The 228,918-nt window shown below is 69.9% G+C and carries 200 protein-coding genes, 8 tRNA genes, 1 other RNA gene and 1 pseudogene (1 of these 210 only partly in view); 86 read left to right on the top strand and 124 right to left on the bottom strand.

Annotated features, from left to right (window positions below; genetic code table 11):
• The 8 genes from rplK to ACFWGD_RS07345 form a co-directional block, all read right to left on the bottom strand.
• On the bottom strand, positions 1-116 hold the start of the coding sequence (gene rplK, locus ACFWGD_RS07380; protein ID WP_377777962.1) for a 50S ribosomal protein L11. Its footprint begins 322 nt before the window's first position; only the first 116 of its 438 coding nucleotides appear in the window; its start codon is at positions 114-116; the stop codon falls past the left edge of the window.
• Positions 117-342: 226 nt separating this feature from the next.
• Positions 343-1,308 (bottom strand): transcription termination/antitermination protein NusG, encoded by a 966-nt coding sequence (nusG, locus tag ACFWGD_RS07375; RefSeq protein ID WP_377777961.1) that lies wholly within the window; start codon positions 1,306-1,308, stop codon positions 343-345.
• A 172-nt stretch (positions 1,309-1,480) separates the two neighbouring features.
• Positions 1,481-1,792: a preprotein translocase subunit SecE gene (gene secE / locus ACFWGD_RS07370; protein WP_377777959.1), complete on the bottom strand. Its 312-nt coding sequence runs from the start codon at positions 1,790-1,792 to the stop codon at positions 1,481-1,483.
• Between the two features lie 38 nt (positions 1,793-1,830).
• Positions 1,831-1,903 (bottom strand) — tRNA-Trp (locus tag ACFWGD_RS07365).
• 76 nt (positions 1,904-1,979) lie between these two features.
• A tRNA-Met gene (locus ACFWGD_RS07360) sits at positions 1,980-2,053 on the bottom strand.
• Between the two features lie 53 nt (positions 2,054-2,106).
• Positions 2,107-2,182 (bottom strand) — tRNA-Thr (locus tag ACFWGD_RS07355).
• Between the two features lie 256 nt (positions 2,183-2,438).
• Positions 2,439-2,520: transfer RNA gene (locus tag ACFWGD_RS07350), tRNA-Tyr, on the bottom strand.
• Positions 2,521-2,590: 70 nt separating this feature from the next.
• Complete coding sequence (locus ACFWGD_RS07345; protein ID WP_377777958.1) at positions 2,591-3,640, bottom strand: polyprenyl synthetase family protein; 1,050 nt, start codon at positions 3,638-3,640, stop codon at positions 2,591-2,593.
• A 191-nt stretch (positions 3,641-3,831) separates the two neighbouring features.
• Between ACFWGD_RS07345 and ACFWGD_RS07340 the strand changes: the two genes are divergently transcribed.
• From ACFWGD_RS07340 to ACFWGD_RS07305, 8 genes are all read left to right on the top strand, one after another.
• On the top strand, positions 3,832-5,112 hold the full coding sequence (locus tag ACFWGD_RS07340) for a geranylgeranyl reductase family protein (RefSeq protein ID WP_377777957.1): 1,281 nt from the start codon (positions 3,832-3,834) through the stop codon (positions 5,110-5,112).
• A gap of 286 nt (positions 5,113-5,398) precedes the next feature.
• The gene (locus ACFWGD_RS07335) at positions 5,399-5,941 is read left to right on the top strand and encodes an OsmC family protein (protein ID WP_377777956.1); all 543 of its coding nucleotides are present in this window, start codon (positions 5,399-5,401) and stop codon (positions 5,939-5,941) included.
• Between the two features lie 22 nt (positions 5,942-5,963).
• Positions 5,964-7,034, top strand: a complete 1,071-nt coding sequence (locus tag ACFWGD_RS07330) for an acyl-CoA dehydrogenase (RefSeq protein WP_377777955.1) — start codon at positions 5,964-5,966, stop codon at positions 7,032-7,034.
• Positions 7,035-7,141: 107 nt separating this feature from the next.
• Entirely contained in the window at positions 7,142-7,705 is a 564-nt protein-coding gene (locus ACFWGD_RS07325) for a flavin reductase family protein (protein ID WP_377777954.1), read from the top strand.
• Positions 7,705-8,985 carry an ABC transporter substrate-binding protein gene (locus tag ACFWGD_RS07320; RefSeq protein ID WP_377777953.1) on the top strand — a complete coding sequence of 427 codons (1,281 nt, stop codon included), beginning with the start codon at positions 7,705-7,707 and terminating at the stop codon, positions 8,983-8,985. The genes ACFWGD_RS07325 and ACFWGD_RS07320 overlap by 1 nt, the downstream gene beginning before the upstream one ends.
• A gap of 197 nt (positions 8,986-9,182) precedes the next feature.
• A complete protein-coding gene (locus ACFWGD_RS07315) occupies positions 9,183-9,947 on the top strand; it encodes an ABC transporter permease (protein WP_377777994.1) in 765 nt (254 codons plus the stop codon).
• Positions 9,940-10,758, top strand: a complete 819-nt coding sequence (locus ACFWGD_RS07310; protein WP_377777952.1) for an ABC transporter ATP-binding protein — start codon at positions 9,940-9,942, stop codon at positions 10,756-10,758. The genes ACFWGD_RS07315 and ACFWGD_RS07310 overlap by 8 nt, the downstream gene beginning before the upstream one ends.
• 86 nt (positions 10,759-10,844) lie before the next feature.
• Positions 10,845-11,210, top strand: a complete 366-nt coding sequence (locus ACFWGD_RS07305) for a rhodanese-like domain-containing protein (protein WP_377777951.1) — start codon at positions 10,845-10,847, stop codon at positions 11,208-11,210.
• Between the two features lie 56 nt (positions 11,211-11,266).
• Here ACFWGD_RS07305 and ACFWGD_RS07300 read toward each other — a convergent pair whose 3' ends face one another.
• Genes ACFWGD_RS07300 through menD form a run of 4 tightly spaced genes read right to left on the bottom strand, consistent with a single transcriptional unit; the run spans position 11,267 to position 15,351 of the window.
• Complete coding sequence (locus ACFWGD_RS07300) at positions 11,267-11,956, bottom strand: demethylmenaquinone methyltransferase (protein ID WP_377777950.1); 690 nt, start codon at positions 11,954-11,956, stop codon at positions 11,267-11,269.
• Positions 11,957-11,965: 9 nt separating this feature from the next.
• Complete coding sequence (locus tag ACFWGD_RS07295) at positions 11,966-13,120, bottom strand: glycosyltransferase family 4 protein (protein ID WP_377777949.1); 1,155 nt, start codon at positions 13,118-13,120, stop codon at positions 11,966-11,968.
• Between the two features lie 11 nt (positions 13,121-13,131).
• Complete coding sequence (locus tag ACFWGD_RS07290; RefSeq protein WP_377777948.1) at positions 13,132-13,644, bottom strand: DUF3592 domain-containing protein; 513 nt, start codon at positions 13,642-13,644, stop codon at positions 13,132-13,134.
• Complete coding sequence (gene menD / locus ACFWGD_RS07285) at positions 13,645-15,351, bottom strand: 2-succinyl-5-enolpyruvyl-6-hydroxy-3-cyclohexene-1-carboxylic-acid synthase (protein ID WP_377777993.1); 1,707 nt, start codon at positions 15,349-15,351, stop codon at positions 13,645-13,647.
• A gap of 291 nt (positions 15,352-15,642) precedes the next feature.
• On the opposite strand from menD, the gene ACFWGD_RS07280 reads away from it, so the two are divergent.
• Positions 15,643-16,590 carry a hypothetical protein gene (locus tag ACFWGD_RS07280; RefSeq protein WP_377777947.1) on the top strand — a complete coding sequence of 316 codons (948 nt, stop codon included), beginning with the start codon at positions 15,643-15,645 and terminating at the stop codon, positions 16,588-16,590.
• Positions 16,591-16,597: 7 nt separating this feature from the next.
• Here ACFWGD_RS07280 and ACFWGD_RS07275 read toward each other — a convergent pair whose 3' ends face one another.
• Positions 16,598-17,656: an o-succinylbenzoate synthase gene (locus ACFWGD_RS07275; RefSeq protein WP_377777946.1), complete on the bottom strand. Its 1,059-nt coding sequence runs from the start codon at positions 17,654-17,656 to the stop codon at positions 16,598-16,600.
• A 38-nt stretch (positions 17,657-17,694) separates the two neighbouring features.
• Here ACFWGD_RS07275 and ACFWGD_RS07270 point away from each other — a divergent pair, with 38 nt between their 5' ends.
• The gene (locus ACFWGD_RS07270) at positions 17,695-18,669 is read left to right on the top strand and encodes a 1,4-dihydroxy-2-naphthoyl-CoA synthase (protein WP_377777944.1); all 975 of its coding nucleotides are present in this window, start codon (positions 17,695-17,697) and stop codon (positions 18,667-18,669) included.
• Between the two features lie 79 nt (positions 18,670-18,748).
• Here ACFWGD_RS07270 and ACFWGD_RS07265 read toward each other — a convergent pair whose 3' ends face one another.
• Positions 18,749-19,564 carry a trypsin-like serine protease gene (locus ACFWGD_RS07265; protein WP_377777943.1) on the bottom strand — a complete coding sequence of 272 codons (816 nt, stop codon included), beginning with the start codon at positions 19,562-19,564 and terminating at the stop codon, positions 18,749-18,751.
• A 408-nt stretch (positions 19,565-19,972) separates the two neighbouring features.
• Complete coding sequence (locus tag ACFWGD_RS07260) at positions 19,973-20,851, bottom strand: trypsin-like serine protease (protein ID WP_377777941.1); 879 nt, start codon at positions 20,849-20,851, stop codon at positions 19,973-19,975.
• Positions 20,852-21,046: 195 nt separating this feature from the next.
• Here ACFWGD_RS07260 and menE point away from each other — a divergent pair, with 195 nt between their 5' ends.
• Positions 21,047-22,309 carry an o-succinylbenzoate--CoA ligase gene (gene menE, locus ACFWGD_RS07255; RefSeq protein ID WP_377777940.1) on the top strand — a complete coding sequence of 421 codons (1,263 nt, stop codon included), beginning with the start codon at positions 21,047-21,049 and terminating at the stop codon, positions 22,307-22,309.
• Positions 22,306-23,211 (top strand): 1,4-dihydroxy-2-naphthoate polyprenyltransferase, encoded by a 906-nt coding sequence (locus tag ACFWGD_RS07250; RefSeq protein WP_377777939.1) that lies wholly within the window; start codon positions 22,306-22,308, stop codon positions 23,209-23,211. The genes menE and ACFWGD_RS07250 overlap by 4 nt, the downstream gene beginning before the upstream one ends.
• A gap of 33 nt (positions 23,212-23,244) precedes the next feature.
• On the opposite strand, the gene ACFWGD_RS07245 is transcribed toward ACFWGD_RS07250, so the two are convergent.
• Positions 23,245-23,646: a DUF4229 domain-containing protein gene (locus ACFWGD_RS07245; RefSeq protein ID WP_377777938.1), complete on the bottom strand. Its 402-nt coding sequence runs from the start codon at positions 23,644-23,646 to the stop codon at positions 23,245-23,247.
• Positions 23,647-23,689: 43 nt separating this feature from the next.
• Between ACFWGD_RS07245 and ACFWGD_RS07240 the strand changes: the two genes are divergently transcribed.
• The gene (locus ACFWGD_RS07240) at positions 23,690-24,151 is read left to right on the top strand and encodes a hypothetical protein (protein WP_377777937.1); all 462 of its coding nucleotides are present in this window, start codon (positions 23,690-23,692) and stop codon (positions 24,149-24,151) included.
• An 8-nt stretch (positions 24,152-24,159) separates the two neighbouring features.
• Here ACFWGD_RS07240 and rfbA read toward each other — a convergent pair whose 3' ends face one another.
• From rfbA to ACFWGD_RS07150, 18 genes are all read right to left on the bottom strand, one after another.
• Entirely contained in the window at positions 24,160-25,035 is an 876-nt protein-coding gene (gene rfbA, locus ACFWGD_RS07235) for a glucose-1-phosphate thymidylyltransferase RfbA (protein WP_377777935.1), read from the bottom strand.
• 7 nt (positions 25,036-25,042) lie between these two features.
• Positions 25,043-25,732, bottom strand: a complete 690-nt coding sequence (locus ACFWGD_RS07230; RefSeq protein WP_377777934.1) for a dTDP-4-dehydrorhamnose 3,5-epimerase family protein — start codon at positions 25,730-25,732, stop codon at positions 25,043-25,045.
• A gap of 36 nt (positions 25,733-25,768) precedes the next feature.
• Positions 25,769-26,779, bottom strand: a complete 1,011-nt coding sequence (gene rfbB / locus ACFWGD_RS07225) for a dTDP-glucose 4,6-dehydratase (RefSeq protein ID WP_377777933.1) — start codon at positions 26,777-26,779, stop codon at positions 25,769-25,771.
• A 59-nt stretch (positions 26,780-26,838) separates the two neighbouring features.
• A complete protein-coding gene (locus tag ACFWGD_RS07220; RefSeq protein ID WP_377777932.1) occupies positions 26,839-27,219 on the bottom strand; it encodes a hypothetical protein in 381 nt (126 codons plus the stop codon).
• Entirely contained in the window at positions 27,219-28,268 is a 1,050-nt protein-coding gene (ccsB, locus tag ACFWGD_RS07215) for a c-type cytochrome biogenesis protein CcsB (protein WP_377777930.1), read from the bottom strand. The genes ACFWGD_RS07220 and ccsB overlap by 1 nt, the downstream gene beginning before the upstream one ends.
• Positions 28,269-28,374: 106 nt before the next feature.
• On the bottom strand, positions 28,375-29,985 hold the full coding sequence (locus tag ACFWGD_RS07210) for a cytochrome c biogenesis protein ResB (protein WP_377777992.1): 1,611 nt from the start codon (positions 29,983-29,985) through the stop codon (positions 28,375-28,377).
• Between the two features lie 100 nt (positions 29,986-30,085).
• A complete protein-coding gene (locus tag ACFWGD_RS07205; RefSeq protein WP_377777929.1) occupies positions 30,086-30,943 on the bottom strand; it encodes a cytochrome c biogenesis CcdA family protein in 858 nt (285 codons plus the stop codon).
• The gene (locus ACFWGD_RS07200) at positions 30,944-31,558 is read right to left on the bottom strand and encodes a TlpA disulfide reductase family protein (RefSeq protein WP_377777928.1); all 615 of its coding nucleotides are present in this window, start codon (positions 31,556-31,558) and stop codon (positions 30,944-30,946) included.
• 137 nt (positions 31,559-31,695) lie between these two features.
• Positions 31,696-32,340 carry a histidine phosphatase family protein gene (locus ACFWGD_RS07195; RefSeq protein ID WP_377777927.1) on the bottom strand — a complete coding sequence of 215 codons (645 nt, stop codon included), beginning with the start codon at positions 32,338-32,340 and terminating at the stop codon, positions 31,696-31,698.
• Positions 32,337-33,677 (bottom strand): glutamate-1-semialdehyde 2,1-aminomutase, encoded by a 1,341-nt coding sequence (gene hemL, locus ACFWGD_RS07190; protein ID WP_377777926.1) that lies wholly within the window; start codon positions 33,675-33,677, stop codon positions 32,337-32,339. Before hemL ends, ACFWGD_RS07195 begins: the two co-directional genes overlap by 4 nt.
• A 43-nt stretch (positions 33,678-33,720) precedes the next feature.
• Positions 33,721-36,381 carry a heavy metal translocating P-type ATPase gene (locus ACFWGD_RS07185; RefSeq protein ID WP_377777925.1) on the bottom strand — a complete coding sequence of 887 codons (2,661 nt, stop codon included), beginning with the start codon at positions 36,379-36,381 and terminating at the stop codon, positions 33,721-33,723.
• A complete protein-coding gene (locus ACFWGD_RS07180; protein WP_377777924.1) occupies positions 36,378-36,761 on the bottom strand; it encodes a hypothetical protein in 384 nt (127 codons plus the stop codon). Before ACFWGD_RS07180 ends, ACFWGD_RS07185 begins: the two co-directional genes overlap by 4 nt.
• On the bottom strand, positions 36,751-37,356 hold the full coding sequence (locus ACFWGD_RS07175) for a hypothetical protein (protein ID WP_377777922.1): 606 nt from the start codon (positions 37,354-37,356) through the stop codon (positions 36,751-36,753). The genes ACFWGD_RS07180 and ACFWGD_RS07175 overlap by 11 nt, the downstream gene beginning before the upstream one ends.
• On the bottom strand, positions 37,353-38,381 hold the full coding sequence (hemB, locus tag ACFWGD_RS07170; RefSeq protein ID WP_377777921.1) for a porphobilinogen synthase: 1,029 nt from the start codon (positions 38,379-38,381) through the stop codon (positions 37,353-37,355). Before hemB ends, ACFWGD_RS07175 begins: the two co-directional genes overlap by 4 nt.
• A gap of 79 nt (positions 38,382-38,460) precedes the next feature.
• Positions 38,461-40,221: a uroporphyrinogen-III synthase gene (locus ACFWGD_RS07165; protein WP_377777920.1), complete on the bottom strand. Its 1,761-nt coding sequence runs from the start codon at positions 40,219-40,221 to the stop codon at positions 38,461-38,463.
• A gap of 76 nt (positions 40,222-40,297) precedes the next feature.
• Positions 40,298-41,230, bottom strand: coding sequence for a hydroxymethylbilane synthase (hemC, locus tag ACFWGD_RS07160; RefSeq protein WP_377777991.1), 933 nt, complete (start codon positions 41,228-41,230; stop codon positions 40,298-40,300).
• Between the two features lie 76 nt (positions 41,231-41,306).
• On the bottom strand, positions 41,307-42,767 hold the full coding sequence (locus tag ACFWGD_RS07155; protein ID WP_377777990.1) for a glutamyl-tRNA reductase: 1,461 nt from the start codon (positions 42,765-42,767) through the stop codon (positions 41,307-41,309).
• 336 nt (positions 42,768-43,103) lie between these two features.
• A complete protein-coding gene (locus tag ACFWGD_RS07150; RefSeq protein ID WP_377777919.1) occupies positions 43,104-43,340 on the bottom strand; it encodes a glutaredoxin family protein in 237 nt (78 codons plus the stop codon).
• Between the two features lie 113 nt (positions 43,341-43,453).
• Between ACFWGD_RS07150 and ACFWGD_RS07145 the strand changes: the two genes are divergently transcribed.
• Complete coding sequence (locus tag ACFWGD_RS07145; RefSeq protein WP_377777918.1) at positions 43,454-44,596, top strand: HAD family hydrolase; 1,143 nt, start codon at positions 43,454-43,456, stop codon at positions 44,594-44,596.
• Here ACFWGD_RS07145 and ACFWGD_RS07140 read toward each other — a convergent pair.
• The 6 genes from ACFWGD_RS07140 to ACFWGD_RS07115 form a co-directional block, all read right to left on the bottom strand.
• Positions 44,593-45,648, bottom strand: coding sequence for a lysophospholipid acyltransferase family protein (locus ACFWGD_RS07140; RefSeq protein WP_377777917.1), 1,056 nt, complete (start codon positions 45,646-45,648; stop codon positions 44,593-44,595). The genes ACFWGD_RS07145 and ACFWGD_RS07140 overlap by 4 nt on opposite strands.
• A gap of 181 nt (positions 45,649-45,829) precedes the next feature.
• Positions 45,830-45,931, bottom strand: a complete 102-nt coding sequence (locus ACFWGD_RS07135) for a 30S ribosomal protein bS22 (protein WP_003855542.1) — start codon at positions 45,929-45,931, stop codon at positions 45,830-45,832.
• 207 nt (positions 45,932-46,138) lie between these two features.
• Positions 46,139-46,330, bottom strand: a complete 192-nt coding sequence (locus ACFWGD_RS07130) for a helix-turn-helix domain-containing protein (RefSeq protein WP_377777916.1) — start codon at positions 46,328-46,330, stop codon at positions 46,139-46,141.
• Positions 46,331-46,703: 373 nt separating this feature from the next.
• On the bottom strand, positions 46,704-47,525 hold the full coding sequence (gene proC, locus ACFWGD_RS07125; protein ID WP_377777915.1) for a pyrroline-5-carboxylate reductase: 822 nt from the start codon (positions 47,523-47,525) through the stop codon (positions 46,704-46,706).
• 71 nt (positions 47,526-47,596) lie between these two features.
• A complete protein-coding gene (locus ACFWGD_RS07120; protein ID WP_377777914.1) occupies positions 47,597-49,174 on the bottom strand; it encodes a hypothetical protein in 1,578 nt (525 codons plus the stop codon).
• Between the two features lies 1 nt (position 49,175).
• Positions 49,176-50,114: a hypothetical protein gene (locus ACFWGD_RS07115; protein WP_377777913.1), complete on the bottom strand. Its 939-nt coding sequence runs from the start codon at positions 50,112-50,114 to the stop codon at positions 49,176-49,178.
• Positions 50,115-50,148: 34 nt separating this feature from the next.
• Between ACFWGD_RS07115 and ACFWGD_RS07110 the strand changes: the two genes are divergently transcribed.
• Positions 50,149-51,099, top strand: coding sequence for a hypothetical protein (locus ACFWGD_RS07110; protein WP_377777911.1), 951 nt, complete (start codon positions 50,149-50,151; stop codon positions 51,097-51,099).
• Positions 51,100-51,137: 38 nt separating this feature from the next.
• Here ACFWGD_RS07110 and ACFWGD_RS07105 read toward each other — a convergent pair whose 3' ends face one another.
• The 5 genes from ACFWGD_RS07105 to mshA all read right to left on the bottom strand — a co-directional run bounded on the left by ACFWGD_RS07105 (position 51,138) and on the right by mshA (position 56,358).
• Positions 51,138-51,830 carry a response regulator gene (locus ACFWGD_RS07105; RefSeq protein ID WP_377777910.1) on the bottom strand — a complete coding sequence of 231 codons (693 nt, stop codon included), beginning with the start codon at positions 51,828-51,830 and terminating at the stop codon, positions 51,138-51,140.
• 7 nt (positions 51,831-51,837) lie between these two features.
• Positions 51,838-52,986, bottom strand: a complete 1,149-nt coding sequence (locus ACFWGD_RS07100) for a sensor histidine kinase (protein WP_377777909.1) — start codon at positions 52,984-52,986, stop codon at positions 51,838-51,840.
• A 697-nt stretch (positions 52,987-53,683) separates the two neighbouring features.
• On the bottom strand, positions 53,684-54,430 hold the full coding sequence (locus ACFWGD_RS07095; protein ID WP_377777908.1) for a phosphoglyceromutase: 747 nt from the start codon (positions 54,428-54,430) through the stop codon (positions 53,684-53,686).
• Positions 54,431-54,515: 85 nt separating this feature from the next.
• Positions 54,516-55,043, bottom strand: a complete 528-nt coding sequence (locus ACFWGD_RS07090; RefSeq protein ID WP_377777906.1) for a YbjN domain-containing protein — start codon at positions 55,041-55,043, stop codon at positions 54,516-54,518.
• A gap of 1 nt (position 55,044) precedes the next feature.
• On the bottom strand, positions 55,045-56,358 hold the full coding sequence (mshA, locus tag ACFWGD_RS07085; RefSeq protein WP_377777905.1) for a D-inositol-3-phosphate glycosyltransferase: 1,314 nt from the start codon (positions 56,356-56,358) through the stop codon (positions 55,045-55,047).
• 211 nt (positions 56,359-56,569) lie between these two features.
• On the opposite strand from mshA, the gene ACFWGD_RS07080 reads away from it, so the two are divergent.
• Complete coding sequence (locus ACFWGD_RS07080; RefSeq protein ID WP_377777904.1) at positions 56,570-58,339, top strand: long-chain-fatty-acid--CoA ligase; 1,770 nt, start codon at positions 56,570-56,572, stop codon at positions 58,337-58,339.
• Positions 58,340-59,161: 822 nt separating this feature from the next.
• On the opposite strand, the gene ACFWGD_RS07075 is transcribed toward ACFWGD_RS07080, so the two are convergent.
• Positions 59,162-60,301 carry a UDP-N-acetylmuramate dehydrogenase gene (locus ACFWGD_RS07075; protein ID WP_377777903.1) on the bottom strand — a complete coding sequence of 380 codons (1,140 nt, stop codon included), beginning with the start codon at positions 60,299-60,301 and terminating at the stop codon, positions 59,162-59,164.
• A 24-nt stretch (positions 60,302-60,325) separates the two neighbouring features.
• Between ACFWGD_RS07075 and ACFWGD_RS07070 the strand changes: the two genes are divergently transcribed.
• A complete protein-coding gene (locus ACFWGD_RS07070; protein WP_377777902.1) occupies positions 60,326-60,829 on the top strand; it encodes a DUF2505 domain-containing protein in 504 nt (167 codons plus the stop codon).
• Positions 60,830-60,978: 149 nt separating this feature from the next.
• Complete coding sequence (locus tag ACFWGD_RS07065; protein WP_377777901.1) at positions 60,979-61,806, top strand: hypothetical protein; 828 nt, start codon at positions 60,979-60,981, stop codon at positions 61,804-61,806.
• Between the two features lie 43 nt (positions 61,807-61,849).
• Here the strand turns inward: ACFWGD_RS07065 and ACFWGD_RS07060 are convergent, their stop codons facing one another.
• Positions 61,850-62,575, bottom strand: coding sequence for a hypothetical protein (locus ACFWGD_RS07060; protein ID WP_377777900.1), 726 nt, complete (start codon positions 62,573-62,575; stop codon positions 61,850-61,852).
• 37 nt (positions 62,576-62,612) lie between these two features.
• Here ACFWGD_RS07060 and purU point away from each other — a divergent pair, with 37 nt between their 5' ends.
• Complete coding sequence (purU, locus tag ACFWGD_RS07055) at positions 62,613-63,518, top strand: formyltetrahydrofolate deformylase (RefSeq protein ID WP_377777899.1); 906 nt, start codon at positions 62,613-62,615, stop codon at positions 63,516-63,518.
• Positions 63,519-63,594: 76 nt separating this feature from the next.
• Here purU and ACFWGD_RS07050 read toward each other — a convergent pair whose 3' ends face one another.
• From ACFWGD_RS07050 to ACFWGD_RS07005, 10 genes are all read right to left on the bottom strand, one after another.
• Positions 63,595-63,915: a DUF2516 family protein gene (locus ACFWGD_RS07050; protein WP_377777898.1), complete on the bottom strand. Its 321-nt coding sequence runs from the start codon at positions 63,913-63,915 to the stop codon at positions 63,595-63,597.
• Positions 63,912-65,105: a hypothetical protein gene (locus ACFWGD_RS07045; protein ID WP_377777897.1), complete on the bottom strand. Its 1,194-nt coding sequence runs from the start codon at positions 65,103-65,105 to the stop codon at positions 63,912-63,914. Before ACFWGD_RS07045 ends, ACFWGD_RS07050 begins: the two co-directional genes overlap by 4 nt.
• A 125-nt stretch (positions 65,106-65,230) precedes the next feature.
• Positions 65,231-66,670: a DUF445 domain-containing protein gene (locus ACFWGD_RS07040; protein ID WP_377777896.1), complete on the bottom strand. Its 1,440-nt coding sequence runs from the start codon at positions 66,668-66,670 to the stop codon at positions 65,231-65,233.
• A gap of 122 nt (positions 66,671-66,792) precedes the next feature.
• Positions 66,793-67,185 (bottom strand): hypothetical protein, encoded by a 393-nt coding sequence (locus tag ACFWGD_RS07035; protein WP_377777895.1) that lies wholly within the window; start codon positions 67,183-67,185, stop codon positions 66,793-66,795.
• Between the two features lie 41 nt (positions 67,186-67,226).
• A complete protein-coding gene (locus ACFWGD_RS07030; RefSeq protein WP_377777894.1) occupies positions 67,227-67,976 on the bottom strand; it encodes a succinate dehydrogenase/fumarate reductase iron-sulfur subunit in 750 nt (249 codons plus the stop codon).
• The gene (locus tag ACFWGD_RS07025) at positions 67,976-69,997 is read right to left on the bottom strand and encodes a fumarate reductase/succinate dehydrogenase flavoprotein subunit (protein ID WP_377777893.1); all 2,022 of its coding nucleotides are present in this window, start codon (positions 69,995-69,997) and stop codon (positions 67,976-67,978) included. Before ACFWGD_RS07025 ends, ACFWGD_RS07030 begins: the two co-directional genes overlap by 1 nt.
• A gap of 20 nt (positions 69,998-70,017) precedes the next feature.
• Positions 70,018-70,758 carry a succinate dehydrogenase cytochrome b subunit gene (locus ACFWGD_RS07020; protein WP_377777892.1) on the bottom strand — a complete coding sequence of 247 codons (741 nt, stop codon included), beginning with the start codon at positions 70,756-70,758 and terminating at the stop codon, positions 70,018-70,020.
• 316 nt (positions 70,759-71,074) lie between these two features.
• Positions 71,075-73,804, bottom strand: coding sequence for a glycoside hydrolase family 65 protein (locus tag ACFWGD_RS07015; RefSeq protein ID WP_377777891.1), 2,730 nt, complete (start codon positions 73,802-73,804; stop codon positions 71,075-71,077).
• Positions 73,801-74,553: an HAD family hydrolase gene (locus ACFWGD_RS07010; RefSeq protein ID WP_377777890.1), complete on the bottom strand. Its 753-nt coding sequence runs from the start codon at positions 74,551-74,553 to the stop codon at positions 73,801-73,803. Before ACFWGD_RS07010 ends, ACFWGD_RS07015 begins: the two co-directional genes overlap by 4 nt.
• Positions 74,554-74,794: 241 nt before the next feature.
• Positions 74,795-77,002, bottom strand: coding sequence for a malate synthase G (locus tag ACFWGD_RS07005; protein ID WP_377777889.1), 2,208 nt, complete (start codon positions 77,000-77,002; stop codon positions 74,795-74,797).
• Between the two features lie 729 nt (positions 77,003-77,731).
• Between ACFWGD_RS07005 and aceA the strand changes: the two genes are divergently transcribed.
• Entirely contained in the window at positions 77,732-79,027 is a 1,296-nt protein-coding gene (gene aceA / locus ACFWGD_RS07000) for an isocitrate lyase (RefSeq protein WP_377777888.1), read from the top strand.
• Between the two features lie 230 nt (positions 79,028-79,257).
• A complete protein-coding gene (gene ramB / locus ACFWGD_RS06995) occupies positions 79,258-80,682 on the top strand; it encodes an acetate metabolism transcriptional regulator RamB (RefSeq protein ID WP_377777887.1) in 1,425 nt (474 codons plus the stop codon).
• Between the two features lie 144 nt (positions 80,683-80,826).
• Here ramB and ACFWGD_RS06990 read toward each other — a convergent pair whose 3' ends face one another.
• Entirely contained in the window at positions 80,827-81,234 is a 408-nt protein-coding gene (locus tag ACFWGD_RS06990; protein WP_377777886.1) for a hypothetical protein, read from the bottom strand.
• Between the two features lie 313 nt (positions 81,235-81,547).
• Entirely contained in the window at positions 81,548-82,963 is a 1,416-nt protein-coding gene (lpdA, locus tag ACFWGD_RS06985) for a dihydrolipoyl dehydrogenase (protein ID WP_377777885.1), read from the bottom strand.
• A 648-nt stretch (positions 82,964-83,611) separates the two neighbouring features.
• Here lpdA and ACFWGD_RS06980 point away from each other — a divergent pair.
• Together ACFWGD_RS06980 and ACFWGD_RS06975 are read left to right on the top strand one after the other, a co-directional pair.
• Positions 83,612-84,733 carry an alpha/beta hydrolase-fold protein gene (locus ACFWGD_RS06980; RefSeq protein WP_377777884.1) on the top strand — a complete coding sequence of 374 codons (1,122 nt, stop codon included), beginning with the start codon at positions 83,612-83,614 and terminating at the stop codon, positions 84,731-84,733.
• 79 nt (positions 84,734-84,812) lie between these two features.
• Positions 84,813-86,885: a prolyl oligopeptidase family protein gene (locus ACFWGD_RS06975; RefSeq protein ID WP_377777883.1), complete on the top strand. Its 2,073-nt coding sequence runs from the start codon at positions 84,813-84,815 to the stop codon at positions 86,883-86,885.
• Between the two features lie 51 nt (positions 86,886-86,936).
• Here ACFWGD_RS06975 and ACFWGD_RS06970 read toward each other — a convergent pair whose 3' ends face one another.
• The 3 genes from ACFWGD_RS06970 to ACFWGD_RS06960 all read right to left on the bottom strand — a co-directional run bounded on the left by ACFWGD_RS06970 (position 86,937) and on the right by ACFWGD_RS06960 (position 89,485).
• On the bottom strand, positions 86,937-87,308 hold the full coding sequence (locus tag ACFWGD_RS06970; RefSeq protein ID WP_377777882.1) for a hypothetical protein: 372 nt from the start codon (positions 87,306-87,308) through the stop codon (positions 86,937-86,939).
• Complete coding sequence (locus ACFWGD_RS06965) at positions 87,309-88,148, bottom strand: MFS transporter (RefSeq protein ID WP_377777989.1); 840 nt, start codon at positions 88,146-88,148, stop codon at positions 87,309-87,311.
• 95 nt (positions 88,149-88,243) lie between these two features.
• Positions 88,244-89,485: an ATP-grasp domain-containing protein gene (locus ACFWGD_RS06960; RefSeq protein ID WP_377777881.1), complete on the bottom strand. Its 1,242-nt coding sequence runs from the start codon at positions 89,483-89,485 to the stop codon at positions 88,244-88,246.
• Between the two features lie 286 nt (positions 89,486-89,771).
• Here ACFWGD_RS06960 and ACFWGD_RS06955 point away from each other — a divergent pair, with 286 nt between their 5' ends.
• The 6 genes from ACFWGD_RS06955 (at position 89,772) to ACFWGD_RS06930 (ending at position 95,711) form a co-directional block, all read left to right on the top strand.
• Positions 89,772-91,139 carry a M1 family metallopeptidase gene (locus tag ACFWGD_RS06955; RefSeq protein WP_377777880.1) on the top strand — a complete coding sequence of 456 codons (1,368 nt, stop codon included), beginning with the start codon at positions 89,772-89,774 and terminating at the stop codon, positions 91,137-91,139.
• Positions 91,136-92,497 (top strand): hypothetical protein, encoded by a 1,362-nt coding sequence (locus ACFWGD_RS06950; RefSeq protein ID WP_377777879.1) that lies wholly within the window; start codon positions 91,136-91,138, stop codon positions 92,495-92,497. Before ACFWGD_RS06955 ends, ACFWGD_RS06950 begins: the two co-directional genes overlap by 4 nt.
• Positions 92,494-93,378, top strand: a complete 885-nt coding sequence (locus ACFWGD_RS06945; RefSeq protein ID WP_377777878.1) for a glycosyltransferase — start codon at positions 92,494-92,496, stop codon at positions 93,376-93,378. Before ACFWGD_RS06950 ends, ACFWGD_RS06945 begins: the two co-directional genes overlap by 4 nt.
• A gap of 77 nt (positions 93,379-93,455) precedes the next feature.
• Positions 93,456-94,205: a glycosyltransferase family 2 protein gene (locus tag ACFWGD_RS06940; protein ID WP_377777876.1), complete on the top strand. Its 750-nt coding sequence runs from the start codon at positions 93,456-93,458 to the stop codon at positions 94,203-94,205.
• Positions 94,202-94,561 (top strand): DUF2304 domain-containing protein, encoded by a 360-nt coding sequence (locus tag ACFWGD_RS06935; protein ID WP_377777875.1) that lies wholly within the window; start codon positions 94,202-94,204, stop codon positions 94,559-94,561. Before ACFWGD_RS06940 ends, ACFWGD_RS06935 begins: the two co-directional genes overlap by 4 nt.
• Before the next feature lie 64 nt (positions 94,562-94,625).
• Positions 94,626-95,711, top strand: a complete 1,086-nt coding sequence (locus tag ACFWGD_RS06930) for a thioredoxin domain-containing protein (RefSeq protein WP_377777874.1) — start codon at positions 94,626-94,628, stop codon at positions 95,709-95,711.
• 562 nt (positions 95,712-96,273) lie between these two features.
• On the opposite strand, the gene ACFWGD_RS06925 is transcribed toward ACFWGD_RS06930, so the two are convergent.
• Positions 96,274-97,260, bottom strand: coding sequence for an NAD-dependent epimerase/dehydratase family protein (locus ACFWGD_RS06925; RefSeq protein ID WP_377777873.1), 987 nt, complete (start codon positions 97,258-97,260; stop codon positions 96,274-96,276).
• Positions 97,261-97,324: 64 nt separating this feature from the next.
• Positions 97,325-98,566, bottom strand: coding sequence for an MFS transporter (locus ACFWGD_RS06920; protein WP_377777872.1), 1,242 nt, complete (start codon positions 98,564-98,566; stop codon positions 97,325-97,327).
• Between the two features lie 214 nt (positions 98,567-98,780).
• Here ACFWGD_RS06920 and ACFWGD_RS06915 point away from each other — a divergent pair, with 214 nt between their 5' ends.
• From ACFWGD_RS06915 to rhuM, 12 genes are all read left to right on the top strand, one after another.
• Positions 98,781-99,713 (top strand): ABC transporter substrate-binding protein, encoded by a 933-nt coding sequence (locus ACFWGD_RS06915; RefSeq protein ID WP_377777871.1) that lies wholly within the window; start codon positions 98,781-98,783, stop codon positions 99,711-99,713.
• Between the two features lie 29 nt (positions 99,714-99,742).
• Positions 99,743-100,795, top strand: coding sequence for a FecCD family ABC transporter permease (locus tag ACFWGD_RS06910; protein WP_377777870.1), 1,053 nt, complete (start codon positions 99,743-99,745; stop codon positions 100,793-100,795).
• On the top strand, positions 100,792-101,673 hold the full coding sequence (locus tag ACFWGD_RS06905; RefSeq protein ID WP_377777869.1) for an ABC transporter ATP-binding protein: 882 nt from the start codon (positions 100,792-100,794) through the stop codon (positions 101,671-101,673). Before ACFWGD_RS06910 ends, ACFWGD_RS06905 begins: the two co-directional genes overlap by 4 nt.
• A 630-nt stretch (positions 101,674-102,303) precedes the next feature.
• The gene (locus ACFWGD_RS06900) at positions 102,304-103,629 is read left to right on the top strand and encodes an MFS transporter (protein ID WP_377777868.1); all 1,326 of its coding nucleotides are present in this window, start codon (positions 102,304-102,306) and stop codon (positions 103,627-103,629) included.
• A 799-nt stretch (positions 103,630-104,428) separates the two neighbouring features.
• Positions 104,429-105,097 carry a hypothetical protein gene (locus tag ACFWGD_RS06895; protein WP_377777867.1) on the top strand — a complete coding sequence of 223 codons (669 nt, stop codon included), beginning with the start codon at positions 104,429-104,431 and terminating at the stop codon, positions 105,095-105,097.
• A gap of 58 nt (positions 105,098-105,155) precedes the next feature.
• Positions 105,156-105,515 carry an ImmA/IrrE family metallo-endopeptidase gene (locus ACFWGD_RS06890; RefSeq protein WP_377777866.1) on the top strand — a complete coding sequence of 120 codons (360 nt, stop codon included), beginning with the start codon at positions 105,156-105,158 and terminating at the stop codon, positions 105,513-105,515.
• Entirely contained in the window at positions 105,512-105,910 is a 399-nt protein-coding gene (locus ACFWGD_RS06885) for a hypothetical protein (RefSeq protein ID WP_377777865.1), read from the top strand. Before ACFWGD_RS06890 ends, ACFWGD_RS06885 begins: the two co-directional genes overlap by 4 nt.
• Positions 105,911-105,984: 74 nt before the next feature.
• Positions 105,985-106,338 (top strand): hypothetical protein, encoded by a 354-nt coding sequence (locus ACFWGD_RS06880; protein WP_377777864.1) that lies wholly within the window; start codon positions 105,985-105,987, stop codon positions 106,336-106,338.
• A 34-nt stretch (positions 106,339-106,372) separates the two neighbouring features.
• Positions 106,373-106,639: a hypothetical protein gene (locus ACFWGD_RS06875; RefSeq protein WP_377777863.1), complete on the top strand. Its 267-nt coding sequence runs from the start codon at positions 106,373-106,375 to the stop codon at positions 106,637-106,639.
• A gap of 3 nt (positions 106,640-106,642) precedes the next feature.
• A complete protein-coding gene (locus ACFWGD_RS06870; RefSeq protein ID WP_377777862.1) occupies positions 106,643-107,164 on the top strand; it encodes a DUF6932 family protein in 522 nt (173 codons plus the stop codon).
• Positions 107,151-108,380: a hypothetical protein gene (locus ACFWGD_RS06865; protein ID WP_377777861.1), complete on the top strand. Its 1,230-nt coding sequence runs from the start codon at positions 107,151-107,153 to the stop codon at positions 108,378-108,380. Before ACFWGD_RS06870 ends, ACFWGD_RS06865 begins: the two co-directional genes overlap by 14 nt.
• 32 nt (positions 108,381-108,412) lie before the next feature.
• Positions 108,413-109,459 carry a RhuM family protein gene (gene rhuM / locus ACFWGD_RS06860; protein WP_377777859.1) on the top strand — a complete coding sequence of 349 codons (1,047 nt, stop codon included), beginning with the start codon at positions 108,413-108,415 and terminating at the stop codon, positions 109,457-109,459.
• Between the two features lie 90 nt (positions 109,460-109,549).
• Here the strand turns inward: rhuM and ACFWGD_RS06855 are convergent.
• Positions 109,550-109,625, bottom strand: a tRNA-Thr gene (locus tag ACFWGD_RS06855).
• Positions 109,626-109,734: 109 nt separating this feature from the next.
• The gene (locus tag ACFWGD_RS06850; protein WP_377777857.1) at positions 109,735-111,024 is read right to left on the bottom strand and encodes a DNA polymerase III subunit delta'; all 1,290 of its coding nucleotides are present in this window, start codon (positions 111,022-111,024) and stop codon (positions 109,735-109,737) included.
• A 93-nt stretch (positions 111,025-111,117) separates the two neighbouring features.
• Here ACFWGD_RS06850 and ACFWGD_RS06845 point away from each other — a divergent pair, with 93 nt between their 5' ends.
• Entirely contained in the window at positions 111,118-112,644 is a 1,527-nt protein-coding gene (locus tag ACFWGD_RS06845) for an adenylate/guanylate cyclase domain-containing protein (protein ID WP_377777856.1), read from the top strand.
• Entirely contained in the window at positions 112,644-113,057 is a 414-nt protein-coding gene (locus ACFWGD_RS06840; protein WP_377777855.1) for a hypothetical protein, read from the top strand. The genes ACFWGD_RS06845 and ACFWGD_RS06840 overlap by 1 nt, the downstream gene beginning before the upstream one ends.
• A 730-nt stretch (positions 113,058-113,787) precedes the next feature.
• On the opposite strand, the gene topA is transcribed toward ACFWGD_RS06840, so the two are convergent.
• Complete coding sequence (gene topA, locus ACFWGD_RS06835) at positions 113,788-116,766, bottom strand: type I DNA topoisomerase (protein WP_377777854.1); 2,979 nt, start codon at positions 116,764-116,766, stop codon at positions 113,788-113,790.
• A 440-nt stretch (positions 116,767-117,206) separates the two neighbouring features.
• Positions 117,207-117,410, bottom strand: coding sequence for a cold-shock protein (locus tag ACFWGD_RS06830; RefSeq protein ID WP_048743413.1), 204 nt, complete (start codon positions 117,408-117,410; stop codon positions 117,207-117,209).
• Positions 117,411-117,609: 199 nt separating this feature from the next.
• Between ACFWGD_RS06830 and ACFWGD_RS06825 the strand changes: the two genes are divergently transcribed.
• Both ACFWGD_RS06825 and ACFWGD_RS06820 read left to right on the top strand, forming a co-directional pair.
• Positions 117,610-119,985, top strand: a complete 2,376-nt coding sequence (locus tag ACFWGD_RS06825; RefSeq protein ID WP_377777853.1) for a Zn-binding domain-containing protein — start codon at positions 117,610-117,612, stop codon at positions 119,983-119,985.
• Positions 119,986-120,068: 83 nt separating this feature from the next.
• Positions 120,069-120,905, top strand: coding sequence for a CoA transferase (locus ACFWGD_RS06820; RefSeq protein WP_377777852.1), 837 nt, complete (start codon positions 120,069-120,071; stop codon positions 120,903-120,905).
• Between the two features lie 107 nt (positions 120,906-121,012).
• Here the strand turns inward: ACFWGD_RS06820 and ACFWGD_RS06815 are convergent, their stop codons facing one another.
• The 7 genes from ACFWGD_RS06815 to ACFWGD_RS06785 form a co-directional block, all read right to left on the bottom strand.
• Positions 121,013-121,342 (bottom strand): Rv3654c family TadE-like protein, encoded by a 330-nt coding sequence (locus tag ACFWGD_RS06815; RefSeq protein WP_377777851.1) that lies wholly within the window; start codon positions 121,340-121,342, stop codon positions 121,013-121,015.
• Positions 121,343-121,386: 44 nt separating this feature from the next.
• On the bottom strand, positions 121,387-121,719 hold the full coding sequence (locus ACFWGD_RS06810) for a TadE family type IV pilus minor pilin (RefSeq protein ID WP_377777850.1): 333 nt from the start codon (positions 121,717-121,719) through the stop codon (positions 121,387-121,389).
• Positions 121,716-121,892, bottom strand: coding sequence for a DUF4244 domain-containing protein (locus ACFWGD_RS06805; RefSeq protein ID WP_377777988.1), 177 nt, complete (start codon positions 121,890-121,892; stop codon positions 121,716-121,718). Before ACFWGD_RS06805 ends, ACFWGD_RS06810 begins: the two co-directional genes overlap by 4 nt.
• 405 nt (positions 121,893-122,297) lie before the next feature.
• Positions 122,298-122,960, bottom strand: coding sequence for a type II secretion system F family protein (locus tag ACFWGD_RS06800; protein WP_377777848.1), 663 nt, complete (start codon positions 122,958-122,960; stop codon positions 122,298-122,300).
• On the bottom strand, positions 122,957-123,781 hold the full coding sequence (locus ACFWGD_RS06795; RefSeq protein WP_377777847.1) for a type II secretion system F family protein: 825 nt from the start codon (positions 123,779-123,781) through the stop codon (positions 122,957-122,959). The genes ACFWGD_RS06800 and ACFWGD_RS06795 overlap by 4 nt, the downstream gene beginning before the upstream one ends.
• Entirely contained in the window at positions 123,778-124,938 is a 1,161-nt protein-coding gene (locus tag ACFWGD_RS06790) for a TadA family conjugal transfer-associated ATPase (RefSeq protein ID WP_377777987.1), read from the bottom strand. Before ACFWGD_RS06790 ends, ACFWGD_RS06795 begins: the two co-directional genes overlap by 4 nt.
• Positions 124,939-124,946: 8 nt before the next feature.
• Entirely contained in the window at positions 124,947-126,143 is a 1,197-nt protein-coding gene (locus tag ACFWGD_RS06785; protein ID WP_377777846.1) for a hypothetical protein, read from the bottom strand.
• Between the two features lie 916 nt (positions 126,144-127,059).
• On the opposite strand from ACFWGD_RS06785, the gene ACFWGD_RS06780 reads away from it, so the two are divergent.
• Positions 127,060-127,884, top strand: a complete 825-nt coding sequence (locus tag ACFWGD_RS06780; protein ID WP_377777845.1) for an HAD family hydrolase — start codon at positions 127,060-127,062, stop codon at positions 127,882-127,884.
• A gap of 79 nt (positions 127,885-127,963) precedes the next feature.
• On the opposite strand, the gene ACFWGD_RS06775 is transcribed toward ACFWGD_RS06780, so the two are convergent.
• Entirely contained in the window at positions 127,964-128,764 is an 801-nt protein-coding gene (locus tag ACFWGD_RS06775) for a hypothetical protein (protein WP_377777844.1), read from the bottom strand.
• 256 nt (positions 128,765-129,020) lie between these two features.
• On the opposite strand from ACFWGD_RS06775, the gene ACFWGD_RS06770 reads away from it, so the two are divergent.
• Together ACFWGD_RS06770 and ACFWGD_RS06765 are read left to right on the top strand one after the other, a co-directional pair.
• Positions 129,021-129,542 carry a phage holin family protein gene (locus ACFWGD_RS06770; RefSeq protein ID WP_377777843.1) on the top strand — a complete coding sequence of 174 codons (522 nt, stop codon included), beginning with the start codon at positions 129,021-129,023 and terminating at the stop codon, positions 129,540-129,542.
• 102 nt (positions 129,543-129,644) lie between these two features.
• Entirely contained in the window at positions 129,645-130,646 is a 1,002-nt protein-coding gene (locus tag ACFWGD_RS06765; RefSeq protein ID WP_377777842.1) for an alpha/beta fold hydrolase, read from the top strand.
• Between the two features lie 61 nt (positions 130,647-130,707).
• Here the strand turns inward: ACFWGD_RS06765 and ACFWGD_RS06760 are convergent, their stop codons facing one another.
• The 4 genes from ACFWGD_RS06760 to nth form a co-directional block, all read right to left on the bottom strand.
• The gene (locus tag ACFWGD_RS06760; RefSeq protein WP_377777841.1) at positions 130,708-131,910 is read right to left on the bottom strand and encodes a MarP family serine protease; all 1,203 of its coding nucleotides are present in this window, start codon (positions 131,908-131,910) and stop codon (positions 130,708-130,710) included.
• Positions 131,910-132,683 (bottom strand): NUDIX hydrolase, encoded by a 774-nt coding sequence (locus ACFWGD_RS06755; RefSeq protein ID WP_377777840.1) that lies wholly within the window; start codon positions 132,681-132,683, stop codon positions 131,910-131,912. The genes ACFWGD_RS06760 and ACFWGD_RS06755 overlap by 1 nt, the downstream gene beginning before the upstream one ends.
• Positions 132,684-132,757: 74 nt before the next feature.
• Positions 132,758-133,537: a TlpA family protein disulfide reductase gene (locus ACFWGD_RS06750; protein ID WP_377777839.1), complete on the bottom strand. Its 780-nt coding sequence runs from the start codon at positions 133,535-133,537 to the stop codon at positions 132,758-132,760.
• Positions 133,534-134,379, bottom strand: coding sequence for an endonuclease III (gene nth, locus ACFWGD_RS06745; protein ID WP_377777838.1), 846 nt, complete (start codon positions 134,377-134,379; stop codon positions 133,534-133,536). Before nth ends, ACFWGD_RS06750 begins: the two co-directional genes overlap by 4 nt.
• Before the next feature lie 443 nt (positions 134,380-134,822).
• Here nth and glxR point away from each other — a divergent pair, with 443 nt between their 5' ends.
• Positions 134,823-135,506, top strand: coding sequence for a CRP-like cAMP-activated global transcriptional regulator GlxR (gene glxR / locus ACFWGD_RS06740; protein WP_377777837.1), 684 nt, complete (start codon positions 134,823-134,825; stop codon positions 135,504-135,506).
• A gap of 1,255 nt (positions 135,507-136,761) precedes the next feature.
• On the opposite strand, the gene ACFWGD_RS06735 is transcribed toward glxR, so the two are convergent.
• From ACFWGD_RS06735 to ACFWGD_RS06725, 3 genes are all read right to left on the bottom strand, one after another.
• Positions 136,762-137,571: an MBL fold metallo-hydrolase gene (locus ACFWGD_RS06735; protein ID WP_377777836.1), complete on the bottom strand. Its 810-nt coding sequence runs from the start codon at positions 137,569-137,571 to the stop codon at positions 136,762-136,764.
• A 116-nt stretch (positions 137,572-137,687) separates the two neighbouring features.
• Entirely contained in the window at positions 137,688-138,200 is a 513-nt protein-coding gene (locus ACFWGD_RS06730) for a RidA family protein (RefSeq protein ID WP_377777835.1), read from the bottom strand.
• Positions 138,201-138,202: 2 nt separating this feature from the next.
• Positions 138,203-138,370: a DUF4177 domain-containing protein gene (locus ACFWGD_RS06725; protein ID WP_156968752.1), complete on the bottom strand. Its 168-nt coding sequence runs from the start codon at positions 138,368-138,370 to the stop codon at positions 138,203-138,205.
• Between the two features lie 34 nt (positions 138,371-138,404).
• On the opposite strand from ACFWGD_RS06725, the gene ACFWGD_RS06720 reads away from it, so the two are divergent.
• Together ACFWGD_RS06720 and ACFWGD_RS06715 are read left to right on the top strand one after the other, a co-directional pair.
• Positions 138,405-139,463 (top strand): ArsA family ATPase, encoded by a 1,059-nt coding sequence (locus tag ACFWGD_RS06720; RefSeq protein ID WP_377777834.1) that lies wholly within the window; start codon positions 138,405-138,407, stop codon positions 139,461-139,463.
• The gene (locus tag ACFWGD_RS06715; RefSeq protein WP_377777833.1) at positions 139,456-140,535 is read left to right on the top strand and encodes an ArsA family ATPase; all 1,080 of its coding nucleotides are present in this window, start codon (positions 139,456-139,458) and stop codon (positions 140,533-140,535) included. The genes ACFWGD_RS06720 and ACFWGD_RS06715 overlap by 8 nt, the downstream gene beginning before the upstream one ends.
• 21 nt (positions 140,536-140,556) lie before the next feature.
• On the opposite strand, the gene ACFWGD_RS06710 is transcribed toward ACFWGD_RS06715, so the two are convergent.
• Positions 140,557-140,949, bottom strand: coding sequence for a WhiB family transcriptional regulator (locus tag ACFWGD_RS06710; protein WP_377777832.1), 393 nt, complete (start codon positions 140,947-140,949; stop codon positions 140,557-140,559).
• A 524-nt stretch (positions 140,950-141,473) separates the two neighbouring features.
• On the opposite strand from ACFWGD_RS06710, the gene ACFWGD_RS06705 reads away from it, so the two are divergent.
• Positions 141,474-143,834, top strand: coding sequence for a transglycosylase domain-containing protein (locus ACFWGD_RS06705; protein ID WP_377777986.1), 2,361 nt, complete (start codon positions 141,474-141,476; stop codon positions 143,832-143,834).
• 72 nt (positions 143,835-143,906) lie between these two features.
• On the opposite strand, the gene ACFWGD_RS06700 is transcribed toward ACFWGD_RS06705, so the two are convergent.
• Positions 143,907-144,368, bottom strand: a complete 462-nt coding sequence (locus tag ACFWGD_RS06700) for a GatB/YqeY domain-containing protein (RefSeq protein WP_377777831.1) — start codon at positions 144,366-144,368, stop codon at positions 143,907-143,909.
• 215 nt (positions 144,369-144,583) lie between these two features.
• On the opposite strand from ACFWGD_RS06700, the gene ACFWGD_RS06695 reads away from it, so the two are divergent.
• Together ACFWGD_RS06695 and ACFWGD_RS06690 are read left to right on the top strand one after the other, a co-directional pair.
• Positions 144,584-145,477 carry a metallophosphoesterase gene (locus ACFWGD_RS06695; protein ID WP_377777985.1) on the top strand — a complete coding sequence of 298 codons (894 nt, stop codon included), beginning with the start codon at positions 144,584-144,586 and terminating at the stop codon, positions 145,475-145,477.
• A 211-nt stretch (positions 145,478-145,688) separates the two neighbouring features.
• Positions 145,689-145,765: transfer RNA gene (locus ACFWGD_RS06690), tRNA-Pro, on the top strand.
• A 499-nt stretch (positions 145,766-146,264) separates the two neighbouring features.
• On the opposite strand, the gene ACFWGD_RS06685 is transcribed toward ACFWGD_RS06690, so the two are convergent.
• Positions 146,265-147,926 (bottom strand): hypothetical protein, encoded by a 1,662-nt coding sequence (locus ACFWGD_RS06685; RefSeq protein ID WP_377777830.1) that lies wholly within the window; start codon positions 147,924-147,926, stop codon positions 146,265-146,267.
• Positions 147,927-148,208: 282 nt separating this feature from the next.
• Between ACFWGD_RS06685 and ACFWGD_RS06680 the strand changes: the two genes are divergently transcribed.
• From ACFWGD_RS06680 to ACFWGD_RS06645, 8 genes are all read left to right on the top strand, one after another.
• On the top strand, positions 148,209-151,208 hold the full coding sequence (locus ACFWGD_RS06680) for a DUF4040 family protein (RefSeq protein WP_377777984.1): 3,000 nt from the start codon (positions 148,209-148,211) through the stop codon (positions 151,206-151,208).
• Positions 151,205-151,648 carry a cation:proton antiporter subunit C gene (locus ACFWGD_RS06675; protein ID WP_377777829.1) on the top strand — a complete coding sequence of 148 codons (444 nt, stop codon included), beginning with the start codon at positions 151,205-151,207 and terminating at the stop codon, positions 151,646-151,648. The genes ACFWGD_RS06680 and ACFWGD_RS06675 overlap by 4 nt, the downstream gene beginning before the upstream one ends.
• Positions 151,649-151,671: 23 nt before the next feature.
• Entirely contained in the window at positions 151,672-153,204 is a 1,533-nt protein-coding gene (locus ACFWGD_RS06670; protein ID WP_377777983.1) for a monovalent cation/H+ antiporter subunit D family protein, read from the top strand.
• Positions 153,204-153,797 (top strand): Na+/H+ antiporter subunit E, encoded by a 594-nt coding sequence (locus tag ACFWGD_RS06665; RefSeq protein WP_377777828.1) that lies wholly within the window; start codon positions 153,204-153,206, stop codon positions 153,795-153,797. Before ACFWGD_RS06670 ends, ACFWGD_RS06665 begins: the two co-directional genes overlap by 1 nt.
• Positions 153,794-154,069, top strand: coding sequence for a monovalent cation/H+ antiporter complex subunit F (locus tag ACFWGD_RS06660; protein ID WP_377777827.1), 276 nt, complete (start codon positions 153,794-153,796; stop codon positions 154,067-154,069). Before ACFWGD_RS06665 ends, ACFWGD_RS06660 begins: the two co-directional genes overlap by 4 nt.
• A 3-nt stretch (positions 154,070-154,072) precedes the next feature.
• Positions 154,073-154,414: a monovalent cation/H(+) antiporter subunit G gene (locus ACFWGD_RS06655; RefSeq protein WP_377777826.1), complete on the top strand. Its 342-nt coding sequence runs from the start codon at positions 154,073-154,075 to the stop codon at positions 154,412-154,414.
• Positions 154,415-155,105: 691 nt separating this feature from the next.
• On the top strand, positions 155,106-155,366 hold the full coding sequence (locus ACFWGD_RS06650) for a hypothetical protein (RefSeq protein WP_377777825.1): 261 nt from the start codon (positions 155,106-155,108) through the stop codon (positions 155,364-155,366).
• A gap of 311 nt (positions 155,367-155,677) precedes the next feature.
• Positions 155,678-156,139, top strand: a complete 462-nt coding sequence (locus ACFWGD_RS06645; protein ID WP_377777824.1) for a hypothetical protein — start codon at positions 155,678-155,680, stop codon at positions 156,137-156,139.
• Positions 156,140-156,756: 617 nt separating this feature from the next.
• On the opposite strand, the gene ACFWGD_RS06640 is transcribed toward ACFWGD_RS06645, so the two are convergent.
• On the bottom strand, positions 156,757-158,262 hold the full coding sequence (locus ACFWGD_RS06640; RefSeq protein WP_377777823.1) for a catalase: 1,506 nt from the start codon (positions 158,260-158,262) through the stop codon (positions 156,757-156,759).
• A 259-nt stretch (positions 158,263-158,521) separates the two neighbouring features.
• Here ACFWGD_RS06640 and ACFWGD_RS06635 point away from each other — a divergent pair, with 259 nt between their 5' ends.
• Entirely contained in the window at positions 158,522-159,151 is a 630-nt protein-coding gene (locus ACFWGD_RS06635) for an RNA polymerase sigma factor (protein ID WP_377777822.1), read from the top strand.
• A gap of 143 nt (positions 159,152-159,294) precedes the next feature.
• Here the strand turns inward: ACFWGD_RS06635 and ACFWGD_RS06630 are convergent, their stop codons facing one another.
• The 10 genes from ACFWGD_RS06630 to ACFWGD_RS06585 all read right to left on the bottom strand — a co-directional run bounded on the left by ACFWGD_RS06630 (position 159,295) and on the right by ACFWGD_RS06585 (position 173,722).
• Entirely contained in the window at positions 159,295-162,081 is a 2,787-nt protein-coding gene (locus ACFWGD_RS06630; protein ID WP_377777821.1) for a SpaA isopeptide-forming pilin-related protein, read from the bottom strand.
• Positions 162,068-163,015: a hypothetical protein gene (locus ACFWGD_RS06625; RefSeq protein WP_377777820.1), complete on the bottom strand. Its 948-nt coding sequence runs from the start codon at positions 163,013-163,015 to the stop codon at positions 162,068-162,070. Before ACFWGD_RS06625 ends, ACFWGD_RS06630 begins: the two co-directional genes overlap by 14 nt.
• Complete coding sequence (locus tag ACFWGD_RS06620) at positions 163,012-163,917, bottom strand: class C sortase (protein ID WP_377777819.1); 906 nt, start codon at positions 163,915-163,917, stop codon at positions 163,012-163,014. Before ACFWGD_RS06620 ends, ACFWGD_RS06625 begins: the two co-directional genes overlap by 4 nt.
• Before the next feature lie 44 nt (positions 163,918-163,961).
• Positions 163,962-165,452: a SpaH/EbpB family LPXTG-anchored major pilin gene (locus tag ACFWGD_RS06615; RefSeq protein ID WP_377777818.1), complete on the bottom strand. Its 1,491-nt coding sequence runs from the start codon at positions 165,450-165,452 to the stop codon at positions 163,962-163,964.
• A gap of 404 nt (positions 165,453-165,856) precedes the next feature.
• Positions 165,857-166,684, bottom strand: coding sequence for a class C sortase (locus tag ACFWGD_RS06610; protein ID WP_377777982.1), 828 nt, complete (start codon positions 166,682-166,684; stop codon positions 165,857-165,859).
• Positions 166,685-166,820: 136 nt separating this feature from the next.
• The gene (locus ACFWGD_RS06605) at positions 166,821-167,684 is read right to left on the bottom strand and encodes a hypothetical protein (protein ID WP_377777817.1); all 864 of its coding nucleotides are present in this window, start codon (positions 167,682-167,684) and stop codon (positions 166,821-166,823) included.
• Positions 167,684-168,634 carry a class C sortase gene (locus ACFWGD_RS06600; RefSeq protein ID WP_377777981.1) on the bottom strand — a complete coding sequence of 317 codons (951 nt, stop codon included), beginning with the start codon at positions 168,632-168,634 and terminating at the stop codon, positions 167,684-167,686. Before ACFWGD_RS06600 ends, ACFWGD_RS06605 begins: the two co-directional genes overlap by 1 nt.
• Before the next feature lie 241 nt (positions 168,635-168,875).
• Entirely contained in the window at positions 168,876-170,381 is a 1,506-nt protein-coding gene (locus tag ACFWGD_RS06595; protein ID WP_377777816.1) for a SpaH/EbpB family LPXTG-anchored major pilin, read from the bottom strand.
• Between the two features lie 919 nt (positions 170,382-171,300).
• On the bottom strand, positions 171,301-172,332 hold the full coding sequence (locus ACFWGD_RS06590; protein ID WP_377777815.1) for an aspartate-semialdehyde dehydrogenase: 1,032 nt from the start codon (positions 172,330-172,332) through the stop codon (positions 171,301-171,303).
• 124 nt (positions 172,333-172,456) lie between these two features.
• Positions 172,457-173,722 (bottom strand): aspartate kinase, encoded by a 1,266-nt coding sequence (locus tag ACFWGD_RS06585; RefSeq protein ID WP_377777814.1) that lies wholly within the window; start codon positions 173,720-173,722, stop codon positions 172,457-172,459.
• Between the two features lie 221 nt (positions 173,723-173,943).
• On the opposite strand from ACFWGD_RS06585, the gene ACFWGD_RS06580 reads away from it, so the two are divergent.
• From ACFWGD_RS06580 to ACFWGD_RS06550, 7 genes are all read left to right on the top strand, one after another.
• A complete protein-coding gene (locus tag ACFWGD_RS06580; protein WP_377777813.1) occupies positions 173,944-174,789 on the top strand; it encodes a DMT family transporter in 846 nt (281 codons plus the stop codon).
• 165 nt (positions 174,790-174,954) lie between these two features.
• The gene (locus ACFWGD_RS06575) at positions 174,955-175,665 is read left to right on the top strand and encodes a signal peptidase I (RefSeq protein ID WP_377777812.1); all 711 of its coding nucleotides are present in this window, start codon (positions 174,955-174,957) and stop codon (positions 175,663-175,665) included.
• Between the two features lie 350 nt (positions 175,666-176,015).
• Positions 176,016-176,528, top strand: a complete 513-nt coding sequence (locus ACFWGD_RS06570; RefSeq protein ID WP_377777811.1) for a SipW-dependent-type signal peptide-containing protein — start codon at positions 176,016-176,018, stop codon at positions 176,526-176,528.
• A gap of 75 nt (positions 176,529-176,603) precedes the next feature.
• Positions 176,604-177,215 carry a hypothetical protein gene (locus ACFWGD_RS06565; protein WP_377777810.1) on the top strand — a complete coding sequence of 204 codons (612 nt, stop codon included), beginning with the start codon at positions 176,604-176,606 and terminating at the stop codon, positions 177,213-177,215.
• Position 177,216: 1 nt separating this feature from the next.
• Entirely contained in the window at positions 177,217-178,875 is a 1,659-nt protein-coding gene (locus ACFWGD_RS06560; protein WP_377777809.1) for a hypothetical protein, read from the top strand.
• A 6-nt stretch (positions 178,876-178,881) separates the two neighbouring features.
• Positions 178,882-179,526 carry a hypothetical protein gene (locus ACFWGD_RS06555; protein WP_377777808.1) on the top strand — a complete coding sequence of 215 codons (645 nt, stop codon included), beginning with the start codon at positions 178,882-178,884 and terminating at the stop codon, positions 179,524-179,526.
• 19 nt (positions 179,527-179,545) lie between these two features.
• Entirely contained in the window at positions 179,546-180,961 is a 1,416-nt protein-coding gene (locus tag ACFWGD_RS06550; protein WP_377777807.1) for a putative Ig domain-containing protein, read from the top strand.
• Positions 180,962-181,178: 217 nt separating this feature from the next.
• On the opposite strand, the gene ACFWGD_RS06545 is transcribed toward ACFWGD_RS06550, so the two are convergent.
• Entirely contained in the window at positions 181,179-182,474 is a 1,296-nt protein-coding gene (locus tag ACFWGD_RS06545; protein WP_377777806.1) for a hypothetical protein, read from the bottom strand.
• A gap of 411 nt (positions 182,475-182,885) precedes the next feature.
• Between ACFWGD_RS06545 and leuA the strand changes: the two genes are divergently transcribed.
• The 7 genes from leuA to ACFWGD_RS06510 all read left to right on the top strand — a co-directional run bounded on the left by leuA (position 182,886) and on the right by ACFWGD_RS06510 (position 191,763).
• Complete coding sequence (gene leuA / locus ACFWGD_RS06540; protein ID WP_377777805.1) at positions 182,886-184,709, top strand: 2-isopropylmalate synthase; 1,824 nt, start codon at positions 182,886-182,888, stop codon at positions 184,707-184,709.
• The gene (locus ACFWGD_RS06535; RefSeq protein WP_377777804.1) at positions 184,710-185,774 is read left to right on the top strand and encodes a DNA polymerase III subunit epsilon; all 1,065 of its coding nucleotides are present in this window, start codon (positions 184,710-184,712) and stop codon (positions 185,772-185,774) included. It begins immediately after the preceding gene.
• A 934-nt stretch (positions 185,775-186,708) separates the two neighbouring features.
• The gene (locus ACFWGD_RS06530; protein ID WP_377777803.1) at positions 186,709-188,040 is read left to right on the top strand and encodes a MurT ligase domain-containing protein; all 1,332 of its coding nucleotides are present in this window, start codon (positions 186,709-186,711) and stop codon (positions 188,038-188,040) included.
• A complete protein-coding gene (locus tag ACFWGD_RS06525) occupies positions 188,033-188,863 on the top strand; it encodes a type 1 glutamine amidotransferase (protein WP_377777802.1) in 831 nt (276 codons plus the stop codon). The genes ACFWGD_RS06530 and ACFWGD_RS06525 overlap by 8 nt, the downstream gene beginning before the upstream one ends.
• Positions 188,864-188,978: 115 nt before the next feature.
• Positions 188,979-190,082 (top strand): DUF418 domain-containing protein, encoded by a 1,104-nt coding sequence (locus ACFWGD_RS06520; protein WP_377777800.1) that lies wholly within the window; start codon positions 188,979-188,981, stop codon positions 190,080-190,082.
• A gap of 9 nt (positions 190,083-190,091) precedes the next feature.
• The gene (locus ACFWGD_RS06515) at positions 190,092-190,802 is read left to right on the top strand and encodes a LysE/ArgO family amino acid transporter (protein WP_377777798.1); all 711 of its coding nucleotides are present in this window, start codon (positions 190,092-190,094) and stop codon (positions 190,800-190,802) included.
• Positions 190,803-190,950: 148 nt separating this feature from the next.
• Entirely contained in the window at positions 190,951-191,763 is an 813-nt protein-coding gene (locus ACFWGD_RS06510; RefSeq protein ID WP_377777797.1) for a GntR family transcriptional regulator, read from the top strand.
• 88 nt (positions 191,764-191,851) lie between these two features.
• Here ACFWGD_RS06510 and ACFWGD_RS06505 read toward each other — a convergent pair whose 3' ends face one another.
• Together ACFWGD_RS06505 and ACFWGD_RS06500 are read right to left on the bottom strand one after the other, a co-directional pair.
• Positions 191,852-192,304 carry a PTS glucose transporter subunit IIA gene (locus tag ACFWGD_RS06505; RefSeq protein ID WP_377777796.1) on the bottom strand — a complete coding sequence of 151 codons (453 nt, stop codon included), beginning with the start codon at positions 192,302-192,304 and terminating at the stop codon, positions 191,852-191,854.
• A complete protein-coding gene (locus tag ACFWGD_RS06500; protein ID WP_377777795.1) occupies positions 192,301-192,537 on the bottom strand; it encodes a PTS transporter subunit EIIB in 237 nt (78 codons plus the stop codon). The genes ACFWGD_RS06505 and ACFWGD_RS06500 overlap by 4 nt, the downstream gene beginning before the upstream one ends.
• 249 nt (positions 192,538-192,786) lie before the next feature.
• Here ACFWGD_RS06500 and ACFWGD_RS06495 point away from each other — a divergent pair, with 249 nt between their 5' ends.
• The 3 genes from ACFWGD_RS06495 to nagB are packed head-to-tail and all read left to right on the top strand — an operon-like array spanning position 192,787 to position 196,208.
• The gene (locus ACFWGD_RS06495; protein ID WP_377777794.1) at positions 192,787-194,124 is read left to right on the top strand and encodes a PTS transporter subunit EIIC; all 1,338 of its coding nucleotides are present in this window, start codon (positions 192,787-192,789) and stop codon (positions 194,122-194,124) included.
• 4 nt (positions 194,125-194,128) lie between these two features.
• Entirely contained in the window at positions 194,129-195,439 is a 1,311-nt protein-coding gene (locus tag ACFWGD_RS06490) for an amidohydrolase family protein (RefSeq protein ID WP_377777793.1), read from the top strand.
• A 1-nt stretch (position 195,440) separates the two neighbouring features.
• Positions 195,441-196,208 (top strand): glucosamine-6-phosphate deaminase, encoded by a 768-nt coding sequence (gene nagB / locus ACFWGD_RS06485; protein ID WP_377777792.1) that lies wholly within the window; start codon positions 195,441-195,443, stop codon positions 196,206-196,208.
• A gap of 405 nt (positions 196,209-196,613) precedes the next feature.
• On the opposite strand, the gene recR is transcribed toward nagB, so the two are convergent.
• The 9 genes from recR to ffs form a co-directional block, all read right to left on the bottom strand.
• A complete protein-coding gene (recR, locus tag ACFWGD_RS06480) occupies positions 196,614-197,300 on the bottom strand; it encodes a recombination mediator RecR (protein WP_377777791.1) in 687 nt (228 codons plus the stop codon).
• Between the two features lie 15 nt (positions 197,301-197,315).
• Complete coding sequence (locus ACFWGD_RS06475) at positions 197,316-197,645, bottom strand: YbaB/EbfC family nucleoid-associated protein (RefSeq protein ID WP_377777790.1); 330 nt, start codon at positions 197,643-197,645, stop codon at positions 197,316-197,318.
• A 224-nt stretch (positions 197,646-197,869) separates the two neighbouring features.
• Positions 197,870-201,274 (bottom strand): DNA polymerase III subunit gamma and tau, encoded by a 3,405-nt coding sequence (locus ACFWGD_RS06470; RefSeq protein ID WP_377777789.1) that lies wholly within the window; start codon positions 201,272-201,274, stop codon positions 197,870-197,872.
• 50 nt (positions 201,275-201,324) lie between these two features.
• Positions 201,325-201,813, bottom strand: coding sequence for a hypothetical protein (locus ACFWGD_RS06465; protein ID WP_377777788.1), 489 nt, complete (start codon positions 201,811-201,813; stop codon positions 201,325-201,327).
• Complete coding sequence (locus tag ACFWGD_RS06460) at positions 201,810-202,697, bottom strand: DUF692 family multinuclear iron-containing protein (RefSeq protein WP_377777786.1); 888 nt, start codon at positions 202,695-202,697, stop codon at positions 201,810-201,812. Before ACFWGD_RS06460 ends, ACFWGD_RS06465 begins: the two co-directional genes overlap by 4 nt.
• A complete protein-coding gene (locus ACFWGD_RS06455) occupies positions 202,694-203,746 on the bottom strand; it encodes a TIGR04222 domain-containing membrane protein (protein WP_377777785.1) in 1,053 nt (350 codons plus the stop codon). Before ACFWGD_RS06455 ends, ACFWGD_RS06460 begins: the two co-directional genes overlap by 4 nt.
• 103 nt (positions 203,747-203,849) lie before the next feature.
• Positions 203,850-204,752: a suppressor of fused domain protein gene (locus ACFWGD_RS06450; protein WP_377777784.1), complete on the bottom strand. Its 903-nt coding sequence runs from the start codon at positions 204,750-204,752 to the stop codon at positions 203,850-203,852.
• 10 nt (positions 204,753-204,762) lie between these two features.
• A complete protein-coding gene (locus ACFWGD_RS06445; protein ID WP_377777783.1) occupies positions 204,763-206,037 on the bottom strand; it encodes an aminotransferase class I/II-fold pyridoxal phosphate-dependent enzyme in 1,275 nt (424 codons plus the stop codon).
• 221 nt (positions 206,038-206,258) lie between these two features.
• Positions 206,259-206,353, bottom strand: an RNA gene (gene ffs, locus ACFWGD_RS06440) — signal recognition particle sRNA small type.
• A 129-nt stretch (positions 206,354-206,482) separates the two neighbouring features.
• Here ffs and ACFWGD_RS06435 point away from each other — a divergent pair.
• The gene (locus ACFWGD_RS06435) at positions 206,483-207,592 is read left to right on the top strand and encodes an arsenic resistance protein (RefSeq protein WP_377777782.1); all 1,110 of its coding nucleotides are present in this window, start codon (positions 206,483-206,485) and stop codon (positions 207,590-207,592) included.
• 120 nt (positions 207,593-207,712) lie between these two features.
• Here the strand turns inward: ACFWGD_RS06435 and ACFWGD_RS06430 are convergent.
• The 5 genes from ACFWGD_RS06430 to ACFWGD_RS06410 all read right to left on the bottom strand — a co-directional run bounded on the left by ACFWGD_RS06430 (position 207,713) and on the right by ACFWGD_RS06410 (position 211,066).
• Positions 207,713-207,800: transfer RNA gene (locus ACFWGD_RS06430), tRNA-Ser, on the bottom strand.
• 74 nt (positions 207,801-207,874) lie between these two features.
• Entirely contained in the window at positions 207,875-208,225 is a 351-nt protein-coding gene (locus ACFWGD_RS06425) for a metal-sensitive transcriptional regulator (protein WP_377777781.1), read from the bottom strand.
• Complete coding sequence (locus ACFWGD_RS06420; protein WP_377777980.1) at positions 208,226-210,511, bottom strand: heavy metal translocating P-type ATPase; 2,286 nt, start codon at positions 210,509-210,511, stop codon at positions 208,226-208,228. It lies immediately after the preceding gene.
• A 193-nt stretch (positions 210,512-210,704) separates the two neighbouring features.
• A complete protein-coding gene (locus ACFWGD_RS06415; protein WP_377777780.1) occupies positions 210,705-210,851 on the bottom strand; it encodes a hypothetical protein in 147 nt (48 codons plus the stop codon).
• Positions 210,848-211,066, bottom strand: a complete 219-nt coding sequence (locus tag ACFWGD_RS06410) for a heavy-metal-associated domain-containing protein (RefSeq protein ID WP_377777779.1) — start codon at positions 211,064-211,066, stop codon at positions 210,848-210,850. Before ACFWGD_RS06410 ends, ACFWGD_RS06415 begins: the two co-directional genes overlap by 4 nt.
• 241 nt (positions 211,067-211,307) lie before the next feature.
• On the opposite strand from ACFWGD_RS06410, the gene ACFWGD_RS06405 reads away from it, so the two are divergent.
• Positions 211,308-212,777, top strand: coding sequence for a DUF418 domain-containing protein (locus ACFWGD_RS06405; RefSeq protein WP_377777778.1), 1,470 nt, complete (start codon positions 211,308-211,310; stop codon positions 212,775-212,777).
• An 11-nt stretch (positions 212,778-212,788) separates the two neighbouring features.
• Here ACFWGD_RS06405 and ACFWGD_RS06400 read toward each other — a convergent pair whose 3' ends face one another.
• The 4 genes from ACFWGD_RS06400 to gluQRS form a co-directional block, all read right to left on the bottom strand.
• Positions 212,789-214,405 (bottom strand): AMP nucleosidase, encoded by a 1,617-nt coding sequence (locus tag ACFWGD_RS06400; RefSeq protein ID WP_377777777.1) that lies wholly within the window; start codon positions 214,403-214,405, stop codon positions 212,789-212,791.
• Positions 214,402-214,947 carry a flavodoxin family protein gene (locus ACFWGD_RS06395; RefSeq protein WP_377777776.1) on the bottom strand — a complete coding sequence of 182 codons (546 nt, stop codon included), beginning with the start codon at positions 214,945-214,947 and terminating at the stop codon, positions 214,402-214,404. Before ACFWGD_RS06395 ends, ACFWGD_RS06400 begins: the two co-directional genes overlap by 4 nt.
• Before the next feature lie 108 nt (positions 214,948-215,055).
• Positions 215,056-215,928, bottom strand: coding sequence for a DUF559 domain-containing protein (locus tag ACFWGD_RS06390; protein WP_377777775.1), 873 nt, complete (start codon positions 215,926-215,928; stop codon positions 215,056-215,058).
• Between the two features lie 397 nt (positions 215,929-216,325).
• The gene (gluQRS, locus tag ACFWGD_RS06385; RefSeq protein WP_377777774.1) at positions 216,326-217,252 is read right to left on the bottom strand and encodes a tRNA glutamyl-Q(34) synthetase GluQRS; all 927 of its coding nucleotides are present in this window, start codon (positions 217,250-217,252) and stop codon (positions 216,326-216,328) included.
• Positions 217,253-217,353: 101 nt separating this feature from the next.
• On the opposite strand from gluQRS, the gene ACFWGD_RS06380 reads away from it, so the two are divergent.
• Both ACFWGD_RS06380 and ACFWGD_RS06375 read left to right on the top strand, forming a co-directional pair.
• On the top strand, positions 217,354-217,947 hold the full coding sequence (locus ACFWGD_RS06380) for an NAD(P)H-dependent oxidoreductase (protein WP_377777773.1): 594 nt from the start codon (positions 217,354-217,356) through the stop codon (positions 217,945-217,947).
• 102 nt (positions 217,948-218,049) lie between these two features.
• On the top strand, positions 218,050-218,943 hold the full coding sequence (locus tag ACFWGD_RS06375) for a queuosine precursor transporter (RefSeq protein WP_377777772.1): 894 nt from the start codon (positions 218,050-218,052) through the stop codon (positions 218,941-218,943).
• Between the two features lie 297 nt (positions 218,944-219,240).
• On the opposite strand, the gene tgt is transcribed toward ACFWGD_RS06375, so the two are convergent.
• From tgt to ACFWGD_RS06345, 6 genes and pseudogenes are all read right to left on the bottom strand, one after another.
• The gene (tgt, locus tag ACFWGD_RS06370) at positions 219,241-220,488 is read right to left on the bottom strand and encodes a tRNA guanosine(34) transglycosylase Tgt (protein ID WP_377777979.1); all 1,248 of its coding nucleotides are present in this window, start codon (positions 220,486-220,488) and stop codon (positions 219,241-219,243) included.
• An 850-nt stretch (positions 220,489-221,338) separates the two neighbouring features.
• Positions 221,339-223,738, bottom strand: a pseudogene (locus tag ACFWGD_RS06365) (MMPL family transporter); the annotation flags it as partial.
• 922 nt (positions 223,739-224,660) lie between these two features.
• Positions 224,661-224,751 (bottom strand) — tRNA-Ser (locus tag ACFWGD_RS06360).
• Positions 224,752-224,868: 117 nt separating this feature from the next.
• Complete coding sequence (locus ACFWGD_RS06355) at positions 224,869-225,060, bottom strand: CsbD family protein (protein WP_377777771.1); 192 nt, start codon at positions 225,058-225,060, stop codon at positions 224,869-224,871.
• A gap of 137 nt (positions 225,061-225,197) precedes the next feature.
• Entirely contained in the window at positions 225,198-225,629 is a 432-nt protein-coding gene (locus ACFWGD_RS06350; protein ID WP_377777978.1) for a nucleoside deaminase, read from the bottom strand.
• Between the two features lie 115 nt (positions 225,630-225,744).
• Positions 225,745-226,299, bottom strand: a complete 555-nt coding sequence (locus tag ACFWGD_RS06345; RefSeq protein WP_377777770.1) for a tRNA adenosine deaminase-associated protein — start codon at positions 226,297-226,299, stop codon at positions 225,745-225,747.
• Between the two features lie 38 nt (positions 226,300-226,337).
• Between ACFWGD_RS06345 and ACFWGD_RS06340 the strand changes: the two genes are divergently transcribed.
• The gene (locus tag ACFWGD_RS06340) at positions 226,338-227,360 is read left to right on the top strand and encodes a prephenate dehydrogenase (protein WP_377777769.1); all 1,023 of its coding nucleotides are present in this window, start codon (positions 226,338-226,340) and stop codon (positions 227,358-227,360) included.
• A gap of 151 nt (positions 227,361-227,511) precedes the next feature.
• A complete protein-coding gene (locus ACFWGD_RS06335) occupies positions 227,512-228,468 on the top strand; it encodes a diaminopimelate dehydrogenase (RefSeq protein WP_377777768.1) in 957 nt (318 codons plus the stop codon).
• Positions 228,469-228,918 lie beyond the last annotated feature (450 nt).

Raw genomic sequence — 228,918 nt, 5'->3', positions numbered from 1 at the left:
ATGATGTTGACGCCGTGGGCGCCCAGGGCCGGGCCAACCGGCGGGGCCGGGTTGGCCTGGCCGGCCTGGATCTGCAGCTTGATGACGGCCTGGATCTTCTTCTTCTTCGGAGGCATCGGGGACCTTCTTCCTTGTTACCGGGTTCGCCGCCGCCATGATGCCGGGGCCTGCGGCCACCCGTCCGGATGCCGGCCGCGCACGGCCAAGCCACCGGGGATGAAAAAATTCGTCGCGCGCCAGTTGGCGCGCGACGAATGACGTTACCTGCAGCGGGCCGCCCGCCAAAATCGCGGCGGGCGGCGGTCTGCGGAGATTGTTCCGGCCAACTGCCGGAGGAAACTCCTAGGTGAGCTTCTCGACCTCGTCCAGGCCGAGCTCGACCGGGGTCTCGCGGCCGAAGATGGACACCAGGGCCTTGATGCGGCCGGTGGAGGCGTCGATCTCGGAGATGGTGGCCGCGACGGAGGCGAACGGGCCGGACAGGATGGTGACCGACTCGCCGACCTCGTAATCGATGGCGACCTTGTCGTCCTCGACCTTCGGCGCGGAGGCGACGGACAGCTCGGCGGCCTCGCCCGGCTGGGTGCCCTCGGCGGCGTCGGCGGTGACGGTCTCCTTGGGCATGAGGAACTTGGCGACCTCGCGGATCTTCACCTGGGTCGGGTGGCCCTCGGAACCGACGAAGGAGGTCACGCCCGGGGTGTCGCGGACGACGGACCACGACGGGTCGTCGAGGGACATGCGCACGAGCACGTAACCCGGCAGCAGCTTGCGCTTGACGGTCTTGAGCTTGCCGTCCTTGCGCTCCTGCACCTCTTCGATGGGGACGATGACCTCGTGGATCTGCTCCTCGACGCCCAGGGTCTGGGCGCGCATCTCCAGGTTGGTCTTCACCTTGTTCTCGTAGCCCGAGTAGCACTGGATGATGTACCAGTCGCCCTTGCGGCGCTTGAGCTCGCGCTGGAACTCGCGCAGGCGCTGGCGGTACTCCGCCTCCGGGTCGACCTCTTCGGCCTCGCCCTCGGCCCCCTCGGCCGACTCGCCCTCAGCAGACTCGCCCTCGGCACCCTCGGCACGCTCTTCCACGCCCTGGCCCTCGGCGTCCTCGGCGACGGCCTCGGCCGCCTCCCCCGTCGCGCCGGCGCCCTCGAGGCCCTCGACGGCGTCCTGGCCCGCACCCTCGGCGGTGGCGGCGGCATCGGCGTCGACGTCGGCCTCGGCGGCCTCCTTCGCGGCGTCGATGATCGCGTCGCCGATCGGCCCGGTGGAGCCCTCGGCGTCGGAGAAGATGTTCTGACCGTCGTTCATTCGGTGCGACCCTTCCAGTCTGCGCCCGGGGCGTGCCCCGCGCGTCCGTGCTTGTTCTCGTGCGTGTTCTCGTGCTTGGTCAAGCTTGGTCAAGACCCTGCAATGCAAAAGATAATCCCGCCTACCGCGTGGTGCGGTGGCGGGATGTAGCTTCGTTGCTCGCGAGCATACCCTACGCGTTGAAGATCGCCTGAATGCCCATGCCGGCGAGTGCGTCGACGCCCCACACGAGCGCGACCATGAACGCCAGGAACAGGAGCACGACGATGGTGTAGACCACCATCTGCTTGCCCGTGGGCCAGATGACCTTGCGCAGTTCGGCGATGACCTGCTTGATGAAGGTGACGGGATTGCGGGTGCCCAGCTTTTCCTCGTCGTTCCGCTTCACGGGGCGGCTGTCGCGCGCCGGAGCGGTGGTGGCACCGGAGACCTGGCGCTTGCCCGTGGGCCGCGCTGCTGCGGTGGTGCTCTTTTCCTCGGCCACGTCTCTCCTCGAGGGGGTTTCCGGCGTAAGGGGTATTGCAGGGGCGACAGGACTTGAACCTGCAACCTGCGGTTTTGGAGACCGCTGCTCTGCCAATTGAGCTACGCCCCTTCGTCGCGCGAAGTCCGTGCGACGGTTTCCCACCCTAGCACGCGGGCTAATCGGGGATGGTGAACGTGGTCACCAGTAGCGATGGGGGGGATCGAACCCCCGACCTCACGATTATGAGTCGTGCGCTCTCACCATCTGAGCTACATCGCCCCAAATTCTTCCGCGCCAGCGGCCCGCTCAAAAACGGGTGCCGGACAAAAGAATGGAGCCCCCTGACAGAATCGAACTGTCGACCTTTTCCTTACCATGGAAACGCTCTGCCGACTGAGCTAAGGGGGCATGGCATCAAAGTTCGCGCTTGCGGTCTTGTGGACCCTCGGGCGCTCCCTGCGAAGCCGAGAGAAAGACTAACCCGACCCCGCTGGCATACACAAATCCGCAGGCAGCACGGCAATTACGGGCTCATCCAACACCGCAATCCCGGGCTCTTCCGCCCCTCCCCTTTGCTTTGCGACGGCCCCTCCCCGACGTCGCCAAGCCAGATACGAAAAACCGGGGCCCGGATCGCTTTCACGATCCGGGCCCCGGTGATCTGTGCCAGATGATGGATTCGAACCAACGTAGGCAAAGCCGACGGATTTACAATCCGCTCCCTTTGGCCGCTCGGGCAATCTGGCGTACACCCCGTGGGTGCGAATGGAATGCTACCCAGAACCCTCGCGGGGCACCAAATCCGCAGGCAGGGAACTATCCGACCCGCTGGACGGTGTAGTCGGCCACGCGGCGCAGGGCGGCCTTGGCGGGGATGTCGGGCAGGCCGGCGATGACGGATTCCGCCTCGGCCATGAGCTCGCGGACCAGGCCGAGGGCGCGCGACGGGCCGGAGGAGCGCTCGAGGAGGTCGAGGGCCTCGGCCAGCAGGGCGTCGTCGGTGACGGGGCCGTCGAGGATCTCGCGCAGGCGATCGCCGACGGGGCCCTCCTCGCGCAGCGCGTAGAGCACCGGCAGAGTGAACACGCCCTCCTTGAGGTCCGTGCCCGGGGTCTTGCCGGACTGCGCCGAATCGGAGGCGATGTCAATGATGTCGTCGACGATCTGGAACACCAGGCCCACCAGGCCGCCGTAGCGCGACAGCGCCTCGACGGTCTCCTCGTCCGCACCGGCGTGCAGCGCGCCGAGGTACCCGGACGACGCGATGAGCACGCCCGTCTTCTCGCGGATGACCTGCAGGTAGTGCTCGACCTCGTCGGCGCCGTCGGGGCAGCCGATGGACTCGCGCATCTGGCCGGTGACCAGGTCGCCGAAGGTGCGGGCGAAGTGCGCGACGGTGTCGGTGCCCAGGCGGGCGAGCAGGCGCGAGGCGGTGGCGAAGAGATAGTCGCCGGACAGGATGGCCACCGAGTTCGACCAGCGCGAATTGGCGGACTCGACGCCGCGGCGCATGTCGGCCTCGTCCATGACGTCGTCGTGGTAGAGCGTGGCCAGGTGCGTCATCTCGATGACGGTGGCGGCGGTGACCACGTCCTCGGACTCCGGCCGCGGCCCGAACTGGGCCGAGAGCATGGCGAACATGGGACGGAACCGCTTGCCGCCGGCGTCGGCGAGGTGGCGCACGTGCTCGACCAGGAACTCCTCGCCCCGGCTCAGCTCGTCGATGAGCAGCGTCTCGCTGGCGCGCATGCCCCCGGTGACCGCGCGCTCCAGCTCGGGGTCGCCGAGGTCGACGCTGGCGACGCGTTCGCCGCCGGTCCGCTGGATGCTCGGTGCGTCGGAAACGCTGGTTGCGCCGTTACGCATTCGGGTCCCGCCTTTTGCTCGGATCGTCGTGGTCGGATCGTCTGGTTCGATCGCCGCCATGCCTGCTCGCCCGCGGGGAGTGCCCGTGGCGAACCTGTGGATATGCCGAACATACCGTAATCCACCGGCGCCCATTCCCATCATCCGGCCCCGGGGTCCGCGCTCCCCCGCCCCGTATAGCCTTGGGGACCATGACCGCCCAGTCGCCGAATCGCCATCACGTCCCGTCCAGCGCCGATGTGGTCGTCGTCGGCGCGGGCCCGACGGGCGCGGCCGCGGCGGCGCATGCGGCCAACCGGGGCCTCGACGTCGTGATGGTCGACGCGCAGACGTTTCCCCGCGACAAGACCTGCGGCGATGGGCTCACTCCCCGCGCCATCGCGGAGCTCGGCCGCCTGAGCCTGGCCGACCGGGTCCTGTCCCGCACCCGCAACCGCGGCCTGAAGCTCCACGGTTTCGGCGGGTCGATCACCGCCCCGTGGCCGGAGGGCGAGTTCCCCGCGGCGGGCTCGGCGGTGCCCCGCACCGTGTTCGACGCGATGGTCGCCGATCATGCCGTCGCCTGCGGGGCGCGCCTGCTCGACGGCTGCCCGGTGACGTCGGTGGAGCGGGGCCCGGGCCGCTCGGTCGCGGCCGTGTCGGTTGTGCTTGACGACGGTTCGGCCCACCGCATCTCCTGCCGTTGGCTCCTCGTCGCCGACGGCGTGCGCAGTCCCGTCGGAAAGCAGCTGGGGCGGCAGTGGCACAGGGACTCCGTGTTCGGCGTGGCCGCCCGCTCGTATTGCGACGCCGGCCGCGACGAGGAGTGGATCCATTCCCACCTGGAGCTGCGCGACGCCGACGGGGCGGTGCAGCCCGGCTACGGCTGGATCTTCCCGCTCGGCGAGGGCCGCGTGAACCTCGGCTGCGGCGCGCTGGCGACGTCGGCGCGGCCGGCGAAGGTCAACGTGAAGAAGCTGCTGCACCACTACGCCGGGCAGGTCCGCGACGAGTGGGAGCTGGGGCGGCCGAAGTCGGTGACCTCGGCGCTGCTGCCGATGGGCGGCGCGGTCAGCCACGTCGCCGGCCCCAACTGGGCGCTGCTCGGCGACGCCGCGGCGCTGGTCAACCCCCTCAACGGCGAGGGCATCGACTACGGCATGGAGTCGGCGCGGCTCGCCGTGGGCCTCATGTGCGACGTCGCCGGCGACCCCGACGGCCTCACCCATTCCTGGCCGGCGATGCTGCGCGAGCACTACGGCGAGGCGTTTTCCCTGGCCCGCCGCCTGGCCGCGGGCCTGACCGTGCCGTGGCTACTGCCCGCCGGCGGCCCGCTCACCCTCGGCGCGCCCTGGGGCGGCGCGGTGATGGGCGCCGCCGCGCGCCTCATGGGCAACCTGGTCACCCCCGCCGACCGCGACCTCACCGCCCGCCTCTGGCGCACGGCCGGCCGGGCGTCCCTCGCCATCGATTCGCGACCGCCCTGGAGCTGACGGGCCGAAACCAGCAGCCGGCGCCGATCCAGCAACTCCCGCCCGAATACAACGGCACTTCGATTCACCGTGAATCGTGGGAGCGGCCCTGGCCCCGCGTTTGATTCACCGTGAATCGAATCGCGCGCCCCGGCATCGACCTGCGGCGACCCGGCACTGAGTTTTAGATCACACCACCTCGGGGATAGACAACTTTGTCTAGCAAGTGGTGTCATGTGCGGCGGACCGGGAACCGCCGACGCGGCATCCCGGAAATGCACAGCTTTTCCGAAGAAGGGACCGCAAAATGACTTCCGTTTCCGCCAAGCTCGAGGGCATCGACGCCGAGGGCCTGAACAACCTCGCCGAGACCAACAAGACCGACCCGTCCAAGGGCCGCAAGGTCCTGACCACGGTCACCCGCTGCGAAGCCGGCTTCCGCAACGTCACCTCCGTGCGCGACACCGCCGACGTCGTCGTCTCCGAGCCCTGCGGCCTGCTCGGCGACAACGTCGCCGCCAACCCCTCCGAGGTCGTCCTCGCCGCCCTGGGCTCCTGCATCTCCGTCGGCCTGCAGGCCAACGCCACCAAGCAGGGCATCGCCCTGGACAAGATCGAGCTGGCGATGGAAGGCGACATCGACATCTCCGCCGTGTGGGGCGTCGGCGACACCGACCCCGACAAGGTCCTCGGCTTCACCGACATCCGCATCGACATCACGCTGGCCGCCGAGGGCGCCGACGAGGACACCCTCAAGGCCATCGCCGACACCGCCATGCGCTGGTCGCCGGTCGTCGCCACCATGACCAACCCGGTCGCGGTGCACCACACCACCACCGTCGAAAAGTAAAGCCGAAGGAACCCGAACACCGATGACCACCACCACCGCACCCGCCACCATCCCGGCCACCATCCTCGAGCAGGTCGCCGAGCGCGCCAATGCGCTCGACAACGGCGAGGGCGAGGCCCGCTTCGTCCTGCCGCTGCTCGGCTCCGAGCAGCTGCTGGGCCTCGGTGCGCCGCGCAACGCCGGCGGCCGCCTGCCCGACATGGTCGCCGCCGTGCGGGCCCTGGCGTCGCGGTGCATGTCGTCGGCCTTCGGCCTGTGGGCCCACCGCATGACCATCGAGTACCTGACGCTGGCGGACACCGCCTACGCCAACTCGGTGCTGCCGGGCCTGCTCGACGGTTCCACCCCGGGCATCACCGGCATGGCCTCGGCGTTCCGCGAGGCCGCCGGGTGCGGCAGCCTCGACCTGACCGCCACCCCCTCCGACGACGGCTCCGAGTACGTCCTCGACGGTTCGCTGAAGTGGGCGTCGAACCTCTACGACGAGTCGATCATGGTCACCGCGGCGCGCGCCACCAACGGCGACCGCCTGCTGGTCGCGCTGCCGCTGTCGACCCCGGGCATCACCGCCGGCAACCAGTTCAGCCTGATGGCGCTGGATTCCACCGCGTCGTCCTACGTCAAGTTCGAGGGCGTGCGCATCTCCGCCGACCAGGTGCTGACCACCGACTTCGAGAACTTCCTCGCCGCCTGCCGCCCCACCTTCCTGGCGCTGCAGTCCGCGATGTGCGTCGGCCTGGCCGAGGCGTCCCTGGCCGCCGCCGACCGCGGTTCGCTGGGCACCAACGCCGTGTTCGCCCCGGAGATTGACCGCACCCGCGGCTCCCTGGCCCTGGTCCGCTCCATGGTCGAGTCCGTCGCCGAGAAGACCGGCCCGGGCGTCGCCTTCGAGCGCTCCGAGCTGCTGTCCATGCGCCTGGCCGCCGCCGAGGTCGCCACCGCCGCCGCGGCCCTCGAGCTGCGCTGCGCCGGCGGCCGCGGCTACGCCCACCGCTCGGACTCCTCCCGCCGCTTCCGCGAGGCCGCCTTCATCCCCGTCCAGTCGCCGTCCGAGGGCCAGCTGCGCTGGGAGCTCTCCCAGTGCGAGCGCTGAACGAGCCCGCTTGAACGGCTCTGTTGAGCGACTTTCGCTGAACGGGCCCCGCTGACCGGCTCAACGTCGAGCCACCTCCACCTTCACCTACCGGAAGGAACGCCATGATGACCACCGACGCTTCCGCACGCCCGCACATCCAGGACGACGGCATGACCGGCGATTGGACCCGCGGCGACCAGGTCGACGGCCGCACGCTGCGCGACACCGCCGGCGCGTTCCCGTCGGGCGTCACCGTCATCACGGCTCTCGGCCCGGACGGGTCGAAGGTCGGCATGACCGTCAGCTCCTTCACGTCGGTGTCCATCGAGCCGCCGCTGATCCTCGTGTGCGTGGACAAGCGCGCCCGCAGCCTGCCCGCCTTCCGCGTGGGCACCCCGATGGGCGTCAACGTCCTGGCCAGCGACCAGGCCCACGTGGCCTTCCGCTTCGCCGGCCGCAACGAGGACCGTTTCGCCGGCGTCGGCCACTCCTCCGGCCCCAACGACATCCCCCTCATCGACGATTCCGCGGCGTGGCTGAGCACCCACATCCACCGCATCTACGACGGCGGCGACCACCTGATCCTGCTCGCCCGCGTCAACGAGGTGCACCGCTCCGGCAACAAGCCCCTGCTCTACCACGCCGGCCAGATGCACGATTGGGCGCTCGCCGCCGCCGAGGGCCACTGATGCGGGCCGTCAGCCGCCGCCGGGCGCTGGGCCTCGGGGCCGGAGCATTGCTGGGCGGCGCGCTGGCGGCCTGCTCCGATGCACCGGCACAGGGAAACCGGGAAGGCACGGGAGGCACGGGAGGCACGGAATCCCCCGACTCCACCGGCTCCGCCGGTGACTCGGGCACGCTCACCGACGTCACCATCGGTTTCCTGCCCATCACGTGCTCCTCGCCGATCATCGCCGCGGAAGCCCGTGGGATCTTCGCCAAGCACGGCCTCAACGTCACCCTGAAGAAGTTCGCCGGCTGGGCCGAAGTGTGGAGCGCCTACGCCTCCGGCGAGCTCCACGTCGCCCACATGCTCGCGCCGATGCCCCTGGCCATCCACCATGGCCTGGCTACCCGCGCGACGCCGACGAAGCTGGCCGTCATCGCCAACACCAACGGCCAGGGGCTGACGCTGGCGAACAAGCACATGGGCGTCGCAAAGCCGGAGGACATGGAGGGTTTCACGCTCGGCGTGCCCTTCGATTTCTCCATCCACAACCTGCTGCTGCGCGACTACCTCACCTCCGGCGGCCTCGACCCCGACCGCGACGTGCAGCTGCGGCTGATGCGGCCCGCCGACATGGTGGCCAACCTGGCCACCGACAACATCGACGGCTTCCTCGGCCCCGGCCCGTTCAACCAGCGGTCCATCACCGCCGGCCACGGCCACCTGCACCGCCTCACCGGCGACATGTGGGACGGCCACCCCTGCTGCAGCCTCGCCGCCAACGCCGACTGGGCCGCCGAAAACCCGGCCACCTACCGGGCGCTGGCCGCCGCCGTCGCCGAATCGGCGCTGTGGTGCGACGACCCGAACCACCGCCACGACATCGGCGACGTCCTCGCCCCGGAGAAGTACCTCAACCAGGACCCGGCGCTGCTCAAGTCCGTGCTCACCGGCTCCGTCGCCGCCGGCGCGGGCCGCGAGCCCGTCGACCCGGCCGTCGCCGCCAAGCGCGTCAGCTTCCGGCCCATGCCGGAGGTGCCCGCCGGAATGTGGATTGGCACCCAGCTCTCCCGCTGGGGCCTCGGCGACATCGCCGACCACGGCGACACCGCCGGCCTGCGCCGCGCCGTCGAGGACGTCTTCGACGTCTCCGGCGCCGCCGACGCACTGGCCTCGGTCGACTCCCCCGAGTCCGCCACCGCCGCACCGCCCCGCACCGCCCCCGACACCTTCGAGGTCAACGGCCGCCGCTTCGACGCCGCGGACCCGTGGGCCTGGACCGACAAGGAGATCGCCCGATGAGCGACGCCACCACCATCACGGGCCAGCGCGCCTCCTCCCCCGGCGCCGGTTCGCTTGACGACGGACAATCCCCCGCCTCTCGTTCCGGCAACTCAGGTTCGCCCGCCACTGCCTCCGGCGCGGGCGGAGGTGGGGAGGAGGGGACGTCGTCAAGCAAGCAGGCCTCCACCGCCCTGCGGGATACCCTGCGCTCGCCGATGCTCAAGGGCGCGGCGGTGTTCGTGGCGTGCATGGCCGTGATCATCGGCCTGTGGCAGGTCGCGATCTCCGCCGGCCTGCTCACCGGCCTGGCGCCCGGGCCCGCCGACGTGTGGGCGCGCGGCACGGAGATCCTCGCCGACCCGTTCTACCGGGACGGGCCGTCGAGCGTCGGCATCTTCTGGCACCTGATGGCCAGCCTGTGGCGCGTGCTGCTCGGCTTCGCCATCGCCGCGGCCATCGCCATCCCCGTCGGGTTCCTGCTGGGCATGATCACGCCGCTGCGCTGGGGCCTCGAGCCGCTGGTGCAGATCCTGCGGCCCGTGTCTCCGCTTGCGTGGCTGCCCATCGGCCTGGCGCTGCTGCGGGACTCGGAGAACACGGCGCTGTTCGTGATCATCATGTCCGCCCTGTGGCCGATGCTGCTGCAGACCATCTCCGGCGTCATGGGCATCAACCCCCTGTACCGCGACCTGGCGCGGACCCTGGGCACCAACCGCCGCGACACCTTCCGCCACATCCTGCTGCCCGCGACGCTGCCGTCGATCGTCACCGGCATGCGCCTGTCGCTGTCGACCGCGTGGCTGGTCATCATCGCCGCCGAGATGCTCGTCGGCGGGCGCGGCATGGGCTACTTCGTGTGGAACATGTGGAACCGCCTCGACATCGCCGCCATCGTCGTGGCCATCGTCATCATCGGCGCGGTGGGCTTCGTCCTCGACCAGATCGTCTCCAACATCCAGAAGGTGGTCCCCAGTGCCTGACGTCATCGAGCAGCCCGGCCAGGCGGTCGACGAGTCCGACGCCCGCTACCTCAGCTTCCGCGGCGTGGTGAAGGCCTACCCCGCCAAGCGCCGCGGCGCCCCCGACACCGTCGTCCTCGACGGCATCGACCTCGACCTGGCGCACGGCCAGTTCGTCACCGTCCTCGGCCCGTCCGGCTGCGGCAAGTCGACGCTGCTGACCATGGCGGCCGGCCTGTCGCGCCCCACCGCCGGCGGCATCTCGCTGGGCGGCGAGGCCATCGACGAGCCCGGCCCCGACCGCGGCATGGTGTTCCAGCAGCACGTCCTGCTGCCCTGGATGACCGCCCTGGACAACGTGAAGTTCGCCCTGCGCAGCTCCCGCCCCGAGCTTTCCGACGCCGAGCGCGACGACATCGCCCGCCACTACCTGTCCATGGTCCACCTCGACCACGCCGTCGACCGCAAGCCCGGCGAGCTGTCCGGCGGCATGCAGCAGCGCGTCGGCATCGCCCGCGCCTTCGCCATCCACCCGAAGGTCCTGCTCCTCGACGAGCCCTTCGGCGCCCTCGATGCCCTGACCCGCCTGTCGCTGCAGCAGCAGCTCCTGGACATCTGGGAAACCGACCGCCGCACCGTGCTGATGGTCACCCACGACGTCGACGAAGCCCTCCTGCTCTCCGACCGGATCATCGTCCTCGGCGGCGGATCGCCCGCGCGGATCATCCACGACATCGAGGTCCCCTTCGCCCGCCCCCGCCGCGCCGAAGACGTCGAGCTCGACCCCGAGTACATTGCACTCAAGCGCACCCTGATCAGGTCGCTGACGTAGAGCCTCGTGCTCACGCGCCGGTGCCCGTGCCGCGCTCGTACTGCGTTCTCCCCGAGCCCTCCCCTTCCGCCCCGAAAGGCCCTGCCATGACCACCGTCGTCGACGTTTCCCCCGACCAGCTGGACAATCTCATCGCGAGCGGCTGCGCGCTCGTGGACATCCGCGGCGCGGAGGACTTCGCCGAGGGCCACATCCCCGGCGCGGTGAACATCCCCGCCAATCAGCTCAAGGCCGACCCCGCGCAGCTGGTCGCCTTGCTTGACGACGATGCCGCCGCCCCCGCCATCGCCCTCGTCTGCATGAGGGGCCACACCAGCCGCCGCGTCGCCGACGAACTCGTCGGGGCGCCGGCATTCGCCGACGAGCCGAAGCTCGCCGAACTCGACGTGCTCAACTCCCTCGACGGCGGCACCGTCGCCTGGGAGCGCGCGGGCCACACGCTGGAGCAGTAGCTGCGGGGTGTGCGGCGGGTCGTCGCAAAGCAAGACCCGCGAAGCAGCAGCCGGACCTACGCCGGCTTCACCGCCGAGTGCAGCGCGGCGATGCCGCCGGTCATGTTGCGCCAGCCGCAGTCGGTCCAGCCGCTGCGGTTGATGGCGCGGGCGAGCTCCTCCTGGGCGGGCCAGGCGCGGATGGACTCGGCCAGGTAGACGTAGGCGTCCGGGTTGGACGACACCGCCTTGGCCACCGCCGGCAGGGCGCGCATGAGGTACTCCTTGTACACCGTGCTGAACACGGGCACGGTCGGCGTGGAGAACTCGCACACCGTCAGGCGGCCGCCGGGGCGGGTGACGCGGGCCATCTCGCGCAGCCCGGCGCGGAAGTCGTGGATGTTGCGCAGGCCGAAGCTGATGGTCACGGCGTCGAAGGTGTCGTCGGGAAACGGCAGTTCCATGCCGTCGCCGCAGACCTTGGGCACGTCGCGGTGCGCGCCGGCCTTGAGCATGCCGCGCGAAAAGTCGCAGGCGATGACGGTCGCGCCGGACTTCGACAGCTCGACGGTGGACACGGCGGTGCCGGCCGCGAGGTCGAGGACGAGCTCGCCGGGCGCGAGGTCCAGGCGGCGCCCGGTCTCGCGGCGCCAATGCGCGTCGATGCCGGCGGAAAGCACCGTGTTGGTGATGTCGTAATTCTTGCCGACGCCGTCGAACATCGTCGCGACGTCGCGGGGGTCCTTGCCCAGATCTGCCCTAGCCACCCCGCCAGGCTACGCTGCCGCGCTGCGCCGCCGCGAACCCGGGTGCACGCCGCTGACCGCCGCGTAGTGGCCCATGAGCTGGTCGCACAGGGCGGACCAGGTGCGCTCGCGGACGGTGTCGCGGCACACTCCCCGCATGGCTTCGGCGGCCCGCGGATCGCCGGGGAACACGAGCTTGTCGACGGCCGCGCCCAGATCCGCGACGAACGTCTCCGGGGCGAGCAGATCGCCGTTGACGCCCGGCGTGATCAGGTCGCGGGGGCCGCCGGCGTTCGGGGCGATGGCGGGCACGCCCGAGGCGTGGGCCTCCTGGACGGCCTGGCAGAACGTCTCGAAGTCGCCGGTGTGGACGAACAGGTCGAGGCTGGCGAAGGCCCGCGGCAGATCGTCGCCGGTGAGCTGGCCGGTGAACACCGCGTTGGGCATGAGCGCCTGCAGCTCCGCGCGCTCCGGGCCATCGCCGACGATGACCACCTGCACGTCGCCGCGCTCCGACAGGGCCGCCAGCCGCTCGACGGACTTCTCCGCCGCCAACCGGCCGACGTAGCCGACGATGGGCTTGCCCTCGGGGCTCCACATCTTGCGCAGCGCCGCCGAGCGTTTGGAGGGGTGGAAGCGGACGGCGTCGACGCCGCGGCCCCACTTGCGCACGTTGCGGATGCGGTGGCGGTCCAGGTCGGCGATGGTCGGCGACGACGGCGCCAGCGTCCGTGCACAGGCGTTGTGGATCACCCGGGTCCAGGCCCAGGCCGCCGTCGACAGCCCCGCCAGCTTGTAGTTCTTGGCGAAGCCCGCGACGTCGGTCTGGTACACCGCCACCGCCGGGATGCGCAGGGTCTTGGCGGTGAAGGCGCCCGCCGCGCCAAGGACGAACGGCGAGGCCAGGTGGACGACGTCCGGCTTGAACTTGGCCAGGATCGCGGCCATCCGCGCCTCCGGCACACCGATGGGCAGCGAATCGACCATGGGGACCATGACCGTGGGCACCCGCTCGATGCGGAACCCCCGGTACGTCTCCTGCTCCTCCTGGAACGGCCGCGCCCCCGGCGCGATCACCAGCGCCTCGTGGCCGTGGTCGTCCAGGTACTCGAGCACCCGGAGGACCGAATTGGTCACGCCATTGATGTTGGGGAGGAAGCTCTCCGCGACAATCGCAACTCGCATGCGCTCCACCATCACATCCCCACCTCACCTCGTGGTGTCACCGGGGTAACGGTTGCCGGATCTTCAAGTGAACGTCGGGTGGCGCGAATGCTCAGCCACCACAGCGGCGCCGCGACGAGCAGGCCGACGACGAGGATGCTCAGCGCCGGGATCAGCGACAGCGTCCACCCGCGCCCCTCGACGCGCACCCGCTCGGGTTCGGCTCGGTCGTACTCCACGCGCACGCGCTGCCCCTCCTCCAGGCCCACCGGATAGAGCAGGCCCGTCGGCGGCGACCGGAACTCGCCGGTCTCGTCGGTGAAGTCCACGGCCGTGCGCAGCGCCCCGACGTGGCGCACCGACGCCACCGCCCGCCCGGTGTCCGACTCGATCGCTCGATCATCCGACCACGCCCCGAACACCAGCCCCGCGCACACGACGAACAAGCAGATGAGAAGGAACAGGATCAGCTGCCGCAGACGGCGCGGCCATCCCGGATGGGCGCCGGGGGTCCGGCGGGCGGTGTCGTTCGGCGTCGCTGACATCTATCCCAGCGCAGCCTTCCGCGCCAGGGCGTCGTGAAGCTCCCTGCGCCCCGCCCGCGACGTCGCGACCTCGACGACCCGGATCCCCTCGACGTCGGTGTCGGGGTGCAGGACGGCGAGCAGATCGCGCAGGTCGGAAACCTCCTCGTGGGCGGCACCGTAGGCATCGCACAGGGCCGCGATGTCGACGGCGTGCGGGGTGCCGAAGACCCTCTCGAAGCTGCCGCGCAACGCGGGCGCGCCGGCCTCGAGGGTCTCGAAGATGCCGCCGCCGGAATCGTTGGCCACCACTATGGTCAGCGACTCCGGGCGCGGCTCGCCCGGGCCGATGTTCAGCGCGCCGGCGTCGTGGAGGAAGGTCAGGTCGCCCATCAGCGCGAGGGTGCGCGGCGGGCGGATCTCGTCGGCGTGCGCGCGATCGCGGGCCAGCGCGACGCCGATGGCGGTGGCCACCGTGCCGTCGATGCCCGCGGCGCCGCGGCCGGCGTGGACGTCGACGCCGGGGAACGGCAGCCCCGCCCACGACGCGTCGCGCACCGGGTTCGACGCCCCGAGGACCAGTTGCTCGCCGGTGCGCAGACTGTCGGACACCGCCGCCGCCACATGCAGGCCGGTCAGCGGCTCGTGCGCCGCCAGCACGTCGCGCACCGCCGACGCCGCCAGCTCGGACGCCGCCTCGCAGATCTCCAGCCACGCCTCGCCCGGCTCGCCGACGGGCTCGACCGCCGCGACCACGCGCCGCGCGTTGGCGCTGACGTCGGGGTACTCCTCCCCCGCCGCGACGACGGTGACGTCGATGCGCGGGTCGGCCAGCAGCTTTGCGACGCCCCTGTGCAGCGTCGGCCGCCCCAGCACCACGATCTGCCCGGGACGGCACTCGTCGCGGGCGAACGTCGCCGCCGCCAGCGGGTGCACCGGCGTCTCCGGCGCGGGCGCGTTGGGCTCCGCGATGGTCGGCACCGCCGCCAGCCCCGGCAGATCCGGCGCACCGGAACCGGCAATGACCAGGGTGTTCTTCCCCAGGTCGAGCTTTGCGACGCTCCGGTTCCCCGACACCGCCCCGGACATGTGCAGCACCTGCGTCCACGGCCCATCGCCGCGGCCCTCCGGCAGCTGCGGCAGGCGCTCCTCGTCGGGGACCAGCGGCTCGACCAACCGGACGTTGAGATGCACCGCGCCGCCGCGCCCCGGCGCCGTCGCCGCCGCGACGATCCGATCGACCCGTGCGCGCAGCGCCGCCGCGCCGGACTCGCCGATCGGCGCCGTGCCGTCGACGTCGACCTCGGAGACGCTGGCGTCGTCGAAAAGCCTGTCCTGGACGATCGTCTGATTCGCGCCCGTGCCCCGGTACGACGCCGGGCGATCCGCCGTCAGCGCCATCAGCGGCACACCCGAATACGTCGCCTCCACCATCGCCGGCAGCAGATTCGCCACCGCCGTGCCCGACGTCACCGCGACCGGCGTCACCGCACCCGTCGCCGCCGCCAGGCCGAGGGCGAGGAACGCGGCGGAGCGCTCATCGGCGCGGACGTGCAGGCGCAGGCGCCCGGCGCGCTCGGCCGACAACAGGGCGCGGGCCAGCGGCGCCGACCGCGAACCGGGGCACACCACGGCCTCGCGGGCGCCGCAGCGGATGAGCTCGTCGACGATGAGCCCCGCCGCGACCTCCGAAGGCGCCGCATTCCTGTCATTCCCGTTGCCGTCCATCACGCCCACCAGGTTAGTGGAGCACCCCCGGCGCCGATTCGAGGTGCCCGGCGCCGCCCCGCACCCTGAAACCCCTCTCCCCACCCCAAACCCCGACATGAACGGCACTAACTGCCGACGCTTCCGGGTTTTCATGCAACGAAATCGCGGAAGCGTCGGCAGTTAGCGCCACTCACCCCGCGGTCACGCGGTGCGAGCGCCGTGTTTCGCCATTAGGGTGCGCCGGGACGGAGTTCGGAGGGGGTTCCGTCACCGACGGACCGCCTGCGGGCGGGGATTGACGGGGGAATCATGGATCCATCGACGCTCGGGCACCGGGAGTTCTGGACGACGGCACAGTTGAAGGACGCCGGTTGCACGCAGAAGGCCATCGGCCAGTTCGTCGAGGCGGGCCTGCTGTTCCGCATCGACCGAGGCCTGTATTCCTCTCGCCGACCCGACGCCCTCGCCGCGCTCCGGGCATTGTCGTGGGCGCGCCCCCGGATGGTGTTCTCGGGGCCGACGGCCGCGCACATTTACGGGTGGGGGCCGCTCACATGGCCTGCGCAGGGCCGCGTGGGAAGGAACGATTCAGCCCACGGCTCCCGCCTTCTCCAACTGCGCCAATCCCGCGTCGGGGCATTCCGCACGGTGGGCGGCCTGCGGGTGACCACGCCCGTCGCGACGGCCGCCGATCTCCTCGACCGCCCCGACGCCGAGATCCGCGGTTTCCTGGCCCGCGAGTATGCGGGCGTTCGCGGCAATGACGAGCTCGAGCGGGACCTGCGCGATCTGGGCAAGGTCGACGCCGGCAGGATCCGCGCCCTCGCCGGGGCAGCCCTGACGGGCGCGGCGAGCAGTTACGAGCGCCGCCTGCTCCACGGGCTGCGCGGCCGCGGCATCCACGCGGTGCTCAATCAGCGGATCGGCCCGTTCACGTGGGATGCGGTGATCGCCGATGGCCGCACGGCGGTCGACGTCGACAGCTATGCGTTCCACGCGGCGCAGGGCGAGCACGCGTCGGATCGGACGTTCATCGTCGACCGCTGGAAGTCCAACGACGCTTTCCGCCGCGGCTGGGCGCCGTTGCGGTACACGGATTCGTGCATCGATTTCGCGCTCGACCACGTGCTCGATCAGATCGAGGACACGATTGCTTTTCGACGGTCCCACCGCCGCCTCCGCACGCCCGACGAATTGCGCGGCGACGATCAGCCGGTGTGGGCGTGGCACCCGTCGCTGGCGGAGACGATGTGGTGAGCGCTGCTCAGCCCAGCACCCCCAGCGCCGATTCGAGGCGGAGGTGCCACCAGTCGCGGCGTTCGGCGGGGGCGGCGCATTCGTCGAGCACCGCCGCATCCGGCGTGACGGGTCCCACGGCGATGCGCCCGTCGACGATGGGCCGCTGCGCGACGTCGACCTCGAACAACGAGCCCGTGGCCAGGCCGGCGGCGTTGGGGTGGACGGGTGTGCCGTCGTCGTCGTGAAGCAGCGGCAGCGCGGCGACCGCCCGCAGGCCCGCGCCCATGCCGACCGCGGTTTCCAGGGCCGACGAGACGGTGACGGGCACGCCGAGGCGGCCGATCTCCGCGGCGACCTCGGCCACGGCGCCGACGCCGCCGAGCGGGGCGGCCTTGACCACGGCGACGTCGCAGGCGCCGGCGCGGACCACGGCGAGGGGGTCGTCGGCCTTCCGGATCAGCTCGTCGGCGGCGATGCGCGCGAAAATCCCGGAGCGCTGGAGGGTGCGGCGGACCTCGGCGAGCTCGTCGACGGTGCGGCACGGCTGCTCGACGTAATCGAGGGGGCCGCCGCGGGTCAGCGCGGCGATGGCGTCGACGGCCTCGGCGGGCGTCCAACCGCCGTTGGCGTCGACGCGCACGCGCGGGACGATGTGCCGGCCGGCGAACCACTCGCGCACGGCCGCCACGCGCGCGACGTCATCGGCCAACGCCTGCCCCTTCTCGGCCACCTTGACCTTCACGGTCGTGCAGCCCGGGTAGCGTTCCAGCAGCTTTGCGACGGCCTCCCCATCCTCCGCAACGTCCACCGCCGGGATGGTCGCGTTGACCTCCACCGAATCGACGAGCGGGGCGGGCGGGGCGCCCCACCCCATTTCCAGCGTGCAGCGCAGCCACCGCGACGCCTCCTCGGCCCCGTATTCCGGGAAGGGGGACCACTCGACCCAGCCGCCGGGGGCGTCGAAAAGCATGGCCTCGCGCACGTCGACGCCGCGGAAGCGCGTGCGCAGCGGCAGGGCGACCACGTGGGCGCGGTCGAGGAGGTCGGGAAGGGCGGGGAGTTCTGGGAGGCCGGGCCGGGACATGGGCCCATCGTGCCACGGCGACCCGATAACCTGGGACCATGACCGACTCCAAGGATCAGAACGACACCGCAGCCAACCCCTTCCGCCCCGACGAGTGGAAGGTGGTCGACGGGTTCGGGGACCTCACCGACATCACGTACCACCGCCACGCGGGCGAGGGCCGGGCCAACGGCATCGTGCGCATCGCGTTCGACCGCCCGGAGGTGCGCAACGCCTTCCGCCCGCACACCGTCGACGAGCTGTACCGGGCGCTGGATCACGCGCGGCGCACTCCGGACGTGGGCGTGGTGCTGCTGACGGGCAACGGGCCGTCGCCGAAGGACGGCGGCTGGGCGTTCTGCTCCGGCGGCGACCAGCGCATCCGCGGGCGGTCGGGCTACCAGTACGCGACGTCGCACGATTCGGACGTGGAGGGCGCCACCGCCGATTCCGTCGACGAGGCGCGCGTGAAGGTCGAGGGCGGGCGGCTGCACATCCTGGAGGTGCAGCGGCTGATCCGCACGATGCCGAAGGTGGTCATCGCGGTGGTCAACGGGTGGGCGGCAGGCGGCGGGCATTCGCTGCACGTCGTCGCGGACCTGACGCTGGCGTCGCGCGAGCACGCCCGCTTCAAGCAGACCGACGCCGACGTGGGCTCGTTCGACGCGGGCTACGGCTCGGCGTACCTGGCCAAGCAGGTGGGCCAGAAGTTCGCGCGCGAGATCTTCTTCCTCGGCCGCCCGTACGACGCCGAGGCGATGCACCGCATGGGCGCCGTCAACGAGGTCGTCGACCACGCCGAGCTCGAGGACGTCGCGGTGGAGTGGGGCCGCGCCATCAACGGCAAGTCGCCGACGGCGCAGCGGATGCTGAAGTTCGCCTTCAACCTCACCGACGACGGCCTCATGGGCCAGCAGGTTTTCGCCGGCGAGGCCACCCGCCTGGCGTACATGACCGACGAGGCCGTCGAGGGCAAGAACGCGTTCCTGGAAAAGCGCGACCCGGATTGGGACGACTTCCCCTTCTATTACTGACGGGCTGCTTTACGGGCTGCTTTACGACGGTCAGCGCCGTCGTCGAGCAGCGCCGTCGCAAAGCAGGCCCCGCCCTGCGTCAGCGCTTGCCGATGATCTCGACGATCTCGCCGTCGTTCGGCAGCTCCGGCAGCGGCACCTGGGTGATCGGCTCATCCGACGGGACCTTCTCCGGGGCCTCGTTGCGCGAGGTGCCCATCAGGCCGCGGATCCACTGCTCCTGGCCCTCGGCCTTGGCGTGCATGTACGCGCCGGAGTACTCCACCGGCACCCAGCTGTCGCTGACGCCCAGGGACAGCACGCCGGCGATCCAGCCGTCGACGAACAGCGGGCCGCCGGAATCGCCCTGCTGCAGGCGGGCCGGCAGCGTGGAGGTGGTCAGGTAGGCCTCGGAATCGGGGTACTGGGGATTCCGGGCCTGCTGCTTGACCGTCAGGTCCAGGGTGGGCAGGCGGCCGGACTTGCCGTCGCCGAGCGAGGACCATCCGTACCCGCGCGCCCGGGCGCCGGGCTCGACGGCGCCGAAGTTGATCTCGGGATAGGAGCTCAGCCCCATGTCGCCGGTGACGTGCACCATGGCCACGTCGCCGGACGGGGCCGATTCGACGTAGTTGACCTGGAAGGTCGTCCCCTCGCCCTGCCCGACGATGACCTCTCCGCCGCCGGCGAATCCCTGGAGGCAGTGCTGCGCCGTGAGCACCCATTCCGGGCTGATGGCGGTGCCGGTGCACTCGGAGATCATGTTCTTGTCCGTGAGCAGGTGGACGCGGACGACGGCGTCCTTCTCGGCCGCCGGCACGTTGGCGTCGTCCGCGAAAGCGCCTCCGACGAGAGCGGAAGCGGGTGCCGCGGTCGCCGAGAGCACGGCGGCCGTGGCGATGGCCGTGGTGGCCATTCTGCGAAGCATGGGGGTTCCTGTTCTGGAGGGGCGCTCGCCCCATCCGGGTTGCGTGGACGTGGACGGCCGGGGTGACCGGCCGCATCGCGATGGCCGCTCCGGAGCAAAATCCTCGATCGCTGTTGCGACCGGGGACGTTACGTCCGGCGTGTATCTCTATCGATACGGTTCGATAACGAACTCATCACGACCCGTCCGAGAATAAGTCCCCCGCAACGAAAATACCAGGGTCAATATTACGTTTACCGGCCCATATAGCCCTCACCTTGTACTATTCATGTCATGTGCATTTTTCCGTCCACACGGCGCCGTCCCCGTCCCTGTCCCGTCCGAGCATGAAAAATCCCCCGCCCCACGGGTGTGGGACGGGGGATGGAACGCTCGTCGGTGACGGGCGCGGAGCGCTTACAGCGAGCCGGCGCCGCCGACGATGTCGATGATGTTCGACGAGCCCGGGATGACCGGCAGCTGCGGGATCAGGGAGCCGGCGCCGCCGGACGGGATCTCGGGGAGCTCACCGGCGGGGGCGTCGGGGTTGGACCCCAGGACGCCGTCGACCCAGCCCTCGAGGCCGGCCATCTTGGCGTGCATGTAGGTGCCGGAGATCATGACCGGGTTGAAGATCGACCCGATGCCCACGGACAGGACGCCGGCGACCTTGCCGTCGACGAAGATCGGTCCGCCGGAGTCGCCCTGCTGCAGCTGGGCCGGGCGGACGGAGGAGGTCACGTAGGCGGTGCTGGCCTCGTACAGCGGGTGGGTGTCCTGGCCCTGCACGGTGACGGTGGTGCGCGGCAGGGTGCCGGTGGCGCCCGAGCCCAGGGTCGACCAGCCGTAGGCGCTGGCCTCGGTGCCGTTGGAGAGCTCGGCGAAGTTGATGCCGGCGATGGCGGCGTCCATCGGCTCGGTGACGTGGACCAGGGCGACGTCGCCATTGGCGCCATTGGCCTGCAGGGCGTTCTCCACGGCGTTGACCCGGTAGGTGCTCACGGTCTCGGAGCCCAGGGCGCCCTCGCCGGTGGTGACGGAGCCGGAGATGCGGCCCTGGTCGTCGGTGGCCAGGCCCTCGATGCAGTGCTGGGCGGTGAGCACCCACTGCGGGGCGACGGCGGTGCCGGTGCACTCGGCGACGCCGCCGTCGGCGAGCATGTGGATGCGCACGACCGAGCTGCGCTCCTGCTCCGGGCCATCGTTGGTGCCGAACACCAGGGCGTTGGCGGGGGCGGCGGCGACGCCGATGAGGGCGGCGGCCGCGATGACGGACGTGGTGGCGCGACGGAGCATGCGTTTTCCTTTGTTCTGGTTATTCGGGGGCCGGGTCTTTCGGGGGCCGGGCCCCGGGCGAATTCGCCGGAATTCGAGATCGGATCGAGCATATGGGCCCCCGTCCCGAAAGTGAAGACGGGGAACCATATTCACCGGGGAAGCTACCCCGTGGCGGCGCGCCCCGCGAGGGGGCCGCCGCATACCCTGACAATCGTGGACTCCCCCGAACTTGTTACGCATGTGCTGGAACCGTTGCCCCTGTGGCCGGGCCCCCGGTGCCTGGCCGAGGTCCCCGCGCTGGCCGCTGCGCTGGATGGGCGCCGTAGTCTGTTGCCCGTCCCCGCCGACGATCCCGCGCGCGCGGGGCTGCTGGCCCGCACCCAGCGCGCGGGCGAGCCGATCGCCGCGGACGTCGCGCTGGTCGCCTGCACGTCCGGGTCGACGGGCACGCCGAAGGGGGCGATGCTCACGGGGGCGAATCTGCGCGCCTCGATCGACGCGACCCATGCGCGCCTGGGTGGCCCGGGCCAGTGGTTGCTGGCCACTCCCCCGGCGCACATTGCGGGGCTGCAGGTGCTGCTGCGGACGCTGCGGGCGGGCGAGGTCCCCGTCGCCATGGAGCTTGACGACGGCTTCCGCCCAGCCGCCTTCGCCGCCGCCATCGGGGAGATGACGGGGCGGCGGCGGTACACGTCGGTGGTGCCGCTGCAGTTGCGCCGCATCCTCGACGATCCGGCGGCCACGGAGGCGCTGGCGTCCCTCGACGGGGTGCTCGTCGGCGGCCAGGCGACGGCGCCGGAGCTGCTGGCGCGGGCGCGGGCGGCGGGGATCACTGCGGTGACCAGCTACGGATCGTCGGAGACCTCCGGCGGCATCGCCTACGACGGCGTGCCCCTCGACGGCGCCGAGGTGACCATCGGGGACGACGGCGGCGGGGACGGGTCGGGGCGCATCATCATCTCCGGGCCGATGGTCTCGCGCGGCTACCGCAACGCGGAGTCGACGGAGGTTAGCGCAGATCTGCGGCCCGGCGCCGAGGATGGCGCGGGCGTGTTCCGCACCTCCGATGCCGGCCGCATCATGGCGACCGGCGACGGCGCGATGGCCGTGACCGTTTTGGGCCGGATGGACGACGTCATCATCTCCGGCGGCCTGAAGTTCCTGCCCGGCCCCATCGAGGATGCGCTGGCGTCGCTCGACGGCGTCGCCGATGCCGCCGTCGTCGGCGTGCCCGATCCGGAGCTCGGCCGCGCAGTCGTCGCGGCGGTGACGGTGACGGGAGATCAGGCCGATGGCAGGGTCGGCGATCACGCCGGGGAAAACATCCGCGAGCGCGTGGCCCCTTTGCTGGGGAAGCATGAGGTGCCGAGGGCGGTGTACGTCGTCAAGCAACTGCCCACCCTGCCCAGCGGAAAGCTGGACCGGGCGGGGCTGGCCGGGACCCTCGCGGCGCGATGGGGGATGATGTCCGAATGACCGCCCGCACCACCCCCCGCCCCGCAGACCGACCCGCGACCATCGCCGACTGGCTCGAAGGGGCCCGGCCCCACACGTGGGCCAACGCGTTCGCGCCCGTCGTCGCCGGCGTCGGCGCGGCCGCCCACCACTCCGACGTGCTGTGGGGCCGGGCGGCCCTCGCGCTGGTGGTGGCGTGGGCCCTGATCGTCGGCGTGAACTACGCCAACGACTACTCCGACGGCGTGCGCGGCACCGACGACGACCGGTCCGGGCCGCTGCGCTTGACCGGGTCGGGGCTGGTGCCGCCGAAGCGGGTCAAGGCCGCCGCGTTCGCCGCCTTCGGCGTCGCGGGCGTGGCCGGCCTGGTGCTGGCGCTGCTCAGCGCGTGGTGGCTGGTGCTCGTCGGCGTCGCGTGCATCGCCGGGGCGTGGTTCTACACCGGCGGCGACAACCCCTACGGGTACCGCGGGCTCGGCGAGGTGGCGGTGTTCGTCTTCTTCGGGCTCGTCGCCGTGCTGGGCACCGAGTTCTCGCAGTCCGGGCGGATCAGCTGGCCGGGCGTTGTGGCGGCGGTGGCCGTCGGCGCGATTTCGGCGTCGGTGAACCTGGCCAACAACCTGCGCGACATCCCCTCCGACACGGAAGCCGGGAAGGTGACGCTGGCGGTGCGCCTCGGCGACGCCGGCACCCGCACGGCGTGGGTCGCGCTGGCGTGCACTCCCCTGGTCGCGTCGGTGGCGCTGGCGTTCGCGACGCCGTGGGCGCTGGCCGGCCTCGTCGCCGCGCCGCTGGTTTTCATCGCCTCGCGGCCGGTGACCGGCAACGCGAAGGGCCCGGCCCTTATCCCCGTGCTGGGGATGGCGGGCCGGGCCATGCTGCTGTGGGCCGTGGTCACGGCGCTGGCGCTCGCGCTGGGTTAGGCGCCGTTCGGTCTCGCGCCACCCAGTCTTCCGCTATTCGGTCTCGCGCTGGGCGAGCTGCTCGCGGACGTACTTCTTGTGCTCGCGGCGGTTGGCGTCCCACACGGAGACGCCCTCGTTGGCGCGGGTGCGCAGCGTCGGGAACAGGAACACCGACGCCGGCATGGCCACGATCAGCGCCAGGACGGCGAGGATGGCCAGCGGGATCTGGATCTCGAACAGCACGATCACGCCGACGAGCACGGCGAACACGACCAGGAACAGCGCCAACCGGGCCAGTCCGTACCAGAAGACGTCCTTGAAGGCGCGGTTGCGCTGTTCGCGGTGGGCGTTTTCATCCGGGACCCGACCGCGTCCGGCCGCCGTGGCACCGGCGGCACCGGCTGCATCGGCGTCGCCAAGGGCACCGGGGGTCTGCTTCGCGTTGTCACTCACATGAGACACTCTACGTATCCTGGGTTTACGTAGGAGGTGCCAGGTGGGCCGTTTGTTGATTCTGATCCTCATCATCGTGGTCATCGTGCTGGTGTGGCGCGCTTTCGGCCCCGGCACGTGGGGCAAGGGCGCCGGGCGCAGCGGCATGGCCGCGCCGGGGGCGCTGGGAACCGGCCGCATGAACCGCGGGCCGCGGGCCGACCTGGGCCAGCCGCGCATCAAGGGCCCGGATGATGACGAAGACTTCCTCTGGCGCCTGGAAAAGCAGCGTTTCGACGAACGCCGCGCCCGCGAGCGCGCCGCGGAAGCCGAGCGCGAGCGGGCCCGGCTCGACGAGGAGCGCCGCCGCAGGGCTGGCGGCAGCGAGGGCAATAGCAAGGGCACCGACATGGGCAACGGTGAAAGCACCGGCCGCAACGATGAAGGCCACGGCGAGACCAATCCCGGCGGCAACAACCCCGGCGGCCCCGACGGTCCCGACGGCACCAACCCCGGCAACCGGTAGCCCGCGCCCTACACGTTCTTTCCGCGCTTGAGCAGCTGCAGCAGGTATTCGCCGTAGCCGGACTTTTCCAGGTCGCGGCCCCGCTGCTCGAGGTCGTCGTCGGAAAGCCAGCCCATGCGCCACGCGACTTCCTCGGGGCAGCCGATCTTCAGGCCCTGGCGCTGCTCGATGGTCCGCACGAAATCGCCGGCGGCCATGAGCATGTCCACGGTGCCGGTATCCAGCCAGGCGGTGCCGCGCGGCAGGATCTCCACCTTCAGGCGGCCCTGCTCCAGGTAGGCGCGGTTGATGTCGGTGATCTCCAGCTCGCCGCGCGCCGACGGCTCCAGGCCACGGGCGATGTCCACGACGTCGGAGTCGTAGAAATACAGCCCCGGCACCGCGAAATTCGACCGTGGGTTGTCCGGCTTTTCCTGCAGGCCCGTCGCCATCCCCGATTCATCGAAGTCGACGACGCCGTACGCCGTCGGGTCGGCGACCCAGTACGCGAAGATCGCCCCGCCCGCGGGCTCGCGGAAGCGCCGCAGCTGCGTGCCCAGGCCGGCGCCGTAGAAGATGTTGTCGCCCAGCACCAGCGCCACGGGCTCATCGCCGATGTGGTCGGCGCCGATGAGGAACGCCTCCGCCAGCCCCCGCGGCTCATCCTGCTCGGCGTAGGTGAGGTTGACGCCGAAGCGGGAGCCGTCGCCAAGCAAGCGCGTGAACTGCGGCGCATCCTCGGGCGTCGTGATGATCAAAATGTCCCGCACCCCCGCCAGCATCAGCGTGCACAGCGGGTAGTAGATCATCGGCTTGTCGTAGACGGGCACGAGCTGCTTGCTCACCGCCCGCGTGATCGGCCACAGCCGCGACCCCGTGCCGCCCGCCAGGATGATGCCCTTCATGGCCGCCTCACGCCTCCCCGACGTCCTCGTTGGCCATCGCCCATTCGTCGCGCAGCTCGTTTTCCATCGCCCGGCAGTCGTCCCAGTCCGGCAGGGCCCCGCCGTCGGCCTCGAACTCGGCGATGGTGGGCGCGGCGGCATCGCGGTCGGACAGGATCTGCTTTGCGACGCCCTCCAGCATCCCTTCAACGTCGATCCCCAGCTCGGGGTCGAGGATGGACACCGCGCGCTCGATGTCGGGGTCGTAGCCGGTGGAGGTGAGGTAGGTGAGCACGGAATCGTCGGCCAGCGACACGAAACCGTGCGCCACGCCCACCGGCAGGTGCACCACCCGCCGGGTGCCCGGCTCCAGGTCGACGGTGATCGCGCGGCCGAAGGTCGGCGACCCGCGGCGGACGTCGACGATGATGTCGCGCACCCGGCCGGCCGCGCACGTGACCAGCTTCGCCTGCCCCGGCGGGACATCGGCGAAGTGCAGGCCGCGGACCACGCCGGCGGCGGAAACGCTCATGTTCGCCTGCTCCGGGATGAACGGGTAGCCGGTGGCGTCGATGAACGCGTCGGCCTTGAACCACTCGTGGAAGGAGCCCCGCTCGTCGCCGTGGATGATCGGCTCGAAGACGTGCACCCCGGGGATGTCCGTCGGCTGGAAGATGGCTGTGGCGGTGTCTGTGGCTGTGGTTGTGCCCTGCGTCATGGCTCCGAGTCTAGGGGCATGCGGCGCCGCGCCGGATCAGGGCGCGATGGGCTTTTCGGTCCGGGCGTATCCGGCCTCGGCGGAGTCATGGGCGTCGGCCCACCAGCCGGGGTTGGCGCGGTACCAGTCGACGGTGTCGGCCAGGCCCGCGGCGAAGTCCCGGTGGGCGGGCTCCCAGCCCAGGGCGATCATCGACGACGGGTCGATGGCGTAGCGGCGGTCGTGGCCCGGGCGGTCGGTGACGTGGACGAACTCGTCGCGGCCCCGGCCGAAGGCCTCGAGGACGTCGCCGACGACGTCGATGTTGGAGCGCTCCCCGTCGGCGCCGATCAGGTACGTCTCCCCGATCTCGCCGCGGTCGAGGATGGCCCACACGGCGTCATTGTGGTCGTCGACGTGGATCCAGTCGCGGACGTTGTCGCCGGTGCCGTACAGGCGCGGTTCGCGGCCGCGCAACAGGCCGCAGATCTGCCGCGGGATGAACTTCTCCGGGTGCTGGCGCGGCCCGTAGTTGTTCGAGCAGTTGCTGATCGTCGCGGCCAGCCCGAAGCTGCGCACCCACGCACGGACGAAGTGGTCGGCCGCGGCCTTCGACGCCGAGTACGGGCTCGACGGGCGGTACGGCGTGTCCGGGGTGAAGCGGGCGGGGTCGTCGAGCGCGAGGTCGCCGAAGACCTCGTCGGTGGAGATGTGGTGCAGCCGCACGTCGTGCTTCGCGCACGCCTTGAGCAGCGTCACCGTGCCCATGACGTTCGAGCCGACGAAGGGGTCGGCGTCGCGCAGCGAATTGTCGTTGTGGCTCTCGGCGGCGAAATGCACCACAGCATCGTGCTTTGCGACGAGTGCGTCCACCAGTTCGGCGTCGCGCACGTCTCCGACGACGACCTCGCAGACGAAGGGCCCCTCGGCCGTGCGGAGGCTCGCCGGGTTCGCGGCGTAGGTGAAGGAGTCGAGCACAGTGACGTCGACGTCCGGCCGGGTGGCCAGGGTCCGCAACACGAAGTTCGAGCCGATGAAGCCGGCGCCGCCGGTGACGAGGATGCGCATGCGACCACCGTACCCCGGGGTCCGCGTGGCCCCGGGCCCCCTGATCGCCGGTTGAGCTCCTAGGGGCGGCCCATCCGGTCGTGCTGCGGGGCCGGCGCGCCGGTGGTGTCCTTGGGGGCGGTGGCGTAGATGGTCATGACCAGCACGCCGCCGAGGAAGAAGGCGCCGCCGGCGACCTCGACCCAGCCGGGGGCGTTGTCCGACCAGTCGGCGACGGTGAGCACCGCGCCGACGGCGATCAGGCCCAGGCCCGCGAGCAGCGCCCGCTTGGTGCCGAACCGCCGGATCACGCCCGGCGGGGCGAAGGCGGCCAGGATCATGGCGACGCCGGCGACCATGGTCACCTCACCGAGCCCGCCGGGGGCGAACACGGTGAAGAACAGGCCGATGAGGAACAGGAACGCCCCCAGAGTCAGGGAGCCCTTCGACGTCGCGCGCATCAGTTGAGGCCGGCGTAGGAGTGCAGGCCGGAGACGACCATGTTGATGAAGAAGAGGTTGAACACCATCGTCGCAAAGCCGATGATGTTGATCCACGCCGCAGCGGCGTTGCGCCAGCCCGACGTGGCGCGGGCGTGAAGGTAGCCCGCGTAGACGATCCAGGTGATGAAGGAGACCGTCTCCTTGGGGTCCCAGCCCCAGAACCGGCCCCACGCGACCTCGGCCCAGATGGCGCCGAAGACGACGCCGAGGCCGAACAGCGGGAACGCCCAAATGGCGGTGCGGTAGGCGATGGCGTCGAGGGTCTTGGCCGCCGGCAGCGGCATGGCCAGCTTGCCCCAGAAGCCCTTCTCCTGCCCCTTCGCCTGCTTGATGCGCAGGAGGTAAAGCAGCGACGCGATGCCCGAGACCAGGAAGATGCCGCCGCCGATGGAGACCGTGGAGACGTGGATGGGGAACCACACCGACTGCAGCGCCGGGACGACCGGGGCGGACTCGGCGTAGAGCGAGGTGCCGCCGTAGAACATCAGCGCCGCGACCGGGGTGAGCAGCCAGGGCCAGAAGATGCGCATCTCGTTGCGGCGCAGCAGCACCGAGGCGATGACCATGGCGAAGAGGCTGAACACCGCGATGTACTCGTACAGGTTGCCCCACGGGAAACGCTCGGCCGACAGGCCGCGCAGGACCACCGAGGCCAGGTGCACGGCGACGCCGATGTAGACGATCATCTCCGCCATGGCGCCGACGGACGACGCCTTGCGGAACTTCGCGGCGATGTCCTCCGGGTCCCGGTCATTGGCCTCGTAGGTGTCCGGGATGGTCCCGGCGCCGCCATCGGCTCCCCCACCGGCCGCGGCGTCGACCGTGCCCCCGTCGGACCCGACGAGCACCTTCTCGCCCAGCTCGGCGCGGGCCTCGGCCCGGGCCTCCAGCGCCGACAGGCGGCGGACGTAGTAGGCGACGAACAGCAGCAGCGCCAGCGCATACAGCGCGAAGGCCGTGAAATAGGACCAGTCGGAGTATTGCGCCAGGGTCTGGTTGACGGGCATCGGGGCCGTTTCCTGTCTTTGCGGGGTTGGTGCGATCGCGTATGACCGTAGTCGCGGTTAACCCGAAACCCCAACCCCCGGGGGCATCGGAGCAGGCGGGCGGCGGTCAGTCGTCTTCGGGTTCCGGACGGCCGAGCACCGCGCGGACGAATTCGTCGAACTCGTCGCCCCAGCCGGCGCGGTCGGTGCGGGCCAGCCCGCCGAACTCGACGCGGGTGGCGCCGTCGGAGACCGGGTGCAGGCGCACCCACAGGCGGCGGCGCTTGACCGCCAGCGACACCACGAGGCCGGCGAGCATGGCGATGGACGACCACAGCACCCACACCTGCGTCGGATCGTGCGACACCTGGAGGTTGACGAACTCCTTCGCGCCGAGGAACTCCACCTTCGTGCCGTCGTCGAGGGTGACGTCCTCGCCCTCGCGCAGGTTGACGCGGTCGATCTTCTCCAGCTGGCCCGAGTGCATCAGGTCGCGGTCGAGGGAGAAAAGCTGCTGGCTGCGGCCGGTGTCCAGGCCGGCGTCGCCGCGGTAGACGTCGACGGCGATGGCCGGGTCGTTCATGGCCGGGTACACCGATGTCAGCAGCTGGCCGGTCTCGCCGGTGAACTCCGCCGTCGGGGCGAACAGGCCCTCGATGGCGATCTGGTTCTGGCGGCGCTCGTACAGGTCCGGGTACATGCCGGCCGGCGGGTCGAAGCGCATGGCGCCCGACGACAGGAAGAACGTCGGGTCATCCGGGCGGAACTGGACCACCGACGTGCGCGATTCGCCGTTGGGCCACGTCACCCGCACGGCCGGCGCGAAGCCGTGGCCCTGCAGGTACACGCGGTCGCCGGCGACGCGCAGCGGATGGTTGACGCGCAGCTCCTGCTCGTTCCACGACTCCACCGGATCGCGCATCTGCCCCTCATCGGCCCAGCGGATGTTCGACCGGAACATCTCCGCCTGGCCGTTGGGCAGGTAGTCGGCGACGAAGTCCTCGACCTGGACGCAGAAGGGGTTGAGGCCCGTTCCGTCGAAAAGCAGGCCCGGGCGCAGCGAATCGAAGTTCGCCGGCGCGGTGTTGCAGAACGGGTTGCTCACCGCGCCCTCCACCGCCTCATCCTCGATCTGGGTGCCGGTGTTGGTGACCAGGATGATCTGGCCCTCGTAGTACAGGAACTTGCCCAGGGCGATGGTGATCAGCAGCGCCACCAGCCCCAGGTGGAACACCAGATTGCCGAACTCGCGGAAGTACCCGCGCTCGGCCGAGAACGACACCGCGCCGGCACGGTCCTGCGCCGCAGGCGTCTCCGTCAGATGCCACCGCTTCAGCCGCGAGGCGATGTCCGATTTCACGTCATCGATCGGCTTGTCGACGTCCCCGGCGTCGTTCATGGGCAGCCTGCCCAGATTCTTCGGCGCCTTCGCCGGCGGCGTGCGCATGGCCTTCCAGTGCTCCCACGTGCGCGGGATGATGCAGCCGACCAGCGAGGCGAACAGCAGGGCGTAGATGGCGGTGAACCAGACCGACGAGAAGACGTCGAAAAGCTGCAGCGTGTCGAAGATCTCGGCCATCTTGCCGTTGTTGGCCAGGTACTCGTTGACCTTGTCCACCGACAAGTTGCGCTGCGGCAGCAGGGCGCCCGGGATCGACGCGAACGCCAGCAGGAACAGCAGGATCAGCGCGGTGCGCATGCTGGTCAACCAGCGCCACGCCCCGCGCACCGGCCGCATCGCCTTCGCGCCGGCCGTGCCGCGCGCGGCGTGCGCGCCCTGCGTGGTTGTCGCCATGTTCGCTGCCATCTCCTTGCTGTCCCGCCAGGTGCGGCGGGGGTTAAATCGGCGTCACCGTGTCGGTGATGAATGCCACCTGAATCCAATTGACGAACATATCCCAGACGCCGGAGACCAACGCGATGCCCACCAGCACCAGCATCGCGCCGCCGACCATCTGGATGGTGCGGGAATTGCGGCGCAGCCAGTCCACGCCCTTCATCGCCCGGGCCGAACCCAGCGCGACCAGGATGAACGGCAGGCCCAGGCCCATGCAGTACGCCACGATCAGCGCCACGCCGCGTGCGGCGGTCAGGCCCTCGGTGCCCGCGGACACCGAGATGATGGCCGTCAGCGTCGGGCCCAGGCACGGCGTCCACCCCAGCGCGAAGACCGCGCCGAGCATCGGTGCGCCCAGCCACGTGGTCCACCGCTTCGGCGCCATGCGGGTGTCGCGCTGCAGCGCCGGCACCATGCCCATGAACACCAGGCCCATGATGATGGTGACGATGCCGCCGACGACGGTCAGCGTCCGCGCCTCCACCCGCAGCGTGGACACCAGGCCGAAAACCGATGCCGAGCCGAGCACGAAGATCACCGTGAAGCCGGCGACGAACAACAGCGCCGCCAGGCCGACGCGGGTGCGGGCCTTCTTGTCCGCCTTCGCCGACGCCGCCACGGCGGTGGCGCCGGATGCGGATGGGCGGTGGGCGTCGTCACGCGAAGAACCCGGGCCCGCCTCCCCTGCCGCACCCGAGATGCCGGTCAGGTAGGACACGTAGCCGGGGACCAGCGGGATGACGCACGGGCTGGCGAAGGACACCAGGCCCGCGGCGGCCGCGGCGAGCAGCGCCAGGACGATCGGGCCCTGCGCGGCGGCGTCCGCGAACGCGCCGCCGATGCCGGAGGCGAGGAGCATCTACGCCGCCCCGCCCTCGTCGGCGACCTTGCGCACCGCGTCCCACAGCTCCGACTGGCTGACCTCCTTGAGGAACACCACCGCGGGGCGGTGCTCCCGGTCCAGGATGATCGTCGTCGGGATGACCGACGCCGGGATGCCGCCGAGCGCGACCGCGTTGATGAACGGCGGATCGTAGATCGACGGGTACGTCAGGCCGTTGTCCTCGACGAAATCGCGCGGGGCGGAAATGACGTGGTCGCGGACGTTGATGCCCAGCATCGTGCCCAGGCCATCGGCCTGCATCTTCTCGTGGACGGCCTGCAGGTCGTCCGACTCCGAGCGGCACGGGGCGCACCACTGGCCCCAGGCGTTGAGCACGACCATCTCGCCCTCGAAATCCGCCAGGCGGATCTGCGCGCCCTCGTCCATCAGCGACTCGCCGTAGACGTCGGCGACCGGCGCGCGGTCCTCCGGCGCGTACTCGATCACCGTCTGGCCGCCCGGCGACACGAACTCGAACGTGCCGCCGATGGCCACGGCGTCATGGCCGACGGTGTCGTCGGAGCAGGCGGCCAACGACGCGGCCAGGGCAATGCCCGCCGCGGCGGCGATGGTGCGGAAGAGGGGGCGCATGGGAGGGCCGTCCATTTCACAATCGGGGTTCACTGCAATCTAACGAAGAAGGGGCCACGACACCGAATCACGGTGGGGCCCCCGGGGCGGGCTTGTGTGCCCGCCGGGCGCGGCCCGCCCGGGCCCGTCAGAGCCCGTCAGAGGTGAGCGGCCGGCTCCGAGTAGCGGACGTCGACGATGGTGTCGCCGAGGAAGACCAGCGAGGTCACCGACGACAGATCGCACTGGCGGTCCGCCGGATTGTGGGCCAGGCGCAGGCCGCGGGCGCGGCGGGCGGCGGCGACGACGCACAGCTGGTGGGTGACAATGACCGCCTCGCGGCCCTCCGCCGCCTCGCGGGCGCGGTGGATGGCGCGGAACATGCGGTCGGCGATCTCCTCGTAGGGCTCGCCCCAGCTGGGCACGCCCGGGCGGACCAGGCGCGGCCAGTAGCGCGGGTTCCACAGGTCGGAGTCCCAGCCGCGCACGTGCAGGCCCTCGAAGGTGTTGCCGGCCTCGAGCACGTCGGCGTCGATGACCGGCTCCAGGCCGGTCACGCGGGTGACGGGCTCGCAGGTTTCGCGGGTGCGCTGCAGCGGCGAGCACGCCACGTAGGCGACGTCGTGGCCCGCGAAGGACTGGGCGGTGGCCTCCGCCATCGCCCGGCCGCGGTCCGACAGGCGGTAGCCCGGCAGGCGGCCGTAGAGGATCTTCGACGGATTGTGCACCTCGCCGTGGCGGACCAGGTGGACGATCGTGCGCTGCGCGTGGACGGGCGCGCGCCCGCCGTCGGCCGCGCTCACTGGCCCTGCTCCGGGGTGGCGGAGGCGGCGGCCTTCGCGGCGACGCGCACCGCGGACTCGATGACCTCGAAGTCGTCGTCGGTCAGCGCCGAGGACACGAACCACGTTTCGAAGCAGCTCGGCGGCGCGTAGACGCCGTTTTCCAGCAGAGCGTGGAAGAACGCCGGGTAGCGGAAGGTGTCGGCGGCCTTCATGTCGGCGAAGTCGCGGCCCTCCCCCTCCGCGAAGCGCGGGGAGAAGAATGTGGCGGCGCGCTGGATGTTGTGGGCGACGCCCTCGGCCGACAGCGCGTCGGACAGGATGCCCGCCATACGGTCGGCGTTGGCGGCGACGGCAGCGTAGACCGCGTCGTCGGCGGCTCGGAGGCTGGCCAGTCCCGCGGCCACCGACACCGGGTTACCGGACAGGGTGCCGGCCTGGTAGACGGGGCCCTGCGGGGCCAGGTGCTCCATGATGTCGCGGCGGCCGCCGAAAGCCGCGGCCGGCAGGCCGCCGGAGACGACCTTGCCGAAGGTGGTCAGGTCGCCGGCGACGCCGTCGACGCCGTACCAGCCCTTGGCGGAGGTGCGGAAGCCGGTCATGACCTCGTCGAGGATCAACAGCGCGCCGTCGGCGTTGGCGATCTCCTTGAGCTTGGCATTGAAGCCCTCGCCCGGCGCGACGGTGCCCATGTTGCCGGCGGCGGCCTCGGTGATCACGCAGGCGATCTCGCCCGGGTTCTCGGCGAAGGCGCGGCGCACGGCCTCGATGTCGTTGTAGGGCACGACGATGGTGTCGGCCGCCGAGGCGCCGGTGACGCCGGGAGAATCCGGCAGGCCGAAGGTGGCGACGCCCGAACCGGCCGAGGCCAGCAGCGCGTCGACGTGGCCGTGGTAGCAGCCGTCGAACTTCACGACCTTGCCGCGGCCGGTGAAGCCGCGGGCCAGGCGCACCGCGGACATGGTGGCCTCGGTGCCGGAATTGACCAGGCGGACCTCCTCCACGGAGGTGCGGCCGATGATTTCCTGGGCCAGCTCGGTCTCGCCGGCGGTCGGCGCGCCGAAGGACAGGCCGCGGCCCGCCGCCTCGCGCACGGCCTCGACGACCGCGGGGTGGGCGTGGCCCATGAGCATCGGGCCCCACGAGCAGACGAGGTCGACGTACTCGTTGCCGTCGACGTCGGTCAGGCGCGAACCTCGCGCCGACTCGATGAAGCGGGGCGTGCCGCCGACCGAGCCGAAGGCGCGCACCGGGGAATTCACCCCGCCGGGGGTCACCGCGCGGGCGCCGTCGAAGAGGCGCGCGGAGTTGTCCGTCTGCTGATGTGGGGTCCGCTGGGGTGTAGTCACGCAGCCCATCGTAGGGAAACGCGCCCCGTCCGGGCACACCCGCCCCCGCGCCTCAGTTGCGGCGGGCGAACCACCCGGGCACGCGGCGCGGCATGGCCGGGCGGATGCCGCCGCGGTCCATGATCCGGTTGAGCCGGCGCGAGCGCCATTCGATCCACAGCCCGGCCAGGACCATGAGCACGGCGCCGATGAGCGGGTGCAGTACGCCGGCGACGGACAGCACCAGCACGGCGACGTTGTAGCCCCAGGCGAACGCGATGTTCCACGACATGGTGCGGGTGACGTCGCGGGCCAGCGAGATCGCCTCGGGGATCGAGCCGACCCGGGAGCGCAGCGACACGACGTCGGACTCCTCGATCTCCAGGTCGTCGACGCCGGCGTCGGCGTCCATGAGCACGCCGACGTCGGCGACCTTCAGGCAATCGGCGACGTCGGAGCCACCGACCATGACCACGGTCTCGCCGCCGGAGTGGATGCCGCGCACCGTCCCGGCCTTGCGGCCCGGGATGATGCCCGCGTAGACCCGCGAAATGCCCAGGCGGTCGGCGAAGCGCCGGGCCACCGGGTACGGGTCGCGGGTGATCATGATGGTGTCCACGCCCATTTCCTCGAGCTCGTCGATGGCCTCGACGGCGTCGGGCTTGATGTCCTCGCCGACGGTGATGACGCCGCGGACCTTGCCGCGCCAGCTGATCACCAGCGGGGTGCCGCCGCCCATCGCGGCGACGGCCATCCTCTCGTCGAGGGCGGACATGTCGCGGGGCCGCCACAGGCTGGCCTCGACGAAACGCATTTCGACGTCGCCGTCGGACGTGGTCACCGGCAGTTCCGCCTGTCCGATGAACGCACCATCGGCGTCGATTTCGACGTGGTGGACCTCCACCCAGTGCGGGATGTCCCCGCCGCCGGACCCGGAGTCGCGGGACACGCGGCACGCGCGGACGATCGCCGCGGAGACGGGGTGGTCGCTTTCCATCATCAGGGCGCCGGCGACGCGCAGGATCAGCTCGGGGTTCTCGCCCTTGGCCGCCTGCACCTGCAGCACGTGCATCTCGCCGGCGGTGAGCGTGCCCACGCGGTTGAACATCACGGAGTCCGCGCCGGCCAGGGAGCGGAAGGCGTCGGCGTTGCGGATGAGCAGGCCCCGTTCCGCACCGGCGAGGATGCCGATGCGCAGGGCCGTCGACGTGGACATGGCCAGCGCCACCGGCGCGATGCCGATGAGGATGGCCAGCGCGACGGCGAACGCTCCCCCGGCGCCGCCGGAGACCAGCCACCAGATGCCGAACGCCACCAGCGCCAGCAGCATCGTCCACGGCACCAGCACCGACGCCGAGCGCACGGCGGTCTGGTGGGCGACGTCCTCTTCGCGGATGGCGGTCTGCACCCACCGCTGGATCGCCGCGGCGCGGGTCTTGGATCCCGTGCGCGAGACGCGGACCTTGAGCCGCTGGTCCAGGTTCATGGAGCCGGCCCACACGCGGGAGTTGACCTTGGCTTCGGCGGGCTTGCGGCCGCCGCCGACGACGCGGGAGTCCACCCGCGACGCGCCGCCGACGACCACGCCGTCGACGGGGATGACCTGCCCCGGCGGCACCAGCACGTCCTCGCCGATGTTGAGCTCGGCCACCGGCACGCGCCGCTGCTCGGGCTTGGCGGTCTTGCCGGACTTGCGCACCACCGTGACCTGCCGGTCGGCGGGGATGCGCAGCACGTTCATGGCCGCGCCGGTGCGCACGCGGTTGTACCTGGTGGCCAGGCGCCCGGCGAGCAGCAGCACGGTGACGCCGCAGGCGACGTCGAAGTAGAGCTCCGCCGGGGAGCTGCGCTCGTAGTGGAAGGCGAACCACGTCGGCGACGTCGTAAAGCCCACCTGCCCGGCCCTGCCGAACAGGACCTCCACCATGGACCAGGCCCAGGACAGGAAGATGGCCACGGCGCTGGCCCCGTCGAGCGCCGACATCCGCCTGCGCATCGACGCCAGCATCGCCCGGTGGAACGGCCAGCCGCCCCACAGTGCGACGACCGAGGTCAGGCCCGCGCACAGCCACTGCCAGCCGTGGAACTGCCACGGCACGTACAGCGACAGCACGAGCACCGGGATGCTCAGCAGCAGCGACACCAGGAACCGCGTGCGGGTCACCAGGGCCCGGGCGGTGAACAGGACCTCGTTGGCACCTTCCGCATTGAGGGCGGCTTCACGACGGCGCACCCGCGCCTCCGCCATCTGCTGCGCAGCCGCGGGAACGGCGGGGCGGCGACGCGGCGCCGCGTCCAGCCGGGTGGCCCGGCGGCGCAGCGAATTGCGGGTGAGGTACGCGCCGATGCCGTGCTCGGCCAGCGCGGCGATGAGCACGTCGGGGGCGAAATCGTCGGGGGCGGTGATCCACGCGCGGCCCGGCGAATAGACGACGGTGGCGCGGACGTCCGGGAAGGCGTCGAGGATCTTCTCGGCCTCCTCCGCCGCCAGCGCCGAATCGAGGCCCTCGAGCACCATGCCGTAGGACGTCAGCGCCGTGCCCGTGCGCCGCGCAAGGCGCTGGTGCAGACTTTCGTCGTCGTCGGAGTAGCGCTTCGAGCGCAGCCAGGCGGCCGCCTCCTTGGCCTCGTCGATGGCGCGGCTGACGCGCTCGTCGGTTTCGCGCAGATCCCGGACCCGCTCCTGCTCCGGGCTCACGTCCTGCCCGGTCGCCACGTCCCGACCGGTGGTCATGGCCGCGCACCCTCGCCGGCCGCGCGGGCGCGGAACAGGAGGATCAGGCCGATGATCATCACGCCCGCGGGCACCGCCGTCCACGGGGTGACCGCCAACGCCATGGTCCCGGCCAGCGACACCAGGGTGATCAGGGCGATGACACCGATGAGCACCCGCCGCACCACCTTCGACGACCCCGCCGACGGGACGAGCACCGCCACGGCGATGGCCACGGCCACGCCGAGCACGCCGACGATGACGATGTCCCGCGCCACCTCGGCGCGGATGCCGGTGCGATCCTGCGACAACAGCAGCATGCCCACCACGGCCTGCGCGATCGCGCCGCCGATCAGCGTCAGCTGCCACGCCGGTCGACCGGCCCGCACGTCAGCGTCCATCTCCGCCATCCTTTCCTCCGGCGCCAAAATACTCCATCGCCGTGCGTCCGGACGCGAGAACGACGGCTGCTCCGGCGGCGGTGGCCGAAGCGATGGCCAGGGCGCCGTCGGCAAGCTGGAGCGTCGCGGGGGCCGACGCCCACGGGCCCACCGGCCCGCCGGTGAACATCACGAGCATGCGCACGATCAGGTACGCCGACCCGGCCACCAGGAGCAGTCGCGCCCACTTCGCGCCCGCCCGCATGCGGAACGCGAGGAACGCGAACAGGCCCGCGGCCACGACCGTGAGCAGCATGGTCATGATCGCCGATCCCCGGGCCACGAAGATCTTCTCGTCCGGGCCGAGCTCCGGGAATGCCCCGCCGACGGATTGCCCGCCGAAACCCGAGACCTCCAGCAGTGCGCCGGGGTTGAGCAGGTTGATGGCCAGGGTGGTCAAGGCCGCGGCGACCTGCAGCACGCAGGTGGCCAGCCACGCCTGCCAGGCGCCGACGATCTGGTCCGGGAGCGCGGGGCGGGTCGAATGGCCGGGAGCGCCCGGAGGTCCCGCCTGCGCGGGAGGCCGGGGCTGGGAGGGCTGGGCCGGAGGGGTCATCGCTGCCGGAGCTTCCGCGCGACGTCGACCGCGAAGTAGGTGAGCACCTGCTCGGCGCCGGCGCGGCGGATGCCCAGGACGGATTCCATCATCGCGCCGTCGAGGTCGATCCAGCCGTTGGCGGCGGCCGCGTGGATCATCGCGTACTCGCCGGAGACCTGGTACGCCGCCACCGGCACCGGGGACATGTCGGCGACCTCGCGGACGATGTCCAGGTACGCCATGGCGGGCTTGACCATCACGAAGTCGGCGCCCTCGGCGATGTCGAGCTCCACCTCCAGCAGGCTCTCGCGGCGATTGGCCGGATCCTGCTGGTAGGTGCGGCGGTCGCCCTCCAGAGAGCTGCCGACGGCCTCGCGGAAGGGGCCGTAGAACGCCGAGGCGTACTTGGCGGAATACGCCATGATCGCCACGTCGACGTGGCCGGCGGCGTCGAGGGCCGAGCGGATGGCCTCGATCTGGCCGTCCATCATCCCCGACGGGGACACGATGTGGGCGCCGGCGTCGGCCTGCGCGACGGCCATGCGGGCGTAGTTGCCCAGCGTCGCGTCGTTGTCCACGATCGTGCGGCCCCAGCGGTCCTGGCGCAGCACGCCGCAGTGGCCGTGGTCGGTGAATTCGTCCAGGCAGGTGTCCGCCATGATCAGCACGTCGTCGCCGAACTCGCGGCGCAGCCGCGTCAACGCGCGGTTGAGCACGCCATCCTCGGCCCACGACCCGGAGCCCTCGCCGTCCTTGTCCGAATCCAGCGGGACGCCGAACAGGTCGACGCTGGGGATGCCCAGCCCCGCGGCCTCCTCGACCGCGCGGACCAGGGAATCCTCCGTGTGTTGGACCACGCCCGGCAGCGAGGAGATCGGGCGGGCCTCGTCGATGCCATCGGCCACGAACATGGGCAGGATCAGGTCATCGACCGCCAGCGGGGTCTCCGCCGTCATCCGCCGCATCACGGGGTTGGTGCGCAGGCGGCGGGGCCTGCGGATCGGCGCGGGGACGTTGGCTGAGGGGTTACCGGATTCCGTCATGCCCCCAGGGTACGGTCGGCCGACCCGAAACGGGCATCGGGGTCGGAGACCATCGCGAGCCCGATCCCCGACCGCGCCCCTACTGCTCCGACGGCTCCCCGGAATCGGGCGCCGGGCCGTCGGAAAGCGGCTCGGTCATGTCCTGCGCCGACCCGTCCTGCGCGGCCCCGGACGCCGCGGGCTCGCTGGCGCGCTTGCGGCGCTTCTTGCGCGGCGGCGGCAGCTGGCCGGCGGCGCGCAGATTGGCCACGTGCTCGGCCAGGGCGTCGACCAGATCGGTGATCCCGGCGCGCTCCGGCATGACGTCGACGCGCAGGCCGTACTCGCGAGCCGTCGCCGCGGCCATCGGGCCGATGCAGGCGATGATCGTGCGGGCGTGCGGCTTGCCGGCGATGCCCACCAGGTTCTTCACCGTCGAACCGGAGGTGAAGCACACGGCGTCGAAACCGCCGGTCTTGATCATGTCGCGGATCTCGGCGCTCGGCGGGGCGGCGCGGACCGTGCGGTAGGCGGTGACGTCGTCGACCTCCCAACCCAGGTCGATCAGGCCGTCGACCAGCACGTCGGTGCCGATGTCGGCGCGCGGCAGCAGCACCCGGTTGACCGGGTCCATGCCCTCGATGAATTCGGGGAACACCTCGACCACGCCGGCGGCGTTCTGGCGGGCCTCGTCGGGAAGCAGCTCGGGCGTGATGCCCAGCTCGCGGATCGCGGCGGCGGTCTTCTGCCCGACCGCGGCGATGCGCACGCCCGCGAACGAGCGCGCGTCCAGGCCGAACTCCGTGAACTTGTCCCACACGGCGTTGACCGCGTTGACCGAGGTGAACACGACCCACTGGTAGCGGCCGTCGACCAGGCCCTTGACCGCGCGCTCCATCTGGGCGGGGCTGCGCGGCGGCTCGATGGAGATCGTGGGCACCTCGATCGGGATGGCGCCATGGGCGGCCAGGCGCGTGCGCATCGGGCCGGCCTGGCCCTTCGCGCGCGGCACCAGCACGTTCCAGCCGTACAGCGCGCGGTTTTCCCACCAGGAGTACTTCGAGCGCTTGTCGACGCCCTTGCCCAGCGTCACCACCAAGGGGCCCGACAGGTCGCCCGAGAGCTGGGCGAGGGTGCCCAGCGTGACGTCGTAGGTGCGCTGCAGGCGCGTGGTGCCGTGGACGGTCACCGACGTCGGCAGCGAATCGGGCAGGCCGCGGTCGGACAGTTCGCGGGCGATGGCGTCGAGGTCGTCCTCGACGGCCTGCAGCACCAGCGGCTGCGGGGCGGCGGCGAGCTCGTCCCAATCGACGTCGGCGCGGCCGAGGTCGGTCTCGGTGTACGTGGAGCCCAGCGCGATGCCGGCGAAGGCCGGGACCGTCGACGGCACGGACATGCCCGGCACGATCTGGAACTCGATGTTGTTGCGCGACACGGCGTTGATCTCCGCCAGCACGTCATCGCTGGTCAGCGGGTTGCCGGCGACGAGGCGGACGACGTCGCGGCCGCGGCGGGCCTCGGCGACGAGCGCGCGGCTCATCTCCGTGGGGTCCCCGACCGGCTCGCGGACGTCGGCGGCCGTCGGCGGCGCCGGGCGCGGCGGCTTGCGGCGCGACCCCGAGGCCTTCGCGTCGGCGCACAGGCGCTCGTAGGCCTCCTCGGCCTCGCGCAGCGCCTCCTCCGGCACCGGGAGATCAGCGGCGACGAGTTCGCGTACGCCCGGCATGACGTCCGGGTCGACGTAGGCGACGGAGGTGCCGGCGAGGACTTCGCGGGCGCGCAGCGTCAGCAGATCCGGATTGCCCGGGCCTGCGCCGACGAACAGGATGCGTCCGGCGGGCGTCGTGCGGGGGGTGCTCATCGTGGTGGCGTTGCTTTTCTTCTCGGTGACTCTGGGCGGGGATCGTGCATGGCGCCGGCGGGGCCGGCGCCGGGGGTCAACGCAGGGTGTCCCCCATGACGTCGTGGGCGCCTTGCTCCAGCAGGCGCGCGGCGACGGAGCGGCCGAGCTCCTCGGCCTCCTCCGGGTCGCCGACCGCGGACTCGACCAGGCGGCGCGAGCCGTCCAGCGCGAATACGCCGGCGGTCAGCTCCAGGCGGCCGTCGTCGGTGATCTCCGAATGCGCGGCGACGGGCGCGGTGCAGCCGGCCTGCAGCTCGGAGAGGATGGTGCGCTCGGCGCGGGCGCGCGCGTGGGACTCGGCGTCGTCGAGGCGGCCGACGATGAGCGCCAGGCGCTTGTCGGCGGCGCGACACTCGACGGCCAGCGCGCCCTGGGCGGGCGCGGGCATGAGCACGTCGACGTCCAGCGACTCGGCGGCGCGGTCGAGCCGCCCCGTGCGGTCCAGGCCGGCGCGGGCCAGCACGACGGCGTCGAGATCGTCGTCGACGCGGCCCATGCGGGTCTCGATGTTGCCGCGCAGCGGCAGGATCTCCAGGTCCGGGCGCACGGAGCGCAGCTGGGAGACGCGGCGCGGCGCGGAGGTGCCCACCTTGGCGCCCTGCGGCAGGTCGGCCAACGTCACGCCGCCGCGGGAGACGAGCACTTCGCGCGGATCGACGCGCGTGGGCACCGCCGCGATGACCAGGTCCTCCTCGGGCGCGGTGGGCAGGTCCTTGAACGAGTGCACCGCGAGGTCGCACACGTCGTCGCGCAGCGCATGGCGCAGGGCCTGAGTGAACACGCCGATGCCGATCTTCTCCACCGGGTCGTGCCGGTTGGCGTCGCCCTCGGTCTTGATGATCACCAGCTCGGCCTCATGGCCCATGCGGATCAGCGCGTCGCGCACGTGGCCGGCCTGCGTGGTGGCCAGCTCGGAGCCGCGGGTGCCGATGCGGATGACCGGGCGATCGTCGCCGGCGACGCCCACGGTGGCGTCGGTGGTGGCGTCGGTGTCGTTCACGGGTCCGTTCTCGGTGATGTCGGCGTTGACGGCCTTCTCGATGTCAGCCACGGTTTCCTCCGGTTCCGGGTCGCATGATGCCCTCGATGTCCGATGCGCCGCCCATGGGGCCCATGCGGTTGCCGACCATCAGGTCGGTGGGGATGTCGGTGTCCGCGTACAGCGCCTGGGGCGTCGACAGCGGGAGGTCGAACAGGCGCTGCAGCGCCTGCGCGTAGGACGTGCCGCCGGGCTCGCCGGACAGCTTCTTCACCTGGATGGTGGGCACGTGCAGGAGCTTGTCGACGACCCGGCGTACCGTCCGTCCGACCTCCTGCCGCTCGCGGTCGGTCAGCCCCGGGGTCTTGGCCTCCAGGCGCAGCAGCTCGGCGGAGACTACCTCGGCGGCCTTCTCGCGCAGGGCCTTGACGGTCGGCGCGACCTCGAGGGCGCGCTGCGCCTGCAGGTAGCCGTCGAGTTCCTCGCCGACGATGGCGCGGGCGGCGGACTCGTCGTCGCGGCCGAGCTCGCGGGTCGACGTCATCTGCAGGTGCTCGATGTCGAACAGCGCGATGCCGGGCATCTCGCCGACGCCTTCTTCGACGTCGCGGGGCATGGACAGGTCGGCGATGGCCAGTGGGCCGGCGTCGCGGACGTCGTCGGCCAGCACCACCGGGCTCATGGCGCCGGTGGCGGTGACCAGGATGTCGACGTCGGCAAGCACCCCGCGGTAATCGTCGAGCGCGATGGCCCGGGCGGGGATGCCCGCCTCGATGGAATGGTCGGCCAGGACCTCGGCGCGGTCGACGGTGCGGTTGGCGATGGTGATGTGCGAGACGCCCGCCCGGCCCAGGTGGGTGGCGGCCAGCGAGCTCATGGCGCCGGCGCCGAGGATGAGGGCGTTGCGCCCGGCCAGGCCATCGGCGTCGCCCGGCTGGTAGTCGGGGTTGATCGCGCGGATGGCCTCGTCGACGGCCACCGACACCATCGAGGCGCCGGCCTCGTCGATGCCGGTTTCGGTATGCACGCGCTTGCCGGTGTGCAGCGAGCGCTGTGCCAGGTCGTGGAGGGTGCGGCCGACGGTGCCGTGCTCGTCGGCGTCGTGGTAGGCGGCGCGGATCTGGCCGATGATCTGCTGCTCGCCGAGGACCATGGAATCCAGGCCCGAGGCCACCGACAGCATGTGCTCGGCGGCGCCTTCGGCGTAGCGGACGTAGAGGTGCGGCGTCAGTTCGTCGACGTCGATGCCGGAGCGGTCGACGATTTCGCGGACCACGGCCGACAGCCCGGCGTGGAAGCCGCGGGCGGCGACGTAGTACTCGACGCGGTTGCAGGTGGAGACCAGCATCGCCTCGGACACCGCATCCTCGGAGAGGAGGCGGGCGAGGGTCTTCGGCTGATCCGTGTCGGCGACGGACACGCGCTCCAGCATGGACACCGGCGCGGACCTGTGCGACATCCCGACGAGCAGCACACTCACGGCATAACCACCGCTATCCGTTCCTCCTCCATCCGGCGTCCGCATCCCGGCGGCCGGATCTCGATTTCCGCGCGGCTCCCACGGTGCGGGCACCGTTGCTGCGCGGATCTTGATCGAGGTGAAAACGGCGCGAACCGGGGCGACGGCGCCAAGCGCCGACCCCGGTGCGGATGCCATGTCCACCGTGCCCTAGGCTCATGACAGGCGTTGTGCGCCCGCCCCCTGCCGTGGGCTCATTTTCCACAACGGTAGACCGTGGCGGGGATATTCCACAAACGCGCGCATCCCCCATAGTGCCCCGGTGGAGCCCATGCGGGACTCGTGTTCACCGCCGATCCGGGGGCTGCGGGGGTGGATGCCCCCTCCCCTATCGGGGACGAATCAACTGAGCGCGTCGATGAGCTCGTCGTCGTCGATTTCCCAGCAGGCGATCTCCTCGCCGTCGACGAGAACGACGGGCACGCGGTCGCCGAACTCGATGGCATCGCCCGAATCACCGGCGTCGACGTCGATGACCTCTACCTCCGCCCCGAGCCGTGCGGCGATCGGGCGGATCTGGGCTTCCACGCGGGCACAGGAGCCGCAGGTCGAGCGGGTCATGAGCGTGACGACGGACATGCCGGCACCCCTTTCGTCGTTATCTTTCTCTCGGGCGTCTCCGATTGGGGCCGCTGCCATTGCCGCCGACGCCCGGGCCGCGGCCACGGCGGGCCCGCCGTGGGCAGCATACGATGAACGGACCGAAGTTCCGGCACCCAGAAGTCGAGGAAACCGCAGTGCTCTCTCCAGGATCCGACCGTCCGCCCCTGCTCCCGGGCGACATCCTGTCGGAGCTGCTGCCGTCGCAGGGCACCGTGCGCAACTTCCTGGAGACGGTCGCCCTGCACCCCCTGGACCAGGAATCCCAGCGGGCGGCGGGCGAGGCCGCGGCGCTGGCGGCGATGGGCGAGGTCTACGGCATCGACTCCGACCAGCTGCTGGTCGGCTACCGCTCGGTCCATGGCGCGGTCGACGCGGCCGGCGGCATCGAGCGGCTGTCGGAGCCGCACCCGGACATCCCGCAGGACGCGGGGGCGGCGGCCTTCTTCGACGTCGACAACACCCTGGTCCAGGGCGCATCGATCTTCCTGTTCGGCGCCGGCCTGGCCCGGCGGGGCTTCTTCGACTACCGCGAACTGGCCGGGATGCTGTGGAAGCAGGTGAAGTTCCGCGTCTCCGGTTCGGAGGATCCGGGCGACATCGCGGAGGCCCGCGAACAGGCGCTGGCGTTCATCAAGGGCCACCGCGTCGACGACACCCTGGCCATGGCCGAGGAGATCTTCGACGAGATCATCGGCGACCGCGTCTACTCCGGCACCCGGGAGCTGGCGGACCTGCATCTGCAGGCAGGCCAGGAAGTGTGGCTGGTCACGGCGGCACCCGTGCAGTTGGCGCAGGTCATCGCGCGGCGGCTGGGGCTCACCGGCGCGCTGGGCACCGTCGCCGAGGTGGAGGACGGAAAGTTCACCGGGCGCCTGGTCGGCGACATCCTCCACGGCCCCGGCAAGAAGCACGCGGTCGCGGCGCTGGCGGCGTCGTCGGGCCTCGATCTGTCCCGGTGCGCGGCGTACTCGGATTCCGCCAACGACGTGCCCATGCTCTCCATGGTGGGGTCGGCGGTGGCCATCAACCCGGATCGGCGCCTGCGCCGCGTCGCAGAGGAGCGCGGCTGGTCGGTGCGCGACTACCGGCGGCTGCGGCGGACCATGTTCACCGCCGCCCGCTGGGGCATCGCCGCCGCGGGCACCGGGGCCTCCGCCGCCGGCGGATACGTGGCGTGGAAGATGCTGCGCGGGCGTGCCTCGCGAAGCGCGCCGGTGAATTCAAACTCCTAGTAGAAGGCGCTCTTCCGGTTGCGCAGGTTGCGCAGCAGGGTGGCCTGGATGCGCTGCTTGACTTCGTCGGACAGGCCGAGAATGGACACGGGATCGTCGTCAAGCGCAATGCCCGGGGACGCGCCCGTGCCGGGCCCGGCCTCCGGAGGCTCCATGAAACCGGCGCGATAGGACTCGGCCCAGTCCCGCGGATCGATGGGATCGAGGACGTCGATGCGCCACTTCGACGGCAGCGGCACGGCGCCCGCCACGCCCAGCCAGGGGAAAAACGGCGTGGTAGGAACGTACGGGATGCCCAGGCCGCGGGCGATGGACAGCACCACGTCGCGGACGAGCTCGACCAGCGCCCGGCGATCGGCGGCGCCGTCGGCGCCCAGCGCCCAGGCGGGCAGATCCTTCAGCGGCGTCGACGCGCCTTGCGCCAGGACGTCGGCCATGCCCATCACCAGGGACTCCAGGGCCTCGTCGACGGGGGCGGCGCCCTCGGCGTGGCCGATGTTGGACGCCTTCATGCCCTCCGCGCCCAGCAGCGCCGACCCGCGCAGCACGGAACCGAGCTGCGGGTAGATCTCCTCCGCGCCCGTGATGGCCACCGGGACGATCGGCGCGCCGTGGCGCAGCGCCGCCGCCGCGAACCCGCCGCGGCCGAACGCCTGCAACTGATAGCGCTGCGTATACGGCTTGCCCAGGCCGCGGTAGCCCTCCGGGAACACCCCGACCATCTCCCCCGCCCCCAGCAGCGCGCCGGCGGCGTCACGGCTGGCGCGCACCGCCCCCACCTTCGTGGCCAACTCGGAGACCACCGGCAGCGAAAACGCCACATCGCCGGCCAAGAACCGCAGCAGCCGCCCCGAGGCGCGGTGCAGCGACAGCTGCGCCATGATCGCGTCGATGGGCAAATTGCCCGAATGGTTGGCCACGACCATCACCGGGCCATCGGCGGGAATGCGCTCCCCGCCGTGGACGTCCACGCGGAACCAGTGGTCGTGCAGCTGGGCGAGGGCGGGAAACCACGTGCCCTCGACGAACTCGAGGTCGGGTTCCGGAATCATGCCCACGACGATACCGGGCGGCATCGGCGTTCACCGGCGGTTGGCGTTCACCGGCGGTTGGGGGTCGCGGGCGAGCGAGGCCGTCGTAAAGCAACCGCACCCGGAAACGGCGAAACGCCCGCCCCACCTGAGGTGGAACGGGCGCTGTGGGCCCTCGACGCGGGAAAACCCGCCCCGTGACCTACTTGCCGAGCTTCCGGCGCTGCACTCGGGTGCGTCGGAGCATCTTGCGGTGCTTCTTCTTCGACATGCGCTTGCGGCGCTTCTTGATGACGGAACCCATCGGCTCGACCTCGCTATTCGTTGACTTCTGTGCTGGTTATCGCGACCGACGCGGTGCCCCGGGCGCCGACCCCGCGCAGGGCAGAGGGCGAATCATGGGGCGCGTCGGGCGCCAATCGGGTCAATCATAGCGGGGAGCCGGGTGCCGGGGTCAAACGCCCCTCACCCGCCACCGTGCGCGAAACGCGGCGAACGACCCGAAACGGGCTTATCCGGCGTCGTAGAAGGACGAGTCCAGGTACGACTTGACCGCGCTCTCGTGGACGCGGAAGGAACGGCCGACCCGCACCGCCGGCAGCTCACCGGCGTGGACCAGGCGGTACACGGTCATCTTGGACACGCGCATGATCTCGGCGACCTCGGCCACCGTCAGAAACGTCCCGTTCTCGGCATTCGTCATTATCGTTTTCCCTTCAGCGCACTCCGCGCGCTGCAGGCTTCCCCTCCTGCAGAGACTGTGAACACGCGGTTGCTTCCTAAACCCTACCGTTATCGATGGTGCTAATGCGATACAAGGGCGCGAATGGGGCAACCGTTACGTTTGTTGCTGGTGCGCCCAGATCGCGCGGCCGGGCCCGTCGCCGCCCGTCAACTGCGAAAACCCTCCCGCGGGGCCGGGAGGGCGCGTCCCGGGCGATTTTTCCCGGGGTGGGCCGGTGGGGGGCGGCGGGCCGTGGCCGCTGCCGCAGATCCCCTACCCGGCTTGGTTTTACGCGTGCTTTGGGCTCGCTTTGCGCGTGCTTTGCGCTTGCTTTGCGACGGCCCGGCGCGGACTACTTGCCCGCCGGGCGCCCCATCGACGCGGACTTGTCGTGGCACGCGCGCATGGCGCGCAGGACCGCGCGGCGCAGGCCCTCCTCCTCGAAGGTGGACGTCGCCGCGGCCGTGGTGCCGCCGGGAGAGGAGACGTCGGCGCGCAGCGTCACCGGGTCGGCGCCCTCGGCCATCATCATCTCCGCCGCACCCGCGGCCGTGGCGGTGGCCAGGCGCTGGGCCTGATCGCGCTTGAGGCCCATGGTGACACCGGCGTCGACCATGGCCTCGACGAACTGGAAGAAGTACGCCGGGCCGGAGCCGGACACCGCGGTGACGGCGTCCATCTGCTTCTCCTCGACGACCTCGACGTGGCCGACCTTCTCCAGCAGCGAGCTGACCTGGCCGACGTGATCGTCGTTGGTGAAGCGGCCCGGGGCGATGGCGTTGACGCCGCGGCCCACGAGCATCGGGGTGTTGGGCATGACGCGCACGACCGGCGTGCCCACGGCACAGACGGACTCCAGTTCCTCGAGCGTGATGCCCGCGGCCATGGACGCCACGATGGTGTCGCCCTCGCCTTCGTCGATGGTGCCGGCGATGCTCTCCAGCACGCCGACGATGCCGTGCGGCTTCACGCACAGGAACACCACGTCGGCGCCGTCGACGGCCTGCTCGGCGTCGTCGGCGTCGACGATGCCGTAGGCGTCGCGCAGCTCCTTGCGCCGCTCGGGCGAGCGCTGCACCAGGTAGATGGACTTCGGGTCCACCCCGCCGTCGATGAGGCCGCCGATGAGCGCGCCGCCGATCTTTCCTCCGCCGATAACCGCAATTCGTGTCATGGTCGGCCAGTGTGCCAAAAGCGCCCCGCCTTGGCTAACCAGGGCGGGGCGCTGTGCGGGCGTCCGGGGGATCACAACATGGTGAGCACGTACGGCGCGAAGGAGACGACCAGGCCGACGATGCCGGCCAGGATCGGGGTGACCCGGTCGCGGTCGCGGCGGATCAGGTTGACCACGATGACCAGGCCGAAGGCGAAGGCCACCGCGATGACGGCGACGACCGCCGTGGGCAGGACCATCCACAGCATCATGAACAGCGCGAAGACTAGGCCGCCGAACAGCAGACCGACGATCGTCTGGGCGATGAGCAGGCCGATGCTCAGCGAGTTGTCCTCGGCGTAGTCCTCGCGGGACTTCTTCGTGGCCTTCGCGGGCTTCTGCTTCGAGGCCTTCTCAGCCTTCTCGGCCTTCTCTGCCTCGGTCGCCTTGGCCGACTTCGGCTTCGCGGAGTCCTTCGTGGCCGGGACGGCGGCCGTGGCGCCGGACGCTGCGGCGAAGTCCTCATCGCGCTCGTCGTACTCGCGGTACGCGGTCGGCACGTCATCGGCGTGTGCGGCCATCGCGGCGGCCGAACCACCGGCAACGGCACCGCCGCCGGCGGCGGCGATGGCCGAACCGTCGAAGGCGTGATCGTCGTAGTCGCGGTCGTCGGCGTAGTCGTCGCGGTAGTCGTCGCGCTCGTGGACGTCGCGGTCTTCGGCCACGGCATCGGCCGCGGTCTCGGTCTCCACGGCGGCATCCGCGTGCGCAACGGCATCGTCTTCGGCATCGTCTTCGATGACCGGGATGACGCTCGTCGGGCGATCGTCGTAGGCCATGGAGCCCTCGAGGACCTCGCGGGCCATCGGGCCGACCTCCGCGACGGGCTCGCTGGCGGTGCGGGCGTCGTGGAACTTGGTGAACGTGAACGTGATCTCGCCGGTCTCGTCGTTGGCCATCACCGGGCGGGGATCGACCGGGACGGCGGACGGGACGGAAAAGGGCTCGCGCGGCTCGGCGGGAACCTCGTCGACGGGCTCGCTGACCTGCTCGTCGATGCGCTGGTCGACGGATTCATCGACCGGCTCGTCCTCGTACTGCGACGCGACGGCCAGCTCATCGGCGTACTCGGCCTCGGCGGAGCCTTCCTCGTCGAACGGCTCGGGCTCGGCAAACTCAGCCTCGGCGTATTCGGATTCGACGGCGCCCTTGGCGGGCAACTCGTCGACCGGAGCCTCCACGGGAGCCTCGTCGACGGGCTCGTCCTCGAACTGCTCCGCGGCGGCCAGCTCGTCGGCGTACTCCGCCTCGGCGGAACCCTCGTCGTACGTCTCGACGATCTCGGGAGACTCGACAGTCTCGGGGGCCTCGGGGGCTTCGGTCTTGACCTGCTCGGGGGCCTGGGCCTCGACCTCGGAAACTCCGGTGTCGACCTGGCCCCCCACCTGCTCCGTGACCTGCTCGTCGTCCTCGACGACGGCATGGGCCCCGCGGCGCGGGCCATCGGCCTCGACGCGCGGAATGGAGCCGGTCAGCTCGGCGACGGAAACGCCACCCTCTTCCAGGCTGCGGCGCCGGCGGCGCGGACGGTCACCGGACCCGGCGGAATCGCCGCGCTCCTTGTTGCGGCGCGCCATCAGCTCGGCAACGGTGAGCTTCTCGTCGCTCATCTCATCCCTTTCCGTACAGATTGCCGTCGAGTCGGCGCAGGATCACGCCCTCGCGCAGCGCCCACGGGCAAATCTCCACCTGTTCAAGCCCCAATGCTCGCATACTCGCCTCCGCAACGAGGGCACCGGCGACGATCTGGTGCGAGCGATTCGAACTCACGCCCTCCAACTCGGCGCGGTCGGCGGCAGTCATGCGGGAGATGAACGAGATCAATTGGCGCAGGCCGGGGGCGGTCAGGGTCCGCTTGACCCGCGGTCCCGCGGAGCTCGGGGCGGCGCCGGTGAGGCGGGCCAGGGTGCGGAACGTCTTCGACGTCGCCACGGCCAGATCCGGGTCGCCCAGCGTGCGCAGGTGACGCGCGGGCTCCACGAGCTCGGCATCGATGTAGTCGCGCAGCAGGTCGATCTTCTTGCGCTCGGGCGGGTCGGTGTCGAACCACTCGTGGGTCAATCGGCCCGCGCCCAGCAGCAGCGAGTACGCCGCATCCGGGTCCTCGTCGGTGCCCGACGTCAGCTCCAGCGAACCGCCGCCGATGTCCAGGTTGACGATGCGCCCGGCCGACCAGCCGTACCAGCGGCGCACCGCCAGGAACGTCAGCCGCGCCTCGTCCTCGCCGGAGAGGATCTCCAGGCGGATGCCGGTCTCCTTCTCCACGTGGGCGAGGACGTCATCCGAGTTCCGGGCGTCGCGGACCGCCGAGGTGGCGAAGCTGATCATCTCTTCGCACCGCATCTGGTCGACGAGGCTCTTCGCCTCGGCGACGTAGCCCGTGAGCTTGTCGATGCCCTTCTTCGACAGATCATTGTCGTCGTCGAGATACTCGACCAGCTTCATCGTCGACTTCGTATCGCTCATCGGGGTGGGGTGCCCGCCACGGCGGGCATCGACCATCACCAAATGAACGGTATTGCTGCCAACGTCCAATACACCTAATCGCACGAGTCTCAGGGTAGACGGTCTACCGTGTTCCGGTGTGAATCAGCTCCACCCCCGCGCCGGCCGCGGAACCGCGCCCTCGCCCGCGGAAGTCGCCCCCGATTTCCCCCGCGAGTGGTTCGAGTTCGCCAACCCGGATGACCCCGACCACGTGATCACCTGCGATCTCACGTGGCTCCTGTCCACGTACTCGTGCGTGTTCGGCACGGATGCGTGCCACGGAATCGACTCCGGGAATTCGGACGTGGGTTGCTGCGGGCATGGCGCGTTTCTTTGCGACGAAGACGACCGCGACCGCCTCACCGCCACCGTCCGGGCGATGGAATCCGACGCCGGGGACGCGCCGTCGCCACGCGGTTGGTGGCAGAACCGCCCCGACTCGGTGGCCGCCTGGTTCCGGGACATCGACTCCGAAAGGAGCGCCTCCGAACCCCTGGAGCCCTGGCTCGAATGGGACGAGCTCGACGACGAGGACGGCAACCCCGAACCCGCCCTGAAAACCCCCGTCCTCGACGGCGCCTGCATCTTCGCCAACCGCGCCGGCTGGCCCGGCGGCGCCGGCTGCGCCCTGCACCAGTGGGCCGCCGCCCACGACGTCGACCACGTCAAGGCCAAGCCCGACGTGTGCTGGCAGCTGCCCCTGCGCCGCCTGGAGGCCTACGAGGACCGCCCCGACGGCCACGAGATCCTGCGCACCACCATCACCGAATACGACCGCCGCGGCTGGGGCGACGGCGGCGAGGACTTCGACTGGTACTGCACCGGCGACCCGGGCGCCCACGGCCACGCCGACGCCATCTGGAAGTCGCACCGCTCCGAGCTCGTCGAGCTCATCGGCGAAGCCTGCTACGAAATCCTCGCCGACCACTGCCGCGCCCGCGAGGCCGCGGGCCGCGCCGCCGCCTTCGGCCCCTCCGGGTACCCGCTGCTGGCCATCCACCCCGCCACGCGGGCGGCACGCGAGGGATTGGCCCCCGGCGAGGTGTGAGGGTGCTTTGCGACGGCGCCGCGCCGTCGCAAAGCAACCTAATCCTCGAACTTGTAGCCCAGCCCGCGCACCGTCACCAGATGCTGCGGCCGGGAGGGGCTCAGCTCGATCTTCGAGCGCAGGCGCTTGATGTGCACGTCGAGGGTCTTCGTGTCGCCGACGTAATCGGCGCCCCAGACGCGATCGATGAGCTGGCCGCGCGTGAGCACCCGGCCACTGTTGCGCAGCAGATACTCCAGCAGGTCGAACTCCTTCAGCGGCATGGGCACCTGCTCATCGTCGACCATGACCACGTGACGCTCGACGTCCATGACCACACGGCCACCGCGCAGGACGTCCTCCTCCGCCACCTCCCCGTCGAACTCCTGCTCCCCGCCGCGGCGCAGCACCGCGCGGATGCGGGCGATGAGCTCGCGGGAACTGTACGGCTTGGTCACGTAATCGTCCGCGCCGATCTCCAGGCCCACGACCTTGTCGATCTCACTGTCGCGCGCCGTCACCATGATCACCGGGACGTTCGAGCGCAGGCGGATGTTCTTGCACACCTCCGTGCCGCTCATGCCCGGCAACATCAGGTCCAGCAGCACGATGTCGATGTGATGGGCCTCGAACTCCGCCAGCGCGGTGGGGCCGTCGCCCGCCACGCGGACATCGAACCCCTCCTTTTTCAGCAGGAACGCCAAGGGTTCGGCGAGGGCGGCTTCGTCTTCGACGATGAGAACGGAGGTCACGGGTGGATCATCCTTCCTTCTTCAGGGCCGGGAGTTCGAGGGTGAAGGTCGAACCCGTCCCGGGCCTGCTCCAAATCTTAATGGCCCCCTTGTGGTTTGCGACGACGTGCTTGACGATCGCCAGCCCCAACCCCGTCCCGCCGGTCGACCGCGACCGCGCCTTGTCCACGCGGAAGAACCGCTCGAAGATGCGCTCCTGGTCCGCCAGCGAAATGCCGATGCCCCGGTCCGTGACGCGCACCGCGACGGTGTCGCCGTCGGACATATTCACCGACACGCTCACCGGCGTCTGCTCCGGCGAGTAATTCACGGCGTTGGTGATCAAGTTGGACACCGCCGTGATCAGCAACGACCGATCGCCCATGACCATCAGCCCCTCCTCGCAATCGGTGCCGACGGTGATGCCCGCCTGCTCCGCGAGGATCTTCGTCCGGTGCACCGCCGACTCGACGATCTCCGCCACCGGCAACGGCTCCATGTCCGGCAGCGCCTCTGCGCCCTGCAGCTTGGACAGGGAGATCAGCTCGGTGATCATCATCGACAGCCGCTTCGCCTCGCGGGTGAGGCTCTCGGAGAAATGCTCGACCGCATCCGGGTCGCCCTTGGCCTCCGCCAGGGCCTCCACCAGCAGGCTCATCGCGCCGACCGGGGTCTTCAGCTCGTGGGAGACGTTGGCCACGAAGTCGCGGCGCGCGGCCTCCATGCGGACCAGCTCCGACTCGTCCGTGGCGTAGAGCACCACGAAACGGTCATCCGACATGGTCAGCGGGCTGACCAGGCAGCGGACGGACTTGTCGGGGGCGCCGGCGCGACGGGCGGGGATGACGAGGTTGAGCTCCTGCTCCTCCTGCGAATCGAAGACCCGCAGCGCCGCCTCCCAGCCGAGGTCGTGCAGGACCCGCTCGTGCATCAGCCCGAGCTGGTGGGCCTGCGGGTTCGACAGCAATACGTCGCGCGAAATGTCGACGACCGCCACACCCGTCGGGGATCCCTGTATGGCCAGGTGCAGGACTTGGGCGATGGTGGTGACGCGCTCGTCCGCCCCCGAGCGCTTCTTGGACACCGATTTCACCACCCCGGCGACGGCACCGCCCCCGATGAGTATCGCGGCCATGACGGCCGCGCCCACTAGAGCCGCGAGAATGGTAGATGTCACGGATCCACCCTATCCCCCGGCGGTCGCCCTCGCCCGGCGGACTCCCGAGAACGGCAACCGATTTCACGCCGATCCCCGGCCACCTCACGGCCGGCTCCCCGCAAGCTCCATCCATCCCGCTCGAACTTCCCGCCAATCTCCCGGCGGACCCCCGAAAAGGGCCCGAAAATCGTGGGTGTTGACCCACCGATTCAATCTCATCCCGTGCGCGACGTTCACCCGGGACACGCACGGGACGAACTTGAAGAAAAGGGGGCCCAAAAGCTCAAGATCATCCCGTACGCGGCTTCTTCGACGGCCACGCACGGGATGTTCTTGAATAGGTTTCTCTCAGGTTGCTTTCGTGGCCGGATTCGACTCGCTTGACGACGGCCACCGCCCCCGTGACCAGCGAAAACACGAAAGCGGCGCTGTGTGCCCCTCAGCGTCGCCGGCTGGTGCCGGAGTGCGCGCGGCGAGATCCAACGCCGCTACGGGCCACCTGGCACCGGCCGCGGCAGATGCCCGCGCACACGCAAGAAGTCGGTGCACGAAAAGAGGCGCCGCGCACGTGCAAGAAATCGGTGCACGCAAAAGAGGCCACACCCGCCGAAGCGGATGCGGCCCCTGCCGCCGGCGACTCAAATGGCCGTGCGGCGAAGCGTGCCAGCCATCGAGCGGGCCAGCGATCAAACGGGCCCGGCAGCGCCGTGGAACGCTACTTGTTGCCCTGGTTGGCCACGGCGGCGGCGCCGGCCGCGGCGGCCTCAGGGTCCAGGTAGGTGCCGCCCGGGTTCTGGACGGTGCCGGAGGCGTCGAACTCGTAGACCAGCGGGATGCCGGTGGGGACGTTGACCTCGGCGATGTCCTCCGGCGTGATGCCGTCGAGGTACATGAGCATGGCGCGCAGGGTGTTGCCGTGCGCGGCGACCATGACGGTCTCGCCGTTCTTCAGGCGCGGCAGGATCTCGGCCTCGAAGTACGGGATCAGGCGCTTTTCCACGTCCTGCAGGCACTCAGTCTTCGGCGCGTTCTCGACGGCCGCGTAGCGCGGGTCGTTGGCCTGCGAGTACGGCGAGTCGTCCTCCAGCTCCGGCGGCGGGGTGTCGTAGGAGCGGCGCCACTCCATGAACTGGTCCTCGCCGTACTTCTCCTTGGTCTCGGCCTTGTTCAGGCCCTGGAGCGCACCGTAGTGGCGCTCGTTGAGGCGCCAGTCGCGCACGACCGGGATCCACAGGCGGTCGGCGGCGTCGAGGGCCATGTGCGCGGTGTTGATCGCGCGGCGCAGCAGCGAGGTGTACAGGATGGTCGGCTCGAGTCCGGCCTCGACCATCATCTCGCCGGCGCGGACGGCCTCCGCGCGGCCCTTGTCGGTCAGTGCGACGTCGTACCAGCCGGTGAACTGGTTGGAGGCGTTCCACTCACTCTGACCATGGCGGACGAGGACAAGTTTTCCGTTGCTCATGTCCTCGATCATGCCCGAAAACGGGCCCCCGCGCTCGCGCTCCCCCATTCCGGGAGGCTCCCCGCCGCAGCACGGGGCGGGCGGGTCAGTCGCCGCCGGTCAGGTGCCGGAACTGCTCCAGGTTGGCCAGCGACTCGCCGCGGTCGACGCGCCACTCCCACTCGCGTTTGATCGAGGTGGAGAACCCGCGCTCGAGGATCTTGTTGAAGTCCCCGTCCGACGCCTCGAGCACTTGCCCCAGCAGGCGGTCGAGGTCGTCGTCGTCAAGCTGCGGCGGCAGCTGGCCCACCAGGTAGATGTCGCCCTGCGCGTCGACGGTGTACGCGATGCCGAACAGCCGGCGGTTGCGCTGCAGCAGCCATTCGTGGACGCCGGCGTGGTTCTCCTCCGGGTTGCGGCAGACGAACGCCTCGACGCGCAGCGAGTCGGGGGCGGGCGTGAGCAGGCACACGGTCTTGAGCTTGCGGGTGCCCGGCAGCACGACGATCGCCGAGTCCTCCGCCGTCTTGTGCTCCACGCCCATCCGCTCGAGTTGCGAGGTCAGCGCCTCCAGCCGCTGGCCCGGCGCGCCTGTGGGATCGGCGGGGTCTGCGGGGTTGTTCTGCTCGGTCATGTCATCGGCTCCCTTCGGCCTCGCGCGGGCCGCAATCGTCGTCGTCGAGCCCGGACAGTGCCCGATCGTAAACATCCAAGAGCTTGTCGACGGTCCGTTCCCACGAGAATTCGCTCGCGTGCGCCGGTGCGGCGGCCGCCATGGAGATGCGGCGGGCGTCGTCGTTGAGAAGCTCTTCGAGTGCATCCGCCCACTGGCCCGGGCCATGGCCGTCGACCAGGACCCCCGTCTCCCCGTCGGCCACCGCGATGGGCAGGCCGCCGACGCGACCGGCGACGACCGGGGTGCCGGCGGCCTGGGCCTCCATGGCCACCAGGCCGAAGGACTCGTTGTAGCTGGGCACGGCGACGACGTCGGCGGCGCGGTACAGGCTGACCAGCTCCTCCGGCGGGCGGGGCAGCAGGAAGCGGACGACGCCGCCGAGGTTGAGCTCCTCGGCGAGATCGACGAACTCGTCGGGGCGCTCGAGGCCCGTGCCCGAGGGCCCGCCGCAGATGATGACCTTGAGATTGTGGCGCGGGCGGCGCGACACCAGCTCCGCGACGGCGCGCAACAGAACCTGCGGGCCCTTGAGTCGCTGCAGTCGGCCGACGAACAGGATCACCTTCGCCTGCAGCGGAATGCCCAGCTCGCGGCGGCACCGCTCCGTGGCGCGGTCGTTGCCCGGGCTGTACAGGTGCACGTCGACGCCCGGGGGGATGACCTCGATGCGGGAAGCGTCGGCGTCGTAATGCTCGGTCAGATTGTTCTTTTCCTCGTCGGTGTTGACCACCATGACGTCGGCGTTGTCGGCGATCTGCTGCTCGCAGATGCGGCGCGACTCCGGCTCGGGAGAATCGCCCTCGGCGAGGTGGAGGTTCTTCACCGCCGCCAGCGTGTGCGCCGTGTGCACCAGCGGCACCCGCCACAGGTCCCGCAGCAGCCACCCGACCTGGCCCGACAGCCAATAATGCGAATGGACCACGCAATAGCGCAGGTCATGGCACCGCGCGAAAGTGAGCACGCCGCCCGTGAACGCCGCCAGCTGCGTGGGCAGCTCCGACTTCGAGATGCCCTCGTACGGCCCTGCGACGATGTTGATCACCCGCAGATTCGGCCCCACCTCCACGACCTCCCCCTGGATCGGGCGGGTCGCGCGGGTGTACACGTCCACCGCGATGCCGCGGGCGGCGAGCTCCCGGCAGGTGCGCAGCACGTAGACGTTCATGCCGCCGGCGTCGCCGGTGCCCGGCTGCTCGAGCGGCGAAGTGTGCATCGAGATGACCGCGACCCGCTCGGGGCGATGCCCGGCGTGCGCCTCGTTGTGGCCGTTCATGGCTCCACAATGCCCGTCGTCAAGCACGCTCCGCAAACGTCCTTCACCCCGCCGGTGCGCGGCGCGTTCACCCGTCGGGTGCACTCGGCGCCCGAGGCCCCGGGGTGATTTGCGGAACACTCGGACGGTGAGGCGCGGCCGCGGCCCGCACCTGCGGCGATATCGAAATTATGATAAGTTACGCATTCGTAGGTTACGAAGGAGACACACCATGAGCGCATCCGCCGACAAGACCTGGCTCCGGCACTACCCCGACTGGACCGCACCCCACCTCGACTACGGCGACACCACCCTCGTCGACGTATACGACCAGGCCATCGAGCAGTACCCCGAGCGCACCGCCCTGCGGTTCTTCGGCCGCGGCTGGACGTACGCCGAACTCGACGGCCAGGTGCGCCGCGCCGCCGCCGGACTGCGCGCCCTCGGCGTGCGCCGCGGCGACCACGTCGCGCTGGTGATGCCCAACTGCCCCCAGCACGTCATCGCCTACTGGGCCGTACTGCGCCTGGGCGCGATCGTCATCGAGCACAACCCGCTCTACACCGCCCACGAACTGCGCCACCCCTTCAACGACCACGCCGCGCGCATCGCCATCTGCTGGGACAAGACCGTGCCCGTGCTCGAGGAACTGCGCCGCGACACCCCGCTGGAGACCATCATCGGCGTGGACATGCGCCGCGACCTGCCGTGGGCCATGCGCACCGCGCTGAAGCTGCCGATCCCGGCGCTGCGGGCCTCGCGCGACAAGCTCCACGCGCCGGCGCCGCAGGTCATGGGCTTCGACGCAGTCCTCGGCGACGGCGTCGGCGGCGACGGCCGCGACATCGAATCGCCCACCGGCGTCGACCTCGACGACGTCGCCGTGATCATGTACACCTCCGGCACCACCGGCACACCGAAGGGCGCGCAGCTCAAACACCGCGGCCTGGTCGCCAACATCCTCATGGGCAAGGCGTGGGTGCCGGGGCTCGGCGACGAGAAGGAGACCGTCCTCGGCGTGCTCCCCCTCTTCCACGCCTACGGGCTGACCATCGTCAACAACCTGGCCATGCTCATCGGCGCCGAGCTGGTCCTGGTGCCGGCGGCGGAGATGGACCTGATCATGAAGGTGATGAAGAACAACCGCCCCACCTGGGTGCCGGGCGTGCCCACGCTGTACGAGAAGATCATCGCCACCGCCGAGGCCAAGAAGATCGACATCACCGGCGTGAAGTACAGCTTCTGCGGTGCGGCGACGCTGCCGGTGTCGACGGTGGAGAAGTGGGAGCGCCTCACCGGCGGCCGCCTGGTGGAGGGCTATGGCCTGACCGAGACGTCGCCGATCATCGTCGGCAACCCGATGGACGGCAATCGCCGCCCGGGCTACGTGGGCATCCCCTTCCCGGACACCGAGGTCGCCGTCGTCGACCCGGAGAACCCGACCGAGGGCGTCGCCGATGGGTCGGAGGGCGAGGTCGTCGTCCGCGGCCCGCAGATTTTCGCCGGCTACCTCAACCGCCCGGAGGACACGGAGGCGTCGTTCACCGATGGCCCGGATGGGGCGGCGGGCGGCCGCTGGTACCGCACCGGCGACGTCGGCGTGCTGGAGGAGGACGGCTTCCTTCGCCTGGTGGCGCGCATCAAGGAGGTCATCATCACCGGCGGCTTCAACGTCTATCCCGCCGAGGTCGAGGAGGTGCTGCTCGATCACCCGGACATCGCCGACGCGACCGTGGTGGGCCTGCCCAAGGCCGATGGTTCCGAGCTCGTCGTCGCCGCCGTGGCCCTGGGCGATTACGCCAATCTCGACATCGACGCCTACCGCACCCACGCCCGCGAGAACCTGACCGGCTACAAGGTGCCGCGCGCGTTCTTCCACCTCGATGAGATGCCGCGCGATCAGATGGGCAAGATCCGCCGCCGCGACGTCCGCGACGTGCTGATGAAGCAGCTCGAGGACTCCGGCCGCACCGTCGATTCCCTCGCCTCGCGGAGGAAGTAGCGGCAGCCGCAGCCGTTGCACCGTCGGTAGCCGTAGCGCTCCCGGAACCAGTCGCAGCAGCGGTTCGCGTTCCCCGCTTCACTTGCTTGACGACGCCCACGCCCCCGCCACCCGCCCGTGCCGGGGGCTTCGGCGTCTCCGCCACACCACCGGATCCACCGGCGCCCAACCCCGCACCCCGACATCACCCGGTCGAACCCCACGCCCTGAGCCCATACCCGCGCCAAAACAGAGTCACTCCCCGGACTCACACCCCGACATCACCCCGGCCAATCCCAAACCCCGACATCCAAAGTCCGACTTCACCGGCGATGTCGGGTTTTGGCGACCGAAACCGGCTCCTGTCGTGGTTTAGAAGTCGGGATTTAGCCTCGGCGGCGATCCTGGTCGGCGTCGAGGCGACCGATGGCGCCGGATTCGAGGGCGCAGCTCGGGAAACCACGGGGTCACGGGCGCTCAATCCCAAACCACGGGGTCTAAACCACGGGGTCGGCCGAATTCAGCGCCCAAACCACGGGGTCAACCCTGACCCCGAGTTTTAGACCCCGTGGTTTGGCTTCGGCGGCGGTGACGAGCGGAGAACTGGGTGGACGACTATGTGGGCCGGCGGTGAAGAGCGGTGAAGGAGCCGGCGATGACGAGAGGTGGACTGAGTGGACGACGATGTGGGGCGCCACGACGTGGGCCGGGGCCGGACCTGTTCGGCGGCGGAGAAGTGGAACGGGGCAGGACCACAGCTCGGCCGCCCTCGGCCGGCGCTGATCCAGAGCGGCGACGCCGTGGGCCGGCGCTGATCCAGCTCGGCGCCGCCCTGGGCCGGCGCTAATCCAGCTCGGCGCCGATCCACACCGGCTCGGGCACCAGCGTCACGCCGAACGCATCACGGACACCATCGCGGACCTCCCGCGCCAGCGCGATGAGATCGGACGAGGCGGCGCCGCCGCGATTGGTCAACGCGAGGGTGTGCTTCGTGGACAAGCGGGCCGGCGCCCCCTCCCCCGGATGGCCCTTCGGGAAACCCGCGCGCTCGATCAGCCACGCCGCCGACAGCTTCCCGCCGGGATACGACGGCATCGACTCCGCCACCTCCGCGCCGCACGCCTCGGCCACCCGCGCCCGCACGCCCTCGACCTCGGCCTCGCCGACGATGGGGTTGGTGAAGAAGGAACCGGCGGACCAGGTGTCGTGGTCGTCGTCGTCAAGCACCATGCCCTTGCCGCGGCGCAGGGCCAGCACCGCCTCGCGCACGTCGGCGACGGGGCGGCGCGCCTCGCCGGACGCCCCCTCCTCCGGCCCGACGCCCAGGCGCTTGGCCAGCTCGCCGTAGCGCAGCGGCGCCGACAGGCCGTCGACCGTCAGGCGGAACCGCACGGCCAGGACGACGGCGCGGGCGGTGAACTTCAGGTTGGAGAACCGGTACGCCAGCTCGAGCGACTCGGGCGACACCCACTCGTCGGCGCCCGTGCGGCGGTCGTAGAGGCGCACGCCCTCCAGCGTCGACGACACCTCCGCGCCGTACGCGCCGACGTTCTGCACCGGCGTCGCCCCCGCCGAACCCGGGATGCCCGACAGGCACTCCAGGCCGCCGAAGCCCGCGGCGACGGACATCTCCACGACGTCGTCCCACACGGCGCCGGCCTCGGCCTCCACGGTCGCGCCGTCGACGTCGAGCCCATGCCCGGAGGTCCCCAGCACGACGTCGTCGGCCTCGATGATCACGGCCACCAGATCGCCGGGCTCATCGGCGACGACGAGGTTCGAGCCGCCGCCGACGATGAGCAGCGGCACACCCGCCTCATCGAGCGCGCGGACGACCTCGACGACCGCATCGACGGTCGCGCAGCGCACGGCGGCGGCCGGTTTCCCGCCGAGGCGGAGCGTGGTCAGGTCGCGGAACGCCACGTCGTGGTCGATTTTGGCCCCGGAAACACCGGAGATTCGCGTCAAGGCTGATTCGTGCACGCCCCCCACGTTAGTATCGGGGGCATGGCTTCCCACACCGAGATCACCGCCAACGTCAATTACGCCCCCGAGAAGGTCCACGCGGCCCTGTCGGACAACGCCTACTGGACGTACCTGGCCGAGAACCTTTCCACGCCCGCCGGCGAGGTCGTCTCCTTCGACAACGAGGGTGACCGCATCAACGTCGAGCTCAAGCAGACCCTGGCCACCGATGCCCTTCCGGATGCCGTCAAGTCCCTGATCAAGAACGACCTCATCGTCGTGCGCAAGATTTCCTGGGGCCCGCTGGCCGGCGATTCGGCCGATGCCACGGTCGATGCCGATGTCACGGGCATGCCGGTGACGTTCTCCGGCACGCAGAAGCTCTCGCCGGCGGGCGATGGTTCGGCGATCGTCACGGGTGCGGACGTCACCGTGAACGTGCCCATGATGGGCGCGATCCTGGAGCCGAAGGTCGCCGCGGCGGTCGATGGCCTGTTCCAGAAGGAAGCGGGCATCCTGCAGGAGTACCTGGCCAAGAACGCCTAGTCCGTTTCTTCCCGGCCGGGTCCGTCCCGGTCGGGTTGGGCCGTTGCTTGACGACGGCCACCGCGCCCGCACACCGCCCGGTGTGCGGGTTTTCGCCGTCCGGGGGCCCGTTGTGGCTCCGGCGGCGGGTTTGCGCCATGCTGTGACTCGTGAACGCGAAGAGGAAGAAGTCGAAGAAGCGCGGCAATCCGCTGGGCGTGTTGGTCGGCGTGGTGCTGGTCATCGCCCTGGTGCTGGTGGTCGGCGAGATCGCGCTGCGCATGTTCCTGGGCAAGGAGATTTCGGATGGTTTCCGCCAGGCGGAGGAGTCCCGTGGCGCGGTGGTGAGCGAGGAGGTGGAGACCTCCTTCGGCTCGAGCCCGGTGCTGTTGGCGCTGCTGACCAACGAGTTGGGCAGCATGAACTTGAAGACGCCGTCGACGCTGCAGGTCACCGATCCGCGCGCGGAGAATGGAACGCCGCAGATCGTGGGCTCGCCGGCCGCCGACGTGACGTTGTCGGACGTGGACATCTCCAACACCAATGATCCGGTGGCGGCGCGCGTCGACGTCGTCTCCGAGCTGCCGCCGGAGCTGATGATCGCCGAGGCGAACATCCGCGTCTCCGATGCGTCGGGAGGGTCGGGCAACCTCATCGAGGACCTGATCACCTCCGCCGTGCGCCTGACCGGGCTGACCCCGCATCCGGACCGCGGGGTGCTCACGGCCGAGTTTTCCGGCGGCCTGGCCACGGTGGACCTGCGCCCGGTCGTCCGCGACGGCGGAGTCACCGCGGAGATCGAGGGCGGCTCCGTTCTGGGCATGGGCGCCGACGGCCTGATCTCGCGCTTCGCGGAGGCCGCCCTGACGGGCCCCGCCCAGCAGATCGGCCATGGCTTCACCGTCAAGGACGTCACCGTCACCGACAAGGGCGTCAACGTGGTCCTCGAGGGCCGCGACATCGCCCTGTCGGGACTGTCGGCGATCGAGTACCGCTAGACGGTCGCTCTGGTGGTGGGGTCGGCTCCGTCGACTCCGCCTTTCAGTCCCCGAACACCGACGCAGCCGGCACCTGCACCACGTGGGCCCCGGCGGCCAGCGCCTTTGCGGCGCGGTCGCCGGGGTCTTCGCCTTCTCCGTTGGTGCCGACGCGCTCGCCGGCGTCGCCGATCACCGCGATGACGCCGAGGCCCGGCGCCGCCGCACGGATGCGCAGTATCTGCTCGGGGCCGGCGCCTCGTCGCTCCACGGTGCCGGCACCGGCGCCCCAGCCGATGCCCGTCGCCACCGCGTCGGCGCCCCCTGCGGAGATGGCGGCGATGATGGCGTCGAATGAGGCGTCGTCAAGCAATCCGGAAGCGTGCAACCCGGCGTCGACGACCACCGTCAGCTGCGTCGGCGCCGCGACCGCGCCGCGCAGGGCGACGACCTCCGACAGCACCGCGTTGGCGTCGCCGGTGGCCACCGCGGCCCGATCGAGGACCACCGCGACGTCATGGGCGCCGTGCTCCGCCGCGAGCCGGGCCTCGGCGGCCTTGACCAGGATGTGGGAGCGGCCCGTCGGAAAGCCGCAGACCACCCCGACCCGCAACCGGCCCGCGGCATCCGCGCCGAGCTGGCCCAGCATGGCCGGCAGCAACCGCACGCCCGCGCACCCCGACGCCGCGGCCGCCTCCACCGCGGCGCGGACCCCATCGGCGGGAAGCTCCGGATCGAAGACGGCGACATCGGTGGACGCGGCATGCTGCAGGGCAAACGGCTGGCTCATGGGCCCCAGCGTATGCGCGGCGGCTAAAATCGCGGGAATGACCCGTTCACCGTTGGCTCAACCGAAGCAGGCACCGCAGGAGCGCCAGTACATCCTGACGCTCGGCTGCCCCGACTCGACCGGCATCGTCTCGCACCTGTCGTCCTTCCTGACCGGAATCGGCGCCTGGATCACCGAAGCCCACTTCTTCTCCGACCCCGAGACCAAGTGGTTCTTCACCCGCCAGGCCGTCCGCGCCGACGAACTCGACATGACGCTGGAAGAGGTCCGCGAGGCCTTCCGCCCCGTCGTCGAGGCCCTCGGCCCGGAAGCCCAGTGGAAGATCTCCGACAACGGCGTGCCCAAGCGCGCGGTGATCCTGGTGACCAAGGAAGGCCACTGCCTGCAGGACCTCCTCGGCCGCGTCGACCAGAACGACTACCCGATGGACGTCGCCGCGGTGATCGGCAACCACGACAACCTCGAGCCGCTGGCCCGCGCCCACGGCATCCCGTTCCACCACGTGCCGTTCCCGAAGGACGCCATCGGCAAGCGCCACGCCTTCGACGAGGTCGCCGAGCTGGTCAACGCCGAAAACCCCGACGCCATCGTGCTCGCGCGCTTCATGCAGATCCTCCCCGCCGACCTGTGCGAGATGTGGGAGGGCCGGGCCATCAACATCCACCACAGCTTCCTGCCGTCGTTCATGGGCGCCCGCCCGTACCACCAGGCGCACCAGCGCGGCGTGAAGCTCATCGGCGCGACCTGCCACTACGCCACGTCCGACCTCGACGACGGGCCGATCATCGAGCAGGACGTCATCCGCGTCTCCCACAAGGACACCCCCCGCGACATGCAGCGCGAGGGTCGCGACGCCGAGAAGCAGGTGCTCGCCCGCGGGCTGCGCTGGCACCTCGAGGACCGCGTCCAGGTCTACGGGAACCGCACCGTCGTCTTCGAGTGACCGAGGCACGCGCAGAACCGACGAAAAGAGCCGGCCCCCACCATCGCGGTGGGGGCCGGCTCTTTTCGCTGGTGCGCTACCAGCCGCCCTGGGCGTTATCCAGGATGCCGCGGATCTGCGGCCGCACGTCGAGCCAGTAAATGCCGGTGATGACCAGCGAGGCGATGATGGGGATCCCGAGCATCATCCACCCGATCATGGGGAACGCGAGGAACGCCGTCGCGCCGCCGAGCATCGCCGCCCACACGCCCTTGCTCTTGCGGTCGGCGGCGTCGAAGGCATCGGAACGCGTGGTCAGGACCATGATCAGGCCGGCGACGGACGCGATGGCCAGGAGCATGGGCAAACCGATGCGGAAAACGATCTCGATCCACTGGTAAATCTGCTGGATGATCATCGGTTGGCGTCGTCCTCCCCGGCAGCGTTATCGGCAAAGTTGTCGGTGCCGTTGTCGACGACCTCGCCGTCGACGATGTCCGGATCGGCGTCGACGACTCCGCCGTCACCGCCGGCGCCCTTCTCGGCGCCACCGGCGGTGGACCCCGGCGCACCGGCCGAACCGGCGGCGGCATCCTCGGCGCGCAGGGCGCCCAGCAGCTGCTCGGTGACGTCGGCCGCCTGGTGCAGCAGCCCCTCGACGCGGGTGGAGAGCTTCTCCTGGTCGAAGCGGCCCAGGAACTCCTGGCCCGCATCCTGCAGCGGCTTGACGGTCTCGCGGGCGACGTCCTCCAGCGAACCGGTGACGCGCTCGGCGGCGGCACCGGCGAACGGCAGCTTGCCGAAGATCGCCGACACCGGATCCGTGGCGCGGCCGGAGCCCTTCGCCGCACCGGCATCGTCCGCACCGGCGGCGCGCCCACCCGGGAAGCCGGCGGCGCCGAAGGAGGAGCCGCGCTCCTTGGCCACGTGGACGCTCTCGTCCACGGCCTGCTCGCCGCGGGCGGCCAGCTCGCGGTAGATCTTCGACGCGGCCTCGAGGTAGCCGTCGGCCACCGCGCGCAGCTGCTCCGGCTTGAGCTGCTCAGCGCGCGAGGCGACGTCCTCCGGCAGCGAATGCGCCGACGCGAAGGCACGGTCGCCGCCGGCCTGGGCCTTGGTCAGGGCGTCGTTGAACGCCAGCTGGGCGGCGTCGAGCGCCTTGAGGAATGCCTCGCGGGACTGCTCGCCGGCGTTGTCGCCCAAATCGCGGACCCTGCGGCGGGCATCGCGCACGCGACCGGCCACGCCATCGGCGAGACCGGCGGACGTGGGGGCATCGGCGCCGGGCTGCGCGGGATCGTCGTCAAGCGAATCGGCGCCCACCGACTCGCCGGACCCGCCCCGGGCCTCCTCCTCGGCGCGCACTCGCGCGCCGATGTCGCCCAGGATCTCCACCGTGCGCACGCCGGCGCCGATCCAGGCGTAGAACGGGGTCTTGACCAAATCCATGGCCTGGCCGAGCTTCTCGTCGCGCTCGGCGCCGGCGGGATCGGTGCCATCGGTGGCATCGGCGGTCCCGGTGGAATCGGTCGAGCCGGTGGGCTCGGTGGACTCAGTGGGCTCCGTGGGCTCGGTGCGGTCGTGATCGGTGCTGTCGTGCTCGGTCATGTCTGCTCCTCGGTAAATGGCCGTCGGTTCCAGTCTACGTTCCGGTAACGATCCACGTCAGCGCATTGTTCCCCGCACCGCTCACCCGCACGACGCGCGGCTCAAATACCCGCCCGAAACCCGCCTCAGCCGCCGAAGATCAGCGTGGACAGCGTGTAGATGGCCAGGCCCGCCAGCGACCCGACCAGCGTGCCATTGACGCGGATGAACTGCAGGTCGCGGCCGACCATCAGCTCGATCTTCTTCGAGGCCTCGTCGGCGTCCCAGCGCTCGACGGTCTCCGAGATGATCGACGTGATCTCGCCGGCGTAGTTCTCCGCCAGGAAGGTCGCGCCCTTCTCGATCCTCCGGTCGATCGACGCCCGCAGCTCCGCGTCCTCGTTGAGGCGGTGGCCGTAGCGCTCGGCGGCCTCGGCGATCTTGCGGCGGATCAGCGACTCCGGATCGCGGGCGGCCTCGATGAGCGACTCCGACGTCGACTTCCAAATCGCCCCCGGCGCCGCGACCACGGCCTGCGAGCCGAGCAGGTCGGCCTTGAGCTCCTCGACGCGAGCCATGGTCACCGGATCCTCGCGCAGGTCGCGGGCGAGCTTCTTCAGCCCGCGCCGCAGCGCCTGCCGGGCCTCGTGGTCGCGGTCGGACTGCACCTGCCACGTCCACTCCACGATCTCGCGGTGGACGCGGTCGCCGATCATGTCGTTGACGAACCGCGGCGCCCACGTCGGCGCGCGGTCGCCGACCATCGAATCGATGAGCCCGTGGCTGGTCTGCGCCTTGCGGTGCAGCCACTCGGCCAGCTGCTGGACGATCGGCTCGGTGCGGCCCTCGTCGATGAGCTGCTCCAGGATGCGGCCGGCCGGCGGGCCCCACTCGGGCTCCGCGAGCTTGTCCACGACCGCCGCCTTGATCACGGCCTCCGCGTCCGCGGGGTCGACGGCCTCGAGCGCGTTGCCGATGAACTTGCCCGCATGCTCCGACACCCTCGTCCCGGAGCCGGGCTCGACCAGCCACCCGCCGACGCGGTCGGTGATCTGCAGCGACCGCACCTTGTCAACGACCAGCGCGGGATTGAGGAAGTTGTCGCCGATGAAGCTCGCCAGAGACTCCCCCACCTGGTCCTTCTTGCGCCGGACGATCGCGGTGTGCGGGATGGGGATGCCCATCGGGTGCCGGAACAGCGCGGTCACCGCGAACCAGTCCGCCAGCGCGCCGACCATGCCGGCCTCGCTGGCCGCGCGCACGTAGCCGATCCACGCGGCCGGGATCTCGCCGTCGGACGTCGCGTCGGCTTCGAGCCAGCGGCAGCCCAGGTAGATCAGCGTCGCCAGCACCAGCAGGCTGGTGGCGAACGCCTTGGAGTTGCGCAGTTCCCGGCGCTTGCGGGCCTCGGTCTCCGGGGACGGGCCGGGCACCGCGAGCGGGCCAGATTGCGGCGGCGGCGCGGGCACGACCGGATCCGGGGCGGGGTCCCCGGCACGGTGCCGGCCGCCGGCGGGCAGGGCCGCCTGCGTGACGACGCCCACGTGGGAATCGTCATGGGCGTGGTGCTTCGAGTGGGCTGGCATGCCTTCGATTATGGCCCCGGATGCCCCGGGCATGGGAAAGGGCACGCCCCCGCCGCCGCGTGATGCGGTGGCGGGGCGTGCCCCGGAGGTGCCGGACCGGGTCCGGCCGAGCTCGGCTCGCCCTAGTGGCGGACGCCGAACTCGCGTCGGTACGCCAGGAACTGCTTGCGTCCCCGGAGGATCAGGAGGAAGCCCAGCACGTCCAGCACGATCGCCGCGATCAGGCCGCCCCACATGAAGTAGGACGGGTTGAACGGCTCGCCGCCGGCCGGCACGTAGGACTCGGCGCCGAACGGGACGGCCCCGACCTCGTGGGCGGTGGTGGTGTCCATGCCCATCACGGCCAGACCGAAGATGAAGCAGCCCCAGCCCGCGAGCGAGGCGAGCCACAGGCCCGCGCCGATCCACGTGGTGGAACGGTGCAGGGACGAGTACTCGGCGTTCAAGCTCTGCGGCACGTAGCCGTCGATGAAGTGCTCTTCGCCGCGGTAGCGCTTGGCGGTAGACGTAGCCATTTCTTAATCCTTCCTGAGACCCCGGTTAGTGGGTTCCCAGCCTAGTCTTCCTTGGAGCGGAATGCCGCACGGGCCCGCTCCTTCGTGATGGCGGCCACGGCGGTCAGCGGGATGCCGGCCGGGCAGACGTCGGCGCACTCGCCGAACAGCGAGCAGGGGCCGAAGTTGGTCTCCATCTCGTCGACCATCTTCGTCGCGCGGCGGCCGCGCTCCTCCTTGCCCATCGGCAGCAGCGACAGGTGCACCAGCTTCGCGCCGGTGAACAGGTGCGCCGCACCGTTCGGGCAGGCCGCGACGCACGCGCCGCAACCGATGCACGCGGCATGGTCGAGGGCGAGCTCGGCGGTCTGGTGGTTGACATGCAGGGTGTCGGCGTCCGGAGCGGTGCCGGCGGCCACGGAAACGTAGCCGCCCTTCTCCATCACGCGGTCCAGCGCGGAACGGTCGACGACCATGTCGCGGATGACCGGGTAGGCGGCGGAGCGCATCGGCTCGATCTTCAGCGTGTCGCCGTCCGAGTACTGGAACAGGCGCTGCTGGCACGACGGGGTGTTCTTGCCCGGGCCGTGCGGACGGCCGTTGACGTTGAGGCCACAGGTGCCGCAAATGCCCTCGCGGCAGTCCGAGGCGAACGCGAACGGCTCCTTGCCGGACTCCACGTACTTGGAGTTGACGTGGTCGAGAAGCTCCAGGATGGACATCTCGGCGACGGCGTCATCGACGTCGACGCTCTCGAAGTGCCCCTCGGTCTGAGGACCGGCCTGGCGCCAGATTTCAAGGTGCAGTTTCATTACTTGTAATTCCTTGTCATGAGCGGGACGGCCTCGAACGTGAGCGGCTCGGCATGGCGGATCAGGGTGTTGCTCTTCAGATCCCAGGCCGGGCCGTTGTCGCCGCGCTCCCACGCGGAGACGAAGCACCAGTTGTCGTCGTCGCGGCGGGCCTCGCCCTCGTCGTCGACGTGGTCTTCGCGGTAGTGCGCGCCACAGGACTCGTCGCGGTCCAGGGCATCGACGCACATGAGCTCGCCGAGGTCCAGGTAATCCGCGACGCGGTTGGCGTACTCCAGCTGCTGGTTCATCTCATCCGGGTTGCCCGGGATGAACAGGTCCGCCCAGAACTGCGTGCGCAGCTCGCGGATCTTGGCCAGGCCCTCGGCCAGGTCCTCCTTGTTGCGGGCGACGCCGCACACGCGGTACAGCTCCTCGCCCAGCTGGCGGTGGAAGTACTCGGCGCCATGGGTGCCGCCGATGCTCATCAGCTTGTCCAGGCGGGCCTGGGCGCGGGTGAGGGCCTCGGAGACCTCGGCGGCATCCTCGGAGAGGCGATCCTCGCCGAGCAGCGGGCCGAGGTAGTTCGGCACGGAGAACGGCAGGGTGAACCAGCCGTCGACCGACGCGGACAGCAGGGAGTTGGCGCCCAGGCGGTTCGCGCCGTGGTACGTCCAGGAGCACTCGCCGCCGGTGAACAGGCCCGGGATCGAGGTCATCTGGTTGAAGTCGGACCACAGGCCACCCATGGTGAAGTGGCAGGTCGGGGCGATGCGCATCGGGACCTCGTACGGGTCCTCGCCGATGGCCTCCTCGTACATCTGGATGAGGTTCGAGTACCGCTCCTTGATGGTGTCCTTGCCCAGGCGCTGGATGGCGTCGCGCAGGTCCAGGTACACGGAGTTGTTCAGCGGGCCGACGCCGTAGCCGGCGTTGATCTGCTGGGCGTTGGCGCGGGACGCGACGTCGCGCGGGACCAGGTTGCCGAAGGCCGGGTAGCGGCGCTCCAGGAAGTAGTCGCGCTCGTCCTCGGGGATGTCGTTGGCGGGGCGGTCGTCGCCCTCCTTGGCCGGCGTCCAGATGCGGGCGTCGTTTCGCAGCGACTCCGACATCAGGATGGTCTTCGACTGCCAGTGCGCATTGACCGGCAGGCCGGTCGGGTGGAACTGGATGAACGACGGGGACGCGAAGTAGGCGCCCTGGTCGTAAGCGCGCATAATGGCCGACGCGTTGGAGTTAATCGCCAGCGTGGACATGTGGTACACGTTGCCGTAACCGCCGGTGGCCAGCACGACCGCGTGCGCGGTGTGGGCCGTCAGCTCGCCCGTGATCAGGTTGCGCATGACCGCGCCCTGGCAACGGCCGTCGGCGACGATGACGTCGACGAGCTCGTTGTGGGTGAACATCTCGACGTTGCCCAGGCCGACCTGGCGCTGCAGGGCCGACGCGGTCGACAGCTGCAGCTGCTGGCCCGTCTGGCCGCGGGTGTAGTACGTGCGGGAGACCTGCACGCCACCGAAGGAACGGGTGGCCAGGGCGCCGCCGTACTCGCGCGCGAACGGCGCGCCGATGGCGTTCATGTGGTCGATGACGCGGGTGGACTCGATGCCCAGGCGCCAGCAGTCGTTCTCGCGGCAACGGAAGTCGCCGCCCTTCACGGTGTCCTTGACCAGGCGGTACGCGCCGTCGTTGTCCACCTTCTTGCCGCGGGCGGAGTTGACGCCGCCCTGGGCCGCGATGGAGTGCGCGCGACGCGGGGCGTCGTGGTACGTGAAGGCCTTCACGTCGTAGCCGAGCTCGCCGAGGGCGGCCGCGGCGGCGCCACCGGACAGGCCGGTGCCGACGACGAGGATGCGGAACTTGCGGCGGTTCAGCGGGGAGACCAGGTTGTAGTGGTCCTTCTGGTACTCCCAGTGATCGCGCATCGGGGCCTTGTCGCCCGGCGAGTTGTCGCCGAGGATGCCGCCGATGACAACGCCATCGACGACGGACTGGGGCGCCTGGAAATCGGTGGCGCCAGTCTGCATTTCAGTGTTCGTCATTATCGAATACCCTTCTCGACCTAGCTGACCAGACCGGTGAGGACGGCCACCGGGATCGCGATGTTGCCGACGACGACCAGCAGCGGAATCAGGCCGGACAGGAACAGCATGACCTTGCGCCAGCGGGCGCCGGTGATGCCGAGGTCGCTGGTGGCGGTCCACAGACCATGGGACAGGTGCAGCAGCAGCGCCAGCTGGGCGATGATGTACCAGATGGCGACCAGCGGGCGGGAGAACGACGCGACCAGGTTGGCGTAGGCCTCACCGTGGATGAAGTTCTCCGGGGCCACGGCGGCGCCGATGGTCAGGTCCAGGATGTGGAAGACGATGAACGCCAGCAGAACGACGCCGGTGATGATCATCGTGCGCGCGGTGAACGTGTTCCAGCCGCCGACCATGCCCTGGCGGCGGAACTTGCCGCGGGACTGGCGGGCACGGCCGTGGAGCGCGAACGCGCCGTAGACGTGCAGGATCACGGCGACCAGCAGAACGATGCGGAAGATCCACAGGACACCCTCGTGCGGGATGGCCGGGTAGCCGACGGAGCGCAGGAACGCGGCGTAGGCGTTGAAGTCCGATTCGCCCATGAAGATCTTCATGTTGCCCACCATGTGGACGATGACGTAGAGCCCGAAGAGAAGGCCGGTCACGGCCATAATCAGCTTCAGGGCCCAGGACGGGAACTTGGGCCGCTCACGCAGCGGCTCAAAAGTGATTTTTCCGTGCGCGATCGCGTCACGGTTGGAACTAGTAACAGTCATGGCACCTCCAGTGTCACGTTCACTTTAAAGTCACTGAGCCCACTGTCACCATTTATCCCCCATCCGGGTGAGGAGTTTCACAGATTTCTCCACCCCCGCCCCAGGTAACTCTCAGATATGGGGATTTTCGCAGGTTTTCCGCGCATAATTCCCCACCTGCCACACCCGTCATGGCGCAACGGCGGCGTCGAAAAGCGAAAAACGGGCGGGATCCCGGTTCCCGCCCGCCTCCGGCTGGCTTTTCGACGACCGCACTGCTATTTAGGGCAGCCTTCCTCCGGCGCGAGGCGGACGACCCGTCCGCCCGCCCGGACGATCACTTCTTCGCCAGCTCGGACTCCGCCGGATCGCCCTGCATGCCCGTGCCGTTGGACGCCTCGGGGGGATCGACCTCATCGCCGTCGTCGAGCTGCTCGGCGACGCGGGCGAGCTCCTCCTCCGTCGGCTCCGACTCCTGCGGCGGCTCATGGTCGACGCGCTCGCCCACGACGATGGTCATGGGCTCCTTGCCCACGATCACCTCGTGGCCGGCGACGTGGATCGGGCCGAGCGCGTGCTCGCCCTCCTCCACCACCAGCTCCACCGTGCGGCGGCGCACCGTCACCCGCATGCGGCAGCCGTGGATGGTCAACCGGTACGTCAGGCCGTCCCACTCGTCCGGCAGGCGCGGATCGATGGTGAACACGCCGTCATGGTCGCGGAAACCGCCGAAACCGTAGACCAGCGACTGCCACACGCCGCCGGCCGACGCCACGTGGACGCCGTCGGCCGCGTTGCCGTGCAGGTTGGCCAGGTCGACGTAGAGACCGCGGATGAAGAAGTCGACGGCCTTCTCGCCGTAGCCCAGCTCCGCGGCGACGATCGACTGCACCACCGCCGACAACGACGAGTCGCCCGTCGTCAGCGGGTCGTAGTAGTCGTAGTCGGCGCGCTTCTCGTCTTCGGTGAACTTGTTGCCCTGCAGGAACAGTGCCAGCACGACGTCGGCCTGCTTGATGATCTGGTGCCGGTAAATGGTCAACGGGTGATAGTGCAGCAGCAGCGGGCGCTTCGGCCCCGCCTCCGGGTCATCGAGGTTCCAGCGCTTGCGCAGCAGGAACTGGTCGTCCTGGGGGTGGATGCCCAACCGCTCGTTGAACGGGATGTACATCTTCGCCGCGGCTTCCTCCCACTCCTCGACCTCGGCGACCTCCAACTTGTAGCGGTGGCAGACCTCGCGGAAGGCCTCCGGGCGCTCCGACATCATCTGGCGGATCACGTCGGCGGCGGCCGTGAGGTTATATTGCGCCATCACGTTGGTGTACAGGTTGTTGTTCACCACGGTGTTGTACTCGTCCGGCCCGGTGACCGAATGGATCTGGAACTCCTCGCGCTCGGCGTCGAAGAAGCCCAGGGACATCCAGAACCGCGCCGTCGACAGCAGCAGGTCCGTGCCCTCGCGCAGCAGGAACTCGGCGTCGCCGGTGGCGTAGACGTACTTCATCAGCGCATAAACGATGTCCGCGTCGATGTGGTACTGCGCCGTGCCGGCCGCGTAGTAGGCCGACGACTCCATGCCGTTGATGGTGCGCCACGGGAACAGGGCGCCGTCGTGGGCGAGCTCGTCGGCGCGCGCCCACGCCGCCTCGAGCATGTCCCACCGGAACCGCAGCGCATTGCGGGCGAAGGACGGGGAGGTATAGGAGAGGAACGGCAGGACGTAGATCTCGGTGTCCCAGAAGTAGTGCCCGCCGTAGCCGGTGCCGGTCATGCCCTTGGCGGGCACGCCCTGGATTTCGGCGCGGGCCGAGGCCTGCACCAGCTGCCAGATGTTCCAGCGCACGGCCTGCTGGATCTCCGGCTGGTTGTGCACGACGACGTCGGAGCGCTCCCAGAACCGCTCGAGCCATTCCTTCTGGTTGTCCAGCATGGCGCCCATGCCGATGCGGCGGGCGCGGTTGAGGGTGCGGGCGCAGCGGAAGGCCAGTTCCTCGCCGCGGACGTGGCGCGACGAGTGGTAGGAGACGAACTTCTCCAGCCGGATGACCGAGCCCTTCGGCGCGTTGACGTGGTACAGGACCTGCGCGGAGTCCTGCTCGGTGCGTCGGTCGACCTCCAGGTAAGGGTCGGAGCCGTCCGGGGTGGTGATGGTGAACGAGTGGTCCATCGAGCACGCCACGGTCATGCCGGAGCGGGCGCAGCGGAAGGCCAGGGTGGACCGTTCGTCGCCCTCGGCCTGGAAGGTCGGGTTGAGCACCCGCTCCTCCAGCGTCTCGGCGCGGCGCGGGTCCAGCTCGGAGCCCTGGGCGGCGTCGGAGTCGTGGTATTCGTCCTCGCCGTCCTGGCGGTTGAGGATCTGCGAGTTGATCACCACGGCGGCGTCGGAGTCGAGCAGCTCGACTTCCAGCGACATGACGGCGACGTGCTTCTCCTGGAAGCTGACCATCCGCTCGCTGCTGACGCGGACCTGCTTGCCGCCGGGGGTGCGCCAGTGGAAGCGCCGGCGCAGCACGCCGTCGCGGAAGTCGAGGGAGCGCTCGTAGTCGTGGACTTCGGCGTTGCCCAGGCGCAGCGGCTCGTCGTCGATGTAGAGGCGCATGGCCTTGGAGTCGGGGGCGTTGATGATCGACTGCCCCTCGCGCGCCAGCCCGTAGGCGTCTTCGGCGTGGCGGATGTGCCAGGTCTCGTGCAGGCCGTTGATGAACGTGCCGTGCTCGGCGGAGTCGCGCCCCTCCGGCGGGTTGGCGCGCATGCCGATGTAGCCGTTGGACAGCGCGAACAGCGTCTCCGCGACGCCGAGCGGGACGCCGCCGGGCTTGGCCTCGACCAGCCGCCATTCGTCGACGGGGGTGACGTCGCGGTCCATCAGGCCTTCGGCGTCGACCAGGTGGTGGTGGATGTCGGCGCGGGTCGGCTCGAATTCGCGGCGCTTGCGGCGCCGCTCCTCGGATGTGCGGCTGCCAGGCGCGACCCCGCTTGCCGACGGATCGGCGCCCGGCACGTCCGCCGTCGCCGGCATGCCCGCCGCGATCTGCGCCGCGCCCTTCCCGGAATCTTCGCGGCTCATCGGATCAGCTCCGCCAGATCGTCGACGACCTCGTCGGCGCCGCCGTCGAGCAGCGCATCGTGACCGGCGCCGCGGTCGACGCCGACGACCAGCCCGAACTCGCCGGCCGCGCCGGACTTCACGCCGGAGATGGCGTCTTCGACCACGACCGCCTCCGCGGCGGGCACGCCCAGCTGCTCGGCGGCGTACAGGTACGTCGCCGGCGACGGCTTGCCGTCGAGCCCGAGGTCATGGGCGACGTTGCCGTCGACGACGAGCTCGAAGCGGTCCAGCAGCCCGGCCGCCTCGAGGACCGGGCGGGCATTGCGCGAGGAACTGACCACGGCCAGCTTCGGCGCGCCCGCGCCCTCTCCCGCCGCCACGGCGTCGAGGTGGTCGAGGAACGTCACCGACCCCGCGTAGGGCTCCACGCCCTCGGCGACCCTGCGCAGGAAGTCCTCGTTCTTGCGCAGGCCCAGGCCGGTGACCGTGTCATCGGCGGAGGTGTCGGACGCCGAGCCGTCGTCAAGCGAAATGCCGCGGGAGGCGAGCAATGCCCGGATCCCCTCGTCCCGGCGGCGGCCGTCGAGATGCTCGAAGTAATCGGCGCCCGTGTACGGCTCGGCGCCGCGGTCGTCGAGGAAGGCGCGGAACATGTCGCCCCACGCCTGCTCGTGGATGTCGGCGGTCGGGGTGAGCACCCCGTCCAAGTCGAACAGCACGGCCCCGAACTGGGCGGGGTCTGGCGCGCCGGACTGATGGGTTCCCATGTGGCGGACTCCTCGTCGTGTCGCGGTCGGCGCACCGTCGGCTGTCGGCGCGCCAGTCGGTTCACCAGCCTAGCGGTTGACAGGGGCGCGGCGAGGTGTGCGCGGCGAACGAAACGCCCCCGCGTTCCCGCGGGATGCGGGAAGGCGGGGGCGGAGCCGGAACTGGATCCGGAACCGGTGCCGGACCGGTGCCGGGGCCGGATCCGGTGCCGGAACTGGATCCGAAACCGTGGCCGGAGGTTTAGCCCTGGTCGATGCCGTGGCGGGCCTTGAACTCCAGGCGGGCGCGGTGCAGGATCGGCTCGGTGTAGCCCGACGGCTGCTTGGTGCCCTCGAAGATCAGCTCCTTGGCGGCCTGGAAACCGATGGAGGAGTCGAAGTCCTTGGCCATCGGCAGGTAGGCCTCGTCGCCCTCGTTCTGGCGGTCGACGACCTCGGCCATGCGGTGGAGCGAATCGACCAGCTGCTCCTCCGACACGACGCCGTGCAGCAGCCAGTTGGCCAGGGTCTGCGAGGAGATGCGCAGCGTGGCGCGGTCCTCCATGAGGTCGACGTCGTTGATGTCCGGGACCTTGGAGCAGCCGACGCCCTGCTCGACCCAGCGGATGACGTAGCCGAGGATCGACTGGCAGTTGTTGTCCAGCTCGTTCTGCTTCTCCTCGTCCGACCAGTCCGCGCCCGGCTCGCCCGGCTTGGCGGCGGCGACCGGGATGGTCAGCAGATCCTTCTGCGTCTCGCGGCGGCCGTCGGTGATCAGCTTGTCCTGGACCTCGAACACGTCGACCTGGTGGTAGTGCGTGGCGTGGAGGACGGCGCCGGTCGGCGACGGGACCCACGCGGTGGACGCGCCCTGCTTGGGCTGGCCGATCTTCTGCTCGAGCAGCTCGCCCATCAGCTCGGTCATGGCCCACATGCCCTTGCCGATCTGCGCCTTGCCCTGCAGGCCGTGCGCCAGGCCGGCGTCGACGTTGTTGTCCTCGTAGGCCAGCATCCACGGCGCGGTCTTCTGCGCGGCCTTGCGGAACATCGGGCCCGCCTGGATGGAGGTGTGGATCTCGTCGCCGGTGCGGTCCATGAAGCCGGTGTTGATGAACACCACGCGCTCGGAAACCTCCTTGATGGCGGCGTCGAGGTTGACCGAGGTGCGGCGCTCCTCGTCCATGAGGCCGACCTTCATGGTGTTGCGGTCCAGGCCGAGGAGGTCCTCGACGGCGGCGAACAGCTCGTTGGTGAAGGCGGACTCCTCCGGGCCGTGCTGCTTCGGCTTCACGATGTAGATCGAGCCGGTGCGCGAGTTCTTGCGGTCGTTGCCCTGGTCCAGGCCGGGGATGGCGCAGATCGGGGTGATGACCGCGTCCATGATGCCCTCGTGGATCTCCTCGCCGTTGCGGTCGAGGATCGCGGGGTTGCGCATCAGGTGGCCGACGTTGCGGACCAGGTTGAGCGAGCGGCCGTGCAGCTTCTGCTCGTTGCCCTCGAGGTCGGTGTAGGCGCGGTCGTCGTTGATGACGCGCTTGGCGGGCTTGCCGCCCTTGGTGATGTCGATCTCCAGGTCGCCCACGTTGAGGCCGAGCCAGTTGGTGTAGCCCTGCACCTTGTCGGCGGCGTCGACGGCGGCGACGGAGTCCTCGAGGTCCATGATGTTGGTGACCGCGGCCTCGAGGATGATGTCCTTCACGCCGGCCTTGTCGGTCTTGCCGATCGGCGACTCCGGGTCGATGAGGATCTGCATGTGCAGGCCGTTGTGCTTGAGGTAGATCGAGTCGGGGTTGCCGATCTCGCCGGTGTAACCGACCAGGACCTCCGGCTCGCGCAGGCCGACCTGGCTGCCGTCGATGGTGGCCACGAGGCGGCCGTCGACGATGTCGTAGGACTCGACGTCGGCGTGGCTGCCCTCCAGCAGCGGGACGCCCTTGTCCAGGAAATCGCGGCCCCAGGCGATGACGCGGTCGCCGCGCACCTTGTTGTAGCCCTTGCCGTCCTTCTCGGCGCCGCCCTCTTCGGAGATGGCGTTGGTGCCGTAGAGCGCGTCGTAGAGCGAGCCCCAGCGCGCGTTGGCGGCGTTGATGGCGAAGCGGGCGTTGAGCACGGGCACGACCAGCTGCGGGCCGGCGGTGCTGGTGATCTCGGTGTCCACGTTGGCGGTGGTCACCTGGTACTCGCCCGGATCCTCGACCAGGTAGCCGATCTCCTTGAGGAAAGCGACGTAGGAGTCCATGTCCTGCTCGCCCGGGTTCTCGCGGTACCAGTCGTCGAGCTTGGCCTGCAGCTCGTCGCGCTTGGCCAGGAGCTCGACGTTGCGCGGCGTGTACTTCTCCACGATGTCGCCGAAGCCCTGCCAGAAGGCGTCCTTGTCCTCGATGCCTGCGGCGGGGAGGGCGGTGTCGTTGACGAAGTCGTAGAGGACCTTGGCGACCTGCAGGCCGCCGGCGGTGATGCGCTCGGTCATGTCTCTCCTTAAGTAAGGGGTTCGTTGTCACGCTCGCTGGGCCCCCGGTGCGGGAGCGTCGCGGGATGCGCCAACCATATGTGATGCGGGTCTCGCGCGGCACCGTTCCGCGATCCTCGCCATCGCAACCGCCGCTCCCTCCCCCGGCAGCGCGGACCGCCCGGGCCGTGCGGCCACCCCCGGAACCGGCGAAAACGGGGATCCACCCGTTCGGGTAGCCGGAATACCCGCTGACCACGCAATCTTCGCCACACCCGGACCACCCCCGAACGCCGTAAGCCGCAGCCCCGCGGGGGAGGCCCCGAACGCCCGAGTTGCCGTGATCCACACCACCCCAAAGCGGGGGGTGATCTTCACCGCCTTGCCATGACCGACAATCTTCACACGGTTGCGATGGGCACCTACCTGCGACTTAGTTCCGGAGCGGTGCCACATCACACTCTTCGCAACATTCGCACCTTGGCGGAGAAAAAGCAATTAAATTTACAACCCAATTTCCTTGACGGAACGCACGGCGTACCCCATGATGTGAGTCACGGCACGCGAAAGCGGGCAGTCACCGGAATCGCTCGTTGGTTGTTTCCCACACCCGACGGCATTGATCCCCGGGAGACGTCTGCCTACGCCGTGTAATCCCACTAAATCCCGGATGCCGAATTGGCGCGCTGAAGCATCGAGCGCCGCACCCGGCCCGGATCCCGAAGTCCTAGCTAAGGAAGTGACCCGGATATGTCGAACGTCGGCAAGGCCCGTACCGCCCAGGAAATCCAGAAGGATTGGGACGAGAACCCCCGCTGGAAGGGCATCCAGCGCGAGTACACCGCCGAGCAGGTCGAGGAGCTCCAGGGCACCGTCGTCGAGGAGCACACCCTCGCTCGCCGCGGCGCCGAGCTCCTGTGGGAGGGCGTCAACGTCGACGACGACTCCTACATCAACTCCCTGGGCGCGCTGACCGGCAACATGGCCGTCCAGCAGGCCCGCGCCGGCCTGAAGGCCGTCTACCTCTCGGGTTGGCAGGTCGCCGGTGACGCGAACCTCTCCGGCCACACCTACCCGGACCAGTCGCTGTACCCGGCCAACTCCGTGCCGGCCGTGGTCCGCCGCATCAACAACGCCCTGCTGCGCGCCGACGAGATCGCCCGCGTCGAGGGCGACACCTCGGTCGACAACTGGCTGCTGCCGATCGTCGCCGACGGCGAGGCCGGCTTCGGTGGCGCGCTGAACGTCTACGAGCTGCAGAAGGCCATGATCCAGGCCGGCGCCGCCGGCACCCACTGGGAGGACCAGCTGGCCTCGGAGAAGAAGTGCGGCCACCTCGGCGGCAAGGTGCTGATCCCGACCCAGCAGCACATCCGCACCCTGACCTCGGCCCGCCTCGCGGCCGACGTCGCCAACACCCCGACCGTCATCATCGCGCGCACCGACGCCGAGGCGGCCACCCTGATCACCTCCGACGTCGACGAGCGCGACCAGAAGTTCATCGAGGGCGACCGCACCGCCGAGGGCTACTACCGCGTCAAGAACGGCATCGAGCCCTGCATCGAGCGCGCCAAGTCCTACGCCCCGTACTCCGACCTGATCTGGATGGAGACCGGCACCCCGGACCTCGAGGTCGCCAAGCAGTTCGCCGAGGCCGTCAAGGCGGAGCACCCGGACCAGCTCCTGGCCTACAACTGCTCCCCGTCCTTCAACTGGTCGGCGCACCTGGAGGCCGACGAGATCGCCAAGTTCCAGAACGAGCTGGGCAAGATGGGCTTCAAGTTCCAGTTCATCACCCTGGCCGGCTTCCACGCCCTGAACTACGGCATGTTCGATCTGGCCCACGGCTACGCCCGCGAGCAGATGACCGCCTTCGTCGACCTGCAGAACCGCGAGTTCAAGGCCGCCGAGGAGCGTGGCTTCACCGCCGTCAAGCACCAGCGCGAGGTCGGCGCCGGCTACTTCGACCGCATCGCCACCACGGTCGACCCGAACTCCTCCACCACCGCCCTGAAGGGCTCCACCGAGGAGGGCCAGTTCCACTAGGCCGCATCAGGCCCGTTGCTTGACGACGGGACGCTGAACAGGCTGGAACGGCGCGGCGGCTCGTCAGGGCCGTCACGTGGCCACCGTGATCAACCGCCCGGGTTTTACCCGGGCGGTTTTTCCGTGTCCGGGGGTCGTGGGACGATGGTCGTCGTAAAGCGGCCCGCACCGACCTTGGCAGGATTAGCCGATGCGGGCACTGCTTTTGCCAGGGCTGCTAATCTGGTCGCATGGCGAAAACGTATGTGGGCTCCCGGCTGCGGCAATTGCGCCGCGAGCGGGACATGAGCCAGGCCGCGCTGGCCCAGGCGCTGGGGCTGTCGGCGAGCTACGTCAACCAGATCGAGCATGACGTCCGGCCGCTGACGGTGCCCGTGCTGCTGAAGATCACCGAGACCTTCGGCGTCGACGCGACGTTCTTCTCCCGCGACGACGACTCCCGGCTGCTCGCCGAGGTCCAGGACGTGGTGCTGGACAAGGAAGTGTGCCCCGAGCCGGTCGATCTGCAGGAGATCTCCGACATGGTGCGCAACCACCCGGAGATCGCCCGCGCGATGGTCGACGCCCACCGCCGGTACCGCAACGTCACCGACAAGCTGTCGCTGGCCACCGACGACCGCAACTTCCAGGGCGATCCCGCCGGCGGCGCGGCGTCGAAGGCGCTGACCATGCCGCACGAGGAAGTGCGCGACTACTTTTACACGCGCCAGAACTACATCGACTCCGTAGACCTCGCCGCCGAGCGGCTGGCCACGGAGCTGGGCACGACCGACGACAACAAGGACGTCGAGGAGATCCTCGCGCGCAGGCTCACGCAACGGCACGGGGTGACCATCCGCACCCGGTCCGACATGGGCGACACCCAGCACCATTTCGATCCCACCACCGGGGAGCTCGACCTCGCCCGCGGCCTGTCCCCCGGCCAGCGCGCGTTCCGAATGGCCACGGAGCTGGGCTATTTCGAGTGCGGCGACCTCATCCGCGAGGAAGTGTCGGCGGGGCATTTCACGTCGAGCGACTCCCGCGAGCTGGCGCTGCGCGGCGTGGCCACCTACTACGCCGGCGCGCTGATCCTGCCGTACGAGAAGTTCCACGCGCTGGCCGAGTCGAACCGGTACGACATCGAGTTCCTGTCGCGCCACACCGGCGTCGGCTACGAGACCATCTGCCACCGCCTGTCCACCATGCAGCGGCCGAGCCTGCGGGGCATCCCCTTCACGTTCGTGCGCGTCGACCGCGCGGGCAACATGTCCAAGCGGCAGTCGGCGACGGGGTTCCACTTCACCAACTCCGGCGGTACGTGCCCGCTGTGGAACGTCTACGAGACGTTTTCCTACCCCGGCAAGATCATGCGCCAGGTCGCCGTGATGCCCGATGGGCGCTCGTACCTGTGGATTTCCCGCACCGTCGAGCACCACACCGCGCGCTACAACCAGCCGGGCAAGACCTTCGCCATCGGCTTGGGCTGCGAGGCACGGCACGCCCACCGGACCGTCTACTCGGAGGGCCTGGACTTGGCCGACGAGAAGGCCGCCACCCCGATCGGCGCCGGTTGCCGCGTGTGCAGCCGCGACGACTGCCCGCAGCGCGCGTTCCCGCCGATCCACCGCGCCATCGACGTCAACGCGCACCGTTCCTCGGTCGCGCCGTACTAGACGCGCTCGCCCGCCCCCGATCCCGCCCCTTCCCCTGCTAACCCACCTCGAATGACCTAACCCACCTGTTCTAACGGGTGGGTTAGGTCATTCGGGGTGGGTTAGCGGATTCGGGGGGACGGGGGCGTCGTCAAGCGACTCTTTTTACTTCTTGTCGCCGGCCAGCAGCAGCGCGGAGCCGATGCCCAGCAGCCAGGAGTCCTTGGCCAGGGACATGCCGTCCTGCGTCGGGGCGAGCGAGCCCTCCTGGCGCTGGCCGGGGGCGCGCAGGTACATGGACATGAAGCCGGCGCCGAAGGCGGTCAGCGCGGCGCCGGCGACGCGGTTGGGCACGAACGGGGCCAGCAGCGCGGCGCCGGTGGCGATCTCGCCGGCCGACAGCAGCTTGCCGAAGGTCGCCGGCTCCAGCTTCGACACCGCCGGAATGCCGGTGGCGGCGAAGCCCTGCATGCCGGCGGCGGTCTCGGCGTCGAGCTTGCGCTTGCCCAGGCCGGAGTTGAGGAAGATCAGGCCGGGGAACAGGCGGGCGGCGTACGTGGCGGCGGAGGTCATGGGGGTCCTTTCGGGGAATGCGTCGGTTGCTTTGCGACGGGCCGGCGCAGCGAACGTCGGCCCTCGGCGGCCGTGCACCGCGGTGATTCCGCGGCGCGCCGCCGTTGTTGATGCGTCAACTATGGCACATCGTTGACGTGTCCGCAACCCTTATTTGACTGCCCGGCGGTGCCCCTCGAATTCCCGGCGGCGACCCCGCGCCTTCCCGTCCCTCCGTCCCTCCTTCCCTCCACAGAAGCGAGTGCGCGCGGGAACGCGAAAGCCGGCCCCGGGAAGACCCGGGACCGGCGAACGACGCTGGCGAAACGGAAACCTAGAGGTTGATCATCTCGCCCATCAGGCCCTCGGCGGCTTCCTTCATCGCCTCGGACATGGTCGGGTGGATGTGGGTGGCGCGGCCGATCTCCTCGGAGGTCAGCTCGTACTTCTGCGCCAGCACCAGCTGCGGCATGAGCTCGGAGACGTTGGCGCCGACCATGTGGCCGCCGACCAGCTCGCCGTGCTCGGCGTCGGCGATGAGCTTGACGAAGCCGGTGGCCTCCGCCAGACCCTGCGCCTTGCCGTTGGCGGAGAACGGGAAGGTGGAGACGGTGATCTCGCGGTCGTTCTCCTCCGCCCACTTCTTCGCCTGGGCCTCGGTCTTGCCGAAGGACGCGACCTGCGGGTTGCAGAACGTCGCGCGCGGCATGTTCAGGTAGTCCTCGATAACGTCGGACTCGTGGCCGGCCATGTGCTCGGCGGCGATGACGCCCTGCGTCTCGGCCACGTGGGCCAGCTGCAGCTTCATGGTGACGTCGCCGATGGAGTAGATGTGGTCGACGTTGGTGCGCATGTGATCGTCGATGGGGATCTCGCCGCGCTCGCCGACCTCGACGCCGGCCTTGTCCAGGCCGATACCCTCGGTGCGCGGGGCGAAGCCGATGGAGACCATGACGCGGTCGACGGTGAGGGTCTCGGACTTCTTGCCGTCCTTCGACTCGACCTTGACCTCGACCGAATCGCCCTTGTCTTCGATGGCGGTGGTCTTGTGGCCGGTGAGCAGCTTGACGCCGAGCTTCTTGTACTCCTTGGCGATGACCTTGGAGACGTCCTCGTCCTCGTTCGGCAGGACGCGGTCCATGAACTCGACGATGGTGACGTCGACGCCGTAGTTGGCCAGGACGTACGCGAACTCCATGCCGATTGCGCCGGCGCCGACGATGACCATCGAGTCGGGCAGGTCGGAGGAGAGGATCTGCTCCTCGTAGGAGACGATGTTGCCGCCGAGCTCGACGCCCGGCAGGGAGCGGACGACGGAGCCGGTCGCGATGATGGCGTTGTCGAACGTGAGCTCCGTGCCCTCGTCCTTGCCGTCGGTGACGACGATGGTGTTGGCGTCCTTGAATTCACCCCAGCCGTCGACCTCGGTGACCTTGTTCTTCTTCATCAGGTAGTGGACGCCCTTGACGATGCCCGCGGACACCTTGCGCGAGCGGTCGTGCGCCGCGCCAAAGTCAAAGGACGCATCGCCCGAGATGCCGAAGGTCTTCGCCTGGTGATTGAAGATGTGCGCCACCTCGGCGTTCTTCAACAGCGACTTGGAGGGGATGCAGCCCACGTTGAGGCAGACACCGCCCCAGTACTGCTTCTCCACGACGGCGACCTTCAGGCCGAGCTGGGAGGCGCGGATGGCGGCGACGTACCCGCCGGGGCCGGCGCCGAGGACAACGAGATCATAATGTTCAGCCACGGAGACAAGATTACGCGGCTGCGGGTGCGTAGTCATCCCGGGTCAGGCCCCCGGGGGTCGGGCGCGGGCAGGGCGGGGGCCGTGCAGGGCCGGGCCCCGCGAGGCCGTGCCCTGCGAGACCGGGCTACGCCAACACCGACTACGCCAGGCCGAGCAGGACGAGAATGTCGGCGAGGGAGGACGACCCCGCGTTGAGGCCGAGCCCGAGGAACTCGAAGATCTTCACGAGGATGGATTCGTGGAGCTGCATGGCGGACCTTTCGGTTGTGCGGGGGCCGGTCGGGGGACCCAGCTTGTGGTGGCGGCGACGGCTGCTCCGAGTGCGCCCGGGAGGGCGACGAAGCAACTAAACACGACGCCGTCGGCGGTGTTCGGGGGTGCCGGACCAGGTTCCCGAAGTATTTTCGGGGACTTTTCCGTCACTCCAGTCACAATCTTAACTTGCGTAACAGCAGTTCACATCCCCGGTTTTCGGCGGAGCACCGGCCGCCGCCCCCGAAAGTGCCCGTTTTCCTGCACCACCCGGGTTTCGCGGAGTCACATCCTGGGGTAATCTGCCAAGTGATTTGCCCTCAGCCGGGCCACGGCATGCCCTCAGTTCATGTTCGACGGACCGCCCCAGGCATCGACACCACGATGGAGCCCACGATGAAGAACACCCGCACCCGCCTCATGTCGGCGACCGCCGCCGCGATGGTTGCGCTGATGCCCGTCGCGCTGGCCCCCGCCACGCTGGCCCAGCCCGCCACCGGCCAGACGGCCGAGGCCCCCGCCGCCAACCCGGTCGCCACCCCGATCGCCGACGCCGCGGGCGCGACCCCGGCGCCGATCGGCATCGGCGAGATGGAGCGGGTCAACCCGCATTGGCGCGAGCAGATCGCAGGCCACGACAACGCCAAGGAGGTCTGGGCCGGTTCGGTGTCCATGGACCGCGCGGTGCCGCTGGTGTGGATCCACCCGAAGGGCCTGGAGGGCGACGAGATCTACGCCCCGCGCCCGACCCTGTACGTGCTCAACGGCGCCGACGGCGGCGAGGGCAAGGCGTCGTGGCTGTACCAGACGGACATCATCGACTTCTTCTCCGACAAGAACGTCAACGTGGTCATCGTCCAGGCCGGCGAGTTCTCGTACTACACCGACTGGGTCGACCCGAACACGGAGCTGGGCGCCCAGACGTGGGAGACGTTCCTGACCAAGGAGCTGCCGGAGTCGCTGGAGGCGAAGATCGGCGGCAATGGCAAGCGCGGCATCGTGGGCATGTCCATGTCGGCGACGTCGGTGCTCAACTTCGCGCAGCACAGCCCGGACCTGTACGACGGCATCGGTTCGTTCTCGGGCTGCGCCCAGACGTCCGACGAGATCGGCGCGCAGGCCATCAAGCTGGTGCTCGACCGCAAGGGCGTCACCGGCGAGCAGATGTGGGGCGCGCGCCCGGGCGACCGTTGGACGCACAACGATCCGCTGGTCAACGCCGAGAAGCTGGCCGGCCAGCAGATGTACATCTCCAATGGCACGGGCCTGTGGGGCGAGTGGGACACCACCGCGCACCCGAACGTGGACAACGAGTCGCAGCTGATCGCGCAGCGCACCACGGGTTCGGCCATCGAGGGCGGCACGAACTTCTGCACCAACGTGTTCAAGGCGAAGCTGGATTCGCTGGGCATCGACGCGCACTGGGATCTGGGCAACTCCGGCACCCACTCGTGGGGCTACTGGCAGGATGACCTCCACGAGTCGTGGGACGTCCTGTTCTCCAAGGTTCTGTACTAGAGGTTCCCGCGCCGGTCCCCTGACCGGCTTTCCCCGGGTTCCGCCCGGTGGCCCCCATCCCATGACCTAGATTCGGGTCATGGGATTTTCCTTTGCCGACAGCAGCTCCGACGCCGCGGGTTTCCTGCCCACCGACGGCGTGCCCGCCTGGCTCGACGACATCGCCGGCGAGCGCGCGCTGGAGTGGGCCCGGGAGCGCAGCGCCGAGACGGAGTCGCTTTTCGACGGCGACCGTTCCCGCGATGAGCTGGAATCGTCGATCCGCTCGGCCCTGGACACCGATGCGCGCATCCCCTACCCAGTGCGGCGCGGCGAGCACCTGTACAACTTCTGGCGCGACGGGGACCATCCGCGCGGCCTGTGGCGGCGAACGTCGCTGGAGTCGTTCCTTTCCGGGGACACCGAGTGGGAGGTGCTGCTCGATGTGGATGCGCTGGCGTCGTCGGAAAGCGAGAACTGGGTGTGGAAGGGCGCGCAGTGCCGGTACCCGGACTACGACCGGGCTCTGGTGCATCTGTCGCGCGGCGGTGCCGATGCGTCGGTGATCCGCGAGTTCGACCTGGAGGCGCTCGAGTTCGTGGGCGAGGAGCCGTTCGAGCTGCCGGAGGCGAAGTCGGACGTGTCGTGGGTGGGCCGCGACGAGATTCTGGTGGGCACCGACATGGGGCCGGGCAGCCTGACGGCGTCGGGGTATCCGAAGCAGGTGTTTTCGTGGCGGCGCGGGACGGCGCTGCGCGACGCGGAGCTGATTTTCTCCGGCCATGACGACGACGTCGCGGTCGGCGGCTGGTTCGACGCGACGGAGGGCTTCGAGCGGCTGTTCGTGGAGCGGGCGATCGACTTCTACAACTCGCGGCGGTTCGTGCGAACTGATGGGGGCCTGCAGATCATTGAGGTTCCCGATGATTGTCGCGCGAGCGTGCACCGGGAATACCTGCTGCTCATGCCCCGCACGGAGTTCAACGGCATTCCGGCGGGCGGGCTCGCGGTCGCGCTTTTCGACGACTGGCTGGCCGGCTCGCGGGACTGCCGCATCCTGTTCGCGCCCGATGACCGCACTTCGCTGCAATCGGTGGCGTGGACGAAGAGCCATCTGGTGCTGACCCTGCTGCAGGACGTGGCCACCCGCCTGGTGACGCTGTCCATCGGCGAGTGGGCCGAGGGAGAGATCCCGGGGCTGCCGGCGTCGGCGTCGGTGTCGGTGGTGGGGACGTCGTCGACGCGCGACGACGAGCTGTGGCTGGCGGGATCGTCGACGCTGGAGCCGGCGACGCTGTGGCTGACAGAGGCGGGTTCCGGCGAGGCGCCGCGGGTCGCCCGGCGCGCGCCCGCCTTCTTCGACGCGACCGGCATGTCCACCCGACTGCACTGGGCGACGTCGGCGGATGGCACGAAGGTCCCGTACCGGATCACGGGGCTGTTGGGCGAGGCGGATGAGGAGGGCACACCCGAGCCGCGCCCGACCCTGGTCCACGCCTACGGCGGTTTCGAGGTCTCCCTGGTGCCCGGTTACTCCTCCACACGCGGGATGGGGTGGCTGGCGCGCGGTGGCCTGTCCGTCGAGGCGAATCTGCGCGGCGGCGGCGAGTTCGGGCCGGAGTGGCATTCGACGGCGGTGAAGCTCAACCGCGGGAAGGTCTATGAGGACCACCGGGCGGTGCTGGAGGACATCGTCGCCCGCGGATACGCGACGCCGGAGACGCTGGCCATCCGCGGCGGCTCGAACGGTGGCCTGCTGTCGGCGGTGGCGCTGACGTCCTATCCGGAGAAGCTCGGCGCGGTGGTCAGCCAGGTGCCGTTGGCGGACATGCTGCGGTACCACCGGCTGTCGGCGGGAGCGTCGTGGATGGCCGAGTACGGCGACCCCGACGACGAGACCGAGGGCGCCGCCATCCGCGAATGGTCGCCGGTGCAGCGCATCGCCCGGCGCGAGGACCGCCCCTATCCCCCGGCGCTGGTGACCACGTCGACCCGCGACGACCGCGTCCATCCGGCCCACGCCCGCTCGCTGGCGTGGCTGCTGCGCGAGGCCGGCCAGCCCGTCGACTATCACGAGAACACGGAGGGCGGCCACGCCGGCGCGGCGGACAACTCCCAGGTCGCGCACATGGAGGCGCTGATCCACTCCTGGCTGTGGAAGACGCTGGGTTAGCCGAAATCATCCTCATCGCGGTCGAGGCCTTCGGATTCGTGTAGCCCGTCACTACCCGCGTTGACGGTGCGACGCCCGGGCCGACAACGCCAGCACTCCGACCACGGCGAATGCGGAACCGACGGCGAGGACCGCGACGCCCGCCAACGCGGCTTGCGCACCAACGCCGGCGGCGAGGAATCCGATCCACGGCATCGGGAACAGGTTGCCGAGGGACTGGGAGGCCCGCCACAGAGGCATGGTCGTGGCCATGTCATCGCGGCGAGCCGAAACCAGGGCATTGCGGATGAGGGGACCGAACAACGCCGAAGCCACTCCCCAGACGAAACAGCCCACCGCGGCAACGGTGAACGAGCTCGTGCCCACGTAAAGCAGCTCGCCCACCAACGATGCGGCGATGCACGCCAACAATGTCCCCGTCACCTACCGGCTCTTGCCGACGCGGAACATCAGCACCACGCCGAGCAGCATTCCGACGCCGTGCCACACCTGGAGCACGGCGAATGCCGCCATGGACACGCCGAGGACGTCGCGCACGTAGACGATCTCCACGGCGGTGAAAGCTCCATACGTTATCCAGACCAGGAAGCTGGCCGCGAGCACTGCGGCCACCGGCCGGTCGCGCAGCACGGCCGATACCGGCGCGGCCGTGGTGGATGCGCTTTCATTCGCTTCACCGGGTTGCGGTTCGGACGCTGCAGAGGCGTCGTCAAGCGAATCTCTTTCAGCCCCGCGGACATCCGCGATCGACGTTCCATCCGGCATCCCGATGAAGCGCACCGCGACGATCGCCGCAGTGCACAGGAAATAGGACACCGCGCTGAACGCGAATGCCGCACGCGGCCCCACCGCATCGAAGAACAATGACGCGGCGAGCGTGCCCACGATCATCGGCGCATAGGTGGCGAACCCGAGCCATACGCTCACGGCCTTCTCATCGACGTCGCGGTCGAGATGGCCCGGCAACGAATCCAAGGCCGGGAGCGCGAAGGCACGCCCCACTCCCTGCGCCAAGACCATGGCCAAGAGTGGAGCCAGCGAGGGGCTGAAAATGCCGACGAGAGTGGCAATCGACGTGAGCGCGGCCGCCCACAACGCCACCCGCCACGGGCCGAAAGCCAGCATCGCCCGACGGACAACGGTCGGCAGCACGACGGCGGGCAAGGCCCACAACGCCGCGATGAGCGAAAGAACGATCGGGCCCTGTTCCAGCGTGAACGATGCATGGGCCTGGGCGGCCAAGAGATTGGCGACATAGCCGATGCCTAGGAAGAGTTCGCCGATGACGACGAGTTTGAACCCTGACAGCTTAAGAAACGTATGGGTGGGGGACGTGCCGGCCCTCGCGTTCGCGGAGATCAGTGCACCTCTTCCGAATTCGATCCAGCTTCGGGCGCCGCCGATTGGCCTACATCGGGAACGTAGAGCCCCGCTCCCGTGATGTCGTCCTCACGCGCGCGGATGCCCTGATACGCATCCTCGACGTCGCCGGCGTCGGCACCGGTGACGTAGATGGCGCCGGGGGAGGTGAACAAGTCGATGGTGCGGCGGACGGGGACGCCGGGTTCCAGGTGGCCGAGTACGCCCTTCGTCCGCGGGTCATCCAGCACCGGGGCAAGGTGGTCCGCGGAATTGACTGTTCCATCGACGGGCGAGATCAACGACGTCATGCGCAGCGGGCGCTCCACCCGGTATTCCGGAACGGCACCGGTGGCTTCGGCCGCCGAAGGGAAACCGTCGATCGCCGCGTCGAGCGTGCTCGAAGCGTGGCTGCGCCCGCCGGTGGCGTACTCCACCGGCGCCGAGAGGACGGAGCCCTGCACGCGCGGGCCCACCTCGATGAGCAGCGGCCCCCGTTCGGTGAGCATCATTTCGGCGTGGGAGGGACCGTTGCGGAATCCCATCGCATCGAGGCACCGGAGCAGGTGCCGCGACAACACCGCCACATCCGGATCATCGGCCGGCAACAGCTCCTCAAAGTCGTGGACGACCCCATGCCCGGGCACGGCCCGGCGCCGGTCGTTCCACGCCTCGACGACATAGTGGCGCCCTTCCGTGCTGACGGCATTGACCACGAACTGCCGACCGAAGATGCGCTCCTGCAGCAATACGGCGTCATTGTCCCGGCCCATTTGATTGACCTGCCCGAGAATGGACCCGAAAGCCCGCTCAACTTCGGACGCTTCCCGGCAGAAGTACACGGAGTCCGAACCGGCGCTCGACGAGGGCTTGACCACGACTTCCCCTCGTCCGTCCACCCAGGAAAGCGCTTCGGAAAGATCAGACGTCAGCAGCGTCGGAATGGCGGGAACCCCCGCGGCACGCATCGCCTGGACCATCCCGTATTTGTCGATGCGGTGGTCGGATGTGGCGGGGTCATTGCCGGGAACCCCGAGTTCCGCGCACAGCAGGTCGAAGAGGTGGACGTCGATTTCGGTGCCGATTGCCGCCCCCACGATGTCATCGGGCAACGCGGCCGCCAGAGCTGCGACGGACTCATAGTCATCTGCGTAGAAGATGTGGTCGAAATCGTCCGGGCGCAGGGTCGCGGCCAAAGTCGCCGGCAAGTGCCGCGACGACACGACGGCGACGTACGGCACTCCCCGGGCGCGGGCCCTCTCCGCCAATTCCGCCCCCGTCGACATCGGGTCGAACAACAGGACTCGGGACATCACATGCACCTTTCTCGGTGGGTCAACGAACGCTCAACTGAGGCCGGACGCCACAGCGCCCCATTCGATTGGGCAGGTATTACATACGGGGCGCGACGATACTCCGATAACTTGTCGCCGCAACCTATATCGGTAGCCATTGTCGGAGAAACGCCGGCGTCGCAAAGCAGTCTTTTTCGCCCGCCCGACGCCCCGTCGCGCCCGCCCGTTTACAGTGAGTGACGTGCAACCGACCAACGACTACACCGGCATCCCGTTCAACCTCGGCTTCCGCGTCGACCACTACGACCTGGACCTCGACTACCGCGTCGGCCCGAACCGCCTGAAGGCGACGGCCGTGCTGCACATCGAGGTCAACGCGTACATCGAGGGACTGACGCTGGACTTCGCCGACGTCCTCGGCGTCGATTCCGTCGACGCGGACACCGACGTGCGCAACTCGGAGCTCGGCGTCGCCCGCTGGCGCCAGTCCGGGCGGAAGCTGCGCGTGACCTTCGACCGGATGCTCGAGCCGGAGGAGACCCTGAACCTGACGGTGCGGTACTCCGGCAACCCGGGGCCGGTGAAGTCGAAGTGGGGCGAGCTGGGCTGGGAGGAGCTGACCAACGGGTCGCTCATCGCCTCGCAGCCCATCGGCGCCGCCAGCTGGTTCCCCTGCGACGACGACCCGGAGACCAAGGCCCGCTACGACATCGCCGTGACCTGCGACGCGCCGTACACCGTCGTGGCCACCGGCCGCCCGTCGACGCCGCAGAAGGTCGGCGGGTCGCGCCGCCGGTGGACGTTCACCTCCGCCGAGCCGATGGCCTCCTACCTGGTCACCATCCAAATCGGGCAGTACTCCCGGGTCGAGCTGCCGTGCGAGGTCGCGCCCGTCATCGCCTACGCCCCGATGCACCTGGTCCAGCGCGTCAAGCACGACTTCCGCGACCAGGGGAAGATGCTCGAGGTCTACGCCCGACTGTTCGGCGAGTACCCCTTCCCCGACTACCGCGTGGTCATCGTCGAGGACAACCTGGAAATCCCCCTCGAGGCCCAGGGCCTGTCCATCTTCGGCGCCAACCACGCCGACGGGAAGGACACGTGGAACCGGCTGATCGCCCACGAGCTGTCCCACCAGTGGTTCGGCAACTCCGTGGGCCTGTCGCAGTGGCGCGACATCTGGCTCAACGAAGGCTTCGCCTGCTACTCCGAGTGGATCTGGGCGGAGGAAAACGGCGGCCCCACCGCGGAGGAGTCGGCGAAGGAGCATTACGACCAGCTCGTCGCCAAGCCCCAGGACCTGCGCATCGCGGACCCGGGCCCCGTCGACATGTTCGACGACCGCCTGTACAAGCGCGGCGCCATCACCGTCCACGCGCTGCGGCTGCTCTTCGGCGATGAGGCGTTCTTCGAGTTCGTGCGCACGTGGACGGCGAAGAACCGCCATTCCGTCGTCGACGCCGTCGATTTCCGCGCGCTGGCCAACCGCTTCTGCCGGGAGCGGGGCATCACCACCTCGCACCTCGACGCGATCTTCGACGAGTGGGTCGGCCGCGCCGAGCTGCCGCCGTTCCCCGTCGACCCGGCGGCGCGCCCGTGAAGTGGCTGACCCTGGCGACGCTCGTCGCCGCCGCCGGCAGTTTCGCCATCCTGTTCCTGTCGGCGTGGGGGCTGGCCACGGACGTCAACATCCAGTTCGTGGCCTATTGGGGCCTGTTTTTCGCCATGACGGGCGTGCTCGGCGGGCTGATGCAGGAGACCACGCGCGCGGTGGGCTCGTCGCTGCGGCCCGGGGGCGGGGCCTCGCTTGACGACGTCCCGGCGTCCCCCTCCGCCCGCCCCGCACCCGGCGGCGACGGGCCCGTGATCCGCGCCCGGCCGATGGCCGTCGCCGCGGGAGTCGCGGCGGTGACGTTTGCTCTGTTCGCGGCGTCCGGGCCGTTGTGGGTCGACCTGGTCGTCCACGACGATCACGTGCTCGCGGTGCTGCTCATGGCCGGCGGCCTGGCCATGTACGCCATGCAGGCCACCGTGTCCGGCGTGCTGTCCGGCGCGAAGCTGTGGGGGCAGTATGCGGCGCTGATCATCCTGGACATCGTCGTCCGCGTCGGGCCCGCCGCACTGGCCTGGTGGTTCGGGTGGGGGCTGGGCGCGTGGCTGTGGATCACGGTGATCGGCACGGCCAGCTGGCTGCTGCTGGCCGCGGTGTCGCCGGCCACCCGCCGGGCGATGGCGCTGCGCGCCGACGTGCCGGTGCGCCGCTTCATCCCGCTGATGATCACCGCCATGGGCGCCGCCGGCGCCTCGGCCGTGCTGGTGACGGGCTTTCCCACGCTGGTCAAGATCAGCGCCGACCACGGCGCCGGGGCGCTGGGCGCGGTGACCGCGGCGGGCATCGCCTACGCGGTGACGCTGACGCGCGCGCCGCTGCTCATGCCGCTGGAGAAGTTCCAGAACGCCATCATCGTTCACTTCGTCCACCGCGACGGCGGGCCGCTGGCCGCGCTGGCCAAGCCGCTGGGCGCGCTGTTCGCCTTCGGACTATTCGGCTCGGCGCTGGCGTGGCTGATCGGGCCGTGGATCCTGGAGGCCATTCTCAAGCCCGACTACTTCGTGCCCGGCCGCACCCTGGCCGGCCTGACGCTGGGCGCCACGTTCACCGCGGTGCTCATGGTCACCGGCGCCGTCACCCTGGCCGTCGGCCGCCACCGCGCGTACCTGCTCGGGTGGCTGCTGGCGACGATCGTTGCCACCGCCGTGCTCTTCGGCCCCGGCACCCTGGAACTGCGCAGCGTGCTCGCGCTGGTGGTCGGCCCGACGCTCGGCGTGATCTTCCACCTGGTGGTGCTCAAGGCCGTCGTGCCGGACGGCGCACCGGCGGCGCCCGGCACCGGCACCGTCACCGGCCACGGCGCCGGTCCCGGCGCCGTCGCTGGCCCCGATATGGTGAAGCCGTGACCGAACCGCGCCCCGACCACGCCGAACGCCCCGATCTCGCGGTGCTCATGACCGTCTACCACCGCGTCGATCCCGCCCACCTCGACGAAGCGCTGGAGTCCCTGTGGGCCCAGACCGTCCCGGCGCGCCGCGTCGTGCTCATCGGCGATGGCCCGCTGACCCCGGGCCTCGACGAGGTCATCGCCCGCCACGCCGCCGCCCACCCCGAACTGGACTACCGGCCGCAGCCGGACAACCGCGGCTCCGGGCCCGCATCGCAGACGGGGCTGGAACTCATCGGCGAGCGATGGTGCGCCCGCCTCGACTCCGACGACATCGCCGAGCCCACGCGCTTCGAGGAGCAGCTGCGGGTGGCGGAGGGGAACGCCGGGGCGTCGTTAAGCAAAAACGAGCCAAGCAACAGCCCCGATGTCATCGGCACCGCGGTGGCCGAGTTCGACGACGACCGCGGCGGCGAGGTCACCGGGATCCGCGCGCTGCCGGCAAGCCACGAGGCGATCGCGAAGTACGCGCGGATCAATTCGCCGGTCAACCACCCCTCCGTCATGTTCCGCACGGCGCGGGTGCGCGGGGTCGGCGGCTACCGCAACGCGCCGTACATGGAGGACTACGACCTGTGGGCGCGGCTGCTGGCCGACGGCGCGCGGTTCGTGAACCTGCCCGAGCCGCTGACGCGATTCCGCACGACCGGGATGCTCGACCGGCGGCGCGCCACCGGCATCTTCGCGTCGGAAAAGCGCATGCAGGACACCCTCGTCGAACTGGGCCTGGTGTCCCGGCCGCGCGCCGCGTTCAACCTCGCCGCCCGCTCGGCGTTCCGCGCCCTGCCCACCGGGCTGCTCGGCCGCGCCTACCGCACCCTGTTCCACCGTCGCAGGTGACACACCCGGAAACCCCCGCGCCCCGCCCAGCGTGCCACAGCCGATAACCCCGGCCACCCGCTACGATGAGCCCCATCATGGACCACAACGCAGCCCCCCTCGATGACGGGACCGCCGCCGACCGCCCCCACCCGGGCGAGTTCGCCGACACCTGGCTCATCGTCCCCTGCTTCAACGAGGCCACCGTCATCCGCGGCGTGCTGGAAAACGCCCTGCAGACGTTCCCCAACATCGTCGCCGTCAACGACGGCTCGCGCGACGAGTCGGCGGCGGAGATCCACGCCGCCGGCGCGCACCTGGTCAACCACCCCGTGAACCTGGGCCAGGGCGCGGCGATCCAGACCGGCATCGAGTACGCGCGGGCGCAGGCCGGCGCGGAGTACTTCGTCACCTTCGACGCCGACGGCCAGCACCAGGTCAAGGACGTCGTGGCGATGGTGCGCAGGCTGCGGACCGAGCCGGTGGACATCGTCGTCGGCACGCGCTTCGGGCGGCCCAAGTCGGACGAGGACCAGGTGCCGCTGATCAAGCGCATCGTGCTCAAGACGGTCGTGGCGCTGTCGGCGAAGACCCGCCGCCTGGGGCTGACCGACGCGCACAACGGGCTGCGCGCGTTCAACCGCACCGTCGCCGAGCAGACGGACCTGCGCATGAACGGCATGAGCCACGCCTCCGAGTTCGTCAACCTCATGGACGAGCGCGACTGGCGCGTCGCCGAGCAGCCCGTCGACATCCTGTACACCGAATACTCCATGTCGAAGGGGCAGTCGCTGTTCAACGGCGTCAACATCCTCTCCGACTCGCTCATCGCCAGGAGGCTGCCGTGACCGCGACGATCATCCAGATCCTGCTGCTGGCGGCGATGGTCGCCCTGGTCTGGTACTTCGTGTCCAACCGCCGCAAGGCGCGGGCGAAGGCCGGGGTGAAGCTGGGGTTCCTGCTGTTCCTCGCCGCGTGCGTGTGGGCCATCGTGCGCCCCGACGACCTGACCGTCGTGGCCAACTGGGTCGGCGTGTCCCGCGGCACGGACCTGCTGCTGTACATGCTGGTGCTGGCGTTCGTGTTCACCACGGTGAGCTCGTACATCCGTTTCCGCGAGCAGGAGCTTCGCTACGCCCGGTTGGCGCGCGCGGTGGCCCTGCAGACTGCGGTGACCCCCGACTCGGAGCCCGCCGAACGCTGAGCGTATTCCGCTTGACGACGCCCCGGTTCACCCCTCCCCCACCCCACCCTGCACAATGGTCGCCATGACGCGACCCGACGACGCCGACCCCCGCACGCCCGACGAGCCCACCGAACTGGGGTGGGGCCAGGAGCCGGGCGAAGCGCCCGCCGAAGGCCACGTCGACGCCAACTCCGACGTCCGCGCCGTCGTGGGCGACGGCTCCGAGCCTGTCGACCCGGCCGACGCTGAGGCGACCGATGCGAATGCTGCGGATGCCGCGGCCGCCGATGCCGAGGCCGCCGATGCCGAGGCCGCCGACACTGACGCTGCCAATGACCAGCCCGCCGATACTCGGTCCATGAAGACCGTCCCGCCGGCGTTGTGGGTGTGGTTCGCCGCGCTGTTGCTGCTGATCGGCGGCCTGGCGTTCATCGCCGGCGACCGATTCGGCCCGGGCGGCGGCGGCAACGACGGCGTGAATCTCGCCGGGGCGTCCGCCGGCTCCAATGACGGCGGCCCCGTGGCCAAGGAGGACGGCACGTACGACGCCGGCATCGTCGGCCCCCGAGCGGGCGCGGCGATCGCGACGATGGAGGACATTTCCGAGGTCCACCGCCGCGACGAGGCGGACCCGTTCGCCCTCGGTGCCGTGGACGCGCCCGTGGTGATGACCCTCTTCTCCGACTTCGAGTGCCCCTTCTGCGCGCGCTACGCGGTGGAGACGCAGCCGAATCTCGTCGCCGACTACGTCGATTCGGGACTGGTCCGGATCGAGTGGAATGACTCGGCGGCCTCGGGTGCCGCGGCGCAGGCGGCCCAGGCGGGTCGTGCGGCGGCGGCGCAGGGCAAGTTCTGGGAGTTCCAGAAGGCCATCTTCGATGCCGCCGTGGCCAAGGGCAACGGGCATCCGGAGTTCACCGTCGAGGAGCTCGCCGACGCCGCCCGCGCCGCCGGCGTCGAGGACATGGAGCTTTTCCAGAAGCAGCTCGACGACGGCACCTGGGAGAAGGCCGTGCAGGAGTCGACGTCCTACGCGCAGAGCATCGGCGTGCAGGGCACCCCGCAGTTCGTCATCGGCACCACCCCGATCTCCGGTGCGCTGCCGGAGCAGAACTTCCGCGACACCATCGAGCTGGAGCTGATGAAGGCCGAGCGCGCCCAGCAGTAGCCCCCGCCGCTCCACGCAATTTCATCGCCCGGCCTTCCTCGGCCGCTCACTACTATTGCGCGGCTGCCCACAACTTCATTGCTCGACTCCCCGGCCGGCCCGTCGTCACGCACTCCGCGTGGCGCCGGGCCGTTCCCGTCCCGCACCCACGCGCCCGCGCCCGGGAGTTAGTTGCATATTGCAGCCATACGATTCTCCGTCCTGGGGTTATACCGGCGTTCACCCAGCGTGTGGCTGCGCTGGGCGAATTCGGGGCCGCGATGCCCGCAATTCAGGCCGGCGACGGGCCCGATCGGGCCGGGCCGGACGGGAAGCAGCTGTGCGGGCCGGACTGGCGCGGGGATCGGCAGTGCGGGCCGGTCTGGATTGCTTTACGACGGGCCGATCGCACACCCACGCCACCCAATGGTGTGAAGCGACCACAAAACGATTCGCCACTGAAAGCCGACCTGGGCTTTTGTCCGGCGGTGGTAGTAGTTTGCGACGCTTCTCGCCGGCCCGTCGTCACGCACCCTGCGTGGCGCCGGGCCGATCGCGGCCCCGTCCGGCCCCCGCCGCCCGCCTACCCGCGGAAGTAGTCGACGGTACGGCGGACGCCCTCGGCGATGTCGACGCCCGGCTCCCAGCCCAGCACCTCGCGCGCCCGCGACGGATCCAGCGCGGACCTGGGCACATCGCCCTGGCGGGCGGGGGCGTGCTCGGGGTCGTCGGCGGCGTCGGCGGCCTCGGCGACGAGGGAATGCAGGCGGCGATCGGACGTCTCCACGCCGGTGCCGATGTTGAACCGCATCCCCGACCCCGCCGTGCCCGCCGCGCGCACGAAGGCGTCGACGACGTCGCCGACGAAGACGTAGTCGCGGGTGTTGCCGCCGTCGCCGAACACGCGGGTGCCCTCGCCGGCGAGCAGGCGCTGGGCGAAGATCGCCACGACGCCGGCCTCGCCGTGCGGATCCTGCCGCGGCCCGTACACATTCGCCGGCGCGATGTGCGAGCAATCCAGGCCGTGCAGTCGGCGGAACATGTTCAGGTACTGCTCGGCGGCCGACTTCGACGCGGCGTACGGGCTCAGCGGGCGGACGTCCTGGTCCTCGCCGACTGGGAAGGAATCCGGGGTGCCGTAGATCGACCCGCCGGAGGACGTGAACACGATCTTGCGCACGCCATGGCGCCGCGCGGCGTCGGCGATGCGGATGGTGCCGATGATGTTCAGCTCCGCATCGTGGACCGGGTCGGCGACGGATTCGCGGACGTCGATCTGCGCGGCCAGGTGGAAGATGACCTCGGGCCGCACGCGCTCGAGCAGCTCGTCCCAGTCGGCGCCGAGGACGTCGGCCTCGATGAACTCGAACCTGTCCGCGCCGGTCGCCCGCGCGCCGTCGAGGTTGGCCAGCTTGCCGTGCGACAGGTCGTCGACGACGGCCACCGAGTGCCCGTCGGCCAGCAGCCGGTCGACCAGCGTCGAGCCGATGAACCCCGCACCGCCGGTCACCAGCGCGCGGCTGGGCGGGAAGGCGGTGGTGGCGGTCGTCTCTGCAGATTCGGCGGTCATGCACCGCATGGTACGCCCACGGCGGGTGCTTTACGACGCTCCTGCGGCAGCCGCGTCGGCGTCGTCAAGCAGGAAGCCCGCGCCGCGAATTGGCCGCGATGACCGCCGCCATGCCCACCGCGATGACCATGCCGGCGCCGAGCATGACGGGGTACGTCATCCACTCGACGGACTCGGACAGCTTGGTCAGGATCGCCGGGAACGCGAAGCCGATGTAGGTGAGGCAGTAGAAGATGCCGGTCAGGCCGGCGAGGTCGCGCGGGCCGGCGATGCGCTGGACCTCGTTGAGGCCCGTGAACATGCACAGGCCGTAGCCCATGCCCAGCACGATCGCGGCGATGACGGCGCTGACGATCGTCGGCGACGCCGACATCCACATGGCCAGGCCCATGCCCGCGACGACGATGCCCATGGCCACCAGCGACCCGCGCGCCGACGTCTCCGACGCGATGCGCGGCCCGAACTGCTGGATGCCGAAGCCGAACAGCAGCGCGAAGAACGTCACCAGCGCCGAGAAGAAGACGGGCTGGCCGACCTCCTGCTGCATCAGCGTCGGGATGATCGCGTAGGCCACGCCCGCCGCGCCGAACACCCACGGCGCGACCATGGCCGCGACCAGCAGGAACCGGGGGCTCTTCACCGACGGCGTGCGCAGCGACTGCCAGATCGACTCGCGGGAGCCTCCGGCCAGGTGGGGCGACTGGCGGGTTTCGGGGACGACCATCATGGCGATGATCGTGGGCACGGTGAGGATGATGTGCAGGATGTACGGCAGCTGGCCCGGCAGCGGGGCGAACTGGGCCAGCGACCCCGCGATGCCGGCGCCGATGCCGAAGCCCAGGGTCAGCGCCATCGACTGGCGCTTGGCGCCCGAGGTGGACTTGGCGGTGGGGTCGAACCGCTCGTGCGACAGCTCCTTGACCCACGACCCGCCGACGGCCATGGCGATGCCCACGCCGACGCCCGACAGCGCGCGGCCGATGAGCAGCAGCGGGCCGGTCGTCTCGCCGGCGGCGATGAGCACCGACCCGATGATGGAGAACACCGGCGACGCGAGCATGACGGGCTTGCGGCCGATGCGGTCGGACAGCGGGCCGGAGATGAGCAGCGCCGGGGCGATGCCCAGGGCGTAGATGAAAAGGAGAAGGTCAACGAAGACCAGGTCAAGGTCGCCGTTGAGCCGGTACATGACCATCAGCGGCGTGAACTGGTTGCCTCCCCAGGCCACCGCGAACACGGCGACGGCGACCAGGAGCCAAGGCGGCATGGGGCTGCGGCGCGCGGCCGCTCCTTCGTTGCGTGACATGCGGCACACTTTACGACCGCCCGCCCACTGCATCGCAATTTGGCCGCGAACGGTCGCCGGCCCGCCCCGATCGGGGTTGCGGGGCGCCGATCCCCCCGCGCCTGGGCGGTGGCCGGCTTGGCTAAGCTTGACGACGACCGCACCCGGCGATCACCTGACCAATCCCGGAAACCCCGCGGCGGCTTTTTCACGCCCGATTCTTCCGAGGAGCCCCATGTTCTCACGATCCCGATCCCGGAACCTGATCGCCGGCCTGGCCGGTGTGATGGTGTCCGCCCTGGCGCTCGGCGCCTGCGCCGGCGACGGTGCCACCGACGGAGCCGGCGACGCAGCCGGTGCAGGTGCAGGTGCCGGCGGCGAACGCCCGGAGCGCATCGTCAGCCTGTCGCCGACGGCCACGGAGTCGCTGTTCGCCATCGGCGCCGGCGACCAGGTCGTCGCGGTGGACAAGTTCTCCTATTACCCGGCCGAGGCCCCGGTCGTCGACGGCCTGGACGGCCACCGCCCCAACGTGGAGTCGATCCTGTCGCATGACCCGGATCTGGTGGTCGTGTCCACCGAGGACGATTCGCTGATGCAGGGCATGGAGGCGGCGGACGTGCCGGTGCTGGTCCTGCCGGCGGCGACCGACCTGGACGGCGCGTACTCGCAGATCGAAACCCTCGGCGCGGAAACCGGCCACGTCGGCGACGCGGCCGAGGTGGTCAAGGACATGTCCGCCGACATCCGCGCGGCGGTCGATTCCATCCCCGCCGAGCTGCGCGATGCGGGGCTGACGTACTACCACGAGGTGTCGTCCGACCATTACTCCGTCACCGACGCGACCTTCCTCGGCGCGGTGTACTCGGAGTTCGGGCTGTCGTCGATCGCCACCGGCGATTCGGACTACCCGCAGCTGAGCGCCGAGGCGATCGTCGAGGCCGATCCGGACCTGATCTTCCTGGCCAACGCGACCTCCGAGTCGATGACCGCCGACGACGTCGCCGCGCGCCCGGGCTGGGACCAGATCACCGCCGTGCGCGACGGCAACATCACCGCGCTCGACGAGGACCTGGCGTCGCGCTGGGGCCCGCGCCTGCCGAAGTTCTTCGAGTCCATCGCCGAGGCGCTGCGCGGCGCGCAGATCCCCGCCGCGGCGGGCGCCTGACCGATCGAGCGGTGCCCACGATGACGACGATGACCGGGGAGCAGCGCCAGCGCGTCGTAAAGCGGCCGCCCGCCCTGGCCGCCATCGCCGTGTCCCTGCTGGTGCTGCTCGGCGCGGCGCTGCTGTCCATGTTCACCGGCGCGGTGCGGCTGCCGCCCGCCGACGTCGCCCGCGAGCTCATCGGCGTCGGCGACCTCGCCGCCCGCGATCACGCGATCCTGTGGGACATCCGCCTGCCGCGGGTGGCCATGGGCATCGTCGTCGGCGCGACGCTGGCCATCGCGGGGGCGGCGTACCAGGCGGTGTTCCGCAATCCGCTGGCCGACCCGTACCTGCTGGGCGTGTCCTCCGGGGCCGGGCTCGGCGTGACGGTGGCCGTCGTCGCCGGCGCCGCGGTCGGATTCGGCGCGGGCGGGGCGAGCGTCGTCGTGGCGGCGTTCGTCGGCGGCGTGGCGGCGGTCAGCGCAACGTACATGGTCAGCCGCGGCGTCGGGCACGGCGCGTCGGCGACCGTGGTGGTGCTGGCCGGCGTGGCCGTGGCGGCGTTCGCCAATGCGGCGCAGACGTTCATCCAGCAGCGCAACATCGACACGATCCAGCGGGTGTACTCGTGGATGCTCGGCAACTTGGGCGTCACCCGGTGGGGGTCGGTGGCGCTGGTGCTCGTGCCGGCGGTGCTGTGCTGGGTGGCCATCCTCGGTGCAGCGCGGGTGCTCGACGTCATGACCGTCGGCGACATGGAGGCCCGCACCCTCGGCGTCGATCCGGCGACGGCGCGGCTGGCGCTGGTGGCGGTGGCGACGCTGGGCACCGCCGCGGTGGTCAGCGTCTCCGGACTGATCGGGTTCGTGGGCATCATCGTCCCGCACGCGCTGCGGCTGGTGGTGGGGCCGGGGCACAGGCTGCTGCTGCCGCTGACGCTGATCTGGGGCGCCATTTTCCTGCTGCTGGCCGACACCATCGCCCGGACGGTGCTCGCGCCGTCGGAGCTGCCGGTCGGCGTGGTCACCGCCGCCGTCGGCGCGCCGTTCTTCCTGTTCATACTGCGGCGGTTCAGCCGCGTGGGGAGGGCCGGGGCATGACCGATCCCGTGCGCTCCCGCGTCGCCGCCGAAGAGCGGGCCATCGACGCCCTCCGGTGCCGCGACGTCAGGGTGCGCTACGACGGCGCCGGGCGCGATGCGGTGGCCGGGGTGTCCTTCTCGGTGCCGGCGGGCGGCTGGCTGACGCTGGCGGGGCCCAACGGCTGCGGCAAGTCGACGCTGCTGCATTCGCTGGCGCAGGTGCTCGATCCCTCGGCCGGCACGATCACGCTGGCCGGCCACGACATCGTCGGCGGGTCAGGGCCGTGGCACTCGCTGCGGTCGATGTCCCCCGCCGCGACGCGCCGCCGCCGCGAGCTGGCGCGCACGGTGGCGCTGATGCCGCAGGTGCCGGTGATCCCGGAGGGCATGCGCGTGCGCGAGTACGTCCACCTGGGGCGCCACCCGCATGGCGGGGCGTTCGAGGCGGATGATTTCTCCGTCACCGACGCGAGCCTGGAGACCCTCAACCTGACCCGCTTCGCCGACCGCCCCGTCGCCGAGCTGTCGGGCGGCGAGCGCCAGCGGGTGACGCTGGCCCGTGCGCTGGCGCAGGAGCCGTCGATCCTGCTGCTCGACGAGCCGACGTCGGCCCTCGACATCGGTCACGCCCAGGACGTCCTGGAGCTCGTGGAGGAGGTCCGCGCGCGGCACGGCCTCACCGTCGTCGCGGCGATGCACGATCTGACGCTGGCGGGCCAGCACGGGGACCGGGTGGCTTTGCTTCACGACGGCTCGCTGTCCTGCATCGGCGCCCCCGACGAGATCCTCACCGCCGACCGGATCGCCGCGGTCTACGGCGCGAACGTGGAGATCCTCCACCGCCCCGATGGCCCCGTGGTCGCCCCGGTGCGCAATCGACGGCGGCGGAACCGGTAGCCGCCGGGTGGCCTCACCCCTGCGCGGTCGGCCCATTGAGCGCTGGGCCACCGACCGGGTCCCGGGCCGCTGAGTTTTTCCCGTGGATTCGGGCACGTTCGGGTGCCGCACGCGATTCTCCACCCCCGCAATGGGGTGCCTGAATGCCACCCCCGCCGACCATCGGGAGCCCAGCCCAGACCGGCCCGCAATCAGACCGTTGCCAATCCGTGATCGTCGGCATTACTTGCGTCACAGCAGCCACTCAGGCCCCTCTTTTGCCGCTGCGAAAATCATTGGTGGCGCACACTTATGTACTTATTCGACGTAGGACATCCGGGGATCCCCGCAGGTAATGGGAACGGGGCCGAACGGGTGCCCCCGTCGGAAAGCAGCTGAATTACCCCCAGTGAGCACCCCCGGCACCTGTGACGATGCCCGACTCGCCCGAAATCACCCCGGACGGCACCGCCGCGGGGTCAAGCAAACACCGGAAATGGCCACCCCCGCCGCCGGAATCCCCGATTCATCCGGAAACCAAACGAGCTGCCGGGTGACGGGGCACTGTGCAAAAATACGATCCGCTCGCGACGCGCATCCGCCGCCCGGGCCGATAACCGCGCCAGAACGAATCCGAAAACCGGAGACCCAATGACCACGTCACTCATCGCCGCTGACCCGAAGCAGCGCAAGCGCGTCCTTTCGGGCACGCTCATCGGCACCACCATCGAGTGGTACGACTTCCTCATTTACGCGCAGGCCGCCGGCATCGTGCTGGCCCCGCTCTACCTCGAGCCGGCCGCGCAGGACAACGCGCAGTTCGCGCAGATCATCGCCTGGGCGACCCTGGGCATCTCCTTCCTGTTCCGCCCGCTGGGCGCCGTCATCGCCGGCCACCTCGGCGACACCTACGGCCGCAAGATGATCCTCGTGTTCACCCTCATCGGCATGGGCGTGGCCACGTTCCTCATCGGCGTGCTGCCGACGTACGACACCATCGGCATCGCCGCACCCATCCTGCTGATCCTCCTGCGCATCATGCAGGGCATCTCCGCCGGCGGCGAGTGGGGCGGCGCGGCGCTGATGTCCGTGGAGTACGCCCCGGACCACCGCCGCGGCTTCTTCGGCGCCTTCCCGCAGTCCGGCGTCCCGCTGGGCCTGACGCTGGCCACCACGGTCATGCTCGTCACCATGGGCATCGTCGGCACCGAGAACTACCTCGAGTGGGGCTGGCGCATCCCGTTCCTGATGTCCGTCGTGCTCGTCGTCATCGGCTACGCCATCCGCCGCCTCGTCGACGAGTCGCCGGTGTTCCAGGCCATGCAGGCCGAGTCCGCCGAGCGCTCCGCGCCGCTGCCGCTGCTGTTCAAGAAGCACTGGGGCAAGGTCATCCAGGGCGCGCTGATCTTCGCCGCCCAGCAGGCCGCCGGTTACCTGGTCATCGCCTTCCTCGGTTCCTACGCGCAGAAGACGCTGGGGCTGTCGCCCGCCGTCGCGTGGACCGGCACCCTGGTCGGCGGCATCCTGTGGACCATCTTCATGTTCATCGCCGGCGCCTGGTCCGACAAGATCGGCCGCCGCAACACGTTCATCATCGGCTACGTGCTGCTGGTGCTCGTCGAGGCGATCATGTGGCTGCTCATCGACTCCGGCAACGCCATGCTCTACATCCTGGCCATCGCCCTGCTGTCGCTGCCGCTGGCGCTGACGCTCGGCCCGCAGCCGGCCATGTACGCCGAGATGTTCCCCGCCGACGTGCGCTACTCCGGCGTCTCCATCGCCTACGCCCTCGGCGCGATCCTCGGCGGCGCGTTCGCCCCGATGATCTCCCAGATGATCCTCGACTCCACCGGCCAGGCCTGGATGATCTCCATCTACCTCATCGGCCTGACCATCCCGGCGTTCATCGCGCTGCTGATGCTGCCGAAGAACCTCGAGGACCGCGATCTGCTGAAGCTGAAGCACGACGAGGCCTAAACCACCTCGGCGCGGGCACGCACCCCTGAGCGGCCTGCACAGCGTCTCCGAAGAACCCGCCGTCCCCTCCCCTGGGGCGGCGGGTTTCGGCGTATCCGGGTCGTCGGCGGCGAGCATCCATCTCAAGAAGATCTACGCCGACGGCTAACTGACCAGGGACCGAACTCTTAAAGGACTCCAAAGAGTTCAAACTGAGCTCGCAGAGGTTGTTCGGAATTTCCGAAAGGAGCCAGGTCAACGTGGGCGACGGCTCGATGACTACGATTCCGACGCGATCGAGCAGTTCCGGGACCCACATGCTTAACTCGTGCGGCCGCTGGGATCGGCCCCACTTTTGCGGGGGCTACCGACGTCGGCGACTTAGCGTCGCTTCGCCAGAGCATGCGGGGAATCGTCGGCAAGAACGGTGCCATCGCCGATGTCGTGCGCCGCGCCGCCAACGACCGGCTTCCCGACGACGTCCCACGACGCGCCGCGCCCTCGTGACAAACTCGCTTTTCGACCTCCTGGACGAGCAGAATTCGGCAGATGGTGACGCGAGCCCGTTCGAAGATTCCACAATTGCCAAGGTCAGTGACCTGGCGGCCCGGTGCGATTCGAACAGTGGAGTCCGTTCGATCCGGAACGTGGTGGATGATGACGATCCGACTGCGGGAATCGACCCGAACCTAAATGCGGCGCATCCGCAGACGGACCCGATTGAGGAAGATAGCCCCACTCTTTGACCCCGAAGAGACGTCGGAGTTTTCCCTGAGATTGAATGTTAACGAGTGGAACTTTTAAGAGAGGAACCAGCACCGTGAAGTACGAGAACCCGTATGGCCAGCCCGGAATCGAGCGGCCGACGGCCGCTCGCCCTGCGAAGCCGCAAAAGCCGAAAAAGCCCATCTGGAAACGCTGGTGGTTCATCACCATCGTCGTTCTCCTGGGAATCGGCTTTATCGCCGAGATGACGGCCAGCCCCGAAGAAAAGGCCCAGCGCGAGGCCGCCTCAGTTGAACGCTCGATCGAGCGGGAAGCCGAGAAATCCCGTGAGGCTGAGTCCAGTCGCGCCGAGGAAGCATCGAAGTCGATGGAGCAGGAGCGGGAAACCGAGGAGAAGGAAAAGACCACCTCGGCCACGGCCGTCCCGAACAGCGAAGAGCCCTCACCGACGGAATCCGATCCCGCCAGTGCGAACCCCGAAGAAGATTGGCTGCGCGAGCAGTTCGCCGTCGAGTCGTTCACCGAGATCCTCATGACGGATCCGAGCCTGTGGGGCGGATACGTCAACGGGGTCGAGCGTAAGGGCGATCGTCTGCACGTCCGTCTGCAGGTCAATCGCGAAGCTGACCAGGATCTTGCTGACCGCGCCGCGCCGGCCATCGCCAATCTGGTTCGCTTCAGCGACGACGAACGCGTCAAGGGCATCGACTGGGTCGTCGTCGAAGACGGTGCCGGCGTGCACATGGCCCAGGAGATGATTTAGCCCCGAACACTGACACCCCGTCGCCCCAACAAGCCGCCTCAGCCCCGGAAGGAGCACCGTGCTGCACGATGTCCCTGACCTACTGGCCGCCGGCATGGGGCGGCGCGTCGACGAGGTGCCGCTCGATGACGGTTGGCCACACGGACTGTGGGTGCCCGAGCGACAGCAGATAATCCTGCGATTCGGCCTCGACCGTGTGACCCGGCGATGCGTCCTGGCGCATGAGCTCGGCCACGACCACCACCGCGACGTCCGGTCAGGCTTCGATTCGCTGGACGGCAAAGCCGAGCGGCGCGCTGACGCGTTCGCGACGCTGCTACTGATCTCCCCGTCCGTCGCGGGGCTGGCACACGCCCTCGACGTCACCCCTCACCTGATCCGCGTGTGGCGCGGAGAACACGAAAGGCAAGCACCATGAGCCCCCGAGCCCGAACCGGCAACGACGACTGGGCCTTATCCACACCCGAGCCGGCACCACAGCTGACAAAGGAGCGGCCCCTCGCCGCTAGAATGGCCATCGCCCTCGTCGCGCCGGTGGTGCTCATCGGCGGAATCATCGGCGCCGCGTTCTACTGGTCCGGACAGCAGGAAAAGGCCGAGTGCGAAGCGGCCGTGATCGAACGTGCCAAGTACCCCAGTGCGGCCGAGATCCTCGAGATCGAGAGGACCGACTACGTCCCGATGTACGCCGAAGCGACGCACGGCTACAAGGGCACCGCCGACTTCGTCAATGGCTACGGCGTGCCCGAACGCGTCTCGTTCACCTGCACCGTCTTCGACGACGGCACCCCGATGATTGCGTTGGTGAACTAGCCCATCCCCCAAATACCGGCCGAGGCGCCGCAGCTGGCCCGGGAGCAGCGCGGAGAACACGAAAGGACCACAACATGACCAACCCGAACCCGAACCGTCCCGAACAGCCCACCCCACGCCCCGAAACTGCTGGATGGGCCGCCCCGCCGCAGCCCCTACAGCCGCAGGCGCCGCCCATGCCGATCCCCAGCCCCAACGGAAAGCCTTTCTTTCGCTCCGGCGGTTGGCTCGAAGTCCTCTCCACCCTCACGATGGTCATCGGCGCGATGATGATCGCCTTCGGCATCCTCGAGCTCTTAAACGGAACTCCCGGAGCCGGCATAGCTACGGCGATCGGCCTGGTCGTCGTCATCCTCGGCGGCATCCTCGCTGCAATCCTCCGCCTCGGCTCGATGTTGGAAAACAACATCACCCACAGCCGCCGATAGCGCCCTCGAAAAGCGAACACGAAAGGTCCGGAGGATGACCGCCCCCACAACCACGAAGAGGCCTTTCGGCGGACAGCGAATGTCGCGGCGAGAGGTTCAAATCAGCAAGCTCGACATAGACCTGCTCAACCCCCGCCTCCTCGTCGACGCCGAAGACCAACGAGAAGGGGTGGCGAAGATGCTCACCACCACGGGCGGGAAATGCATGGAGCTGCTCCGGGACATCATCGTTGCCGGAACCGATGAGACGTGCGCCGGGTACGTAGCGACGCGGCGCGAGACGCCGGACGAGGAGAACTGAACCATGACGCGGTCCTTGAGTTTCGTGCTTCAGCCTGACCTGACATTGCCCCCGGGACGGTTTCCGATGACGTTCGATGAAATCGAGACAACCTGGGCATTCAATGGCCACCGGAAAGTACTTCTCTCCGAGGCACAGCGGTACCTTGAGGCCGTTGGGAAACTGACCCCCATTCATGCAGCATGGATCGGCGGCAGCTACCTCACCAACAAGGACTCACCTGGCGACGTCGACATGTCGTTGCTGATTGACAACGAGTACTACCTCGCACGTCAGCAATTCCTCAATGCCCGCAGCCTGCATATCCTCGCCCGTAGTATGAACGTGCGCGTCGACGCTTACCCCATTCCCCGCGACCATCGGCGAACGAACCTCACAACCCCTGCGGAGGAGAAGAACCTGGTCGGCCGCGGCTACTGGGATGACTGGTGGCTACGCCGTCGATCAATCCCACCCGAGTCCTACGATCTCGAACCACACCCACGACGCGGATACGCGGAGGTGAACATCAATGGCTACTCCTGACGAGACCGAGCGTATCCTCGCCGAACACCTCCAGTACATTGAGGACCACCCCGAGGAGTTCCCTCAAAATCTCTCCCTCGACGAGCTCATCGAACGCGACATGGCCGTGCACGCCCGAAGCGTCATCGAGCGGCAGCCCGGCGGGTGGCGCGCCGAGCTTGAGCGGTGGTTGGAAGCAGGCAAATCTGCCGATGGCCTCGACGATAGTGAACTGCTGATCGAAGTCCTTCGCGACAGTCTCGCCAACGGCGCACCGGCGGAAACCCTGGAGCAGATCCTCCGATCCGTTAACCCCGACGACACCAAGCTCATCGAGCTCTACGAATCCGAAACGGCACCTTCAACGGCCCACGCGCGGTTCCGGTTCATTGGCGAAGGGGTCGAAGGCCACTCGATGAATGCCACCGCCCTGGGCAACATCGTCACCGGAATCGCCGAAGCGACCCGACATGTCGCATTAGACGCTGCTGACAAGATTCGCAAAGACAAGCGTAAGAATCGCACTAGCCTCGGCGAGCACGCCCAGCCCGTCCTCGTCGGGGCCGTAAGCCCCGGATCCGTCGTCATCGAACTGAGCACTACCGCCCACGCAGCCGATGTCGGCGCCACAGGCGAAGATGGCTTCGATCTCAGCCATCCACCGACCACCCTCGACGATCAGGCTCTGCGCACCGTCGTCGAGGCACTCACCTCCGAGGGAGATGCCACCGCGCTCGACGAGTTACCGAAGACGGCTCGCGAGGCACTTCACCTCGCCGCGAAATCCATGCGAGACGAGCACATCGACGCCGAGATCACGATCCGCCAACGGCGCCGATCCATCACCCGTGCCAACGTGACGCGCTCCGGGGTGACCACGCTCGTCCACGCATTGGAAGTGCCCCGGATTACCACCGAACACCTCGAGGCCCCGCTCGAGCTCGACGGATGGAAAGGCTCCGAAGAGGTCATCTACCTCAAGTCCCCCAAGCAGAAGTCCCTTGCCTATCACGCAAGCAAGGAACTCATGCGCAAGGTCCGGTTACTGCAAAAGGACCCGAACTTCGTCGGGTGGCTCCTCTGCGACATCTCGATCACCCGAACCGAGAAGCCAGGCAAGAAATCCCCACCGGCACGGCGGGAAGTCCATGCCCTGTTTCCCATTCCCGCCCCCTCAAATGCCCAGCTGATGCTGGGGGCGACTACCGACGACACTTCGTCGGAAAACGACGGATAGATCGTGTACTGCGCCTACGAAAGGACGGGATAGTGGCCGACGGCTCCCCCTCCACGGGTGAATTCATCATCTACCGCACTGACGACGACAGAACCGAAGTCCACCTGCGAGTGATCGAAGGCTCGGTCTGGATGACCCAGGCGGAAATCGCCGAGCTTTTCGACGTATCTCGATCGTCGGTCAGCGAGCACCTTCGGACGATTTTCAACACCGCCGAACTCGAGCGGGCGGAGGTCGTTCGGAAATTCCGAAAGGAGCCAGGTCAAGGGGGCCGTCGGCTCGACCACTACAAGCTCGACGCAATCATGGCGGTCGGCTACCGCGTCCGCGGTCCCCGAGGTGCGCAGTTCCGATCCTGGGCGACGGAAGTCCTCAAGGAATACCTCGTCAAGGGCTTCGCCATGAACGACGAGAAGCTCAAGGACCCCCGCGGCCTGGACTACTTCGACGAACTCCTCGAGCGGATTCGAGACATTCGCGCCTCCGAAGCGCGCTTCTACTCGCAGATCCTCGACGTCATCGCCACCGCGGTGGACTACCAGAAGGGGGAGGATCAAAACCGCGTCTTCTTCGGGCGGATTCAGAATAAACTGCACTTCGCGGTCACCGGTCAAACCGCTGCCGAGATCCTCGTACTCCGAGCCAACCCGAGCGAGCCGAACATGGGACTAACCAATTTCAAGGGGGCCAGGGTTCGAAAGCGCGACGTCACCGTCGCCAAGAACTACCTGCTCGAAGGCGAGATGCGCACCCTCAACCGATTGAGCACGATGTTCCTCGACTACGCACAGCTTCAGGCGGAACAGCGCAAGCAGATGACGCTGTCCGATTGGGAGAAGCAGGCGGACAAGTTCATCGACTTCAACGACTTTCCGGTCCTCGACGACGCGGGGCGGATCACGAAGGATCAAGCCGATGCGAAGGCGATCGAACGTTTCGAGGCATTCGATGCCGCTCGAACCCGGTCTGAAGCCGAAGCCATGCTCGAAGAACAGGTTCACGCCATGCAGCGGATCGAGAAGGACATCCTGGCGCAGACGCGCCGTTTGGGCCGCCGCGGCGGCGACGTCGAAGAGTAGCCGCCCCTCTGATCCCTTGCCCCGCCTCAGCCCCTACCCCGCAGATCGAGAAAACCCCAGGCCAACCGGGTGGTTGACCTGGGGTTTTGGTGGAGCCGCCTGCGAGAATCGAACTCGCGACCTTTTCATTACGAGTGAAGCGCTCTACCGACTGAGCTAAGGCGGCGTGGTCGCCACGGCACGCGTGGTTACCGCCGAAATCTTAACGCACCGCCCGCGCGCCCCAAAATCCGCCCCCTACCGGCCACTTCGCGATTGCTTTGCGACGGCCACCGCTACCTCTGCCCCACCCGGCACGCCAATTGCATCGCGCCCATCATGCCGTCGAGGGCGACGGTGGCACGAACATTGCGCGCCATGGCCTCGCGAGCGTCCATGACGGCGTCGATGCTGGCCACCAGGCCCTCCGGGGAGACCCGCCGCGCCAACTCCGCCGCCGTGCGCCGGCGATCGGGATTGATGGGCGTTGGGACCGAGGCCCCTCCGACAGCGGCGCCGCCTCCATCGGCGGGGATGCCGGAGGAGACCAGCAGTGCGTCGCGAAGCAGTCCCACCATGTCCATCAGCGCAATGTCCACCAGATCGAACTCGGTGCGCTTGCGGCGGCGCTTCTGGTTCTCCTCCAGCTCCTTGATCACGCCCGCCGAACCGCGCGTCGCGGCCTGCGCGCCCTTTCCCTTCGCGCCCATGCCCAACGAATTGGTCAGGTGCTCCAGCTCCGCCTCGTCCTTCTTCTCGTTGCGGCGCTTGGCCTCCTTTTCCGCCTGCGTGGCCAGCTCCCGGCTGCGCAGGTAGGCATTGGCCGGGTCGAAGACGGCCTCCACCAGATCCAGGGCCCGCGACCGCCACTCCCGCGTGCCCTCGTCGGTGGCCAGCCCCATCGCACGGCCGATGTGGCCGTTGGAAATGGTCCCCGCCCACTCAGCCTGCTCGGCGGTGAGCTCCGGCCGGTTCATCTGCAGCGCGGCCACCACCTCCTGCGTCGTCGGCGTGGGCACGTACACGTGGCGGCAGCGCGACCGCAGCGTCACCGAGAAGTCCGCCGGATCCGTCGTCGGCGCGCACAGCAGGAACACCGTGCGCTCCGGCGGCTCCTCCACGGCCTTCAGCAGCGCATTGGCCGATTCATCGTTGAGCCGGTCGGCGTCCTCGATGATCACCACGCGCCACGGCGCCGTCGTCGGCCGGCGATGCGCCCACGGGATCACCTCGGAGCGCACCACCTTCACCTGGATCACCGAGCCTTCGGTGGACACGTTCATCAGATCGCCGTGGGTGTCCGCCGCCACCGTCGTACAGCCCCGGCATCGCCCGCACCCCACCACGTCCGGGTCCGTGCACAACAGCGCCTGCGCGAACGCCAGCGACGCGATCGACCGCCCCGAACCCGGCGGGCCCGTGAACAGCCACGAATGCGTCATCGCCCCATTCGGGTCCGCCGCCGCCCGCGCAGCCGGGTCCTCCCCCGCCGCCGCAATCGCCCGCGCCGCACGGGCAGCCGCCGCCAACGTCGCGCGCACTCCGCCGGCTTCGGTCACGCGGTCGAAAACCCCGGTCTGTTCCATGCGGACCACGATAGCTGCCGCGGCGGATCGGACCGTCGCAAAGCAACCGGACGCCCTGCCCGCCCATCCGCCCGGGGCGATAAGGTGGACGGCATGCAACGGTTGTGGAGGAACCTCCGGTGGCTGCGCAGCACGCCCTGGCCCGCGTACGCGGCGGCGGTGTTCCTGTGCAACCTCATCGGCGCCGTCGGCGTCGGCCTGTTCCTCGGCGTGCTGCTGCCGCTCGAGGGCCTGTCCGGATTCACCGAACTGCCCGGGCCCGCGTTCGTCGGCCTGCTGGTGTACCTCGCCGCCGCGGTGGCCGCCGGCATCGGCACCACCTGGATGCTGTTCAAACCCGTTCTGCGCTGGCAGCGCCACCCGGAGAAGCACGACCCCCGGCGCGTGCGCTACCTGATCATGCGCATCCCCGTCTACCAGGCGATTCTCGGCGCGATCATCTGGGGCATCGGCGTGCTGGGCTTCGGCATCGTCGCGCTGGTGCATTCGCCGCGCCTCGGCGTCGTGGTGGTCATCGCGTCGGTGTTCGGCGGGGCGATCGTCGCGCTGATGACGTACCTCATCGCCGAGCGCCTGGTCCGGCCCGTCGCCGCCGAAGCGCTGGCCCGCCGCGCGCCCGACTCGTCGCTGGAGCCGCCCATCGGGCAGCGGCTGCAGCAGACGTGGCTGCTGACCTCCGGCCTGCCCGTCGTGGCCATCCTGCTTCTGCTGCTGGCCCAGCGCCTCGGCTACTTCACCGACGACCTCGGCGACATCCTGCCCGCCATCGTCGCGCTTGCCGTGATGGCGCTGGTGACCGGCTGGGTGGGCACGACGCTGGCGACCATGAGCATCGTCGACCCCATCCGCGACCTCACCGGGGCGGTCAATCGCGTCCGCCGCGGCGACATCGACACCCGCGTGCCCATTTACGACGGCTCCGAGATGGGCGTCCTGCAGGCCGGCTTCAACGAGATGATGCGCGGGCTGCAGGAACGCCAGCGCGTCCGCGACTTGTTCGGCCGCTACGTCGGCTCGGAGGTGGCGCGCAAGGCGCTGGAGGAGAAGCCGACGCTGGGCGGCGAGGACCGGCTCGTGGCCGTGCTGTTCGTCGACGTCATCGGGTCGACCACCTTCGCCGTGCAGAACTCGCCGGAGGTCGTCGTCCGCGAGCTCAACGCGTTCTTCGAGCACGTCGTCGACTGCGTGCACCGGAACAAGGGGATCATCAACAAGTTCCAGGGCGACGCGGCGCTGGCCGTCTTCGGTGCGCCGCTGCCGCTGGACGACACCGCCGGCCACGCCCTGGCCGCCGCCCGCGAGCTGCGCCAGGAGCTGCGCGACCTGAAGCTGTCGGCGGGCATCGGCGTCGCCGCGGGCCGGGTCGTCGCCGGGCACATCGGCGCGCACGATCGTTTCGAGTACACCGTCATCGGCGACGCCGTGAACCAGGCCGCCCGCCTCACTGACCTGGCCAAGGACACTCCCGGGCAGGTGCTGGCCACCGCGTCGACGGTGCGCCTGGCCAACGAGGACGAGCAGTCCCGCTGGACGTCGCTGAAGTCCGTCGAGCTGCGCGGCCGCACGCACATGACGCAGTTGGCGCGGCCGATCCGGCCGACGATGGCGGACCGGTCCTGATGACCGGCGGGACGGTGGCGCACGAGCGGCCCTGGCGCCCGCTGCTGCTGGTCCTGCTGATGTTCAGCGTGGTGTCCTGCGTCGCCGGCGGGGTGCCCATGTTGATCTGGCCCGGCGGCGAATGGATCGACCCGGAGGCGATCCGTGCGACGCCGTTCGATTCCTATTTCGTCCCCGGCTTGTGCCTGTTGCTCATCGGTGCGATCCATCTGTGGGCGTTCGTGACGCTCCTGCGGCGTACTGCACTGTGGCCGGTGGCGGCGGCGGTGGCCGGGTTCGCCATGACCATCTGGATTTTCGTCGAGGTGCTGGTCTACCCCGCGTTCAACGTCCTGCAGCCGGTGTACGGGGCCGTGGGGCTTGCGGAGATCGCCCTCCTCCTCGCCCTCCTCGGCGTCTTCGAGCGCAGGTAGGCCGCCCGCTGCTTTTTGCTTTACGACGGCCCGGCCTCCCCGCCGACCCGTCGCAACGCCCGGGCCGTCGCAAAGTGATACCACCGCTCCGCAAAAGCCCAGGTCGCGATTTTTGGGGCGGCGAAAATGTGCAGTTTCATACGCCGCCGCCGTGCGATCCGCCCGGCAGGCAACCCGTCGAGCGCCGCGGCGGGCAGCAACCCGGGCCAACCAGGTAGCCGCACCAAGGCCGGCGCGGCTCGGCCAGCTTGATCCCGATGAGGATCCGGCGGCGGATGGGGCGTCGCAAACTACTACCACCACCACACAAAAGCCCAGGTCGGCTCGAATCGGCCGAACGTTTTGTGGTCGCTTCACACGCGACGGGCAATGCGGCGGGCGATGCGGCGGGCCTGCGTCGGCGCCGACTTCGCCACCAACCTCGCTGACAGCACCGGCTCCCCGCTGCTTCCTGCTTGACGACGGGACGGCCTCCCCGCCGAGGCGTCGCAAAGTGATACCACCGCTCCACAAAAGCCCAGGTCGCGGTTTTTAGGGCGGCAAAAATGTGCAGTTTCAGACGCCGCCGCAGCAAGATCCGGCCCGGCAGGCACTCCGGCAGCGGCAACGGGGGCCAGCCCGGCCAGCCGCAGCGAGATACGGTGCGGAAGACAATCCGGCGGGCCAGGCGTCGGAAAGCACGAAGAAGCCGGCCCGGGCAGGAACCCGGACCGGCTGCGGACCTCGAAGGCTAGGACTTCTTGGTGGACTTCTTCGTGGTCTTCTTCGACGACTTCTTGGCGGCCTTCTTGCTGGCCTTCTTCGTCGTCTTCTTCGTCGACTTCTTGGTGGCGCGCTTGGCGGCCTTCTTCGCCCCCGGGCCACCGGTGGAGGCCTCCTTGGCGCGGCGCTCGGACAGCAGCTCGTTGGCGCGGGCGTCGGTGAGCGTCTCGGGGTTGTCGCCCTTGCGCAGCGACGCATTCGTCGTGCCATCGGTGACGTAGGGGCCGAAGCGGCCGTCCTTGACGGTCATCGGCTTGCCGGAGACGTCGTTGTCGCCCAGCTGCTTCAGCGGCGGCTTCGCGGCGGCGCGGCCACGGCGCTTGGGCTCCGCGTAGATGCGGCGGGCCTCGTCGAGCGTGACCGAGAACAGCTGCTCCTCCGACGCCAGGGAGCGGGAGTCGGAGCCCTTCTTCAGGTACGGGCCGTAGCGGCCGTTCTGCGCGGTGATCAGCTCGCCGTCGGACGGGTCGACGCCGACCTCGCGCGGCAGCGACAGGAGCTTCAGCGCCTCCTCCAGCGTCACCGTCGACGGCTCCATCGAGGCGAACAGCGACGCCGTCTTCGGCTTCAGCGTTTCCTCGACGATCTCCGCGATGCGCTTGGCCTTCTGGTTCGCGGCGGTCTTGGTGTCCCAGTTCTTCTTGCGCTTGCCCTCGGCGGCGCGCTGGGCGTCCTCCGCGGCGCGCTCCTCGGCCACGATCCCCTCGGCCTTGACCTCGACGCCGGACTTCTCGTCGTCGGTGACCACCTCGGTGACGTACGGGCCGTAGCGGCCGTCCTTTGCGACGATCATGCGCCCGTTATCCGGGTTCGGCCCCAGCTCGCGACCGCCCTGCGGCATGGCCAGCAGCTTCTCGGCCGTCTCCAGGTCCAGCTCGTCCGGCGTCATGGACTCCGGCACGTTGGCGCGCTGCACCAGATCCGCGCCGGACTCGCCGGCGCCGGGGCGCACGCGCTCCAGGTACGGGCCGTAGCGGCCGACGCGCACGACGATCGGATTGCCGTCGGAGTCGTCAAAGATGTGCAGCGAATTGACGCGGCGGGCGTCGATGGCCTCGAGGTTGACGTCGATGATGTTCTTCAGGCCGCCGCGCGCCGCGATGACGTCGGCGCCGCCGGAGCCGTTCTCGGCGGAGTCGCCGAAGTAGAAGCCCGACAGCCAGCGGGTGCGGTCCTCGGTGCCGGCGGCGATCTCGTCGAGCTCGTCCTCCAGGTCGGAGGTGAAGTCGTAGTTGACCAGGTCGGCGAAGGAATCCTCCATCAGGCCGACGACGGCGAACGCCACCCACGACGGCACCAGGGCATTGCCGCGGGAGTAGACGTACCCGCGGTCCTGGATGGTCTTGATGATCGACGCGTACGTCGACGGGCGCCCGATGCCCAGGTCCTCCATCTTCTTCACCAGCGACGCCTCGTTGAAGCGCGCCGGCGGGTTGGTGGAGTGCCCCTCGGGGGTCACGGAGTCGACGTCGAGCCGCTGCCCGGACTCGAGGCGCGGCAGGCGGCGCTCGGCGTTGTCGGCGACGTTGCGGCCGTCGGTGAGCTGCGAAACCTCGACGTAGGCCTTGAGGAAGCCCGGGAACGTGATGGTGCGGCCGGTGGCCGACAGCTCGACCTCGCGCGCGCCGCCATCGGTCGACGACGTGCCGGCGACGACGACCTTCATCGACGTGCCGCGCGCATCCGACATCTGCGACGCCACGGTGCGCTGCCAGATGAGCTCGTAGAGCTTGAACTCCTCGGCGTCGAGCGACCCGGCCAGCTCGCCGGGGGTCGCGAAGCGCTCGCCGGCGGGGCGGATGGCCTCGTGGGCCTCCTGGGAGTTCTTCACCTTGCGCTGGTACTGGCGCGGGGCGTCGGCGACGTACTCGGCGCCGTAGAGGTCGCGGGCCTGGCGGCGGGCGGCCTCGATGCCGGACTTCGACAGCGTCGTCGAGTCGGTTCGCATGTAGGTGATGTGGCCGTTTTCGTACAGCCGCTGCGCGATGCGCATGGTGCGCTCGGAGGTGAAGTGGAGCTTGCGGCCCGACTCCTGCTGCAGCGTCGACGTCATGAACGGCGGGTACGGCCGGCGGGTGTAGGGCTTTTCCTCGACGGAGGCGACCGACAGGGTCGCGCCGGTCAGGCCGTCGGCCAGGGCGCGGGCGTCGGCCTCGCGCAGGACGGTGACGCCCTCGGGCTTCTTCAGCTGCCCGCGGTCGTCGAAGTCGCGGCCGGCGGCGACGCGCTTGCCGTCGACGGAGGACAGGCGGGCGTCGAAGCGCCGCGGCTGGGTGCGGTCGACGGGCTCGGAGCCGGTGTCCAGCGTCGCGTCGAGGTCCCAGTAGCCGGCGGAGATGAACGCCATGCGCTCGCGCTCGCGCTCGACGATGACGCGGGTGGCCACGGACTGCACGCGGCCGGCCGACAGCCGCGGCATGACCTTCTTCCACAGCACGGGCGAGACCTCGTAGCCGTAGAGGCGGTCGAGGATGCGGCGGGCTTCCTGGGCGTCGACGAGGTTCTGGTCGAGTTCGCGGGTGTTGTTGGCGGCCTCGAGGATGGCGGGCTTGGTGATCTCGTGGAACACCATCCGCCGCACGGGCACCTTGGGCTTGAGCACCTCGAGCAGGTGCCACGCGATGGCCTCGCCCTCGCGGTCGGGGTCGGTGGCGAGGAACAGTTCATCCACGCCGGCGAGCAGCCGCTTGAGCTCGGTGACCTTCTTCTTCTTGTCGGGGCTGACCAGGTACAGGGGCTGGAAGCCGTGGTCTACGTCGACGCCGAGCCGGGCCCAGGATTCCTTCTTGTACTTCGCCGGGATGTCGGCGGCGCCGCGGGGCAGGTCGCGGATGTGGCCGACGGATGCCTCCACCACGTAGTCGTCGCCCAGGTACGGCTGGATCTTCCGCGCCTTGGTCGCCGACTCGACGATGACGAGTCGCTTCGTGCCTTTGTCGTCTGCCACCTGGAATCTGCCCTGCAACTTTCGGGGTCGGTTCGAGGCCCGTCGTGCCGGGCCCCAGGTCGGGCGCATGGCCTTCACCTGAATCTAATGGGACACCGTACACATGAGTGGACGGTGCACAGTCGAATAGGGGTGTGACCGGAATCCCCCTCAAGGGGGTTGTGAGTCTCCCCTCACCGGGGCGTGGCCTGCGGTTTTGCGGGGTTGTCGCGGCCCGGGAATTTTTTCGCCATTGCTTTGCGACGGCCCGTCCACCGTGGCGCCGGTCCGTCGCCAAGCACGAAAGCCCGCAACCCGCCCCGGCAACGACGACGGCCCGCCGCGGAGACCACCAGGAAGGTGGTGCTCCACGACGGGCCGATGGCCCCGCTTGTACTGCAGCGGGACCGGCGTCTGTTCAGCTCAGGCGCGAACGCCCACAACCGATGTAGATGTGTCGCTTAGAGACCGCGGACGTTGAGGGCCTGCGGGCCCTTCTGGCCCTCGCCGATCTCGAACTCGACGGGCTGGTTCTCCTCGAGGGTCTTGAAGCCGGAACCCTGAATCTCGGAGTAGTGGACGAAGACGTCGTTGCCTCCGTCGGCCGGGGCGATGAACCCGAAGCCCTTCTCCGAGTTGAACCACTTAACGGTGCCCTGTGCCATTGTTGATGTACCCCTTTAGGTTGTTGGACGTGAGCGCGCCGCCATACAGACGACGATTCAGTTCGTCAGTCTGCCATGTTTCGCCAGAATGTTCTGCTTTCGGGGTAGACGAAGGTAATCGAGCGCCGCGGCGGATGACCGCGAAAACGACGGAGGGGGTGGTCAGGTGCATGGTTTCGGCCGGGAACTACTCGAGCCCGTGATTTCCGCCCACCCCCGTGCGACCGTCACGCACATCGCGGATTTGCCTCCGCGCGCCGGCCGCACCGCCGATTGGCCGGAGTGGGCGCCGCCCCATTTGCTGGCCGCGCTGGCGGAGCGGGGCATCGAAAAACCGTGGACGCACCAAGCCGACACCGCGGCCCACGCGCGGGCCGGGCGGCACTGCGTCGTGGCCACCGGCACGGCGTCGGGCAAGTCGCTGGGCTACCTGCTGCCCGTGCTCGCCGAACTCATGGCGGACCCGGCGGCGACGGCGCTGTACCTTTCGCCGACCAAGGCGCTGGGCGCCGACCAGCTCGCCGCGGCCCGGGAGCTCGCCGTCGATGCGGTGCGCAGGGGGCGGGAGAGCCGGGATGGTGCGGGCGGCACGGCAGATGGCGCCGCGGCCGGGGGCGGCGGGGATGCCGGTGACGGCCCCCATCCCGTCGCCGTCGCGTCGTACGACGGCGACACCCCGCAGGACGTCCGCCGGGCGGTGCGGGAGGGCGCGCGGTGGATCTTCACCAACCCGGACATGCTGCACATCGGCATGCTGGCGCGGCACCAGTGGTGGGCGCGGGTGCTGCGCAAGCTGCGCTACGTCGTCGTAGACGAATGCCACGCCTACCGCGGGGTCTTCGGCGCGAACGTGTCGCTGGTGCTGCGGCGGCTGCTGCGCATGGCCCGCCATTACGGCGCGGAGCCGACGGTGGTGTTCGCCTCGGCGACGACGGCCGACCCGGCGGCGCAGGCCGCGCGCCTGATCGGCGAGCCGGTCGAGGCGGTCCTCGACGACGGCGCGCCCGTCGGCGAGCGCACCATCGCCCTGTGGGAGCCGGGCCTGTTGCCGGATCTGCAGGGCGAGAACGGTGCCCCGGTGCGACGGCCCGCGGTGACGGAGGCCGCGGACATCATGGCGGATTTGCTTGCCGACGGCGCCCGCACCCTCACCTTCACCCGTTCCCGCCGTTCGGCGGAGACGATCGCGATGGGCGTGCGGGAGCGCCTGGACAAGCGCGGCCGCGGCGATGTCGGCCGGCGCGTCGAGTCGTATCGAGCGGGCTACCTGGCCGAGGACCGCCGCGACATCGAGCGCCGCCTCGACGACGGCGACCTGCTGGGCGTGGCCACGACGAATGCGCTGGAGCTGGGCATCGACGTCGGCGGCCTGGACGCCGTGGTGCAGGCGGGGTTCCCGGGGACGGTGGCGTCGTTCTGGCAGCAGGCCGGGCGCGCCGGCCGCCGCGGCCAGGGGGCGCTGGTGGTCATGGTCGCCCGCGACGACCCAATGGACACCTACCTGGTCCACCACCCCTCCGCCCTGTTGGGCCGGCCGGTGGAGGCCACCGTCTTCGACCCCGCCAACCCCCACGTCCTGCGCGGCCACCTGTATTGCGCGGCGGTCGAGCTGCCGCTGACGGATGGGGTGCTGGCCGGGTGGGATGCGATGGGCGTCGCAAAGCAAATGGCCGACGACGGATGGCTGCGCCGGCGCGGGGACCGCTGGTACCCCACCGACCGCGACGACGGCCCGCGCATGGCTTCGGCGCACGGGGCCGTGGATCTGCGCGGCGGGCGCGGGCAGGACGTGGCCATCGTCGACGGCACCGACGGGCGGCTGCTGGGCACCATCGACGTCGGCCGCGCGATGCAGCAAATCCACGACGGTGCGGTCTACCTGCACCGGGGCGAGAGTTTCGTCATCGACCACCTCGACCTGGACTCGCTGCTGGCGCTGGCGCACCCGGAGGACCCGGAGTGGTCGACGCATTCGCGGATGGACACCGACATCCGGATCCTGGAGATCGACGTCGTGCGCGACGTGGCGCCGGGCATCCAGGTCGCGTCGGTGGAGGTCGAGGTGGAGCACCGCGTGACGTCGTACCTGCGGCGGCTGCCGTCGGGCGAGGTGCTCGATTCCGTGGAGCTCGACTACCCGCCGGAGGTGCTGGAGACCCGCGCCGTGGCCTTCACCCTGTCGCCGGCGGTGCTGCGGCGGTGGGGCGTCGACGTCGCCGACGTGCCCGGCGCCCTGCATGCCGCCGAGCATGCGGCGATCGGCCTGTTGCCGCTGGTGGCGACGTGCGACCGGTGGGACATCGGCGGCGTGTCCACCGCGCTGCACATCGACACCGGGCAGCCGACGGTGTTCGTCTACGACGGCCATCCCGGCGGGGCGGGCTTCGCCGACCGGGGTTTCGAGGCCTTCGGCGCGTGGATCCGCGCCACCCGCGACGCCGTCGCCTCGTGCGAGTGCGAGTCCGGCTGCCCGTCGTGCATCCAGTCGCCCAAGTGCGGCAACGGCAACGAGCCGCTGGACAAGGCCGGGGCCATCAAAGTCTTGTCCGGGTTGGCGGCGGCGCTGGAGGGTTGATGGCTGCCCCGACCCAGCCCGGGGTTGACTTCCGGGCGGTCCCGTGCGGCGGGCGAACGGTGTCGCCATTAGGATTCCGAACCATGATCGACGCCGACCAGATCCCCTCCAACGCGTTGAAGGGCCTCACGGTCCTCAACCTCGCCATCAACGTCCCCGGCCCGTGGGCCGCGGCGCGTTTGGCGATGCTCGGCGCGGACGTGATCAAGGTCGAGCCGCCCACGGGCGATCCGCTGGAGACGTGGTGCGGGTCCTGGTACCGCGAGCTGTCCGGGTCCGCGACGGTCGAGCGCGTCGACGCCAAGGCGAGTGCGGGGCGTGCGCGGATCAACGAGCTTATCGACGGTGCCGACATCCTCATCACCTCCGTCCGCCCCTCGGCATTGGCGCGCATGGGCATCGCCGATGCCGTCGACGAGCACCAGCATCTGTGCCACGTCGAGTTGGTCGGGGATTCCGAGGATCCGGAGCACCCCGGCCACGACCTGACGTACCAGGCCGCCGCGGGCACGCTGACGCCGCCGATGATGCCGCGGGTGCTGCTCGGCGATCTGCTCGGCGCGGAGCGGGCGGTGTCTGCGGCGCTGGCGCTGCTGGTGCGCCGCGGGAACACGGGCCACGGCGGTCTCGCCCGCATCGGCCTGCGCCAGGCCGCCGACGCCGGTGCCGCCGGCCACCGCCACGGCCTGACTTCCGAGGGCGGCCTGCTCGGCGGCGCCGTGCCCACCTACGGCCTCTACGAGGTCGAGGACGGCTGGGTCGCCGTCGCCGCACTGGAGCCGCACTTCCATTTGCGCCTGGAGGACCTCACCGGCGCCACCGACCGCGACACCCTGGCGAACTACCTCCGCGGCCGCAAGCGCGCCACCGTCCTGCGCTGGGCCCACGACCACGACCTGCCGATCGCCGCGGTCGAGTAGCGCACCACCTCCCTTCTGCTCACCTCCTTCCGACTCACCTCCTTCCGGCTCAGCTCCTTCCGGCTCAGCACTTCCCTCGGGCCGGCCTCTTCACCCTGCTCGCCACGTCATCCCGGCGCTTCCTCCGCCGGCCCCGCCCTGGCCACGGCCGTGCGTTTCCCGCGCGAGACCGTGACCTGCACGTCTTCGCCAACGCGGACGCAATCCGACAGCGCGGCTCCGTTGGCCGCGGCGACCTCGGCGGCGGCGTCGCAGCCCGTGCCTCCGCGCTGCGCGTCGACGGCACCGGCCACCGCCGCCAAATCCGCGGCGACGCCGGCCCGGCGCTGCTCCACCAGCCCCGCGCCGGCCTGGACCGCCGCCATCGTCAGCGCCAGCACCAGGGCGGTGATGAACGCCCCGGTCACCGTCGTCGAACCGCGCTCATCGCCGAGCATCCGGCGACAGTTTCCCCGCGTGATTCCCCGCTTCGTTCCCCGCCTCATTGCTCGAGGAGGGCGGTCGCGCGGCCGGTGACGTTGTAAAGCGGGAGGCGTTTGGTCACGGTCACCTCGACGACGTCCGCACGCGCCGCCACGTTGACGTGTGCACCCGAGATCACCCGGCGCGCGGACTGCGCCGCCGCCTCATCACCGCGGGCCTCGGCACGAGCGATGTGCCCGGCGGCGTCGGTGACCGCCAGATGCGTGGCCACCACAGCGATCGCGCCGAGCGCCACCATGAGCACCGCGATGAGCGTCGACAGCGCGAAGGCGGTCTCCACCGTCGCCTGCCCGTCATCGCGGGCGAGCAGGCGGCGCACCCGGCGGATCACTGGGTGTTCAGCGCCCGCTCGATGATGTCGGTCAGCGCTTCGGTGATCTGGCCGCCCGTGACCACGGTGTACAGCAGCGCGCCGAACGCCGCCGCCGCGACCGTGCCCAGCGCGTATTCCACGGTGCTCATGCCGCGGTCATCGACGGCCACGCCGAGCGCCCGCTCGCGCAGGACACGGAAGAGCTTTGCGACGGGGCTCTCCCCCGACTCCCTCCCCGCCACCGCGCCAGAGGCCGGGACGGAAGCGGTGGCGGCGCCAGCGGCGGGGTAGGTGTCGGGGTTGGTGATGGGTTCGGTGACGGTGGCAGTGGTCGTGGCGGCGGTCGTCTTGGCCGTGGCGGCGGTGCCGCCGAAGGGGCTCTCGAGCCAGATGTCGGGATCGACGTGGGACATGGTTCCTCCTGAAGGATCGGGTCGAACTGGATTGGTCTGGATTGGACTGGATTGGTGCTGGTCGAACTGGATTGGATTGGCCAGAACTGCGTTGGATTGACGGAGAACTTCACCGATCCGGCGGGCCACGCGCCCGCACCGGCGCCCGGCCGTTGCTCTGCCCGTTGCGATGCCCCTGCCAAGTCATGACGGCCCCACCGCCAGCGATCCGAGCATCGACTCGGCCAGCCCCGCGATCGTCGGGATGAGCCCGAGCACCACGAACGCCGGCAGGAAGCACAGCGCCAGCGGCCCGGCGATGAGCACCCCGGCACGTTCGGCGGTCGCCTCCGCCCCATCGCCCGCCGCCGCCCGGCGCGCCACCGCCAGCTCCGCCACTCCCGCCGACATCGCGGCCCCCGAATCACCGGACCGCCTGGCCAGCGCGACGAGATCGGCCATCTCCGGCACCTCGTCGAGCACCGCCCATGGGGAGGAGACGCCGAGGGACAGGCGCAGAGAGACGTCGTGAAGCGGACCCGACAACCGAGGTGAGGCCGCCGATGCCGTCGCCGACGCCGCCTCCCCCGGCGGCATGCCGGCGGCCAAGCACGCGGCGAGTAGATCCAGCGCGGACGCGGCATCGAGGAGGCGCATCGGGTCCGGCGTCCGCGAACCGCCACCGACGCGGCTGCGGATGAACGCGGGCAGACGAGGGCCGATCTCTGGGGATTCGCCTCCCCGACCAGCAGTGGCGCGGGAATCGGAGTCACCTCCGCCGCGGCCGAGCTCCGGCCATCTCTCGGAGGCGCGCACTCCGGTGGGGATCAGCGCGACGGCGGCGAGGATGAACATGGCCAAAGTCATGCCGTGCCCTCCGCCGTCGCCAGGATCCGGTTGCCCCACAGCGCTCCCGCGCAGGTCAAGCCCACGCCAACGATGAGCACGACGCCGCCGAGTCCACCGCCCAGCAGAAACTGCACCGGCCCCGCCCCGAGCGCCTGGCCCATGGCGACTCCGAAGAGGGGCAGGGCCATGAGGATCACCATGGTCACCCGCGGCCCCGCCAGCGCCGCCGACGTGCGCGATCTGTGCGCCCGGCGCGCCGCGATGTCGCCGCGGCCGTGGTCGATGACGTCGGCCAGCCGCAGCCCGTGCGTTTCCGCCACCCGCCACGCCCGGGCCAGGCGGCGCAGCTCCGTCATCGCCGGCGCCTCGTCGACTGCCCGGTCCAGCGATCCGGCGACCGATCCGCCGAGCCGCGCCCGCGACGCGGCTTCCCCCAGCGCCGCCGACAGCGGTGGCCCGGATTCGTCGGCCGCCGCGGTCAACGCTGCCACGGGCGTCGCCCCGGCCCGCAGATCCGCGGCGAGCACGTCCGCCGCCCGCGCCGCCGACGCCGTTCCAGCATCGAGTTCCCGGCGCCGCCGCGCTCCCCCGACCAGCGACATCACCGTCCGCGCCACCATCACCGCCGCCAGCGCCACGTGCGGCCCCGCCAACAGCAAGGGCGCTGCGGCGAGAAACCACGCCCATCCGGGCAACCGTGCGACACCGCCGCCGTCTCCCGAACCACCGCCGCCCGCACCGAGCTCGGGCACCCGATCCCGCGCCTGCGGCGACGGCCACCCCCACAGCGCGGCGGCCAGCAGCAGCGGCGCGATGGTCGCCGACGTCACCGTGGTCATGACGCGCCCCCATCGGCTCCCGATGTCAGGCGGCGGAACAGGCCCATCGCCTCACCCTCGCCATCGCGCCAGTGCCACGCCGGACGCACCCGCACCGGATTGCCGTCGAGCACCCCGACCTGCGCCAACCTCCGCGCACCCGCCACCCGTTCCACGGCGAGCACCACCCGCAGCGCCGGCGCCAGCTGGGCGTGCAGCGCATCGCGCCCCAGCCCGCCGAGCGCCCCGAGCGCCTCGAACCTGGCGGGCACGTCATCGGCGGTATTCGCGTGCACGGTGCCCGCCCCGCCGTCGTGGCCCGTGTTGAGCGCGGCGAGCAGATCGACGACCTCCGCCCCTCGGATCTCGCCGACGATGATCCGGTCGGGCCGCATGCGCAGCGCCTGGCGCAGCAGCTCCCTCTGCGTGATCTCGCCGGCGCCCTCGATGTTGGGCGGCCGCGCCACCAGCTTCACCACGTGCGGATGCTCCGGGTGCAGCTCCGGGGTGTCCTCCACGCACAGGATCCGCTCCCGCGCCGGCACCTCGCCCAACAGCGCCGACAACAGCGTCGTCTTGCCGGTGCCGGTTCCTCCGACGACCACGAAGGCACGTCGTGAAGCAACCACCTGCCGCATCATCTCGGCCGCGGGCTCGGCCACCGACCCCGACGCGACGAGATCGCCCAAGCCCATCGCCGCCCGCCGCAGCACGCGCAAGCTGATCAGCGTGGCGCGATCGGCCGGCGGCGAGAGCATCGCGTGGACGCGCACCCCGGCATCGCCCGCGCCACCCGGCAGGTGGCCGTCGACGAAGGGCTGCGCGTCATCGAGCCGCCGCCCGCACGCGGATGCCAACCGCACGGCCAGGCGGCGCACCTCGGCGTCGTCGCGGAAGGCCACGCCCGCCGGCTCAGGCCCGGCACCCCGGTCGATCCACACCTCGTCCGGCGCCGTGACCAGCACGTCCGTCACACCCGGCATCCGCAGCAGGCGATCCAGCGGCCCCGCCCCGACCAGCTCCCCGCGCAGCGTCCGCAGCAGCGCCAGCAGCTGCGCATCGCCGACGACGCCGCCGGTTTCCTCCCGCACCGCCCGCGCGATCTCGTCCGCGCCGACGCCGGCCGACGACTCCACCAGCCGCCGCCGCACACGGTCGAGCAGCCCCGCGTCGATCATCGCGCCCGTCACGGCCGCCGCCCCGCCCGGCCATCGCCGTCGGCGAGGTCCAGCACCGGTTCCAGGGCGCGCATGAGCTTGACGACGCTGCGCCCCAGCCCTTCGACCTCGACTTCCCGCGGCACCGAACGGATGTGGGGCAATTCGGCGATGACGTCGAGTCCCGTCGCAAAGCAGACGTCGTCGAGCGTCACCCCGCCCGGGGCGGGCCAGCGCACGACGGCCACCGGATCGCCGCCCATGCTCCGCAGCGCCGCGGCCCGGCGCGCGGCCGCCGCCAACCCGCGCACGGTGGCGGGGACGATGACGGCCAGCGCATCGGCGCGGGGCGCGACGACGTCGGCGATGGGGCCCGTGCCGGGCAGGTCGACGACCGCCGTGCCGCCGGCGCCGACGATCGCGTCGACGACGGCGGAGACGGCGCGCGGGGTGATCGACCAGCCGTCGTCGGCGCGGGAGCGGGGGCCGGTGAGAATGCCGGGGCCCTCGCCATCGTGGCGCAGACCCGCGCCTCCTCTGGCGAGGGCGCCCCGGATGCGGGCCCTGGGTACCGCGCCGAACAGGGCTTCTGCGTCGAGCGCCCCGGCTTCGGCGCGCACGTCCGGCCATCGCACGCCGGGTTCGGCCTCCGCGCCGAGGAGCAGGTCGGCGCCACCGGAGAATTCGTCGGCGTCGACGAGCACCGTGTCCGCGGCCCGGGCCGCCGACATCGCCAGCGCCGCGGCGGCCGTCGACGCGCCCGCGCCACCGGCCGCCGGCACGCACGCGATGACGCGGCCGGAGCGAGCGCGCCCGGGGCGGCCGATCCACCCGACCAGCTCCGCGCCCCACGACGGCAGCGGCACCGGATCACCGCAGCCGAGCGCGTCGGAGAGCCGGAGCGGCGGGTCGGAATCATCCAAATGCAGCAGGTACAGGCCCCCGCGGGCGCGGGCGCCGCCGCCAGCGCCTCCACCGGCGGCGGCACTTCCGCCCGTGCCGCCGGTAGCGTCCGCATCACCGGTGAGCTGCGTCGCCCGCCCCTCGTCGATGAGCACGGCCGCGCACCGCCGCCATGCCGCGCCCGACGGGTCCGGCGACGACATCCGCACCGCGCGCCGCCCCGTCGCCGCGACGACGGTGGCGGCCTCCTGCTCGAGTTCCGGGTCCTCGATGGAGATGATCACGTCGTCGGGGCCCGCGGGTCCGGCCGTCTGCTCGTCCATGCCCCGCACAATGCCGACGCCGTGCGAATCGGGCGCTGCGGGAGGCCCCGAAAAGGACCCGGATTGTGGATGAATCGGCCCCTGTGGACAACCTCCCCGAGCTCCCCCAGCCACCCGGATTCACCCTTCCCCTCCCACCTTCACTTCCTCCCCCTCTCTCCCTCTTGTTCTCCTCCGGAGTAGCCGCGACGCCTGACGGCCCGCAGCCGCGTTGGCCTCCGCCGCACGCACTCCGGCACCGGCCAATAACGCTGAGGACCACACAGCGCCGCTTTAATGTTTTCGCTGGTCAGGGATGCGGTGATCGTCGCCAAGCGAGCCGGACAGCCCCGAAGGGGAATCGTGAGAGGAACCTATTCAAGATCAGAGTTTTCGTCTCCGTCGGACGGGACACGAACGGCACGAGATTGAACTGTGGGACCCCTATTTCTTCAAGATCAGAGCTTTCGTGCCGCCCGGACGCGTCGCGAATGGCAGGAGATTGAATTGATGGGGCACGACCAACGGCTTTCCCCGAATTCTCGCGGATTCTCGGGGACTCTCTCGAGGGCTGCGACGCGAATCGGGGTTCAGGGACGAGTTAAGGGACTGAATGGGGTTAAGGGCCAGAACGTGTTGGAAAACCGGACCCGCCGGCGCCCACCCCACCCCGGACATAGCGACGCCCCGCGCCGGGGGGGGGGATGGCGCGGGGCGTCTAACCCGGCTTCGGGGGGGGTGAGCCGGGGGCGGCCACACTGTATGTCGGGGCCAGCCGAGACAAGTATGACACAACACCAGAAGGCTGCCAACCCGAAGCGAAATTGGTTTCGCCGCACCGCTTTCCGGGCCGAATCGCCGGGCGCACCAGCCATGGAGCCAGCGCCGCGGCGACGGACGCTCACGGCGTTTCCGTCACGTCGCTATGCTCGGGACCGTGACCGTCGAAGATCCCCGCCACACGGCCGCGCCCCGCGCGACGGCGACGGTGGCCGCCTTCTTCGACTTGGACAAGACCATCATCGCCCGCAGCTCGGCCTACGCCTTCGGCCGCCAGTTCATGGAATCCGGCCTGCTCACGGCGTCGGGGATGATGCAGATGGCGCTGGGCCAGGCGATGTACATCTCGGGCGGCCACGACCACGATCAGATGGAGGCCGCCCGCGACCAGCTCTCCGCGATGGTGACGGGCTGGCGCGCCGATCACGTCCGCCGCATCGCCGAGGAGTCTCTGCACCAGGTGATTTCGCCGTACGTGTACAAGGAGGCCATCGAGCTGATCCGGCATCACCGGGCGCTGGGCCACGACGTGTTCATCGTCTCGGCGTCGGCTGCCGAGCTGGTCGAGCCGATCGCCGCGGAGTTGGGCGTGCGCGAGTGCGTGGCCACGCGGCTGGAGGTCGTCGACGGCGTCTACACCGGCGAGGTCCCCTTCTTCTGCCGCGGCGGCAACAAGGCCGCCGAGCTGCGCCGCATCGCCGCCGATCGCGGGTACGACCTGTCGCGCTGCTACGCGTATTCGGATTCGGGCACGGATGAGCCGATGCTCTCCGTCGTCGGGCATCCCGTCGCGGTCAATCCCGACAAGCCGCTGCGCAAGATCGCGGACGAGCGCGGCTGGCCGATCCGCATTTTCCGCAATCCCGAGCCCCTGTTCCGCCGCACGGGCCCGCGGGTGACGGGCATCGCCGCGGCGGCGGTGGGTGCGGCTGCGGTGGTGGCGGGCATCATTGCTTCACGACGCCACGGGGACGACACCTAGCCACGCCGTCCCGGCGCCGCCCTCGCCGGGCAGCGCCGTGCCACACCGCTTCCCTGGTGCGCTGCGTCCCGGCGCCGCCCTACACCGCTTCGGCGATGCCGCGGGCCTCGACGGCTCCGGCCTCGAGCCCGGCCAGGTGCAGCAGGATCCAGCGGCGCACGCCCTCCGGGGCGCCCGTGGCGAAGGCGTCGGCGGCGGCGCGGTATTCGTCGCGGTGCCTGGTCCAGTACACCTCCGGCACGCCGAGGCCGCGGGGATCGGAACCGCCGGCGATCGTCGTCAAGCGAGAAGCCGCACGGGCCACGATGCCGTTGTTGTCCGCGAAGGGGCGCATGGTCAAAAGCTCGCCGTGGACGACCGCGGACAGCACCGGGTCCGGCACCGACGTGCCGCCGGAGACGAGGTCGCCCAGCAAGTGCAGGCGCTGCTCCTTCATGGCCGCCGACAGCGTGTCGTCGCCGACGGGGCGGCCGGCTTCGGAGGAGCGGGCGTCGGTGGGGGCGTCGGAAAGCTCCGGGCCCGTCGGCGACGCGATCAGCGCCAGCCGGGCCAGGACCTGGATCGGCGCGCGGCGCCACACGCGGACGGTCTCCTCGATCGCCTCCGGGGCGATGGGGTCGGCGGCGCGCAGGGCGGCGGCCAGGGTCGGGTCGGTGACGTCGCCCTCGGACGGCATCGCGGGCTCGCCGCCCTCCAGCCACGCCGACGCGCGGGCGCCGCGCAGCACCGACTCCGCACCGGTGACCGTCCATTTGCGCAGGTTCGCACGGTGGCGGTGGACGGCGGAGACCGCGTCGGCGGCGCGTTGGGTGGCCTCGGCGACGCCCTCCAATTCCATGAGGGGCGCGAGCGGGTCGGGGCGGGAGGTTCCTGCGGTCATGCCCACCAGACTAGGGGCGGGGCCCGGCGCCGCGGACCAAAGCCCGCGAATCGGCGGCGCGGTTCGGGGTGAATCACGGTGAAATTCGCGACCGGGCCGCGCGAATGCATCCACAATGGGTACTATTGCCGGGAGAGTTGCGCCGTTGTCAATGGCGGGACGGGTTTTCCGGACAGTGCCCCATCGGGCCGCCGGCCGGGATTCCACCAGCATCGACCCACCGAAAAACCGCATCGATTTACGCAGGAGGACGCACGTGAGCAGCGACAACAAGAAGGGCCTTTTCACGGACGGCAGCACGGCCGTGTCGCCGCGCGTGACCGCCGTGCCGCTGAGCGACGTGGACACCCACGCGCCGGGCGAGGCGAGCATCGGCACGCTGGTGCAGTCGGCGTCGGCGCAGGTGTCGTCGCTGGTCCGCTCCGAGGTCGAGCTGGCCAAGGCGGAGCTCGCCGGTGAGGCGAAGAAGGCCGGCGTCGGCGCCGGTTTCTTCGCGGTGGCGGGCGTCGTGGCCCTGTACTCCTCGTTCTTCCTGTTCTTCTTCCTGGCCGAGCTCCTCGCCGTGTGGCTGCCGCGCTGGGCTGCGTTCCTCATCGTCTTCGTCGTGATGCTGGTCATCGCGGGCATCGCGGGCTTCCTGGGCCTGCAGAAGGTGAAGAAGGTCGGCGCGCCGCAGAAGACCATCCAGTCGGTGCAGGATCTGAAGACGGTCATCCCGTCGTCGGGCCAGTCGCGCACCAACCCGTCGCACTCCACGTCCGACGGTCTTTACACCTAGGACATTGCACGGGAACCGGGGCGGGCGCACCAGCGCCGCCCCGGTTCCGCGCATTCACGGCACGGACTACGGCACAGGCACGGAACGACGAGGACTGACGCGGTGAACACCGAATCTCCGGGCGGCGCAGACGCCCCCGCCCCGCACCCGGACGAGGTGCTGCTGGACGGCCCGTGGACCCATCGCCTGGTCCACGTCCGCGGCCAGCGGCTCCACGTCGCCGAGTGCGGGGCGTCGTCGTCGCCGCTGGTCCTCTTCATCCATTCGGCCACGGGCGGGTGGTTCGATTGGCGGCGGGTGCTGCCGTTGCTCACGGATCTTCCGGTTCACGCGGTGGCGGTGTCGCTGCGCGGGTACGGGACGTCGGATCGCACGCCGTCGGGGTATCGCCCGAATGCGGCGGCCGATGATGCCGCCGGGCTGATTCGCGCGCTGGGCCATTCGCGGGCCATCGTCGTCGGCCAGGGGTACGGCGCGCTGGTGGCGTGGACGTTGGCGGCGCGCGCGCCGAAGTTGGTGGCGGGCGTGGTGTCGTGCGGCATGCCGCATCCGGTTGCTTGGCGACGAGAAGTCCTCCGCCGCCCGTTTTCCCCACCGTTTCGGGCGTCGTGGACGCTGGGCAAATACGCACGGGCGGTCGGCCGTTTGCGAGGGGGGCGGCGGTCCGCGTCGGGCGTCGTTACCGATGCGATGAAGCTGGCCGGCCCGGGTTTCGCGGACACGCCGGATGGCATCGAGTCGGCGCGGCTGATGGAGCGGTCCCTGTTGGCGGGGGCCCTGTCGCCGGCGCTGCAGCATCTCGAGTGGCTGGCGGCGCCGACGGGTCCGTCGTGGAGGCGCTGGATGCGGGTGCTGTCGCGGGCGCCGATGCCCCCGTCGTGGATCGTGGTCGGGGCGGGCGATCCCCTGGTCGACGTGGGCACTGCCGACGCGGGCGCTGCCGACGGATCACGCACCGGCGACGGGCGCATCGTCGACGCCTCGCACACCGCGGGGGCGGTGACGCTGCCGGGCATCGGCCACTACCCGGCGCTGGAGGCCCCGGACGAGGTCGCGGAGATCGTCGTCGAGGCCGTGCACCGGGAGCACCCGGAACTCATCTGAGCCCTGCGGCCTCGCACTCTCCCTGCGGCCCGGCCGCGGAGCCTCTGAGCCCTGCTCGGCCCTACTGCGCCACGCATTCGCGGGTGTCCACGGCCTCCATGAGCTCGCGCGCCGCATCGATGTGCAGCTGTGTTTCGGCGGCGGTGAGGGCGTAGCCGGTGTCGTCGTCGTTGACGCCGGCGCCGAAGACCACGCCGAGGGCCTCGCCCTGCGGGGTGATCAGGGGGCCGCCGGAATTGCCGTGGCGGACGTCGGAACGCAGGATGTACGCCTCGCGGTCGTGGCGGCTGGCGGCGTAGATGTCGGGGCCGCGGATGAGCAGCTTTTCCTCCACCCGCGCGGCCGTCGCAGTGAACGGGCCGGACTCGGGGAAACCGAGCACGACGGCGCCGTCGCCCGGGGAGCCCTCCGCCGGGGCCCACGGCAGCGGATCGAGCGGCAGGTCCCAGGAACGCAGGATGGCGATGTCGTCGAGCGGATCGAAGTGCACCACGCGGGCGTCGGCCATGCCGGCGACGGTTTCCAGTCGGACGGTGTCCACGCCGGCGACGACGTGCGCATTGGTGACCACCAGGTCGGGCGCCACCACGAACCCGGTGCCCTGCAGCAGCCGGCGGCACTGGGGCGCCTCGCCGAGGACGCGGACGATGGATGGCCGGATGCGGTCGACGACGGCCTGGTCGATGACCGCGGGGTCAGCCGGGGTGTCGTCGTGGACGGGCCGCGGCTCGAAGGGGGCGATGGCGGCGGGCACGCCGGAGTCGTCGATGCGCCGGACGATCGACGACGGCAGCCCCGCCAGCGATTCGGGGGCGACGTCGTCGACGGTGGCCAGCACCGTCGAGCCGCGGATGGTGTCGCCGATGTTGCCGGGCAGCACCGTGGCCAGCGGCAGCGCCACCATCCACGCGACGATGAGCGTGGCCACGGCCTGCACGACGGCGCCGAAGCCGGAGTCCAGGCCGACGGCCATGGGCGAGCGCATGCGGTTGCGCAGCGATTGCCCGGCGACCGCGCCGACGGTGTGGCCGATGACGACGAGCCCGATGAGCACCGCGACACCGATGATCAGCCTCGCGGCGCGGCCCTCTACGAGGTCCATGGCCGGCGGCGCGAGCTCGAGCCCGACGATGCCGCCGGCGATGACGCCGATGATGGCCAGCGCCGACGCCAACGCGCCCTGCCGCCAGCCCAGCGCCATCGCGCCGAGGACGATGAGCATGAGCAGGACGTCGAGCACCAGCCCGCCGTCGATCGCCGCCATCATCGCCTCGCCCCGTCCGTTCCGAGTGTTTCCCGGTTCGCCGACCTCGCGAGGGTTTCGCGCAGGTCGAGCACCGTGCCATCATCCCACGGCTCGGCCCACCCGGCGCCTTCCAGCAGGTGGTCGAGGACGCCGCCGGTGAATCCCCACACGACGAAGTCGCCGACGCGGAACGCCGGGCCGGTCCACGTGTCCCAGCCGACGCGGATGCGGTTGGCGGGGTCGACGAGGTCAGAGATGCGCACCGGCAGCACCGCATCGGTTTCGGCGGGGTCGACGGCGTGCAGGTCGTGGGGCTCGTGCCAGTAGGCGAGCACGGGGTGGACGGCGAATCCGGTGCGGCTGATGTCGATGGGGTCGAGCACCTTCAGCGGCGTCACCGCGTCGGGCCGCAGCCCGGTCTCTTCTTCGGCTTCGCGCAGCGCGGTGTGCACGGCGTCGCGGTCGCCGGGGTCGCGCCGGCCGCCGGGAAACGACATCTGGCCGGCATGGCGCCGCAGCGTCGCCGCGCGGTGGGTGAGCACGACCAGTGCATCGTCGGGCCGCTCCCGCGACGACGCATTGCCGCCGAGCAGCACCAGCACCGCGGATTCGTCGGGGTTGTCCAGCGGCTTGTCGACGGTCGACGCCGCCCTCCGCAACGCCGCCAACCCGGGATCCTCGCCGTCGCCGAGCACCGGGGCGAGCCACGGCGGGGTGACCTCGATGGTGTGGCGCACCGGACGGATGCCGGGGACGTTGTCGGGGTCGTCCGAGATCAGGGGCCCCGTCATTCCGGAGCCGGGGCCAGCGCCGGGACCAGTGCCGCTGCCAGTGCTGGGGCCGGTGCCGCCGTTCACTCCGCCCGTCACGCGAGGGCCCCGCGGATCGCCGCGTCGAAGTCCTCGATGGAGTCGAAGGCCCGCGGCAGGACCTCGGCGACCGAACCGTCGGCGCGCAGCACCACGGTGATGGGCACGACGCGGGGCAGTTCCAGCGCCGGGCCGACGGCGTCGAAACCGTCCTGGTACGAGACGAAGGTAGTCACGCCGAGATCCTCCAGAAGCGCCGATCCGCGGCCTTCGCTGGTCGCGGCCTGGACGCCGACGACGCGGACGTCCGGGTTGGCCGCGGCCCACTCCTCGATGACGGGCAGCTCCTCGCGGCACGGGGCGCAATTCCACGCCCACACGTTGACCACGGCGGGCTTGCCGGCCAGTGCGGCGGCGACGTCGATCTCGCCCTGCTGCGACGCGCCGAGGCACGGCAGCGTCACGCCGGCCAGCGGGCCGGATCCGGTGGCGCCGGGCTCGGGTTCGGGGCATTCGGGGCGCTCGGCGACGATGTCGTCGGCAAGCGGCTCCTCCCCCGCAGCGCCATCGGCGTTGGTGCCGCCGCCCATCGTCTGCGACACGGCGAACCACAGCACGGCCACGGTGCCCAGCACGGCCAGCAGCACCGCGATGATCGTCGACGGCCTCGCCGACCCGCGCGGCACCGACACCGGCCCCACCGGCTCGCCGAGCTGCCCGGCCTCGCCCGCGCGCACGGTGTCGTCGCGATTTCCGGCGTCGCGGCTCACGTTGCCGTTGCCTTCGCCACCGCTCATCGGTCCACGCTCCCTGTACTCGTTCATGCCGTCGTTCATGCCGTCTCGTCCTCCGGCCCCAACCCGGCCAGCGCCAGCAGATGATCGCGGTCGTCGGACTTGACCAGCTTCTCCGCCGTCTCCGGCTCCGCGGGCCCGGCCAGACCATACGACGGGCAGTCCGCCGCGAGGAAACACGCCCCGCACGCCGCCCGGCGCGAATGGCACACGCGGCGGCCGTGGAAGATGATGCGGTGCGAAAACCACGTCCACTCGGGGCGTTCGATGATGTCCATCATCTCGCGCTCGATGCGCACGGGATCGTCGAGCTCCGTGAAACCGAGCCGCCGCACCAGCCGCCCGAAATGCGTGTCCACGGTCAGCCCGGGCACCCCGAAAGCGTTGCCCAGCACCACGTTCGCGGTCTTGCGGCCCACGCCCGGCAGCGCCGTGAGCTCCTCGAGCGTCCCCGGCACCTCGCCGCCGTGGCGCTCCACGACGCCCTGCGCGAACCCGATGATGTTCGCCGCCTTCGCCCGGAAGAACCCCGTCGGCCGGATCAGCTCCTCCACCACGGCGACGTCCGCCCCGGCCAGCGCGGGCGCATCGGGAAACGCCGCGAACAGCGCCGGCGTGACCATGTTGACCCGCACGTCCGTGCACTGCGCCGACAGGATCGTGGCCACGGTCAGCTCATACGCGTCGCGAAAATCCAGCTCACAATGCGCGTCCGGGTACCCGACGGCCAGCGTCCTATTGACCCGCCTGGCCCGCCGCACCATCCCCAGCCGCGTCTCCCGCCCCTTCGCCGCCGGATGCGTCCCCGGCTTGCGCCTGCGCGTGCCGGTCAGCGACCCCTCGGGGCGGGTCGGCTGCGGCATCGGCACGGGATTTGCGGGCATGGCCACATCCTAGCGACCGCCCCGGATCGTCCCCCGCACCTTGCTTGACGACGCCCACCTCCACCCCATCCCGCCCCTCCCACCTTCAGCGCCGTCCGCGCCCGCCGACACCGACTCGGCCCCTTCACCCGTGCGACGGGGGCAGACGCCGGGCGCACCCGCGGCCCATCCACCCAACCCCGCCGAACACCGACGACGCCCCCGACAAGGCCCTCACCGGGGATTGGGCGGCGGACGGCGGGGGCGGTGGCCGTCGCAAAGCAGAAAAATCCCCGATTCTCCCAGACCCCTTTCCCCACGTTAGAGGATATTCATCTAGAGTGGGATTGGTCACAAAGAGGTGCGGCCAGAGACCGCCCATTGCGTCGTGCCACCACCCGGCACACCCCAGCCTCACACCCGACGCCGCGATCTGGCACGCGACAGGACAGGAGAACAACACCGTGGACGATGTACAGGAGATCCTCTCCCGCGCCGGAGTCTTCCAGGGAGTCGACCCGGAAGCGGTCCAGGCCCTGCTCACCGAACTCGAAACCGTCCGCTTCCCCCGCGGCACCACCATCTTCAACGAAGGTGAACCCGGCGACCGCCTGTACATCATCATCGACGGCAAGGTGAAGCTCGCCCGCCACAGCTCCGACGGCCGCGAGAACCTGCTGACCATCATGGGCCCGTCCGACATGTTCGGCGAACTGTCCATCTTCGACCCCGGCCCCCGCACCTCCTCCGCCGTGTGCGTCACCGAGGTCACCGCCGCGTCGATGAACTCCGACCTGCTCCACCAGTGGATCAGCGACCACCCCGACATCTCCGCCCAGCTGCTGCGCATGCTGGCCCGCCGCCTGCGCCGCACCAACAACTCGCTGGCCGACCTCATCTTCACCGACGTCCCCGGCCGCGTGGCCAAGGCGCTGCTGCAGCTGGCCAACCGATTCGGCACCCAGGAAGGCGCGAACCTCCGCGTCACCCACGACCTGACGCAGGAAGAGATCGCCCAGCTCGTCGGCGCGTCCCGCGAGACCGTGAACAAGGCGCTCGCCGAGTTCGCCCACCGCGGCTGGATCCGCCTCGAGGGCAAGTCCGTGGTCATCTGCGACACCGAGCGACTCGCCCGCCGCGCCCGATAGGCGCCGCTCGGTTGGTGCCATTCGATCGGCGCCCCGCTCCGTTGGGGCCCATCGATGGCGCCCCGTCCCTGATTTCGCTTTCACTTGCCTGCGCGCCGGCTCGTCCGGCGCGTTTCGGCTTTCCGCAGCACCTGCGCGGGCTCCGCTCGGTTCGGAGCCGCCGATGCCGCCCCGTCGATGTCGCCCCGCCTCCAAAATTCGCGCCAGCGTGCCCGGGCACCCGGTTCCAGCGGCGCCGATTCAGGCCAGATTCAATCTCAGAGTTTTCGTGTGTGCGTTCCGACGCACGAAAACTCTGAGCTTGAAGATTTGGGGCCCCTTTTCTTCAACCTCAGAGTTTCCGAGGCCTCCACGACGGCCATGAAAACTCCGAGATTGAATTCATGGGTGCGCGCCCATGGTTACGGCCGAAGTGGACGCCGCTGACCTGCATAAACGCACCGCAACGAAAAGCGGCCCTGTGTGTCCCTCTCCGCGATTGCCGTGGTGGATGCACCTGCGCGCCGTGCCCAACGCCGCTACGGCCCCCTCAGCGCATCCACCCAATCAGTGCATTCACCCGATCAGCGCATTGGCCCGATCAGCGCGAGAGTTATCGGGGCTGCTCGCGGCCAACTGAACGTGCGCCGACGCGAGAATTGCGGGCCAGCTCGCGGTGCATGAGTGGGGCAGCACTCCGGAGAGGGCGGCCCGCTTCCGATATCGCGTGGGCATGCTCTGGCCCGCCGTCGAGGCGGCGACGATAGCGGCCGGATTCAATTTCATCCCGTACGTCGACCTCCGGGACGCCACGTACGGGATGAAGTTGAATTTTCGGACCCCTTTTTCTTCAAGATCATCCCGTGCGTCACCGTCGGCGCGGGTACGCACGGGATGAGATTGAATTCGTGGGTGAGCACCTACGATAACGCCCGAGCTGGATGCCGCTGACCTGCATAAACGCGCCGCTACGAAAAGCGGCGGTGTACGCCCCTCTCCGCGATTGGTGGGGTGGATGCCTCTGCACGCCGTGCCGGACGCCGCTACGAGGGCCTCAGCGCATTCGCCCGGCTAGCGGGAGAAACGTTGGGGCTGCTCGCGGCCAGTACGCCCTGCGCCGGCGACAAGCGAGAGTCACAGCGGGAGAAAAGTTGGGGCGGCCCTGCCGCGCATGAAAAAGCGCCGCCCAGTGACGGGCGGCGCTTGAGGGGCGCTTGAGGGGCGCGCGCGACGAGCACCGCGAGGCGCCCGCCCGCCCCGACACGCCCCCGAAAAACTACTGCGCCTGCAGGTACCGCATGGTCACGCGGGTGGACTGCTCGGCGGCGTGGCGGAGCACAGGGTCGACGTCGGTGTAGATCTCGTCGACGATCTGGCCGACGGTGGCGTCCTCGCCGAGCTTGTCCATGGCGTCCTTGACCTGGGTGAGGCGCTGTTCGCGGCGCTCGATGTACTTCTCGGTCATGACGGTGATGTCCGGCAGGTCCTCGCCGTGGCCGGGCAGGAGGCGCACGCCGTCGCCGCGGTCCTGGAGCAGGTGGAGCGTCTTGATGTATTCGCCCAGGTCACCGTCGGTTTCGGAGATCATGGTGGTGTGGCGGCCGGCGATGGTGTCGCCGGTCATGATGCCCTCGACATCGTCATCGCCGTCGCCGGTGTGGATGAAGAAGCACACGGAGTCGGCGGTGTGGCCGGGGGTCTGCACGACCTCGACCTGCGGGGTGACGCCGTCGACGACGATGCGCTCGCCGTCGGTGAGGGTCTCGGCGCCGGTGGAGCAGTAGTGTTCGTCGAGCGCGCGAACGGGGGCGCCGGTGAGCTGGCGGAAGCGGTGCGCGCCGTCGGCGTGGTCGCCGTGGCGGTGGGTGAGCAGGATCAGCGCGACGTCGCCCGCGTACCGGTGGAGGACGTTGAGGTGGCCCTCGTCCTCCGGCCCGGGGTCGACGACGATGCTGCGCTCGTCGCCCTCCGCCTTGATGACGTAGGCGTTCGTGCCCTCCAGCGAGCTGTAGCTGGGGTTCGGGCACAGGACGACGCCGACCGATTCGGTGATGGGACGCAGTTGGCTGTACGCGGGATGCTCCATGTCCCCCATCCTACGTGCACGGGGCGGGGGTTTTGCCGCCGACCGCGTCACATGTTCTGCATTGCCCAGCGGGTTGCTTTACGACGGGCCGGCGCGGGCATTGGGGCGCCGCAGCGTCAGGATGCGACCTGGACGATGATCTCCACCTCGACGGGCGTGTTCAGCGGCAGTTCGTTGACGCCGACGGCGGAGCGGGCGTGCTGGCCGGCGTCGCCGAAGATCTCGCCGAACAGCTCGGAGGCGCCGTTGATGACGCCGGGCTGGCCGTTGAAGCCGGGGGCGGAGGCGACGAAGCCGGTGACCTTGATGATCCTGGCGACGTTGTCGATGCCCACCAGGTCGTCCACGGCGGCCAGCGCATTGAGTGCGGCGACGCGGGCGGCGGCCTTGGCGTCGTTGGGGTTGACCGATCCGGCGCTGTCGGACTGGTCGGGGGCCGAGGCGTCCTTGACCTTGCCCACGGCGGTGAGTTCGCCGTCGACGAAGGGCAGCTGGCCGGAGGTGTACACGAGGTCGCCGACGCGCACGGCGGGCACGTAGGCGGCGACGGGCGCGGCGACGCCGGGCAGGTCGATGCCCAGTTCGCGGAGGCGGTCGGAGACGGCGCCGGTCGAGTCGGAGGCGGTCACCGCTACTCCCCCTTGGGGCGCTTGAGGTAGGCGACGTGCTGTTCGCCGGTGGGGCCGGGCAGCACGGTGACGAGCTCCCAGCCATCCTCGCCCCACGTGTCGAGGATCTGCTTGGTCGCGTGGGTCAGAAGCGGAACGGTGGCGTATTCCCAAGTTGTGCTCATGCTCACACAGTAACCGTCCGCCCCGTCTATCGTTGACGGGGTGAGCGATGGTGGCGCCCGGGTCGGGCAGGATGCAGGTGTCGGGGGCGGCTTTGCGACGTCCCGCGCCCAGCATCCCGCCGAGCCCGGTGCCGCGGCCGTGCACGTGATCACCGGAAAGGGCGGCACGGGCAAGTCCACCGTCGCGGGCGCGCTGGCGCTGCGGTTGGCCTCCGGCGGCGGGCGGGTGCTGCTCGTCGAGGTGGAGGGCCGCCCGTCGGTCGCGGCGACGCTGGGGCTGCGGGAATTCCCGCGGGCCCCGCATAAGGTCGCGTCGGCGCTGGGCGGCGGCGAGGTCCACGCCTGTTCCCTCGATGCGGAGGCGGTGCTCGAGGATTACATGTCCACCAACGTCGGTTCGTCGCTGGCGATCGGGGCGGCGCGGAAGTTCGGTGTCACGGAGTTCGCCACGGCCATCGCGCCGGGGCTGCGGGACGTGCTGTTGTCGGGGTTCGTCGTCGCCGAGGCCCGGCGTGGCGAGTGGTCGGCGGTGGTCGTCGATGCTCCGCCGACGGGCCGGGTGGCGCGGTTCCTCGACGTCACCAGGGCTCTCGGCGACATCGCCACGACCGGACCGATCCATCGCCAGGCCGCCGACACCGCCGCGTTCTTGCGTTCGGCGTCGACGCGGGTGCACATGGTCACGCTGGCCGAGCCGCTGCCCGTCCGCGAATCCCTCGAGGCGCTGGCCGAGCTGTCGGCCGCCGAGCTGCCGCTGGGGTCGGTGGTGGCCAATCGCCTGCTCGCCGACGATCTGTGCGACGCGGCGCTGTCCCTCGACCACTCCGACGTCACCGCCCTTGCCGGGGATCTGGGCGGAAGGGGTGGGGAGGGGACGTCGTCAAGCAATGGCGACCTGGCCACCGCCCTGCTGGTGGAGCTCGACGACGTCGCCGCCCGGGCGCGCGTGCAGCGCCGCTCGCTGACCGACCTCGCCGCGGGCTGGCCCGGCCCCGTCACGCGCGTGCCGGCGCTGCCCGGGGGCGTGCGGATCGAGGGGCTTTACGACGTCGCCGAGCTCCTCACCGGCCTCGACCACCGGGAGGTGCGCGATGAGTGACCCGCGGGTGATCGTGATGGTGGGATCGGGCGGCGTGGGCAAGACGACGTCGGCGGCGGCGCTGGCGGTCGGGCTCGCGGAATCGGGGCTGCGCACCGTCGTGCTGACCATCGACCCGGCCAAGCGGCTGGCGCAGGCGCTGGGGCTCGACGAACTCGGCGGCGACCCGCAGCCCGTCGCCGGTCAGGACGGCCTGCACGCGCTGATGCTCGACCAGAACGCGCGCTTCGGGGCGCTGCTCGCGGAGGCCGGGGCGCCGGAGCTGGTGGACAACCGCGTCACCGTCACCGTGGCGCGCAGCTTCGGCGGCCTGCAGGAATACCTGGCCATGGACCTGCTGTCGCAGCTGCACGACTCCGGGCGGTGGGACGCGATCGTCGTGGACACCCCGCCGGCGCTGTCGGCGCTGGACTTCCTCGACTCCGCCGACCGCGTCCGCCGCCTGGTGCGGCACCCGCTGATGAGGTTGATGACATCATCGTCGACGCTGGTGGGCGGCGGCGTGAAGTTGCTGGGGCAGATCGTCGGCAGCGACACGCTGGCGCAGGCCGCGGCGTTCGCGCGGGGGCTGCGGCCGGTCGCCGATTCGATGCTGGTGCGGTCGCGGTCGATGCGCGACCGGCTCGGCGAATCCGGCGAGTTCCTCGTGGTCACGGCACCGACGGCGGAGGCGCTGCGCGAGGCGCGGTCCTTCACCGATTCGCTGGAGACCCAGGGCCTGCCCGTCACCGGCGTCGTGGTCAACCGCACCCACCACGTGCCCGACGGGCTGCGCGGCCGCGAGCTGGACTGGGATGGTGCGGGTGGTGTCGGAAGTGGCGGCGGCACGAAAGGCGCTGGCGGCGCGGGCAATGAGGACGGCGCCGACCCGCTGGCCGAAGTGCGGGCGGCGATGAGGCTGATCCACGAGTCGCGCGTCGAGCTCGCGACGGCGGAGGAGAAGCAGATCAAGCGGTTCACCAAGCGGTTCCCCGGGGTGCCGCTGACGCACGTGCCGTCGGCGCGCGGCGGCGTGACCAGCCTCGGCGATCTGCGGCAGCTGGCGCAGCGGATCCTCCCCGCGCTGGATTAGCCGGCGCCGATCAGGGGCGAACTACGCGCGGCGCGCCTTCTGGCCGGTCTGCTGCGCCGCCTGCTGCGCGGCGACCTGGGCGGCGTAGAAGTCGGCCCAGCTGGTGACCTCGGGGTGCTCGCGGAGCATGGCGCGGCGCTGGCGTTCGGTCAGGCCGCCCCACACGCCGAACTCGACGCGGTTGTCCAGGGCGTCGGCGCGGCACTGCAGCACGACGGGGCAGTGGCGGCAGATGACGGCGGCCTGTCGCTGGGCGGCGCCGCGGACGAACAGTTCGTCGGGGTCGATGTCGCGGCACTTGGCGCGGGTGACCCACTCCTGTCGGTCGCGGAAGCTGTCGGCGGCGTTGTCGCGCTCCTCCACGAGATCGCCCACGCGGGCGGTTCGGTTCCGGTCAGTGATCGTGGCGGTCATCATGGCCTCCTTCGGCATTTCGCGGTCCCCCCGTTTCGGACGGCGGGATGGTTGCCCGTCCCGCATGTGGGGTCGGGGCTGTGGCGTCGCCTGGCGCGTGGTGATGCCTGCCCGGCTTCGGCCGTTACCAGCCCGGGAGGGTTCCCGGTGCTGATTCCGTGCTGATTTGTTGTTGTAAGTCTATTCACACAATTTAGACAATGTCATCCACGTCACACCTCGGGGGTGATGGTGACACATACCGGCAGGTCGTACCATTCGGGGACGAATCCAACGGGGGTATTCGTTGACACCCCCGCGATGTAACGCTCGCGCGGAAAGTGCTGAATCCAGCATTTCACCCCCGTGTTTCCGGGCCGTGTCGCCTGCTTTGCGACGCCCACCTCCTCCCCTCCACCGCACAGTCGGTTTCCGGCGTCCGATTGACCGCCGGATCACGGCGGGAATTCCGGTGGCGTGGCCCTGCAACTAGGGTTGACCGCGTGAACGTGGGACGAAATCTGCTGAAGCTCGGCGTGGCCGTGATGCTCGCCGGGCTCATCGTCGCCGCCGCGATCTTCCCGATCGCCGGCGGCGGCGGGTATCTGATGGCGCGCACCGCCGATGATCTTGCGATGTCGTCCCGCTCCGTCATCGGCGGCGAGGCCCCCGGCATCTCCACCATCACCGACGCCAACGGCGAGCCGATGGCGTGGCTGTATGAACAGCGCCGCACGTCTGTGGAGGGGTGGCAGATCTCGCCGGCGATGAAGGACGCCATCGTGTCCATCGAGGACCGCCGGTTCTGGGACCATTCCGGCGTCGACTGGCAGGGCACGCTGCGCGCGGCGCTGGCCAACTTCACGTCGGGGTCGGTGCAGCAGGGCGCGTCGACGATCGAGCAGCAGCTGATCAAGAACTACACCCTGTTCGTCGAAGCCGAGACGGAGGCCGAGCGCCGTGCGGCCACCGCGACGGACTACGGCCGCAAGCTGCGCGAGATCCGCATCGCGCAGGATCTCGAGGACGAGATGACCAAGGAAGAGGTGCTCACGGGCTACCTCAACATCGTCCCCTTCGGCAATGGCTCCTTCGGCGTGGAGAACGCCGCGCAGACGTACTTCGGCGTTCCGGCGAAGGACCTGAGCATCCCGCAGTCGGCGCTGCTGGCGGGCCTGGTGCAGCAGACGTCGGGCCTGAACCCGTACTCGAATCCGGACGGCGCGATGGCGCGGCGCAACGACGTGCTGCGGGCGATGGCCGACACCGGGGCGATCACGCAGGCGCAGGCCAACGACGCCATCGCCACCGATCTGGGCGTCCTGCCGGAGCCCAATCGCCTGCCGCAGGGCTGCATCGCCGCCGGCGACCGCGGTTTCTTCTGCGATTACGTCATCGACTACCTGGCCAACCACGGCCTGGACCGGGCGAAGCTCGCCCGCGGCGGCTACACGGTGCGCACGACCCTCGACCCGGTGGTGCAGGACAACACCCAGCGGGCGCTGCGCGAGCAGGCGTCGCCCACGGCCGGCGGCGTCGCCGAGGTGATGAGCATCATCGAGCCCGGCACGGAGTCGCGCAAGGTGCTGTCGATGGCGTCGTCGCGGGTCTACGGCCTCGACGCCGAGGCGATGCAGACGGTGCAGCCGCAGCCGTTCGCGTCGGTGGGCAATGGCGCGGGGTCGATCTTCAAGATCTTCGCGGCCACCGCGGCGGTGGAGAAGGGCATGGGCATCGACACCTACCTGCCGGTCCCCCGCCGCTACGAGGCCGCGGGGCTTGGCGACGGCGGCGCGGCCGGCTGCCCGCCGGGCCTGTACTGCGTGGAGAACACCGGCTCCTTCCCTCCGTCGATGACGCTGCGCGAGGCGCTGGCGAAGTCGCCGAACACGCCCTTCGTCGCCATGAGCGAGCAGGTCGGCGTCGACGGCGTCATGGACATGGCCGTGCGCCTGGGCATGCGGTCCTACACCAAGCCGGGCAGCTTCGACGGCGAGTCGTCGGTGGCGCAGTACGTCTCGGACAACACGCTGGGCTCCTTCGTGCTGGGCCCGACGCCGATCAGCGCGCTGGAGCTGTCGAACGTCGGCGCCACGCTGGCATCTGACGGCATGTGGTGCGAGCCGAACCCCATCGCCGAGATCACCGACCGCGGCGGCAACCCGGTGCAGCTCGACCAGCCCGATTGCGAGCGCGCGGTCGACTCCGGCGTCGCCCACGCGATGGCGCAGGCGCTGTCGGCCGACTCCATCGACGGCACCGCGGAGGACGCGGCGAAGACGGTGAACTGGGATGGCCCGGTGGCAGCGAAGACGGGTACGACCGAGTCGAACCAGTCGGCGGCGTTCCTGGGCTTCACGGCCGGGCTGGCCGCGGCGGTCTACGCCTACAACGATTCGCCGGTGGTCACGGAGCTGTGCACGTCCCCGCTGCGCCAGTGCTGGTCGGGCGATCTGTTCGGCGGCCGCGAGCCGGCGCGGACGTGGTTCTCGGCCATGTCCCCCATCGTCGGCGATCACGGCGGCAAGGTGCTACCGGAGATGGCCCCCGAGTACGGCGCCGGCACGGCGAAGGCCTCGCTGCCGCAGGTCGAGGGCATGCAGGAGTCCGATGCCCGCAAGACGCTCGAGGAGGCCGGTTACAAGGTGGAGTCGACCACCGCGTCGCAGACCGGCCGCCCCCGCGGCACGGTCACGGGCGTCCGCGTCCCGGGCCTGCTTCTCGACGGCGGCACCGTCACCCTCGAGGTGTCCGACGGCACCCGCCGCCCGCCCCCGCCGCGCACGACGCAGGCGCCTCCCCCGCGCCCCGGCGGCGGCAACACCGGTGGTGGCGGTGGCGGCGCGCCGAGCCTGCCGGATTCGATCACCATCCCCGGCTTCGGCCGCATCCCCCTGCCCCGATAACTCCGACAGCCCCGAGAAGAGCCCCGCACGCACGAGCCCGGCCGCGCCCCGAAGGCACGGCCGGGCTTCGTTTTACCCCTGCAGTCGGGCCTTGACGGCTTCGGACAGGCGCTTGCCGTCGACGCGCCCGGCGGCCTTGGCCTGCGCCGCCTTCATGATCTGCCCCATCTGCTTCATCGACGCCGGCTCGTCCCCGCAGACCTCCGCGACGGAGTCGTCGACGAGGGCGGCGAGCTCGTCGTCGTCAAGCTGCGCGGGCTGGTAGCGGGAGAAAATCTCGGCCTCCGCCAGCTCGTTCTCGGCCAGCTCCGCGCGGCCGTTGTCCGCGTACATCTCGGCGGACTCGCGGCGCTTCTTGATCTCCCTCTCCACCACCTTGAGCACCTCCGCATCCGTCAGCTCGTGCTTGGCCCCGGAGACCTCCTCGGTCTGGATCGCGGCCTTCAGCATCCGCAGCGCGCCGACCGTGGCCTTGTCGCGGGCCTTCATGGCGGCGGTCATGTCGGACACGATGGTTGCCTTCAATTCGCTCATGGCAAAAACTCTACGCAGCATTGCCCGGGCCGTGCCGCGACCGTGCCGCGCCCCGCTCGATCAATGCTGGTGCGCGGGCCCGGGACGGTAGCGTTGGGGCCGTGCCGCACGTGAACAAGATTGCTTTCCGACGTCCCCCGCAAACCCCCTTCACCCTCCCCGCAGCATTCGGGGGGAAGGGCGGATCGGCGGGGGCGGTGGGCGTCGTCAAGCGAATTGCCCTGGTCACCGGGGCAATCGCCGGCGGCGCGGGCCTGGCCGGGGCGGCGACGTTCCTGTACGCCAACCAGATCGAGCTGAAGGCGTTCCGCGTGCGCCGCGTGCGCGTGCCCGCGCTGCCCGCCGGCAGTGGCCCGCTGCGGATCCTGCACCTGTCCGACTTCCACATGACCAGGTCACAGCGCAAAAAGCAGTCGTGGATCGCCGGGCTCGAGGCGCTGGAGCCCGACCTGGTGATCAACACCGGCGACAACCTCGGCGGCGCCGACGCCGTGCCCAGCGTGCTCGCGGCGCTCGGGCCGCTGCTGGGCCGGCCCGGCGCATTCGTGTTCGGGACCAACGACTACTTCGGGCCCAAGCCCGTCAACCCGCTGCGGTACCTGACCGGCAAGAAGCGGCGGCCGTCCGCCGAGAAGCTGCCGTGGGAGGGCATGCGCGCCGCGTTCATCGAGCACGGCTGGCGCGATGCCACCCACCAGCGGCTCGAGTTCGTCGCCGGCGGCGTGCGCCTGGCGGTGACCGGCGTCGACGACCCCCACCACGGGCTCGACGACTACGACGCCGTCGCCGAGGCTCCCAACGCCGACGCCGACCTGGCCATCGGCCTGTCGCACTCCCCCGAGCCGCGCGTGCTCGACCGCTTCGCCGCCGACGGCTACGACATCGTCCTGTCCGGCCACACCCACGGCGGCCAGGTGTGCCTGCCGTTCGAGAGGGCCATCGTGACCAACTGCGGCATCGACCGGTCGCGGGCGTCCGGGCTGTCGCGGTGGACCGAGCGGATGTGGCTGCACGTGTCGAATGGGCTCGGGACGTCACCGTACGCGCCGGTGCGGCTGTTCTGCCCGCCGTCGGCGACGCTGATCGAGGTCGTCGCGCGGGAGGGGTAGATCGGGCGGCTGCTCGGGCGGGCGGGCGTGTTGGCGGGGCCGGCGCTGGCGGGACGGACGCGGGCGCGGACGGGCGCCGGACCAGCGCAGGCCGAATATCCGCCCGAGCTGCCGTTTTGCCTTTTCCGACGGCGGGGGTCTAGAGTTGTCGACGTTGCAGCGCGCACCGCTGGTCCAGTTTCGGGCCCGGCCGCGATGTGACTTTCTTTACCGGGGTATGGCGCAGCTTGGTAGCGCGCTTCGTTCGGGACGAAGAGGCCGTGGGTTCAAATCCCGCTACCCCGACCAGCCGGAAACCGCCGACCTGCGAGAGCAGGCGGCGGTTTTTTCGTTGCCCGGCCTTTTGGCGCCGACCGCGTGGGCGGCGCGTATGAAGCGACCACAAAACGTTTCGCCGAAAATTACCGACCTGGGCTTTTGCGGAGCGGTGGTAGTAGTTTGCGACGCCTCAGCGTGGTGGCCGACCCGTCGCAAAGCAAATGCGGAGCGAAAGCGGAGCCGAAAGCCGAGCAAGTGCCGAGCAATCGCGGTGCACAAGCGGAGCCGAAAGCCGCGCCGCGCGGGTTCACTGCCGATGGCTACCGCCGGCCCGCCACCATCCCGCCACCAGCCCCTCAACCGGTCGCACCATGCGCCCCACCAGCACCAGGCAGTGGTGATCGCCGCCCCGCCCGCCGGAGTTATCCGACCAGCGCAGCCACACGATTTCGCGTCCTGGGCTTTTACCGGCGTTCACCCGGCGTGTGGCTGCATTCGTCGGCTAAGCCCCCACGGGCCGGCGCCGGGGTCAGGGTTCCTCGTGCTTGACGACGCCCACGTCCCCGCCATCCGCCGCTCCGCCCGGGGTTTCGGCGTCCGAGTCAGCGCCGGGCGCGGTACCGGGGTTGTCGGCAGGGGCGGCGGAGGCAGCGCGGCGGCCACCACCGAAGCGATCGATGACGGCACCGATGACGACCAGCGCCAACAAAACGCCGGCCGACGTCCCCCACATCACCGTCGAGCCGTCGTTGCCCAGCGCGGTCAGCGCCGCCGTCGGGTGGTGCAGCGGCATGAGTGCGGCGACGACGCCCCACGCGGTCGCCATCTCGGTGCCGCCGGTCGCCGCCGACGCCGCGCTGCGCCACACCCACCCGATGACGCCGACCTGCACGAGCATCCCCGCGAGGATCACGAACCTCCCCCACGGCCCGCCGAACACGGCCAGCACCGCGCGCGCCAAAGCGGTCGCCGCCAGCGCCGCCAGCGCCAGCACGATCACGCTGGTCGCGCCGCGGAGGAGGTCGAGGCCGTCGGCCATGATCATCATCACCACGACGCCGGTGGCCACGATCCCCGCCAGCGCCCCCGCGAACGCGCCGCCGGGCAGCACGCGGGACCACCAGCCGCGGTCTTCCTCGTCTGCTTGACGACGCTTCGGTCCCGCGATCAGCCACAGCGCCGACGCGGCGAGCATGACCAGTGCGGACACCATGAACGCCAGGGTCGGCGCGAGAGTCGCGTTCGAGGCTCCCTCTGCTGCGGCGTCTCCTCCGGCACCGTTTCCACCAGCACCGCCGCCAGCACCAGCACCACCCGCGAGCCCGGCGGCCGCGAGCTGATCGGCGGTGGGCACGGGCATGGCGCGCTGGGCCTCGCCGATCTTGTCCACGGTGGTCTGGGCCATGCCGTCGAGACGCCCGGCACCCTCGTCGAGCTCCTTCAGGCCGCCGTCGATCTTCTTGGCGCCCTCGTCGAGCTCCACCGTCGCGGTGCGCAGCTCGTTGGCGCCCGCCGTCGCCGTGAAGATCCCGTCGCGGTACGGCGCCCCCGGCGTGTTCAGCTGGTACGACAGGTCGTTGGCGCCGGTGCGGAACCGCTCGGCCTGGCCGGAGATGGCCTCGAAGTCGATGGCGCCGAGCTGGCGCTCGAGGGACTCCAGGTTCGCCACGCCATCACCGTCGCCGGCCGCGCGCAGCGATTCCTTCGCCGGGCCGATCGACGCCTGGACCTGCCCGATGGCCACGTTGATCAGCCCCACGCTGTCAGCGATCGCCCCGGCGCCCTCGGCGATCTCCTTGGCGCCGCCGCCCAGGCGCCCGGTCCCGGCCTGCAGCTCGTTCATGCCCGTGGCCAGCTCATCGGCCCCGCGGCGGATCTCGCCGGTGCCGCCGACCAACTCGCCGCCGCCGTCCTTCAGCTCGCCGATGCCCTCGGTCGCCTGCCCCATGCCGGCGTTGAGGAACCCGGCCTGGGTGCCGGCCTCGCCGATCGCCCGCCGCGCATCCTGCACCTGCGCGACGTCGATGCCCGGCACCGGCCCCGGCGCCCGCCCCTCTTCCGCACCATCGGCGGTCCAGGCGGCCGACAATCCGGTGCCGGACCAGGCCAGATACGCCGCGCCGGCGATCAGCGGCAGCACGAGGAGCAGGGACAAGAGCGTGCGGCGGATGCCGCCCTTCCGGGGAGCCATGCCCTCACGGTATCGCCCGCACCAGCCATTTTGCGGGTGCTACGCCGAAGGCGGGGAAAACGGCCGCGGGGGTACCCGCAGGGCGTCGCCAAGCAGGGAAAAAGAAGCCGCAACGCACCGCGCAGAGATATATGAAAAGCCCGATTCCCGCGCATTCCGCGACGTAAACCGGGTACCCGCCGGTTGCTAGGCTGGAATACGGCCATTTACCGGACCCAGGCGGCCGCGCGCCACCGGGTCCCTCCACCGTGTTCTGCACAGGAAGGCGACACTGCCGTGACAATGCTCAGCGTCCCCGCCCTGGTGGCGGTCGCGCTGGCCCTCACTCCCTTGTTCGTGAAAATTCTGGGCAGGCACGCCGGCTGGCCGATCGTGGCGTTTTTCGTCGCCGCGATCGTGCAGCTGGCGCGGCTGTCCGGCGGTGTCCTCGACGGGGATGCGGTCACGTGGAGGGTGAGTTGGGCCGGTGCGCTGCTGCCCGGCGGCACCGGGGTGGACTTCGCGCTCCGCCTCGATCCGCTATCACTCGTCTTTGCGCTGTTGGCGCTGGTCATCGGGTCGGCGGTGTTCGTCTATTCCACGGCGTACCTGCCGCCGAAGGGCGCCACGATGAGCTTCTACGTGCTCATGACCGCGTTCATGTTGGCGGTGCTGCTGCTCGTGCTTGCCGACGACGTCGTGCTGCTGTTCATCGGCTGGGAGCTCGTGTCCATTGCGTCGTTCCTGCTCATCGCCCGGTCGGGTTCGTCCGGCGAGGCGGGGTCGCTGCGCACGCTGCTGCTGACGTTCACGGGCGGCCTGCTGCTGCTCGCGGCGCTGGCGGTGGCGGTGTGGGCGACGGGCACGACGAATCTGACGGAGCTGCTGGCCCATGAGGTCTGGGGCACCGGCCCGGCCGCGAACGCCGGCGTGACGTCGGCGGTGGCGGTGCTGGTGGCGCTGGGTGCGTTCACCAAGGCGGCGCAGCTGCCGTTCCAGTCGTGGTTGCCGGAGGCGATGGCGGCGGCGACGCCGGTGTCGGCGTTCCTGCACGCCGCGGCCGTGGTCAAGGCGGGCATTTACCTGCTCATCCGCTTTTCGACGGCCTTCGCCCACGTCCAGGCATGGCAGATCCTGCTCATCGTCGTGGGCATGGCCACGGCCGTGTCGGCGGCGGTGTTCGCCATCCAGCAGACCGACCTGAAGCGCCTGGTGGCGTACTCGACGGTGTCGCAGCTGGGCTGGATCGTGGCGACGATCGGCGTGGGCACGCACTTCGCCATCGTCGCCGCGGTGGTGCACACCCTGGCGCACGCGCTGTTCAAGTCGTCGCTGTTCATGCTGGCCGGCACGGTCGACCATCAGACGGGCACGCGCGACATCCGCCGCCTGGGCCCGCTGTGGCGGCGCATGCCGTGGACGTTCGGGTCGATGGTCATCGGCTCGGCGTCGATGGCGGCGGTCCCGCCGACGCTGGGCTTCCTGTCCAAGGAGGGCATGCTCGAGGCGTTCACCGACGCACCGCTGGCCGATGCCGGCGTCGTCGTGCTGCTGGTCGCCGCGGCGATCGGCGCCATCGCCACCTTCACGTACTCGGCGCGCCTGATCTTCGGCGCGTTCGTCGACGGCCCCCGCGACATGTCCGATGTCCGCGAGGCGCCGGTGGCCCTGTGGCTGCCGGCCGCCATCCCGGGCGTCGCGTCGCTGCCGCTGGCCTTCGTCGCCGGCGCCATCCTCGACGGCCCGCTGAACTCGGTGGCCAACACGGTGCTGGGCGGCGACTACCACGACACCCACCTGAAGCTGTGGCACGGCGTCAACGTGCCGCTGATGATCTCGGTGGGCGTGCTCGTCGCCGGCGTGGTGCTGGTGCTGGTGCGCGCCCGGATGAACGAGGCCCTGGCCGATCGCCGGCTGTTCCCGTTCACGGGCGTGCAGGCGCTGTCCTTCGGCACCCGCTCCGCCGGCCGCGTGGGCCGCTGGTTCGCGGCGATCGGCGATTCGCATGCGCCGACGCGGCACCTGCTGCCGATGCTGTCGGTCATCGTGGTCTACGCCGGCGCGATGCTGGTGATGCCGGGCATCGGCGGCATGGAGCTGCCGGACAAGGTCGACGGCATCGATTCGTGGATGGACCTGATCCCGCTGACGATCATCGTCATTGGCGTCGTGGCCACGCTGCAGGCGCGCAACCGCCTGCAGGCCGCGGTGCTGCTGGGCGTCACCGGCACGGGCGTGACCCTGCAGGTGCTGCTGCTCGGCGCGCCGGACGTGGCCATGACGCAGTTCCTGGTGGAGGTCCTCGTCGTCGTGCTGATGATGCTCGTCCTGCGCCACCAGCCGCGCGCCTTCGCCGACACCGGCCGCAATCGCCGCATCGTCGCGGCGGTCGTGGGCATCGGCATCGGCGCGGCGACGTTCGCGGCGGTGTGGACGCTGACGGGCCGGCGCGACAAGCCGGAGGTCGCGCAGTGGTACCTGGAGGAGGGCCCGAAGATCACGTCGGAGAACAACGTGGTCAACACCATCCTCGTCGAGTTCCGAGCCTTCGATACGTTGGGCGAGCTGGCCGTGCTGGGCATGGCGGGCATCGCCATGGCCGCGGTGGTCTCCTCGATGCCGCGCTGGCCGCATTACCCGGGCCGCCCGGGCCCGTTGCCGCAGGCGGGGCTCAATTCGCTGCCGCTGCGCAAGCTGGTGCAGTGGATGACGCCGCTGCTGTTCGGCCTGTCCGTCATCGTGCTGTTCCGCGGCGGCAACGAGCCGGGCGGCGGCTTCAATGCCGCGCTGATCGGCGCGTCGTCGCTGATGCTCAAGTACCTGTCGCATCCGGATGACCGCCCGCTGATGGGCCGCAATCTCCCCTACCTCTTCAGCGGCGTCGGCGTGATCGTGGCCATCGGCATCGGTTTCGTCGGCTACCTGAAGGGCTCCTTCCTGGCCCCGCTGCACGGCACGGTCGCCGGGCAGCACCTGACCACGGCGCTGATCTTCGACGTGGGCGTGTACCTGGCGGTGCTGGGCATCGTGGCCACGGCGCTCAATCATCTGGGCGGGCCGACGCGGCCGGGTTCCCCGAAGTCCGACGACGAGCTCGGCCCCCGCGTCGCCCACCGCACCAGCCTGCACGTTCCCCCGCGGCAGAAGCCGGCCGAGGCCGTCGCCGCGGATTCCGCGCCGGGTGATCCGGCGGGTGCGGGCGTTCCGGAAGAGCTTTACGACGACCCGGCCGACACCGGTTCGGCCAACGAGAACGGTTCAACCAACACCGGTTCCGCCAACAACGAGGAGGTGCGGGCATGATCATCGCCCTCATCGCGGCCGTGCTGGCCGGCGGCGGCGCGTACCTGGTGCTGCAGCGCGGCATGGTGCGCATCATCATCGGGATGACGTTCATCTCGCACGCCGCGAACCTGATCATCCTGTCCGCGGGCGTGGGCGCGTGGCGCCAGGAGCCGCTGATGGCCCGGGCCGAGCCCGCGACGGCGGCCGATGCACTGCCGCAGGCGTTCGTGCTCACGGCGATCGTCATCACCATGGCGGTGACGGCGTTCATGCTGGCCATGTCGGCGCTGGGACGCGACGACGACACCCGCATCCAGGAGGACCGCGAGGCCAACGCGCAGCTGTCCACCGCCGGCCGCAAGGCCCGCCGCGACCGCCCGGCCGACGCCGGATCCGGCGCCGGATCGCTGCGCCACGACCATTACCCGCCCGAGTCGCCCCAGGATGGTGATCGTTGATGACCGGCATGTCCGCGGAGACCATCTCCGCCCTGCTGCCCCTGGTGGCCATCATTCCCCTGCTGCTCGCCGGCGTCGCCGCGGTGCTGCCGTGGGCGCCGGTGCGCGTCGCGCTGTCGCTGGCCACCCCGGCGGCCATGGCGGCGGTGGCGTTCGCGCTGCTCTACCGCGTCATGGGCGACGGGCCCATCGGCCACAACGTCGGCGGTTTCCCCGGCGGCGTGTCCATCCCGTTCGTGGCCGACTCCTTCGCCCTGCTCATGCTGGGCGTGGCCTCGCTGGTGGTCTTCGCCGGTTCCTGGTTCGCCCAGGTCGCCGGCGAGAACAAGTCGCGGTTCTTCCCCGCGCTGACGCTGATGATGCTCTCGGGCATGGCCGGCGCGTTCCTCACCGCCGACCTGTTCAACTTCTTCGTGTTCATGGAGGTGATGCTGCTGCCGTCGTACGGCCTCATCGCCGTGACGGGCACGTGGCACCGCCTCGCCGCCGGCCGGTCCTTCGTGCTGGTCAACCTGATGACGTCCACCGTCCTGCTCATCGGCGTCGCCCTGGTCTACGGCTCGGTCGGCGCGGTGAACATCGCGCTGCTGGCGGGCATGGCCTCCGGCGGCGGCCCGGGCGCGGTGGCGCTGGGGCTGGTCATCATCGCCTTGGGCGTCAAGGCCGGACTGGCGCCGGTGCACACGTGGCTGCCGCGCACCTACCCGTCGACGTCGCCGGCGGTCATGGCCATCTTCTCGGCGGTGCACACGAAGGTCGCGGTGTACATGCTGTTCCGCATCTACGTGGTCATCGTGGACATGGAGCCGTCGTGGCACTGGCCGATCATCGCCCTGATGGCGGCGTCGATGCTGCTGGGCGCCTACGCGGGCCTGGCGGAGACGACGATGCGCCGGGTGCTGTCGTACCAGATGGTCAACGGCATGCCGTTCATCCTCGTCGTCCTGGCCTTCACCGACGGCGACTCCGCCGCGGTGCTGGCCGCCGGCATCTTCTACGCGGTGCACCACATGGTCACCGTCGGTTCGCTGGTGCTGGCCTCCGGCGCGATCGAGGAGACCTACGGCACCGGCACGCTGTCGCGGCTGTCGGGCCTGGCCCGCCGCGATCAGCTGGTGGCATGGGTGTTCGCGGCGATGGCGTTTTCCATCGTCGGCTTCCCGCCGTTCTCCGGCCTGTGGGGCAAGATCGGCGTCGTCTTCGCGGCGGCGTCGGCCGGCGACGCCCGCTCGGTCGTGGTCATCTCCGTCATCGTCCTGGCCTCGCTGGGCGCGCTGCTGGCGATGGTCCGCGTGTGGCGCGGCGTGTTCTGGGGCCGCCCGATGCAGGGCGTCGACGATTCCCTGCGCGTGCGCGGCGCCCTGGTCGCCCCGTCGGCGTTCCTCGCCGCCGCCAGCCTGGCCATGTTCGTCTTCGCCGGCGTCGTGTCCTCGTGGACCGGAGCCGCCGGCGAGGCCCTCGTCGACGTCCCCGCGTACATCGAGGCGGCGCTGGGCGACACGTCGGAGGCCATCTCCTACGGCAACCTCGACAACGTTCCGGAAGGGGCGAACTGATGGGCATCCTGCACATTCCCGCCTACGGCGCCTGGCTGACCGGCCAGGTCGTCCTCGCCGCGACGGAGGTGATCGCCGATACGTTCCGGGCGCGGCAGAAGCAGAAGCCGACGCTGATCGGCATGCCGCTGCGCATCACCACCGACAACGAGATCGTGGGCCTGTCCGCGTCGATCACCATGACGCCGGGCACCCTCGTCTGCGGCACGCGCGCCCTGGAGGGCGGCCGCCGCATGTTCATCGTCCACGCGATGTTCGGCGGCGACCTCGAGGGCGTCTACGACTCCCTCTACGACATGGAGGAGCGCATGGCCCCCCGCGTCCGCGACATGGAGCGCCCCCGGGCCTTCGTGTTCGAGGGCTACGACCCGGCCGTCCACTCCAACCCCGACGAGGCCCTGGGCACCGCCGCGGAAGCCGAGCACGGCCTGCCGGACCTCCCGGACTCCGTCACGGTGGTCGACGACCCGATGGAGGATGACGTCATCACGGAACAGACCGCCGCCGAGAGGGGCTGGCCGGATGATCCGACGGTGGACGTCGTCAAGCACGAAGCCGCAAGCGACACCCCGCGCGAAGGAGAACGCACATGAGCGACCAAGTGGTCCACATCGTCGGGGGCATCGGCGTCGCGCTGTGCTCCCTGGCGTTCCTGCTGGTGGTGATCCAAGTGTTCCGCGTCAAGGGCAACGTCTCGCGCGCGGTGATGGCCGACGTGGCGTTCTTCTCCATGGTCGGCGTGTTCCTGACCACCGCACTGTTCCGCGAAACGGCCATCACGTTCGACATCGCCATGCTGGCGGGCCTGCTGGGCATCCTGTCGACCGTCGGCCTGTCGCGCGTGATCTCGCGGGGAAGGAGGTAGGCCATGGGAATCGGGACCATCATCACCGCGATCCTGTTCGCCGCGACCATCATCGGCGGGTCGCTGTACCTGCTGGGCGCGGCGGTGGCCATGTGGCGGGCGCCGGACGCGCTGTCGCGGATGAACCAGCTGTCCGCGGGCGTCATGGTCGGCGTGCCGCTGCTGGTCATCGGCAATGCGATCCTCGAGTTCGACCAGGGGACGCTGACGGTGGGCAAGGTGCTCACGGGGCTGCTGGCCATCGTGGCCATGCTCGTCGTCGCGACCGTCGCGTCGGAGGTGCTGGCGCGCGCCGTGCTCGGTGCGCGCGACGGGTCGTCGGAGGACCATTCCGACCGCCACTGATTGCTTCACGACGCCCACCCGGGCCCCTCTCCCCCGTTTTCCCCGGGAGAGGGGCCCGGCGGCGTTGTGGGGATTGAGGGGCGGGGGTTGAGGGGCGCGGCCCGGCGGCGTTGTGCGCGCGAGATGCCGTGTGCGGGCGCGCATTTCGGATCCCGAATCGGAGGTGGCGGCCGTGCGCGTTACAGCCGATGAAAAAATTACCCCCGCACAGGGGTGGTGATGGGCGTCGCAAAGCAGGGCCGTAATGTGTGTTAGGTCACATTAACGGACGTAACGAAGAGGTTAATCCCGGCGATCGGAGCGCGCCTGAGCGATGCTCAGATTCGCGATGCGGCGAGCAGATATTAGGTGAGGCACGCCTTGCCAAAAGCCGTTACACAACCGTTTCCGCTGGCAGCGCCGGAATCAGGGCCGGTTAACGTCGTTAGCCGTAATTGTCGCCAACGTGAACACCACGTAAACACCGGGCACGCAGGTCTTTTAGGCATTTGTCAATAGAAACGATAATCGAAACGCTCAACGGCGTTTCCGGGCCGTCCGGGAGGCTCGGCAACGATTGCGTAAAGCCAAGACCGGACTTAGTGTCAACGGCGAGAGATTCAGGGAGGCCTCAGGGGGCCGACCACCGGACGCGCCCAGCGCGACGGTTCTCAGCCACCACTTCGCACACAGAAAAAGGGGAGTCGTTCACATGGACGCCAACACCATTTCCGCCATCGCCGAGGTCGTCGAGGCCTTCCCGGGCGGCCCGTACGTTACCTTCGAGACCCCGTTCCCGGCCCTCGAGCAGATCGCCGGCCGCGACATCAACCTGGGTTCCACCTTCGGTGACATCAACCTGCCGTTCGGCGAGGACGCCATCGACGTCCACACCGAGGAGACCGACGACAACTCCACCCACGTCTCGGACATCCTGGACATCGAGGCCGGCAACGGCGTCACCACCGGCTAGTAGCCCCTCCCCGGGTCTTTGATCCGGGAACCGCGCGGACCCGGTCCGCGCACAGGCGGGACTTCCCGTTCAGGCAGCTGCCCCGGAACGCTTCGGCGCTCCGGGGCAGCTTTTGGCCGAAATTTCGTTGCACTCCCGGTGAAAGCCCACCCTTGCTCCGGGAACCCCTGATTTTGGGCCGCGACCTGCCGTTTTCGGTGGTCGCGGCACCTTCTGCGGGGATCCGGCCCCATCCGCGGGGCCGGTCCCGCACCCCTTCAGTTCTACTTTCCCCTCCTCCCTCATAGCTCCATAAAAGAAGGAAGCGCTTCATGGACGCCGCCACCATCTCCGCCATCGCCGAAGTCGTCGACGCCATCCCGGACGGCCCGTACGTGGTCGTCGAGTCGCCGTTCCCCGCCCTCGAGCAGATCGGCGGCCGCGACATCAACCTGGGTTCGACGTTCGGCAACATCAACCTGCCGTTCGGCGAGGACGCCCTCGATGTCCACACCGAGAAGACCGACGACAACTCCACCAACGTGTCCGATGTCGTGGACGTCAACGCCGCCAATGGCGCCGTCGTCGACGCCCCGGAGACGCCCGAGACCCCCGAGGGCGGCGACTCCGGTGACGCCGGCGACGCCGGTGAGACCGGTGAGACCGGCGGCGAGTCCTCCGACAACTCCGGCGCCGAAAACACCGGCACCGAAGGCACCGAGGACTCCAGCGACGAGTCCAAGAACGAGCCCACCAACGAGCAGCCCGAGGTCACGTCCCGCACCCAGGCCTAATCCTCCCCGGCGGCCACGGTCGCCGCTGCCGCACGCACCCGCCCCATCGGGCGCCCCGGACGTCGTTCCGAGGTGCCGGATCGGGCGGGTTCTGCTTTGCGACGGCCGCCCCTCCCCCACGAGTGTGCGGTACGGGCCCCACAGCGCACACTCGTCAGATGTGCAGCCCCGCGAACGCCCACGAGTGTGCAGTACGGGCCCCACAGCGCACACTCGTCAGATCTGCAGCCCCGGATTTCGTTCCGAGGTGCCGGATCGGGCGGGTTCTGCTTTGCGACGGCCACCCCTCCCCCACGAGTGTGCGGTACGGGCCCCACAGCGCACACTCGTCAGATCTGCAGCCCCGCCGACGCCCACGAGTGTGCAGTACGGGCCCCACAGCGCACACTCGTCAAATGTGAAGCCCCGTCGGCGCGCACGAGAGCAGGATCCGGGCCCGATTTCGCGATCTCGTCAGGCGTGGAAGCCAAACCACGGGGTCCATAACTCGGGGTCAGCCCAAAAAACGGGTAAAACCACGGGGTCAACATCGATCCCGTGGTTTAGACCCCGTGGTTTAGGTGGAGGGGCCGGAGCGCCCGGCACCGGCACCGGCACCGGCGCCCCGCCCCTCGCCCCTACGCCTCCTTGGCGGCGGTGAAGCGCTTGCGCACCTCGGCGCCGAGCCATTCGTCGACGTTGGTCCAGTACTGGTAGACGCGCTCCTCGACCTCGGGGCTGACGCCCTCCATGGCACCGGCGATGTTGCCGGCGAGGCGGTCGCGGGCGGCGTCGTCGAGCACCTCGCGGACAAGGGTGCCCGGCTGGATGAAGTCGTCGTCCTCGGGGTGCTGCAGGTAGGCGCCGCGGAACGGCTCCTCCCCCTCGGACGCCCAGAGGCCCAGGTCACCGTGGTCGGCGGACTCCTGGGAGCCGCGGCCGGCGGCGTTGGAGCCGTGGACGGGCAGCTTCGGGTCGGCGAAGCGGTGGGTGGCGGCGCCGTCCTGCGAGAACGTGTTCACCTGCGACGTCGCCTGGTTGACCGGCAGCTGGTCGGAGTTGGCGCCGAGGCGGTAGCGGTGGGCGTCGGCGTAGGAGAACGCGCGGGCCAGCAGCATCTTGTCGGGCGAGAAGCCGATGCCCTCGACCAGGTTCGACGGGGCGAACGCGGCCTGCTCGATCTGTGCGAAGAAGTTGCGCGGGTTCTCGTTGAGGGTGAAGTGCCCGACGGGGATGAGCGGGTAGTCCTTCTGCGACCACGTCTTGGTCAGGTCGAAGGGGTTCCAGCGGTAGCCGGCGGCCTCGTCGAAGGGCATGATCTGCACCTTGACGTCCCAGGTCGGGTAGTCGCCGCGCTCGATGGCCTCGAAGAGGTCCTTGCGCGAGTGGTCGGTGTCCTGGCCGACGACCTCGGCGGCTTCGTCGTCGGTGTAGAAGTCCCAGCCCTGGCGGGTCTTGAAGTGGTACTTGACCCAGAATCGCTCGCCGGCTTCGTTGATCCACTGGTAGGTGTGCGAGCCGAAGCCGTCCATGTTGCGCCAGGTCTTGGGGATGCCGCGGTCGCCCATGAGGTAGGTGACCTGGTGGGCGGACTCGGGCGAGGAGGTCCAGAAGTCCCACTGCATGTTGGCGTCGCGCAGGCCGGTGTCGGGCAGTCGCTTCTGGGAGTGGATGAAGTCGGGGAACTTGATACCGTCGCGGATGAAGAACACCGGGGTGTTGTTGCCGACGAGGTCGTAGTTGCCCTGCTCGGTGTAGAACTTCAGCGAGAAGCCGCGCACGTCGCGCCAGCCATCGGGGGAGCCCTGCTCGCCGGCGACCGTCGAAAAGCGGGCGAGCATGGGGGTGACGGTCCCGGGCTGGAACAGGCCGGCCTTGGTGTACTTGGACACGTCTTCGGTGATGGTGAGCTCGCCGAAGGCGCCGCCGCCCTTGGCGTGGACGACGCGCTCCGGGATGCGCTCGCGGTTGAAGTGGGTGAGCTTCTCGATGAGGTGCACGTCGTGGATGTTCACGCCGCCCTGGGGGCCGGTGGTCACGGAGTGCTGTTCGGAGGAGACGGGGGCGCCGTTGAGGCGGGTGGTCGGCCCGTTGGAGGTGCCGGTGTCCAGGCCCTTGTCGGCGATGTCCTTGCTGGAGGTCATGGGTTGGTGCTCCTTTGTGGTTTGGGGGCGCCGGCGGCGGGCCGGATGGGGGTTTCCGGTGGCTGTTGCTTTGCGACGCCCACGTGGGACCGGTTTCCACCGTATCCGCGTTGTGTGGCGGGGGCCACAGGGTGGGGGTTTCCGGTGTTGACCACCACGATACACAACTTATCAGTATCGCGCTATAGATAGGCGGGGATTGTTGGGGCTTGCCTTATGGAAGGTACCTCGCGGGGTCGGCGCTTGCTATGGTCTACGCATGACTGATCGGCAGCGCGAGGATGAGCGCGTCACCGCCCTGGCGCTGAAGGCCGGCCGCGGCGATCGGGCGGCGCTGACCGAGTTTATCCGCGCCACGCAGAACGACGTGTGGCGGCTGCTGGCCCACCTGGCCAACGCCGACGTCGCCGATGATCTGACGCAGGAGACGTACCTGCGCGTCATGTCGGCGCTCCCCCGGTTCGCCGGGCGCTCCTCGGCGCGCACGTGGCTGTTGTCGCTGGCCAGGCGCGCGTGGGTCGACTCCGTGCGCCACGACATGGCGCGCCCCCGCAAGTCCGCGGTGGAGTGGGAGGAGGCCACGCAGGCCTCGTCCACCGGCACGTCGTGGGCCGAGCTCGTCGACGCGCGGGTGCTGATGGAGGCGCTGGACGAGGATCGTCGTGAAGCACTGATCCTGACCCAGGTGCTCGGCTACACGTACCAGGAGGCCGCGGACATCGCGGGCGTGCGCGTGGGCACGATCCGCTCGCGCGTGGCCCGGGCACGGCAGGACCTGGTGGCCGCGAGCGAGGGCCGGGAGGAGTCCGGCGGGACAGCCGGCGGCGATGCCGGCACCCGCGGCGACGCAGACGGCGAACCCGGCGGGCGCCACCTCACCGCCATGTAGGTAGCGGACGCAGGCAGGTCGCAGACGCAGGCCGGACGCTGGCAAGCAGCGAATGCGCGAACGAGGCGCGGACCCCGCCCCGGGGACCGCGCCTCGCGCCTGTCCGGCTGGTCAACCCAGCCGGAAGTTCATGATGGTCGGATTCAGCGCCGACCTCGCCTGATGCCCTGGCCCACGGAGGAGCCCAGGAGCGCGCCGGCGCCGATGATCGCGGCGCCGATCGCCAGTGCCGCGCCGATGCCGGGGCCGCCGGTCTTCGGCAGGGTGCCGGTCTTCACGTCGGCGACCTTCACCACGAGCCGGTAGGACGGTTCGTTTTCGGGGCCGACGCTGACCAGGGCGGCGTCGTTCGGGTCGCCGAGCGACGCGGTGTAGCCGTTGCCGTGGGCGTCGACGACGATCGCAACCGGCTGGCTCAGCAGCGTGTAACCGGACGGGGCCTTGGTCTCCACCAGGTGGTAGGTCCCGGCGACCAGGTTCTTGCCCAGGTCGGCATTGCCCGCGCCCTCGTCGGTGACGGGACGGTCCCAGTCGATCGAGCCGTCGGGCGCGGAGGCGTAGAGGCGGAACGTCGCGCCGTCGAGAGGCGAGTCGTTGTCGTCCTTGTCCACCTTCGCGATGCTCACCGTCGCCGTATCCGGCGGCAGCAGCGGGATGCACGCGTTGTTGTCGGGCGCGTCATCGTCGCCGGCCATTTCCACGGAGTTGGGCACACCGGTGGCCGAGACCGCTCCCCCGTCGCCGTCGCAGCGGCCGAGGCGCTCCCAGGTTTCGGCGCCCGTGCCGGTGACCTTCACGGGAATGGTGACGGTGATCGTCTGGGTCTTCCCGGCCCCGAGCTCGATGCGGTCGGCCAGGCGGATCCGCTTGTCCGGCACCAGGTCGGCCTTCGGGATCCCCGTGATGCCGCCCGCGACGGTGACGCCGTCGGTGGCCGGGAACGCCACGGTGGCGTCGCCGTCGGCGATGACGCCCTCGGGCAGGCGCACGACGTCGAACGGCTCGGTGCCCTCCGCCTTGGCATTCGGCGCGGGGTTGGCCACGGTGACGGTGTACGTCAGCGACGCCGTCCCGTCCGGGTTGACCTTCACGGGCTCCCCGCTGATCGGCTCCTTCCGGATCGTCGCGCTGGGCACGCGCATGTTGTCCACCCAGCAGGTGACGGTGCCCAGCAGGGGGCCGTCGTTGGGCACGGTCACCCGGAAGCCGTCGGCGCCGGCGTTGGTCACCTCGACGTTGGCCTGCCGCGTCCCGTTGGTCGCCGAGGACACGCAGCGGGCGTTCTTGCCGTCGCGCCGGTACAGCGTGAAGCCGGGCTGCTGGCGCTCGGTGACGGTGAACCTCTGCGCCTGCTGCGAGTCGATGCCGAAGGTCACGGAGCCGCGATCGTCGGTCGTCTTCGTCTGCTTCTTCTCGTTGGCGTGCGGCGGGTTCTCCAGGACGGCGCCGGTGCCTTCGGCGGTGAAGTCCCATCCTTCGACGACGCCGTCCTCGATCGTCCGGCCGTCGGCGTCAACGATGGTCTTGACCACGTTGAGGGTGCTGCGGCACGGCCCGAGGATCGTCTTGCGCAGTGCCTCGACCAGACCGTCGTAGGACGCGACGCCGATGGCCGCGCCCGGCTGCGAGATGTCCGCGGCCATGTCGGAGGCGGTTCGGGAGCCGACCGACCACAGGTCGGGTCGGGAGTCGTAGGTTCGCCAGCTTTGCGACGACTCGTCCCAGTAGTGGCGGTTCAGGAACCACGTGCCGTAGTCGTAGTCGTATTCGTAGCGGCCGATGTAGTGGACCCCGGCGGCGGTGTCGTAGGCGAAGTAGAGCTTGTTGGCGGCGTATCCGCCGGGCGGGTTCGCGAAGTTGTCGATTCCCGGGCGCAGCACCGCCGTCGCCGACGAGGGCATCTTCACCGTCACCGGGACGATGCGCGTGCCCGAGGCCTTGAGGCGGTTGGCCGCCGCGATGGCGTCGTTGAGGTCGTTGGCGTGCGTGATGCTGCCGTAGTCGCCGCCGGTGCGGGACTCGTTGGTGGTGGGCAGGCCGTCGGTGATGAAGTACACGACGTCGTACGTCCCGGCCGGAACCTGGGCGAGACCGCCCTCCCAGTTCGTGCCGCCGACGGGGTAACCCGGGATGGACAGCCCGTCGATCCGAGACTTCAGCGCATCGACGCCACCGCGGTCGGCGACGGAGATCGGCTCCACCTGGGTGGCCGCGGGAACGCCCGGCGCGTTGGTGGCGAAGTTGAACAGGCCCACGGTCGTCGGGGTGCCCGCCAGACCATCGACGACGGCCTTGGCCGAGCGCTTCGACTGCTCCAGGCCATCGGTGTTGATGGAGTTGGAGACGTCGAAGACCAGCGCGATGTTCAGGCCGCACTTTTCCGGCATCGCGGGGTTGGCCGCCGGCTTCGGCGAAATCCACGCCGGAGTCGGAGCCGCCGCGAGACTGCGGGCGCGGCGGGCGGGGGCGGCGCCGGGGATGCCCGCCGTGCCGTCGGTGGCCTGGCTCTGTTGGTCGGTTCCCGGGGCCGGGCTGCCGGGCGGCTTCGGGCGGCCATCGTCCGCCGGCTTGTCCTCGGGCTTGTCGCCGGGCTTGGCATCGGACTTGTCGCCGGACTTGTCATCTCCGGTGCCCTCGGCCGAGTCCGGAGCCGCCGGAGCCGGAGCCGCAGGTGCCGGGGCCGTCACCGGTTCACGGGTCGGGGTGTGCCGGGGCGCCGGCGCAGCGCCCGCCGCAGTGTCCGAAGAAGTGTCCGCTGCGGGAGAAGGTTCGCCCGTCGAGGCGGGTGCGGAGATCGTCTCACCGGCTCCCTCCTGCGCGAACGCCAGCGGGGTGCCCGCGGAGAGCAACACGGCCGCCGTCAGCAGTGCGGGAACGGTGCGGCGCCAACGGGACGGGAGACGCCCGAGGTCGTCGTCAGCTGTTTTCATGGCGGGCACGCCCCTTCTTTCCAATGCGGGTGAACAACAATCCGGCACCGACCGCCGCCATGGCGGCGCCGATGAAACCGAGTACGGATGCGCCGGTCAGCGGCAGCTTGCCGCCCGGTGCACCGGGCCCCGGGGATCCCGGAGAGCCGGGGTTGCCGGGGTTGCCGGGGTTGCCGGGATTAGCCGGCGCCGAGGTCGGAGGCCCCGGCGGCTTCGGGGTGGACGGCGATCCCGGGGTGGACGGCGTCGACGGCGGGGTGGACGGAGTCGTGGACGGGGTGTCCGTCTTCGGCTTCGCGTAGACCACCGGCGCGCAATTCCACGTTCCCGTCGCGCCCTTTTCTCCGACACCGCCGGTCGGCAGCGTGACCACCATCGGCGCGAACGTCGTCGTGGCGTAGTCGGGATGCTTCGGCGTCACCGAGGTAATCAGGTAGGGGCCGACCGGGAGCCGGGTGAAATGGGCCGTCCCGGACTCGTCGGTGGTCGCGGTACCCGCCACCGTCGACGGTGCCGTGGCCGCCTGCTCGACCGAGATGCCGATGGCGTCTTGCCAGCCGGCGGCCGTCGTCAAGTCGATGCCGTCGATGCGCGCGGCGGTGAACGTCGTCCCCGCGGGCGGCCCGGGAGGCAGCTGGCCGGAGGGCAGCCGGTCATACGGGTTCGCCAGCGGCAGCTTGAGGGTCAGGTCGACCTCGCCGCATTGGGCGACGGTGGCGGCGTCGAGGCCGTCTACCTCGCCGGTCACCGTGATCGCCGAGGCGCCGCCGGCGCCCGCGAGCAATCCGGCCGCGATGGTGGCGGCCAGCAAGTGCCCGCGCAGGTGTCCGCGCAGGTGCCCTCGCCGGGGTGCCGCACGGGGCGCGGCGGTGAACGCGGTAGTGAACCCTGCTGCGGAAGTGGCACTGGACGTGAAGTGGGAAAGGTGGGTCATCGGAGCTCCTCCGTTCGCGCCTGCGCGCGCATGGTCCGCCGGGCCCAGACGATCAGGGCGGCGACGATCGCGGCCGCGGCGGCGAGAATCGCCCACATCCACCACTGCCAGCCCAGGCCGGTGTCGCCGAAGGCGGCCTCGTCGGCCGGGTCCATGGCGACGCGATGGCCGGTGACCAGCAGACGGTGGGTGTTGATGCCATAGGGCGTGCAGGTGACCAGGGTCATAAGATCCCGGTTCTGCTGGACCGCGAGCCCGTCGGTCTCGTGCGGCAGGACGACGTCGACGGTCTCGACCTCGTACTTGAGCTTCTCGCCGGACACCGCCACGTAGAAGACGTCGCCGGCCTCGACCTTCTTCAGGTTGTCGAACAGGGTCGCGTTGGACAGGCCCGTGTGGGCGGTGATCACCGAATGGGTCGATTCACCGCCGACGGGCAGGTCCGTGCCGAACAGGTGCCCGGCCCCGCGCTGCAGCACCGCGTCGGACGTGCCGTGGAACACCGGCAGGTCGGCGCCGGCGGCGGGCACGACGATGCGCCCCATCGCCTCCTGCGCCGACAATTCCGCCTGGTAGGCCCGGTACTCGGCGTTGTCCTCGCTGACGCGGGCGAGCCACGGGTCGAGGATCGGCCCGGTGGCGCGGTCCGCGTTGTAGCGGCGCGCGGACTCCACCGCCCGGTCGAGCTGCTCGGCGGGCAGGTCGCCCTCGAGCTTCGAGTACTCCTGCGCCGCCCGGAGCTGCTTGGCGTTGTTCCACTGGGTGGCCACCACGGGGTACAGCACCACGAGCAGGCCGATGATCACCAGCACCGCGGGGATGGCGATGCTGCTGCGCCGGCGGTCTCGGCCGTCGCCCGGCGGCCGATCGGCGACGATCGGCGAGCTGGCTTGTGTCGACATGGTCGGTTCCGTGTCCTCTTTCCCGTTCCTTTCCGAGTCCGGGATCAGGCGCGGGTGCCGTTGCGCTTGGCGTACCAGGCACCGGCGCCGATGAGCAGGCCGCCGAGGGCGACGATGAGGCCAATGCCGGCGCCACCGGTCAGCGGCAGCTGCGGGGTGACGGACTTGACGTTCTCGACCTTCTTCACCAGCGTTACGGCATCGTCGCCGGCCGCGTCGTCGACCGCGGCGATGTCGTCGCGGGTGAAGGTGAACTCGATCGGCTCGGGCAGCAGCTCGTAGCCGGCGGGGGCCTTGGTCTCCTTCAGGCAGTACTTCTTGGAGATCGGCTGGTCGTGGTTCTCGATGTCGGTGACGTGCAGGCCGTCGATGAGCAGGGTGCCGTCGTCGCCGGTGGTCCACGAGGAGGTGCCGTTGATGCTGATCTTGTCGCCGAGGGCGGCCTGGCCGGCGCAGCGGTGGAGCTCGAAGGTGGCGCCCTTCAGCGGGGTGCCGTCGGTGGCGTGCTTGAGCACCTTGAGCTTGCCGTGCCAGGTCTTGACCTCGTTGGTGGGCGTGGTGGTGTCGCCGGAACCGGCGCCATTGTTGGAGATCACGGTCGCCTCGTTGGAGATTTCGGAGGAGCCGGTGCCGATCTCCTTCACCGTCGCCTCGATGGTGGTCACCAGGCGCTTGCCGACGTTGGCCGACAGCAGCTCCAGCCCCTCCTCGTTGAAGACGACCTTGGCCACGTTGCCCTCGACGGTCGGCGTGTAGCTGCTCCGCGGGATGGCGGTGCCGTCGTCGAACGCGACGCTGATGCCGGATTCCACCACGGTGACGCGGGGGTCGAGGGTGTCCACGACCTCGTACTTGGACACGCGGCCGCCGTCCGCGAAGGACTTCGCCGGAGTCGGGATGTCGGAGGTGATGGAGTAGGTGATCGAGTCGCCGACGTTCTGGTCGGCGTCGACGACCTTCTTCTCCGCCTTGTTTTCGGAGTTCTTCGGGTAGACGTGGACGTCGTAGTTCCACCCGGTGAGGGTGTCGGGGTTGGTCATGGGCACGAAGACCAGGAAGGGCGCCCCGGGGACGTGGCCGGCGGGGACGGTGGTCTCTTTGACGTAGTAGGCGCCGACGGCCAGGCCGTCGAAGCTGACCATCCCGTTGTCGCCGGTGACCTTTTCGTCGCCGACCTTGACCCCGAGCTTGTCCGCAGCGTCGGCGGCGGTGAGCTTCTGGGCGGCCTGGACGTCGGCGGTGTTGGCGAAGGGCACGTCGACCTTCCACACCGTGAACCCGGCGCCCTTGAGCGGCGTGCCCGGGGCGGCGTCGTTGACGTTGCCGGAGTCATGGGCGGTGCCGGCGTTGCCGGCGCGCTTGTGGATGTTGATGGATCCCTTGGCCCCGAAGTCGATGGTGGGCGCCTGCTCCTGCGCATGCGCGGCGGGGGCGAGCTCGAGGGCGGCGGGGGCGCCGGCCATGCCGGCGGCGAGGGCGAGGCCGCAGATGGCGGCGAAGGTGGTGGATCGCGTGACGCGGGCGGTGGTGTTCATGGGTTTTGTTTGTCTGCTTCCGCTTGGGGAGGCGCCGGCATGGCGCGCCCGTCTCCGACTGGGCAGCAGTAATGCTATTTCTGCAAAACCCCTGCACAAACCACGTCTTTGTACCTCTCCCCCGCCCCGCCTTGTGGTCTGACCACATATTGTGAGACCCGCTTATGCATGCATATGCATATCGTGAGGTGAGCGCTGACAAGTCAACTGGCACAACGGAATTCACCTCTTGAACCCCACCGGGCCGTCACATCCCCGACCATTGACCGAACCCAATAACGGGCTTCACATTCGGACATTTCCCACAGTGAATGCGCATTCAGTGCCGCCCGACTGCAAACATGCACACGGACGGCACCGATTTGCCATCGAGGCCGGTTTCCTATGTCCTACGGGGGTGAAAGCTATGCGACCGGCTCGCGCCGCAGCATCTTCCGCAGCCACACGATGAGGAACACGATCGCGGCGACGGCACCGGCGAGGATGGCGTACATCCACCACTGCCAGTTCAGGCCGGAGTCGTCGAAGACCTGCTCGTCTTCGGGGTCCATGGGCACGCGGTGGCCGGTGACCAGCAGCCGGTGGGAGTTGATGCCGTAGGGGGTGCAGGTGATCAGGGTGACCAGGTCTTCGCCGGGGCGCACGGCCAGTCCGTCGGTTTCGTGGGGCAGGACGATCTCGATACCGTGGACCTCGTACTTGAGCTTCTGGCCGGACACGGCGAGGTAGATCGCGTCGCCCTTCTTCACGTCGTCGAGGTTGTCGAACAGCGTCGCATTCGACAGCCCGGTGTGCCCGGTGAGCACGGAGTGGGTGTCGGGGCCGCCGACGGGCAGGTCGGTGCCGTAGAGGTGGCCGACGCCCTTCTGCAGCACGTCGTGCGAGGTGCCGTGGTACATCGGCAGGTCGGCGCCGGCCGACGGCACGATGATGCGCCCCATGGTGTCGTACATGTCCAGTTCGTCCAGGTACGCGCGGTAGTCGGGGTCGTCGCCGCCGATGTCGTGGTTCCACGGGTCGAGGATCGCCCCGGTCGCGCGGGTGGCGTTGTAGCGCAGCGCGGACTCGAACTCCTCGAGCAACAGGTCGGGCGGGGTGTCCTGCTCCAGCTTGGAGTACTCCTCGGCGGCCCGCATCTGCTTCATGTTGTTCCACTGGGTGGCCACGACGGGGTACAGCAGCACGGACAGGCCGGCGAGGATGAGCAGCAGGGGCACGATGATGCCCTTGATGTTGCGCTTGCCGGTCTTCCGGTTCTGCTTTGCGACGTCGCCGTCACCCGCCGAGCGGCCCCGCGCCGTCACGGGCGACGAGCCGGTGTTGGAGTGTTTTCCCACGTGGTGATGCCTCTGCGGTGCTGGAAAGGGGTCAGGACTTGTCGGTTGCGCTGCGGCGTCGCAAAGCAATGCCCGCCGCGACCATGCCGGCGGCGATGACCAGCGCACCGATGACGCTGACGCCGGTCAGCGGCAGCCCGCCGCCGCCACCGCCGCTGGGGCCGGGGGCGCCGGGCGTGGTTTTGGTGGTGGGCGGCTGGCCCGGGGTCGTCTTTGTCGGCGGGGTGCCGGGTTTCGTGGTCGGGGGCTTGCCGGGAGTAGACGTCGGCGGAGTGCCGGGAGTCGACGGGGGCGTGCCCGGCGTCGACGGCGGCGGCTTGTCGGGATCCTCCAACTTGCGCTCGAGGTCGGTGTCGCACACCCAGCCGGTGGCATCGCCGTCGGCGTCGACGCCGCCGGTGGGCAGGAAGATGGTGAACGGGATGGGCGAGTAGCCCTTGTACCGTTCACCCTCGGGCGCCCTGCCCGCCACCAGGTACATGCCGGTGGGCAGGCCCTCGAAGACGACGGTGCCCTCCTCACCGGTGGTGCGGGTGGCGTCGGCCTTCGGGTCCGTGCGCTTGCCGGCCTCCACGACGCTGAGACCACGGCCCTCTTCGCGGCCCGCTTCGGTGGTCACGTCAATGCCCTGCACCCGATAGATGCTGAACGTGTACCCGGCGGCGCTGAGGTCGGCCGGCAGGTCCTTCTTGATGTTGATGGTCACCGAGTTCTGCTCGCACGCTTCCGCGATGTCCTCGAGGACGAGGCCCTCGACATAGCCCTCGACGGGCTGCTTGAGGGGCGCAGCTGCGGCGGGGGTGCCGAAGCCGAGCATCGTGGCCGCGAGTCCTGCGGCGACGGTCGCGGTGGCCAACCGGCCGAACTTGGCGGCCTTGGTGGTCTGGTGACTCATCACGGTTCCTCCCGATCAATGCGTCGACCGTGTGACGGGTCGGTGTTGGTGCCGGTCTCGGCGTCGTCAAGCTCGTTCTGGGCCGCGATCTCGCGGCGCAACTTCAGCGCCCACCAGATCAGCCCAATCAGGATGGCGGCGGCGAAGGCCAGGATGACCCACATCCACCACTGCCACGTCAGGCCGGATTCGTCGAACGCCTGCTCTTCGGCCGGGTCCATGGGCACGCGATGGCCCGTGACGATCAGCCGGTGCGAATTGATGCCGTAGGGCGTGCAGGTGATCAGCGTGAGCAGATCCTTGCCCTGCTGGACGCCCAGGCCCTCGGTGTCGTTGGGCAGGACCACGCGAATGTCGCTGACCTGGTACTTCAGGCGCTCGCCGGCGACGGCGACGTAGATGGCGTCACCCTCGACGACGTCCTTGAGGTTGTCGAAGAGCGTCGCGTTGGCCAGGCCAGTGTGGCCGGTGAGCACCGAGTGCGTCGACTCGCCGCCGACGGGCAGATCGGAACCGTAGAGATGACCGACGCCCTTGCGCAGGACCTCCTCCGTGGTGCCGTGGTAGATCGGCAGATCGGCCTTGGCGGAGGGGACGACGATGCGGCCCATCGAGTCGTACATGGCCAGCTCGTCCAGGTACTCCTGGTAGGCGCTGTTGTCCTCGCCGACGCGGGACAGCCACGGGTCGAGGATCGGGCCGGTGGTGCGGCCCTCGTTGTATCCGTGCGCCGACTCCATCATCTCGGCGAGCAAGTCCGGCGGAGCTTCCCGCTCGAACTTCGAATACTCCTCGGCGACCTCGAGCTGCTTGGCGTTGTTCCACTGCGTGGCCACGACCGGGTAGAGCAGCACAAGCAGGCCGGCGACGACCAGCAGGAGTGGGAGCAGGGCTTTCTTGGGGTCCCGCGTGTCCGCATCGGCGCGTGGGCCGTCGCCGTCGCGGTCGATGACCGTCGTGGTGGAGTGTTTGACCACTTCAGCTGGCTCCTGGGGTCGAGGCCGGCCGGGGCGAGGGGTGGCGCCTGTCCCGGGTGTTTTTCATTGTGGTGCCGCGGGGTCGCCGCGGCGGCGAAGCGGGTGTTCCGTAGTTTTCGGCAATAGGCGGGGTCTCCCCCGCCGCGGTGCCGCCGGCATTCGCCGGCGGCACCGGGTGGCGGCCCTGGCGGGCCGCCGTCACCTCCTCAGGCGATTAGGCCTTGGAGGAGTTGCGCTTGGCCCACCAGGCGCCGGCGCCGACGAGCAGCGCGCCGAGCGCGGCGATCAGGCCGATGCCCGCGCCACCGGTCAGCGGCAGGGCCGGGGTGGTGTCCTTGAGGTTGACGACCTGACCGGCTTCGCCACCAATGGTGACCGGCTGGAGCGTGCCGGCCTGGGCGGCGAGCAGCTCGAACTCATGAGGCGTGGCGAGCAGCTCGTAGCCCTCCGGCGACTGGGTCTCCACCAGGCAGTACTTGACGAACTCGTTGGGCTTGGCTTCACCGTCAGCGAAGTCGTTGACGTGCAGGCCGTTGATGGTGACGACGCCGTTGTCGCCAGAGGTGAACGTGGTCTCTCCGCCAACGGTCTGCAGGTTGGCCTGGTTGGTGACGGCCTGCTCGCAGGTCTGGCCCGCCGGCTCATTGGGCACGCCGTACACCTGGAACGCGGCACCGGCCAGGTTCCCGCCAGCCTCATCGACCTTGGTGAACTCGATGCCGGCGAACTTCGACTCGACCTTGTTGGTCGTGGTCTCGTCTTCCTGATTCGTGTTCGGATTGCTCTGGAAGACGGTCGCCGTGTTCTCGATGTTTCCGTTGCCGACGGCATTGACGGTGGCGGGGATCGTGGCCACGATCTCCTGGCCGTTGGTGACCTTCGCCAGCCCGGCCTCGGTGAAGGTGATGGTGACGACCTGGCCCTCGACGGTCACGGTGTAGTCATCGCCCGCCGTGAAGCCGGCGACGGTGACATCGGCCGTAGCCGGCGCAGTCAGCCGCGCGTCCAGCGTGTCCACGATGCGCAGGGAGGTGCGGGTCTGATTCGGGGCAATGACGCGAGCGGTGGCCGTGACCTTGTAGGTGATCGTGTCACCAAGGTTCTGGCCGGAATCCTCGACGGTCTTGCCTGCGTCGCCCTCCTTGTAGTTCTTCGGGTAGGCGTGGACATCGTAGTTCCAGGTGGTTCCGCCGGCGTCGGCGTTGCCCTGGGTCATCGGCACGAACGCGATGAACGGCGCGGCGGGATCATAGCCATCGACCGGCGCGGTCTCCACCACGAGGTAGGCGCCGAGAGCGAGATCCGGGTAGCTGATCTGACCCTCGCCATTGGTGGTCTCCTGACCGCCGACGGCGGTGACCAGTGCCGTGTTTGCGGTGCCATCCTCATTCAGGTACGCGGCCGGGGTGGCGCCGTTGGCCGCCGCGAGGCCCGCATTGGTGGTCAGGTCGATGTCGTTGATCTTGTAGATGGTGAAGCCGGCGCCCGCGAGGTTTTCACCCGTCGCAGCGGGGTCGATGTTGCCGGTCGGGGTGCCCAGCCCGGTCGGGTCGGCCTTCTTGTGGATGGTCAGCGCACCCGTGCGCGTGGCGTCGATGAGCGACGCGGGAGCCTGAGCGTAGGCCATCGGCGCCACGGCGCCCATGGCACCGGTGGTGAGGGTCAGGCCGACGATCGCGGCGAAGGTGGCGGAGCGCACGATGCGCGTGTTCTTCTGCATGAGTCTTCCTTCTCTGGTGAAGATCGTCCCCGCCACCTTGGCGGGTCCGGAAGAGGATTCGGGGTCGTCCGTCCCGTTCGCCCATCATCCAGCGGCGACTTCGTCCGGACTGCACTCGCGGCTGCCGCGCCCGCAGCGCGGACACATTCACCCGTGAGGTGCGAAACGACGGGAGCCGCCGCTTCCACATCAGATATAGTTCCACTTTTCTTTTTCATTTCACACTCGTAGGGCCATTTTTCTTGGCAAACGCTCGACAATTCATTAAGTCAAATTTCGAGAATTATTCAAGGTTTCGGATCACACTTCGCCAGGCGGCCAGTTTTCCCAGGTCAAAGCCTCATCCCGCACGCGAAGTAGTGGACTACCTCGGAGTTTGACGATCAGCACTGACGATGTCCCTCATCCCCGGAGCCCCCCAGTTACCCCCATTTGGGACCATCAGTAGCCCCAGACAGGTCGACGGCCAGGACGACAGGACTGCATGAACGTCCCGACTGGCGCCAATCCACCACAATCACATCGTTACATACCTGACCGATGTGCAAACTTGGTCATTGATCCACATTCCCCGATTAACCCCCTGCCCCATTTGCCCAATCTGGGTCATTGACCACCTTCGATCCCGCAACTAATTCACAATTCCGGGTCAATGACCTAGTTTTCCCATTCCCCCATTAACCCCATCCTCACACTTGGTCATTGACCCATATTCCGTTTGGCCGGGCCCCTATACCACCCCTGGCCCACCCCTTCCCCCTCCCCTTCTTGGCCCACCCCTTCGCACACCCGGCCACCACACGTCGCACCCGCCGCACTTGCCGCTCCCGGACATGACGCCGGGCATGACAAAGGGCCGGGTCGCATCAGCAACCCGGCCCCCACGGCCGCTGCCCCGCCGTGCGGGGCGCCCCTCGAGCTACACCAGCAGCTCGGCGATCTGCACCGTGTTCAGCGCCGCACCCTTGCGCAGGTTGTCGCCGGACACGACCATCACCAGGCCACGGCCCTCCGGAACCGACTGATCCACGCGGATACGGCCGACCAGGGACTCGTCGATGCCCGTCGCCGCCAGCGGGGTCGGGACGTCGACGACCTTGACGCCGGGGGCGTCGTTAAGCAGCCCCGTTGCACGCTCCACGTCGATCGGACGCTCGAACTCCGCATGAACCACCAGCGTGTGGCCCGAGAACACCGGAACGCGCACGCACGTGCCGGCCACCGCAAGCTCCGGGATGTCCAGGATCTTGCGGGACTCGTTGCGCAGCTTCTGCTCCTCATCGGTCTCCAGCGAACCGTCATCGACCAGCCCGCCGGCCAGCGGCAGCGCATTGAACGCGATCGGCTCGACGTACGGGCCCAGATCGCCGGCCTGCAGCGCCGAACCATCCGTGGCCAGGCTCTCCATCTCACCCTCGTTCGCGCGGACCTGATCCGCCAGCGTGGACACGCCGGCCAGGCCCGAACCCGACACCGCCTGGTACGACGACACGCGCAGGCGCGACAGGCCCGCGGCATCATGCAGCGGCTTGAGCACCGGCATCGCCGCCATGGTGGTGCAGTTCGGGTTGGCGATGATGCCCTTCGGCGGGTTCTTCGCCTCCGCCGGGTTCACCTCCGACACGATCAGCGGCACCTCCGGGTCCTTGCGCCACGCCGAGGAGTTGTCCACGACCGTCGCACCGGCCGCCGCAAACCGCGGCGCCTGCTCGCGCGACAACGTGCCGCCCGCGGAGAACAGTGCAATGTCGATGCCCTTGAGATCCTCATCCGACACGGCGGCGACGTCCTCGACCACGACATCCTCGCCGCGGAATTCGATCGTCTTGCCCGCCGACCGCGCCGACGCGAAGAAACGGACCTTGTCCGCCGGGAAATCCCGCTCGGCGAGAATGCTGCGCATCACGCGGCCAACCTGGCCCGTGGCACCGACGATGGCGATGGTGGTCATGTGAAACCCTCCTGGGGGCCGGCCCCGCAACCCGCGGGCACCGGAAAAGTGGCGAAACCTGGAAAAACTCTTCGAAAAAATACGGCCGGGGACCACGCCCCGGCCGGCGGCACCGGAGGCCGGACTAGCGGCCGGTGCCCGCGTACACGACGGCTTCCTCATCGCCGCCGAGCTGGAACGCCTCGTGCAGCGCGCGGACGGCGGCATCGAGATCGGTGTCGCGGATCAGCACCGAAATGCGGATCTCCGACGTCGAAATCAGCTCGATGTTCACGCCCTCCTTTGCCAAAGCCTCGCAGAACGTCGCGGTGACGCCGGGGTGCGACTTCATGCCGGCACCGACGAGCGAAACCTTGCCCACGTGATCGTCGTAAAGCACGTCCCGCCAGTCGCCCTCCGACTGCAGCTTCTTCAGCAACTCCAGCGCACGGGGGCCATCCTCGCGCGGGCACGTGAACGTGATGTCCGTGCGGTTGTCGTCGATGGACGAGACGTTCTGCAGGACCATGTCGATGTTGATCTCCGCATCCGCCACCGCGCGGAACACCTGCGCCGCCCGGCCCGCGACATCCGGGATGCCCAGGATGGTGATCTTGGCTTCCGAGCGATCGTGCGCGACGCCGGTGAGAACTGCTTCTTCCACGGGAATATCCTCCACTGATCCGTTGACGAGGGTGCCGATTTCATTGCTGTAGGACGACCGCACGCGCAGCGGCACGTTGAACGCCCGCGCGTACTCCACGCAGCGCAGCTGCAGGATCTTCGCGCCCACCGCCGCCAGCTCCAGCATCTCCTCGAAGGAAATGGTGTCCAGGCGCTGCGCGTTGGACACGATGCGCGGGTCGGCGGTGTACACGCCGTCGACGTCCGAGTAGATCTCGCAGACGTCCGCCTCCAGCGCCGCCGCCAGCGCCACGGCCGTGGTGTCCGAGCCGCCGCGGCCCAGCGTGGTCACGTCGCGGGTCTCGCGGTTGACGCCCTGGAAGCCGGCGACCAGGCAAATGTGGCCTTCCTTGATGGCCTCCTGCACGCGGCCCGGGGTGACCTCGACGATGCGCGCGTTGCCGTGGCGCTCCGTGGTGATCACGCCCGCCTGCGACCCCGTGAAGGACCGCGCCGACGCGCCCAGCGACGCGATGGCCATGGCCACCAGCGAGTTCGAGATGCGCTCGCCCGCCGTCAGCAGCATGTCCATTTCGCGCGCCGGCGGCACCGGGTTGACCTGGTTGGCCAGGTCGAGCAGCTCGTCGGTGGTGTCGCCCATCGCCGAGCAGACGACGACGACGTCGTGGCCCTGCTTCTTGGTCTCCACGATGCGCTCCGCCACGCGGCGGATTCGCTCCGCGCTTTCCAGCGATGAACCACCGTACTTTTGTACGACCAATGCCATGGTCGGCGTCCTCCAGACCAGTTCGTCCGTCAGCCCGGGCGCATTCCGCCCGGACGGTCGCCCTCGCGCAAGCCCTGCACTCGGGTTTCCCGTAAACGATACAACAGTGGTCGCCGCCACTGCTTGCCCAGATTCCCCAGCCAGCCGCATGTTTGCACCCCCGTTGCACATTGATCGGATGTGGCTGCTTTACGACGCCCACGCACAGGTAATCTGTCCGCGTGCACAATGAACTCCTCGCGATCCTGCTGGGCCTGGGCTCTGCGCTGACGATCGCCTGGGGGACCGTCATCCGCCACCGTCTTGCCGACCGGCTGCCCAACGGCGCCGGGACCATGTCGGGCGTGTGGGCCGTGGTCTCCCGCCCGATGTGGTGGGCCGGCGTCCTGCTGGCGATGACCGGGTACGGCCTGCAGATCGCGGCATTGGCCTTCGGCACTTTGCTGCTGGTCCAGCCGCTGTTGGTGATGTCGTTGATGTTCACCCTGCCGCTGGCGGCGAAGATCGCGGGCAGGCGGATCTCCAAGTCGGAGACGGCGTGGGCGGTGCTGTTGACCATTGCCGTGGCCGTGCTGGTGATCCTGGGCCGGCCGCTGCCGGGCGACCCGCAGCCGCCGCTGTCGCGGTGGATCCCGGCGCTGGCCATCGGCGCCGTGGTGTTCGCCCTGATGTATTGGGCCGCCGCGACCGTGCTGAAGTCCGAGAAGGCGCTGGTCCTGGGCCTGGCCACCGGGTGGCTGTACGGCTTCGTCGCCGTGCTGTCGAAGGCGGTCATCGACATGTGGGTGCACGCGGACCTGGCCACCTTCATCGCCGCGTGGGAGCTGTGGTCGCTGATCGCGCTGGCGCTGATCGGCGTGGCGGTGCAGCAGGCGTCGTTCAACGCCGGCGCCCTGCGCAAGTCGCTGCCGGCGATGACGTGCGCCGAGCCCGTCGTCGCATTTGTGCTCGGCTACGTCGTGCTCGGCGAGATGTTCCAGGCTCAGGGCACCCAGTGGATCTGGATGGGCGCGGCGCTCATCGCCATGATCGCCTCGACCGTTGCGCTGTCCCGCAGCAGCGTCTGACCGCTGCATCCGACCCTGACTCTGCCCCGGCGCCGGTCCTGCGTCTCCCCTGCGTCTCACCCTGACCCCACCCCGGCGGTGTTACCTTCATTTTCGACGGTCGGTTGACGGCCGCCGCCCACCCGAACCGCTGCCCGCCAGGCCATCACCGCGAAGGACCCGCCGATGTCACGACACCGCAAGGACGGCCACTCGGCGAGCGCGGCAAGCGCGGCCAGTTCTGCAAGCGCGGCGCAGCCCGCCCGCGACTCCTCCCGCGAGGCTCCGGCCCGGAAAGCTGATGGGAAGCGGCCCGCGCGGAAGAAGTCGAAGGTCGGCAAGTTCATCGCCGAGACCGTGCTGACCCTGCTCGCGATCTTCGGCGTCATCTGCGCCGGGCTGGCGATTGCGGCGTGGACGATGAACATCGGCATCATCCTGTTCAAGACCGGCTCCATGGCCCCGGAGATCCCCACCGGTTCCATGGCGATCGTGCGCACGATCCCGGCGGAGCAGGCGCAGGTCGGTGACGTGGTCACCGTCGAGCGGCCCAACCAGATGCCCATCACCCACCGGGTCACCTCCAACGTCCCGGATCCCGGGCAGGGCGCCGACGCCCGCATCATCGAGATGAAGGGCGACGCCAACCCCGGCCCCGACCCGTTCCCGTACCACGTCACCGAAGTGCGCGAGGTTCTCTGGTCGAAGGCCGGTTGGGGCGAGTACGTGGTCATGCTCAGCCAGCCATGGACGATGGTGGTCATCGTGCTGCTCGCGTCGGCGATCGTGACGTGGGCCTTCTGGCCCCGGGGTGAAGACGACGAAGAAGACGGCACCGACAAGGCCGCCAAAAGGTCCGCCGACAAGTCCGCCGGAAGGGCCGCCGGCACCGCGTAACGGGCCCGGATTCGTGTGGCGCGGCCAACATTCGGGGGAGATTCACTTCACCCCTGAAAGGTGAATTGTTGACGCGTTAACAGTGAACGGAAACCAAACGGACACCCCGCCCCGAAGTGGAAACGTGCCACTACGTGGCGTTATGGAAAAAATGCGCTCTCACCGGCGGGTATTACATCCCCTGTGACCCCATTTCCGGTGGCACGCTCCTCTGAGTCGCGTGACCTACTCTCAAATCGAGTTGTCGACGCAACAACACCCGCGCGGGCTTGCCGCTCTGGAGCCGCGTCCACCGCTCCCGCATCAGCGGTCCCCGCAGCTTTTTCTCACGGAAATTCCTAGGAGCACGAATGTCCACCAACTCCCGCAAGATCCGCGCCTTCGCCGCCGGCGGCGCCGTCCTCGGCCTCGGCGCCATCATGACCCTGGCCGCCTGGTCCGACTCCGAGTTCGCCACCGGCACCTTCGGCACCCAGAACTTCGGCATCGAGGCGTCCAAGACCTCGGCCACCGAGGAATTCGCCGATCACGCGACCGCCGGGGATGCCCTCGTGCTGACGGCCGACCTCGCCGAGGCGGGCACCATGGAGCCGGGCGACACCATCACCATCGACTACTGGATCCGCAACATCGAGGATGCCGCCGATTCCAAGGTCACCTTCGCCAACCAGTCCGAGACCGGCCCCTTCGAGGTCCGCGTCCTCGACGACAACGCCGCGCTGGCCCAGGGCCAGTCCTTCAACCTGACCGGCCAGGAAGCCAACCAGCTCCAGTTCGAGGTCACCCTGCCGGAGGACTACTCGGCGACCGAGAAGACCTCGACCACCATCACCTGGGAGTTCACCGCCGAGGCCACGGAGTAGCACCCGCCCACGGGCCCTCCCCCGGGAGGGCCCCTTCCGGCCCCTCCCGATTTTCCATCTGAAGGACACCCCACGATGACCCGCTTCACGCGCATCCGCGCCGTTCTGGCTGGAGGCTCCGTGCTCGGCTTGGGCGCGATCGCCACTCTGGCCCTCTGGTCCGATTCCGAGTTCGCGACCGCTTCCCTCGCCGCGTCCCCCGGAGATTTCGTCGTCGAGGGCCGGGCCCATGGCACGGAATCGTGGGTGTCCCACCCGGATGCGACGGTGGCCGCGCAGCTGAACTTCGGTCCGGATGCCGGCACCAAGCTCAGCACCGGCGAGGTCATCTCCGCGATGTACGAGCTGCGGCTGGGCGCCACGTCGAACAACGACGGCACCGCGGTGCTCAATGCTCCGGCGTTCGCCAATCTCGACGCCGACGTCGCCAAGCGCATCCAGCTGACGGTGCGGCATGGCGACTGCCTGAACGGGACGACGATCCAGCAGGGCACGTTGGATGCGGTGACCACGAATCAGCACGCGATCCCACTGACCGCGGGCGCCGACGCCAGCACGCCGGGCGCTCCCCAGACGGTCTGCTTCACCGCCCGTCTCGCCGAGGGCGCGAACACGGAGGGCCTGACCGGCACCGCGTCGACCAATGGCATCAACTGGCACTTCACGGTCACCGAGGAGGCCGAATAGCATGCGCATTTTCACGAGGGGTCGTCGCAAAGCAGCCATCGGGATCTCGGCACTGGGTGCCGCGGTCGCGATGCTGGTCACCGGTGGCATGAGCTACCAGCTGGTGACCTCGACCGATGCCGCCCTGACGGACACGCTGACCTTCGGCGGCGTCTTCGCGCCGAAGCCCAAGGACGTCAAGCCCGTCGGGCAGTGGTCCTACTCGGAGGTGTCGCTCCAGGTGGAGAACACGTCCAAGTGGAACACGGCCAACAACAGCACCGTCCCTGATCCGGCGACATACGGGGCCAAGCTCCCGCTGGATTTCTCCGAGCAGGCACAGTCCCGCAGTGAGAGCGGCGGCGCGTGCGCGTGGGGCGGAGCCGGCGAGTCGTGCAACGGCACCGCCGCAGCCGAGGCCGCGGCCGACGCCAGCACGGCGGGGAACATCCTCAAGACCTCGTGGGATCCCGGTGGCGTCGCCGCCAACGCATATTTTTGGCCGAACACCAACAACCCCGTGAAAACGGCGGTGAAGTGCACGGCCGATGGTGATACCTCCGCATTGGAGGCGACCGCACCCAACGGCATCATCAATCACGGCAACCCCCACTTCTGGACCGGCCGGCAAACGACGTTCGATGTCGGCGCCCAGGCCTCCGGCAGCGAGGTGGAGTTCAAGGTCGCGAGTGCGGGCTACAACACCTACACGCACGTGAAGATCGCCAAGTCCCACGGCACCGACGAGGCCCAGCACCGTGCCTGGTCGGAGGTCGTTCTCACGGTCTGGGGAACGAACGGCGGTGATGGCACCGGCGCACTGACCTACACGTTCCGCTCCGAGTGCGGCATCAGCTTCAACGACGGCAGCGGTTCGAAGGCCCCGCGCGGCGTGACCTCCGCGAACGACGCCAACGGCTTCGCGAACTTCCTGCGCTCCTTCGTCCCGTGGCTCGATGACGACGCCAGCGCCGAAGATAAGGACGATAAGAAGGACGACGAGACGCTCGCCGCCGACAAGGACGCGAAAGCGTCTACGTCGGAGAAGAAGACCTCCGAGAAGCCGTCGGAGAAGTCCACCGAGTCGAAGACGTCCGAAAAGGCCTCCGAGTCCAAGACCTCGGTGAAGACCTCCGACAAGAAGACGTCCAGCACCCGCGACGACGAGTCCGAGTCCACCGAGTCCAGCACCACCCGGACCAGCGAGCCGAAGTCGGAGACCTCGACCACCTCGCCGACCTCCGAGACGAAGGCCCCGGCATCGACGACGGCTCCGTCCTCTGAACCGGCGACGACCGAAGATGCGACCACCGAGACCACCGAGGCCGCCGCCCCGCTCCCCACCACGGCCCCGGGTTCGCCCCGGAGCTCCGGCTTCAGCGACGCGTCGACGGTGACCCTCAACGGCACCGCCTACCAGGCGCTGGCCACCAGGGAGCTCGGCGACGGCGACGTCCAGACGCTCGCCAACGTTGAGGCCGCCGCCCTCGCGGCCGCCGCGAACCACGAGTTCACCGGCACGGCCGGCGGCGCCTCCTGGAGCTACTTCTCCGGCACCGGCATCGACGTCATCGAGGTCACGCTTGCCGACGGTTCCACCGCGCAGCTGCGCCTCGCTTCCCACGGAGCTGCGCTTCCGCAGCCCGACGTGGCCGCGCCGACCCAGGATGACGAGGAGTAGAAGGACATGACCGGACTACCCGCATTCGCGAAGAACCGAAACCGCCGCGCCGTCGCACTGGTCGGCGCCCTGGGACTGGGTTCCGCGGCCCTGGGCCTCGCCGCCGTTTCCACCATGACGGAGGCTCAGCGAGCCACCGAGGAGCACGTCACCGGCGAGTTCGCCCTGACGCCCCACGAGTTCTCCATCGAGGGCTCCGTCGACGGCACGACCTTCGACGACAGCCACCTCACGCTGCTCGTCGACGGTTCCGACGACCCGAACCTCCGCTTGGAGGTCGGCCGCGACAACGCCGTCTACCAGAAGTACTGGGTGCGCCTGGCCGCCGGCACGGAACTGAATGCCCAGGCGGGCATCATCGAAGGCGGCCTGCCCGACTCCGAGTTCGCGAACAGCTTGTCGACGGAAATCTGGGCCAACTCGACCCGGTGCAGCGGCACCCCCGATGGCGACCGCATTCAGAACGGCCCCGCACGTGATAGCCGTACGGCGCCCTTCGACCTCGAGGCGGGCGAAACCGGACAGCCGGGTGAAGCAGTTCAGTTGTGCGTCGTCACGTGGATGACGGATGACAGCTTCGTGACGCCGAGCCGCACTTCCGAGCCCGTTCAAGCCACCTGGACTGTCAACGCGCAGTCGACGAGCCGATGAGCAGAAGCGAGTAACGGTCATGGATTCAACACGAAGCCAGAAGCAGCGCGGCATCGCGCTCGTCGGCGGCATCTCGCTCGCGATCGCCGGCATCGCCGTGGTGGCCCCGCAGTTCGCCACCGCCCAGGAAGATTCGTCGGCCCAGCAGTTGCGGGTGGCCAAGATCGGGGGCGAATGGGTTTCGCCCGGCGAGCCCGGATTCGCCGCCGCGATGGGCGCATGGTCGGACGAGAAGATGGTCCCCGGCAACGTCCGGTCCCGCTCCTACCTGGTGCGGAACCTGGATGCGCGCCCCGGCGTGTGGACGGTGGCCGTCGGCGACAACATGACGATGACCCCGAAGGCATTCTTCAACGTCGGTTCCAACGGAACCGGTGCGGCCGGCGGCGCCTCGCCGACGACGACCGGACCGGCGCCGGAGGCCCCCGCGGCTCCCGCGCCCACCGACGACGGCGTCACGTGGTTGGCGGGACCGGACATCATCGCCGAGCAGGCGAACAAGGGCAACGCGATCACGTCCGCCGGGCCCGGCACGGAGCTGTTGTCCATCACGGTCGAGTCCTGCGAAGCGGTGGCCGTCACCGACTGGGTCGGCGTGCCGAACTCTTTCGACGACACGTACCCCAACCAGTCCGTGAATCCGGCGCTGAAGGTGGATTTCGTCCCTACCTCCGGCGATCCGGAGGAGTTCCAGAACGGCTACTGCGATCTGGATGACTCCACCCTGACCTTCGAGCCGCCCGTTGGCGAGGAGATGAACGAGAGCGTGCTCTCCCCCGATGACGGGGCCGGCGCGACGGTGGAGCTTGCCGACGGCTCGACTCTGCCGGAGTGGCTGACGCTGGATGAGGATGGCTCGCTGACGGGCACCCCGCCCAACGGCGATCCGGTGGAGTTCCAGGTCGTGGTGACCGACGAAGACGGTTCGCAGCGCCTGGTCACGGTCACCGTGGATCCGGTGGAGCCCTCCGACGAAGAACCCGGCGATGGCGATGAGCCCGGTGACGGTGACGAACCCGGTGACGGTGACGAGCCTGGCGACGGCGACGAACCCGGTGACGGCGATGAGCCCGGCGACGGTGACGGCGATGGCGACGAACCCGGCAAGGACGATCCCGGAAAGGGCGACTCCGGTTCCGACAAGGATGAGCCCGGCAAGGGTGATTCCGGCTCGGGCAAGGATGACGGCTCCGGCAAGGGCGACTCGGGCAACGGCAAGGGCTCCAGCTCCGGATCCAACTCCGGCGCTGGCTCCAACACCGGCACCGGTTCCGGCTCCGGCAAGAGCGGAGGGGCCGCCAAGAGCGGTTCATCCGGTGGCGGGAAGCTCGCGTCGACCGGCGTCGAGGACATCGCCATCCTGGCCGCAGGCTCCGGGCTGCTGATCGCCGCCGGCATCGCGCTGGTCGGCATCCGCCGCCGACGCAATAACTAAAGCCAGGCGAATCGCCCCAAACGACTCATCCCCCTTCGCAGCGACCAGCGGTTTTACCGCGGCGAAGTGAGTCGTTTGGGGCGATTTTTCGCTCCCTAATCGCATACACGCCTGGAAATAGATGCATCAGCCCGCGTCCCCGGCCCGGCGCGGCCGCAGCCCCGGCACAGGCACAGACCCCGGCAAGGGCACAGCCCCGCGCCGCGGGACGCAGCGGTCAGATCGCCCAGGGAAACGCCACCAGCATGTACGCGCCGACCCACGCGGACCCCAGCACCCACGCGGCGAGGACCCACGCGCGATCGAAGGCCCGCATCCGCGCCAGCACCGGCGCGAACACCAGCAGCACCAGCACGCCGGACAGGAACAGCCGCGGCCGCGAGTGCATCAATCCGTCGCTGACCAGCACCTGCCCCACGGCCAGGCACGAAAACAGCAGCACCGGCCAGCAGCGCCCCCACCGGTCGACGAAAGCGGAACTGCGGTTCCCGCCCGCGATCACCCGCGCACCACGCCACGCGGCCACCCGCGCCAGCGCCCACTCCGTAAACGCCCAGGCCAGCGTCGCGGCGACGAGCACGATCAGCACCGCCGAGATCGCGTACCCCGTCTCGCGCGAGGTGCCCAGGCTCTCCCACAGCCATCGCACCGTGGCCACGCCGCCGTCGACCTCGGAGTTCCAGCCGCGGGCCTGCGCGCCGAAGTACCCGCCCGCGTCACTCAGCTGCGCCGACGACCACAGCAGGTACACCGCCCACCCGATCGGCGCGACGGCCACGGCCAGCCACGCCCGCGGGTTGCGACGATCCCCGGCGATCACCGCGATCGCCAACACGATGAACAGCCCCATCGCGGTCGACCGGGTCAGCCCCGCCAGCAGAATCAGCAGCCCGGCGCGCCCCCACCTCCGGTCCACGATCGCCACCAGACCCCATCCCGCAAGCGCCAGGAACAGCGCCTCCGTGTAGGGCATGAGCTTGACGACGGCCATCGGAGCCGTCGTCACCACCACCGCCGCAATGATCATCGAGCGGCGCACGCCATCGCGCGCAGCCCCGTCTCGATCAGCACCGTCCCGCGAGTGACCGTCGCGCACCGCCATCCGACCCGCGAGGGCCGCGGCGGCGAACGCGAAGACCAGCCCGGCGACCAGGGAAATCAGGGCGCCGGCCCATTCGGCGGGGAGGAAGGCGACGAAGGACACCCCGCGCATCAAGTACGGCATCAGCGGGAAGAAGGCGAGGGAGCGCCAGTGGCCGGGATCCCCGTCCACGTCGTCGAGCCCGAAGTAGCCGCGCTCGGCGATGTCGCGCATCCACTCCGCGTCCCATGCGTTGAGCTGGTCCCACGTCCCACGGGAGACCGCCGCGAACCACCCGTCCCCGCCGATCCGGAACCCGCCGGCTCCTTCTGCGGGTGCGCCGTCTTGCTCGAGCAGGTCGGCGACGACGGCGACCACCAATACGGCGAGGATCACCACGCGGGTGACCAGGTACCACGCCACCACGGGCACGGCGACGGATCTCAGCGCCGGCGCAGTTCCTTCTACCGCCGCTGCGCCCGCCTCTGCACGGCGACCCCGAATCCTGAACACGCACCAAGGATGGCATGGACGTGGGCGTCGCAAAGCAAGCCACCGACGGTTCCCCCCACATGCGCAACCATGTTGGGGCCCACCCGGGCCCGGTGTAGGCTGCATCACATGCAGCGCGCACTCCTCCTTCTGTGCCGCGGCGGGGCTCGACTCTAAAGGACCGGCTCCCCGTCGCGGGTATTTTCACGTGCCGGCCAGCTGACCTTCACACAACCCCACACCAGCGAAACGCCCACCCCGGCAACCGCCACGCGACAGGCCCCCGGCCACCGCGGACAGGCGCAACCGGCACGGCAACGGGCACCGCACCGAAAGGTAGAGTCGAACCCCATGTCCCCCACTGACGCCTTCATCTCCGCCCCCTCCCGCATCACCACCCCCGACGGTGACATCCCCGCGGGACAGGCCCCCTGGAACAAGCAGCGCAACTCGGCCATGCCGACGACCCGCTACCAGCCCTACGACGTAGAGGTGCAGGACTTCCAGCTGCCCGACCGCACCTGGCCGGACAAGCGCATCACCACCGCACCCCAGTGGTGCGCCGTCGACCTGCGCGACGGCAACCAGGCGCTGATCGACCCCATGAGCCCCGAGCGCAAGCGCCGCATGTTCGAGCTGCTGGTCCAGATGGGCTACAAGGAAATCGAGGTCGGCTTCCCCTCGGCGTCGCAGACCGACTTCGACTTCGTCCGCGAGATCATCGAGCAGGACATGATCCCCGACGACGTCACCATCCAGGTGCTGGTCCAGGCCCGCGAGCACCTGATCCGCCGCACCTTCGAGGCATGCGAGGGCGCGAAGAACGTCATCGTGCACTTCTACAACTCCACCTCGATCCTGCAGCGCGACGTCGTGTTCCGGAAGGACAAGGAGGCGATCAAGAAGATCGCCACCGACGCCGCCGAGCTGATCAAGACCATCGCCGCCGACTACACCGGCACCAACTGGCGCTGGGAATACTCCCCCGAGTCCTTCACCGGCACCGAGGTCGAGTACGCCAAGGAGGTCTGCGACGCCGTCACCGCCGTCATGCAGCCCACCCCGGACAACCCGATGATCCTGAACCTGCCGTCGACGGTCGAGATGATCACCCCGAACGTCTACGCCGACTCCATCGAGTGGATGCACCGCAACCTGGAGCGCCGCGACTCCGTCATCCTGTCGCTGCACCCCCACAACGACCGCGGCACCGGCGTAGCCACCGCCGAGCTGGGCTACCTGGCCGGCGCCGACCGCATCGAAGGCTGCCTGTTCGGCAACGGCGAGCGCACCGGCAACGTCTGCCTGGTCACCCTGGGCCTGAACATGATGACGCAGGGCGTCGACCCCCAGATCGACTTCGGCGACATCGACCAGATCCGCCGCACCGTCGAGTACTGCAACCAGCTGCGCGTTCCCGAGCGCCACCCCTACGGCGGCGACCTGGTGTTCACCGCGTTCTCCGGCTCCCATCAGGACGCCGTGAACAAGGGCCTGGACGCCATGGCCGAGAAGATCCGCCCCGGCGCCGACGTGAAGAAGCTGACCGACGACGAACTGCGCGCCGCCACCTGGGAGGTCCCGTACCTGCCCATCGACCCGAAGGACGTCGGCCGCTCCTACGAGGCCGTCATCCGCGTCAACTCGCAGTCCGGCAAGGGCGGCGTGGCGTACATCATGAAGTCCGACCACGGCCTGAGCCTGCCGCGGTCCATGCAGGTCGACTTCTCCTCCGTAGTGCAGGCCGTCACCGACACCGAGGGCGGCGAGGTCAACTCCAAGGCGATGTGGGACATCTTCGCCGGCGAGTACCTGGACCGCGAGGCCCCGGTCGAGCAGATCGCCCTGACCGTCGACGCCCCGCAGGTCGAATCCGACGACACGAAGGTGCAGGCCCGCGTGGTGTACAAGGGCTCCGAGCAGGTCGTCTCCGGCCACGGCAACGGCCCGCTGGCCGCCTACGCCAACGCGCTGGAACAGCTGGGCATCAACGTCGAGGTGCAGGAGTACAACCAGCACGCTCGCACCGCCGGCGACGACGCCGAGGCCGCCGCGTACGTCCTGGCCGACGTCAACGGCCTGAAGGTCTGGGGCTGCGGCATCGCCGGCTCCATCACGTACGCGTCGCTGAAGGCCGTCACCTCGGCCGTCAACCGCGCGCTGGCCGAGGCGTAGATGGACCAGTCGCCCTTCGTCGCGGCGGTGGTGAAGTCCACGGGAATCCACCCGAAGTCCGCGCGCATGGTGTCGCTGGGGTTGGCCACGTTTTCGGCCGACGGCGAGATCACGCGCACGTGGCACGGCGTGTTCACCATCGGCGAGGATCCCGGCCCGGTGCACCTGCACGGCCTGGAGCCGGATGATCTCGAGGGCGCCCCGCGGTTCGGCACGGTGCTGGGCACGGTCGGCGAGTTTCTCGACGGCCGCGCGCTGATCACCCATGATCTCCCCCGCACGTGGGGGTTCATCGTGGAGGAGGCCAAGCGCGCCCGCCGCCACGCCAACCGCGCGAACCGGGGCCGCCGCGGCCGCGGTCGCGGCCGCGTCCGCGCCGGCCGCATCCCCGCCCCGGAGACGGTGACGGACACCCTGGTCACCGCCCGCCGCCAGGCCATCGAGCTGCCCGACACCCGCCTGCGCGGCGTCGCCCGCGCCTACGGGCTGGACGCGCCGTCGCCGGTGGCCAGCGTCGACAACATCGGCATCCCCGAGCGCGACCGCACCATGGAGGACGTCGAGCTGCTCGTCGACCTGTGGCGCGCACAGCGCGATCGTGGCGAGGGCGACCGCGCACAGCCCAACCACGCACAGCCCAACCACGGGGAGGGCGAAGAGGGTGCGGATGGGACGTCGTCAAGCATCTTCGCCACCTGGCCCACCGACGACCTGCGCGCCGACCACGTCGGCCTGCAGCGATCCGGCGTCCGCGTCGACGCGATGGAGGCGCCGCGGCCCGCCGCCAACCCCGGCAAGTACCGGCCCGGCGGCGCGCTGAAGCCGGGCATGGAGTTCGCCATCGCGCCCGAGCTGACCTCGCCCGCCGACGACATCATCGGCGCCGGCGTGAAGGCCGGGCTGGCGTACTCCGAGAAGGTCACGCGCGAGACGTCCGTGCTCGTGTGCAACCGGCCCGCCGACGTCACGCCCGAGGAGCTCGTGGGCAAGGCCATGCACGCCCACCGCAAGGAGATTCCTCTGGTCAGCGACGTCGCGTTCTTGCGCCTTCTCGACGAGATGTAGGCGGGCGGGGGCGGGCCGCTTTACGACGCCCACGTCCCCGCCCTTCGCCCCACCCGCCCCTGGCGCCCCACAGCTCGCCGGCGGGAGCGCCGGCCCGCAGCTCGGGCCCCGCAACTGACCTGCCGGCGCCCCAAATGGACGCCAGGCGCGGACGTTATTCGCTCAGCGCAGCCACACGATTTTCCGTCCTGGGGTTATAACGACGTTCACCCGGCGTTTGGCTGCGTAGTGCAAATTCGACACCTCCACGCCGACCGCGACCGCCCGGATCGGAGGCGGGCGGGCCCGAATCTGGGGCGATTCGATGCTGTCCGGGCGGCGACCGGCCATATCGGCTGCGGGCGGGCCCCGAAACCGGGGCGATTCGGTGCTGACGGTGGGTGCGCGGCACGCAGCGAGGCGAGCGAGCTGGGTTCGCGCTGCCTTACGACGCCCGCGTCTCCGCCCTTCGCCCCACCCGCCACTGGCGCCCCACAGCTCACCCGCGGGAGCGCCGGCCGACAGCTCGGGCCCCACAACTGGGCTGTCGGCGCCCCGAATCCGACGCCAGGCGCGGGCGTTATTCGCCCAGCGCAGCCACACGATTTTCCACCCTGGGGTTATAACGACGTTCACCCGGCCAGTGGCTGCATTCGTCGGCTTCGGCACCTCCACGCCAGCCGACAACGGCCCGATCCGAGGCGGGCGGACCCGAAACCGGGGCAAATCGATGCTGGCCGGGCCGACATCGGCCGGATCGGAGGCGGGCGGGCCCGAAACCAGGCCAAATCAATGCTGGCCGGCCGATGCCGGCCACCTCCCGCGGCGGGCACCACCGGTCCGGGCGGGGGCGTCTGGGGCGAACGCGGCGTCGTAAAGCCAATCGGCCCGGAAGTTACCTCGCGTTAACGGCGCGGACGCCGGCCCCCGCCCGCCGAGGGCCTAGAATGCCCCCATGACCAAGAGCAGCAAATCCCGCCGCATGAGCCTCCGGTCGCGGATCGCGACGACGGCGGCCACAGCGGCGACGTGGGCATCGCGGCGCACCGGCCGCGGCTCCGGCGGCATGATCGGCGGGCTGATCGCCCAGAAGCTCGACCCCCATATCCTGGGGCAACTGGGCGGGGGGCGGCCGGCGGCGATCATCACGGGCACCAACGGCAAGTCGACGACCACCCGGATGCTGGCGGCGGCGATGCGCGCGGCCGGCGACGCGGTGGCCACCAACGAGGGCGGCGACAACATGGACGCGGGCGTCATTTCCGCGCTGATGGCGTCGCCGGATGCGGACACGCTGGTCCTGGAGGTCGACGAGCTCCACGTCGCGCACATTTCCGCGGACCTGAAGCCGCGGGTGCTGGTGCTGCTGAACCTGTCGCGGGATCAGCTGGATCGGGTGGGGGAGATCAACAAGATCGAGCGGTCGCTGCGCGATGCGGTGAACGCGAATCCGCAGGCCACGGTCGTCGCGAACTGCGATGATCCGCTGATCGCCTCGGCAGCGTGGGACGCGAAGAACGTCGTGTGGGTCTCGGCCGGCGGCGGTTGGACCAATGATGCGACGAGTTGCCCGCGCACGGGCGGGCCGATCATCCGGGATGGCGATGATTGGTACGCGGTGAAGGAGCTTCCGGGTGGCGGTGCTTTTCGACGTCCCCAAGCGGCCTGGGCCATTTCCCCCGACGGAATTTCCACGCCGTATGGCACGACGGTCCCGCTGGATCTGACGCTGCCGGGCGACGCGAACCGCGGCAATGCCACGCTGGCGACGGCCGCCGCGATGGAGCTCGGCGCGGAGGCGACCGTCGCGGCGACCGCCACGGAGGGCGTGGACAACGTCGCCGGCCGCTACTCGACCATGAAGGTCGGCGACCACGAGGTGCGCATGCTGCTGGCGAAGAATCCCGCCGGCTGGCAGGAGGCGCTGTCGATGGTCGATCGCGACGCCGATGGCGTGGTCATCGCGGTCAACGGGCACGTCGCCGACGGCGAGGACCTGTCGTGGCTGTGGGACGTGGTGTTCGAGAACTTCGGCGGGCTGTCGGTGAAGGCGTCCGGCGAGCGCGGCACGGATCTGGCGGTGCGCCTGCTCTACGCGGGCATCGAGCATGAGCTGCTGCATGATCCGCTGGAGGCCATCGCCGCGTGCCCGCCGGGCCGCGTCGAGGTGCTGGCGAACTACACGGCATTCCGCGATCTGAAGAAGGCCATCGAGCGAGGCGCCGGCTCCAACGCCGCCGCCACCGGCACGGCCGCCGCGAAGGACGAGCGAGGCACCAATGACTGACCTGAACATCGGCCTGATCCTCCCCGACGTGCTGGGCACGTACGGCGACGACGGCAACGCCCTGGTGCTGCGCGAGCGCGCCCGCCGCCGTGGCCTCGACGCCACGGTCACGCCCATCCGGCTGGGCGAGGCGGTGCCGGAGGGCCTGGACATCTACACCATCGGCGGTGGCGAAGACGTCGCGCAGACCATCGCCGTCGAGCACCTGGGCAACGACGGCGGCCTGGCGCGCGCCGCCGCCGCGGGCCGCCCGATCCTGGCCATTTGCGCCGGGTTCCAGGTCCTCGGCGAGTCGTTCCGCGCGGGCGGCAAGGAGGTGGCGGGCCTGGGGTTGATCGATTGCACCACGACGTCGCTGCCGGTCCGGGCCATCGGCGAGATCCGCACGGCCCCGCTTTCCGACGACCTCTCCTCCCCCCTCACCGGCTTCGAGAACCACATGGGCTGCACGACGCTGGGAGCGGACGCCCGCCCGCTGGGCCGCGTCATCCGCGGCGTGGGCAACGAGGGCCCCGAGCGCCAGCCCGAGCCGGGGCGCGCGCCGAATCCGGTGCGTGCGGCGGATGGGGGGAAGGTGGGCGTCGTCAAGCAGACCGCGGCCGAAACCCCCACCGGCGGTGCCGAGGGCGCGGTGCAGGGCAGCGTCGTGGCGACGTACCTGCACGGGCCGGCGCTGGCGCGCAACCCGGAGCTGGCGGACCTGCTGCTGGCGCGGGCGATGGGCGTCGACGTCGCGTCGCTCGAGCCGCTCGAGCTGCCGGTGATCGACCGCCTGCGCGCCGAGCGCATCGCGTCGAAGCCGCGGCCGAAGAGCGAGCGGTAGGGGGAGTTCGCAGCTCGTAGTGGGGCCGGGTCATACCAGCGTATGACCCGGCCTTCGCCGTGAAATCCGCCCCGGGTCCGATGATCCGGCGGCGCCGCGGCGGTGGAATGGGGGCATGAGCAAAACACCCGTGGGCCGCATCGGCTCCCTCGACGCGATCCGTGGCCTGGCGCTGTGCGGCATCGCCTTCGTCAATGTCCCGGCGATCTGGACCCTGCAGATCGATCCCGACCTCGGCCCGAATCACGTGCGCGATCTGCTGGACATGTTCGTGCAGCAGCGGTTCTTCCCCATCTTCTCGCTGCTGTTCGGCATCGGTTTCGGCCTGATGTGGGCGTCGGCGCGCACGCGGGCCGCACGTCCGCGCGTGGTCATGCTGCGCCGCTTCGCGTTCCTCTTCGTCCTCGGCGTCGGCCATTGGCTCCTCCAGCCGGGCGAGGCGCTGACGCCGTACGCGGTGTGCGCGATGCTGGTGCTGCTGCCCGCGACGTTCCTGCCCATCCGCGTGCTGCCGCCGGTGGCCGCGGTCGCCGGCGGGCTGCTGCTGGGCGTGGCGCTGGCGCTGGACGGCGGCATCATCACCATTCCGGGCCTGTTCCTGCTGGGCTTCGCGCTGGCGCTTTACGACGTCCCCCGCATCCTCGACGGCAACGCCACCCTGAATGCGATCATCCTGGTCATCGCCGCGCCGCTGGCGTCGGTCGCCCTGTGGTGGCAGAACCTGGACCCGATGGCCGCCGGTTTCTCGGCGTCGAGCGCGGTGGCCGGCGCGTTGCTGGCCGTGACGTACATGGCGCTGCTGGGGTTCCTCATGTCCACGCCGCTGCGCCCGGCCGTGCTGGCGGTGTTCGCCCCGATGGGCCGGATGTCGCTGACCAACTACATCGGCGCGACGCTGCTGTTCTGGGCGGTCAAGGACGCGCTGCCGCTGTTCGGGGTGGCCGATGATTCGGCGGCGTCGTGGTCGGCGGCGATGGCCGTGGTCGCGGGCATCCTGGCCGCGCAGTGGATGTTCTCCGTCGCATGGTTGGGCCTGTTCCGCCAGGGGCCGCTGGAGTGGCTGTGGCGCACGGCGACGTGGGCGGGAGCGGCGCCGACCGCGGCGCAGCCCACCGCGGCGAACTCGGCTGAGCAGGCACCGGGCGAGCGGGTGCCGGCGCGGGACCAACAGTCGCCCGATGAGCAGGCCCCGGACGAGCGGGTGCCGGCGGGGGGCTAAGATTCCGGGGTGCAATCGATCATTCCCGGCTTCCTGGTGTCGATCTCGCTGATCGCGGCAATCGGCGCCCAGAACGCCATGGTGCTGCGCCACGGCATCGCCCGCAGCCACGTCGCCGCCGTCGCGCTATTCTGCATCGTCTCCGATGCGATCCTCATGTCGCTGGGCACCGCCGGATTCGGCGCCGCGCTCCAGGCCAATCCCCGCGTGCTCACGGCGGTGACGCTGCTGGGCATCGCGTTCCTGGTGGTCTACGGGCTGATGTCGCTGCGGTCGGCGTGGAAGTCCACGAGGAAATCCACACAGAAATCCACGCAGAAGTCCACGCCTAAGCCGGAGGGCGGGCCGGTGGAGGGGCCGTCGCAAAGCAGCGCCAGCGACGGCACCACCGAAAGCGACGCCCTGCACCCGACCGGGAGCGTGGCCACGACGCTGGCCGGCGCGATCGCGGGCATCGCCGCGGTGACGTGGCTGAACCCGCACGCGTACCTGGACACGGTCGTGCTCGTCGGGTCGGTGGCGGCGTCCTACGGCGAGCAGCGGTGGTGGTTCACGCTCGGCGCGGTGATCGCGTCGGCGGTGTGGTTCGGGACGCTCGCCATCGGCGCGCGGGCGTTCAGCCGGCGCCTGGCCAGGCCCGCCACGTGGACGATCATCGATGTTCTGACCGGACTGGTCATGATAGGCATCGCCATCAAGCTGGCCGTCGGCCTCGCATGAGTGAAGGTCACCGCACCGCCAGAACCCCCGCTACGCTGGGCAAGTGACCTTTTCCCGCCCCACTGCGTAACCGACGACACATGATAATGAGACGCAGCCCTCACCTTCCGCCGCGCCACTTGTCATGACCAGTCGTACAATGGGAACCATGAACTCTCCCGCCGATCCAGCCACGGCGCGCGGTTCGGCGGACGCACCCGACGACGCCGCCTCCTCCGAACAGCGCACCCTCGCGCTCCTGGCCCGCCACAGCATCGAGCACGGGCCGACGCCCAAGCACGCGCAGCTCAAGGCGATTCTCACGGAGGTCTGCCACGACGACCTCGAGCCGGGCGATTCCCTGCCCAGCGAGCGGATCCTCGAAGAGGTCTTCGGCGTCAGCCGCATCACCGTCCGCCGCGCCATCGGGGACATGGTCGCCGACGGCACCGTGGAGAGCTTCCGCGGCAAGGGCACGTTCGTCGCCCACCGGCCGCTGCGCTCCGACCTGCACCTGGCCAGCTTCACCGCCGAGATGAAGCAGAAGGGCGCCGAGCCCTCGGCGATGATCCTGGTCTCGGAGACCGCCCAGCCGCCGGCGTCGGTCGCCGAGTTCCTCGGCGACGGCCCGCACCTGCACCTGGCGCGCGTGCGCATGGGCGATGGCCTGCCGTACTCCGTCGACGATGCCTGGTACAGCGCCACGCACGCCCCCGGCCTGCTGGAGAAGTCGGTGCACAAGTCGGTGTATTCCATCCTCGCGTCGGACTACAACCTGCCCATCGACGAGGCCGAGCAGGTCTGCACCGCCGCGGCCGCCACCGCCGACGTCGGCCGCGCGCTGGGCATCGACCCCGGCCAGCCGGTTCTGCGGATCCGCCGCATGTCCTTCAGCCATGGCCGCCCCGTGGAGCTGTGCACCTCCACCTACCGCCCCGACCGCTACACGCTGCGCATGCACCTGCGCGACGGCGGCAGGTAGACCTTCGCCCCCGCTTTACGACGGCCACCCCGCACCCACGGCAACGCCCCGGCGGGGGTGCGCCGGGGCGTCGTAAAGCATCGTTGAATCAGGCTAGGAACAGTGCATCCCCCGTGGTGACGGCCGTGCCGGGCTCGAGGAGATCGCCGACGTCCTCGGCGACGGACTCCATGACCACCACCGGGCAAATGGGATCGTGGCCGGCGGCGCGGATGGCCGCGACATCGGCGGTGATGAGCACGTCGCCGACCTCCACGCGATCCTTCTTCGCGCCGAGGACCGTGAAGCCCTCCCCCTTCATGCCGACGGTGTCTATGCCCACGTGCACCAGCACGCCGCGGCCCTCCGGCGTCATGATGACCAGCGCATGCGGCATGATCCGCATGATCTTGCCCGCCACCGGCGCCGCGACGTCGATGACCTCCTCCCCCGAGGGCACCACGGCCAGGCCCGCGCCGACCATGCCCGAGGCGAAGACCTCGTCGGGCACGTCCGCCAGCGCGGCGACCTCGCCGTCGATGGGCGAACAGACCGCGGTCACAGCAGATCCCCGATGTCTTCGGCGATCAGCTCCGCCTCGGGGCCGACGACGACCTGGACGACGACACCCGAACCGATGACACCCATCGCGCCCGCGCGGGTCAGCACGTCCTTGTCCACCAGCGACGGGTCGTTGACCACGGTGCGCAGGCGGGTGATGCAGCCCTCGATTTCGTCGATGTTGTTCGCGCCGCCGAGCCCGGCGACGATCTCTTCGATGTTGATCCTGGCCATGATGTTCCTCCTGGGATATCGGCGGACCTTCCCGGCGGTCGGGGTGCGGGGCGCCTGCGGCGCCCGCGGCCCACGCGGCTTTCGTGCGTCACCGCCCACGGTACCGACCCGGGCGGGGCAATTGTGGAAAATGTGACAAAGTTGTCATGGTTGGTCATGACCAGTGCGATACACTGGCGGATGAATGCAACACCGCACGGATCGCCGGCGCAGCGCATGGTCGGCGGCCCCCGAGTGAAAGGGACGCCAATGTCCTCCACCGACACGCAGCCGAAGAAGAAGTCGGCCGCCATGAAGAACCTGCAGAAACTGGGCCGCAGCCTGATGCTGCCCATCGCGGTCCTGCCCGCCGCGGCGCTGCTGCTGCGCCTGGGCCAGGACGACATGCTGGGCCGCTGGGAAAACATCACGGTGCTCAACTGGCTCGCCGCGATCTTCGCGGCCGGCGGCGGGGCGCTGTTCGACAACCTGCCCCTGCTCTTCGCCGTCGGCGTGGCCATCGGCTGGGCGAAGAAGGCCGACGGCTCCACCGCACTGGCCGCCGTCGTCGGCTACCTGGTGCTCACCGGCGTGTTCAAGGCCCTGTCGCCGATGGTGCTGGAAGGCGAGGTCGACCAGAACGGCGACCAGCTGATGATCAACTACGGCGTCCTCGCCGGCCTGATCATGGGCCTGGTCGCGGCGATGCTGTGGCAGCGCTACCACCGCAAGCGCCTGCCGGAGTACCTCGGCTTCTTCAACGGCCGGCGCTTCGTGCCCATCGTGGTCGGCTTCGCCGCCGTGGTCATCGCCATCCCGATGGTGCTGGTCTACCCGTGGTTCAACCAGGGCCTGACCTGGTTCGGCGACATGATCTCCGAGAACACCGTCGGCGGCGGCTTCGTGTACGGCACGGTCAACCGACTGCTCATCCCGATCGGCCTGCACCACCTGCTCAACTTCGTGCCGTGGTTCATGCTCGGCTCCTTCGAGGGCGACGCCGGCGTCGTCCACGGCGACATCGCGCGCTTCCTGGCCGGCGACCCGACCGCGGGCGCGTTCATGACCGGCTTCTTCCCCATCATGATGTTCGCCCTGCCGGCGGCCGCCCTGGCGATGTACCACACCGCCCGCCCGGCGCAGCGCAAGGTGACCGGCGGCGCGATGGTCTCGCTGGCCCTGACGGCGTTCCTCACCGGCATCACCGAGCCGCTGGAGTTCGCGTTCATGTTCCTGGCCTGGCCGCTGTACGTCACCCACGCGGTGCTGACCGGCTCCTCGCTGGCCGTGATGAACCTCGTCGGCGCCCGTGACGGCTTCGGCTTCTCCGCCGGCGCGATCGACTTCCTGCTCAACCTCGGCATCGCCGAGAAGCCGTGGGCGATCGTGGTCGCGGGCCTGGTCTACGCGGTGATCTACTACGTGATCTTCCGCGTGATGATCGTCAAGCTCGACCTGAAGACCCCGGGCCGCGACCCCGAGCAGGATCCGGTCGTCCCGGAGGCGGACACCCGCGTCACGCAGGCCGCCGCCGACCGCGCGGTCGTCGTCGAGCGCGACGCCAACCCGGACGCCACCCCGGACACGAACGAGCCGGAAAAGAAGTAGCGCAATGACCCCGCTTTACGACGGCCACGTCATCGGCCGAGCGGTCACCCCACAAGGGGTACTGCCCGACACCTTCGTGGCGTGGTCCGGTGGCGTGATCACCGAGGTGCGCCCCGCCGCACCCGGAGATGGGGGTGCGGGGGCGGGCGGCGGGACGTCGTCAAGCGATGCCCGTGACACGGGCCCGCTGATCCTGCCGGGCCTGGCCGACGTGCACAACCACGGCGCGCTGGGGCATGGCTTCCCCGGCGCCGATGCCGAGGGGTGCGCCGCCGCGGCCGCCCATCACCGCAGGTGGGGGACGACGACGCTGCTGGCATCGACCGTCTCCGCACTGCCGGACGACCTCGCGCGGCAGGTGGCCGTGCTCGCCGACGTCGCCGACGACGGGCACATCGACGGCATTCATCTGGAGGGGCCGTTCATCAACGCCTGCCGCTGCGGCGCCCAGGATCCCCGCGCCATCGTGCCCGGCGATCCGGCGGCCCTGGAGAAGATCCTCGACGCCGGCCGCGGCCACGTCCGCGCCATCACCCTGGCGCCGGAGACCGAGCGGCTCGGCGACCTTCTGCGCGTGTGCGCCGAGCGCGGCCTCGTAGCCTCCTTCGGACACACCGACGCCGGCTTCGACGCCACGGCCCGGGCCATCGGCGACGCCGCCGACCTGGGGCTGACCGTGACGGCGACTCACCTGTTCAACGCCATGCCGCCGGTCCACCACCGCGAGCCCGGCGCCGCCGGCGCGCTGCTGGCCGCCGCCGCCCGCGGCGAGGCGATCGTCGAGCTCATCGCCGACGGCGTCCACCTCGCCGACTCCATGGTCGACCTGGTCATGGCCACCACCGGCGCCGCCGGCATCACGCTGGTCTCCGACGCCATGGCCGCCGCCGGCATGCCCGACGGCGACTACGTCCTGGGCACGCTGCCCGTCGTCGTGCGGGGCGGGGTCGCGCGGCTGAAAGTGGAGGGCGGTGCCGGAAGCGCCGCCGAAACCGACGCCTCCACCAGCGCCGATACCGATACCGCCGCCAGCGCCCCGGAGCCCCTCGGCGCCATCGCCGGCGGCACCTCCACCATCCACGACCAGGTCATGCGCATGCTCGCCCGCGGCATCGACCCCACCGCCATCGCCCACATGGCCGCCACGACCGGGGCAGCAATAGCGGGGTTCGGCGATCGGGGTGAGGTGGCCGTCGGAAAGCGAGCCGACCTCCTGCTTTGCGACGACACCCCCCAACCCGGCCCCGCCCCCCGCAACGGAGGCGCGCCGACCCCGCCGACCGTGATCATCGGCGGCACGCGAAAGGAACGCTGACGTGGAAATCATCATCCTGGACAATGCCGACGACGTCGGGCTGCTCGCCGCCGACGTCCTCGCCCGCTACGCCGAGCGAGGCGCGACCCTCGGCCTGGCCACCGGGTCCACCCCCGTCGGGGCGTACCGCGAGCTCGTGCGGCGGCACCGTGAGGAGGGCCTGTCGTTCGCGCAGTGCCGCGCGTTCCTGCTCGACGAATACATCGGCCTGCAGCCCGACCACCCGCAGAGCTACCACGCCACCATCCGGCGCGAGCTGACCTCGCACATCGACATCGAGGACACCCTCGTGCAGTCGCCCAACGGCCTCGACCCGCGGCACGCGTCCGAATACGACCGCGCGATCACCGCGGCCGGCGGCATCGACGTCCAGCTGCTGGGCGTGGGCACCGACGGGCACATCGGGTTCAACGAGCCCGGGAGTTCGCTGGCGTCGTGCACCCGCGTGAAAACCCTGCACCCGCGCACGATTTCGGACAACGCCCGGTTCTTCGACTCCATCGACGACGTCCCCCACCACGTGGTGACCCAGGGGCTCGCGACCATCGGCCGGGCGCGGCACCTGCTGCTGCTGGCGACCGGCGCCGCGAAGGCCGAGGCCGTCGCCGCACTGTGCGAGGGCCCCGTCTCCGCCCTGTGCCCCGCGTCCGTGCTGCAGTATCACCCGCACGCCACCGTCATCGTCGACGCCGCGGCCGCGTCGAAGCTGGAGAACGCCGAGTACTACCGCTACGCCTACGACAACAAGCCGGAGTGGCAGGAGATTTAGCGGCGGGGCGGTGGTGAGCGCGGTCGGCGGGGCTCCCCCGCCTCGATTCGACGCAGATACCTACGTTTACGCCAGATACTCACGTTCAAACGTAGGTATCTGGCCGAAACGTAGGTATCTCCAGCGCAGATCTGGCGGTCGACGCGGTGAGGTCGGTAGCAGCACGGGCGCCGGCTACACGAGGCTGGCGGCGGCGCGGCGAGGCTCCCCCGGCCCCGCCCACAGATAGACGCCCAGTGAACAAATAGACGTGGTTGACCGCCTCTTTCTGTTCACTGGGCGTCTTTCTGGCTTCGGCCAGGGCGCGTCCGGCTGGGGTCGCGCCGCCCCGCGCGGCCAGCGACGGCGAGGCAGGCGGCCGGGAGCGCGCGGCCGAAACCGGGTGCCGCCCCTCGCCGGCCCCGCCTAAATCGCCAGGCGGCCGGTCAAGGCGCGCGACAAGGTGAGCTCGTCGACGTACTCGAGGTCGCCACCCAGCGGCATGCCCGACGCCAACCGCGTCACCGACAGGCCGGGGAAATCCCGCAGCAGCCGCGCCAGATACGTCGACGTCGCCTCACCCTCGGTGTTCGGGTCGGTCGCGATGATCACCTCGGTGATCTCCGGCGCCGGCAGATTCCCGTCGTCGTCGATGACGCCATTGGGCGTCTCCTCGCCGGGGGTGGAACCGGGCGGACCGGGGACGTCGTCAAGCACGCCGCCGATGCGCTGCAAGAGGGTGCGAATGTTGAGCTCGTTGGGCCCGATGCCGCCCAGCGGGTCCAGCGCCCCGCCGAGCACGTGGTAGCGGCCCTCGAATTCGCCGGTGCGCTCGATGGCCTGGATGTCGCGGGCTTCCTCGACGACGCAGATCAGCCCGCGATCGCGGCGGCCGTCGGCGCAATAGCGGCACACCTCGTCGGCGGAGATGTTGCCGCAGACGCGGCAGAAGTGGACGCCGTCGCGCACCCGCGCCAGCGCCGACTGGAGGCGGTCGACGTCCTCCGGCTCCACCTTGAGCAGGTGGAAGGCGATGCGTTGCGCGCTTTTCGGCCCGATGCCGGGCAGGCGCGCGAACTCATCGATGAGATCTTGAAGAGGTCCTTCGAACAATTCGGTGCGCCGGTCCTAGAAGCCGAGGCCGTCGCCGCCGAGCGCGCCGAAGCCCTCCTGCAGCGGGCCCATCTTCTCCTGCGCGAGGTTCTGCACCTTCGTGGTGGCGTCCTGGAACGCGCCGAGGATGAGGTCCTGCAGCCCGTCGACGTCCTCGGGGTCGACGGCCTTCGGGTCGAGGGCGATGTCGGTGACCTCGCCGGAGCCGCGCATGGTCAGCTTGACCAGGCCGTTTCCGGCTTCGCCGACGACGGAGGAGGCGACGATCTCGGCCTGCGCGGCTTCGAGCTGCGCCTGCATCTGCTGGGCCTGGGCGAGGATGGCGTTCATGTCGGGCTGGCTCATGTCTTTTCCTTTTCGGGGTCGATTCGGGGTCGGTTCGGGGCCGGACCGGTCGCGTTCGTCCGGGCGGGCGTTGCTCGCCCACGTCGCCGCCGATTGTAGCGGCGAGCGCGGATCGGCCAGGGCAGGCGCGGGCCGTTTTCGAACGCGTTCGCGCTGGGCGAATGCGGGCGGCTGCTTGACGACGCCCCGCCTCCACGCCATCCGCCCTCCCCTCCGGGCGCGGCCTACAGCGGTTTGGCGCCGAGCTCCTTGGCCAGCAGTTCCATCACGACTTCCTTTTGGTCGCGGTGGTCGAGCTGGCCGGGGGTGCGGGCGGCGTCGAGGAGCTCGCGCTCTTCGTCGTCGAGGCCGTCTTCCTGCGCGGCGGGTGCGGCGGCGGATCCAGCAGCGGCGGGTGCAGCGGGCGCCGGCCCGGAATTCACAGGCGCGGTGTTCGCCGGCGCCGGGTTCGACGGTGCGCCATAGCCTCCGGCCTGCTGATTCTGCTGCTGGTTCTGCTGCGGGGGCGCAGAGTTCGACGGTGCCGAGTACTGCTGCGCTCCGCCGGGGCCGCCCTGGTTGCCGGGGCCGCCCTGATTGCCGCCGAAGCTCGGCGGCGTACCGTAGCCGTCATCGGGGTAGTCGCCGAAGTCGGGTTCGGGCGGCGGGGGCACGTCGTCGTAGGGCTCGGGAGGAAGCGGAATGTCGTCGTGACGGCGCTTGACCACCGTCTGCGTCCCCGGCGCGGGCGGCGGCGGGACGTACTTCTTCTTCGCGCCGTCGACCGGCTGCTCGTGACGCTGCTCCTGATTCTGAGCAGCGTTGCGAGCCGCGGCGAGCGCATCCGAGACGCCGCCTGCTCCCGGCTGAGCAGTGGCGCCGCCCTGCTGTCCACCCGGCCCATCGGCCTGCGCGCCGTCGCCGCCGCCGTTGCGCTGGGCGGCTTCCTGAGCGCGGCGGCGCTCCTCGAGGATGCGTCGATAAGCGGGAATCGGACGCCCCGAATCAGCCTGCTGCGGCTGAGGCTGGGACGCCGACTGCTCCTGGGGCGCCGACTGCGGCTGCGACTGTGAAGCCTGCTCGGCGGCCTGCTCGCGGGCCTGTTCCTGAGCCTGCTCGCGCGCGTCGACGCGCTGCTCGGCCTCGGCGGCGGGCATGTCGGTTACGGGGGCCTCGGCATCAGGAGTCGAGTGGCCGCCCGTCATTCCCGCAGGTGAATGACCTTCGTTGGACTGATCAACGGTTGGCTCAGCCCGATCATTCGGAGTTCCCGCGGATTCAGGAGCCGGTTTCGCGCCCTCCGAACCCTCGGCGGCGGGCGCCTGATGCTGGCGCGCCCGCGCACCCGAACGCTCCCCGGTCGCGCGCGGCGACGTGCCGACGACGCACCGCACCTCCACCTCAATGCCCTCCACACGCTGCACCGCGGCACCGAGCGCCGCGGTATTCGCGGGATCGTTGAGACGGTTCGCCAGCGCACCGGTGTGATGCCCGATGGTGAGCACGCCACCGTCGAGCTCGACCGGCACCGCCTGCGCCGCCATGACGCGCACGGGCACGTTGTTCTCACCCGCGTACTCGACGACCTGCGGCCACGCTTCGCGCAGGGACGCCAGGTGATCGCTTGACGACGACTCCTCCTCAACCCCTTCGCCCTCGCCCGCCGGCTGCTCCGTGGACTGCTCCGGCCGGGGCTCGGCGGTCTGCGCGGGCTGTTCGGCGGGCTGCACGGGCTCGGTGGGCTGTTCGGGCTGCGCAGGCTGTTCGGCCTGGTCAGACTGGTCAGACTGCTCGGGCGCCACCGAACCGGCGTCGCCCTCGGCGGCGCGGGTTGCGGCTTCGCGTTCCTTGGCCAGGCGCTCGCGCTCGGCGCGCTCATGTTCGCGCGCCTGCTCCTGCATGCGACGGGAGATCTCGCGCATCTCGCGGGCCTTGCGGGCCTGCTCCTCCTGATCGGGAACCTCGGCCCCTCCGGATGCAGGCTGGGCCGGCGCCGACTCAGCCTCAGCCGAAGGCGCGGAGTGCTGCTGCTCGGCCGGCTGCCCGATCGGCTGCTCCGTCGGATGCTTGGGCTGGGACGCCGGCGCGGAAGACTGCTGCGGCTGAACGTCCTGCTGCGGCGAGGTTTCCGGCTGCGGAGTCTCGGACTGCTGGACCGGCTGATGCGGCTGCGGCTGCTGGGTCTGCTGCGGAGCCTGCTGCGTCTGCGCGGCCTGAGGATTCTGCGATTGCCTGGCCATTCGCGCACGCTGCAGCGGCGACAGATTGGCGTCATCGGCCCCACCGAATCCACCGGCGCCACCGGTAGGAGCGGCATGTTGCGGCTTGGCCTGGTTCGGCGCCTGCTGATTCTGGGCCTGGTTCTGGGCCGGCGCCTGATTCGGCGCCTGCTGATTCGGTGCCTGATTCTGGGCGCCCCTTGCGGCACCACCTGCGGCACCGTCAGCGGCAGCACCAACACCGCCACCACCAGCAACAACGCCACCGCGCTCGAGCGCCTCAATGCGCTGGATCAACGACTCCACCGACTGCTCCGAGGCCGGCAGCAGCATCCGCGCGCACAGCACCTCGAGCAACAACCGCGGCGACGTCGCCCCGGACATGTCCGGCAGACCCCGCTGCAGAACGTCGGCGAATCGCGTCAACGTCCCCGTCGGCACCGCCGTCGCCTGCTCACGCATCGCCTCCACGCGATCCTCCGGAGCATCGACAAGCCCCTCCTCCATTGCCTTCGGCACCGCCGCAATGACCAGCAGATCACGCACCCGGCCGAGCAAATCCTCCGCGAACCTCTTCGGATCCTGCCCCGACCGCACCACGCGATCCACGCACCCGAACAAAGCCGCACGATCGGCGGACTGGAGCGCCGCCATGGCGTCGTCAAGCAGCCCCTGATCACTCACGCCCAGCAGCCCCGCCGCCAGCTCATGCGTCACGCCATCGGGCCCGGCACCGGACAACAGCTGATCCATCACCGACAGCGAATCGCGCGGCGACCCGCCACCGGCACGGATGACCAGCGGATACACGTCATCGGCGACCGGCACATGCTCCTCGGCGACGATCTGCTGCAGCAGGCCCTTCATCAAATTCGGGGGCAACAGCCGGAAAGGATAATGATGCGTGCGAGACCGGATGGTGGTCAGCATGTCATCCGGCTCGGTCGTCGCGAACACGAAAATGAGGTGCTCCGGCGGCTCCTCCACGATCTTCAGCAGCGCATTGAAGCCCTGCTTCGTGATCATGTGCGCCTCATCGATGATCAGCACCCGATACCGCGACTCCGCCGGCGCATACATCGCCTTTTCCCGCAGGTCGCGCATGTCGTCGACGCCATTGTGCGACGCCGCGTCGAGCTCCATCACGTCCAGGTTGCCCGTGCCGCCCGGCCCCAGCGCCACGCACGACGCGCACTTCCCGCACGGCGTCGCCGTCGGCCCCTCCACGCAATTGAGGCTGCGCGCCAAAATGCGCGCCGACGACGTCTTGCCGCAACCGCGCGGACCCGAGAACAGGTACGCGTGGTTGATCCGGTCCGGTTCCCCGTCCGCTCCCCGCGATTCCAGGGCCGCGGACAGGGGGTCGGTCACGTGCCGCTGCCCCACCACCTGGGCAAACGTCGCTGGACGATACTTCCTGTACAGAGCCACGCGCCCAGCCTACCGGCCACCCCGGATCGCGCACCGGCCGCGTTCGAACATCACCGCCCGCCGAAACGCCGCCGCTCGCCGATGCGGATCATCCACCGGCCGCCCTGGCGCAGCACCCTCGCCCGCGACGGCCCCGCCGCCCGATCCCGCAGCACCAGCAGCTCGTCGACCACGGCCAGGGGCATGGCCATCCGCGAGCACAGGTGGGCCGACAGCGCCGCCGCCTCCCCGAGCGTCTCGGCACCATCGCCGCCACCGACACCGTCAATCCACGCCAGGTACTCCGCGGTCAACGTGCTTCCCGACGCCGCCACCGCATCGGCCAGCAGCGGCGCCCGGTGCGCGATCGCGCCCGCCCGCTTGATCCTCAGCTGTCTGCGCGACCACGCCACCTGCCCCGCATCGAGCGCGGGCCCCGGGACCTCGCCGAGCGCGTCACCTGCGGCTTTCTCGCTTGACGACGCCACCGCCCTCGCCACCGCCGCCTGCCTCCCCGCCAGCCGATCGTGATCCGGCCGGGGCTCCCCGCCGCCGGTCATGGGGCGGGCCGAGGGGGTTGGACGCGGTCGTCGTCAAGCGCGGACGCGACCGCGGACAACTCGGCGAGCATGACCTCGCGCGAGGGGTAGGAACCATCGCGCTCGATCATCGTCGGCGGCGCCGGGCGGCCGGCGGCGCGGCACCGGTCGGCGAGGACCGACAACAGCGCCAGGACCTGCGGAGGGACGGGATCGACGTGCGAATCGACGTAGCGGCCGGCGCGCATGTGGCCGCCCGCGACGTGGACGTAGGCGATGGGCTCGACGGGGAAGCGCCCGAGCTCGGCGAGGGGGTCCGCGCCGCGATTGACCGCGTTGGCGTAGACGTTGGCGACGTCGAGGACCAGGCCCGCGCCCGTCGCGTCGCAGACCTCGGCGGCGAAATCGCCCTCGGCCATCGTCGACTCCGGCCAATCGAGCATGGCCGAAACATGCTCCAGCGCCACCGGCACCGGGATGCGATCGGCGACCGCGCGGTAATTGCGCGCGATGACCCGGACCTGCTCCGGCGTCTGCGGCGGCGCCACCAGATGCCCGACGTCGACGCCGCCGGCCCTGGTGAACGCGATGTGCTCGCTGGCCAGCGGCGACCCCAGCGCCTCGGCGGCACGGGCGAGGATCGAAGGGTCGCCGACGTCGGCCGGATCCGCCGACGCCAGCGACAAGCGCAGCCCGTGGGGGACGACCGCCGCGCCGCGGTCGATGAGATCGGCCAGCGGCGGCGGGATGGTGGCGGCGGGAGTGTCCGTGGGGTTGGCTTCGTGCGTTTCGTCGTGTGGGAAGAGTGAGTCGGCGACGACCTCGGTCCACGCCGGCGACGCCACCGCGATGGCCGCCGCCGTGCCCGGGCGCCACGCGATGGTTGGACCGGCCAGGCCCGTCATGAGCCGCACCCGCCGCAGCCGCCACCGCCGCCGCAGGAACCACCGCCACCGCCGCAGCCGTAGGTGGAGCCGCCGTCGCCGCCGGAGAACGGCGAGGTCCACATCATCGTCGAATACGTCTGCGCCAGCACCGGCGACACCATCGCCGTCGCCGCCAGTCCGCCGATGGCGACGAGCATCAGGCCCTGCGCCCGATCCGGGAGCATGGCCACCGTGTCGCCGAGGCGCGCGGCCTCGCCATCCAGGACGGCCCGCACCGCGCGACCCTCGGGCGTCAGTTCTGGGTCCACGTTCTTGGGGGTGCGGCGGGACATCACCACGCAGAAAACGACGATGACCATGGTCACCAGCAGCGCCACCATGAACCCGTACGGCCGGTAACTGTTGGCGGCGATGACCGTGCGCACGATGTTGACCAGCATGAACACCGCGAACGCGGCCAGCGCGATGGCGGAATGCGGCCGGATCCGATTCCGGCGCACGAGCCCGCCGTCGACGAGCTCCGCGCGAATCGCCCCGATGTCGCGGTTGACCGCGCGACGGGCCCGCTTGTTGATCGCCCCTCTCCCCCGCGACGCCTCCAACAACGTCACCGCCAGCGGACTCAGGCCATGCGACGGCCCCGCCGCGCCCGGCGCCCACGCACCCGCACCGCGTTTGACCTCGGACGCGAGGGCGATCTTCCTGTTGGACGCCTGCAGCACCGGCACCGCCCCGGCCACCGCCAGTTCGGCGAAGGCGAGATCCGTCACGCGCCTCGGCCCGCCGCACAGGTACGCGACGTACGCCGGCGCCATCGACGCCGCGATCCTCGATGCGCGGCCGCCATCTCGGTTCCAACCCCGGCCGTGCGGCTCCCCCGAGCCTCCCGACATCTCTGCCGCGGCATCCCGCACGGCACGCGCCGCGACGTATCCATCCCGGGCATCGGCGATCCACCACACCAGCAATCCCACGCAGAACAGGCCGCTGATCAGCATCAACCAGGTCGGCCCGTCGATTCCCCACAGGGGGTACGTGTGCAGCAGCAGATACTCGAGCCGGCTCATCGCGCACACGTTCCGTTCATGCGCGAAATCTTATTCACCCGCTCCCCGCCGCGCCACAGACGCGCGCCCCGGGAATCCACGCCCTCGGCCGCATCTCCCGGTTTTACTTGACGACGGACCCGCGCCCCAGATCACGCATGTCCGCATCCGCGGCGGCGAGCAGCTGCATCAGCGACTCGACGCCGTGGGCATCGGCATGCGCGTACTCCTCGTCGGTGATCGGCAGCAGCTGCGTCACCGTGGTCAGGCGCGCACCTCCGGAGGTGGCGTCGGGGAAACCGGCGGTGTCCTCGTGGAGGGAGATCTTGCCGGGCTCCTCCGTGATCGTCGGCACGCCATCCGGCCAGACGTAGGGCACGACGCACAGCAGGTGCGGCGTCGTCGAGCCCGAGCCATCGAAGGCGTCGCCAAGTCCCACGCGGACGGCCTCCGGGATCACCGACCCCGGCGTCGGCCGCGCCGCTTCCGGATCATCGGCGACCAGCGCCGCGGCACCCGACACGATGAGCGCCATCGCGGAATCACCGATCGCGTCACCTGCGGCGCCAGCAGCGCCCGCATCGCCGCCGTCGATCGAATCCGGGTAGGCGACCAGGAAGATCTCGACGCGGACGTCATCACCGTTCGGCGTCCGCAGCCCCAGGTCGACGCGCCCGAAATTCACCGTGAACGCGGCGATCTCGCGGCGCGGCGCAGCAGGATCGGCGCCAGCGGAACCGGAACCGGCCGAGCCAGATCCGGCAGAACCAGAGCCGACCGAGCCAGACCCGACCGAATTTTCCGCCACGGCGAACACGGCGCCGCCGTCCTCGCCGCCATCCGCCACGTCGGGGATGGCTTCGGGGTCGAGGGGGTCGTCGTAAAGCGAAAACTCGGCGACCTTGACCGGGATGCCCGGCCGCGACTTCACCCTGCGACGTCCCGGCAGCCGGGCCCCGCGCACCGCGATGCGCACCGCCCCGGGGAAGAGGCGGCGCGCCCAAAAAGACGTCTCGCGAAGATCCACGAAGCTCCCGCTAGCGGGTCGAGAACTGCTCGGCCGCGGCCAACAGCACGCACGTGGCCACGCCATCCATCGCGGCCTCGAGCTCCGCGATCGGCGGCAGCGACGGCGCCAGGCGAATGTTGCGGTCATTCGGGTCATCCTTCAGCGGGAACGACGAACCCGAACCCGTAAGCGCGATGCCGGCCTCCTTGGCCAGCTCGATCACGCGGCGCGCCGTGCCATCGACGACGTCCAACGAGATGAAGTACCCGCCCTTCGGGGTCGTCCACTCGGCGACGCCGTACTCGCCCAGGCGCTTGTCCAGCAGCTCCAGCACCCGATCGAACTTCGGCGCCAGCGACTCCTTGTGGCGCAGCATCTGCGCGCGCACGCCGTCGGCATCGCCGAAGAACTTCAGGTGCGCCAGCTGATTGACCTTGTTCGGGCCGATGCCGCGAATCGACGCGTGGCTGACGTAATCGGCGATATTCGCCTCCGACGACGCGAAGAACGCCACGCCCGCGCCCGCGAACGTGATCTTCGACGTCGACGCGAACTCCCACACGCGGTTGCCGTTGCCGGCCTCCTCGGCCCACGACACGACCGGGTGGTTGACCGGGAACTCGTCGGTGAGCGTGTGCACCATGTACGCGTTGTCCCAGATGATGCGGAAATCCGGGGCGGCCGTCGGCATCTCGATGAGACGGCGGCACACCTCCTCCGAGTACGTCACGCCCGTCGGGTTGGAGAACACCGGCACGTTCCACATGCCCTTGATCTGCGGATCCGCCGCGACCAGGCGCTCGACCATGTCCATGTCCGGGCCGTCGTCGTTGAGCGGCACCGGGATCATCTCGAAACCGAAGTGCTGCGAAATGGAGAAGTGGCGGTCATAGCCCGGCACCGGGCACAGCCACTTGAGCACCGGCTCCTCGTTCCACGGGCGCTCCGAATCGACCGTGCCGAACTGCATCGCCCAGCTGATCAGATCGAACTGGATGTTCAGGCTCGACGCATCGCCCGCGATGACGTTGTCCACCGGTAGGCCCAGCATCCCCGCCCACAGTTCGCGGATGCCCGTGATGCCCTTCAGGTTGCCGTAATTGCGGGTGTCCTCGCCCGACTCCGTCTTGTAATCCGGCGCCGGAAGGCCCAGCAGCGGATTGGCGAAGTCCAGCTGCTCCGCCGACGGCTTCCCGCGGGTGAGGTCGAGCTTCAGGCCCTTGGCCTTCAGGTCGGCGTACTCCTTGGCGAAATCATCCTTGAGCTGCGCAAGCTCGTGGGAATCGTACGCATCCAGCTTCATGGCAGACATCCTTCGTCATCGACGGCGCCGATCGGGCCGCCCGGGATGACGGCCACCGTGGAACGGCGCAGTTGTCAAGCACAAAGGATAGAGCACAACGCCGTTGCCGTGCAGAAGGGTCGTTTGCCCAGGGCGCGCCCCGGCCGCCTGCTCCGGCAGCGGACCGCGGGTGCGGGGCGGATGAGCGGGCGGCGGGCCGTCGCAAAGCAATCCCCCTAGACATAAGGGGACCCCACGCACCCGCCAGAGCCCGCTGACCCTTGCTGCATTCCTGCCCTGGGGGAGTTCGCGAGATGGACGCCGCGTGGGGTCCGGCCCACACCATACCCCGGCGGGGCGCGGCGATGCCAACCCCGGCCACGGGCACGGGGACGGGACCTTCACTAGGTTCGAGGGCGATGGCCCGGCGTCGACCGCGCACGGGCCCCGACGGATGGGAGGCGCGATGGCCGGGACGGGTTCGCGCGGCGCCGGGGACGTGGCCGCGGGCGCGCGCTCGATCCCGGACTGGTGGGACGACCACCAGGTGGCGCTGTATTTCGCGGCGATCGGCGTGGGCGCGCTGGTCGGGCTGGTCGCCGAGCGCCTCGGCTGGACGGGGCTGCCGGCGGCGCTGGCGTGGTGGATCACGCCGACGCTGGGGCTGCTGTTGTTCGCGACGTTCCTGTCGGTGCCGGTCACGCGCCTGGGCCGGGCATTTCGCGACGTCCGCTTCGGCGCCGCGATCGTCGGCGTCAATTTCTTCGTCGCGCCGTGGGCCGTGTTCGGGTTGTCCAGGTTCGTCGTCGACGACCGCGGGCTGCTCATCGGGCTGTTGCTGGTGCTGCTCGCGCCGTGCATCGATTACGTCATCCCGTTCACGGGGCTGGCCGGCGGCGCGCGGGCGAGGCTGCTCGCCGCGACGCCGATGCTGCTGTTGCTGCAGATGGCGGCACTGCCGTTGTACCTGCTCATGTTCGTCGGGCCGGGCCAGCTCTTCGCCGGCGAGGCGCTGGAGGGCTTCCTCGACCCCGGCCCGTTCATCGCCGCGTTCGCGTTCCTGATCATCGTGCCGCTCGCCGCCGCGGTGGTCGTGCAGGTCGCCGGGGGCAGGGCCGATGTGCTTGACGACGTCCCACCGTCCCCCTCCGGAGCTGCCCGCCGCCTGGCCCGCGGCGTGGACCGGGTGATGGCCGCGGCGATGGTGCCGTTGATGATGGCCACCCTCGCCCTGGTCATCGCCTCCCAAATCGCGGACGTGACCGCGCGTTTCGGGGATTTGGCGCGGTTGGTGCCGCTGTACGCCGCCTATGTTCCCATCGCTTTGCTGCTCGGCGTGCTCACCGCGAAGCTGGCGCGCCTGGATGTGCCGGCGACGCGGGCGGTGGGCTTTTCCGCCGTGACCCGCAACTCCCTGGTGGTGCTGCCGCTGGCGTTGTCGCTTCCCGCGGGCCTGGAGATCGCCGCCCTCGCCGTGGTCACCCAGACGATGGTCGAGCTCGTGGCGATGGTGATCATGGTGAAGCTCGTCCCCCGCATCGTCCGCGAGCCCCGACCGCCGCTCCCCTCCCGCTAAACCCACCCCGAATGGCCGAAAAGGCCCGTTATAGCGGGTGGGTTAAGACATTCGAGGTGGGTTAGCGTGCAGACCCGGACATGCGAGAACCCCCTGGTCACAGGACCAGGGGGTTCTCGGTGGCGGAGGATAGGGGATTTGAACCCCTGAGGGATTGCTCCCAACTCGCGTTCCAGGCGAGCGCCATAGGCCGCTAGGCGAATCCTCCGCGTGGAAGATTACCCAAGGGGCCCACAATCCACAAAATCCCAGGTCGGCAGCCCACCGCCGGAAACGGCGGCGCTACTTGGCCAGGCGGCGGATGGCCTCGGACGCCTCCTGGAGCTTCACCTCCAACTCGTCGCCGCCATCTTCGGCGGCGGCGACGACGCAGTGGCGCATGTGGTCGTCGAGAAGCGCGAGCGACACCGACTTCAACGCGGAGTTCAGCGCGGAAATCTGCGTCAGGATGTCTATGCAGTAATTCTCCTCGTCGATCATCCTGTGCACGCCGCGGACCTGCCCCTCGATCCGCTTGAGCCGCGCGAGGTAGCGCTTCTTGTCGCTGATGTAGCCGTGATGCGAGTGGCAGCCGCAGTCACCGCCGCCGCCCGTGCCGTCGGCGCAGCATTCGAGTTCGAGCTTCTCCGTCATCTAGCTTCCTTCCTCCACGTGCCCCGCCTTGCTGCGGAAACCCTTGAGCCGCAGGCTGTTGGACACCACGAACACCGACGAAAACGCCATCGCGGCACCCGCCAGCATCGGATTGAGCAGCCCGAGCGCCGCCAGCGGAATCGCCGCGACGTTGTACGCGAACGCCCAGAACAGGTTGCCCTTGATGGTCCCCAGCGTCCGCCGCGCCAGCCGCACGGCGTCGACGGCGGCCATCAGGTCGCCGCGCACCAGCGTGATGTCGGCGGCCTGGATGGCGGCGTCGGTGCCGGTGCCCATGGCCAGGCCCAGATCCGCCTGCGCGAGGGCGGCGGCATCGTTGACGCCGTCGCCGACCATCGCCACGACGCGCCCTTGTTTCTGCAGGTCGGCGATGACGTCGACCTTGTCGGCGGGCATGACCTCGGCACGGACGTCGGCGATGCCGACTTCCTCCGCGACATGCTTTGCGACGACCCCGTTGTCCCCCGTCAGCAGCACCGGTTCCAGACCGAGTTCCTTCAGTTCGGCGATGGCATCGGCCGACGTCGGCTTCACACGGTCCGAGACCACGAGGACGCCACGCGGCCGGCCGTCCCACGCGACGGTGACGGCGGTGCGGCCGGCGGCGACGGCGGCGTCGAAACGGGCGGCGAGATCCTCCGGAAGCTCGCCGAGATTGCGCCCGACCGTGACCTCCACGTCACCATCGTCGGTGCGGACGGTGGCGCGAACGCCCTGGCCGGGAAGATTGGTGAAGTCCTCGACCGACGGCAGCGCCTCCGCCGGATCCGACGCGGCATCCGCCACTTCGCCTCGCGCCAACTCGGCCTTCGCCCCTTCGGCGATGGCACGGGCAATGGGATGCTCCGACGCGGATTCGACGGCCCCGGCGCGGCGCAGCAGGTCGGCGCGGTCGACGCCGTCGCCGGCCCACACCTCGGCGAGCGCCATGTCGCCGCTGGTCACGGTGCCGGTCTTGTCCAGCACGATGGTGTCCACGCGCCGCGTCGACTCCAGCACCTCCGGCCCCTTGAGCAGCACGCCCATCTGCGCGCCGCGGCCGGTGCCCACGAGCAGCGCCGTCGGCGTGGCCAATCCCAGCGCACACGGGCAGGCGATGATCAGCACGGCCACCGACGACGTGAACGCCGCCGACGGTGGGAACCCCGCCCCCAGCCACGCCGCCAGGGTGGCCACCGCAATGGCGATGACGATGGGCACGAACACCCCCGACACCCGATCCGCCAGGCGCTGGACGTCGGCCTTCCCGGACTGCGCGTCCTCGACCATCTTCGCCATCTGCGCCAGCTGCGTATCGGAGCCGACGCGCGTCGCCTCGATCACCAGCCGCCCCGACGCGTTGACTGTCGCCCCGGTGACGCCGTCGCCCGGCGCGACCTCCACCGGCACCGACTCGCCGGTGAGCATCGACTCGTCGACGGCCGAGGACCCCTCGACCACGCGGCCGTCGGTGGCGATCTTCTCGCCGGGCCGCACCACGAATCGATCCCCCACCTGCAGGGTTGATGCGGCGACGAGTTTTTCGGCACCGTCGTCAAGCACCCGCACTTCCTTGGCGCCGAGGTCGAGCATGGCGCGCAGGGCGTCGCCGGCGCGGCGCTTGGACCGCTTCTCGAAGTACCTCCCCGCCAGCACGAACATGATCACGCCCGCGGCGACCTCGAGGTACACGTTCGCGGCGCCATCGGTCGGCGCGACGGACAGGGTGAACTCGTGCTTCATGCCCGGCATGCCGGCGGTGCCCAGGAACAGCGCGTACAGCGACCAGATGAACGCGGACAGGGTGCCCACGGTGATCAGGGTGTCCATGGTCGCCTCGCCGTGGCGCAGGTTCTTCCAGGTCGCGCGGTGGAACGGCCAGCCGGCCCACACGACGACGGGCGCGGTCAGCGTCAGCACCAGCCACTGCCAGTTGGTGAATTGCAGCACCGGGAACATCGAGATCAGAATCACCGGCACCGCCAGCGCCACGGAGCCGATCACGCGGTTGCGCAGGGCCTCGAGCTCGCGGTCGGCGGCGGTGTCCGCGCCATTGCTTGACGACGTCCCATCCACACCCTTTTCACCATCTCCCCCGGCATTCGGCGGGGGCGGCAGCGTCGCCGAGTATCCGGCGGCGTCGACGGTGTCGAGCAGCTGCTGCGGATCGAAGCCCTCCGGCGCCGTGACGTGGGCCTTCTCGGTGGCGTAGTTGACCGCGGCGGTGACCCCGTCGAGCTTGTTCAGCTTGCGCTCGATGCGGTTGGCGCACGAGGCGCAGGTCATCCCGGTGACGTCGAGGTCGTACTCGGAGAGATCGAGTTCGAGGCCGAGATCGCGGTCGCGGTCGCGGTCGATGTTGAGGCCGTCGACATTGGCGGGCGTCGACATATCTTCACTTCCTTGGTGCTGGTCGTGGCACTGGTTCAGCCGCCGGCCTGGCGGAATAGGCGGAGCCGGCTCAGTTCACGTGGGGGCTTCAGTGCGCGTGGGTGTTCGTTGCCGCGGAATCCACCCATGCGTCGACGACCCCGTCGGGCACGAGCACGCCGCCGAGCAGGTATGCGACGGCGAACACGGCCGCGAGGATCAGCGCATAGGCGCCGAGGCGGACGGCGGGGCTCATGCCCCGGCCGGGCGGGCCTCGTAGCCCGCCTCCTCCACTGCGGCGATGACGGCCGCCGGATCGACCGACTCGTCCGACACCACGGTCATGGCGTCGTTGGCGCGATCGACCTCGACGGCGGTGACGCCGGCGACCTCGCCGACCTCCTCCTTCACCGAGGCCTCGCAGTGACCGCAGGTCATTCCGGTGACGGTGTAGTTGGCCTTGATGCTCATGATTGCCCTTCCTGTGCGTCGAACGTTCTTCCACTCCCGACCGTATACCCACCTGGGGTATCCCGCAAGGGCTTCCCGACCAGTCGAATTCTTGCCTGCGCGCTGCACTTTTTGCCCGTCTACATGCAGATATGCTGAATTCGACATGAATTTTCATTAAAGTCCGCGGATCGGGGAACTTTACGCGCAAACGCCCGTTGTAATGGCTGAACCATGCCGATCATCGACCGAGGAATCACCATTGACCAGTTCCGATAGCCGGGCCGACCACGGCCCGGTCAACGACAGCCGGGCCACCACCCACACCGAGCCCGGCGCCACCACCGCCGGCGCACCCGCCCCCGGCACGGCGGCCGACGCATCCCCGCCCGCCCCCAGCTCGACGCGGCGACTGCCCGCGCTCGACGTCCTGCGCGGCATCGCCATCCTGGGCACGCTGCTGACCAACATCTGGATCTTCGCGGGCATCGCCGGCGGACTCGACATCACCGGCCAGGGCAACGCGATCCCCGAATCGCAGGGCGGCTCCGGCACCGACTCGTGGGTCACCCTGTCCAGCACGTTCATCCAGAACGCCCTGAACCTGGTCACCGACGGCAAGTTCATCGGCCTGCTGACCATCATGTTCGGCATCGGCCTGGAGATCCAGCGCCAGTCCGCCATCCGCCGCGGCGAAAAGTGGCCCGGCCGCTACCCGTGGCGCGCCGGACTGCTCATCCTCGACGGCCTGCTCAACTACATCTTCATCTTCGAGTTCGACGTGCTCATGGGCTACGGCCTCACCGGCCTCGTCGTCGCCGCCGTCATGGCCACCAGCCCCAAGGCGCAGAAGATCTGGATGATCATCGGCATCACCGTCCACCTGGCGGTCATTGCCTTCCTCGACCTCGCCACCGGCCTCACCGACTTCGGCCGTGACGTGGGCCGCGACTCCGACCTGCCCAAGCCCTCCCCCGAAGAGATGGAGCGCATGCGCGCCGAAGCCGAGAGCACCCTCGGACTGGGCGAAATGGGCTACTGGCAGCAGGTCGCCTCGCGCCTGGAGAACTTCATCGGCGGCCGCGGCGAAATCCCCCTCATGTTCACCATGGGCCTGGGCCTCTTCCTCGTCGGCGCCCACCTCTACCGCGCCGGACTGTTCGAGGAACGCGGCGCGAAGCTGCGCAAGTGGACCATGATCCTGTCCTTCGGCATCGGCCTGCCCATCGACTGGACGCTGCGCCTGACCGACGTCGGCTTCGGCGCCACCACCCGCTACGTCACGTCCTCGCTGGTCGCCTTCGGCATCCTGGCCCTGGTCGCAGCGTTCTACGTCCGCCGCACGCGCCGCATCGACGCCGGCGAACTGCCCGCCGACCGCCCCACCGGCGCCGTCGGCCACGCCCTGTCCCTCGTCGGCCGCATGGCCCTGACCTGCTACATCGGCCAGAACCTGATCGCGTCGATCATCTTCTACAAGTGGGGCTTCAACGTCTCCGCCCTCATCCAGGGCGAGTGGTACACCTACTGGACCCTGGTGATCTACCTCGGCATCGCCGGCTTCCTCATCGGCTTCTCGGCCCTGTGGCTGCGCCGATTCCCCCGCGGCCCCGTCGAGCTCGTCTGGCACTGGTCGTACGAGAGGATCTGCGCCGCACTGGACCGTCGCAAAGCAAAGAAGGACGCGAAGCGCGAGGCCAAGCTGGCCGGGACCGCCCCCGCCACCGCTTGAGCCCGACCCGCCTAGCGGAACGCCACCTCGCCCACCGGCCGGCGGAGCTTGCGGGAATGCAGCTCCGCCGGGTTGGAGGACATGGCCTCGCAGGCGCGGACGGCCGTCATCAGATGCTCGACCTTCGAGGCCTGGTAGAACGCGCGGGCGGCCTTGGGCAGCTTCGGCTGATCGTGCAGCGGCATGTCCGACACGCTAAGCAGCGCGCCGTAGGGCACGCGGAAGCGGTAGCCGTTGGCGGCGATGGTGGCCGACTCCATCTCCACGCCGATGGCCGTAGATTTCTGCAGCTCACGGTAGATTTCCGACTGCGCCCGCCACTCCCAATTCCGGTCCGACGTCGACAGCACCGTGCCCGTGCGCAGCCGCTTGCGCAGCTCATCGCCGTCGAGCCCGGACACGCGCCGCAGCGCCGCCGTCACCGCCATCTGCACCTCCGCGATCGGCGGGATCGGCTTCTCCAGCGGCACCAGATTGTCCAGCACGCCATCGGAGCGGTCGTAGCCGTTGGCCAGGATCATGTCGCCGATGCGCATGCGGCCGTCGAGCCCGGCGCAATGCCCGACCATCATCCAGCAATGCGGCCGCAGCACCGCCAGGCAATCGGTGATCGTCTTCGCATTCGACGGCCCCACCCCGATGTCGATGATGGTCACGCCCAGCCCGTCCTCGCGCACCAGGTGGTACGCGGGCATCTGCGCCGACGACGCGTGCGCGCGGCACTCCGCCGGGGCGGGAACGTTCCCGACCTCGAAGGACACGTCGCCCGGGCAGATCAGATGGGTGTACGGGCTTTGCGACGTCCCGCCGCCCGCCACCGAATCCTCATCCGCTTCCGTGCCGGCGTCCGGGCCCGCCGTCTCGATGAAGGCGGGGCGATCGAAGGTGGCGTCGGACGGGGTGGTGGCGGGGTCGTCGTCAAGCGAATCGCCCAGCGAGGCCGCGTACTCCAGGAACACGTCCGTGTGCAGCTGATAGTTCGTGAACAGCACGAACCGCTGGATGTGCTCCGCACTGGAACCCGTGTAGTGCTCGAGGCGCTGGAGGGCCAGGTCGACGCGCGGGGCCGCGAACAGGCTCAGCGGCTTGATGGGCAGCGAGAGGAAATCGGCCTCGCCATCTGCGATGACGTCGTCGACGAACGCGGAATCCACCGGCGTGAAACCGCGGTCGATGACGGCGAGGTCCACCGCATCGAGGCCGTCGATCGACGCCGTGTCGTCGAACGTCGGCGTCAGGCGCAGCGGGATCGGCGTATCCGAGACCCGGACCTCGATCTCCCCGCCATGGCTGGCCAGCAGATCCGCGATCTGCCCGCGCAAGTAGCGCGCGAACAGGCGGGGGCGGGCGATGGTCGTGGCGTACGTGCCGGGGCGGTCGACGAAGCCATGCGACAGCGCCGCGTCCACGCCCTCGACGACGTCGACCGTGAAACGCAGCTCCGGGTAACACGCCGTGACCGGCGGCGGAGCCTCCCCGCCGCCCGCGACGTCCGCGCACGCCGAGCCGTAGCACTCGACCAGGTAGGCCGTGTTCGCGTCGTAGATCTCGATCAGCCGATCGACCGCGGCGGCCGGGTCGGCGTAGAAATCGCCGTCGCCCGTGGTGGTGGAAAAGGGTGCGCTCATCGGGTCTCCTCCGTGCTCGGGTCCGCCGCGTCCATCAGCAATGCCGCCATCGTGCCACCGAGTTCCAGCAGCCGCTCGTCGATGGCGTCGTCCGGCTCACCGACGAACTCGACCGGCTCCGCGGCGATCTCCCATCCGAAACCCGTGGTCAGCGAACGAATGGCCTTCGCCGCGCCCGTAACGTCGTAGCCGCCGCGGATCCACCACGACACCGGCCGGCCCTTCGGGATGTCGCCCGCCTCCGCCGCGGCGTTGACCTCCGCGAACGTCGAGTCGAAGAAGTGCTTCAGCGCGCCGGAGATGTACCCGAAATTCGCCGACGTCCCCAGCAGGTACGCGTCGGCGGCGAGCACGTCGGCGGCGGTTGCGTCGAGGGCCTCGACCACGCGGACGTCGACGCCCTCGATCTCGGGGTGCCGGGCGCCGGCCAGCGCCGCATCGCGCACGGCCTCGAGCAGCGGCGTCGGCGAATGATGCACGACCAGCAGCGTCGGGCGAGACTCGTTCGCGGGATCGGTGGCGGGATCGTTCGCGGCGTTCATGGCCCCAGGCTAGCCACGCGGTGCGCGTCCCGCCGGTTCCGCCGGGCGCGGCTGGCACACCGCGCCGCCCGGCCTCACCACCAGTGCGCCGCCCGCCTCACCACCGCCTCACCACCGCCGCGACTCCTCGTCCGCGGCGACCTCGCACCACCCGTACACCTCGGAGCTCGGGAACTTGTCCCAATCCGACTCGTGCCGCTCCCCGCCGAGGCGCCACGCGATGGTGTCGCAGATTTCGTCGATCATCGCGTCGAAGCGCAGGTCGACGTCCGCATCCGAGTACCGCAGAATCGCGTAATCCAGCCTGGTCAGCGCGTTCTGACGCGCCCGATCCTCCCGGAACGCCCACTCGTCCAGGTGGTACTTCAGCGAGTCGAACTCGATCACCAGCCGCGCCCCGCGATGCACGATGTCCCACATGTGCGCGCCGATCCGCACGTTGAGCTCGATGTCCAGGCCCCGCATCTGCAGCGCCCGCGCGATCCGCGCCTCCACCCCGGAGTACGCCCGGTCCGGCGCCCATTCGAGGATCGGCAGGATCCTCGCCCGCTTCCGCGCCGGCAGGTCCCGGGCCTCGGCGATCAGCCCGGCGCGCGCCGCCATCGTCGGGTACCGCCGGTCGACCACGTTCGCCACGATCCCCGGCCCCCACACGTCGATGAGGTCGGCGAGGGTTTCGGTAAGCGTCGTAAAGCGAAATCCCTCCCGCACCACAAATGACTTTGCTTTACGACGGTGCGCCCTCGCCCCACGCACCCCGCGCCTGGAGCGAGGGACGTACACGTCGAGATGGCGCGGGACGCTCTTGCGCAGGCCCCACACGTGCGCCGCGATGAGCAGCGAAAACACCGCCTCCGGCGCGCGGCCGACGATGAGATGCATGCGGAGTGCCAGCTCCGAGACGTTCAGCCGGTACTCGCCGCGGCGGACGCGCGTGATCCAGCCGTTAGCCAGCGCGCGATCGATCTCGCGCTCCGACATGAGCCGGAGCACATCCGCCCGCGACAACATCGGTTTCGCGGTGCCGGACCGCGGCCGCGACGATTTCGCGGCGCCGTCCCCCGACAACGTTGGTTTCGCAGCGCCGGGCCGCGAACCGTCGTGATGATTCCCCGAATTTCCCCGTGTTTCCCCCATACCCGTAAGCCTGACACGGGCGGCGCGACTTCGCAGCACGGGGCGGCGCGCGCGAATCCGACGGATGCAGCCACAGGCCGGGTGAACGCCGATAAAACCCCAGGACGCGAAATCGTGTGGCTGCGCCTGTCGGATAGCGGGGCGCGGGAGGAGCGGCGATCACCACTGCGCGGTACGCAAGCGGCCAATGGGGCTGGTGGGGTTGCCGGCAGTCGGCCGGGAGAGGGTTCGGGGCGAGGGGCTACTGCTCGAAGACGACCGGCTCACGCGGAATGGCCATCAGATCGAACGCCTCCGGAAGATCCGCGAGGTCGTCCACGTCCGCCAGCACCCCTCCCGCCCCGGCGCGCAGCGAGTCGAGGATCCACTGCCGCGCCCTCCCCGCCTGCACGTCGCGCAGCGTCACGTCGCCGTCGCGCTTGGCCAGCCGCCGCCCCTCGGCATTGACCACCAGCGGCACGTGCGCATACGTCGGTTCGGGCACGCCCAGCAGGTGCGCCAGGTGCCCCTGCCTCGGCGCGGAGCTGAGCAGGTCGTCGCCGCGCACGATCTCGGTGACGCCCTGGTCGGCGTCATCGACGACGACGGCCAGGTTGTACGCCCACATCCCGTCGGCGCGCCGCAGCACCATGTCGTCGACGTCGCCGGTGACCTCGCCGTGGAGGGCGTCGCCGGCACTCCATCGCCGCACGTCGGCGCGCAATCGCAGCGACGGCCCCCTCCCCTCGGCCGCCAGCGCCGCCGCCTTCTCGGCCCGCGCCTCTTCCGACAAATCCCGGCACGTCCCGGGGTACGCACCGGGCGCGCCGTGGGGAGCCCCGCCGACCTCGGCCAATTCGCGCTGGATGTCCCGGCGCGAGCAGTAGCAGGGGAATGTGGGTAGGCGGCGGAGGGCGTCGTCGTAAAGCGACTCCCTGTCGGACTGCCGCACGGGCTTGCCATCCCAGTCCAGCCCGACGGCGGCGAGGTCCTCGAGCTGCTGCGCCTCGAACTCGGGCCGCGAACGCTGCCGGTCGATGTCCTCCACGCGCACCAGGAACCGCCCGCCGGCCGCCCGCGCACGCGCCCACGCGATGACGGCGGTGCGCAGATTCCCCAGGTGCAGGTCCCCGGTCGGCGACGGCGCGTACCGGCCGACGTATCCGCGCGGGTTCTCGGCATCAGTCATGACCCCACCCTATTTAAAGGACCGCTTGACGACGCCCACCCCTCCCGCACCCCGGCGATTCCGTGGATCACGGCGCGGCCCGGCGGCGGTATCGTTGACCCATGAGCAACTACGTCATTTTCCTCGGGTCCCTGCGCAAGGAATCCACCAACCGGCAGCTGGCCGAGGCCTACATCCACCACCTGCCCGAGGGCGACACCGCCGCCGTGTTCGACCGGCTGCGCGACGTGCCGTTTTACGACGAAGACCTCGACGTCCCCGGCCAGGAACCCGACGTCGTGCGCGAACTTCGGGCGGCGGTGGCCGAGGCGGACGGGCTGGTGATCATCACCCCGGAGCACAACCACACCGCGCCCGCCGTGATCACCAACGCCATCGACTGGTGCTCCCGGCCGATGGGCCGCGGCGTGCTCATGCGCAAGCCCGCCCTCGTCCTCGGCTTCACCCCCAGCCCGCGCGCCCTGTCCGGCGCCGTGTCCGTGCTGCGCGAGTCGTTGGAGACCGTGCAGGCCAAGTGCGTCGCCACCGACTACACCTGGGGCGACGCGTACACCCTGCTCGACGGGCGGCACCCGAAGGACGTCGACGAGGTCGTGGGCATCCTGAGCAAGGCGCAGTCCGAGCTGGGCAAGCTCGCCGACGCCTCGCCCGAGCGCATCGACCACCGCGCCGGCGGCGGCGTCGGGTCGGAGTAGGGGCTGCGGCGTGGGGCGGGGCGCGACGGTGAAGTAGCACCCACCGCGCGCCCACCGCGCCGGATGTGGAGGGCGGGCGGCGGCACATTAGACTCTGCCGCCATGACCAACTCCGAATCTCCGGCCCACGGTTCTGGGCCGGGCGCTGCCGCGGACACCGCGTCCACGCCCACGAATTCCACCCGCACCGCATCGACTGCATCGACTGCATCCGCCGCCTCCTCCGCAGGCGCGACCTCTCCCGCAGGCGCCACCTCCCCCGCAGGCACCGCCCCCTCCCGCCGCGGCTATGACGCCGCCCTCGAAGCCGACGCCCCGCGCCACATCCAGGTGCCGCGTTCGCTCTACCCGACTTTGGTGGGCATCTTCACGGGCGTGCTGCTGATCTCGAACATCACCGCCACGAAGGGCGTCGAGATCTTCGGCCTGGTCACCGACGGTGCGTTTTTCCTTTTCCCGCTGAGCTACATCATCGGCGACGTGCTGTCGGAGGTCTACGGCTTCCGCGCGACCCGGCGCGCCGTCTACACGGGCTTCGCGGTGCTGGCGATCGGCATGGCCAGCTTCTTCATCGCCATCCAGCTGCCGCCGGCAGGGTTTTACGAGAACCAGGAGGCCTTCGCCACCGTCCTGGGCACCGTGCCGCAGCTGGTGATGGCGGGCCTGGCCGGCTACCTCGTTGGTCAGCTGCTCAACGCGTGGTCGCTGACGGCCATCAAGCGCCGCACGGGCGAAAAGTCGCTGTGGATACGCCTTCTCGGCTCGACCGTCGTCGGCCAGTTCGCGGACACCCTCATCTTCTGCTCGATTGCCGCGCCGGCGATCGGCATCTCCACGTGGGCCGACTTCATCAACTTCGTCATCGTCGGTTTCCTGTGGAAGACCGGCATGGAGGTCATCATCCTCCCCGTGACGTACCAGGTCATCGCCTGGGTGAAGAAGCGCGAGGGCTACTACGACTTGCCCGAGTCCACGCCCTCCCCCGCTTCCGCATAGCCACCTCATTTCCGCAGGAGCGCATGCCGCTTCCGCTCCACATTCTCGCTTGACGACGCCCCGCCTCCCCGCCGGGCGTCGTTTTCGCCGAAGCTGCGGCGGAGTCGATGGCGGCGCAGACTGGGCAGCCGCAATTCCCGGCCCGCGGCGCCGGCGTTAGTGCTCGGATCCTCCAGAGTCCGAGTCGAGCCCGCCAAACGCCCAGGTCAGTTCGCGCCGACGAAAAAGTCTGGAGGATCCACGCACCAACTACTGAGCGGCGGGGGCCACCGCCGTGTGAACACCCGCCAACCGCCGCTAGTCCTTCTTGCCCGCGTAGTAGCGGCCGAGGAACTCGTCGCGGTACTCCTCGAAGGTCCCGTCGATGATGGACGCGCGGATGTTCTCCACGAGCTTCACCATGAAGTGCACGTTGTGGATGGTGCACAGCGTCCCGGCCAGGAATTCCTTCGCCTTGAGCAGGTGATGGATGTACGCCCGCGAGTAATTCAGCGTCGTGTACGACTCCACCTCGGGGTCGATGGGGCCGAAGTCGGTCTTGAACCGCGCGTTCGTCAGCGTGATCTTCCCGTCGAGGGTGTACACGCCGCCGCGGCGGGCGAGCCTGGTCGGCGCGACGCAGTCGAAGGTGTCGGCACCGGCGGCGACGGCGGCGAAGATGTCGTCCGGCTCGGAAATGCCCAGCAGGTGGCGGGGGCGGTCGTCGGGGAGCTCGTCGGTGACCCAGCGGCAGATCTCGCCCAGGCGCTGCTTCTCCAGCGCGCCGCCGATGCCGTAGCCGGCGAAGCCGAGGTTGCCGGCGGCTTCGGCGTCGTCGGAAAGCGAAACCAGGCCCCGGGCCGCGCGGCGCCGCAGGTCCTCGTACTGCGCGCCCTGCACGACGCCGAAAAGCTGCTGCCGCGGCAGCTCGCCGTCGGCGAGATCGCCGACGAGCCCGGGCACCTGGTTGCGGTCGCGGGTGAGGCGATCGTGCTCGTCGAGGCAGCGCTTCGCCCAGCGGTGCGTGCGCTCGACGGAGGATTCCTGGTACTCGCGGGTGTTCATCAGCGTGGTCAGCTCGTCGAACGCGAAGATGATGTCCGCGCCGAGCTTGTGCTGGATGCCCATGGACACCTCGGGCGTGAAGCGGTGCGAGCTGCCGTCGATGTGGCTGCGGAAGGTGACGCCCTCCTCGTCGACGAAGGCGTGGCGCTCCTTGCCGGGGGCGAGGATGTCGTCGTTCTGCAGGCCGGTGACGTCCATGGCCAGCGTCTTGCGGAAGCCCACGCCGAGGCTCATCACCTGGAACCCGCCGGAGTCGGTGAACGTCGGCCCGTTCCAGTTCTCGAAGCGCGTCAGCCCGCCCGCGGCCTCCACGATGTCGGGGCCCGGCTGCAGGTACAGGTGGTACGCGTTGGACAGCACCGCCTGCGCGCCGGTCTCCCGGATCTGTTCGGGCGTCAGGGTTTTCACGGTCGCCTTGGTGCCCACGGGGATGAACGCGGGCGTCTCCACGTCCCCGTGCGGGGTGCGGATGATTCCGGCTCGCCCCGGCTCACCGTCCATCTGCTTGACGACGCTGAAGTTCGCCTCGTTCGCCGCTGAATCCGTCACGGGGTGGTCTCCTTGGAAATCGTGGGCCCGGCCGGGGTGTCCGGCCGGGCGCTGGTGGCCGGGGCCGCCGCGGGAATGGTGCGGCGTGGCCCGGCCTGTGAAGCCGTGGGGGTCGAGGTTAGTCGTCCCCGTCGAGTTCGTCGTAGTCGCGCGGGTCCCACAGGGCGCGGCGGCGGCGCGGTCGGGTGCGGCCGCCCTCGCGATTGATCAGATCGTGCACCGAGATCGAGTCGTCCGCGGGTTCCGGCTCGGGCTGGGGCTGGGGCCGGCGCTCAAGCTCCGCGCGCTCGAGCTCGGCGCGCTCGAGCTCCGCGCGCTCGCGGTCTGCGCGTGCCTTCTCGGCGCGCTCCTTCTCTGCCCGGTCCTTTTCGAGGCGTTCCTTTTCCAGGCGTTCCCTCGCGGCCCGCGCCTCCGCCTCCTGCTCCCGCTGCCACCGGCGCGCGGCGTAGGGGCTGCTGAACGGGGTGCGCGGCTCATCCTCCTGCTGCGCCCGATGCCGCTGCGCCCGCTGCTGCCACTGCTCCGGCATGCGCTGTTCCGGCGTGCGATGCTGGGATGCAGGCGTGGGTCGCTCATCGACGAGCTCGGCGTCGACGATCGGGAACTGGGCGGTGGCCTCATCATCGGCCGACGCGGCGGCCTTCCTCTCGGCCCGCTCCGCTGCCTTCTTCTCGGCTTCCCGGGCGGCCTTCTTCTCGGCCTTGGCCTTGCGCCGCTGGGAACGGGAAGGCTTCTGGGAGGAGGAATCGTCGTCAAGCGAGGCAGCCGCACCCGCGGCCAACCCGGCCCGCTCCGCCTTGCCCGCCGCAACCAGCTCCTCGGCCTTGCCCTCCAGCGCCGTGCCCTCGACGTCGACCGACGGCAAGATGCGATCCAGCCACTTCGGCATCCACCACGTGGAACGGCCCAGCAGGAACATCGACGCGGGGATCAGCGTCATGCGCACCAGGAACGCATCGAAAAGGACGGCCGCGCCGAGGGCGAAACCGAAGACCTTCACGAACGCCAACGGCTGGCCGATGAACGCCACGAAGACCGCGATCATGATGATCGCCGCCGCCGTGACCACGCGCGCGCCCAGCGAGAAGCCCTCGATGACCGACTCCTCGACCGCGTTGTACTTCGACCCCGGCCGGGACTCGCCGCGCGAATGCGTGAAATGCTCCCGCATGCGCGACACCAGGAACACCTGGTAATCCATGGCCAGGCCGAAGGTCACGCCGATCATGAAGATCGGGATGAAGCTGACCAGCGGGCCCGGCGTATGCACCAGACCCCACAGGCCCTGCTGCCAGAACAGCACCGTCACGCCGAAGGCCGCGCCCACCGACAACAGGAAACCCAGGCCCGCCGTCAACGGCACCACCAGCGAGCGGAAGACCAGCAACAGCAGCACGATCGCCAGGCCGATGACCACCGACAAGTACAGCGGCATCGCATCCGACAGGCGCTTCGTGATGTCCTGCTCGATCGGGATCAGACCCGTCACACCCGTTACCAGGCCCGTCGCCTCCTCGATCTGGCCCTGCTGCGCGCGCAGCGCCGAAATCAGCGCACCCGTCTCGGAATCGAGAGGGCCGGCCTTCGGGGTGAGCATCATCATGACGCCCGTGCGATCGCGGTTCATGCCGATCATCTGCACGTGCTCGACGTCGACGTTGTTCTTGAAATGGTCCAGCGCGTAGCTGAACGACGCCGTGCGCGCCGCCTGCTCCGGCGTGAGATTCGGGTCGCCCGCCATCAGGCCCTGTGCCACCGGCTGCAGCGCCGGGGCGTCCGGCTTGACGGTCTCCGCGTCGGCGATGATGAGCATCTGCGCATTGCGGCCCGGGCCGAAGCCCTCCGCCGCCAGCTCGATGCCGTTGCGCTGCGTCGACCCGTACGGCGACGTCGAATCCGACGGCAGCGCCAACTGCAGGTTCGCCGCCGGCACCGACAGCGCCACCAGGACGCCCACCGCGCCGACCAGGAACAGGCCCGGCGCCTTGTGCACGGCCTCCACCCAGCGGCGGCCCATGGTCTTGCCGCCGAACAGGGGGCGGCGTCCGCTCTTGAACGGGTTGCCGGCGATGCCCGGGATCTTGCCCGCGAAGATCTTCTTGCCGAACAGCGCCATCAGCGCCGGCAGCAGCGTCAGCGAAATGATCACCGCGATGCCGACGGTGATCGCCGCCGAAATGCCCATCAGCGACAGGAACGGCACCTGCGCGATGACCAGCGCAGCCAGCGCCACGATGACCGTCAGGCCGGCGAACACCACCGACGATCCGGCTGTGCCCGTGGCCATTCCCACCGCGTCGGCCTTGGTCAGCCCTCTCGCGCGTTCGGATCGGTAGCGCGACAGGATGAACAGGGCGTAGTCGATGCCGACGGCCAGGCCGATCATCACCGACAGCACCGGGGTGATGGAGTTGACCTCGGTGAACGCGGTCATGAACACGACGATCAGCGAGCCGATCGCGATGCCGACCACCGCTGTGATCAGCGGCAGCCCGGCGGCGACGAGGGAGCCGAAGGTGATGATGAGCACCGCCGCCGCAATGGAAATGCCGATGATCTCGGACGTCGCGCTGACGGCGACGGGGTCCATCATGCCGGGGCCCATGGCCTCGACGCGCAGGCCGGCGTCGCGGCCGATCTGCATGGCGTCGAACAGGGCCTGGCGGTTTTCGGGGGTGATGTCCTTGGGCACGCGGACGTCGAACGCGAACTGCGACATGCCGTAGCGCCCGTCCTCGGACAGCATGCGCAGGGCGTGGGCGTCGGCTTCGGCGACCATTTCGGGCAGGCCGGAGCGGGTGCCCGTTTCGACGACGGTGCGTTGCAGCTCGGGGTTCAGCCGCACTGGGTTGACCAGCATTTCGTCGGCGGTGAGCTGGTCGATGTTGTCCTTGATCCCGGCGACGACCGCGTCGGCGGCGGCCATGTTGGCGGGGTCCTCGAGTTTTTCGCCTTCGGGGGCGGCGAATACGACGTAGACGGTTTGTTCGCGGATGGGGTTGGGCTGGTCGGGGAACTTGTCCTCGATCATGTGGGAGGCGATGGAGGACGGCATGCCGGGGATCGAGAACTGGTCGTCGAAGCCCTTCTGGAATGCGCCGGCCACACCGCCGACGGAGCCGAGGATCAGCACCCATGCGATGATGACCGTCCATTTGTGCAGGTAAGACCACCTGCCGAGGTTGAACAGGACCTTCGCCATCGCTCAACTTCCCCTATCATTCGCGTCGCTTCGCGAGCGCACGGCCCGCCCACTCGCCGCGGGACGCGCGCACCACTCACCCAGGATACGTGCCCGGGTGTCCCCGGTGCGGCAACAGGCGAAACAATTGCCCCAGGACACGCTTTTGGAAACATGCGATCGGGCCCCCGTCAGTGACCGCGCCGGGGGACACCGTCAGTGACCGCGCCGGGGGACACCGTCAGTGACTGCACCGTTCACACCCCACGACATCCCGCCGCCGCCACATGCGCCCCACCTGCACCACGCGGTGGTGATCGCAGATTGGGCGGTCGGAGTTAGACGACCAGCGCAGCCACACGATTTCGCGTCCTGCGGTTATAACGACGTTCACTCGGCGTGTGGCTGCATTTGTCGAACTCGGCCCGCGCGATCGGGCCCGTGCGCGAGGCACGCAGGATTCGACCCGCTCGATCGGGTCCTCGGGATCGCGCCCGGGCATGTTCCGGTTCCGGTGCCCAATGCTTTACGACGCCTCGGCGCCCACACCGTCCCGTCGACAAGCACGAGCAGCTGGCACCCTGACTACCGGTCCACGGTGCCCTGCGACGCCCCTGCGCAACCACACGTGCCCCACCTGCACCACGCCGTGGTGATCGCAGATCGGACGGGCGGAGTTAGCCGACCAGCGCAGCCACACGATTTCGCGTCCTGCGGTTATAACGACATTCACCCGGCGTGTGGCTGCATCTGTCGAATTCGACCCGCACGATCGGGTCCCCGGGATCGCGTCCGGGCATGTTCCGGTTCCGGCGCCCATTGCTTTACGACGCCTCGGCGCCCACACCGTCCCGTCGACAAGCTCGAGCAGCCAGCAACCCGGACGCCCGGCACACACGAAGAAACCGCCGCCCGTGCACTGGGCACGGACGGCGGTTTCAGTTGGCGGTGGCGGAGGGATTTGAACCCTCGGTTGGGGGTTACCCAACACTCGCTTTCGAGGCGAGCACCTTCGGCCGCTCGGACACGCCACCGCGAAAAAACTTATCGGAGTCGACCCCTGCGGGACAAATCAGCAGGTCAGGCTACTTGTCGGCCTCGAGCGGACGGCTGGTCGGCCTAAAGCGGACGACTGGTCGACGTAGAGCGGACTACTTGTCGCCCTTGAGGTTGCCGAGGCCCTCGGTGACCTTGTCCTTGGCATCCTCGAAGCCCTGCTTCGCATCGGCCTTGACCTGGTCGCCCTTGCCCTCGTTCTCGAGGTTCTCGTTGCCGGTCGCCTTGCCGGCGGCCTCCTTGGCCTTGCCGCCGAACTCGTCGGCCTTGTTCTGGAAGTCACCCATGTCGTTCTCCTGACGTGCTCGTTCGATGTGGTTTGCCCTCCCAGGCTAAACGCGGTTCATCGCCGGGCGCCATGGCCGTGCCCGCTTATTGCCCGAACCGTTACCCCGCCGTCACCGCACTTTCGAAGCCCCCGCCGTCACCGCTTCGCGCGGAAAAACTCCGGCAGCAGCCCCTCGCATTCGTCGGCGAGCACTCCCCCGCGCACGTGCGGGGCGAAGGGGTGGGCGGGTTCGCGGACGACGTCGGCGATCGACCCGCACGCCCCCGTTTTCGGCGACCACGCGCCGAACACGATCCGCCCCACGCGCGCCATGACGGCGACGCCGGCGCACATGACGCACGGTTCCAGCGTCACCACCAGGGTGCATTCCTCCAGCCGCCATCCGTCCCCGTGCGCGCGGGCGGCGGCGCGGATGGCCAGGACTTCGGCATGGGCGGTGGGATCGGCGTCTGCTTCACGACGATTCGCCGCCTCCCCCACCACCGCCCCATCCGGTGCGACGACGATCGCCCCGACGGGGACGTCGCCGTCGGGCGTGCGGCGGGCGACGTCTATGGCGGCGCGCATCCACTCCTCGTCGCGGAGGTCGGATTCCGGCCGCGGCAAAACGCGGTCATCGCCGCGCACCCCGTCACCGGACTCCGCCGCCCCGCCAGCCTCCACCCCGCCGGCCAGCTCCCCGTCAGCCGTCATATTCGACGTCGACGCCGGTCTCGTCGGCGAGGGCCTCCTCGAAGCCGAGCTCCGCGGCGATGGCGTGGAGCTGCTCGGACGCCCACAGCGACTGGTCGTCGCAGATGACGGACAGGACGTCCTCGGCGACTCCCAGGTCGGCGAGGATCTCCAGGTCGCCCTCGGGCCACGAGTCGACGTCGTCGAGCTCGTCCTCGTCGAGGTCGGGGATGTCCTCGTCGAGCTCGTCCATGACGTCTGCGGCGATGTCGTCGGTCACGGCGGCGGTGGCGTCGGAAAGCAGGACGCGGACGCCGCCGGGCATGGGCCGCAGGATGATGAAGTAGTCGTCGTCGATGTTGAGCATCGCGAACGACGCCCTTTCGGCGCGGAGGCGGCGCATCTGCGCGGTGGCGTCGGCAAGCGAATCGAGGGCGTCGTCGCCCAGCTCGCGCACCGACCACCCGTCGTCGCCCTGCAGGACGGCCACGGCGTACGAACGGTCGTCGTCATCGCCGCGGGGTCCCTGGTCGGGGCCCGCGGACCCCGGAAAAGTCGTGCTCATGCCACCCCACGCTAGTCGTGGTGTGTCATCCTTGTCAGGTGACCAACGACACTCTCGCCACGCCGACCTGCATCCTCGGACTCGGGCTGATCGGCGGCTCGCTGATGCGCGACCTCGCTGGGGCGGGCGCGCCGGTCTACGGGTGGAACCGTTCGGCGGCCACCGCCGATGCCGCGGCCGCGGAGGGCTTCGACGCGTCGACGGATCTGGCCGCGGTGCTGCGCCGAGCCCAGGAGGACCGGGCGCTGCTGGTCATCGGGGTGCCCATGTTCGCCGTCGGCGGCCTGCTGGACCAGATCGCCGAGCACGCGCCGGATTGCGGGATCACGGACGTGGTCAGCGTCAAGCGCGCCATCCTCGACGAGGTCACGGCCCGCGGGATGGGCGACCGCTACGTGGGCGCGCATCCGATGGCCGGTTCCGAGGAGTCCGGGTGGGATGCCACGAGGACAGGGCTTTACGACGGCGCGGCGTGGGTCGTCTGCTTCGACCGCGCCGCCGAGGCGCGCCGTGGGGGCGCCGAGGTCCCGGAGGAGTGGACGCGGACGTTCCGCGACGTCGTCGCACTGGGCAAGTTCGTGCGCTCCGAGGTGATCCCGGCGACCGCCGACAACCACGACCGGGCGGTGGCGCGGATTTCGCACATGCCCCATTTGCTGGCGTACGCGCTGGCCGTCGTCGGCGATGACGGCGGGCCGCTGACGCTGTCGCTGGCGGCGGGGTCGTTCCGCGATGGCACGCGCGTCGCCGGCGCCGAGCCCGACATGGTGATGTCCTGGTGCGAGAACAACGTCGGTCCCGTCACCGACGCCCTCGACGAGGCCATCGCGCTGCTCACCGCCGCCCGCGACGACCTGCGCGACACCGGCACCGCGTCGACGCTGGCCGACGCCGGATTCCGCGCCCACGGGCGGCACCGTGCGCGGTCGGGGTCGCGCACCCTCGACGGCGGCGTGACGCTGTCGCTGCGCCCCATCATCCGCGTCAGCCCCGGCGCCGGCGAATGGGTCCGCGAGCTGGAGCAGGCCGAGGGCCTGGGCGGGCGCATCGAAATCTTCTAGCGGGCGCGGGCCACCGCACGGGCGTAGCTCGGGGCGGCGCCGCATCACGCTCACGCCACGGCGCGGGCGCGGCGGCGGTGAATCCGGGGCACCGTTTACCCTGGATGTCGTAACTGCCCGGGCCCCGGGCGACCCCGACGAAAGGACCCCCATGATCCGCGCCGCCATCATCGGCTACGGAAACCTCGGCCGCAGCGTCGAGCGCGTCATCGCCGACCAGCCCGACATGGAGCTCGTCGGGGTGTTTTCGCGACGCGACTCCCTGGACACGGACGCGAAGGTGCTTCCGGCGGCGGACGTCGACAAGCATGCCGGCGATGTCGACGTGCTGTTCATCTGCCTCGGTTCCGCGACCGACGTGCCGGCGCAGGCGCCGGAGCTGGCGAAGCTGTACACGACCGTGGACACCTACGACAATCACCGCGACATCCCCCGCCACCGCGCGGAGATGGATGCCGCGGCACGCGCGGGCGACCAGGTCGCGGTCATTTCCACCGGCTGGGACCCGGGTTTCTTCTCGCTCAACCGCGTCCTCGGTGCGGCGGTGCTGCCGGGCGCGGACCAGATGACGTTCTGGGGCCCGGGCCTGTCGCAGGGCCATTCGGATGCGGTGCGGCGCGTGCCGGGCGTGAAGAAGGGCGTGCAGTACACCAAGCCCAACCCCGACGCGATCGCGGCGGTCAAGCGCGGCGAGGGCGGTGACCTGGAGGCCAAGAAGTGCCACATCCGCCACTGCTACGTCGTCGCCGACGAGGCGGATCAGGATGCGATCCGCGAGGCCATCGTGACCATGCCGGATTACTTCGTCGGCTACGAGACCATCGTCGATTTCATCTCCGAGGAGGAGTTCGATCGCGACCACCAGGGCATGCCCCACGGCGGAACGGTGGTGACGCAGGGCCGCGCGGGCACGTCGCGCCACGTCATCGACTTCGGTCTGGAGCTCGAGCGCAACCCCGACTTCACCGCCGCCGTGCAGGTCGCCTACGGTCGCGCGGCGCATCGCCTGCGGGAGTCCGGCGAGCGCGGCGCCCGCACGGTCCTGGAGATCGCGCCCTACCTGCTGTCGGCCACGCCGCTCGACGAGCTGATCACGAACGACGTGTAGGGCGCTTCATGGGGGGCGGCGGGACGTCGTAAAGCAAAGATTGCTTTGCGACGGCCCACCGTCCCCCTCCCAGCCGCCCGACCTCAGGCTTCGGCGGAACTGCTAGCCGAGGCAGATGCCCCTCTGGTACTCCGCTTCGGTATTGAACGGCACTAACTGCCGACGCTTCCGCGTTTTCGTTGCACAGAATCGCCGAAGCGTCGGCAGTTAGTGCCACTCACCTCCGCACCGGGCCTCCGCAGCCACCCCGTCCCACGAATCCGACACGGCAGCCGTCACGAAAAGGCCCGACGGCCGCGAAAAGCCGTTGGCCCCGACCCATCGATTCAATCTCGTGCAGGTCGTGCTCATCCCGGGGTTGCGTCCTCTAGCGTGGTGTACCGACCACCTCGGTGACCGCCCCACCCACAACAAGGGCGACCACCGTAGGTACCTTTCGAATCAACTCCT

Source organism: Corynebacterium sp. NPDC060344 (assembly GCF_042725215.1).
Classification (GTDB): domain Bacteria; phylum Actinomycetota; class Actinomycetes; order Mycobacteriales; family Mycobacteriaceae; genus Corynebacterium.
Note: the sequence above shows the minus strand (reverse complement) of the source record. Positions and strands in the feature narration are given on the sequence as shown.

Bases quoted from the DNA above. Each gene is read 5' to 3' on its own strand.
- ACFWGD_RS07140 (WP_377777917.1), bottom strand. From the start codon at position 45,648: ATGATTCCGGAACCCGACCTCGAGTTCGTCGAGGGCACGTGGTTTCCC.
- ACFWGD_RS06630 (WP_377777821.1), bottom strand. From the start codon at position 162,081: ATGAAAACAGCTGACGACGACCTCGGGCGTCTCCCGTCCCGTTGGCGC.
- ACFWGD_RS06465 (WP_377777788.1), bottom strand. From the start codon at position 201,813: ATGACCGGCGGCGGGGAGCCCCGGCCGGATCACGATCGGCTGGCGGGG.
- ACFWGD_RS06645 (WP_377777824.1), top strand. From the start codon at position 155,678: ATGGACGCCGCCACCATCTCCGCCATCGCCGAAGTCGTCGACGCCATC.
- nth (WP_377777838.1), bottom strand. From the start codon at position 134,379: ATGCCCGCAAATCCCGTGCCGATGCCGCAGCCGACCCGCCCCGAGGGG.
- ACFWGD_RS06335 (WP_377777768.1), top strand. From the start codon at position 227,512: ATGATCCGCGCCGCCATCATCGGCTACGGAAACCTCGGCCGCAGCGTC.
- ACFWGD_RS06880 (WP_377777864.1), top strand. From the start codon at position 105,985: ATGACCAACCCGAACCCGAACCGTCCCGAACAGCCCACCCCACGCCCC.
- ACFWGD_RS06870 (WP_377777862.1), top strand. From the start codon at position 106,643: ATGACGCGGTCCTTGAGTTTCGTGCTTCAGCCTGACCTGACATTGCCC.
- ACFWGD_RS07275 (WP_377777946.1), bottom strand. From the start codon at position 17,656: ATGTCCCGGCCCGGCCTCCCAGAACTCCCCGCCCTTCCCGACCTCCTC.
- aceA (WP_377777888.1), top strand. From the start codon at position 77,732: ATGTCGAACGTCGGCAAGGCCCGTACCGCCCAGGAAATCCAGAAGGAT.
- ACFWGD_RS06760 (WP_377777841.1), bottom strand. From the start codon at position 131,910: ATGGCGGCGATCGACGGCGGGCTGGTGCTCGACGTCCTGCTCATGCTC.
- ACFWGD_RS06785 (WP_377777846.1), bottom strand. From the start codon at position 126,143: ATGGACGAGCAGACGGCCGGACCCGCGGGCCCCGACGACGTGATCATC.
- ACFWGD_RS06375 (WP_377777772.1), top strand. From the start codon at position 218,050: ATGACCAACTCCGAATCTCCGGCCCACGGTTCTGGGCCGGGCGCTGCC.
- ACFWGD_RS07335 (WP_377777956.1), top strand. From the start codon at position 5,399: ATGACTTCCGTTTCCGCCAAGCTCGAGGGCATCGACGCCGAGGGCCTG.
- ACFWGD_RS07165 (WP_377777920.1), bottom strand. From the start codon at position 40,221: ATGAGCACCCCCCGCACGACGCCCGCCGGACGCATCCTGTTCGTCGGC.
- ACFWGD_RS06705 (WP_377777986.1), top strand. From the start codon at position 141,474: ATGCTCGCCGGGCTCATCGTCGCCGCCGCGATCTTCCCGATCGCCGGC.
- mshA (WP_377777905.1), bottom strand. From the start codon at position 56,358: ATGAACGGCCACAACGAGGCGCACGCCGGGCATCGCCCCGAGCGGGTC.
- ACFWGD_RS06975 (WP_377777883.1), top strand. From the start codon at position 84,813: ATGGGATTTTCCTTTGCCGACAGCAGCTCCGACGCCGCGGGTTTCCTG.
- ACFWGD_RS06395 (WP_377777776.1), bottom strand. From the start codon at position 214,947: ATGAACGCCGCGAACGATCCCGCCACCGATCCCGCGAACGAGTCTCGC.
- ACFWGD_RS06565 (WP_377777810.1), top strand. From the start codon at position 176,604: ATGACCCGCTTCACGCGCATCCGCGCCGTTCTGGCTGGAGGCTCCGTG.
- ACFWGD_RS07095 (WP_377777908.1), bottom strand. From the start codon at position 54,430: ATGAGCAACGGAAAACTTGTCCTCGTCCGCCATGGTCAGAGTGAGTGG.
- ACFWGD_RS06475 (WP_377777790.1), bottom strand. From the start codon at position 197,645: ATGAGCCAGCCCGACATGAACGCCATCCTCGCCCAGGCCCAGCAGATG.
- ACFWGD_RS06830 (WP_048743413.1), bottom strand. From the start codon at position 117,410: ATGGCACAGGGCACCGTTAAGTGGTTCAACTCGGAGAAGGGCTTCGGG.
- ACFWGD_RS07280 (WP_377777947.1), top strand. From the start codon at position 15,643: ATGGATCCATCGACGCTCGGGCACCGGGAGTTCTGGACGACGGCACAG.
- ACFWGD_RS07155 (WP_377777990.1), bottom strand. From the start codon at position 42,767: ATGCGGACGCCGGATGGAGGAGGAACGGATAGCGGTGGTTATGCCGTG.
- ACFWGD_RS07175 (WP_377777922.1), bottom strand. From the start codon at position 37,356: ATGACCCCTCCGGCCCAGCCCTCCCAGCCCCGGCCTCCCGCGCAGGCG.
- ACFWGD_RS06655 (WP_377777826.1), top strand. From the start codon at position 154,073: ATGGGAATCGGGACCATCATCACCGCGATCCTGTTCGCCGCGACCATC.
- ACFWGD_RS07220 (WP_377777932.1), bottom strand. From the start codon at position 27,219: ATGCGCGCGACGTCGAAGGGCTCCCTGACTCTGGGGGCGTTCCTGTTC.
- ACFWGD_RS06900 (WP_377777868.1), top strand. From the start codon at position 102,304: ATGACCACGTCACTCATCGCCGCTGACCCGAAGCAGCGCAAGCGCGTC.
- ACFWGD_RS07035 (WP_377777895.1), bottom strand. From the start codon at position 67,185: ATGGCTACGTCTACCGCCAAGCGCTACCGCGGCGAAGAGCACTTCATC.
- ACFWGD_RS06665 (WP_377777828.1), top strand. From the start codon at position 153,204: ATGGGCATCCTGCACATTCCCGCCTACGGCGCCTGGCTGACCGGCCAG.
- ACFWGD_RS06595 (WP_377777816.1), bottom strand. From the start codon at position 170,381: ATGCAGAAGAACACGCGCATCGTGCGCTCCGCCACCTTCGCCGCGATC.
- ACFWGD_RS06815 (WP_377777851.1), bottom strand. From the start codon at position 121,342: ATGCTCGGCGATGAGCGCGGTTCGACGACGGTGACCGGGGCGTTCATC.
- ACFWGD_RS06490 (WP_377777793.1), top strand. From the start codon at position 194,129: ATGACCCCGCTTTACGACGGCCACGTCATCGGCCGAGCGGTCACCCCA.
- ACFWGD_RS07040 (WP_377777896.1), bottom strand. From the start codon at position 66,670: ATGCCAGCCCACTCGAAGCACCACGCCCATGACGATTCCCACGTGGGC.
- ACFWGD_RS07060 (WP_377777900.1), bottom strand. From the start codon at position 62,575: ATGAGCCAGCCGTTTGCCCTGCAGCATGCCGCGTCCACCGATGTCGCC.
- ACFWGD_RS07295 (WP_377777949.1), bottom strand. From the start codon at position 13,120: ATGCGAGTTGCGATTGTCGCGGAGAGCTTCCTCCCCAACATCAATGGC.
- ACFWGD_RS06990 (WP_377777886.1), bottom strand. From the start codon at position 81,234: ATGACCTCCGCCGCCACGTACGCCGCCCGCCTGTTCCCCGGCCTGATC.
- ACFWGD_RS07030 (WP_377777894.1), bottom strand. From the start codon at position 67,976: ATGAAACTGCACCTTGAAATCTGGCGCCAGGCCGGTCCTCAGACCGAG.
- ACFWGD_RS07320 (WP_377777953.1), top strand. From the start codon at position 7,705: ATGCGGGCCGTCAGCCGCCGCCGGGCGCTGGGCCTCGGGGCCGGAGCA.
- ACFWGD_RS07205 (WP_377777929.1), bottom strand. From the start codon at position 30,943: ATGCTCCTCGCCTCCGGCATCGGCGGCGCGTTCGCGGACGCCGCCGCG.
- ACFWGD_RS06555 (WP_377777808.1), top strand. From the start codon at position 178,882: ATGACCGGACTACCCGCATTCGCGAAGAACCGAAACCGCCGCGCCGTC.
- ACFWGD_RS07135 (WP_003855542.1), bottom strand. From the start codon at position 45,931: ATGGGTTCCGTCATCAAGAAGCGCCGCAAGCGCATGTCGAAGAAGAAG.
- gluQRS (WP_377777774.1), bottom strand. From the start codon at position 217,252: ATGACTGATGCCGAGAACCCGCGCGGATACGTCGGCCGGTACGCGCCG.
- ACFWGD_RS06905 (WP_377777869.1), top strand. From the start codon at position 100,792: ATGACCGATCCCGTGCGCTCCCGCGTCGCCGCCGAAGAGCGGGCCATC.
- ACFWGD_RS07325 (WP_377777954.1), top strand. From the start codon at position 7,142: ATGACCACCGACGCTTCCGCACGCCCGCACATCCAGGACGACGGCATG.
- ACFWGD_RS07270 (WP_377777944.1), top strand. From the start codon at position 17,695: ATGACCGACTCCAAGGATCAGAACGACACCGCAGCCAACCCCTTCCGC.
- ACFWGD_RS07130 (WP_377777916.1), bottom strand. From the start codon at position 46,330: ATGACGAATGCCGAGAACGGGACGTTTCTGACGGTGGCCGAGGTCGCC.
- ACFWGD_RS07230 (WP_377777934.1), bottom strand. From the start codon at position 25,732: ATGACGCAGGGCACAACCACAGCCACAGACACCGCCACAGCCATCTTC.
- ACFWGD_RS06350 (WP_377777978.1), bottom strand. From the start codon at position 225,629: ATGCGCGCCGCCATAGACGTCGCCCGCCGCACGCCCGACGGCGACGTC.
- ACFWGD_RS06710 (WP_377777832.1), bottom strand. From the start codon at position 140,949: ATGACCGCCACGATCACTGACCGGAACCGAACCGCCCGCGTGGGCGAT.
- ACFWGD_RS06910 (WP_377777870.1), top strand. From the start codon at position 99,743: ATGACCGGGGAGCAGCGCCAGCGCGTCGTAAAGCGGCCGCCCGCCCTG.
- leuA (WP_377777805.1), top strand. From the start codon at position 182,886: ATGTCCCCCACTGACGCCTTCATCTCCGCCCCCTCCCGCATCACCACC.
- ACFWGD_RS06605 (WP_377777817.1), bottom strand. From the start codon at position 167,684: ATGAGTCACCAGACCACCAAGGCCGCCAAGTTCGGCCGGTTGGCCACC.
- ACFWGD_RS06390 (WP_377777775.1), bottom strand. From the start codon at position 215,928: ATGTCGGAGCGCGAGATCGATCGCGCGCTGGCTAACGGCTGGATCACG.
- ACFWGD_RS06400 (WP_377777777.1), bottom strand. From the start codon at position 214,405: ATGAGCGCACCCTTTTCCACCACCACGGGCGACGGCGATTTCTACGCC.
- ACFWGD_RS06800 (WP_377777848.1), bottom strand. From the start codon at position 122,960: ATGACTTTGGCCATGTTCATCCTCGCCGCCGTCGCGCTGATCCCCACC.
- ACFWGD_RS06525 (WP_377777802.1), top strand. From the start codon at position 188,033: ATGACTGACCTGAACATCGGCCTGATCCTCCCCGACGTGCTGGGCACG.
- ACFWGD_RS06845 (WP_377777856.1), top strand. From the start codon at position 111,118: ATGCAACGGTTGTGGAGGAACCTCCGGTGGCTGCGCAGCACGCCCTGG.
- ACFWGD_RS07025 (WP_377777893.1), bottom strand. From the start codon at position 69,997: ATGACGAACACTGAAATGCAGACTGGCGCCACCGATTTCCAGGCGCCC.
- ACFWGD_RS06380 (WP_377777773.1), top strand. From the start codon at position 217,354: ATGAGCAACTACGTCATTTTCCTCGGGTCCCTGCGCAAGGAATCCACC.
- ACFWGD_RS07080 (WP_377777904.1), top strand. From the start codon at position 56,570: ATGAGCGCATCCGCCGACAAGACCTGGCTCCGGCACTACCCCGACTGG.
- purU (WP_377777899.1), top strand. From the start codon at position 62,613: ATGACCCGTTCACCGTTGGCTCAACCGAAGCAGGCACCGCAGGAGCGC.
- ACFWGD_RS07315 (WP_377777994.1), top strand. From the start codon at position 9,183: ATGCTCAAGGGCGCGGCGGTGTTCGTGGCGTGCATGGCCGTGATCATC.
- ACFWGD_RS06625 (WP_377777820.1), bottom strand. From the start codon at position 163,015: ATGACCCACCTTTCCCACTTCACGTCCAGTGCCACTTCCGCAGCAGGG.
- ACFWGD_RS06675 (WP_377777829.1), top strand. From the start codon at position 151,205: ATGATCATCGCCCTCATCGCGGCCGTGCTGGCCGGCGGCGGCGCGTAC.
- ACFWGD_RS06585 (WP_377777814.1), bottom strand. From the start codon at position 173,722: ATGGCATTGGTCGTACAAAAGTACGGTGGTTCATCGCTGGAAAGCGCG.
- ACFWGD_RS06875 (WP_377777863.1), top strand. From the start codon at position 106,373: ATGACCGCCCCCACAACCACGAAGAGGCCTTTCGGCGGACAGCGAATG.
- ACFWGD_RS06660 (WP_377777827.1), top strand. From the start codon at position 153,794: ATGAGCGACCAAGTGGTCCACATCGTCGGGGGCATCGGCGTCGCGCTG.
- ACFWGD_RS07145 (WP_377777918.1), top strand. From the start codon at position 43,454: ATGAACGGACCGAAGTTCCGGCACCCAGAAGTCGAGGAAACCGCAGTG.
- ACFWGD_RS06775 (WP_377777844.1), bottom strand. From the start codon at position 128,764: ATGACCGCAGGAACCTCCCGCCCCGACCCGCTCGCGCCCCTCATGGAA.
- ACFWGD_RS06930 (WP_377777874.1), top strand. From the start codon at position 94,626: ATGACGCGACCCGACGACGCCGACCCCCGCACGCCCGACGAGCCCACC.
- ACFWGD_RS07050 (WP_377777898.1), bottom strand. From the start codon at position 63,915: ATGATCATCCAGCAGATTTACCAGTGGATCGAGATCGTTTTCCGCATC.
- ACFWGD_RS07150 (WP_377777919.1), bottom strand. From the start codon at position 43,340: ATGTCCGTCGTCACGCTCATGACCCGCTCGACCTGCGGCTCCTGTGCC.
- ACFWGD_RS07210 (WP_377777992.1), bottom strand. From the start codon at position 29,985: ATGCGGCCGGTGCGCGGGGCGTGGCGCTGGTTGACCAGCATGCGCACC.
- ACFWGD_RS06980 (WP_377777884.1), top strand. From the start codon at position 83,612: ATGAAGAACACCCGCACCCGCCTCATGTCGGCGACCGCCGCCGCGATG.
- ACFWGD_RS06560 (WP_377777809.1), top strand. From the start codon at position 177,217: ATGCGCATTTTCACGAGGGGTCGTCGCAAAGCAGCCATCGGGATCTCG.
- ACFWGD_RS06510 (WP_377777797.1), top strand. From the start codon at position 190,951: ATGAACTCTCCCGCCGATCCAGCCACGGCGCGCGGTTCGGCGGACGCA.
- hemL (WP_377777926.1), bottom strand. From the start codon at position 33,677: ATGGGCTGCGTGACTACACCCCAGCGGACCCCACATCAGCAGACGGAC.
- ACFWGD_RS07305 (WP_377777951.1), top strand. From the start codon at position 10,845: ATGACCACCGTCGTCGACGTTTCCCCCGACCAGCTGGACAATCTCATC.
- ACFWGD_RS06415 (WP_377777780.1), bottom strand. From the start codon at position 210,851: ATGAGCCCCGCCGTCCGCCTCGGCGCCTATGCGCTGATCCTCGCGGCC.
- menD (WP_377777993.1), bottom strand. From the start codon at position 15,351: ATGGACGGCAACGGGAATGACAGGAATGCGGCGCCTTCGGAGGTCGCG.
- ACFWGD_RS06640 (WP_377777823.1), bottom strand. From the start codon at position 158,262: ATGACCTCCAGCAAGGACATCGCCGACAAGGGCCTGGACACCGGCACC.
- ACFWGD_RS06915 (WP_377777871.1), top strand. From the start codon at position 98,781: ATGTTCTCACGATCCCGATCCCGGAACCTGATCGCCGGCCTGGCCGGT.
- ACFWGD_RS06445 (WP_377777783.1), bottom strand. From the start codon at position 206,037: ATGAAGCTGGATGCGTACGATTCCCACGAGCTTGCGCAGCTCAAGGAT.
- ACFWGD_RS06750 (WP_377777839.1), bottom strand. From the start codon at position 133,537: ATGAACGACGGCATGAACGAGTACAGGGAGCGTGGACCGATGAGCGGT.
- ACFWGD_RS07345 (WP_377777958.1), bottom strand. From the start codon at position 3,640: ATGCGTAACGGCGCAACCAGCGTTTCCGACGCACCGAGCATCCAGCGG.
- ACFWGD_RS06535 (WP_377777804.1), top strand. From the start codon at position 184,710: ATGGACCAGTCGCCCTTCGTCGCGGCGGTGGTGAAGTCCACGGGAATC.
- ACFWGD_RS07185 (WP_377777925.1), bottom strand. From the start codon at position 36,381: ATGACCACCGGTCGGGACGTGGCGACCGGGCAGGACGTGAGCCCGGAG.
- ACFWGD_RS06685 (WP_377777830.1), bottom strand. From the start codon at position 147,926: ATGGCTCCCCGGAAGGGCGGCATCCGCCGCACGCTCTTGTCCCTGCTC.
- ACFWGD_RS06635 (WP_377777822.1), top strand. From the start codon at position 158,522: ATGACTGATCGGCAGCGCGAGGATGAGCGCGTCACCGCCCTGGCGCTG.
- proC (WP_377777915.1), bottom strand. From the start codon at position 47,525: ATGACACGAATTGCGGTTATCGGCGGAGGAAAGATCGGCGGCGCGCTC.
- ACFWGD_RS06735 (WP_377777836.1), bottom strand. From the start codon at position 137,571: ATGGAGCATCCCGCGTACAGCCAACTGCGTCCCATCACCGAATCGGTC.
- ACFWGD_RS07290 (WP_377777948.1), bottom strand. From the start codon at position 13,644: ATGTCAGCGACGCCGAACGACACCGCCCGCCGGACCCCCGGCGCCCAT.
- ACFWGD_RS07260 (WP_377777941.1), bottom strand. From the start codon at position 20,851: ATGCTCCGTCGCGCCACCACGTCCGTCATCGCGGCCGCCGCCCTCATC.
- ACFWGD_RS06495 (WP_377777794.1), top strand. From the start codon at position 192,787: ATGTCCTCCACCGACACGCAGCCGAAGAAGAAGTCGGCCGCCATGAAG.
- ACFWGD_RS07010 (WP_377777890.1), bottom strand. From the start codon at position 74,553: ATGGGAACCCATCAGTCCGGCGCGCCAGACCCCGCCCAGTTCGGGGCC.
- ACFWGD_RS06865 (WP_377777861.1), top strand. From the start codon at position 107,151: ATGGCTACTCCTGACGAGACCGAGCGTATCCTCGCCGAACACCTCCAG.
- ACFWGD_RS06620 (WP_377777819.1), bottom strand. From the start codon at position 163,917: ATGTCGACACAAGCCAGCTCGCCGATCGTCGCCGATCGGCCGCCGGGC.
- ACFWGD_RS06570 (WP_377777811.1), top strand. From the start codon at position 176,016: ATGTCCACCAACTCCCGCAAGATCCGCGCCTTCGCCGCCGGCGGCGCC.
- ACFWGD_RS07265 (WP_377777943.1), bottom strand. From the start codon at position 19,564: ATGGCCACCACGGCCATCGCCACGGCCGCCGTGCTCTCGGCGACCGCG.
- ACFWGD_RS06460 (WP_377777786.1), bottom strand. From the start codon at position 202,697: ATGACGGGCCTGGCCGGTCCAACCATCGCGTGGCGCCCGGGCACGGCG.
- ACFWGD_RS06590 (WP_377777815.1), bottom strand. From the start codon at position 172,332: ATGACCACCATCGCCATCGTCGGTGCCACGGGCCAGGTTGGCCGCGTG.
- ACFWGD_RS06850 (WP_377777857.1), bottom strand. From the start codon at position 111,024: ATGGAACAGACCGGGGTTTTCGACCGCGTGACCGAAGCCGGCGGAGTG.
- ACFWGD_RS07200 (WP_377777928.1), bottom strand. From the start codon at position 31,558: ATGCGCCCCCTCTTCCGCACCATCGCCGCCGCGGCGGGCATTGCCCTG.
- tgt (WP_377777979.1), bottom strand. From the start codon at position 220,488: ATGGACGGTGAGCCGGGGCGAGCCGGAATCATCCGCACCCCGCACGGG.
- ACFWGD_RS06840 (WP_377777855.1), top strand. From the start codon at position 112,644: ATGACCGGCGGGACGGTGGCGCACGAGCGGCCCTGGCGCCCGCTGCTG.
- ACFWGD_RS06575 (WP_377777812.1), top strand. From the start codon at position 174,955: ATGTCACGACACCGCAAGGACGGCCACTCGGCGAGCGCGGCAAGCGCG.
- ACFWGD_RS06420 (WP_377777980.1), bottom strand. From the start codon at position 210,511: ATGACCTGCGCCTCGTGCGCCAACCGCATCGAGCGCAAGCTGAACAAG.
- ACFWGD_RS06920 (WP_377777872.1), bottom strand. From the start codon at position 98,566: ATGTCACGCAACGAAGGAGCGGCCGCGCGCCGCAGCCCCATGCCGCCT.
- ACFWGD_RS06355 (WP_377777771.1), bottom strand. From the start codon at position 225,060: ATGGGTGACTTCCAGAACAAGGCCGACGAGTTCGGCGGCAAGGCCAAG.
- nusG (WP_377777961.1), bottom strand. From the start codon at position 1,308: ATGAACGACGGTCAGAACATCTTCTCCGACGCCGAGGGCTCCACCGGG.
- ACFWGD_RS06550 (WP_377777807.1), top strand. From the start codon at position 179,546: ATGGATTCAACACGAAGCCAGAAGCAGCGCGGCATCGCGCTCGTCGGC.
- ACFWGD_RS06700 (WP_377777831.1), bottom strand. From the start codon at position 144,368: ATGAGCGAATTGAAGGCAACCATCGTGTCCGACATGACCGCCGCCATG.
- ACFWGD_RS06345 (WP_377777770.1), bottom strand. From the start codon at position 226,299: ATGAGCACGACTTTTCCGGGGTCCGCGGGCCCCGACCAGGGACCCCGC.
- ACFWGD_RS06410 (WP_377777779.1), bottom strand. From the start codon at position 211,066: ATGAGCATCAAGGCCAACTACACCGTCACCGGAATGACCTGCGGTCAC.
- ACFWGD_RS07020 (WP_377777892.1), bottom strand. From the start codon at position 70,758: ATGACTGTTACTAGTTCCAACCGTGACGCGATCGCGCACGGAAAAATC.
- ACFWGD_RS07180 (WP_377777924.1), bottom strand. From the start codon at position 36,761: ATGGACGCTGACGTGCGGGCCGGTCGACCGGCGTGGCAGCTGACGCTG.
- ACFWGD_RS07090 (WP_377777906.1), bottom strand. From the start codon at position 55,043: ATGACCGAGCAGAACAACCCCGCAGACCCCGCCGATCCCACAGGCGCG.
- ACFWGD_RS06435 (WP_377777782.1), top strand. From the start codon at position 206,483: ATGGCCGGGACGGGTTCGCGCGGCGCCGGGGACGTGGCCGCGGGCGCG.
- ACFWGD_RS06500 (WP_377777795.1), bottom strand. From the start codon at position 192,537: ATGGCCAGGATCAACATCGAAGAGATCGTCGCCGGGCTCGGCGGCGCG.
- rfbB (WP_377777933.1), bottom strand. From the start codon at position 26,779: ATGCGCATCCTCGTCACCGGCGGCGCCGGCTTCATCGGCTCGAACTTC.
- ACFWGD_RS06680 (WP_377777984.1), top strand. From the start codon at position 148,209: ATGCTCAGCGTCCCCGCCCTGGTGGCGGTCGCGCTGGCCCTCACTCCC.
- ACFWGD_RS06530 (WP_377777803.1), top strand. From the start codon at position 186,709: ATGACCAAGAGCAGCAAATCCCGCCGCATGAGCCTCCGGTCGCGGATC.
- ACFWGD_RS06885 (WP_377777865.1), top strand. From the start codon at position 105,512: ATGAGCCCCCGAGCCCGAACCGGCAACGACGACTGGGCCTTATCCACA.
- ACFWGD_RS07005 (WP_377777889.1), bottom strand. From the start codon at position 77,002: ATGACCGAGCGCATCACCGCCGGCGGCCTGCAGGTCGCCAAGGTCCTC.
- ACFWGD_RS06925 (WP_377777873.1), bottom strand. From the start codon at position 97,260: ATGACCGCCGAATCTGCAGAGACGACCGCCACCACCGCCTTCCCGCCC.
- ACFWGD_RS06755 (WP_377777840.1), bottom strand. From the start codon at position 132,683: ATGACGGGGCCCCTGATCTCGGACGACCCCGACAACGTCCCCGGCATC.
- ACFWGD_RS06790 (WP_377777987.1), bottom strand. From the start codon at position 124,938: ATGATCGACGCGGGGCTGCTCGACCGTGTGCGGCGGCGGCTGGTGGAG.
- ACFWGD_RS07045 (WP_377777897.1), bottom strand. From the start codon at position 65,105: ATGACCGAGCACGACAGCACCGATCACGACCGCACCGAGCCCACGGAG.
- rfbA (WP_377777935.1), bottom strand. From the start codon at position 25,035: ATGAAGGGCATCATCCTGGCGGGCGGCACGGGGTCGCGGCTGTGGCCG.
- ramB (WP_377777887.1), top strand. From the start codon at position 79,258: ATGGCGAAAACGTATGTGGGCTCCCGGCTGCGGCAATTGCGCCGCGAG.
- ACFWGD_RS06715 (WP_377777833.1), top strand. From the start codon at position 139,456: ATGAGTGACCCGCGGGTGATCGTGATGGTGGGATCGGGCGGCGTGGGC.
- ACFWGD_RS07120 (WP_377777914.1), bottom strand. From the start codon at position 49,174: ATGAGCGACGAGAAGCTCACCGTTGCCGAGCTGATGGCGCGCCGCAAC.
- ACFWGD_RS06650 (WP_377777825.1), top strand. From the start codon at position 155,106: ATGGACGCCAACACCATTTCCGCCATCGCCGAGGTCGTCGAGGCCTTC.
- ACFWGD_RS07070 (WP_377777902.1), top strand. From the start codon at position 60,326: ATGGCTTCCCACACCGAGATCACCGCCAACGTCAATTACGCCCCCGAG.
- ACFWGD_RS06795 (WP_377777847.1), bottom strand. From the start codon at position 123,781: ATGACCACGGTGACGTCGGCGACCATCGCGCCGCTGCTGCTGGCCGCC.
- ACFWGD_RS06520 (WP_377777800.1), top strand. From the start codon at position 188,979: ATGAGCAAAACACCCGTGGGCCGCATCGGCTCCCTCGACGCGATCCGT.
- ACFWGD_RS06425 (WP_377777781.1), bottom strand. From the start codon at position 208,225: ATGACGGAGAAGCTCGAACTCGAATGCTGCGCCGACGGCACGGGCGGC.
- ccsB (WP_377777930.1), bottom strand. From the start codon at position 28,268: ATGCCCGTCAACCAGACCCTGGCGCAATACTCCGACTGGTCCTATTTC.
- ACFWGD_RS06820 (WP_377777852.1), top strand. From the start codon at position 120,069: ATGATCGACGCCGACCAGATCCCCTCCAACGCGTTGAAGGGCCTCACG.
- ACFWGD_RS06455 (WP_377777785.1), bottom strand. From the start codon at position 203,746: ATGAGCCGGCTCGAGTATCTGCTGCTGCACACGTACCCCCTGTGGGGA.
- ACFWGD_RS07250 (WP_377777939.1), top strand. From the start codon at position 22,306: ATGACCGCCCGCACCACCCCCCGCCCCGCAGACCGACCCGCGACCATC.
- ACFWGD_RS07340 (WP_377777957.1), top strand. From the start codon at position 3,832: ATGACCGCCCAGTCGCCGAATCGCCATCACGTCCCGTCCAGCGCCGAT.
- ACFWGD_RS06615 (WP_377777818.1), bottom strand. From the start codon at position 165,452: ATGAACACCACCGCCCGCGTCACGCGATCCACCACCTTCGCCGCCATC.
- ACFWGD_RS06940 (WP_377777876.1), top strand. From the start codon at position 93,456: ATGGACCACAACGCAGCCCCCCTCGATGACGGGACCGCCGCCGACCGC.
- ACFWGD_RS07015 (WP_377777891.1), bottom strand. From the start codon at position 73,804: ATGAGCCGCGAAGATTCCGGGAAGGGCGCGGCGCAGATCGCGGCGGGC.
- hemB (WP_377777921.1), bottom strand. From the start codon at position 38,381: ATGACGGAATCCGGTAACCCCTCAGCCAACGTCCCCGCGCCGATCCGC.
- ACFWGD_RS07330 (WP_377777955.1), top strand. From the start codon at position 5,964: ATGACCACCACCACCGCACCCGCCACCATCCCGGCCACCATCCTCGAG.